At 68.2% G+C, this 226,790-nt stretch carries 203 protein-coding genes, 7 tRNA genes and 5 pseudogenes (1 of these 215 running past the window's edge); 150 read left to right on the top strand and 65 right to left on the bottom strand.

Annotation, left to right across the window (positions count from 1 at the left end):
- A protein-coding gene (locus C998_RS0106735; RefSeq protein WP_018870094.1) for a rhodanese-like domain-containing protein crosses the window boundary here: on the top strand, positions 1 to 427 show its 3' portion. Its footprint begins 8 nt before the window's first position; only the last 427 of its 435 coding nucleotides appear in the window; its start codon lies beyond the left edge, outside the window; it ends in the stop codon at positions 425 to 427.
- A gap of 152 nt (positions 428 to 579) precedes the next feature.
- On the opposite strand, the gene C998_RS0106730 is transcribed toward C998_RS0106735, so the two are convergent.
- Positions 580 to 981, bottom strand: a complete 402-nt coding sequence (locus C998_RS0106730; protein ID WP_018870093.1) for a winged helix-turn-helix domain-containing protein — start codon at positions 979 to 981, stop codon at positions 580 to 582.
- Between the two features lie 247 nt (positions 982 to 1,228).
- On the opposite strand from C998_RS0106730, the gene hrpB reads away from it, so the two are divergent.
- Both hrpB and C998_RS0106720 read left to right on the top strand, forming a co-directional pair.
- Positions 1,229 to 3,760 (top strand): ATP-dependent helicase HrpB, encoded by a 2,532-nt coding sequence (gene hrpB, locus C998_RS0106725; RefSeq protein ID WP_018870092.1) that lies wholly within the window; start codon positions 1,229 to 1,231, stop codon positions 3,758 to 3,760.
- A 107-nt stretch (positions 3,761 to 3,867) separates the two neighbouring features.
- Positions 3,868 to 4,089, top strand: a complete 222-nt coding sequence (locus C998_RS0106720; protein ID WP_018870091.1) for a hypothetical protein — start codon at positions 3,868 to 3,870, stop codon at positions 4,087 to 4,089.
- A 29-nt stretch (positions 4,090 to 4,118) separates the two neighbouring features.
- Here the strand turns inward: C998_RS0106720 and C998_RS0106715 are convergent, their stop codons facing one another.
- Positions 4,119 to 4,541 carry a DUF3617 family protein gene (locus C998_RS0106715; protein ID WP_018870090.1) on the bottom strand — a complete coding sequence of 141 codons (423 nt, stop codon included), beginning with the start codon at positions 4,539 to 4,541 and terminating at the stop codon, positions 4,119 to 4,121.
- Positions 4,542 to 4,639: 98 nt separating this feature from the next.
- Here C998_RS0106715 and C998_RS0106710 point away from each other — a divergent pair, with 98 nt between their 5' ends.
- Positions 4,640 to 5,644: a matrixin family metalloprotease gene (locus C998_RS0106710; protein ID WP_018870089.1), complete on the top strand. Its 1,005-nt coding sequence runs from the start codon at positions 4,640 to 4,642 to the stop codon at positions 5,642 to 5,644.
- Here C998_RS0106710 and C998_RS0106705 read toward each other — a convergent pair.
- Both C998_RS0106705 and C998_RS0106700 read right to left on the bottom strand, forming a co-directional pair.
- Positions 5,638 to 6,936, bottom strand: coding sequence for an OmpP1/FadL family transporter (locus C998_RS0106705; RefSeq protein WP_018870088.1), 1,299 nt, complete (start codon positions 6,934 to 6,936; stop codon positions 5,638 to 5,640). The genes C998_RS0106710 and C998_RS0106705 overlap by 7 nt on opposite strands.
- Positions 6,937 to 7,026: 90 nt before the next feature.
- Positions 7,027 to 7,230 (bottom strand): DUF3185 family protein, encoded by a 204-nt coding sequence (locus C998_RS0106700; protein WP_018870087.1) that lies wholly within the window; start codon positions 7,228 to 7,230, stop codon positions 7,027 to 7,029.
- A gap of 179 nt (positions 7,231 to 7,409) precedes the next feature.
- Here C998_RS0106700 and mltF point away from each other — a divergent pair, with 179 nt between their 5' ends.
- Positions 7,410 to 8,855 (top strand): membrane-bound lytic murein transglycosylase MltF, encoded by a 1,446-nt coding sequence (mltF, locus tag C998_RS0106695; RefSeq protein ID WP_018870086.1) that lies wholly within the window; start codon positions 7,410 to 7,412, stop codon positions 8,853 to 8,855.
- Here mltF and C998_RS0106690 read toward each other — a convergent pair.
- Genes C998_RS0106690 through C998_RS0106680 form a run of 3 tightly spaced genes read right to left on the bottom strand, consistent with a single transcriptional unit; the run spans position 8,827 to position 11,101 of the window.
- Positions 8,827 to 9,933 (bottom strand): DUF3524 domain-containing protein, encoded by a 1,107-nt coding sequence (locus tag C998_RS0106690; protein ID WP_038081760.1) that lies wholly within the window; start codon positions 9,931 to 9,933, stop codon positions 8,827 to 8,829. The two genes, mltF and C998_RS0106690, sit on opposite strands and share 29 nt — an antisense overlap.
- A 17-nt stretch (positions 9,934 to 9,950) precedes the next feature.
- Positions 9,951 to 10,517 (bottom strand): carboxymuconolactone decarboxylase family protein, encoded by a 567-nt coding sequence (locus tag C998_RS0106685; protein ID WP_018870084.1) that lies wholly within the window; start codon positions 10,515 to 10,517, stop codon positions 9,951 to 9,953.
- Positions 10,514 to 11,101 carry a TetR/AcrR family transcriptional regulator gene (locus C998_RS0106680; RefSeq protein ID WP_018870083.1) on the bottom strand — a complete coding sequence of 196 codons (588 nt, stop codon included), beginning with the start codon at positions 11,099 to 11,101 and terminating at the stop codon, positions 10,514 to 10,516. Before C998_RS0106680 ends, C998_RS0106685 begins: the two co-directional genes overlap by 4 nt.
- A gap of 82 nt (positions 11,102 to 11,183) precedes the next feature.
- Here C998_RS0106680 and C998_RS0106675 point away from each other — a divergent pair, with 82 nt between their 5' ends.
- A complete protein-coding gene (locus tag C998_RS0106675; RefSeq protein WP_018870082.1) occupies positions 11,184 to 11,966 on the top strand; it encodes a hypothetical protein in 783 nt (260 codons plus the stop codon).
- Positions 11,967 to 11,993: 27 nt separating this feature from the next.
- Here C998_RS0106675 and C998_RS0106670 read toward each other — a convergent pair whose 3' ends face one another.
- Positions 11,994 to 12,323 carry a high-potential iron-sulfur protein gene (locus C998_RS0106670; RefSeq protein WP_018870081.1) on the bottom strand — a complete coding sequence of 110 codons (330 nt, stop codon included), beginning with the start codon at positions 12,321 to 12,323 and terminating at the stop codon, positions 11,994 to 11,996.
- Positions 12,324 to 12,659: 336 nt separating this feature from the next.
- On the opposite strand from C998_RS0106670, the gene C998_RS0106665 reads away from it, so the two are divergent.
- Both C998_RS0106665 and C998_RS0106660 read left to right on the top strand, forming a co-directional pair.
- Entirely contained in the window at positions 12,660 to 13,196 is a 537-nt protein-coding gene (locus tag C998_RS0106665) for an outer membrane beta-barrel protein (protein ID WP_019589264.1), read from the top strand.
- A gap of 154 nt (positions 13,197 to 13,350) precedes the next feature.
- Positions 13,351 to 16,119, top strand: a complete 2,769-nt coding sequence (locus tag C998_RS0106660; protein WP_018870079.1) for a cation-transporting P-type ATPase — start codon at positions 13,351 to 13,353, stop codon at positions 16,117 to 16,119.
- A 37-nt stretch (positions 16,120 to 16,156) separates the two neighbouring features.
- On the opposite strand, the gene C998_RS0106655 is transcribed toward C998_RS0106660, so the two are convergent.
- Entirely contained in the window at positions 16,157 to 16,663 is a 507-nt protein-coding gene (locus C998_RS0106655) for a cytochrome c (RefSeq protein ID WP_018870078.1), read from the bottom strand.
- Positions 16,660 to 17,286, bottom strand: a complete 627-nt coding sequence (locus tag C998_RS0106650) for a hypothetical protein (RefSeq protein WP_018870077.1) — start codon at positions 17,284 to 17,286, stop codon at positions 16,660 to 16,662. Before C998_RS0106650 ends, C998_RS0106655 begins: the two co-directional genes overlap by 4 nt.
- Before the next feature lie 102 nt (positions 17,287 to 17,388).
- On the opposite strand from C998_RS0106650, the gene C998_RS0106645 reads away from it, so the two are divergent.
- Positions 17,389 to 18,141, top strand: coding sequence for a glycosyltransferase (locus tag C998_RS0106645; RefSeq protein ID WP_018870076.1), 753 nt, complete (start codon positions 17,389 to 17,391; stop codon positions 18,139 to 18,141).
- A 1-nt stretch (position 18,142) separates the two neighbouring features.
- Here the strand turns inward: C998_RS0106645 and C998_RS0106640 are convergent, their stop codons facing one another.
- From C998_RS0106640 to C998_RS15160, 3 genes and pseudogenes are all read right to left on the bottom strand, one after another.
- A complete protein-coding gene (locus C998_RS0106640; RefSeq protein WP_018870075.1) occupies positions 18,143 to 19,831 on the bottom strand; it encodes a GGDEF domain-containing protein in 1,689 nt (562 codons plus the stop codon).
- A gap of 336 nt (positions 19,832 to 20,167) precedes the next feature.
- Positions 20,168 to 20,839: an O-methyltransferase gene (locus C998_RS15165; protein WP_026279512.1), complete on the bottom strand. Its 672-nt coding sequence runs from the start codon at positions 20,837 to 20,839 to the stop codon at positions 20,168 to 20,170.
- Between the two features lie 111 nt (positions 20,840 to 20,950).
- Positions 20,951 to 21,328, bottom strand: a pseudogene (locus C998_RS15160) (permease); the annotation flags it as partial.
- A 125-nt stretch (positions 21,329 to 21,453) separates the two neighbouring features.
- Here C998_RS15160 and C998_RS0106625 point away from each other — a divergent pair.
- Positions 21,454 to 21,921, top strand: a complete 468-nt coding sequence (locus C998_RS0106625) for a CopD family protein (RefSeq protein ID WP_018870073.1) — start codon at positions 21,454 to 21,456, stop codon at positions 21,919 to 21,921.
- 7 nt (positions 21,922 to 21,928) lie between these two features.
- Here the strand turns inward: C998_RS0106625 and C998_RS0106620 are convergent, their stop codons facing one another.
- Positions 21,929 to 22,375 carry a DUF3293 domain-containing protein gene (locus C998_RS0106620; RefSeq protein ID WP_018870072.1) on the bottom strand — a complete coding sequence of 149 codons (447 nt, stop codon included), beginning with the start codon at positions 22,373 to 22,375 and terminating at the stop codon, positions 21,929 to 21,931.
- A gap of 143 nt (positions 22,376 to 22,518) precedes the next feature.
- Between C998_RS0106620 and C998_RS0106615 the strand changes: the two genes are divergently transcribed.
- On the top strand, positions 22,519 to 24,204 hold the full coding sequence (locus C998_RS0106615) for a diguanylate cyclase domain-containing protein (protein WP_018870071.1): 1,686 nt from the start codon (positions 22,519 to 22,521) through the stop codon (positions 24,202 to 24,204).
- Here C998_RS0106615 and cls read toward each other — a convergent pair.
- Positions 24,195 to 25,619 (bottom strand): cardiolipin synthase, encoded by a 1,425-nt coding sequence (gene cls, locus C998_RS0106610; RefSeq protein ID WP_018870070.1) that lies wholly within the window; start codon positions 25,617 to 25,619, stop codon positions 24,195 to 24,197. The genes C998_RS0106615 and cls overlap by 10 nt on opposite strands.
- Before the next feature lie 174 nt (positions 25,620 to 25,793).
- Here cls and parC point away from each other — a divergent pair, with 174 nt between their 5' ends.
- Positions 25,794 to 28,049, top strand: coding sequence for a DNA topoisomerase IV subunit A (gene parC / locus C998_RS0106605; RefSeq protein ID WP_018870069.1), 2,256 nt, complete (start codon positions 25,794 to 25,796; stop codon positions 28,047 to 28,049).
- Between the two features lie 15 nt (positions 28,050 to 28,064).
- Here parC and C998_RS0106600 read toward each other — a convergent pair whose 3' ends face one another.
- Both C998_RS0106600 and C998_RS0106595 read right to left on the bottom strand, forming a co-directional pair.
- Entirely contained in the window at positions 28,065 to 29,900 is a 1,836-nt protein-coding gene (locus C998_RS0106600; RefSeq protein WP_018870068.1) for a bifunctional diguanylate cyclase/phosphodiesterase, read from the bottom strand.
- Between the two features lie 20 nt (positions 29,901 to 29,920).
- On the bottom strand, positions 29,921 to 33,385 hold the full coding sequence (locus C998_RS0106595) for a PAS domain S-box protein (protein ID WP_018870067.1): 3,465 nt from the start codon (positions 33,383 to 33,385) through the stop codon (positions 29,921 to 29,923).
- Positions 33,386 to 33,538: 153 nt separating this feature from the next.
- On the opposite strand from C998_RS0106595, the gene htpX reads away from it, so the two are divergent.
- Positions 33,539 to 34,426, top strand: a complete 888-nt coding sequence (htpX, locus tag C998_RS0106590; protein ID WP_018870066.1) for a protease HtpX — start codon at positions 33,539 to 33,541, stop codon at positions 34,424 to 34,426.
- Between the two features lie 20 nt (positions 34,427 to 34,446).
- Here the strand turns inward: htpX and C998_RS0106585 are convergent, their stop codons facing one another.
- Positions 34,447 to 35,097: an MBL fold metallo-hydrolase gene (locus C998_RS0106585; protein ID WP_018870065.1), complete on the bottom strand. Its 651-nt coding sequence runs from the start codon at positions 35,095 to 35,097 to the stop codon at positions 34,447 to 34,449.
- A 334-nt stretch (positions 35,098 to 35,431) separates the two neighbouring features.
- Between C998_RS0106585 and C998_RS0106580 the strand changes: the two genes are divergently transcribed.
- The 10 genes from C998_RS0106580 to C998_RS0106535 all read left to right on the top strand — a co-directional run bounded on the left by C998_RS0106580 (position 35,432) and on the right by C998_RS0106535 (position 46,849).
- Positions 35,432 to 36,943 carry an ATP-binding protein gene (locus C998_RS0106580; RefSeq protein ID WP_018870064.1) on the top strand — a complete coding sequence of 504 codons (1,512 nt, stop codon included), beginning with the start codon at positions 35,432 to 35,434 and terminating at the stop codon, positions 36,941 to 36,943.
- Positions 36,940 to 38,328 (top strand): sigma-54 dependent transcriptional regulator, encoded by a 1,389-nt coding sequence (locus tag C998_RS0106575; protein WP_018870063.1) that lies wholly within the window; start codon positions 36,940 to 36,942, stop codon positions 38,326 to 38,328. The genes C998_RS0106580 and C998_RS0106575 overlap by 4 nt, the downstream gene beginning before the upstream one ends.
- Before the next feature lie 224 nt (positions 38,329 to 38,552).
- Positions 38,553 to 39,047 (top strand): hypothetical protein, encoded by a 495-nt coding sequence (locus C998_RS0106570; RefSeq protein ID WP_026279506.1) that lies wholly within the window; start codon positions 38,553 to 38,555, stop codon positions 39,045 to 39,047.
- Between the two features lie 111 nt (positions 39,048 to 39,158).
- Positions 39,159 to 39,650 (top strand): DUF4168 domain-containing protein, encoded by a 492-nt coding sequence (locus C998_RS0106565; protein WP_026279505.1) that lies wholly within the window; start codon positions 39,159 to 39,161, stop codon positions 39,648 to 39,650.
- 150 nt (positions 39,651 to 39,800) lie between these two features.
- The gene (gene rplM / locus C998_RS0106560; RefSeq protein ID WP_018870061.1) at positions 39,801 to 40,229 is read left to right on the top strand and encodes a 50S ribosomal protein L13; all 429 of its coding nucleotides are present in this window, start codon (positions 39,801 to 39,803) and stop codon (positions 40,227 to 40,229) included.
- A gap of 40 nt (positions 40,230 to 40,269) precedes the next feature.
- Positions 40,270 to 40,662 carry a 30S ribosomal protein S9 gene (gene rpsI / locus C998_RS0106555; protein ID WP_024328551.1) on the top strand — a complete coding sequence of 131 codons (393 nt, stop codon included), beginning with the start codon at positions 40,270 to 40,272 and terminating at the stop codon, positions 40,660 to 40,662.
- 47 nt (positions 40,663 to 40,709) lie between these two features.
- A tRNA-Gln gene (locus C998_RS0106550) sits at positions 40,710 to 40,783 on the top strand.
- Between the two features lie 184 nt (positions 40,784 to 40,967).
- The gene (locus C998_RS0106545; protein ID WP_018870059.1) at positions 40,968 to 41,885 is read left to right on the top strand and encodes an MBL fold metallo-hydrolase; all 918 of its coding nucleotides are present in this window, start codon (positions 40,968 to 40,970) and stop codon (positions 41,883 to 41,885) included.
- Positions 41,886 to 42,078: 193 nt separating this feature from the next.
- Complete coding sequence (locus C998_RS0106540) at positions 42,079 to 45,921, top strand: DUF3683 domain-containing protein (protein ID WP_018870058.1); 3,843 nt, start codon at positions 42,079 to 42,081, stop codon at positions 45,919 to 45,921.
- Positions 45,922 to 46,024: 103 nt separating this feature from the next.
- Positions 46,025 to 46,849 carry a rhodanese-like domain-containing protein gene (locus tag C998_RS0106535; protein ID WP_018870057.1) on the top strand — a complete coding sequence of 275 codons (825 nt, stop codon included), beginning with the start codon at positions 46,025 to 46,027 and terminating at the stop codon, positions 46,847 to 46,849.
- A 10-nt stretch (positions 46,850 to 46,859) separates the two neighbouring features.
- Here the strand turns inward: C998_RS0106535 and C998_RS0106530 are convergent, their stop codons facing one another.
- Together C998_RS0106530 and rpiA are read right to left on the bottom strand one after the other, a co-directional pair.
- Entirely contained in the window at positions 46,860 to 47,069 is a 210-nt protein-coding gene (locus C998_RS0106530) for a DUF2905 domain-containing protein (protein ID WP_018870056.1), read from the bottom strand.
- 6 nt (positions 47,070 to 47,075) lie between these two features.
- Positions 47,076 to 47,738, bottom strand: a complete 663-nt coding sequence (gene rpiA, locus C998_RS0106525; protein WP_018946441.1) for a ribose-5-phosphate isomerase RpiA — start codon at positions 47,736 to 47,738, stop codon at positions 47,076 to 47,078.
- Positions 47,739 to 47,862: 124 nt separating this feature from the next.
- On the opposite strand from rpiA, the gene ilvA reads away from it, so the two are divergent.
- The gene (gene ilvA / locus C998_RS0106520) at positions 47,863 to 49,380 is read left to right on the top strand and encodes a threonine ammonia-lyase, biosynthetic (RefSeq protein WP_018870054.1); all 1,518 of its coding nucleotides are present in this window, start codon (positions 47,863 to 47,865) and stop codon (positions 49,378 to 49,380) included.
- Between the two features lie 15 nt (positions 49,381 to 49,395).
- On the opposite strand, the gene motB is transcribed toward ilvA, so the two are convergent.
- Complete coding sequence (gene motB / locus C998_RS0106515) at positions 49,396 to 50,286, bottom strand: flagellar motor protein MotB (RefSeq protein ID WP_018870053.1); 891 nt, start codon at positions 50,284 to 50,286, stop codon at positions 49,396 to 49,398.
- 19 nt (positions 50,287 to 50,305) lie between these two features.
- Positions 50,306 to 51,157 (bottom strand): flagellar motor stator protein MotA, encoded by an 852-nt coding sequence (gene motA, locus C998_RS0106510; RefSeq protein WP_018870052.1) that lies wholly within the window; start codon positions 51,155 to 51,157, stop codon positions 50,306 to 50,308.
- A 69-nt stretch (positions 51,158 to 51,226) separates the two neighbouring features.
- On the opposite strand from motA, the gene C998_RS0106505 reads away from it, so the two are divergent.
- The 4 genes from C998_RS0106505 (at position 51,227) to C998_RS0106490 (ending at position 56,822) form a co-directional block, all read left to right on the top strand.
- Positions 51,227 to 52,594 carry an HDOD domain-containing protein gene (locus C998_RS0106505; protein ID WP_018870051.1) on the top strand — a complete coding sequence of 456 codons (1,368 nt, stop codon included), beginning with the start codon at positions 51,227 to 51,229 and terminating at the stop codon, positions 52,592 to 52,594.
- A 99-nt stretch (positions 52,595 to 52,693) separates the two neighbouring features.
- On the top strand, positions 52,694 to 54,262 hold the full coding sequence (locus C998_RS0106500; protein WP_018870050.1) for a PAS domain-containing methyl-accepting chemotaxis protein: 1,569 nt from the start codon (positions 52,694 to 52,696) through the stop codon (positions 54,260 to 54,262).
- A 150-nt stretch (positions 54,263 to 54,412) separates the two neighbouring features.
- Positions 54,413 to 55,861 (top strand): circularly permuted type 2 ATP-grasp protein, encoded by a 1,449-nt coding sequence (locus tag C998_RS0106495; RefSeq protein ID WP_018870049.1) that lies wholly within the window; start codon positions 54,413 to 54,415, stop codon positions 55,859 to 55,861.
- 1 nt (position 55,862) lies between these two features.
- The gene (locus C998_RS0106490; protein WP_018870048.1) at positions 55,863 to 56,822 is read left to right on the top strand and encodes an alpha-E domain-containing protein; all 960 of its coding nucleotides are present in this window, start codon (positions 55,863 to 55,865) and stop codon (positions 56,820 to 56,822) included.
- Between the two features lie 30 nt (positions 56,823 to 56,852).
- Here C998_RS0106490 and C998_RS0106485 read toward each other — a convergent pair whose 3' ends face one another.
- The 3 genes from C998_RS0106485 to C998_RS0106475 all read right to left on the bottom strand — a co-directional run bounded on the left by C998_RS0106485 (position 56,853) and on the right by C998_RS0106475 (position 58,727).
- A complete protein-coding gene (locus C998_RS0106485; protein WP_018870047.1) occupies positions 56,853 to 57,656 on the bottom strand; it encodes a proteasome-type protease in 804 nt (267 codons plus the stop codon).
- A gap of 109 nt (positions 57,657 to 57,765) precedes the next feature.
- Entirely contained in the window at positions 57,766 to 58,197 is a 432-nt protein-coding gene (locus C998_RS0106480) for a bacteriohemerythrin (protein WP_018870046.1), read from the bottom strand.
- 83 nt (positions 58,198 to 58,280) lie between these two features.
- Positions 58,281 to 58,727 (bottom strand): bacteriohemerythrin, encoded by a 447-nt coding sequence (locus C998_RS0106475; protein ID WP_018870045.1) that lies wholly within the window; start codon positions 58,725 to 58,727, stop codon positions 58,281 to 58,283.
- 171 nt (positions 58,728 to 58,898) lie between these two features.
- Between C998_RS0106475 and C998_RS0106470 the strand changes: the two genes are divergently transcribed.
- The gene (locus C998_RS0106470) at positions 58,899 to 60,434 is read left to right on the top strand and encodes an L-lactate permease (RefSeq protein WP_018870044.1); all 1,536 of its coding nucleotides are present in this window, start codon (positions 58,899 to 58,901) and stop codon (positions 60,432 to 60,434) included.
- Between the two features lie 40 nt (positions 60,435 to 60,474).
- Here C998_RS0106470 and C998_RS0106465 read toward each other — a convergent pair whose 3' ends face one another.
- Positions 60,475 to 60,924: a host attachment protein gene (locus C998_RS0106465; protein WP_018870043.1), complete on the bottom strand. Its 450-nt coding sequence runs from the start codon at positions 60,922 to 60,924 to the stop codon at positions 60,475 to 60,477.
- 139 nt (positions 60,925 to 61,063) lie between these two features.
- Positions 61,064 to 63,475 carry a bifunctional diguanylate cyclase/phosphodiesterase gene (locus tag C998_RS0106460; RefSeq protein ID WP_026279504.1) on the bottom strand — a complete coding sequence of 804 codons (2,412 nt, stop codon included), beginning with the start codon at positions 63,473 to 63,475 and terminating at the stop codon, positions 61,064 to 61,066.
- 199 nt (positions 63,476 to 63,674) lie between these two features.
- On the opposite strand from C998_RS0106460, the gene C998_RS0106455 reads away from it, so the two are divergent.
- Positions 63,675 to 64,694 carry a DUF21 domain-containing protein gene (locus tag C998_RS0106455; protein WP_018870042.1) on the top strand — a complete coding sequence of 340 codons (1,020 nt, stop codon included), beginning with the start codon at positions 63,675 to 63,677 and terminating at the stop codon, positions 64,692 to 64,694.
- A 28-nt stretch (positions 64,695 to 64,722) separates the two neighbouring features.
- On the opposite strand, the gene C998_RS0106450 is transcribed toward C998_RS0106455, so the two are convergent.
- On the bottom strand, positions 64,723 to 65,103 hold the full coding sequence (locus C998_RS0106450) for a YajD family HNH nuclease (RefSeq protein WP_018870041.1): 381 nt from the start codon (positions 65,101 to 65,103) through the stop codon (positions 64,723 to 64,725).
- A 23-nt stretch (positions 65,104 to 65,126) separates the two neighbouring features.
- Positions 65,127 to 67,121 carry a site-specific recombinase gene (locus C998_RS0106445; protein ID WP_018870040.1) on the bottom strand — a complete coding sequence of 665 codons (1,995 nt, stop codon included), beginning with the start codon at positions 67,119 to 67,121 and terminating at the stop codon, positions 65,127 to 65,129.
- A gap of 156 nt (positions 67,122 to 67,277) precedes the next feature.
- On the opposite strand from C998_RS0106445, the gene C998_RS0106440 reads away from it, so the two are divergent.
- Positions 67,278 to 67,892 carry a BMC domain-containing protein gene (locus tag C998_RS0106440; protein ID WP_018870039.1) on the top strand — a complete coding sequence of 205 codons (615 nt, stop codon included), beginning with the start codon at positions 67,278 to 67,280 and terminating at the stop codon, positions 67,890 to 67,892.
- A 5-nt stretch (positions 67,893 to 67,897) separates the two neighbouring features.
- The gene (locus C998_RS0106435) at positions 67,898 to 68,503 is read left to right on the top strand and encodes an NUDIX hydrolase (RefSeq protein ID WP_018870038.1); all 606 of its coding nucleotides are present in this window, start codon (positions 67,898 to 67,900) and stop codon (positions 68,501 to 68,503) included.
- Positions 68,504 to 68,584: 81 nt separating this feature from the next.
- On the opposite strand, the gene C998_RS0106430 is transcribed toward C998_RS0106435, so the two are convergent.
- From C998_RS0106430 to C998_RS0106420, 3 genes are all read right to left on the bottom strand, one after another.
- The gene (locus C998_RS0106430) at positions 68,585 to 69,214 is read right to left on the bottom strand and encodes a hypothetical protein (protein ID WP_018870037.1); all 630 of its coding nucleotides are present in this window, start codon (positions 69,212 to 69,214) and stop codon (positions 68,585 to 68,587) included.
- 321 nt (positions 69,215 to 69,535) lie between these two features.
- Positions 69,536 to 71,254, bottom strand: coding sequence for a proline--tRNA ligase (locus C998_RS0106425; protein ID WP_018870036.1), 1,719 nt, complete (start codon positions 71,252 to 71,254; stop codon positions 69,536 to 69,538).
- A 48-nt stretch (positions 71,255 to 71,302) separates the two neighbouring features.
- On the bottom strand, positions 71,303 to 71,644 hold the full coding sequence (locus C998_RS0106420) for a phenylpyruvate tautomerase MIF-related protein (protein ID WP_018870035.1): 342 nt from the start codon (positions 71,642 to 71,644) through the stop codon (positions 71,303 to 71,305).
- 288 nt (positions 71,645 to 71,932) lie between these two features.
- Between C998_RS0106420 and C998_RS0106415 the strand changes: the two genes are divergently transcribed.
- The 5 genes from C998_RS0106415 (at position 71,933) to C998_RS0106395 (ending at position 80,813) form a co-directional block, all read left to right on the top strand.
- Entirely contained in the window at positions 71,933 to 72,982 is a 1,050-nt protein-coding gene (locus C998_RS0106415; protein ID WP_018870034.1) for an efflux RND transporter periplasmic adaptor subunit, read from the top strand.
- On the top strand, positions 72,979 to 76,281 hold the full coding sequence (locus C998_RS0106410) for an efflux RND transporter permease subunit (protein ID WP_018870033.1): 3,303 nt from the start codon (positions 72,979 to 72,981) through the stop codon (positions 76,279 to 76,281). Before C998_RS0106415 ends, C998_RS0106410 begins: the two co-directional genes overlap by 4 nt.
- 243 nt (positions 76,282 to 76,524) lie before the next feature.
- Entirely contained in the window at positions 76,525 to 76,743 is a 219-nt protein-coding gene (locus C998_RS0106405) for a hypothetical protein (RefSeq protein ID WP_018870032.1), read from the top strand.
- 19 nt (positions 76,744 to 76,762) lie between these two features.
- Positions 76,763 to 76,969: a hypothetical protein gene (locus C998_RS0106400; protein WP_018870031.1), complete on the top strand. Its 207-nt coding sequence runs from the start codon at positions 76,763 to 76,765 to the stop codon at positions 76,967 to 76,969.
- Positions 76,953 to 80,813 carry a PAS domain-containing protein gene (locus C998_RS0106395; protein WP_018870030.1) on the top strand — a complete coding sequence of 1,287 codons (3,861 nt, stop codon included), beginning with the start codon at positions 76,953 to 76,955 and terminating at the stop codon, positions 80,811 to 80,813. Before C998_RS0106400 ends, C998_RS0106395 begins: the two co-directional genes overlap by 17 nt.
- On the opposite strand, the pseudogene C998_RS15360 reads toward C998_RS0106395, so the two are convergent.
- The 4 genes and pseudogenes from C998_RS15360 to C998_RS0106380 all read right to left on the bottom strand — a co-directional run.
- Positions 80,804 to 81,433 (bottom strand): annotated as a pseudogene (locus tag C998_RS15360) (spore maturation protein); the annotation flags it as partial. The gene C998_RS0106395 and the pseudogene C998_RS15360 overlap by 10 nt on opposite strands.
- Positions 81,434 to 81,523: 90 nt before the next feature.
- Positions 81,524 to 82,153 (bottom strand): annotated as a pseudogene (locus C998_RS15355) (nucleoside recognition domain-containing protein); the annotation flags it as partial.
- A 19-nt stretch (positions 82,154 to 82,172) separates the two neighbouring features.
- Positions 82,173 to 83,033 carry an SDR family oxidoreductase gene (locus C998_RS0106385; RefSeq protein ID WP_018870028.1) on the bottom strand — a complete coding sequence of 287 codons (861 nt, stop codon included), beginning with the start codon at positions 83,031 to 83,033 and terminating at the stop codon, positions 82,173 to 82,175.
- A 19-nt stretch (positions 83,034 to 83,052) separates the two neighbouring features.
- Positions 83,053 to 83,430: a DsrE family protein gene (locus C998_RS0106380; RefSeq protein ID WP_018870027.1), complete on the bottom strand. Its 378-nt coding sequence runs from the start codon at positions 83,428 to 83,430 to the stop codon at positions 83,053 to 83,055.
- Between the two features lie 168 nt (positions 83,431 to 83,598).
- Between C998_RS0106380 and C998_RS0106375 the strand changes: the two genes are divergently transcribed.
- From C998_RS0106375 to C998_RS0106240, 28 genes are all read left to right on the top strand, one after another.
- Positions 83,599 to 83,889 carry an FmdB family zinc ribbon protein gene (locus C998_RS0106375; RefSeq protein ID WP_018870026.1) on the top strand — a complete coding sequence of 97 codons (291 nt, stop codon included), beginning with the start codon at positions 83,599 to 83,601 and terminating at the stop codon, positions 83,887 to 83,889.
- A gap of 5 nt (positions 83,890 to 83,894) precedes the next feature.
- Positions 83,895 to 84,548: a DUF502 domain-containing protein gene (locus C998_RS0106370; RefSeq protein ID WP_018870025.1), complete on the top strand. Its 654-nt coding sequence runs from the start codon at positions 83,895 to 83,897 to the stop codon at positions 84,546 to 84,548.
- Positions 84,549 to 84,648: 100 nt separating this feature from the next.
- Positions 84,649 to 86,436, top strand: a complete 1,788-nt coding sequence (aspS, locus tag C998_RS0106365; RefSeq protein WP_018870024.1) for an aspartate--tRNA ligase — start codon at positions 84,649 to 84,651, stop codon at positions 86,434 to 86,436.
- A gap of 18 nt (positions 86,437 to 86,454) precedes the next feature.
- Positions 86,455 to 87,084, top strand: coding sequence for a triacylglycerol lipase (locus C998_RS0106360; protein WP_018870023.1), 630 nt, complete (start codon positions 86,455 to 86,457; stop codon positions 87,082 to 87,084).
- 57 nt (positions 87,085 to 87,141) lie between these two features.
- Positions 87,142 to 87,885 (top strand): YebC/PmpR family DNA-binding transcriptional regulator, encoded by a 744-nt coding sequence (locus C998_RS0106355; RefSeq protein WP_018870022.1) that lies wholly within the window; start codon positions 87,142 to 87,144, stop codon positions 87,883 to 87,885.
- A 29-nt stretch (positions 87,886 to 87,914) separates the two neighbouring features.
- Positions 87,915 to 88,427, top strand: a complete 513-nt coding sequence (gene ruvC / locus C998_RS0106350; RefSeq protein ID WP_018870021.1) for a crossover junction endodeoxyribonuclease RuvC — start codon at positions 87,915 to 87,917, stop codon at positions 88,425 to 88,427.
- Entirely contained in the window at positions 88,424 to 89,035 is a 612-nt protein-coding gene (gene ruvA / locus C998_RS0106345; RefSeq protein ID WP_018870020.1) for a Holliday junction branch migration protein RuvA, read from the top strand. Before ruvC ends, ruvA begins: the two co-directional genes overlap by 4 nt.
- Positions 89,036 to 89,132: 97 nt before the next feature.
- Positions 89,133 to 90,161, top strand: a complete 1,029-nt coding sequence (gene ruvB / locus C998_RS0106340) for a Holliday junction branch migration DNA helicase RuvB (RefSeq protein ID WP_018870019.1) — start codon at positions 89,133 to 89,135, stop codon at positions 90,159 to 90,161.
- Positions 90,158 to 90,595 carry a tol-pal system-associated acyl-CoA thioesterase gene (gene ybgC / locus C998_RS0106335; protein WP_018870018.1) on the top strand — a complete coding sequence of 146 codons (438 nt, stop codon included), beginning with the start codon at positions 90,158 to 90,160 and terminating at the stop codon, positions 90,593 to 90,595. Before ruvB ends, ybgC begins: the two co-directional genes overlap by 4 nt.
- A gap of 30 nt (positions 90,596 to 90,625) precedes the next feature.
- Positions 90,626 to 91,303: a protein TolQ gene (gene tolQ, locus C998_RS0106330; RefSeq protein WP_026279503.1), complete on the top strand. Its 678-nt coding sequence runs from the start codon at positions 90,626 to 90,628 to the stop codon at positions 91,301 to 91,303.
- A 3-nt stretch (positions 91,304 to 91,306) separates the two neighbouring features.
- A complete protein-coding gene (gene tolR / locus C998_RS0106325) occupies positions 91,307 to 91,756 on the top strand; it encodes a protein TolR (RefSeq protein ID WP_018870016.1) in 450 nt (149 codons plus the stop codon).
- A gap of 10 nt (positions 91,757 to 91,766) precedes the next feature.
- Positions 91,767 to 92,726, top strand: a complete 960-nt coding sequence (gene tolA / locus C998_RS0106320) for a cell envelope integrity protein TolA (protein ID WP_018870015.1) — start codon at positions 91,767 to 91,769, stop codon at positions 92,724 to 92,726.
- Positions 92,727 to 92,769: 43 nt separating this feature from the next.
- On the top strand, positions 92,770 to 94,059 hold the full coding sequence (gene tolB / locus C998_RS0106315) for a Tol-Pal system beta propeller repeat protein TolB (RefSeq protein WP_026279502.1): 1,290 nt from the start codon (positions 92,770 to 92,772) through the stop codon (positions 94,057 to 94,059).
- A 50-nt stretch (positions 94,060 to 94,109) separates the two neighbouring features.
- Positions 94,110 to 94,679 (top strand): peptidoglycan-associated lipoprotein Pal, encoded by a 570-nt coding sequence (gene pal / locus C998_RS0106310; RefSeq protein WP_018870013.1) that lies wholly within the window; start codon positions 94,110 to 94,112, stop codon positions 94,677 to 94,679.
- Complete coding sequence (gene ybgF, locus C998_RS0106305) at positions 94,679 to 95,506, top strand: tol-pal system protein YbgF (protein WP_018870012.1); 828 nt, start codon at positions 94,679 to 94,681, stop codon at positions 95,504 to 95,506. Before pal ends, ybgF begins: the two co-directional genes overlap by 1 nt.
- Positions 95,503 to 96,201 (top strand): 7-carboxy-7-deazaguanine synthase QueE, encoded by a 699-nt coding sequence (gene queE, locus C998_RS0106300; RefSeq protein WP_018870011.1) that lies wholly within the window; start codon positions 95,503 to 95,505, stop codon positions 96,199 to 96,201. The genes ybgF and queE overlap by 4 nt, the downstream gene beginning before the upstream one ends.
- Positions 96,201 to 96,887, top strand: a complete 687-nt coding sequence (gene queC, locus C998_RS0106295) for a 7-cyano-7-deazaguanine synthase QueC (protein WP_018870010.1) — start codon at positions 96,201 to 96,203, stop codon at positions 96,885 to 96,887. Before queE ends, queC begins: the two co-directional genes overlap by 1 nt.
- Positions 96,888 to 97,055: 168 nt before the next feature.
- Positions 97,056 to 98,327: a YeeE/YedE family protein gene (locus C998_RS0106290; protein WP_018870009.1), complete on the top strand. Its 1,272-nt coding sequence runs from the start codon at positions 97,056 to 97,058 to the stop codon at positions 98,325 to 98,327.
- Positions 98,328 to 98,431: 104 nt separating this feature from the next.
- A tRNA-Lys gene (locus C998_RS0106285) sits at positions 98,432 to 98,507 on the top strand.
- A gap of 95 nt (positions 98,508 to 98,602) precedes the next feature.
- Positions 98,603 to 98,689, top strand: a tRNA-Leu gene (locus tag C998_RS0106280).
- Positions 98,690 to 98,765: 76 nt separating this feature from the next.
- Positions 98,766 to 100,073 (top strand): trigger factor, encoded by a 1,308-nt coding sequence (gene tig / locus C998_RS0106275; protein ID WP_019021229.1) that lies wholly within the window; start codon positions 98,766 to 98,768, stop codon positions 100,071 to 100,073.
- Positions 100,070 to 100,723 carry an ATP-dependent Clp endopeptidase proteolytic subunit ClpP gene (gene clpP / locus C998_RS0106270; RefSeq protein WP_018870007.1) on the top strand — a complete coding sequence of 218 codons (654 nt, stop codon included), beginning with the start codon at positions 100,070 to 100,072 and terminating at the stop codon, positions 100,721 to 100,723. Before tig ends, clpP begins: the two co-directional genes overlap by 4 nt.
- A gap of 91 nt (positions 100,724 to 100,814) precedes the next feature.
- A complete protein-coding gene (gene clpX, locus C998_RS0106265) occupies positions 100,815 to 102,095 on the top strand; it encodes an ATP-dependent Clp protease ATP-binding subunit ClpX (RefSeq protein WP_018870006.1) in 1,281 nt (426 codons plus the stop codon).
- Between the two features lie 87 nt (positions 102,096 to 102,182).
- A complete protein-coding gene (gene lon, locus C998_RS0106260) occupies positions 102,183 to 104,663 on the top strand; it encodes an endopeptidase La (RefSeq protein ID WP_018870005.1) in 2,481 nt (826 codons plus the stop codon).
- A gap of 231 nt (positions 104,664 to 104,894) precedes the next feature.
- Complete coding sequence (locus C998_RS0106255; RefSeq protein ID WP_255349426.1) at positions 104,895 to 105,182, top strand: HU family DNA-binding protein; 288 nt, start codon at positions 104,895 to 104,897, stop codon at positions 105,180 to 105,182.
- An 11-nt stretch (positions 105,183 to 105,193) separates the two neighbouring features.
- Positions 105,194 to 105,269 (top strand) — tRNA-Val (locus C998_RS0106250).
- A gap of 40 nt (positions 105,270 to 105,309) precedes the next feature.
- Positions 105,310 to 105,386, top strand: a tRNA-Asp gene (locus C998_RS0106245).
- A gap of 118 nt (positions 105,387 to 105,504) precedes the next feature.
- Positions 105,505 to 107,394 (top strand): SurA N-terminal domain-containing protein, encoded by a 1,890-nt coding sequence (locus tag C998_RS0106240; protein ID WP_018870003.1) that lies wholly within the window; start codon positions 105,505 to 105,507, stop codon positions 107,392 to 107,394.
- A gap of 135 nt (positions 107,395 to 107,529) precedes the next feature.
- Here the strand turns inward: C998_RS0106240 and C998_RS0106235 are convergent, their stop codons facing one another.
- Both C998_RS0106235 and C998_RS0106230 read right to left on the bottom strand, forming a co-directional pair.
- Positions 107,530 to 108,330 (bottom strand): enoyl-ACP reductase, encoded by an 801-nt coding sequence (locus tag C998_RS0106235; RefSeq protein ID WP_018870002.1) that lies wholly within the window; start codon positions 108,328 to 108,330, stop codon positions 107,530 to 107,532.
- Between the two features lie 88 nt (positions 108,331 to 108,418).
- Complete coding sequence (locus C998_RS0106230) at positions 108,419 to 109,996, bottom strand: LysM peptidoglycan-binding domain-containing protein (RefSeq protein ID WP_051076725.1); 1,578 nt, start codon at positions 109,994 to 109,996, stop codon at positions 108,419 to 108,421.
- A gap of 91 nt (positions 109,997 to 110,087) precedes the next feature.
- On the opposite strand from C998_RS0106230, the gene C998_RS0106225 reads away from it, so the two are divergent.
- From C998_RS0106225 to dnaQ, 3 genes are read left to right on the top strand one after another with little or no spacing between them, the layout of a single operon-like run.
- Entirely contained in the window at positions 110,088 to 110,762 is a 675-nt protein-coding gene (locus C998_RS0106225; RefSeq protein ID WP_018870000.1) for a hypothetical protein, read from the top strand.
- Positions 110,755 to 111,216 carry a ribonuclease HI gene (gene rnhA / locus C998_RS0106220; protein WP_018869999.1) on the top strand — a complete coding sequence of 154 codons (462 nt, stop codon included), beginning with the start codon at positions 110,755 to 110,757 and terminating at the stop codon, positions 111,214 to 111,216. Before C998_RS0106225 ends, rnhA begins: the two co-directional genes overlap by 8 nt.
- A gap of 37 nt (positions 111,217 to 111,253) precedes the next feature.
- Positions 111,254 to 111,970, top strand: coding sequence for a DNA polymerase III subunit epsilon (dnaQ, locus tag C998_RS0106215; protein WP_018869998.1), 717 nt, complete (start codon positions 111,254 to 111,256; stop codon positions 111,968 to 111,970).
- A 7-nt stretch (positions 111,971 to 111,977) separates the two neighbouring features.
- Here dnaQ and smpB read toward each other — a convergent pair whose 3' ends face one another.
- Complete coding sequence (smpB, locus tag C998_RS0106210) at positions 111,978 to 112,457, bottom strand: SsrA-binding protein SmpB (protein WP_018869997.1); 480 nt, start codon at positions 112,455 to 112,457, stop codon at positions 111,978 to 111,980.
- A gap of 110 nt (positions 112,458 to 112,567) precedes the next feature.
- Between smpB and C998_RS0106205 the strand changes: the two genes are divergently transcribed.
- Genes C998_RS0106205 through C998_RS0106195 form a run of 3 tightly spaced genes read left to right on the top strand, consistent with a single transcriptional unit; the run spans position 112,568 to position 114,688 of the window.
- The gene (locus tag C998_RS0106205; protein WP_018869996.1) at positions 112,568 to 113,926 is read left to right on the top strand and encodes a sodium-dependent transporter; all 1,359 of its coding nucleotides are present in this window, start codon (positions 112,568 to 112,570) and stop codon (positions 113,924 to 113,926) included.
- Positions 113,926 to 114,366, top strand: a complete 441-nt coding sequence (locus C998_RS0106200; RefSeq protein WP_018869995.1) for a type II toxin-antitoxin system RatA family toxin — start codon at positions 113,926 to 113,928, stop codon at positions 114,364 to 114,366. The genes C998_RS0106205 and C998_RS0106200 overlap by 1 nt, the downstream gene beginning before the upstream one ends.
- Complete coding sequence (locus C998_RS0106195; protein WP_018869994.1) at positions 114,359 to 114,688, top strand: RnfH family protein; 330 nt, start codon at positions 114,359 to 114,361, stop codon at positions 114,686 to 114,688. The genes C998_RS0106200 and C998_RS0106195 overlap by 8 nt, the downstream gene beginning before the upstream one ends.
- 28 nt (positions 114,689 to 114,716) lie before the next feature.
- Here C998_RS0106195 and C998_RS0106190 read toward each other — a convergent pair whose 3' ends face one another.
- Positions 114,717 to 115,076 carry an outer membrane protein assembly factor BamE gene (locus C998_RS0106190; RefSeq protein ID WP_018869993.1) on the bottom strand — a complete coding sequence of 120 codons (360 nt, stop codon included), beginning with the start codon at positions 115,074 to 115,076 and terminating at the stop codon, positions 114,717 to 114,719.
- A 101-nt stretch (positions 115,077 to 115,177) separates the two neighbouring features.
- Between C998_RS0106190 and fur the strand changes: the two genes are divergently transcribed.
- Positions 115,178 to 115,603: a ferric iron uptake transcriptional regulator gene (fur, locus tag C998_RS0106185; protein WP_018869992.1), complete on the top strand. Its 426-nt coding sequence runs from the start codon at positions 115,178 to 115,180 to the stop codon at positions 115,601 to 115,603.
- Between the two features lie 36 nt (positions 115,604 to 115,639).
- Here fur and recN read toward each other — a convergent pair whose 3' ends face one another.
- Positions 115,640 to 117,304 (bottom strand): DNA repair protein RecN, encoded by a 1,665-nt coding sequence (recN, locus tag C998_RS0106180; protein ID WP_018869991.1) that lies wholly within the window; start codon positions 117,302 to 117,304, stop codon positions 115,640 to 115,642.
- Position 117,305: 1 nt separating this feature from the next.
- On the bottom strand, positions 117,306 to 118,184 hold the full coding sequence (locus C998_RS0106175) for an NAD(+) kinase (RefSeq protein ID WP_018869990.1): 879 nt from the start codon (positions 118,182 to 118,184) through the stop codon (positions 117,306 to 117,308).
- A gap of 115 nt (positions 118,185 to 118,299) precedes the next feature.
- Here C998_RS0106175 and hrcA point away from each other — a divergent pair, with 115 nt between their 5' ends.
- From hrcA to dnaJ, 4 genes are all read left to right on the top strand, one after another.
- Complete coding sequence (gene hrcA, locus C998_RS0106170) at positions 118,300 to 119,361, top strand: heat-inducible transcriptional repressor HrcA (RefSeq protein WP_018869989.1); 1,062 nt, start codon at positions 118,300 to 118,302, stop codon at positions 119,359 to 119,361.
- A 99-nt stretch (positions 119,362 to 119,460) separates the two neighbouring features.
- Positions 119,461 to 120,039, top strand: a complete 579-nt coding sequence (gene grpE / locus C998_RS0106165; protein WP_018869988.1) for a nucleotide exchange factor GrpE — start codon at positions 119,461 to 119,463, stop codon at positions 120,037 to 120,039.
- A gap of 124 nt (positions 120,040 to 120,163) precedes the next feature.
- The gene (dnaK, locus tag C998_RS0106160; RefSeq protein ID WP_018869987.1) at positions 120,164 to 122,098 is read left to right on the top strand and encodes a molecular chaperone DnaK; all 1,935 of its coding nucleotides are present in this window, start codon (positions 120,164 to 120,166) and stop codon (positions 122,096 to 122,098) included.
- A gap of 137 nt (positions 122,099 to 122,235) precedes the next feature.
- Positions 122,236 to 123,381 (top strand): molecular chaperone DnaJ, encoded by a 1,146-nt coding sequence (gene dnaJ / locus C998_RS0106155; RefSeq protein ID WP_018869986.1) that lies wholly within the window; start codon positions 122,236 to 122,238, stop codon positions 123,379 to 123,381.
- 24 nt (positions 123,382 to 123,405) lie between these two features.
- On the opposite strand, the gene C998_RS0106150 is transcribed toward dnaJ, so the two are convergent.
- Genes C998_RS0106150 through epmB form a run of 3 tightly spaced genes read right to left on the bottom strand, consistent with a single transcriptional unit; the run spans position 123,406 to position 128,457 of the window.
- Positions 123,406 to 125,472, bottom strand: a complete 2,067-nt coding sequence (locus C998_RS0106150; protein ID WP_018869985.1) for a GGDEF domain-containing phosphodiesterase — start codon at positions 125,470 to 125,472, stop codon at positions 123,406 to 123,408.
- Positions 125,473 to 125,490: 18 nt separating this feature from the next.
- Positions 125,491 to 127,356 carry a hypothetical protein gene (locus C998_RS0106145; protein ID WP_018869984.1) on the bottom strand — a complete coding sequence of 622 codons (1,866 nt, stop codon included), beginning with the start codon at positions 127,354 to 127,356 and terminating at the stop codon, positions 125,491 to 125,493.
- Positions 127,357 to 127,398: 42 nt separating this feature from the next.
- Positions 127,399 to 128,457 carry an EF-P beta-lysylation protein EpmB gene (gene epmB, locus C998_RS0106140; RefSeq protein WP_051076726.1) on the bottom strand — a complete coding sequence of 353 codons (1,059 nt, stop codon included), beginning with the start codon at positions 128,455 to 128,457 and terminating at the stop codon, positions 127,399 to 127,401.
- Between the two features lie 100 nt (positions 128,458 to 128,557).
- On the opposite strand from epmB, the gene efp reads away from it, so the two are divergent.
- Both efp and epmA read left to right on the top strand, forming a co-directional pair.
- A complete protein-coding gene (gene efp / locus C998_RS0106135) occupies positions 128,558 to 129,121 on the top strand; it encodes an elongation factor P (RefSeq protein ID WP_018869982.1) in 564 nt (187 codons plus the stop codon).
- Positions 129,122 to 129,131: 10 nt separating this feature from the next.
- Entirely contained in the window at positions 129,132 to 130,112 is a 981-nt protein-coding gene (gene epmA, locus C998_RS0106130) for an EF-P lysine aminoacylase EpmA (protein ID WP_018869981.1), read from the top strand.
- An 18-nt stretch (positions 130,113 to 130,130) separates the two neighbouring features.
- On the opposite strand, the gene asd is transcribed toward epmA, so the two are convergent.
- The gene (gene asd / locus C998_RS0106125) at positions 130,131 to 130,994 is read right to left on the bottom strand and encodes an archaetidylserine decarboxylase (protein ID WP_026279499.1); all 864 of its coding nucleotides are present in this window, start codon (positions 130,992 to 130,994) and stop codon (positions 130,131 to 130,133) included.
- 84 nt (positions 130,995 to 131,078) lie between these two features.
- Between asd and prmB the strand changes: the two genes are divergently transcribed.
- Entirely contained in the window at positions 131,079 to 131,972 is an 894-nt protein-coding gene (gene prmB / locus C998_RS0106120; protein WP_018869979.1) for a 50S ribosomal protein L3 N(5)-glutamine methyltransferase, read from the top strand.
- Between the two features lie 9 nt (positions 131,973 to 131,981).
- Here prmB and C998_RS0106115 read toward each other — a convergent pair whose 3' ends face one another.
- Positions 131,982 to 132,443, bottom strand: a complete 462-nt coding sequence (locus tag C998_RS0106115; protein ID WP_018869978.1) for a rhodanese-like domain-containing protein — start codon at positions 132,441 to 132,443, stop codon at positions 131,982 to 131,984.
- 22 nt (positions 132,444 to 132,465) lie between these two features.
- Entirely contained in the window at positions 132,466 to 132,981 is a 516-nt protein-coding gene (locus C998_RS0106110) for a heme-binding protein (RefSeq protein ID WP_018869977.1), read from the bottom strand.
- A gap of 162 nt (positions 132,982 to 133,143) precedes the next feature.
- Here C998_RS0106110 and aroC point away from each other — a divergent pair, with 162 nt between their 5' ends.
- The 6 genes from aroC to greA all read left to right on the top strand — a co-directional run bounded on the left by aroC (position 133,144) and on the right by greA (position 141,398).
- Positions 133,144 to 134,250 carry a chorismate synthase gene (gene aroC, locus C998_RS0106105; protein WP_026279498.1) on the top strand — a complete coding sequence of 369 codons (1,107 nt, stop codon included), beginning with the start codon at positions 133,144 to 133,146 and terminating at the stop codon, positions 134,248 to 134,250.
- A gap of 119 nt (positions 134,251 to 134,369) precedes the next feature.
- Positions 134,370 to 135,536, top strand: a complete 1,167-nt coding sequence (locus C998_RS0106100) for an MFS transporter (RefSeq protein ID WP_026279497.1) — start codon at positions 134,370 to 134,372, stop codon at positions 135,534 to 135,536.
- 55 nt (positions 135,537 to 135,591) lie between these two features.
- Positions 135,592 to 136,386, top strand: a complete 795-nt coding sequence (dapB, locus tag C998_RS0106095) for a 4-hydroxy-tetrahydrodipicolinate reductase (protein ID WP_026279496.1) — start codon at positions 135,592 to 135,594, stop codon at positions 136,384 to 136,386.
- Positions 136,387 to 136,478: 92 nt separating this feature from the next.
- Positions 136,479 to 137,612: a glutamine-hydrolyzing carbamoyl-phosphate synthase small subunit gene (gene carA / locus C998_RS0106090; RefSeq protein WP_018869973.1), complete on the top strand. Its 1,134-nt coding sequence runs from the start codon at positions 136,479 to 136,481 to the stop codon at positions 137,610 to 137,612.
- A 73-nt stretch (positions 137,613 to 137,685) separates the two neighbouring features.
- The gene (gene carB, locus C998_RS0106085) at positions 137,686 to 140,922 is read left to right on the top strand and encodes a carbamoyl-phosphate synthase large subunit (RefSeq protein ID WP_018869972.1); all 3,237 of its coding nucleotides are present in this window, start codon (positions 137,686 to 137,688) and stop codon (positions 140,920 to 140,922) included.
- Positions 140,919 to 141,398: a transcription elongation factor GreA gene (greA, locus tag C998_RS0106080; RefSeq protein ID WP_018869971.1), complete on the top strand. Its 480-nt coding sequence runs from the start codon at positions 140,919 to 140,921 to the stop codon at positions 141,396 to 141,398. Before carB ends, greA begins: the two co-directional genes overlap by 4 nt.
- Here greA and yhbY read toward each other — a convergent pair.
- A complete protein-coding gene (gene yhbY / locus C998_RS0106075) occupies positions 141,391 to 141,693 on the bottom strand; it encodes a ribosome assembly RNA-binding protein YhbY (protein ID WP_018869970.1) in 303 nt (100 codons plus the stop codon). The genes greA and yhbY overlap by 8 nt on opposite strands.
- 72 nt (positions 141,694 to 141,765) lie before the next feature.
- Here yhbY and rlmE point away from each other — a divergent pair, with 72 nt between their 5' ends.
- The 28 genes from rlmE to truB all read left to right on the top strand — a co-directional run bounded on the left by rlmE (position 141,766) and on the right by truB (position 170,123).
- Positions 141,766 to 142,392, top strand: coding sequence for a 23S rRNA (uridine(2552)-2'-O)-methyltransferase RlmE (gene rlmE, locus C998_RS0106070; protein ID WP_018869969.1), 627 nt, complete (start codon positions 141,766 to 141,768; stop codon positions 142,390 to 142,392).
- Positions 142,393 to 142,450: 58 nt separating this feature from the next.
- A complete protein-coding gene (gene ftsH, locus C998_RS0106065; RefSeq protein ID WP_018869968.1) occupies positions 142,451 to 144,409 on the top strand; it encodes an ATP-dependent zinc metalloprotease FtsH in 1,959 nt (652 codons plus the stop codon).
- 114 nt (positions 144,410 to 144,523) lie between these two features.
- Positions 144,524 to 145,411, top strand: coding sequence for a dihydropteroate synthase (gene folP / locus C998_RS0106060; protein WP_051076723.1), 888 nt, complete (start codon positions 144,524 to 144,526; stop codon positions 145,409 to 145,411).
- 11 nt (positions 145,412 to 145,422) lie between these two features.
- Positions 145,423 to 146,763 (top strand): phosphoglucosamine mutase, encoded by a 1,341-nt coding sequence (glmM, locus tag C998_RS0106055; RefSeq protein ID WP_018869966.1) that lies wholly within the window; start codon positions 145,423 to 145,425, stop codon positions 146,761 to 146,763.
- A gap of 120 nt (positions 146,764 to 146,883) precedes the next feature.
- On the top strand, positions 146,884 to 147,648 hold the full coding sequence (gene tpiA / locus C998_RS0106050) for a triose-phosphate isomerase (protein ID WP_018869965.1): 765 nt from the start codon (positions 146,884 to 146,886) through the stop codon (positions 147,646 to 147,648).
- Positions 147,645 to 148,031, top strand: coding sequence for a preprotein translocase subunit SecG (secG, locus tag C998_RS0106045; protein ID WP_018869964.1), 387 nt, complete (start codon positions 147,645 to 147,647; stop codon positions 148,029 to 148,031). Before tpiA ends, secG begins: the two co-directional genes overlap by 4 nt.
- An 18-nt stretch (positions 148,032 to 148,049) precedes the next feature.
- Positions 148,050 to 148,134, top strand: a tRNA-Leu gene (locus tag C998_RS0106040).
- Positions 148,135 to 148,400: 266 nt separating this feature from the next.
- The gene (locus C998_RS0106035) at positions 148,401 to 148,757 is read left to right on the top strand and encodes an NADH-quinone oxidoreductase subunit A (RefSeq protein ID WP_018869963.1); all 357 of its coding nucleotides are present in this window, start codon (positions 148,401 to 148,403) and stop codon (positions 148,755 to 148,757) included.
- Complete coding sequence (locus C998_RS0106030) at positions 148,748 to 149,224, top strand: NADH-quinone oxidoreductase subunit B family protein (RefSeq protein ID WP_018869962.1); 477 nt, start codon at positions 148,748 to 148,750, stop codon at positions 149,222 to 149,224. Before C998_RS0106035 ends, C998_RS0106030 begins: the two co-directional genes overlap by 10 nt.
- Before the next feature lie 17 nt (positions 149,225 to 149,241).
- A complete protein-coding gene (locus tag C998_RS0106025) occupies positions 149,242 to 149,967 on the top strand; it encodes an NADH-quinone oxidoreductase subunit C (protein WP_018869961.1) in 726 nt (241 codons plus the stop codon).
- On the top strand, positions 149,960 to 151,213 hold the full coding sequence (locus tag C998_RS0106020) for an NADH-quinone oxidoreductase subunit D (protein ID WP_018869960.1): 1,254 nt from the start codon (positions 149,960 to 149,962) through the stop codon (positions 151,211 to 151,213). The genes C998_RS0106025 and C998_RS0106020 overlap by 8 nt, the downstream gene beginning before the upstream one ends.
- Positions 151,213 to 151,743 carry an NAD(P)H-dependent oxidoreductase subunit E gene (nuoE, locus tag C998_RS0106015; protein WP_018869959.1) on the top strand — a complete coding sequence of 177 codons (531 nt, stop codon included), beginning with the start codon at positions 151,213 to 151,215 and terminating at the stop codon, positions 151,741 to 151,743. The genes C998_RS0106020 and nuoE overlap by 1 nt, the downstream gene beginning before the upstream one ends.
- A 4-nt stretch (positions 151,744 to 151,747) precedes the next feature.
- Positions 151,748 to 153,028: an NADH-quinone oxidoreductase subunit NuoF gene (gene nuoF, locus C998_RS0106010; protein ID WP_018869958.1), complete on the top strand. Its 1,281-nt coding sequence runs from the start codon at positions 151,748 to 151,750 to the stop codon at positions 153,026 to 153,028.
- A gap of 34 nt (positions 153,029 to 153,062) precedes the next feature.
- Positions 153,063 to 155,468, top strand: a complete 2,406-nt coding sequence (gene nuoG / locus C998_RS0106005; RefSeq protein ID WP_018869957.1) for an NADH-quinone oxidoreductase subunit NuoG — start codon at positions 153,063 to 153,065, stop codon at positions 155,466 to 155,468.
- 14 nt (positions 155,469 to 155,482) lie between these two features.
- The gene (gene nuoH / locus C998_RS0106000) at positions 155,483 to 156,547 is read left to right on the top strand and encodes an NADH-quinone oxidoreductase subunit NuoH (RefSeq protein WP_018869956.1); all 1,065 of its coding nucleotides are present in this window, start codon (positions 155,483 to 155,485) and stop codon (positions 156,545 to 156,547) included.
- 10 nt (positions 156,548 to 156,557) lie between these two features.
- Positions 156,558 to 157,046, top strand: a complete 489-nt coding sequence (gene nuoI / locus C998_RS0105995) for an NADH-quinone oxidoreductase subunit NuoI (protein ID WP_018869955.1) — start codon at positions 156,558 to 156,560, stop codon at positions 157,044 to 157,046.
- 14 nt (positions 157,047 to 157,060) lie between these two features.
- Complete coding sequence (locus C998_RS0105990; protein WP_018869954.1) at positions 157,061 to 157,699, top strand: NADH-quinone oxidoreductase subunit J; 639 nt, start codon at positions 157,061 to 157,063, stop codon at positions 157,697 to 157,699.
- 73 nt (positions 157,700 to 157,772) lie between these two features.
- Complete coding sequence (gene nuoK, locus C998_RS0105985; RefSeq protein ID WP_018869953.1) at positions 157,773 to 158,078, top strand: NADH-quinone oxidoreductase subunit NuoK; 306 nt, start codon at positions 157,773 to 157,775, stop codon at positions 158,076 to 158,078.
- A gap of 6 nt (positions 158,079 to 158,084) precedes the next feature.
- Positions 158,085 to 160,079 (top strand): NADH-quinone oxidoreductase subunit L, encoded by a 1,995-nt coding sequence (gene nuoL, locus C998_RS0105980; protein WP_018869952.1) that lies wholly within the window; start codon positions 158,085 to 158,087, stop codon positions 160,077 to 160,079.
- Positions 160,080 to 160,131: 52 nt separating this feature from the next.
- Positions 160,132 to 161,646, top strand: a complete 1,515-nt coding sequence (locus tag C998_RS0105975; protein ID WP_018869951.1) for an NADH-quinone oxidoreductase subunit M — start codon at positions 160,132 to 160,134, stop codon at positions 161,644 to 161,646.
- Positions 161,647 to 161,659: 13 nt separating this feature from the next.
- On the top strand, positions 161,660 to 163,108 hold the full coding sequence (gene nuoN / locus C998_RS0105970) for an NADH-quinone oxidoreductase subunit NuoN (protein ID WP_018869950.1): 1,449 nt from the start codon (positions 161,660 to 161,662) through the stop codon (positions 163,106 to 163,108).
- Positions 163,109 to 163,126: 18 nt separating this feature from the next.
- Complete coding sequence (locus tag C998_RS0105965; protein WP_018869949.1) at positions 163,127 to 163,471, top strand: DUF2818 family protein; 345 nt, start codon at positions 163,127 to 163,129, stop codon at positions 163,469 to 163,471.
- Between the two features lie 55 nt (positions 163,472 to 163,526).
- Positions 163,527 to 163,603: transfer RNA gene (locus C998_RS0105960), tRNA-Met, on the top strand.
- Positions 163,604 to 163,777: 174 nt separating this feature from the next.
- Positions 163,778 to 164,248 carry a ribosome maturation factor RimP gene (gene rimP / locus C998_RS0105955; protein WP_018869948.1) on the top strand — a complete coding sequence of 157 codons (471 nt, stop codon included), beginning with the start codon at positions 163,778 to 163,780 and terminating at the stop codon, positions 164,246 to 164,248.
- A gap of 48 nt (positions 164,249 to 164,296) precedes the next feature.
- A complete protein-coding gene (gene nusA / locus C998_RS0105950; RefSeq protein ID WP_018869947.1) occupies positions 164,297 to 165,790 on the top strand; it encodes a transcription termination factor NusA in 1,494 nt (497 codons plus the stop codon).
- Between the two features lie 66 nt (positions 165,791 to 165,856).
- Positions 165,857 to 168,700 carry a translation initiation factor IF-2 gene (gene infB / locus C998_RS0105945; RefSeq protein WP_018869946.1) on the top strand — a complete coding sequence of 948 codons (2,844 nt, stop codon included), beginning with the start codon at positions 165,857 to 165,859 and terminating at the stop codon, positions 168,698 to 168,700.
- Positions 168,700 to 169,152, top strand: coding sequence for a 30S ribosome-binding factor RbfA (gene rbfA / locus C998_RS0105940; RefSeq protein WP_018869945.1), 453 nt, complete (start codon positions 168,700 to 168,702; stop codon positions 169,150 to 169,152). Before infB ends, rbfA begins: the two co-directional genes overlap by 1 nt.
- A gap of 11 nt (positions 169,153 to 169,163) precedes the next feature.
- The gene (truB, locus tag C998_RS0105935) at positions 169,164 to 170,123 is read left to right on the top strand and encodes a tRNA pseudouridine(55) synthase TruB (RefSeq protein WP_018869944.1); all 960 of its coding nucleotides are present in this window, start codon (positions 169,164 to 169,166) and stop codon (positions 170,121 to 170,123) included.
- Positions 170,124 to 170,141: 18 nt separating this feature from the next.
- Here truB and C998_RS0105930 read toward each other — a convergent pair whose 3' ends face one another.
- The gene (locus C998_RS0105930) at positions 170,142 to 172,775 is read right to left on the bottom strand and encodes an EAL domain-containing protein (RefSeq protein WP_018869943.1); all 2,634 of its coding nucleotides are present in this window, start codon (positions 172,773 to 172,775) and stop codon (positions 170,142 to 170,144) included.
- Positions 172,776 to 172,947: 172 nt separating this feature from the next.
- Here C998_RS0105930 and rpsO point away from each other — a divergent pair, with 172 nt between their 5' ends.
- From rpsO to C998_RS0105905, 5 genes are all read left to right on the top strand, one after another.
- Entirely contained in the window at positions 172,948 to 173,217 is a 270-nt protein-coding gene (rpsO, locus tag C998_RS0105925; RefSeq protein WP_018869942.1) for a 30S ribosomal protein S15, read from the top strand.
- 160 nt (positions 173,218 to 173,377) lie between these two features.
- A complete protein-coding gene (gene pnp / locus C998_RS0105920) occupies positions 173,378 to 175,465 on the top strand; it encodes a polyribonucleotide nucleotidyltransferase (protein WP_018869941.1) in 2,088 nt (695 codons plus the stop codon).
- 59 nt (positions 175,466 to 175,524) lie between these two features.
- A complete protein-coding gene (locus C998_RS0105915) occupies positions 175,525 to 176,145 on the top strand; it encodes a class I SAM-dependent methyltransferase (RefSeq protein WP_018869940.1) in 621 nt (206 codons plus the stop codon).
- Between the two features lie 106 nt (positions 176,146 to 176,251).
- Complete coding sequence (locus C998_RS0105910) at positions 176,252 to 179,560, top strand: response regulator (RefSeq protein ID WP_018869939.1); 3,309 nt, start codon at positions 176,252 to 176,254, stop codon at positions 179,558 to 179,560.
- A complete protein-coding gene (locus C998_RS0105905) occupies positions 179,557 to 180,477 on the top strand; it encodes a diguanylate cyclase (RefSeq protein WP_018869938.1) in 921 nt (306 codons plus the stop codon). The genes C998_RS0105910 and C998_RS0105905 overlap by 4 nt, the downstream gene beginning before the upstream one ends.
- 7 nt (positions 180,478 to 180,484) lie before the next feature.
- On the opposite strand, the gene C998_RS0105900 is transcribed toward C998_RS0105905, so the two are convergent.
- The 4 genes from C998_RS0105900 to mgtE (C998_RS0105885) all read right to left on the bottom strand — a co-directional run bounded on the left by C998_RS0105900 (position 180,485) and on the right by mgtE (C998_RS0105885) (position 184,849).
- A complete protein-coding gene (locus C998_RS0105900; RefSeq protein WP_018869937.1) occupies positions 180,485 to 180,781 on the bottom strand; it encodes a hypothetical protein in 297 nt (98 codons plus the stop codon).
- Positions 180,778 to 182,004: a flavodoxin-dependent (E)-4-hydroxy-3-methylbut-2-enyl-diphosphate synthase gene (gene ispG, locus C998_RS0105895; RefSeq protein ID WP_026279494.1), complete on the bottom strand. Its 1,227-nt coding sequence runs from the start codon at positions 182,002 to 182,004 to the stop codon at positions 180,778 to 180,780. The genes C998_RS0105900 and ispG overlap by 4 nt, the downstream gene beginning before the upstream one ends.
- Positions 182,005 to 182,117: 113 nt before the next feature.
- Positions 182,118 to 183,476, bottom strand: coding sequence for a magnesium transporter (gene mgtE / locus C998_RS0105890; RefSeq protein WP_018869935.1), 1,359 nt, complete (start codon positions 183,474 to 183,476; stop codon positions 182,118 to 182,120).
- Between the two features lie 11 nt (positions 183,477 to 183,487).
- Positions 183,488 to 184,849, bottom strand: a complete 1,362-nt coding sequence (mgtE, locus tag C998_RS0105885) for a magnesium transporter (protein WP_018869934.1) — start codon at positions 184,847 to 184,849, stop codon at positions 183,488 to 183,490.
- A 417-nt stretch (positions 184,850 to 185,266) separates the two neighbouring features.
- Between mgtE (C998_RS0105885) and C998_RS0105880 the strand changes: the two genes are divergently transcribed.
- The 4 genes from C998_RS0105880 to C998_RS0105865 are packed head-to-tail and all read left to right on the top strand — an operon-like array spanning position 185,267 to position 190,363.
- Positions 185,267 to 185,950: an ABC transporter ATP-binding protein gene (locus C998_RS0105880; RefSeq protein WP_018869933.1), complete on the top strand. Its 684-nt coding sequence runs from the start codon at positions 185,267 to 185,269 to the stop codon at positions 185,948 to 185,950.
- Between the two features lie 5 nt (positions 185,951 to 185,955).
- A complete protein-coding gene (locus tag C998_RS0105875) occupies positions 185,956 to 188,502 on the top strand; it encodes an FtsX-like permease family protein (RefSeq protein ID WP_018869932.1) in 2,547 nt (848 codons plus the stop codon).
- Positions 188,502 to 189,683: a lipocalin-like domain-containing protein gene (locus C998_RS0105870; protein WP_018869931.1), complete on the top strand. Its 1,182-nt coding sequence runs from the start codon at positions 188,502 to 188,504 to the stop codon at positions 189,681 to 189,683. The genes C998_RS0105875 and C998_RS0105870 overlap by 1 nt, the downstream gene beginning before the upstream one ends.
- A gap of 5 nt (positions 189,684 to 189,688) precedes the next feature.
- Positions 189,689 to 190,363 carry a cytochrome b/b6 domain-containing protein gene (locus C998_RS0105865; protein ID WP_018869930.1) on the top strand — a complete coding sequence of 225 codons (675 nt, stop codon included), beginning with the start codon at positions 189,689 to 189,691 and terminating at the stop codon, positions 190,361 to 190,363.
- A 1,339-nt stretch (positions 190,364 to 191,702) separates the two neighbouring features.
- Here the strand turns inward: C998_RS0105865 and C998_RS0105860 are convergent.
- Positions 191,703 to 194,480, bottom strand: a complete 2,778-nt coding sequence (locus C998_RS0105860; RefSeq protein WP_018869929.1) for a valine--tRNA ligase — start codon at positions 194,478 to 194,480, stop codon at positions 191,703 to 191,705.
- A gap of 187 nt (positions 194,481 to 194,667) precedes the next feature.
- Between C998_RS0105860 and C998_RS0105855 the strand changes: the two genes are divergently transcribed.
- Positions 194,668 to 195,270 carry an outer membrane protein gene (locus tag C998_RS0105855; RefSeq protein ID WP_018869928.1) on the top strand — a complete coding sequence of 201 codons (603 nt, stop codon included), beginning with the start codon at positions 194,668 to 194,670 and terminating at the stop codon, positions 195,268 to 195,270.
- 105 nt (positions 195,271 to 195,375) lie between these two features.
- Here C998_RS0105855 and C998_RS0105850 read toward each other — a convergent pair whose 3' ends face one another.
- The 3 genes from C998_RS0105850 to C998_RS0105840 form a co-directional block, all read right to left on the bottom strand.
- Positions 195,376 to 195,678 (bottom strand): high-potential iron-sulfur protein, encoded by a 303-nt coding sequence (locus C998_RS0105850; protein ID WP_018869927.1) that lies wholly within the window; start codon positions 195,676 to 195,678, stop codon positions 195,376 to 195,378.
- A gap of 182 nt (positions 195,679 to 195,860) precedes the next feature.
- Complete coding sequence (locus tag C998_RS0105845) at positions 195,861 to 196,280, bottom strand: DNA polymerase III subunit chi (RefSeq protein ID WP_018869926.1); 420 nt, start codon at positions 196,278 to 196,280, stop codon at positions 195,861 to 195,863.
- A 13-nt stretch (positions 196,281 to 196,293) separates the two neighbouring features.
- A complete protein-coding gene (locus C998_RS0105840) occupies positions 196,294 to 197,772 on the bottom strand; it encodes a leucyl aminopeptidase (RefSeq protein ID WP_018869925.1) in 1,479 nt (492 codons plus the stop codon).
- A gap of 97 nt (positions 197,773 to 197,869) precedes the next feature.
- On the opposite strand from C998_RS0105840, the gene lptF reads away from it, so the two are divergent.
- From lptF to C998_RS0105825, 3 genes are read left to right on the top strand one after another with little or no spacing between them, the layout of a single operon-like run.
- The gene (lptF, locus tag C998_RS0105835; RefSeq protein ID WP_018869924.1) at positions 197,870 to 198,982 is read left to right on the top strand and encodes an LPS export ABC transporter permease LptF; all 1,113 of its coding nucleotides are present in this window, start codon (positions 197,870 to 197,872) and stop codon (positions 198,980 to 198,982) included.
- Positions 198,979 to 200,043: an LPS export ABC transporter permease LptG gene (gene lptG, locus C998_RS0105830; protein WP_018869923.1), complete on the top strand. Its 1,065-nt coding sequence runs from the start codon at positions 198,979 to 198,981 to the stop codon at positions 200,041 to 200,043. The genes lptF and lptG overlap by 4 nt, the downstream gene beginning before the upstream one ends.
- 36 nt (positions 200,044 to 200,079) lie before the next feature.
- Positions 200,080 to 200,760 (top strand): GDSL-type esterase/lipase family protein, encoded by a 681-nt coding sequence (locus C998_RS0105825; protein ID WP_026279493.1) that lies wholly within the window; start codon positions 200,080 to 200,082, stop codon positions 200,758 to 200,760.
- A gap of 32 nt (positions 200,761 to 200,792) precedes the next feature.
- Here the strand turns inward: C998_RS0105825 and C998_RS0105820 are convergent, their stop codons facing one another.
- Positions 200,793 to 201,350 carry an RDD family protein gene (locus C998_RS0105820; protein ID WP_018869922.1) on the bottom strand — a complete coding sequence of 186 codons (558 nt, stop codon included), beginning with the start codon at positions 201,348 to 201,350 and terminating at the stop codon, positions 200,793 to 200,795.
- A 45-nt stretch (positions 201,351 to 201,395) separates the two neighbouring features.
- Here C998_RS0105820 and C998_RS0105815 point away from each other — a divergent pair, with 45 nt between their 5' ends.
- Positions 201,396 to 201,773, top strand: a complete 378-nt coding sequence (locus tag C998_RS0105815; protein WP_018869921.1) for a PilZ domain-containing protein — start codon at positions 201,396 to 201,398, stop codon at positions 201,771 to 201,773.
- A gap of 37 nt (positions 201,774 to 201,810) precedes the next feature.
- Here C998_RS0105815 and glp read toward each other — a convergent pair whose 3' ends face one another.
- From glp to mobA, 3 genes are all read right to left on the bottom strand, one after another.
- Positions 201,811 to 203,052, bottom strand: a complete 1,242-nt coding sequence (gene glp, locus C998_RS0105810) for a gephyrin-like molybdotransferase Glp (RefSeq protein ID WP_018869920.1) — start codon at positions 203,050 to 203,052, stop codon at positions 201,811 to 201,813.
- Positions 203,053 to 203,074: 22 nt separating this feature from the next.
- Positions 203,075 to 203,623, bottom strand: a complete 549-nt coding sequence (gene mobB / locus C998_RS0105805; protein WP_018869919.1) for a molybdopterin-guanine dinucleotide biosynthesis protein B — start codon at positions 203,621 to 203,623, stop codon at positions 203,075 to 203,077.
- Positions 203,624 to 203,735: 112 nt separating this feature from the next.
- Positions 203,736 to 204,344: a molybdenum cofactor guanylyltransferase MobA gene (gene mobA / locus C998_RS0105800; RefSeq protein ID WP_018869918.1), complete on the bottom strand. Its 609-nt coding sequence runs from the start codon at positions 204,342 to 204,344 to the stop codon at positions 203,736 to 203,738.
- A gap of 78 nt (positions 204,345 to 204,422) precedes the next feature.
- On the opposite strand from mobA, the gene C998_RS0105795 reads away from it, so the two are divergent.
- From C998_RS0105795 to ribBA, 17 genes and pseudogenes are all read left to right on the top strand, one after another.
- Positions 204,423 to 205,958: a nodulation protein NfeD gene (locus C998_RS0105795; protein WP_018869917.1), complete on the top strand. Its 1,536-nt coding sequence runs from the start codon at positions 204,423 to 204,425 to the stop codon at positions 205,956 to 205,958.
- A 68-nt stretch (positions 205,959 to 206,026) separates the two neighbouring features.
- Positions 206,027 to 206,962 carry a slipin family protein gene (locus C998_RS0105790; RefSeq protein ID WP_231364966.1) on the top strand — a complete coding sequence of 312 codons (936 nt, stop codon included), beginning with the start codon at positions 206,027 to 206,029 and terminating at the stop codon, positions 206,960 to 206,962.
- 24 nt (positions 206,963 to 206,986) lie between these two features.
- A complete protein-coding gene (xerD, locus tag C998_RS0105785) occupies positions 206,987 to 207,907 on the top strand; it encodes a site-specific tyrosine recombinase XerD (RefSeq protein WP_018869915.1) in 921 nt (306 codons plus the stop codon).
- Between the two features lie 63 nt (positions 207,908 to 207,970).
- Positions 207,971 to 208,681: a DsbC family protein gene (locus C998_RS0105780; RefSeq protein ID WP_018869914.1), complete on the top strand. Its 711-nt coding sequence runs from the start codon at positions 207,971 to 207,973 to the stop codon at positions 208,679 to 208,681.
- Between the two features lie 4 nt (positions 208,682 to 208,685).
- Complete coding sequence (locus C998_RS0105775; protein ID WP_018869913.1) at positions 208,686 to 209,165, top strand: nucleoside deaminase; 480 nt, start codon at positions 208,686 to 208,688, stop codon at positions 209,163 to 209,165.
- 95 nt (positions 209,166 to 209,260) lie between these two features.
- Positions 209,261 to 210,241 carry a diguanylate cyclase gene (locus tag C998_RS0105770; protein WP_018869912.1) on the top strand — a complete coding sequence of 327 codons (981 nt, stop codon included), beginning with the start codon at positions 209,261 to 209,263 and terminating at the stop codon, positions 210,239 to 210,241.
- A complete protein-coding gene (locus C998_RS0105765) occupies positions 210,238 to 211,281 on the top strand; it encodes a SpoIIE family protein phosphatase (RefSeq protein WP_018869911.1) in 1,044 nt (347 codons plus the stop codon). Before C998_RS0105770 ends, C998_RS0105765 begins: the two co-directional genes overlap by 4 nt.
- A 37-nt stretch (positions 211,282 to 211,318) precedes the next feature.
- Entirely contained in the window at positions 211,319 to 212,218 is a 900-nt protein-coding gene (locus C998_RS0105760) for an STAS domain-containing protein (RefSeq protein ID WP_018869910.1), read from the top strand.
- An 11-nt stretch (positions 212,219 to 212,229) separates the two neighbouring features.
- A complete protein-coding gene (locus C998_RS0105755) occupies positions 212,230 to 212,568 on the top strand; it encodes a hypothetical protein (protein WP_018869909.1) in 339 nt (112 codons plus the stop codon).
- Positions 212,569 to 212,601: 33 nt separating this feature from the next.
- Entirely contained in the window at positions 212,602 to 213,231 is a 630-nt protein-coding gene (locus C998_RS0105750; protein WP_018869908.1) for a MarC family protein, read from the top strand.
- Positions 213,232 to 213,248: 17 nt separating this feature from the next.
- A pseudogene (locus C998_RS15155) lies at positions 213,249 to 213,323 on the top strand (zinc-ribbon domain-containing protein); the annotation flags it as partial.
- 159 nt (positions 213,324 to 213,482) lie between these two features.
- Complete coding sequence (locus C998_RS0105745; protein ID WP_231364965.1) at positions 213,483 to 213,968, top strand: RDD family protein; 486 nt, start codon at positions 213,483 to 213,485, stop codon at positions 213,966 to 213,968.
- A 184-nt stretch (positions 213,969 to 214,152) separates the two neighbouring features.
- The gene (gene glyA / locus C998_RS0105740) at positions 214,153 to 215,412 is read left to right on the top strand and encodes a serine hydroxymethyltransferase (RefSeq protein WP_018869906.1); all 1,260 of its coding nucleotides are present in this window, start codon (positions 214,153 to 214,155) and stop codon (positions 215,410 to 215,412) included.
- A gap of 9 nt (positions 215,413 to 215,421) precedes the next feature.
- Entirely contained in the window at positions 215,422 to 216,000 is a 579-nt protein-coding gene (nrdR, locus tag C998_RS0105735) for a transcriptional regulator NrdR (RefSeq protein ID WP_018869905.1), read from the top strand.
- Positions 215,997 to 217,166 carry a bifunctional diaminohydroxyphosphoribosylaminopyrimidine deaminase/5-amino-6-(5-phosphoribosylamino)uracil reductase RibD gene (ribD, locus tag C998_RS0105730; RefSeq protein WP_018869904.1) on the top strand — a complete coding sequence of 390 codons (1,170 nt, stop codon included), beginning with the start codon at positions 215,997 to 215,999 and terminating at the stop codon, positions 217,164 to 217,166. The genes nrdR and ribD overlap by 4 nt, the downstream gene beginning before the upstream one ends.
- Positions 217,167 to 217,200: 34 nt before the next feature.
- Positions 217,201 to 217,902, top strand: coding sequence for a riboflavin synthase (locus C998_RS0105725; protein WP_018869903.1), 702 nt, complete (start codon positions 217,201 to 217,203; stop codon positions 217,900 to 217,902).
- 25 nt (positions 217,903 to 217,927) lie between these two features.
- The gene (ribBA, locus tag C998_RS0105720; protein WP_018869902.1) at positions 217,928 to 219,043 is read left to right on the top strand and encodes a bifunctional 3,4-dihydroxy-2-butanone-4-phosphate synthase/GTP cyclohydrolase II; all 1,116 of its coding nucleotides are present in this window, start codon (positions 217,928 to 217,930) and stop codon (positions 219,041 to 219,043) included.
- 6 nt (positions 219,044 to 219,049) lie between these two features.
- Here ribBA and C998_RS0105715 read toward each other — a convergent pair whose 3' ends face one another.
- Entirely contained in the window at positions 219,050 to 219,511 is a 462-nt protein-coding gene (locus C998_RS0105715) for a DUF6231 family protein (protein WP_018869901.1), read from the bottom strand.
- 75 nt (positions 219,512 to 219,586) lie between these two features.
- Between C998_RS0105715 and C998_RS0105710 the strand changes: the two genes are divergently transcribed.
- The 5 genes from C998_RS0105710 (at position 219,587) to C998_RS0105690 (ending at position 225,185) form a co-directional block, all read left to right on the top strand.
- Positions 219,587 to 220,069: a Crp/Fnr family transcriptional regulator gene (locus C998_RS0105710; protein WP_018869900.1), complete on the top strand. Its 483-nt coding sequence runs from the start codon at positions 219,587 to 219,589 to the stop codon at positions 220,067 to 220,069.
- An 18-nt stretch (positions 220,070 to 220,087) separates the two neighbouring features.
- On the top strand, positions 220,088 to 220,873 hold the full coding sequence (locus tag C998_RS0105705) for a YdcF family protein (protein ID WP_018869899.1): 786 nt from the start codon (positions 220,088 to 220,090) through the stop codon (positions 220,871 to 220,873).
- Positions 220,873 to 222,969, top strand: a complete 2,097-nt coding sequence (locus tag C998_RS0105700; RefSeq protein WP_018869898.1) for a hypothetical protein — start codon at positions 220,873 to 220,875, stop codon at positions 222,967 to 222,969. The genes C998_RS0105705 and C998_RS0105700 overlap by 1 nt, the downstream gene beginning before the upstream one ends.
- 92 nt (positions 222,970 to 223,061) lie before the next feature.
- Positions 223,062 to 223,709 carry a YdbL family protein gene (locus tag C998_RS0105695; protein ID WP_018869897.1) on the top strand — a complete coding sequence of 216 codons (648 nt, stop codon included), beginning with the start codon at positions 223,062 to 223,064 and terminating at the stop codon, positions 223,707 to 223,709.
- A 30-nt stretch (positions 223,710 to 223,739) separates the two neighbouring features.
- Entirely contained in the window at positions 223,740 to 225,185 is a 1,446-nt protein-coding gene (locus tag C998_RS0105690) for a YihY/virulence factor BrkB family protein (RefSeq protein ID WP_018869896.1), read from the top strand.
- A 71-nt stretch (positions 225,186 to 225,256) separates the two neighbouring features.
- On the opposite strand, the gene C998_RS0105685 is transcribed toward C998_RS0105690, so the two are convergent.
- Positions 225,257 to 225,694 (bottom strand): SRPBCC family protein, encoded by a 438-nt coding sequence (locus C998_RS0105685; protein ID WP_018869895.1) that lies wholly within the window; start codon positions 225,692 to 225,694, stop codon positions 225,257 to 225,259.
- A gap of 167 nt (positions 225,695 to 225,861) precedes the next feature.
- Here C998_RS0105685 and C998_RS0105680 point away from each other — a divergent pair, with 167 nt between their 5' ends.
- Positions 225,862 to 226,323: a hypothetical protein gene (locus C998_RS0105680; protein ID WP_018869894.1), complete on the top strand. Its 462-nt coding sequence runs from the start codon at positions 225,862 to 225,864 to the stop codon at positions 226,321 to 226,323.
- 24 nt (positions 226,324 to 226,347) lie between these two features.
- Here the strand turns inward: C998_RS0105680 and C998_RS0105675 are convergent.
- Positions 226,348 to 226,790: pseudogene (locus C998_RS0105675) on the bottom strand (transposase); the annotation flags it as partial.

Genomic DNA, 226,790 nt, shown 5'->3' with positions numbered 1-226,790 from the left:
CGAAACGAACGAACCGATGGACGAACCGCAGCTGGAGATCAGCGTGGATGCGTCGCGCGAGCTGGTGGATATCGGGCTGGCGGTACTGCTGGACATCCGCCAGCCGTTCGAGCTGGAGCTGGAAGGCGCGGTGGATGGTGCGGTATCGGTGCCGCTGTTCCGGCTGAAGCAGCTGCTGGGCAAGCATCTGTCGGAAGAAGAACAGGAGCTGCTGGATGCGGACGAGCCGGACGAGCGGGACTTCCAGCACTTCCTGTCGCTGATCAACCAGCACCATGTGCGCCAGGATCAGATCCTGCTGTGCCTGTGCAACAGCGGGCGGCGCAGCCTGCGGGCGGCGCAGCTGCTGCGCGATCTGGGGTATGTACGCAGCCTGTCGGTGCGCGAGGGGTTTCGCGGGTGGCAGGGGGCCGGGGAGGCGGATTGAGGGTCGCGGGCCGCGGCGGTTTCGTCACGGCCGGGGCCCTTGAGGGCGTCGGGGTGTTCGCGTGCGAGCACGCTCCCACATACCCACATACCCACATACCCACATACCCGCATAGTCCCATAGCCCATAGCCAATATGGTCAGATATGCGGGCTATTCGTTGTCGTCGCGGAGCAGCGGGCGCATGGCGTCGAGCTCGTCGCGGATGGCCTCGGCGGCGCGCTCCTCCATGCGGCGGTAGCGGGCGAGGACGTCCTCGCCCAGCGGCGTGACCCGCGCGCCGCCGCCCCGGGTGCCGCCGCGGGCGGTGTCCACCAGGGGTTCGCGGAAGCTGCGGTTCATGGTCTCCACCAGGTTCCAGGCCCGGCGATAGGACATGCCCATGTCACGCGCCGCACCGGAGATCGAACCCGCGCTCCGGATGGCCTCCAGCAGGCGTGCCTTGCCCGGTCCGAGGGCCGTCACCTCGCCCAGCAGGATCCGCAGGCGGGGCGTCGGGTCATGCCGGTTTCCGCTGTTGGGGGCGCTGTCGGGGTTGTCGGGGTCGCTGCTCATGGTCGGCCATGGTCGAAATCTGCGGGGATGGTGCCGTGAAAGGCCGCGGATTGCGAGGCATGTGCCGGGTATGAGCCCGGTATGGACCCGGTGTGCGCCCGGTGTAAGCTCGGCAGGCGGCGCGGTGCGGCGGGATCTGCGAGACTGAGGACATGGTGAGCAATCTTTCCAGATCGGCCCCGTTCCGTCTCGGCCGCGTCGGCCGCGGTGTCCGGTGGCGGCTGACCCGTTCGCGATGAGCGCGACGATGGCGCGGGAAGAAGCGGCGGCGCTGGAGGATCTGCTGGGCCCGCTGGATGCGGCGCTGTCCTCGCACGGGGCGGCGGTGCTGGTGGCCGAGCCCGGGGCGGGCAAGACGACCCGAGTGCCGCTGCATCTGGCCTTCGGGGATTCGCCCGGGCGCGTGGTGGTGCTGCAGCCGCGGCGTCTGGCCGCGCGCATGGCGGCTACGTTCATGGCCGGGCAGTGCGGCGAGGCCGTGGGGCAGACGGTGGGCTATCGCGTGCGCGACGCGCAGCAGGTGTCGGCGCAGACCCGGGTGGAGCTGGTCACCGACGGGATCTTCCTGCGCCGCATCCAGGCCGACCCGCTGCTCGAGGGCGTCGATACCCTGGTCTTCGATGAATTCCACCTGCGTCGGCCGGAGGCGGAGCTGGCGCTGGCCTTCGCGCTGCAGGTGCGCCGGCTGCTGCGCCCGGAGCTGCGCATCGTGGTGATGTCGGCCACCCTGGATGACGATGCGGTCGCGCGCCTGCTGGCCGGGGGCGGATCAGAGGGCGGGGCCGAACCCGTGCCGGTCCTGCGGGCACGCGGCCGGCAGTTTCCGGTGGATGTGCGGCATGCGCCGCCGGCGCCGGACGCGTCGCTGGCGGACGCGGTGGCCGGGGCGGTGCGCGAGGCGCTGGCGGCCGAGACGGGGTCCCTGCTGGTCTTCCTGCCCGGGGAGCGCGAGATCCGCGAGGTGGCCGCGCGGCTGCAGGCGGGCGGGGACGCCGGCCTGGATACGCCGTCCGGTTATGCGCGGGTCGTGCCGCTGTTCGGTCGTCTGGCCGCGGAGGAGCAGGCGCGCGCGGTGCAGCCGGCGCCGGCGGGCGAACGCAAGGTGGTGCTGGCCACCGACATCGCCGAGACCAGCCTGACCATCGAAGGCGTGCGGGTGGTGGTGGATGCGGGGCTGGCCCGCGAGCCGCGTTTCGATGCGGCCACCGGGCTTTCGCGCCTGGTGACGGTGGCGGCCTCGAAGGCCGCGGCCGAACAGCGTGCCGGGCGTGCCGGACGCACCGAACCCGGCGTCGCGATCCGGCTGTGGGCGCAGGCGGACGAGGTCGCCCGGCCGGATTACGCAACCCCGGGACTGCGCCAGGTGGACCTTCTGCCGCTGGCGCTGGAGCTGGCGGGCTGGGGCGAGCCGGTGGCCGGGCTGGACTGGCTGGAACCGCCCCCGGCGCAGGGACTGGCCTCGGCGCAGGCGCTGCTCGCGGAACTGGGCGCGGTGGACGCAGCGGGGCGCATCACCGATCACGGGCGTGCGCTGCTGCGCCTTCCGACCCATCCGCGGCTGGCGCACATGCTGCTGCGTGCGCAGGAACGCGGGTGGTCGCGGCTGGCCTGTGAGCTGGCGGTGCTGGTGGAGGAGCCGGGTCTGGCCGGACCGGAGATGCCCCTGGATCTGGAGTTGCGGCTGGAGCGGGCCCGGCGCGCGGGCGGACGTGCCTGGCAGCGATCCCTGCGGCGTCTGGAGCAGGGGCTGGAACGGGTCCCGGGTGCGGCCGAAGCCGGCGAAGCGGCGGCGAACGAGGCAATGGACGAGCCCGCCGCCCTGGACGTGCTGGCCGCGCTGGCCTGGCCGGAGCGCATCGCCCGGCATCGTGGCGGCACGGCCGGGCGTTTCGTGATGGGCAACGGCCGCGGCGCGGTGCTGCCGGAGCGCGAACGCCTGGCGCATGCGGAATTCCTGGTGGCGGTGGACTGCAGCGATGCCGAACGCGAGGCCCGCATCCGCTGCGCGGTGGCGCTGGATCCGGCGGTGCTGGAACGCGAGGCGCCGGAGCTGTTCCACCGCGAGACGCGCTGCGACTGGGTGGAGGACGGAGCGCGCCTGGAGAATGCGCGTATCCGCCGGGTCGGCACGCTGGTGATCGAACGGCAGATGATCGCGCTGGCGGATCCCGCCGACACCGTCGCCCCGTGGTGCGCACGGCTGCGCCGCGAGGGGCTGGAGCGGCTGCCGTGGGACGCGGCGGCCAGTCAGCTCCGCGCCCGCATCCACCTGCTGCACGAGGCGATGCCGGAGGCGGGGTTTCCGGATATGAGCGATGCCGCGCTGCTGGCGGACTTCGAGCAGTGGCTGGGGCCGTATCTCGCCGGGATCACGCGGCGGCGCGATCTGGAACGCCTCGATCTGGCGGCGATCCTGCGCGCACGCCTGGACTGGGCCCAGCAGCAGCAACTGGAACGCGAGGCGCCGGCGCGCATCGAGGTGCCGTCCGGTTCCGCCCACCGGGTCGACTACACCTGCGAGCCGCCGGTGCTGGCGGTCAAGCTGCAGGAGCTGTTCGGCCTGACCGATACCCCGACGGTTGCCGGCGGCCGGGTGGCGGTGATGCTGCATCTGCTGTCACCGGCCGGGCGCCCGGTGCAGGTCACCCAGGACCTGAAGAGCTTCTGGGCGAACGGCTACCCGGAGGTGCGCCGCGAGCTGAAGGGGCGTTATCCGAAGCATCCGTGGCCCGAGGACCCCTGGGATGCGCCCGCGACCCGGCATGCAAAGCGGCGGTGATCGCGGGGACCGCCCCCCGGAGTCCGGCTCCGGATCGGGTCCACGATGCGGCGCGCGGCGTTCTCGGGTAGTGTCGCGTTCAGCACCACTGCGAGAAGATTCCCCCGATGCTGAAGTTCCTGACCGCGATCCTGATCCTGCTGTTCATCTGGTGGCGGGTGTCGCGCTGGCTGGAGGTGCGCCGCCGCCGGGCACGCGGCGAGGACATCTCCTACGAGGTGCGGATCAAGGGTTATCGGCCGATCACCATCCTCAGCGTGATCTTCCTGATCCTGTACGGGGGCTATGTCGTCTGGTACCTGCTGACGGAACATCTGGGACTGCTGTAGTCCGTTCGTCCCGCGGGTCGAGCCACGGGTCAGCAGTCCCCGATGCGCTCGCCCTCGATCTCCATGATGATCGTCATCGGGCCCATGGGGCTGTCGACGTCGGTGGTCATGGTGCCTTCGGAACGCGTTCCCATGAAGCGCATCTCGCCTTCCATGGTGGCGCGGCCGCCCTGCGGATCGGTGCAGGTCATGGCGAAGTCGGCGCCGTCGGAGCGGACGTCCACGTGATCCAGGGTGCATTCTTCCGGAACCTCGATGACGTCCTCGCCCTTTTCGATGTCCTCCTGCGTCACGCATTCGCGGGTGACTTCGACCTGGTCCTGCATCTGGGGCATGCCTTCGATGGTGGTCGTATGGGTGTACTCCCATTCACCGGGTTCGAGGTTGGGGGTCTCGGCCTGGGCGGCCACGGGCAGGGCCAGCAGGGCCAGCGGGATCAGGAATCGCAGCATGACGGTTCTCCGGATGCGGAAAAGGGCTTTCCCGGTCCATCTTGCATGGGGGCCGGAGGTGTGGCAACTCTGCATTTGGAGGGGACGAGGAGTACGCAATGACGGGACGCTGGTGGTTGCCGCTGATCGTTGTGCTGGTCGCGGCCGGAGCCTGGCGCGAGCTGGTGCAGGACGACGCGCGGGAGGCGGACGCGCCGGCCCCGGCCGCGTTCGCGGAGCACCCGGTTGCGCCGGGGTGCCGGCTCCCGGTGACCTTTCATCTCGATCGGGTGGACACGGCGTTCGGTCTGGAGGAACACGAAGTGCGCGCGGCCCTGCGCGATGCCCGCCGGATGTGGGAGGCGGTGACCGACGCCCGGCTGTTTCGTGAGCGGGCGGGCGAGGGCGTGGCCGTGCGGCTGGTGTTCGACGAGCGGCAGGCCGAGGCCCTGCGGCGCGAGCAGGTCCGCTCGGGGCTGGAAGAACGGTACGCGGAGATCGAGCGACGGCGCGATCGTCTGGATCACGCGCGCTCCGCGCTGGAGGCGGACCTCCGCCGCCATGGGGAAGACCGCGAAGACCTGGCAGAGCGCCAGGCGGCTCACCGGCGCGACGTTTCCGCCTGGAATGCCGGCGAGGGGAGCCGCAGCGAGGCGCGTCGCGCGCGGCTGGAGCGCGAAGCGGAGGCCATCGAGGGCCAGCGGCGCCAGCTGAACCGCCGGGCCGAGCGCCTGGACGAACGCCGCGAAGAACTGGAACAACGCCGGGCGGAGCTGGACGCGGCGATCGCGGACTACAATGCCCGTGCGGACGGTCACAACGAGCGCTCGCGCGGAGCGACCGGATTCAACGTGGGACTGTACGAACAGTCCGCCGACGGACGCGCCATCACGGTCTATCAGGCCGCCGACCGCGAACGGCTGACGCTGGTGCTGGCGCACGAGCTGGGCCATGCGCTGGGCATCGGCCATGTTGCGGATCCGGCGGCGGTGATGCACGCCAGTCTGGGTGCCGAGAATGCGGGGCGCGAGCGACTCGCGGAGGCCGACCGGCGTGCGCTGGAACAGGCCTGCGACGTGACCACCGAGTCCACCGGGCCCACCGGGCCCGCACGGGGTCAGTAGCGGTAGCGCAGCCCTGCCGACAGGATGTTCACCCGCCCGCGGGTGCTGCCGCTGTATTCCACCGTGCCGGTGTCGAATTCGCGGGTCAGTTCGATGTCCTCGCTCGACACGTGGACGTAGGAGTAGCCGAGGTCGACGCTCAGTCGTTCCGACGGATGCCAGGAGGCCCCCAGCGACAGCCAGGTGCGGTCGCCGTCCGGGGTTCGGGTCGAGCGGTGGCTGTCGCGGGTGGGGGTGCGGTCGTACTGGATGCCGCCGCGCAGGGTCCAGGCCGGGTTGAGCTCGTATTCGGCCCCGATCGCCAGGGCGTAGCTGTTGCGATAGTCCTGCTCCAGCTCCTGTTCGGCCAGTGGGTGGCTGGACTCCACCGCGATCTCGTCGAAGTTCGACCACTTGAACCAGGTGTACTGCAGCAGCCCGGTCCAGCGTTCGTTGAAGCGATGGCTGAGCGCGGCGCTGGCGATGTCCGGGAGCTTGAGGTCGGCCTCGCCGGTTGCGATCACCGGTCGGCTGATCGGGCCGTTTTCGGGCATGGACACCCGGGCAGTGCCCTTGAGCGTGTGGGTCACCCCGCTGCGATAGTGCAACCCGAGGCGAGTGGTGTCCGCGAGGTCGATCAGCACGCCGAGGTTGTACCCCACGTCCCAGCTGTCCCCTTCCAGGCGGTATTCGCCGTCGAGTGCCGGGTCCGGACCAATCGGGTCCGGGATGGCCGCACGCAGCGTGGCATCGGCGTACTGCAGGTCGATGCCACCGCCGACGGAGACCCGGTCGCTGACCTGCACGGCGATGCTGGGCTGCAGGTTGAGCACCCGCAGGTCGGTCTCCAGCGAGTCGTAGCGGGCGAAGAAATCGTCGTCGTACTCGCCCTTCAGTCCGAAATGGGTGCCCAGGCCGAAGCCCAGCCATACGCGATCCGACTGTGGCTCGGCCCAGTAGAAACTGGGCAGCGGGGTGGGGTCGTAGGGGTTGTCGCCCTCGCTGCCCTCCACGGGCGACGTCTGGCCGTTCGCATTCGTGAAGCGCGAGCCGTCGTTGCGGGTGCTGGAGCGCGGGAACAGCAGATGCGCACCGGCCTGCACCTCGGCGCTTTCCAGGCGGGTCATGCCGGCGGGGTTGAAATAGATGGTGCTGGCGTCGGAGGCGACGGCGGCCTCACCGGCATAGGCCCGGCCCAGGCCGGTCACCCCCTGTTCCTGCAGGTAGAAGCCGGCGGCCAGCACGGTGGCCGGGGCCAGACCGAGCGGCACGGCGATGGCCGCGGCCGCGAGATGGCGCGGTCGAACAGGCATGGTTCCCCCCTTCACACCCGTGACACGGATTCTCGTGATCCGACTGGCAGCCGAAGGTAGCGACCCCGCCGGCCGGATACAAGGGCCGGCTTAAATCAGCAGCAGGGCGAGCCCGATGGCGGCGGCCGCCGCGCCGCCACCGGCCAGCCCCAGGGTGCGGGCGGTGAAGCGGCCGATCACCGGGCGTGCCCGTTCGCGCCGGGTGAATGCATCCTGCACGGCGACCAGCGCGGTAATGGCGCCGGCGACCAGCAGGATGATGCCGAAGATGTCCAGCAGTGGGGCGTATTCCATGTCGGTGTCCCTGGCGGCGGTCGAGGCTGCTTTGGTGGATCATCCGGCGCGGCTGCGGGTTCCGCATCCCAACCCTGATCATGTCGGGGTTGGTTGTGAACGGGGTCTCAGTGCTCGAAGGTAGCAATGACCATTCAGGATAGTGGGTTGTCAGGAGACAGCCAATCGGGAGGGATCTCATGTCATCGATCTTGCTCAATCGTTCGCAGCATGCGCGTCACTGGTTTCGGTCGGGCCTGATGGTCGCCGGCGCGGCCATACTGATGGCCTGCGGCCCCGGCGAAGGGCAGTCCGAGGTGCCCGGGGTGGAGGCGTCCGCGCTGGCGCATCCGGAGGAAGCGGGCGAACTGGTGGTGGTCACCCGCAACGCACCCACCGCCTGGTTCTACGACCGCCATACCGAGACCGCGGGCCCCGAACACGATCTGGTGGAGGCGTTCGCCGACGCCCGCGGCTGGGACGTCGAGTGGCAGGTGGTGGATTCGGTCGATGCCGTGCTGCGGGCCCTCGCCTCGGGAGAGGTCCACATGGCCGCGGCCGGGCTCACGCACCTCGAGTCGCGCGATGCCGATTTCCTCCGCGGGCCGCAGCACACCGAGGTGACCGAGCAGGTCGTCTGTCATCGTGACCAGCGTCCGCAGCCGCAGACGGCCGCCGACCTGGACGGGCTGGAGCTGGCGGTGAGTGCCAGCAGTGCCTACGTGGAAACGCTGCAGGCGCTGGAGGAGCCCGTGCCCTACCGTGCCGAGCCCGAGGGTACCGAGCGGCTGCTGGCGGCCGTGGAAGAGGGCCGGCTGGACTGCACCGTGGCGGACTCGCATATCGCCGAACTCAATCGGCGCATGTTCCCGCATCTGGAAGTGGCCTTCGACCTGAGTGACGTCCGCGCGATCGGCTGGTACCTGCACCCCGATTTCGAGGGGCTGGCCGCACAGGCGCGCGCCTGGATGGACACCGACGAGGGCACGCAGGCCCGCGCCCGGGTGGACGAGCTGTACTACGCCTATGTACCCGAATTCGACTTCGTCGACCTGCGCGCGCTGACCCGGCGCATCGACCAGCGGCTGCCGGATTTCCGGCCGGTGTTCGAGGAGGCCGCGGACGAGTACGAAATGCCCGCCGATCTGCTGGCCGCGCTGGCCTACCAGGAGTCGCACTGGGATCCGGAAGCCCGCAGTCCCACCGGGGTGCGCGGCCTGATGATGCTGACGCAGCGCACCGCGCAGGAGCTGGGGATCGAGGATCGCCTGGATCCGGAGCAGAGCATTCGCGGCGGCGCGCGTTACCTGCGTCAGATGCACGAGCGCCTGGATGAGGACATTCCGGAACCGGACCGCACCTATCTCGCGCTGGCCAGCTACAACATCGGCCGCGGGCATCTGCTGGACGCGCGGCGCCTGGCGCGCGAGCTGGGCCGCGATCCCGACCGCTGGGCGGACATGCGCGAGGTGCTGCCACTGCTGACCGAGGAGCGTTACTACAGCGACCTGCGTTACGGCTATGCGCGTGGCTACCAGCCGGTGTACTACGTCCAGCGCATCCGCAACTACCGCGACGTGATCCGGCCGGTGTTCGTCGAGGACGAATCGGCGCCGCTCACCGGGTCGCGAGTGGCGCTGGACTGAGCACGCTCCCGGTCAGGTCCTCCAGGGCCCGCGCCCAGGCCGGCAGCAGCGCGTCGGTTTCCAGCGCCGAGACGTCCACCGGTGGCGGCAGGCCGTCGGTGAGCCAGCGTTCCAGTCGCGCGGCCAGGGCCTCGGGGTCGCCGGCCGGATAGCGGTATTCGGGCGGGTACTGCTCCGGGTAGCAAAGGGCGTCCGGGACCAGCGGACGCGCGCCGGCGCCGCTGGCCTCCAGCATCGACAGTCCCTGGAATTCGTGTGCGGTGCTGCTGACCACGATGCCCGCGCGCCGCAGCAGGGCGTCGTATTCCTCCCGTGGCACGCGCCCGTCGGCGACGATGCATGCACCGAAACGCTGCCGGATGCGCTGCAGGGCGTCGGGGGGCGGTTCCGGACGCGGACCCAGCAGGGCCAGGCGGAAGTCCCGCCCGCGCGCGGCCAGTCTTTCCAGGGCGTCGGCGAAGAGTTCCGGGCGCTTGTCGTATTCCCAGCGATGGTTCCACAGGATCAGTCCCGGGTCACGTTCGGGTGTTCCCCCGTCGGGGCGCCGCGGCGGCGCGACCGGGACCGGGAGTACGCGGGCCCGCTCGGCCAGGCGTTCGGGGACGCCGGGCGGGACTGCGTCGGGCATGCGCCGCAACAGGGCCCGCAGGCCGTCGAGGAAGGAATCGCGATTGAATGCGGAGTTGAATGCGATGCGCCCGGCGGACAGCGCGCCGTAGACCTGCACTATCTGCGGCTCGATGGAGCGCACCTGATGCTCGCCCACCGGGTAGGCGAACTGGTTTTCGTGGAAGTAGTACAGCGCGGGCAGGGCCGCCAGCGGCGGGTGCAGGCCCCGCAGCGTGGCCAGATCCACCATCGAGGTGGCGACGATCGCATCGGGGCGCACGCCTTCCAGCGCATCCAGCCACGAGATCGGGTTGCCGCGGATGCGCCAGCGGAAATGGCGCCCGGGCAGTTCGAAGCGCTGCCAGTCGATGCCGGGAAAGGCGGTCACCAGGGCGTCCGCCCACGCGGCATGGCTGTCGGCACGATAGGCCGACAGCAGCAGCACGCGTGGACGTATTTCCCGGTTCATTCGGGCTGCGCTCTGTCTCAGCCGCCGGTCGGGGCGGTCCAGCGTTCGCCCTGCATCGGCTCGTCCACCGGTGTGGCGGCGAGGTGGTTGGTGTAGTTGGACAGGGTCTTGAGGCCGATGACGAGGATAACCTCCAGCATCTTCTGCGGGGTGTGGCCGGCCTCCAGAAAGGCCTGCTTGTCCGTCTCGTCCACCCAGCCGCGGTGTTCCAGCATGGCCCGGGCAAACCCGCGCAGGGCCTCCAGCGCGGGGGCCTCCAGCGGCCGGTCCTCGCGCAGGGCATCTACCACCGAATCGGCGACGCCGGCCATGCGGCCGGTCATGCTGTGGGCGGCCATGCAGTAATCACAGGCGTGGAAACGGCTGACGGTGAGCAGGAGCACGGCCTGTTCCTCGCCGCTCAGCGAGGTCTGCTGCAGGAGTTCGTTGAGATCGAGATAGGCCGCGGCCAGGGCCGGGGCGGTGGCCATCTTGCGGATCAGGTTGGGGACCATGCCGAAGGTGGCCTCGGCGCGGTCGAAACTGCTGGCGGCCGCAGGGGCCGATGCGCGGTCGTGCAGGGGGAAATCGGATTCGGTCGTCATGGCGCGTCTCCGTCGGGATGGGTGGTGAGCAGCAGGTCCTGCAGCGCCGGGGCCAGGCGCAGGATGGTGTCCGCATCCTGTTCCGCCCGTGCCATCAGCAGGATGCCCTCCATCAGCGCGAGCCAGTGATCGGCGAGGCGGGCGGTGTCGGTGCGTGCGTCCAGTTCGCCGTGCGCGACGGCCGCGTCGAGGGCCGCGCGGAATCGCGCGCGGATCGCGTCCAGATGGCCCTGCATGGCTGCGCGCAGGCGCGGGCTCTGCGTGCCGGTTTCCACCGCCAGGCTGCCGAACGGGCAGCCGGGAAGGCGACCCTCCGCGGCCTGCATGCGGGCCTGGAATGCGTGGATCGCGCCGACGAAGGCGGTGATCCGCTCGCGCAGTCCGCCGGGTCCGCGCAGGGCGGGCTGCAGGACTTCCGCCTCGAACTCGCCGTACAGCGCCTCCAGCGTGGCGATGACCAGATCCTCCTTGCCCGGGAAGAAGTGATACAGGCTGCCGCGCCGCACGCCGGCGCGCTCGCAGATGCCGGCGATGCCCACCGAACCGTAGCTGCGGGTGAGCACGAGACCGCGGGTGGCATCCATCAGGGCCTGTCGGCTTTGGTCTCCGGTCGTCATGATCTACAGTCTAGTTGACCAGTCGGTTAACGCAAGGGGAGGAGATCCGATGGCAGATCCCATGAACGAAGCGAATGGCTCTGCACGGGGCGTTTCGGATGACGGGGCCCCGGGTACCTCCGGTGGATCGGCCACGTCGCCGGTGCATGTGCCGGTGCGGTATCGCAGGACATGGGAGGATGGCTTCGGCGCGCGCGGCTGGAAGCTGGCCCTTCCCGGACTGGGCGAGGACGTGATTGCCGCGACACCGTTCACCGGCGAACGCATCCCCACCTCGGTCTTCGTGCATGACATCGTGGATCACCACCTGTGCGGCTTTGCGCTCTCCGGCTACCTCGACGAGGCGGGGGCGCTGATGCAGCTGGCGCTGCGCACGGGCTCGGATCCGGTGGAGGACTATCGTCAGATGATCGACGAGGACCTGCTGCCCGGGCGTCCGGTCGCGGACGACTGGCCGGCCCTGTTGCCGCAAGCCCTGCGGCCCGGCACGGATACGCGCCCCGATCCGGAGCATCTGCGCGGGCTGGCTCAGTGGGCGGGGCAGGGGGCCCTGCGGGCACTGCTGGTTGCGGGCTTCGTGCAGGCCGGGTACGCGCGTCTGGCGAGCGCGCGCGCGAACTGGGAAGGATACGGTCTGGACGTGCGAGCCCGGGAGGGCATTGCGCTGGCGCTGCAGCGCCTGTTCGAACGTCTGGACGAACGCATGCTGGCGGGCGACGTGCGGCACGCCGAGGGGGTATTCGAGATCACCAACCGGCGGGTGGCTTATCGTGAGGCCGGCGGAGCGCTGGAGGACGCGGAGATCGTGAGGGAAGACCCCGCCGATGCGTGACCGGCGGGGTCGGGACGTGCCCGTGAATCAGCTCATCACGTGCGCGTCGCACCAGCCGCCTTCGTTCACCAGGACGTTCTGGAAATCCTGGTGGAAGCAGCCGCCCCAGCCTTCCGGGGCATCCACGTTGGCGTTCCAGAAGGCGCAGTTGTCGCAGCGCGCGCCTTCCTGGAACTGCGGGTGATCCGCGGCATCGGCCGCGTCGTTGACGTAGTCGTGGGCGTGACCGTCTTCGGCCTTCTCGTCCGCGGCGTGGACGGACTGCGTGCCCATCAGGCTCACCACCGGAATGGCGGCTACCGCGGCGGATGCACGGCGCAGGAAGGCACGGCGATCGGCGTTGTGCTTGTCGGACATGGGGAACCTCCGTACTTGCGTAGGCTTGTGAATGTTCTTCGCTGACAACGTCCGGTGTTTTTCACGGTGTATTCCGGACGCTGCTTTCGAGTGTTACAGATGACGAGGGTTCCCGGCCAGATCCGGGATCCGTGTCGCGGGCCACCGCTCTGCGCATCTGCCTCACCCTGAGTAGATGATACGGGCTCGCGGGAAATTCCTTCCGCTCCCGCCGGTGCGGTCGATCGGTAACGGCTGCGGCAGGCTTGCGGAGCACCGGCACCTGTCCCGGGAGTTTTACGGATCGGGTGTCAGCGTTAAACTACCGTGAAACACAAGCTTTTCCGGGAGTTCGACATGCAGGTACGCAGGATGATGTTCGCAATGGCCGCCGCTCCGCTCCTGGCGGTCGGCACCGCCAGTGCCGACGGGATGGGGCTCAACCCGAGCTTTGCGGTGATGGGGGGTGGCCTGTGGACCACCGACTCCGATCTGCGAGATGACCCGGCCTATGGTCTGGAAATCGGCGCCGACTGCCTGCTGTTCCAGCCGGACAACGGCGTGCTGCGCCATCGTCTGAGCGTGACCGAGTTCGACGACGGCCCGCTGCGGATGACCAGCACCGAACTGAACACCCACTGGGAGTTTGAAGTTGCCGACAGCGTGACCATGGGCTTCGGGCCCGGGCTGGGCTATGTAAACACCAAGCTGGACGGTGACCGCAACGGTCTGTGGGCCGGGCAGTTCGGCGGCTCGGTGCAGTACGACGTGGACGACACCCTGTTCGTCGGCATGGAAGCGCGCTACCAGATCACCGAGAGCGACCGCTTCGCCGGCTCGCGCGAGGACATGGACAACATGCGCGTGATGGCCAAGGTCGGTTTCAATTTCTGAACCGGCAGGGCCTTGACTGAGAAAAAGGGCCGTCCCGGGCGACCGGGGCGGCCTTTTTTGTGCGTTCTGTCACGGAATCGGCGGGCTTGTAGCCGGCGCCGAACTCCGACAGGATTGAACCGTGACGCACCAACCACCCGGATGAAGCCCGCCCATGGATGAATCCCGTCCCGATGCCCCCGACACCTCTGACACGCCCGGCGGCTCCGGGGACGATACCGGTGCCACCCCTCCGTGGCACGCACTGGAAGCCGACGAGGCCCTGCGGCGCCACGACGCCGCACGCGAGGGGCTGAGCAGCGACGAGGCCCGTGAACGGCTGGAGCGTTTCGGTCCCAACGCCCTCAAGCCGCCGGAGAAGGCCGGGGTACTGCGGCGCTTCCTGCGTCATTTCCACAACATCCTGATCTACATCCTGGTGCTGGCGGCCATCGGGACCGCCCTGCTGGGCCACTGGGTGGACACCGGGGTGATCCTGGCGGTGGTGCTGATCAACACGCTGATCGGCTTCGTCCAGGAGGGCAAGGCGGAAAAGGCGCTGGATGCGATCCGCAGGATGCTCTCGCCGCAGGCGGTCGTGCGGCGCGACGGCGAACGCCGCGAGGTTCCCGCGGATACCCTGGTGCCGGGGGATATCGTCTATCTCCAGGCCGGGGATCGCGTGCCGGCCGACGTGCGGCTGTTCGAAACCCGCAACCTGCAGGTCGAGGAGGCGGTGCTGACCGGGGAGTCGGTGGCGGTCGAGAAGGATACGGCCGCGGTCGATGAAGGCGCCGACCTGGGCGATCGGCGCGGCATGGCGTTCTCCGGCACGCTGGTGTCCTTCGGCCGGGGTACCGGGGTGGTGGTGGCCACCGGCGGCGATACCGAGATCGGGCGCATCTCTACCATGCTGGGCGAGGTGGAGAGCCTCGAGACGCCGCTGGTGCGCCAGGTGGCGCAGTTCGGCCGCTGGCTGGCCGGCGTCATCATCGTCATCTCGGCGGCGACCTTTGCCTTCGGCTTCTGGGTGCGCGATTACCCGCTGGACGAGATGTTCCTGGCGGCCGCCAGCCTGGCGGTGTCCACCATCCCCGAAGGCCTGCCGGCGATCCTGACCATCGCCCTGGCCATCGGGGTGCAGAAGATGGCGCGGCGCAATGCGATCATCCGCAAGCTGCCGGCGGTGGAGACGCTGGGTTCGGTGTCGGCGATCTGTTCCGACAAGACCGGGACCCTGACCCGCAACGAGATGACCGTGCAGACCCTGCTGACCGGCGCCGGCGAATACGGGGTCAGCGGGGTCGGTTATGCGCCGCACGGCGATTTCACGCGTGACGGGGTGGAGGTGGAGCCGGCCGATGCCCCGTGTCTGGAAGAGGTCCTGCGTGCGGGGCTGCTGTGCAACGACGCGGAGGTCTTCGAAAAGGACGGTCAGTGGGTGATGCAGGGCGACCCCACCGAGGGGGCGCTGGTGACGGCGGCGTTCAAGGCCGGCCTGAGCGCGCGCCACGAGCACGAGTGCCTGCCGCGCACCGACGTGATCCCGTTCGAATCGGATCACCGTTACATGGCGACCCTGCATCACGACCACGACGGCCACGGGCGCATCTACCTGAAAGGGGCCCCGGAACGGGTGCTGGAGCTGTGCGAGCATCAGGCCACCGCCGACGGTCGCGAGCCGCTGCGGGCGGATGAATGGCATGCGGCGATGGACGCGATCGCGGCACGCGGTCAGCGCCTGCTGGCCATCGCCCGGCGCGCCACCACCGCCGAGCAGCGCGAGCTGACCTATGGCGACGTGGAGCAGGGTGGCTTCACCCTGCTGGCGCTGGTCGGGATCATTGATCCGCCGCGCGAGGAGGCGATCGCCGCGGTCGCCGAGTGCCAGCGGGCCGGGATCCGGGTCAAGATGATCACCGGCGACCACGCGGCCACCGCGCGGGCGATCGGCGAGCAGCTGGGCCTGCGCGGCGAGGGCGGCACGCTGACCGGCCAGCAGCTGGAAGCCATGGATGACGCCGAACTGGCGCGCGCGGTGGAAGATACCGACGTGTTCGCGCGCACCACGCCTGAACACAAGCTGCGGCTGGTCAGGGCACTGCAGGGCAACGGCCGAATCGTCTCCATGACCGGGGACGGGGTGAACGACGCGCCGGCCCTCAAACGGGCCGACGTGGGAGTGGCCATGGGCCACAAGGGGACCGAGGCGGCCAAGGAGGCCTCGGAGATGGTGCTGGCGGACGACAACTTCGCTTCCATCGCGCATGCAGTGGAGGAAGGCCGCACGGTCTACGACAACATCCGCAAGGCCATCCTGCACATGCTGCCCACCAATGCCGGGCAGTCGCTGACCATCATGATGGCGATCCTGATGGGGCTGGCCCTGCCGCTGACCCCGGTGCAGGTGCTGTGGGTGAACATGGTGACCTCGGTGACCCTGGCGATGGCGCTGGCCTTCGAACGGACCGAGCCGGGGGTGATGGGGCGTCCGCCGCGTGCGCCCGACACCCCGCTGCTGTCGGGCTTTTTGCTGTGGCGGATCCCGTTCGTGGCCATCCTGCTGTGGCTGGGGACCTTCGGCCACTTCGTGTACATGGAGGAGGTGCTGGGGGTGGCCGATGACCTCGCCCGCACCGTGGCCATCAACACCCTGGTGGCCGGTCAGGCCTTCTACCTGCTGAACCTGCGCCTGATCCATCAGCCGGTGCTGGCGGGCGGCGAGCTGTTCCGCTCGCGAGCGATGTGGATCGCCATCGGGGTGCTGGTGGTGCTGCAGCTGGCGTTCACCTACGTGCCGGTGATGCACACCCTGTTCGGCACCACCGCCATCGATACCGGGGACTGGGCGCGTATCCTGCTGTTCGGGATGGCGGTGTTCCTGATCGTGGAAGGCGAGAAGCTGGTGTTCCGGCGCATGGGGTGGGCCGGGGCCGGGACCTGACCGGGCTGGTCAGGTCCGGTCCCCGCCCCGGCCGGTATCAGTCGGTGTGGGTGACCCACTCGCGGCCGGTGGCCTCTTCCCAGTCTGCGGGTGTGGGCGTACTGCGGTCGTAGTCCAGCCAGGCCTCGTAGACCTCGTCGGGCCAGTGCGACTGCAGCCAGTAGATGATGGCCTCGGCGTCTTCTTCGTCGATCTGTTCCTCGAACGAGGGCATGGTGCCGCCACGGGCCTGACCGCCGTACCGGATCATGTCCTTGAGCTGCCACCAGGGGTGGTGCCAGGTGTGGGCCGAGCCGTCGAGCGGCGGCGGGGGCCAGTTGCCGTCTTCGTCCGGCTGGTGCCAGTTCTCCGCCCCCTCGCGGTCCTCGCCATGGCAGGCCGCGCAGTACTGCTGATAGAGGTGCTCGCCGCGCGCGAGGATCTCCGGGTTGTCGGTGCGTTCGCGGTGTTCCGGCTCGCCGGACCAGAAGCCGCCGTCACAGCCGGTCACCAGCAGGGCCAGGGCCAGGGCGAGAAGCGGGGACGTTCGCAGGGTCGCGGTCACTCGGCTTCCCCTTCGTCCGGCGAGTCGTCCCCGCCGAAGGCATCACGGACCCCGTCCCAGGCGTCGCGCGAGCCGTCGCGGATGCGGCCCCAGGCGTCCCGCGACCCGTCGCGCACGCCATCCCAGGCCTCGCGGGAACCTTCGCGGACGCCGCCCCAGGCCTCGCGCGAGCCGTCCCGCACGCCTTCCCAGGCCTTGCGCGAGCCTTCGCGGATCGACCCGCCGGCGCGCCCGCTGCGCAGTTCCATGTCGTCGTACCAGGCGGCCAGGGCATCGCGTTCGTCGTCCAGGGCCTGCAAGGCCCGTTCGCGGTTTTCGCGCGTGGTGTCGGCGAGATCGTCCCAGGTCTCGCTGGCCTCCCGGTGCAGGCGCTGCAGGGTGTCATCCATCGCGTCCAGGGTATCCCGGGTGCGCTCGCGTGCGGTCTCGTCGCCTTCTTCGGCATCGCGCTGCAGCTGCTCGCGGCGCTGCTGCCAGTCCTCGCGCAGGCTCTTCATCGACTCGCTGGTGGTTTCGGCAGCGGTGGTCCCGTCGCCGGATTCCGCCCAGGTGGCCGGTGGCAGCGCCAGCAGGAGCCCGAGCACGGCCAGGAGTAACAGTCGGGTGGCTGGATTGCGGGTCATGAGGAGTCTCCGGATGCCTCGATTTGTCCACCATGGTAGACGAGTGCGGCCCGGTGTAGTTTCCCCAGTTCCGTGCGCGACGGCCGACGAGGAGGTGAATCCGTGAAATTCGACGCTTTTGTCCGCGGTGCTCCGGGCCTGTCCGTGATCATCCCCGCGTGGAACGAGGCGGAATGGCTGCCGCGGACCCTGGCCGCGGTCCAGGGGGCGCTGGCCGGTGTCGAACGGGCCAGCGAGATCATCGTGGTCGACAATGCCTCCACGGATGCCACCCCGGAGATCGCGCAGCGCGCGGGCTGCCGGGTGGTGTACGAGCCGGAGCGCAGGATCAGCCGGGCGCGCAATGCGGGTGCCGGGGCGGCTCGCGGGCAGTACCTGCTGTTCGTCGATGCCGACACCTGGCCCGATGCCGAACTGCTGCAGGCCACGCTGGACGCGCTCGACAGCGGAACGGTGTGCGGCGGTGGCGCCCGGGTCGCCTTTGATCATCTCGACCATCGCATATATCGCTGGGGCGCGGCCGTATGGAACGCCCTCTCCGCGCGCCTGGGGCTGGCCGCGGGTTGCTACGTATTCTGCACCCGCGAGGCGTTCGCGGCCGTGGGCGGTTTCAGCGAGGCGGTCTATGCCGGCGAGGAGGTGTTCCTGTCACGGGCGCTGAAGCGCCGGGGCAGGGCGCGCGGGCAGCGTTTCGAAATCCTGCAGACGCCGGTGCTGACCTCCGGGCGCAAGGAGGACTGGTTTCACCCCGCGCGCCACGTCCTGGTGGTGCTGCAGGTGCTGCTGTTGCCCTGGAGCTTGCGTTCGCGGCGTCTGAGCTGGTTCTGGTACACGCGTCCCCCGCGCAATCCCTGATTCACACAGCGTCGAAGCGGCTGCGCCCCGAGGCCTTGGCCGCATACAGGGCATGGTCGGCGCGTTCGAGGATCTCGTCCACCGGTTCGCCGGGCTGCGCGAGATGGCCCCCGGCGCTGAAGGTCACCGGCGTGTCCTCCGGCGTTTCGACCCGGGCGGCGGCATCCACGACGGTCTGCCCCGTCTCCGCCAGGCGGCCTTCGTCGCAGGGGTGCAGCAGGATCAGGAATTCGTCCCCGCCCCAGCGCGCGACCCGATCGTCGGGGCCGAGGATTTCGCGCAGCCGTTCGGCGACCCGGGTCAGGGTCACGTCACCCTCGGCATGGCCGTGGGTATCGTTCAGCGGCTTGAAGTGGTCCAGATCGAGGTAGATCACGCCGAACGGCTCCCCGGAACGCCGGGCGCTCCGGACGTGGTCGTCCAGCAGTTCGTCCATGCCCCGCCGGTTCACCAGGCCCGTCAGCGGGTCCTTGCGGGCCATCTCGTGCAGTGCCTCGGTGCGTTCGCGGACCTTGGTTTCGAGGTCGCGGGTGTGGCTGCGGATGGCCTCGGCCATGCCGTGGTAATGGCGGATCAGGCGGCCGATCTCGCCACGCCCCTCGGGCAGTTCGACCGGCCGCAGGTCGCCCGCCTGGATGCGCGCCATGGCCGTTTCCAGTGCGGCCACCGGGCGGAAGATCAGGCGCTGCAGCGCAAGGTGGACCAGCAGCAGCGTGAGCACCAGGGTGAAAGCGAAGACCACCAGGACCGGCGCGAAATGGCGCACCGGCATCACCTTGTCGAGGTCCAGCAGGGTGATTTCATACCAGTCGAGAGCCGGCAACCGGGCAATGCCCGCCAGCTGGCGCTGCCCGTCGACCTGGACGAAGTCGGTGCGCACCTCGCCTTCCGGATCGGACAGATTCCGCAGTTCGTCCATCATGGAGCGGATGCGCTGGTGGTCGCGGGGACGGTCGACCAGGCGTTCCACCGTGCTTTTCTGACCCTCCGGCTGCACCAGGCTGGCGAATTCGATGAACTCCGGATCGCGGTAGAGCTGGATGGCACCGCTGAAGTCGGCGAACACCGTGGTGATCCCCGGCTGCTCGATGTCGACGATGTCGCGCAGGATGCCGTCCAGTTCCAGGCCGGTCCCGGTCATGCCGAGGATCGAGCCGTCGCGGTCGCGGATCAGTACGTCGATCCACAGCTTGGTGACCCCCAGCTCGGTGTCCGGATTGACGTTGAGATGGAAGTCGCGTTCCTCCTCGATCAGGCGGAAGAACCAGGCATCATCGGGGTCGTCGGGGTCCAGGTGATAGCGCAGCGGGTCGTCGGCGAATTCGTCGTCGGCGTTGTTGTGGTAGTAGGCGCCGTTTTCGCGCAGGGCCACGAAGTAGTTTTCGTCGCGGAAATTGCCACGAAAGCTCTCCATCTCCTCGATGGCGGCCGCCTCCCTGTCGGGGTTGTCGGGTTCGCGGGCGAACCGGAGGATGGCGGTGGAGTCGGCCAGCTGGTGCGACAGGGCGATCTCGCGTTCCAGCGGCTGCTGCAGGCGGGCGCTGTCGTAGCGCACCTGAATTTCCGCGACGTGCTGCCCCCATTGCTCGATGATGCCTTCGGCAATGCGCTCGAAGGCGAACCAGACGCCGACCAGTCCGACCAGGAGCAGGGCGCCGGCGAGCACCAGGAAGCGGCTGCGCAGGCTCATGCCGGGGGCGGGAAGGGAGATGGAAGACCGTGCATGGTTCAAGTTTAAGGAAACGCTGTTCAATGTGCACGCTCGCGTTGGCACCCCGGGTTTTCCGAGACAAGGCGCGTCGTGCAGCGGGTAGTGGTTCTACCCGCAAGCGGCGCAACGCCGGATCGGGGAACCCGGGGTGCCAACCCCGAAGGGGCTCGGCCGCTTTTGCGCGCGCACGGCGTTGCGGCTTCCTTGTGCAGAATGACTGCACGGCGGTCACCGCGCCTTGTTCGCACGCAAAAGCGACTCGAGCGCGAGCGTGCACATTGATCAGCGTTTCCTTAACCCGCACGGAGCAGAGGGTCACGCGGCCCGTTTGCGCGCCAGTGTCAGGCCGTCGCCGATCGGCACCAGCGACAGGTCCACCCGCTCGTCCCGGTGCACGAACCGGTTGAATTCGCGGATCGCTACCGTGTCCTCGCGCTGATCGCTGCGGTCGGCCACCGTGCCGTGCCACAGGGTGTTGTCGATCATCACCAGGCCCCCGGGTGCCAGCAGGGCGAGGCAGTGTTCGTAGTATTCGCGGTAGCCGGTCTTGTCGGCGTCGATGAAGGCCAGGTCGAAGGGCTCGACTGCGGGGTCTTCTTCGCGCAGGGCCTGCAGGGTGTCCGCGGCCGGTCCGAGGCGCAGGTCGATGCGGTCCTCGACGCCGGCGCGGCGCCAGTAGCGGCCGGCGATGTCGGTCCATTCGCGGCTGAGATCACAGGTCACGATCCGGCCGTCGGCCGGCAGGGCCTCGGCGATGGCCAGGCTGCTGTAGCCGGTGAAGGTGCCGATCTCCAGGTAGCGCCGGGCACCCGTCAGCCGGGCGAGCAGGGCCATGAACTGCCCCTGTTCCGGGGCGATCTGCATGCGCGCCTCGGGCAGGGCCGCGGTCTCCGCACGCAGTTCCGCCAGCAGGGGCGATTCGCGCAGCGAGGCGTCGAGCAGATACGGGTGGAGTTCGTCGTCGAGACCGATGGACCGTGTGGACATGGCAACCTCCGGGTTAAGGAAACACTGCGCGCAGGCGTCGCCGCCGACATCGTCCGGGCCGGGGTCGGGCGGCGACTGGCGGGCGAGGCTTCCCGCCCCGACCAGCAGACCGGTGGCCAGCGCGGTGACCACCGCGCCGAGCCCCCGGACCACGGCCATCAGCGGTCCCAGCAGGATGTAGCTGATCGCCAGCGAATCGATCCCGATGCCGGGGCTGCCGATCAGGAAGGCCGTGGCGGGGCCGCGTCCGGCGCCACCCCGGTGCAGGGCCAGGGCGGCCGGGATGGCGCCGCAGGAACACAGGGGCAAGGGCGCCCCGGCAACCGCCCCGCGCGCCGTGGCCCCCACCGATGATCCCCCGAGCCAGGCCTGCAGGCGTTCCTGAGGCAGCAGGGCGCGCACCAGCCCGGCGACCGCCAGCCCAGCCAGCAGCCAGGGCGCGGCGGCGAGCGCGAGTTGCAGGGTGGCCTGAAGGATGTCGCTTGCCATGCCTCCATCCTTCGCCGTGTATCGCGGGGGCGCAAGAGCGACCAGCGCGGGTGACGGTTCGGCACCGTCCGGCGCGAGCGGCTACACTGCCGCCCATTCACGCAATGCAACGAAAGGAGATGATAATGACGGGATACGCACTGGCGAACGTGCTCCACGTCCTGGCCGTGGTGATCTGGGTGGGCGGCATGTTTTTCGCCTGGGCCATCCTGCGCCCGGCGGCCAACGCGGAACTGGATGACGCCACGCGCCTGCGCCTGTGGCCGGCGGTGCTGGGGCGGTTCTTCCCCTGGGTGTGGGCGGCCATCGCGGTGGTGCTGGTGACGGGCTTCTACCTGATCTTCGGCGTGCTCGGCGGCATGGGCGGGGTGCATCCCAGCGTGCATACCATGCTGCTGCTGGGCATCATCATGATGCTGATCTTCGCGCACATCTTCTTTGCGCCGTATCGCCGGTTGAAGCAGGCGGCCGAGGCCGGAGACATCGCCGAGGGTCTGCGCCGGGTCGGCCAGATCCGCCTGTTCGTGGCGATCAATACCGTGCTGGGTCTGGTCACCGTGGCCGTGGGCTCCGGCGGCCGGTTGCCGCTGTAAAGGCCGCTCAGGGGCCCGGCCCGGACCGCAGGCGCGGGTGCCAGACGAGTTCCGGCGCCCGCGGCGGTTCGCACTCCACCACTGCGTTCTGCTCGAATTTTTTCAGCCAGTGGTCACGGATCGCCGGCGGGAGGTCGGGGATGCCGAAGCCGGGTTCTTCCGGCCATTCTCCGTCCGGGTCGCCGCTGGTGGCCGGCCAGGCGGGCCGTCCCGCGCTGGTGATCGTGGCCCGCAGCTGTTCCTGGCGCCGGGCGTTCTCCGTGGCACCGGATGGCCGGCTGAAGGGGTTGTGTGCGGTGATCAGCGTGATCCGGGCATGGCCCCGCACGCTCAGCTGGCGCGCCAGTTCCGCGTGGGGTTCGCCAATGCGCAGCTCCAGGGTCGCGCCGCCACCCTGTGCGGCCCCGGCCGGCCCCGGCGGCAGCTGCAAGCGGTAGTGCGCCGCGGCGTACACCTGCTCCAGACGCCGGATTTCTGCGCGGCTTCCGGGGGCAGACGATCCCCCGCTGCTTGTCTGTTCGGTCATATCGCGGCACTCTCGAGGTTGCACCTGCACGGCAGGCGATTCGACAGGGGGAGCGGGATGTCGGTCAAGCCATGGATCCAGCGGGGAAGGATGTGAGCCGCGGGTCGGCCCCCGGTCGGCTCCCCGGGCGGACTTCGCATCTGACCGGGGCCTTTCTGCTGGTCCTGCTGCTGGTGGCGGCGGTGGCGGTGGTCAGCTGGTTGCGCGTGCAGCAGCTGCAGCAGGAGGTCCAGTCCCTCACCGCGGAATACGTGCAGCGGGTGGACAGTGTCCACCGCATGCGCGCGCTGGTGCGCGAGCGGACGCTGCGCGCGACGCTGGTCCTGAGCACCGATGACCCCGCCATGCAGGATCAGTACCGCCAGGAATTCCGTGATCTCGCCCGTCGCTTCATCGAGGCGCGCGACGAGGTGGAGCGGGCGATCGACGATCCCCGCCATGCGCGTCTGCTGACGGAACTGCGCGAGATGACCGCGGTGGGGGCGCCGCTGATGAGCGAGATGATCGACCTGGCCCTGGCCGGCGGCCGTCAGGAGGCGTTGCCGACCCTGTATTCCCGCATCATGCCGGCGCAGGAGCGCACCCTGGAGCAGATCGAGCGCCTTCTCGAGGCCCTGGAACAGCAGAACGCGGCGGACATTCGCGCGATGGTGCGCCAGCATGAGGATACCCAGCAGGTCATGGTGATGGCCTCGGGCGTGGCCATGCTGCTGATCGCCGGCATCGGTTTTCAGGTGCGCCGGCGCATCCGCCAGGATCATTCGGCGCTGCAGGAGGAACTGGTGCAGCGCCGCCGGGCCGAGGCGCGCCTGCGCGAGACCCAGGCCGGGCTGGAGGCCGCGGTGGCGCGGCGGACCGCCGAGCTGGAGGATGCCTCCGCGCGCCTCGAGGAGGCCCAGCGCATCGCCGGCGTGGGGTACTGGGACTGGGGCATCCGCGGCGAGCAGCTCAACTGGTCGACCAATGTCTATGAGCTGTTCGGTCTGGATCCCGAACAGGATACGGCCGGTTTCGAGGCCTACATGCACGCCATCCACCCGGACGACCGTGCCCGGGTGCGCCAGGGCATCAACGCCGCGCTGGCCGAGGGCAGCCATTATCACCTGGAGCACCGGGTCGTACTGCCCGACGGCGGGCTGCGGCACGTGCGGGTGGAGGGCGAGATATCGCGCGATGCCGACGGACGCCCGCAGCGGGTGCTGGGCATGGTGCGCGACATCACGCGCGACAAGCGTTCCGAGGAACGCCTGTGGCATCAGGCCCATCACGATTCGCTGACCGGGCTGCCGAACCGCAGCCTGTTGCAGGAACACCTGCGTCAGGCGCTGAGCCGGGCGCGGCGCAACGGCACGCGTCTGGCGCTGCTGGTCTGCGACCTGGACGGCTTCAAGCCGGTCAACGACCGTCTGGGTCACGATGCCGGTGACGTGGTGCTGGTGACCGTGGCCGCGCGCCTGCGCAGTGGCGTGCGCGAGAGTGACGTGGTCGCCCGCGTGGGGGGCGACGAGTTCGTCCTGCTGCTGGAGGCCGTGGGCGGACCCGAGGACGTGCGCGCCGTGGGACACAAGCTGCACCAGCGTTTCGCCGAGCCGGTGGAGATCAATCAGGAGGCGGTGCGCGTGGGCCTGAGTCTGGGGGCGGCGATCTATCCCGACGACGGCGAACGGGCCGAGGAGCTGCTGCAGCAGGCGGACCACGCCATGTACGTCGCCAAGAACGGTTCCGGCCAGGAACTGGTGCTGTCGGATCAGAGGTAGGGTGTGAGCAGCCGGGCGGCGCCGTCGCGCAGGCGGATCGGCAGCGGGCGGCGGTAGATCTCGGTGAGCGTGAGCTCGCGCGAACGTTCCAGCAGGCCGTCGGCCCACTGCGTCAGGCGTCCGCCCAGCCCCGGGTCGTAGCTTTCCAGGTTGAACTCGAAGTTCAGACGCAGGCTGCGCGGGTCCCAGTTGGCCGAGCCCGCCAGCACCCATTCGCCGTCGACCAGCATGATCTTGGAATGGTTGAACGGCGGCGGGGTCAGCCACAGCCGGCAGCCGCGTTCCAGCAGCTCCGCCTGGCCGGGCTGGCTGGCCCATTGCACCAGCCGCAGGTTATTGCGCTCCGGCAGCAGGATGTCCACCCGGATCCCGCGCAGTGCGGCGGCCTTGAGCGCCCCCACCAGGGCATGGTCGGGCAGGAAATAGGGCGTGGCGATCACGATGCGCTCGCGGGCCTCGGCGATCGCCGCCTGCAGGGTGAAGTTGAGGACCTCGAAGTCCTCGTCCGGGCCGTCGGGCAGCCCGCGGCACAGCAGGGCACCGCCGTCGGCGTCCAGTGGCGGGAACCAGGTTTCGCCCTTCAGCTGTTCGCCGGTGGTGAATTCCCAGTCCTCGGCAAACACCCGTTGCAGCTGGCGGCAGACCGGCCCGCGCACGGCGAAATGCAGATCCTGGATCGGGTGACGTCCGGGGTCGCTGGGGCTGTGTCCGCGGCGGATGTTCATGCCGCCGGTGAAGCCACGATACCCGTCGACCACCAGCAGCTTGCGATGGTTGCGCAGATTGAACGCGGCCAGGCTCCGCGGGATGTGGTGTACCGGCAGGAATTCGGCGGCGACGAGGTCGGCACGGCGCAGGTGCCGCACGGTGTTGCGCCGGCTGTAGCGTACGCCGATCCCGTCGACCAGTACGCGCACCGCGATCCCGCGCTCGCGCGCCGCCTTCAGGTGACGCACGAAGCGCTGCCCCTGGGCATCGTAGTCGAAGATGTAGGTGGCCAGGGTGATGGAGTGTTCCGCCTGGTCGATCGCTTCCAGCATCGCCCCGAAGGCCTGGTCGCCGTCGAACAGCGGTTCCATCGCGTTGCCGCCGGTCAGGCGGAACGGGCTCAGGCGGTCGCCGCTGTGCACCAGGCGCGCCCAGCGCGCCGGGGGCGCCGGACGTGTCCCCTCGCGCGGCTGCAGGTCGGACAGCAGGTGCCCCTCGCGCAGGGCATGCGCACGGCGCCGGATGCGGTTGACGCCGAACAGCCAGTAGAGGATGGACCCGGCCAGCGGCAGCAGGAAGATCAGCCCGACCCATGCGATCAGCATGCCGGTGTCGCGCCGCTGCAGCAGGGCATGCGCGGCGGTGGCGACGGCGATCGCGAGCGAGACGACGGCGAAAACACTGGCGGCCCAGCCGGTGTCGAGCACAGCAGGTCTCCCGGTGACGGTGTGGCGTGGCGGCGTTGTGGATGAACCGCCGCAGGCCCGCTACAGTACGCGGGCCGGGCGGCAGCTTAAAGATTTTCCCCGGTGCCCGCCACGGTGGCCCGCGGGAATCCAGCCCTGTCGCCCTCCGTTTCGCTCCCCGGCCGAGAATCGCGCATGAGCCATTCCCTGACTCCCGAATCGTTCGCCAATGGCGAGCAGCTGCCGCTGAAGGACTTCACCGAGAAGGCGTACCTGGATTACTCCATGTACGTGATCCTGGACCGCGCCCTGCCGCATATCGGCGACGGCCTCAAGCCGGTGCAGCGCCGCATCATCTACGCAATGAGCGAACTGGGGCTTTCGGCCACCGCCAAGTACAAGAAATCGGCGCGCACCGTGGGCGACGTGCTCGGCAAGTTCCATCCGCACGGCGACGCCGCCTGTTACGAGGCGATGGTGCTGATGGCGCAGCCGTTCTCCTACCGCTATCCGTTCGTGGACGGGCAGGGCAACTGGGGCTCGCCGGACGATCCGAAATCCTTCGCCGCGATGCGCTACACCGAGTCGCGCCTGTCGCGCTATGCGCAGCTGCTGCTGTCCGAGCTGGGCCAGGGTACGGTCGACTGGGTGCCGAACTTCGACGGCGCGCTGGAGGAGCCGAAGATGCTGCCGGCGCGGCTGCCGAACGTGCTGCTCAACGGCGGCTCCGGGATCGCCGTGGGCATGGCCACCGACATCCCCCCGCACAACCTGCGCGAGGTGGCCGCGGCCTGCGTGCACCTGCTGGAACACCCGAAGGCCACCGTGGACGAGCTGTGCGAGCACCTGCCGGGGCCGGACTTCCCCACCGAGGCGGAGATCGTCACCCCGCGCGCCGATCTGCAGAAGCTCTACGCCACCGGCCAGGGGTCGGTGCGCGCGCGGGCGCGCTACGAGCGCGAGGGCGACGACATCTTGGTCACCGCGCTGCCGCACCAGGTCTCCGGGGCGAAGCTGCTGGAACAGATCGCCGCCCAGATCCGCGCGAAGAAGCTGCCGATGATCGAGGACCTGCGCGACGAATCCGACCATGAGCACCCGACCCGCCTGGTGATCACCCCGCGCTCGAATCGCGTGGACATCGAGGCGCTGATGGCGCATCTGTTCGCCACCACCGACCTCGAGAAGAACTACCGCGTGAACATGAACGTGATCGGGCTGGACGGCCGCCCGCAGGTGCGCGATCTGCCCGGACTGCTGCGCGAATGGCTGGAGTTTCGCATCGAGACCGTGCGCCGGCGGCTGCAGTGGCGCCTGGAGAAGGTGCAGGCGCGGCTGCACGTGCTGGAAGGCCTGCTGATCGCCTATCTCAACATCGACGAGGTGATCGCGATCATCCGCGAATACGACGAGCCGAAGCCCGAACTGGTCAGCCGCTTCGGCCTCAGCGAGACCCAGGCCGAGGCGATCCTGGAACTCAAGCTGCGGCATCTGGCGAAGCTGGAGGAGATGAAGATCCGCGGCGAGCAGGACGAGCTCTCGCAGGAACGCGACCAGCTGGAGAAGACCCTGGGGTCCGAGCGCCGTCTGCGGACCCGGGTGCGCCAGGAGATCGAGAAGGACGCCGCCGACTATGGTGACGAGCGGCGATCCCCGCTGGTGGAACGCGAAGCCGCGCGGCCGCTGGACGAATCCGCGCTGGTGCCGGCGGAGCCGCTGACCATCGTGCTCTCGGAGAAGGGCTGGGTGCGCGCCGCCAAGGGCCACGACGTGGACGCCCGCGGCCTGAACTACAAGGCGGGTGATGCCTTCCGCGCGGCGGTCGCCGGGCGCAGCAACCAGCCGGTGGCGTTTGTCGACTCCACCGGGCGTGCCTATACCCTGCAGGCGCACAGCCTGCCGTCGGCACGCGGCCAGGGCGAGCCGCTGTCGGGCCGGGTGAACCCGGCGGAGGGGGCGCATTTCGTCGGCATGGCCACCGGCGCCGGCGAGGATCGCTGGCTGCTGGCCACCGATCACGGTTACGGCTTCATCACCCGTCTGGAGGAGCTGCTGGGACGGCAGAAGGCGGGCAAGAACGTGCTGACCGTGCCGGCCGGGGCGGCGGTGCTGCCGCCCGTCGCGGTGCCGGATCCGGAGAGCGACCATCTGGCGGTGGTGACCACGCGCGGCTATCTGCTGGTGTTCCCGGCGGCTGCGCTGCCGGAGCTCGCGCGGGGCAAGGGCAACAAGCTGGCCGGGATCCCGGCCGCGTCGCTCAAGGACGGCTCGGAGCGGGTGCAGGAGGTGGTGGCCCTGGCTCCGGGCGATACCCTGGTGGTGCATGCCGGCAAGCGCTTCAAGGCGCTGGCGCCGGCGGAGTGGGGCGAATACGTCAGCGAGCGCACGCGCCGCGGGCGGCAGCTGCCGCGCGGCTACCAGAACGTCGACCGGCTGGAAGTCCGGCGCTGACGCGCGACGTCCCGTTCACCCTCCGCGGTGACGGGTGCCCGTCGTGTTCGCCGCGGTCGCGTCGGGCGCAAGCAGGGCGCAGGCTTCGGCCTCCGGCAGAGGGCGGTGGTAGAGGAACCCCTGGCCCACCGGGCAGCCGAGTTCGTGCAGCAGGGCGGCGTCTTCCGCCGTCTCGATGCCTTCGGCGACGGTCTGCAGGCCGAAGCCGCGGCTCACCGCGAGAATCGCCTCGAACAGGCCGCGCATGCCGGGGTCGTCGGCGATGCCGTCGACCAGCGCGCGGTCCACCTTGACCGTGGACACCGGCAGCCGGCGCAGGTAGGCGAGCGAGGAATAGCCGGTGCCGAAGTCGTCGATGGCGATGGACACCCCCAGGTCGCGCAGGGCGTGCAGTTCGTCCAGCGCATCCTCCAGATTGTGCATGATCGCGGTCTCGGTGATCTCGACCTCGAGGCAGCCGGGCGGGGTGCCGGTGTGCTCCAGCGCCGTGCGTACGGTCTGGGTCAGGGTGTGGCCACGCGCGGTCAGGGCCTCGAACTGGCGGGCGGAGACGTTCACCGCGACCGGATAGCACTCGCCGGTGGCGGCGCGCCAGCGGGCCGTGGCCGCCAGGGCCTCGTGCAGGGCCCACTCGCCCAGGTTGACGATCGCGCCGGTGGTCTCGGCGACGGGGATGAACTCGCCGGGCGAGACCGGTCCGAGCTCGGGGTGTTCCCAGCGCATCAGGGCCTCGAAACTGACCACGGAATCCATGGCCAGATCGATCTTGGGCTGGTAAAGCAGGAAGAGGCCGTCCCCGTTGTGGGCGTCGGCCAGGTCGTGTTCCAGGCGGTGGCGCCGGCGCGCGGCCTGCTCCAGCTCCGGGGCGTAGCTGAGCCAGGGGAGCTGCCGCCGGTCGGCCCTGGACAGCGTGAGCATCAGTCGGCGGATCAGTTCGCCGGTGTCGTGGCCGGCTTCCGTGGTTCGGGCATGTCCGGCCACGATCTCCGGGCGGACCTCGTACTGGCCAATGCGCAGCGTCCGGGTGCTGCTCTCCAGCATGGCCTGCAGGGTGTCGTCGGGCAGACCGTGTTCGCTGGCGGCCAGCAGCAGAAAGGTGGACCCGCCCCACAGTCCGCACAGCGCGGTGTCTCCCGCCAGTGTCTCCAGGCACCCCTGCAGGCGCTGGCCCGTCTCGCGCAGCATCAGGTCGGCGGCCGCGTGCCCCTCCAGGCGTTCCAGCGGCTCGTGTCCTCCCAGACGCAGCATCACCAGATCGATCACCGGGATCGCCGGGTCCTGCAGCCATTGCTCCAGGGTTTCCAGCAGCGCCGCGCGGTTGGGCAGGTCGGTGGCCAGATCGTGGTGGGCCAGGTATTCCAGATCACGATCCTTGCGCTGCAGGGTCAGGGATTGCGTCTCGAGGCTTTGCGACAGGTCCTGCACCTCGTTTTGCGTGGCATTGTGCAGGGCCCGTACCCGCAGCAGGTTGCTGATGCGCTGGACCACCTCGGAGGCATCGAACGGCTTGGTGATGAAATCGAGGGCGCCGCCCGCCAGCGCCTGCTGGCGGGTGTCGGGGTCGATCTGTGCGGTCAGCACGATCACCGGCAGCCAGTCGCCTTCGCCCAGTTCCGCGTTCAGGGTCTCCATCACCTGATGGCCGTCCATGCCCGGCATGCGGATGTCCAGCAGCATCAGGTCGCGCGGGTCCTCGCGCCAGGACTCCACCGCCTGCTGCGGGCGGGTCTCGCCCCGGACATGCTGAAAGCCGGCGTCCTCCAGGATGGTGGTCAGAAGCTCCACGTTCATCGGATTGTCATCCACGATGAGGATGCGGGCTTCGGTCTGGGACTGGTCGGGTGTGAGCATGGCAGCGTGGCGATCGCGGTTCAGTCGTCGGTCGGGTTCAGCAGCCGGTCCAAGCTGCGCATGAAGGCCGGGATATCCAGCGGCTTGGTCAGATAGTCCGCCAGATCGGGGTTCTGGTTCCCTTCGCCGGCCTTTTCGCGGATGGCGTCCGCGCTCAGGGCGATCAGCGGTATGTGCCGGGTCTCGGGCCGCGACTTGAGCATGCGTGCCGCGGCGGTGCCGCTCATCCCGGGCAGATGGATGTCGAGCACGATGAGGTCGGGCAGCCATTCGCGCGCGGTGATCAGGCCCTGTTCGGCGCTGCCGGCGACGCGCAGTTCGGTCCGGCCCCGGTTGCGCAGCAGTTCGCGCATCAGTTCCACGTTGGCCGGGTTGTCTTCGATATACAGGATCCGCTGGGCGGCGGCCGGGACGGCATCGGTATCGGCATCGGCATCGCCGGCGTGGCCTTCGGCGGGGTCCGGCGGCGCGCGATCGGGCCCGTCGGCCGCCGACGATGGCTGGCCGAGGGGCAGGCGGATGCGGAAGCACGAGCCCTCGCCCTCGATGCTGGAGAAATCGAGCGCGCCACCCATGCGTGTGGCAAGCTCGCGCGAGATGACCAGGCCAATGCCGGTGCCCTCGACGCCGCTGCCTTCCTGTTCCAGGCGCTCGAACGGCTGGAACAGGCGTTCCCGGTGTTCCTCCGGGATGCCGTAACCGGTGTCATGGACCTCCACGTTCAGCATGCCGTGCTCCGGATCTTGCCCCGGATCTTGCCCCGGATCGGCAGTCGCGTCGTTGCGCTCGGTCTGCACGATCACGTCCACCCGGCCGTCGGGCCGGTTGTACTTGATGGCGTTCGACAGGAGGTTGATCAGGATTTGACGGGCGCGGGTCGGGTCGGCGTGCACCGCCGGCCAGGCGGTCGCGGGGTCGGGATGGTGGAGCGCCACCCCGTGTTCCTCCGCAAGCGGACGCACCATGTCCAGTGCCTCGCGCAGCACCGTGCCGACTTCGATCGCCTCCGGCGAAAGGGTCAGGCGGCCGGTCTCGATGCGCGAGAGATCGAGGACATCGCTGATCAGGTTGAGCAGGTGGGTCCCGCTCTCGCGGATGTGGGCGATCTGCCGGGCCTGCCGCTCGGTCAGGGGTTCCCGCGAGCTTTCGGCGAGGATCTGGGCGAAGCCCAGAATGGAGTTCAGCGGGGTGCGCAGTTCGTGCGACATGTTGGACAGGAACTGCGACTTGGCCCGGCTCGCGCGTTCGGCCTCGTGCATGGCCCGTTCGAGCTCCTTGCGGTCGCGGCGGCGCGCCTCGCGGTCGCGCAGGGCGCGGATCAGGATCGCGTAGGTCGCGGAGAACGGGGCGAGGAAGTCGGCCAGCTCCTGGTCATAGCCGCCCGGGCGGTCAGCGATCCCGAACATGCCCACCAGTTCGTCGCCATGGTAGAGCGGCATGCCGAGATACGGGCCGAGTTCCGGATGCCCTTCGGGCAGGCCGCCGGCGCGGGGGTCGGTCATTACGTCGTCGGAGATCAGCATGCGGCCCTCGTGCATGACCCGACCGATCAGGCTGTTCGCCCCGCACAGCCGCATGTCGCCGCTGAGCAGCTCCTGATAGAGCCGTTCGGAGGCATCGCTCCAGGCCAGGTTGGTGATCGCGTGGATCTTGAGGCACGGCTGGCCGTCGTGCCATTCGGTCTCGCCCATGAAACCGTAGTGACTGTCGGTCACCTGCAGCAGGGTGTCCAGCAGGAACGGCCAGACGTCCTCGGCGGAGTCGGTCTCCATGTATTGCGTGGTGGCCAGGCGCATGGCCTCCAGCAGATGCTGCTGGCGCTGCTGCTGCGCGGTCGCGTTGCGGTAGGCGTCGATGTCCTGGACGATGCCCAGCAGGTGTCGCGGGCGGCCACGGTCGTCGCGTTCCAGATCGCCCTGGGCGCGCAGCCAGCGCGGTGGCGAGGTGCGGATACGGAATTCCACGTCCAGCGGAGTCCCCGAGGCCAGGCTTTCGCTCAGCGCTCCCTGGACGCGGGGACGGTCCTCCGGCAGCACGATGTCGGTGAGGAAGCGCGGATCCTGCAGCGCGGGATGCTCGGCGCCTTCGGTCAGGGCGGCGGCCTCCGGGGTCCAGTCCAGCTCGCCGGTGACCGCGTCCACGCTCCAGTTGCCGATGCGCGCAAAGCGCTGCGACAGGCTGCGACGGCGTTCCGCCTCGCGCAGGGCATTCTGCGCACGGGTGATCTCGCTGAGGTCGTGGGCGACGGTGATGACGCCCTCGGAACGCCCGTCCTCGCCGACCAGCGGGGTCTTGATCAGTTCCAGTTCCCAGCTCCGGTCGTTGTGCTCGAAATGCAGCGGCTGGGTGCGGGTCTGGCCGGTGGTCATGACTTCGTGGTCGAGGGCGCGGGCATAGTCGGCCACGTCGGCACTGAACAGATCGTGGGCCGTGCTTCCGAGGGCCTTTTCCGGCGCGAAGCCCAGCAGGGGTTCGCAGGCCGGGTTGGCCACCACGTAGCGGCCGTCGGCGTCGCTGGCGTAGATCGGATTGGGGGCCCCGCGCAGCACCGCGTTGAACAGGCGGCTTTCGCGCAGTTCGCGTTCCTGAGCCTCGTGCAGTTCGGTCAGATCGTTGACGATGCCGATGTAGTGCTCTCCGCCGTCGATCCGGATGGAGGAGACCGCGAGCTGCATCGGAAAGGTGTGCCCGTCGCGATGCAGGCCGCGGACCTCGCGGCCGATCCCGATGATGCGCGCCTCCCCGGTAGTCTGGTAGTGGCGCAGGTAGTCGTCGTGCTGGCTCGCCCAGGGGTCCGGCATGAGCATGGACACGTTGCGGCCCAGGACTTCGTCGGCAGAGTAGCCGAACAGGCGCTCGGCCGAGGGGTTGAAGCTCTCGATGAGGCCGCCGGCGTCGATCTGGATGATGCCGGCGGCCGCGGTCTCGAGCACGGCGTGCAGCTTGCGGCTCTGGTGCTCGTGTGCAGAGCGGGTGGCGTCATAGTCTCCGCGCAGGAATTCGGTACGCAGGATGTGGCCGGCGAGCCCGGCGAAGTCCTCCAGCGCGCGGATCCGGTCCGCATCGAGCCGGCGCGATCGGGTATCCATCACGCTCAGGGTACCCACCGCAAGGCCGTCTTCCAGGGTCAGGGGGATCCCCGCGTAGAAACGTACGCCGGGCTCGCCGGTGACCAGCGGGTTGTCGGCAAAGCGCGGATCGTCGGTCGCGTCCTCGACGATGGTGGTGTGCTGCGGGGTGGCGATGGCATGGGCGCACAACGAGACCTCGCGCGGGATGCGACGGTGGCAGGCGCCGTGGGTGCCCAGCAGGCGCTGGTGGTCATGGTCGATCACCGAGACCACCGCGATCGGGACCTCCAGTCGCGCCGCTGTCTGGCGCAGCAGCGGCGCGAACAGGCGCTCGCCGTCGGTCTCCTCGAGCAGCAGGCGGCGCACGCCGGCCAGGCGCCGGTCTTCGTCTTCGGGGGTGGGGGGTGCCCGCATGCATGAACCTGGGCGGAAGTTGTTCACGAAGGGATGATACGTCATGCAGGCGATGGTGTGTGTGGCCGGGACTTGAACCCGCGTGTATCGCCCCTATCTAATACACCGTCCGAAATGCCTGATTCCACCCGCAACGGAGAACGAGTTCATCCGATGAAACGCATACTGCTGTTCCTGGCCACCAACTTCGCCATCCTGATCGTGCTCAGCATCACGCTGCGCATCCTCGGGGTGGAGAGCATCCTCGACGAGCAGGGGGTCAACCTCGACCTCACGGCCCTGCTGATCTTTGCCGCAGTGTTCGGCTTTGGCGGTTCCTTCATCTCCCTGGCCATCTCCAAGTGGATGGCGAAGAAGACCATGAAGGTGAAGGTGATCGAGAAGCCCTCGAACGCGACCGAGCAGTGGCTGCTGGAGACCGTCCAGCGCCAGGCGAAGCAGGCGGGCATCGGCATGCCGGAGGTCGGGATCTACGATTCGCCGGACCCCAACGCGTTCGCCACCGGCATGAGCCGGAACAACGCGCTGGTCGCGGTCAGCACCGGGCTGATGCAGAACATGGGGCAGGGCGAGGTCGAGGCCGTGCTGGGCCACGAGGTCGGCCACGTGGCCAATGGCGACATGGTGACCCTGGCCCTGATCCAGGGCGTGGTGAACACCTTCGTGATCTTCCTGTCGCGCGTGATCGGGCACTTTGTCGATCGCGTGGTGTTCAAGAACGAGTCCGGTCACGGCCCGGCGTTCTGGATCACCGCCATCGTGGCCGAGATCATCCTCGCGATCCTGGCCTCCATCATCGTGTTCTGGTTCTCGCGGCAGCGCGAGTTCCGTGCCGACCAGGCCGGGGCCGAACTGGCCGGGCGCGAGAAGATGATCGGGGCGCTGGAGTCGCTGGCGCGGGCCTCCGGCCGGCCGGTGGACATGCCGGATCAGATGGCCGCCTTCGGCATCCGTGGCGGCATGGCGCAGGGCCTGAAGAAGCTGTTCATGAGCCATCCGCCGATCGAACAGCGCATCGCCGCGCTGCGCGCCGGGGCCTGAGGCAGGCCCCGCGCCGGGGTTCACCCGGCGAGCACGTGATCGGCGACGAACGGATTGCGCCGGCGCTGCTCGCCGAAGGTGGATTCCGGTCCGTGACCGGGGATGAAACGGACGTCATCTCCGAGTGGCCACAGTTTCTGCGTGATCGACTCGATCAGAACGCGCCCGTTACCGCCGGGAAAATCGCTGCGTCCGATCGCGCCGTTGAACAGCACGTCCCCCACCAGCGCCATCCGCGCGGACGGGCTGAAGAACACCACGTGGCCCGGGGTGTGCCCGGGGCAGTGCAGTACCTGCAGCCGTTCATTCCCCAGCTCCAGGGTCTCTCCGTCGTCCAGCCAGCGATCCGGGGTCAGCGGCGCGATCTCCGGAAATCCGAACATCGCGGCCTGCTGCGGCAGCTGCTCGAGCCAGAACGCGTCTTCGCGCTGCGGGCCGACGACGGGCACGCCGGACAGCCGTGCCAGCTCGGCCGCGCCGCCGGCATGATCCAGGTGGCCGTGGGTCAGCAGGATGGAATCCAGTTCCAGGCCCTGATCGCGCACGCGGGCGAACAGGGTCGGGGCCTCGCCGCCGGGGTCGACCCAGGCCGCGCGGCCGGTTTCGTTGCACCAGATCAGGGTGGCGTTCTGCTCCAGCGGGGTTACCGGAAGGGTGCAGTGTTCAAGCATCGGGGTATCGCTCCGCGGCGAACGCGTCGGGAGGGAATAGTTGTGTGGCGTATGCGTCTTACGGTTGTGCAGATCGCAAGCTTAGGAGAAAAACCGGTCCGGCGCGACCGCTTTCTGTTCGTCGCTCGCGGGAAGTGCTTGACAGGAATATCCTAATATTAGAAGATCTGCATACGCTGAATGTTGTCCCCCCTGACAGCATCGGCGGACTCCTCCATCCTCCTTTGGTGGTTTTCTTGGCGCGGGCTCTGTCCCGCGCTTTTTTTTGCCCGTTCGCATCGTCCGGCCGCCGCGCCTACCATGGCGGCATGCCCGCCCCCGGTTCCCATCGATCATGACGCGACGCCTGAACAGCCTGCGCAATGTGGTGGTGATGTTCATCCTGCTGCCGCTGCTCCTGTTGGTGGGTGCGGTGGTCGCGCTGGGCCTGCAGGAATTCCAGACGCAGATGGAAGACCGCATGCAGGACGACATCGAGCTGGTTGCGCGGGCGATCCGTCTGCCGGTGTCCACGGCGATTGTTGAACAGGACGTGGCCGCCGTTCAGGAGTCGCTGGATTCGCTGTTCCAGATCGACGAGGTCTTCGGGGTGTATGTCTACGACGCGCGCGGCGAGCTGGTGGCGACCTCCGGGCCGCCCAGCCCGTCGCTGCGGCATCGGGGAGAGGCGCAGGCCATCAGCGAGACCGGAACCCTGGGTGCGTTCGACGAACATCGCGGGCGGGAGGTTTTTTCGTTCTTCCTGCCGCTGGCGGACCACGCGGGACGAATCGTGGGCCTGCTCCAGGTGACCCGTGACGTGTCTCCGTTTCGTGCCTACGTCTCCCAGCTGCGCTGGCAGGGCGCGGTGCTGACCGGGGCGGTGACGGTGCTGTTCCTGGCCCTGGTGCTGGTGGGGTACCACCGGGCCGTGGGGCGCCACGTCGAGCGCCTGACCGGGGTGATGCACGACATCGGCGAAGGGGTGCGCGGCGTGCGGGCACCCGAGGCCGGGCCGGCGGAGCTGCGCCATGTCGCGGCTACCATGAACGGGATGCTGGAACGGCGCGAGGCGTCCGAAGCCGCGCTGGAGGCGCAGCGGGCCGAGCAGCGAGCGCTGGAGGAAAAACTGCGGCATTCGGAAAAGCTGGCGGCGATCGGCCAGCTGGCGGCCGGGGTGGCGCACGAGCTGGGAACCCCGCTGGGGATCATCGCCGGACGCGCCCAGCGGGCCGCCCGCCGTCTGGCCGAGGACGACCCGGCGCGCAAGGAAATGCAGGAGCTGCGGGCAGAAACCGAGCGGGTGGAGACCATCGTGCGGCAGCTGCTGGATTTCGCCCGGCGCAATCCGCTGCAGCGCCGCAGCGTGAATCTGGACGAACTGGTCCGGGAACTGGTGGATCGCGTGCGCGGTCGGGGGCATTGTCCGGACGTGGAGTTCCGGCTGGAAGGCGCGCCCCTGCAGGTGGAAGCGGACCGGCTGCGGCTGGGCCAGGCGCTGGAAAACCTGATCGAGAACGGCGGGCAGGCAGCCCGGTCGCACGTGCGGATCACCTGGGGCGTGGAGGACGAGCAGGTCGAAGTCACCGTGGCCGACGACGGCCCCGCCGCCGGAGGCGGTATCGATCCGGAGACGGCGGAGCGCCTGTTCGAGCCTTTTTTCACCACCAAGCCGGCCGGAAAGGGGACCGGTCTTGGACTGGCGGTGGCCCAGGTCGCGATGGAGGATCATGGCGGTTCGATCGCGCTGGATCGTTCGGACCCGGGCGAGACCCGTTTCGTGATCCGGTTTCCGCGGGCTGCGGATGCCGCGGGAAGTGCCGCGCGGGATGGAGAGGATGGAACGTTGCCGGAGGAGGGTGCATGACCAATCCGGAGTCGGTGCTGGTGGTCGAGGACGATCGCGGTCACCGGGACCTGCTGGTGGAGGAGCTGCGCGAGGCGGGGCATGGCGTGGTGGCCGTGGGCAGCGCCGAAGAGGCGATGCAGGCCCTGGGCCAGCAACCCTTCGGCCTGGTGGTCAGCGATCTGAGACTGCCGGGCGAGGATGGCTTCCGCGTGCTGGAAGCCACGCGCGAGGCGGTGCCGGAGCCCGGTTTCATCATGCTCACCGGCTTCGGAACCATCGACCAGGCCGTGGCCGCGCTCAAGGCGGGGGCGGATGATTTTCTGACCAAGCCGGTGGACCTCGATCATCTGCGGCTGGCGGCCGACCGGGTGATCGAGGCCCGGCGGCTGAAGGCCGAGGTGCGCCAGTATCGCGAGCTGCTGGCGGCCGGCGAGGGATTTCACGGCATGCAGGGGAACAGTCCGGCGATGCTGCGGCTGTTCGACCTGATCCGGCGGATTGCGGCTTCCGACGGATCGGTGCTCATCACCGGCGAGTCCGGTACCGGCAAGGAGCTGGTGGCGCGTGCGCTGCACGCCGAGAGCGCTCGCCGCGACGGTCCCTTCGTCGCCCTGAACTGCGCCGGCATTCCCGAGAGCCTGCTGGAATCGGAACTGCTGGGGCATGTCGCCGGGGCTTTCTCCGGCGCCCGGGGCGCGCGCCGCGGCCTGTTCCGCGAGGCCGACGGAGGCACCCTGTTTCTCGACGAGATTGCCGAGATGCCGGTGGCGATGCAGAGCAAGCTCCTGCGGCTGCTGCAGGACGGGCGCGTGCGCCCGGTGGGCGGCAACGAGGAGGTGGACACCGACGTTCGCATCGTGGCGGCGACCCACCAGGACATCCCGGGGCGCATCGCGCAGGGCGAGTTCCGCGAGGACCTCTACTATCGGCTGGAGACCTTTCGTATCGAGATCCCGCCGTTGCGCGACCGGGGCGAGGATATCGAACGCCTGGCCCTGCAGTTCCTGCGCCAGCACGCCCTGGCTCACGGGCTGCCGGAGCGCCGTCCGAGTCCCGAGGCGATGCGGGCCCTCCTCCACTACGCCTTCCCCGGCAACGTGCGCGAACTCTCCAGTCTGATGGAGCGCGCCGCGACCCTGTCTTCCGGTGACCAGATCGAGTTGCGCGACCTGCCGGAGCGGGTGCACGCATCGGCATCCGGCGGGACACCAGCCGGCACGTCCCCGGGTGACGGCGTTCCCGGCGCCCGGGACGCCCACTGGCCTTCGCTGGCCGAACTCGAGACCGATTACATCCAGCGCGTCCTGGAACACTGCGAGGGCAACAAGCAACGAGCGGCGCGCATGCTGGGGATCGGCCGCAAGACGCTTTATCGGCGGCTCGGCGAGTCCGATACGAACTGAGCCGTTTCCTTGCGCGGTGTGTCATGCGGACGCGGTGACACGTTTCATTGCGACCCATGTGTCGAAAAGAAACAGTTCTGATCTTCTTTCTGTTCTCCTCCCGGCCGCACGGACGGCCTTCATGTCTCTGATTGCAAAGATATTTTTTTGTGTTCTGAATGTTGGCCCGTGGGTTGCATCATGTGAATTGTTCGTAGCGAAATCCGCAAACCACAGGAGGTCGCATGACGACTTTCCGCAAAACCGCAACGGCCATGGCGCTCGGTTCGGTGCTGACCCTCGGCTTTTCCGGGGTGGCCGCGGCCCAGGCGGGCCAGGGCGGTGCCCCCGCCGGCGACATGCCGCCCGGGGCCGGAACCCCGGGGCAGGGCCAGCCGCCCGAGCCGCGGCAGGACGCACCGGCACCGCGGGATGCCCCGCCACCCGGCGGGAGCGGCCAGGGCGGGGGGCTTCCGCCCGGCGGCACCGGACAGGAACGCGGGCTCCCGCCCGGCGGGCAGCCCCCCGAACCGCAAACCGGGCCGGGGCAGCCGGATCGGCCGCAGGGCGCGCCCCCCGAGCCGCGTGACGCGCCGCCGGGGAGCATGGAACCCGAGCGCACGGATCCGCGTGGCGGCGCCACCGGCCAGCAGATGCCGGCCCCGGGCGAGCGGCCCGAAGGCGAGGCGATGCCCGAGCCCGGCGAAGACCCGCGGCAGGGCACGGAGCGGGACTGGTAGTCCGGCCCGCCCGCGACTGCGGGCGGATGTTCCGCACAGACCGCAGATAAACCGCAGATCATGATTTTCGTGAATACAGACCGTCGTAAAGACCAAGGAGCAAACGCAATGATGAACTTTCGCAAGACCGCAATGGCTTTCGCCCTGACTTCCATGTTCGCCTTCGGTGGCGTGGCCTCCGCCCAGATGGGTGGCGGCGCCGAGGGCGGTGCTCCGCCGGAAGGTGGCGCCCAGGGCGGCGCCCCGCCGCAGGGCGGTGCTCAGGGTGGCGCGGGCGCCCAGGGCGGTGCTCCGCCGGAAGGTGGCGGCGCCCCGATGCAGCAGCAGGCCCCCGAGGTCGACCTGTCCGATGAAGACATCGACACCTTCGTCGAAGCCTTTGTCGGTGTGCAGGAGGTCCGCGAGGACTTCTCCCAGCGCCTGCAGGAAGCCGAGGACGAGACCCAGGCGCAGCAGATGCAGCAGGAGGCCCAGGACGAGATGGTCGCGGCCGTGGAGGATGCCGGCATGACCGTTGAAGAGTACAATGAGGTCGCCATGGCCCTGCAGAACGACCCCGAGCTGATGCAGGAGGTCCAGCAGCAGGCCGAAAGCGCCATGTAAGCCCGCAAGGGACAGGCATGCGCTGACGGGGCCGTCCTTCGGGGCGGCCCCGTCTTTTTGCGCGATCGCTCGTGGGACCCTTGAATGACGGGGTACAACACGGTATTCTTTCGCGCTTTCTGAATCGCCCCGACATCGGAGCATCGATACATGAGCACCATCAGCGCCAAGCCGGCAGAAGTCGAACGCGACTGGTTCCTTGTGGATGCCAGTGACAAGACCCTCGGTCGACTCGCCACGGAAATCGCGCGTCGGCTGCGCGGAAAGCACAAGCCCGTCTACACGCCGCACGTGGATACCGGCGACTACATCGTCGTGATCAATGCGGACAAGATCCGGGTCTCGGGCAACAAGGCCTCCGACAAGATGTATTATCGCCATACCGGTTTTCCGGGGGGCATCAAGGAGGCGAACTTCTCCCAGATGATCGAACGTCATCCGGAGAAGGTGCTCGAGCTGGCCGTCAAGGGCATGCTGCCGCGCAATCCGCTCGGCCGGTCGATGCTCAAGAAACTCAAGGTGTATGCCGGAACCGAGCACCGGCATGCGGCCCAGCAGCCGCAGCCGCTGGACATCTGATCCGCGGCGCCGCCAACCAGAAACAGGGAAATCGATTCCAATGGCTATGAATCAGTACTACGGTACGGGTCGCCGCAAGACGGCTTCCGCGCGTGTCTTCCTGCGTCCCGGCTCGGGCAATGTGACCGTCAACGGCCGTCCGCTGGACGAGTTCTTTGGTCGTCCGACCTCGCGCATGGTTGTCCGGCAGCCGCTGGAAGCGGCCGAAGCCCTCGACGGCTTCGACGTGGTGGCTACGGTCTCCGGCGGGGGCGGTAACGGTCAGGCGGGTGCCATTCGTCTGGGTATCGCCCGCGCCCTGGTTGAGTATAATGAGGACCTGCGCAGCACGCTGCGTCGTGGCGGTCACCTGACGCGGGATGCCCGCGAGGTGGAGCGCAAGAAGATCGGCCTGCGCAAGGCCCGTCGCGCGACGCAGTACTCCAAGCGCTGATCCGGTTTTCGCCGGTGCACCCGGAGGTTTCGGGCACCGGCCAGAATTGGGGGATCGTCTAGCGGTAGGACTACGGACTCTGACTCCGTCAACCCAGGTTCGAATCCTGGTCCCCCAGCCATCCATGGAAAAGGGCCCCCTCGCGGGGCCCTTTTTCATGGATATGACCGGCCAGGATGAGAACCTGGAAGGTTCGGCGGAGCGCAGCGGAGCAACGCACACGCGCAGCTCTTTTACGGAATGTCGGTCTTTCTCCACGCGTCTGTGGTCTATAGTCAGTCCCAGGTTTCGAGCAAGGAGAAGCCATGTCCGTATCCGAGAATCCGTATCCCGAGGTCACTGTCGATACCCGCGCCCGCCAGGTGGAAGGGACCAATGCCTGGTACATGATCGGTCTGTCGGGCATCCCGGGCCCCGACAACGAGGGCCACACTTCCAACGCCGGTTTCGTGGTGACCGACGAGGGCGTGGTGGTCTACGACGCTCTGGGTACCCCGGCCCTGGGGTTCGAGATGATCCGGCGGATCCGGGAGGTCACGGATCAACCGATCCGCTACGTGATTGCGGGTCATTACCATGCGGACCATATCTACGGTCTGCAGGCGTTCGCCGATCATACGGAAGCGCGCATCATCGGTCAGCGGCGGGCGGAAGATTATCTGCGCGGGCCGGGCGCCGAATCCCGTCTGCAGCAGCGTCGGGGCGTGCTTTATCCGTGGGTGGACGAAGACACTCAGGTGATCCCGCCGGACGAGCTGTTCGACGACGAGTACACCATCGAGCTGGGCGGCAAGACGTTCCGCCTGCTGCATGCCGGTCCGGCGCATTCACCGGATGACGTCATCATGGTGGTCGAGGAAGACGGCGTGGTGTTTGCCGGCGATATCGTGTTTGACGGCCGCATCCCGTTCCTCGGCGATGATGCCCTGGATTCCGGCAACTGGGTGAACCGCCTGGAGCAGGTGGAGGCGATGGAGCCGAACTTTCTGATCCCGGGGCATGGCGACGCGACCGCCAATGCCCGCCGGGCGGTGCGCTTCACCCGGGATTACCTGGTGAAGCTGCGGGAGCACATGGCGGAATCGGTCGAGGAAATGATGTCCTTCGAGGAGGCCTACGCTGCCATGGACTGGTCCGAATACGAAGACCTGCCGGCGTTCGACCAGACCAACCGTTCCAACGCCAATGCGGTGTTCCTGGAGATGGAATCCAAACTGTTCTGACGCCGCATTATCTCCGCAGCCGACCGGGCCCGGGCTGTTCCGGGCCCGGTCGGGCGTGCACGTCGATCAGGGTTTCCTTATTATTGCGCAATTACTTTGGTGCCAAAAGAATGGACCGCGAGTGCGAGATCGTGCTTTCGGTCCGGCTGGCCGTTAACCTTGCGCTTCACTCTGATCGGGAGGCTTCGCCTCAATGACCGCCGAACGCGTGCGCGAAATACCGTACAACTACACCTCCTTCTCCGACCGCGAAATCGTCATCCGCTTCCTCGGGTCCGATACCTGGGAGCTGCTCAACGAGCTGCGTGGCGAACGCCGTACCGGCGTGTCCGCGCGCATGCTGTTCGAGGTCCTGGGGGATATGTGGGTGGTCACGCGCAACCCGTACATCCAGGACGATCTGCTGGGGGACCGCAAGCGTCGCCGTTCGTTGATGGATGCGATGCAGCACCGCCTCGACCAGATCGAGGCGCGTGCCGAGGGCAACGAGAAGGCCCTGACCCTGGCCCGGCGTGCCCAGGCGGCGCTGACCGCGTTCGCGGAGGAGTTCGACAAGACGCTGGCGCTGCGCGACAAGGTTCGCAAGCGCATGAACGGGCTCACGCACAAGGACAATATCCAGTTCGGCGGGCTGGCGCGTGTCTCGCACGTGACCGATGCGACCGACTGGCGCGTGGAACTGCCGTTTGTGGTGCTCACCCCCGACTCCGAGGAAGAGATGGGGCCGCTGGTCGCGGCCTGCATCGAGCTGGGACTGACGGTGATCCCGCGCGGCGGTGGTACCGGCTACACCGGCAGTGCCGTGCCGCTGTCCAAGCGCTCGGCGGTGATCAACACCGAAAAACTGGAAGGCCTGGGTGACGTGCAGCGGCGCAGCCTGCCGGGTGTGGACCGCGAAGTCCCGGTGGTGCACGTCGAGGCGGGCGTGGTGACCAAGCGCGTCTCCGAGCTGGCCGATAACAACGGCCTGGTGTTCGCGGTGGACCCGACCTCGCAGGACGCCTCCACCATCGGCGGCAACGTGGCCATGAATGCCGGCGGCAAGAAGGCCGTGCTGTGGGGCACCGCGCTGGACAACCTGGCCGCCTGGACCATGGTGACCCCCGAGGCGGACTGGATGTATATCGAGCGCCTCGATCACAACCTGGGCAAGATCCACGACGCGGAGACCGTACGCTTCCGCGTGACCCGTTTTGAGGCGGACGGCCGGACGCAGAAGGGCGAGCCGGAGATCCTGGAGATGCCGGGGGCGCAGTTCCGCAAGACGGGGCTGGGCAAGGACGTCACCGACAAGACCCTGATGGGCGTACCGGGTATCCAGAAGGAGGGCTGTGACGGTCTGATCACCTCGGCCGAGTTCATCCTCCATCGCATGCCGGACAATGCCCGCACCGTGTGCCTGGAGTTCTACGGTACCGATCTGCACGAGGCGGTCCCGGCGATCGTTGAGATCAAGGATGCGGTGGATGCCGAGGAAAACGTGCTGCTGGCGGGGCTCGAGCACCTCGACGAACGCTACGTGCGGGCGGTGAAGTACACCCCCAAGGGTGCGCGCGGCGACCTGCCGAAGATGGTCCTGGTCGCGGACATCGTGTCCGATGACGAGGACGCGCTGGGTCGCCTGGCCGCGCAGATGGTGCGCGCGGCCAACGCGCGCAACGGCGAGGGCTTCATCGCGGTGAGCCCGGAGGCGCGCAAGCGGTTCTGGGCCGATCGCGCGCGCACCGCGGCCATCGCCCACCACACCAACGCGTTCAAGATCAACGAGGACGTGGTGATCCCGCTGGAGCGCCTGGCGGAGTACACCGAAGGGGTGGAGACCCTCAACGTCCGCGAGTCGCTGACGAACAAGCTGGCGATGGTCGACGAGATGCTGGAATGCATGCGCGGCGACCATCCCGAGCTGCGCGAGCTGCTGGAGGATGCCGAGGGCGAGGGCCAGCAGTGGTTCGAGACCAAGCGCCAGCGCGCGGTGGAGGTACTGGAATCGGTGCGCGATCGCTGGTCGCGCATCGCCGACAACTTCCACACCCTGGCCTCCGAGTGCGACGAGCTGCTGGATGACACTGCGCGCGCCGACATGCGCCCGCACGACAAACTGATCCACCTGCTGCTGCGTCGCAGCCTGCGCATCTCCTATCGCGCGGAGGTCGAGCGGCCGCTGTTCGACATATTCAATGGCCACCAGATGGAGTCGGTGCGCAAGCGCCTGACCGCGATCCACGACCGCGTGCTCACCAGCCGGCTGTTCATCGCCCTGCACATGCATGCGGGCGACGGCAACGTGCACACCAACATCCCGGTCAATTCCAACGACTACCCGATGATGCACCAGGCCGAGCGTCTGGTGGACGAGGTGATGCGCCTGGCGCGCGAACTGGACGGGGTGATCTCCGGCGAGCACGGGATCGGCCTGACCAAGATGCAGTACCTGGATCGCGACCGCATCGACTCGTTTGCGAAGTACAAGAAGCAGATCGACCCGAACGGAGTGTTCAATGCCGGCAAGCTGCTGGAGGGCTCCGGCCTGAACAACGCCTATACGCCGTCGCTGCGTCTGGTGAAGCAGGAGGCGCTGATCCTCGAGCAGAGCGAGCTGGGCGATCTCAACGACGAGATCAAGGACTGCCTGCGCTGCGGCAAGTGCAAGCCCGAGTGCAACACGCACGTGCCGCGCGCCAACCTGCTGTACTCGCCGCGCAACAAGATCCTGGCGACCGGGCTGATCGTCGAGGCCTTCCTGTACGAGGAACAGACCCGGCGCGGGCTGTCGCTGAATCACTTCGAGGAGATGAACGACGTGGCCGATCACTGCACGATCTGCCACAAGTGCCTGAACCCGTGTCCGGTCGACATCGACTTCGGCGACGTGACCATGCACATGCGCTCCATCCTCAACAAGAAGGGCAAGCGCAAGGCCTCGCCGGCCACCATGATGTCCATGGCGTTCCTCAACACCAAGGATCCGGCCGCGGTGAAGGGCATCCGCAAGGGCGCGATCCAGATGGGCTATGCGGCCCAGCGTCTGGGTCACTGGTCGTTCAAGAAGCTCGGCCTGACCGGCGAGGGCAAGCGGCCCCGCTCGACCACCGGCAAGGCGCCGGTGCACGAGCAGGTCGTGCATTTCGTGAAGAAACCCATGCCGGCGGGGCTGCCGAGCCAGACCACGCGGCAGATGCTGGGGCTGGAGGATTCGCGCTACGTGCCGATCCTGCGCGACCCGGTGAAGACCGACATGGATTCCGACGCGGTGTTCTACTTCCCGGGCTGCGGCTCCGAACGCCTGTTCAGCCAGGTCGGGCTGGCCACCCTGGCGATGCTCTACGACGCGGGCGCGCAGACCGTGCTGCCGCCGGGCTACCTGTGCTGCGGTTACCCGCAGAACGCCGGTGGCGACTTCGAAAAGGGGTCGCAGATCAGCACCGAGAACCGGGTGCTGTTCCATCGCATCGCGACGACGCTGAACTACCTCGACATCAAGACGGTGGTGGTCTCCTGCGGGACCTGCATGGATCAGTTGCTGAAATACGAGTTCGAGAAGATCTTCCCGGGCTGCCGGCTGCTGGACATCCATGAGTACCTGATGGAGAAGGGCATCAAGCTGGAAGGGCTGCAGGGCGTGCAGTACATGTACCACGATCCCTGCCATTCGCCGATGAAGTCGCACAAACCGACCGAGGTGGCCGGCAACCTGCTGGGCCAGGAGGTCCTGAAGTCCGATCGCTGCTGCGGCGAGGCGGGCACCTTCGCGGTGAGCCGCCCCGACATCGCGACCCAGGTGCGCTTCCGCAAGCAGGAGGAGCTGCACAAGGGCATCAAGCAGCTGACCGGCGAGGAGAAGGCGGAAAACGGCAACGTGAAGATGCTGACCTCCTGCCCGGCCTGCCAGCAGGGCCTCTCGCGCTATCGCGAGGACACCGGGCTGGACACCGACTACATCGTGGTGGAGATGGCCAACCGGCTGCTGGGCGAGAACTGGCAGAAGGGTTTCATCGACCGGGCGCGCGAAGGAGGCATCGAGAAGGTCCTGCTCTGAACGACGGTTTCCCGTACACTGCGCAGTGGAATAAACGGAGTTCACGGGGCGTCGCAGGGAAGGTCGTATCCCGCGGCCCCCTGCTGACGTCAACGGAGATCGCATGAGCTTTCGTCATTTCGCTGTTCGTTCGGGTGTGTTCGCCCTTGCCGCCGGCCTTCTGGCCACCCCTGTTACCCTCTCGGCCCAGCTGGCGGAGTTTCCGGGGCGTCATCTTTACGAACGCTTCGGGGTGGAGGCCATCGAGCTGTTCGACCTGCGCGGTCAGTTCAGCGGCTCGACCCTGGTGGACGTGCGCCCGCGCGCGGAATACGACGTGGTGCGGATGCGCGACGCCCATCACGTAAATCTGCACGCCCCCGATTTCGACGAGCGTGTCCGCGACCTGGAAGCCCGGGAAGGCAGCCCGCTGGTGTTCTACTGCAACGGGCGCGACAGCCATCGGGCGTACCGTGCCGCGGCGCGGGCCAGCGATGCCGGGCTCGATGCCGTACTGGCGTATGACGCCGGCATGCATGACTGGGCGCAGAGCTATCCGCGCTTTTCCCGCCTGTTCGGCGAAGCGGTCGGGGACGGCGATCTGATTCCCGACGCGTCGTTCGAGGCGCGGCTGCTGGATGGCGAGACGTTCGCACGCCGGGCCCAGGAGGACGACAGCCTGCTGCTCGACATCAGTGGTGCCGGGGACGAGGACGACATCGCCCTGTTCGGCGGACGCGAACGGGTCATGCCGGTGAACGAGCCGGCGGCCCTGGACGACGCCCTGCGTGCGGCCGCCGCGGACGGCGAGACCCTGCTGATCTTCGACCAGCACGGACAGCAGGTGCGCTGGTTACAGTACCGCCTGCGCGAGCTGGGCATCGAGGACGAGCGTTATTACTTCCTCGAGGGCGGGATGCAGGCGTTCTACGATGAGGTGATGGGCTGAGAGAGCGGGGTCAGCGGCGAAAGAAGCTCAGGATCAGTGACAGCACGATGCTGACGATGATCATGGTCGTCAGCGGGAAGTAGAAGCGGCTGTCACCGCGTTCGATCACGATGTCCCCGGGGAGTCTTCCCCAGGGGATCTTTCCCAGCCAGGGCCACAGCAGCCCGATCAGGACGATCGCGCCGCCGATGATGATCAGCCATTTGCCGGTCTCGTTCATCGTGCCTCAGTGATGGTGGAGTTCGCGCACGCCCTTCTCGCTGCCGATCAGCATCACGTCGGCCGGCCGCCGCGCGAACAGCCCGTTGGTCACCACCCCGGCGATGTGATCGATCTCCGATTCCAGCTCCACCGGGTTCATGATGCGCAGGTTGTGGACGTCGAGGATGACGTTCCCGTTGTCGGTGACAAAACCTTCGCGCAGTTCCGGATTGCCGCCCAGGTTCGACAGCGCGCGGGCCACGTGGCTGCGGGCCATCGGGATGACCTCCACCGGCAGCGGGAAGTTGCCCAGATAGTTCGCGATCTTGGTGTCGTCGACCACGCAGACAAAGGTCTCGGAGGCGGCGGCCACGATCTTCTCGCGGGTCAACGCGCCGCCCCCGCCCTTGGTCAGGTGCAGGTGGGTAGTGGCCTCGTCGGCGCCGTCGACGTAGATCGGCAGCGGGCCGGCCGAATTCAGGTCCAGGACCTCGATGCCATGTTTGCGCAGGCGCTCCGCGCTCGCCTCGCTGGAGGCGACGGCCCCGTCGATGCGGTTCTTCATGCCCGCGAGGGCATCGATGAAATAGTTGGCGGTCGACCCGGTGCCGACACCGACCACCCAGCCGTCCTCGATCTTCGACAGGGCCGCTTCGGCCACCGCCTTCTTCATTTCGTCCTGAGTCATCGCTTCGTCTCGCATGTTCTTGATATAACCTGCCGAGCATAACCATCCCGACGTTGACGGGACAAGCGCCGCGCAGCGCGAGGAGCTCACAAGGTATGCGGCGCGCGTGCTATCGTGCGAAGTCATGAAAGACTATCCCTATCTGGAGAAGATCCTCACCTCCAGCGTGTACGACGTGGCGCGCGAGACACCGCTGGATGCCATGCCCACGCTGTCGAACCGGCTGGGCTGTGATATCCGCCTCAAACGCGAGGACCTGCAGCCGGTGTTCTCGTTCAAGCTGCGCGGCGCCTACAACAAGATCGCGCAGCTTTCGGAGGAGCAGCGCTCGAAGGGCGTGATCGCGGCCTCGGCGGGCAACCACGCCCAGGGCGTGGCGCTGGGAGCGACCCATCGCGGTATCCGTGCGGTCATCGTGATGCCGGTCACCACGCCGCAGATCAAGGTGGACGCGGTACGCCGCTTCGGCGGCGAGGCGGTGCTGTTCGGCGATTCCTTCGACGAGGCCGCAGCGCATGCCCGCGAGCTGGAGGCCGAGCACGGCTATACCTTCATCCACCCGTTCGACGATCCGGACGTGATCGCCGGGCAGGGCACGGTGGCCATGGAGCTGCTGCGTCAGCACCCGGGACCGCTGGACGCGGTGTTCGTGTGTATCGGCGGTGGCGGACTGGTCTCGGGCATGGCGGCCTATATCAAGCGCCTGCGCCCGGAGATCCGGGTGATCGGGGTGGAGCCGGACGACGCCCCGTCGATGTACAGGGCGCTGCAGCAGAACCGGCGGGTCAGCCTGAAGCAGGTGGGGATCTTTGCCGACGGCGCCGCGGTGCGTCAGGTGGGCAAGGAGACCTTCCGCCTGACCCGCGAACTGGTGGACGAGGTGCTGCTGGTGGATACCGATTCCATCTGCGCGGCGATCAAGGACATCTTCGACGATACCCGCGTGGTGGCCGAGCCGGCCGGGGCCCTGGCGGTGGCGGGCATGAAGCAGTACGCCCAGCGCGAGGGGCTGCGCGGGGCGCATCTGGCGGCGGTGCTCAGTGGCGCCAACATCAATTTTGACCGCCTGCGCCACGTGGCCGAGCGCGCCGAGATCGGCGAACACCGCGAGGCGCTGTTCGCGGTGACCATTCCCGAACGCCCCGGCAGCTTCCGCGAGTTCTGCGAAGCGGTCGGCAAGCGGGGCATTACCGAATTCAACTACCGCTACGCCGACGACAGCACCGCGCATGTCTTCGCCGGGATCAAGCTGGAAGGCGGGGATGCCGAGCGCGCGGAGATCCTCGCGAACCTGCGCGGGCGCGGCTACGAGGTCCTCGACATGACCGAGAACGAGGTCGCCAAGCTGCATCTGCGGCACATGGTGGGCGGCCACGGTGGCGAGGTCCGCAACGAGCGGCTCTACCGCTTCGAATTCCCGGAGCGTCCGGGGGCGTTGCTGAACTTCCTCAACCACATGGGGGAGACCTGGAACATCTCCCTGTTCCATTACCGCAACCATGGCTCCGCGCATGGTCGGGTGCTGGTCGGCATGCAGATCCCGAAGGAGGATCGCAAGCGCTTCCGGGAATTCCTCGAGGAAGTCGGCTACCCGTGGCACGAGGAGACCGGCAACCCGGCCTATTCGCTGTTCCTGCGCTGAAGGTCGCGTGCGGGGTCAGTCCTCCGGGGCGTCCAGCGCATCCGCCGGCGGCGTGCCCTCGGTTTCGATCCCCTCGCGCATGGCTTCCTCCGCCTCCTGGTTGAGGACGATCAGGGTGATCCGCCGGTTCACCGCGGCCTCGGGGTTGTCCTCGTCGAACGGGACGGTGTCGGACAGGCCCACCACGCGGGCGATCTGTTCCGGCTCGGTGCCGCCGGCAATCAGCTCGCGCCGCGCGGCGTTGGCGCGGTCGGTGGACAGTTCCCAGTTGGTGTAGTCCTCGCGCTGCAGCGGGCGGGCATCGGTGTGGCCGGTGATCGAGATCCGGTTGGGGACCTCGTTGATCAGCCCCGCGAGCTCGCGCAGGATGCCGCGGGCATGCTCCAGCGGCCGCGCGCTGGCGGTGGCGAACATCGGCCGGTTCTCGGCGTCGATGATCTGGATGCGCAGGCCTTCCGGGGTGATGTCCATCAGCAGCTGATCCTTGAACGGCTCCAGGGCCTGACTGCGGTCGATGGCTTCTTCCAGCGCTTCCTGCAGGGATTCCAGGCGCTCGCGGTCGCGTTCCAGCAGGGTCTCGTCATGCTCGGCCGGCTCCGGCGGGGCGTCGTGACGGTCCGGGAGGCCCTCGAAATCGATGATCGACGGGTCGGCGCCGGTGCCGTCGCCGATGGCCTGCGACGGGGCCATGGCCTCGCCCTCGAAGGCCGAGGGGTTCTGGAAGTACTCCGACAGCGCGGCGCGTTCGTCCGCCTCCAGCGCGGCCAGCAGCCACAGCAGCAGGAAGAAGGCCATCATCGCCAGGGCGAAGTCGGCGAAGGCGACCTTCCACGAACCTCCGTGGTGGCCGCCCTGGACCACCTTCTTCTTGACGATGATCGGCTGGGTCTTGTCCTCGACGCCCATGAGCGGTGTCCGGCCGGCCTCAGGCCGCCTTCACGTGTTCCTCGAGTTCGGTGAAGCCCGGGCGCACGTCGCTTTCCATGGTCTTGCGGCCGAATTCTACCGAGACCTGCGGGCTGTACCCCTGCACGTTGGCGAGGATGCAGGCCTTGATGCACTGCATGTACTTGGTGTCCTCGTGCGAGCGGGCTTCCAGTGCGGCGGCCGTCGGGCCGACGAAACCGTAGGCCAGCAGGATCCCGAGGAAACTGCCGACCAGAGCGGCGGCGACGTTCATGCCGATGGTCTCGATGTCGCCGCCGATGGCACCCATGGTGTTGATGATGCCGAGGATCGCCGCGACGATGCCGAAGCCGGGCAGGGCGTCCGCGACGCGGTTGACCGCATGGCTGGGGCGCTCCACCTCTGCGTGGTGGGTCTCCAGATCCACGTCCATCAGGGCATCCAGCTCATGGGGGTTCATCGAGCCGGAGATGATCAGCCGGAGGTAGTCGGTGATGAATTCGACGGCATGGTGATTCTTCAGCACCCGCGGGTGGGCCTGGAAGATCTCGCTGTTTTCCGGATCATCGATGTCGACTTCGACCGCCATCAGGCCCTCCTTGCGGGCCTTGACGAACAGCTTGTACATCAGCGCCAGCAGGTCGAGGTAATCGGCCTGCGCATATTTGCGTCCCTGCATCAGTTTGGGGATCGACTTGAAGACCGTAACCACCACGTGTGGCGGGTTGGCGATCAGGAACGCGCCCAGCGCGGCGCCGCCGATGATGATGTATTCGTAGGGCTGCCAGATGATGAAGATGTCGCCGCCGTGGGCCACGTAGCCCCCGAAGACGGCGCCCAGTACGACGAGAAAACCGAGGATGAACTTCACGCGCGCAGGTCCTGCGTTGCTATAGTCGGCCCGCCAACCTTAATCGAGAACCGCAGGCGAGGTACAGCAATGGCCCTGGATGAAACGGCGCCCTATGCCGGGCGGGCACGCAGCCTGGCGGAGACGGACTGGCCGGTACTGGGCTCCAGCGAGGCGGTTTTCGCCGACACCGACGCCCTGGTCAACCGCTCGCTGCGCGAGGTGGGGCTGTATGCCGAGCGCGATCCGGGGCTGGCGCTGCGGCTGATCCTGCGCGCCAACGCCCCGCGTCCTGGGCTGAAGCAGGAGGTGCATTCGGTACCGGATGCGATCGCGATGCTGGGCCTGCGAGCGGTGCACGAGGAGATCGAACGCGCACCAAGGGTGGAGGACATCCTCCCGGACCCGCAGCCGTACCGGCGGCGGGCGGCCCAGGCGCGCCTGGCGGCGCTGATCGTGGAGGAACTGGGACGGGTGCGCCACGACAGTGAACCGGGCGAGCTGGGGCTGGCGGCCCTGTTGAACGACCTCGGCATGCTGGCGCTGGAAATGACCGACGCGCCGGAACTGGCGGGGCTGCGCTCGATGCTGCAGCTGCGGGCGCTGCCCGACGAGGCCAGTTACGTGGCCCTGGGCTATGCCACCGACGACCTGTCGCGCGGGATGGCCGAACACATGCACCTGCCGGAGCTGGTGCGCGGTACCCTGCGCGCGGAGAATGCCGCTCACCCGCGGGCCATGGAGGTGATGGTGGCTTCGGCGGTGGCCGGCCAGATCTTCCACGGCATGGACACCCTGCGCGAGGACCGGGATCTGCGCCTGCTGGCCGAGTTGCTGGGCGAGCCCGACAAGGCGGCGGCGGACCGGCTCGGCCGGCTGATGCAGGGCTTCAACCGGGACGCCTGGCTGTATGCCATGGACCCCCTGGATCCCGCGGCGATCGCGCGCGTCTGGCGGGAGGGCTGCTCGCCGGTGCCACTGGGCCTGGCGCCGCGCGGCGACATCGCGGTCAGCGGCGAGCTCGCGCTGCAGCGCGAGCCACACCGGGGCGTGCGCCTGCGGCGCCTGTTGCGCGCCTGCCAGTTCGGCCTGGGGCTGAACAGGGTCGTGTTCGCGGAGCTGGCGCATGATGGCGACTGGCTGCATGCGGCCGATCTCGTCGGTACGCTGCACGAGCCGGAGTTCAGCCATTTCGGCATCGGCCGCCATGACCTGGGCGCCATGGGCGCGGTACTGGAGCAGACCGATCCGGTCTGGTGGTCGCGCGATTATCCTGACACCCCGTTGCCCGGGCCAGTGGCCGGGCTGACCGGCGGGGTAGACTGCCTGCTGGCGCCGGTGCGGGAGCACGGGCGCTGCATCGGGATGATCTACGCCGACCGGCGCTCGCCGGCGCTGGCGCTGGATTCCCGGACCTTCGACGGCTTCGCCCGGCTGCTGGCGGCGGCACGGCGCTGAAGCTCAAGCCGCCCGGGCGGCGGCCGTTACCCCGTAAAACGACACTCACGCGACGAGCAAAGGGCGCGCCGGCCGGCGCGCCCGCGGAGACCGAGCAGTATGCGCGAAAACCTTCCCGTCACGGGGACCGAATACACCCTCAACGAGGGCGAGGACCTGATCTCGTCCACCGACCTGAAGGGCCGGATCCGCAACGCCAATGACGCCTTCGTACGCGTCAGTGGTTTCGACTGGGAAGAACTCCACGGCTCGGCGCACAATATCGTGCGCCACCCCGACATGCCCGAGGCGGCCTATGCCGACATGTGGGCCACGCTGCAGTCCGATCGCGCCTGGATGGGCATCGTGAAGAATCGCCGGAAGAACGGCGATCATTACTGGGTGGATGCCTTCGTGACCCCGGCCTACGAGAACGGGCAGAAAGTGGGCTACGAGTCGGTCCGCCGGGTCCCGTCGCGCGAGCACGTCGAGCGCGCGGAAAAGGTCTATGCCGCGATGAAGCGCGGGCGCCAGTTCCGCCGTCATCTCTGGGACAGCCTGCTGTTCCGGCTGCTGGGTGTCTGGGGTCTCGGCTTTGCGCTGGCGCTGGGAGTGCTGCTGGCGCCCTGGGGAGCACTGGCCCAGGGGCTGGGTCTGGCCCTGGTGTTCGCCCTGGGGGGCGCGTCCACGCTCGGGCTGATGCAGCCGTTGCAGCGTACCATGCGGGGGCTGCGGCGGATCTTCGACAACCCGGCGATGGAGACCATCTACTGCGGCCGGCGCGACGGTTCGGCGACGCTGGAGCTGTTCCAGCGCTTCCACGAGGCGCGGCTGTTCACCGTGCTCGACCGCATCGAGGAGCAGTCGGGGGCGGTAAGCGACGGCGCCCGGACCATGGCGGGTGCGGTGGAGCAGACCGCCAGCGGGGTCACCCGCCAGCAGGGCGAGATCGATCAGGTCGCCACGGCGATGAACGAGATGACCTCGACCATCCAGGAGATGGCGCAGAACTCGGCGCAGGCCGCGGACAGCGCCCATCACGCCGAGCAGGAGACCCGTTCCGGGGAGGAGGTGGTGAACGCCACCGTGGAAGCGATCAATCGCATGGCGGGCGAGGTAGAGACCACCGCGGAGAAGCTCAACCGGCTGGAGACCGATGCCGCGGAGATCGACAACATCCTCGGCGTGATCCGCGAGATCGCCGAGCAGACCAACCTGCTGGCCCTGAACGCGGCCATCGAGGCGGCGCGGGCCGGCGAACACGGGCGCGGCTTTGCGGTCGTGGCCGACGAGGTCCGCCGGCTGTCGCAGCGCACGGATGAGTCCACGGTGACCATTCGCCAGATGATCGAGACCCTGCAGAACGGTTCGCGGGAGGCGGTCAGTGCGATGCGCTCGAGCCAGGAACAGGCTGCCCACGGCGTGGAACAGGCGCAGTCGGCCGGTGAGTCCCTGGGGCGCATCCGCGAGGCGGTGGGGCGCATCACCGAGATGAACACCCAGATCGCCACGGCGGTGGAAGAGCAGAGCTCGGTCGCCGAGGAGATCAACCGCAACGTCACCTCCATCCACGACGTGGCCGGCGAGACCGGGACCGTGGCGGAGCACGCTCGCGAGGCCAGCGCCGACATGGAACGCCTGGCCGGCGAGCTGAAATCCCTGATCCACCGTTTCGACACCCGCGTGTAGGAGGCCGGCCCTCCGGCCGATCCGGCGCCGGGGACTGCCCGGACGTCAAATCGGCCAGGGGGCTGGCCTCCTGCACGCGGGGTTCCCGCCCGGTGGCGGGCGGACGTATGCTGTGGGCTGCGACGCCGCCGAGCAGAGGAGCCCCGCCGGATGCCCATTGACTGGAAACACTACGATCCCGCCCCGTTTTTCGACGAGCTGATGGAAGGGGCGGGACAGCCGCGTGCAGCGGCCCGCGCGGTGGCCGATTACCTCGCCACGCTGGACGACGCCGAACTGCAGGGGCGCAAGCAGGCGGCGGACAACGCGATCCTCGAGATGGGGATCAGCTTCACGGTCTACAGCGAGGGCGAAAACATCGATCGCGCCTGGCCGTTCGACATCATCCCGCGGGTGATTCCGCGGCGCGAATGGGAGCAGGTCGCGGCCGGGCTGGAGCAGCGGATGACCGCGCTCAACCTGCTGATTGACGACATCTACAACGAACAGCGCATCTTTCGCGACGGCGTGATCCCGCGTTACGTGCTGGAGCAGTCACGCAATTTCCGCGAGCAGTGCGTCGGGATCCACCCCCCGCACGGGGTGTGGGCGCATGTCTGCGGCAGCGATCTGGTGCGCGCCGGGGACGGCCAGTTCCACGTGCTGGAGGACAACCTGCGGGTGCCCTCGGGGGTCTCCTACATGCTGGAGAACCGGCAGGTCACCAAACGGGTGTTCCCGGAACTGTTCCAGGACAGCTCCATCCTGCCGGTGGACGAATACCCCGCGCAGCTGTTCGACATGCTGGCCTCGATCTCGCCGCGGCCGCAGGACTATCCCGAGATCGCGGTGCTGACACCCGGCATCTACAACTCGGCCTATTTCGAGCACTCCTTCCTCGCGCAGCGCATGGGTGCCGAACTGGTGGAGGGGGCCGACCTGATGGTGGGCGACGACGACTGCGTGTACATGCGCACCATCGACGGCCCCGAGCGGGTCGACGTGATCTACCGCCGCATCGACGATGCCTTCCTCGACCCCGAAGTATTCAATCCCGATTCCATGCTGGGGGTGCCGGGGCTGATGCGCGCATGGCGCAAGGGCAACGTGGGGCTGGCCAATGCCCCCGGGGCCGGCGTCGCCGACGACAAGGTGATGTATGCCTTCATCCCCGAGGTGATCCGCTATTACCTCGATCAGGATCCCATCATCCCGAACGTGCCGACCTGGCTGTGTTCCGACGACGAGCACCGCCAGTACGTGCTGGACCATCTGGACGAGCTGGTGGTGAAGCCGGCCAACGAATCGGGCGGCTACGGCATGCTGGTGGGGCCGCATGCGAGCAAGAAACAGCGCAGCGAGTTCGCGAAGCTGATCCGCCGGGATCCGCGCAACTACATCGCGCAGCCGACGCTGGATCTGTCGGTCGCACCCACGCTGTGCGGGGCGGAAATCGAGCCGCGCCACCTGGATCTGCGGCCGTTCATCCTGCAGGGCGTGCGCACCGACGTGACCGCCGGGGGGCTGACCCGCGTGGCGATGCGCAAGGGGTCGCTGGTGGTCAACTCCTCGCAGGGCGGGGGCAGCAAGGATACCTGGATTGTGGACGAGGAGGACTGAGATGCTCTCGCGGGTGGCAGAACGGGTGTACTGGATGGCGCGCTATGTGGAACGGGCCGAGAACACCGCGCGCATGGTCATGGCCTTCAACCTGCTGGCGCTGGACATGCCGAAGGCGGTGCAGCTGTCGTGGAAGGGCCTGGTATCGGTCACCGGTCACGATGCCGAGTTCGAGTCGCATTACCAGCGCGAGGACGAGCGCAATTGCGTGAAATTCCTGCTGGCGGATGCCGACAACCCCGGCTCGGTGCTCTCGTCGCTGCGCGCGGCGCGCGAGAACGTGCGGACCACGCGTGATCTGGTGCCCTCCGAGGCCTGGGAGGTGATGAACGAGCTGTACCTGTTCGCCCGCGATCACATCGATCAGGGGATCACCAAGCGCGGGCGCTTCGAATTCCTGTCGCAGGTGATCCAGCGTTGCCAGATGCTGACCGGGCTGCTGGCCGGCAGCATGAGCCACGATGCGGCCTACGATTTCATCCGCCTGGGGCGCAATCTGGAGCGCGCGGACATGACCACCCGCCAGGTGGACGTCGGGGCGCTGCGGCTGCTCAAGCGCCACGACGAGCCGGCCGAGCCGTACGAAGGGCTGCTGTGGACCTCGATCCTGCGTTCGGAGGGCGGCTTCCAGATGTATCGTCTGCACGTGAAGCGCCGTATCAACGGCCCGGACGTGGTGCGCTTTCTGCTGCAGGACACGGCCTTCCCGCGGGCGGTGGCGCACGCCCTGACCGAGGTGCAGTCGGCGCTGGAGCGCCTGCCGCGCAACGAGATGCCGCTGCGGCTGGTCAGTCAGGCCCGGCGGCATGCCCTGAACGCCGATATCGACGCGCTGATCGCCGAAGGCGAGCTGCATGGCTTCCTGGAGGTCCTGCAGCGCGACGTGGCCGAGCTGCACCGCGCCAACGAGCGGACCTGGTTCCTGTTCCCGGAACACGCGCCCGCGCCGGACGCGGCCTGAGCCGGCCCGGGCTGTGTCGCGGCCCGGGCGTCAGGACTTCTTCTTCGCCCGGCGACTCACGCGAGTGCCGCGGTCCTTGCGCCCGTGGCGGTGTTCCCAGTCGAAGCGGGGCAGATCGGTGAAGGCCTTCTTCACGTTTTCGTCCCAGGCATGCGTCAGCGAGCGCAGGTATTCGTCCTCCGCCTCCAGGCAGAGGTAGTGATCCATCTCCTGGGTGTCGCGCTCGTACACCAGCACCTCGATCGGCGGCCCCACGGTCAGATTGGAGCGCACCGTGGAGTCGATGGAGACCAGAGCGCAGCGCGCCGCGTCGCCCAGCGAGGTGTCCGCCTCGATGATGCGGTCGAGGATCGGCTTGCCGTACTTGCTTTCGCCGATCTGCAGGAAGCGGGTGTGCTGCGAGGTGGTGATGTAGTTGCCCTGCGGATAGACCAGAAAGATCGCCGGGGGCTCGCCGGCGATCTGGCCGCCGATGATCAGGGTGGCATCGGCCTTCATCCCCGACTTCGACAGCGCCTCGGAATGCTTCTCCTGTTCCTCGCGGTTGATGCGTCCGAGGTATTCCGCCGCCTCCGACATGTGGGCGACGGTCGCGAGGTTCGGTTCGGCGGCGCCTTCCTGGCCGGCTTCCTCCATTTCGCGCTGCAGGCGACTGACCACCGCCTGGGTGGTGGCGAGGTTGCCGGCGGCGAGGACCACGAACAGGCGCTGTCCCTGGACCTCGAAGGTATGCATCTTGGAGTAGGTGCTGACCTGATCGACGCCGGCATTGGTGCGCGAGTCGGAGGCGAACACCAGACCGTCGTCCAGATCGATGGCGACACAGTAGGTCATCGGGCGGGCAATCCGGGCAGGGCGGAGTCCCGGGATACTAGGCGCCGCCAGCGGGTGCGTCAACGCGGGCCGGTCCGGCACCCGGGTGCGCGGACCGGCGGCCGGCCTCTCAGTTCTGCAGGATGCCGTTGGGTGCGTGGGAGCGCATCCAGTCGCGGACCATGTGGCCGTATTCATGGTCGTCCTTGCGGATATGGTTCATCAGCCAGTCGCGCAGGGTTTCGCCCAGTTCGCTGGCCACGTCGTGGCCGTCGGCGAAGTCCTGCTGATACTGGCGGATCCGCTGGCTGAACGCCTCGTGCGAGCGACGGTGCCGGTCCAGGTCGGGGTATTCCACGATCTCCAGCATCTCTTCCTCGAAGGCAAAGTGGGTCAGGGTGTAATCCACCACCTGGTCGAGCACTTCGTGGACCTCCTCGCGCGAGGCGCGGCCCTCGACGGCTTCGCACAGGCGGTTGATGTATTCGACGATGCGCTTGTGCTGGTTGTCGATGACCGGGATCCCGGTATCCAGATCGTCCGACCAGTGAACGTACGGCATGGCTCCATCTCCTGGTGATGTTATCGGTATGCGGTGCCCGCCGCGTGGCGGCCCTCCTCCGCCACACGGGAGCGGCGGGGCGTTCAGCGGCCGAAGAGCTTGCTGAACAGTCCCCGGTTGTGGGCCGTGTCGGCCCCGGTGTGCTGGCGCACGAGCTCGGCGTAATCGGCGTCGTCGTGCTTGATGTGATTGACCAGCCAGGTCTTGAGTACGGTGTGCAGTTCGCGGGCGATGTCCTCGCCGTTCTCGAACTGTTCCTTGAAGGTTTCCACCCGCCGGATGAACAGGCCGTGCACCCGCTGATGGGCGCGCAGGAACGGGTAGCCGGCTTCCTCCATCATTTCTTCCTCGAAGGTGAAGTGCGACTGGGTGTAGTCGATCAACTGGTTGATGACATCGCCCACCTCGTCGCGATCGCTGTTCTCGATCGCGTGATGGAGCTCGTTGATGTAGTCAACGATGCGCTTGTGCTGGTTGTCGATGACCTCGATCCCGGTGTCGAGATCGCTGGTCCATTCCATGTGTGCCATTCGCTGCTCCGGGCCACGGATGTGGGACTGAGAATGTCGTCACGCGAGGATACGGTATGTCGACGCCTTTGACAGTGATTCGGCTCATAATCATCGGCGGTCGGGTTGTGCGCGGCCATGCCGGATCCGTGTACCCTCGGGCCTTTATGCAGGCCGCCCGCGGGAGAGGACATGACGCTGTTCTGGGTAACGCTGGTTCCGTTCGCACTGCTGTTCGTGCTCCTGGTGTTCCTGCGCCGGCCGGCGTACGAGGCGGCGCCGCTGGCGTGGCTGGCCACGCTGCTGATCGGGCTGTTCGTCTGGCAGCTGCCGGGCACGGTGGTGGCGACCAGTCTGGCCAATGCCGGGGTCGTGTTCCTGGAGGTGATGCTGATCATCACCGTGGCCCTGCTGATGCTGAACGTGCTGATCCGGACGGGGCACCTCGACACCATCCAGGGCGCGATCGCGCGGGTCTCGGACGACCGCCGGGTCCTGGCGATGCTGCTGGGCTGGGGCCTGGTCGGCTTTGTCGAGGGGATCGCCGGTTTCGGGACCCCGGCGGTGCTGGCCGCGCCGCTGCTGGTGTATTTCGGCCTGCCTCCGCTGAAGGCGGTGGCCATCGCGCTGATCGGCAATTCCACCGCGGTGCCGTTCGGGGCCGCGGGGACCCCGGTGGTGATCGGCTTTTCCGGGCTGGGGCTGAGCGAGGACACCATCGGCCAGGCGGTGTTCCAGACGGCGGCGATCCACGGGACCCTGGGGGTGTTCATCACGGTGTTCATCGCCTGGGTCGCGACCCTCGGCGAGGAGAAGGGCCGTTTTCGCGAGTTCATCCCGTTCGCGGTGTTCTCGGGTCTGGCCTTCGGGCTGCCGTATTTCCTGGTGGCCTGGCTGGTGGGGCCGGAACTGCCGGCGATCATCGGCGGGGTGAGTGCGATGGCCCTGATCGCCTGGGCGGCGCACCGCGGCTGGCTGCTGCCGGTGCGCGGGGGTCGCGAGGCGGCCGAGCCGGTGGATACGCGCGGGGTGCTGCGTGGCCTGGTTCCGTTTTTCGTGATGGCCGTGGCCCTGATCCTGTCGCGTACGGTGGGGCCCCTGCGCGAATGGCTGGCGGCAGTGGAGATCGGGTTTGCCGGGCTCCCGGGCGTCAGCCCGGATCAGACCCTGCAGCCACTGTTCACCCCGTATTTCTATTTCCTGCTGGCCCTGATCACCGCGATGTTCCTGTTCCGCGTGGATCGCGCGACCCTGGGCGGGGCGGCCGTGGCGACCTGGCAGCGGGTACGTATCGCCGCGATCGTTCTGGTGTTCATCATCAGCCTGACCCAGCTGCTGCTGATCTCCGCGGACAACGGTGCCGGGCTGCCGTCCATGCCGCAGGTTCTGGGACAGGGGCTGGCGGAACTGCTGGGCGGGGGTTTCGTGCTGTTCAGTGCCTTCGTCGGTGCCCTGGGCTCGTTCATGACCGGCAGTGCCACGGTCTCCAACCTGCTGTTCACCGGGCTGCAGGTGGATACCGCGGAGGCCCTGGCACTGGCGCTCCCGTCGATCCTTGCCCTGCAGCTGATCGGCGCCGGCGTGGGCAACATGATTTCGCTGCAGAACATCGCCATGGCCGCCGGCGCGGCGGGGCTGGAGGCGCGCGAGGGTCAGGTGATCCGCGAGACGATCATCCCCGTGCTGGTGGTGTGTACCAGCGCCGGGCTGCTGATGCTGGTGTGGTGAGCCGCCCCCGGTACGGGGGCGGCGGGGTGCGTGGATCGGTTCAGTACAGGAAGTCCGGGAGGTGCTTGCGCAGGTCGGCGGGCTTTTCCACCTTGGTGACGTTCTTGGCGACCTCCGCGGTCACGGTCTGCGCCACCTGGCGGTCCAGGAGTTCGCGCAGCGCGCCCAGGAAGGAGGGCGCGGCCACGATCACCAGATGCTGAAAACTGCCCGCGTGGTGAGCCTCGCGCAGGCGCTCGGCGAGCTGACGGGCGAAACGGTCGCGTTCCTGAACACCGGGGTCGGTGGGATCCTGCATCGCATGGCGGCCGTCCCCGCCCGTGCTGCCCCAGCTGCGTCCGGGCCGGTCGGAGACCAGGTCCTGATTGTGGGCCCGGGATTCGCTGTGACTGAGGGCCTCGACATCCTGCATGTTGCTGCAGGCCCGGCCTTCACAACTGAGGATGCGCGCGCGCGCGGCATCGGCAACCACGATCCAGACGTTGTTCATGCATTTCCTCCCGTAGATTGACGTGGCGGGTACCCGTGACGGCCGGGGACGTATCCCGGGCCGCGGGTCGGCCCAATTCGGGAGTGTAGATGCCGGGGCGGCCCTTCGGGTGACGAATCCGCCGCGTGCGTGATCCGGATCACTCGACCGGGGCCGGGGCGGAGGTCTGCGACGGCGTACAGGCGGCCAGCGGGGCGGGCATGGCCAGGCCGTAGCCCTGGCCGTAGGGGATGCCCAGGGCCCGCAGGTGGTTGCCGATATGTTCGTTCTCGACGTGTTCGGCGATGGTGGTCAGGCCGACGATGCCGCTGATGTCATGGATGGCGCGCACCATGGCGAGGTCGATGGGGTCGTGCTCGATGTCCTTGACGAAGCTGCCGTCCACCTTGAGAAAGTCCACCGGCAGGTTCTTCAGATAGGCGAAGGAGGACAGGCCGCTGCCGAAATCGTCCAGCGCGAACAGGCAGCCTTCGCCACGCAGCTCGCGCATGAAGCGCGCGGTGCGGGTCAGGTTGCCGACCGCGGCGGTTTCGGTGATCTCGAAGCACAGGCGGTGGCCGGGGATGCCGGCCGAGCGCACCCGTTCCAGCAGGAATTCGGGGAAGGCCTCGCTGTTGAGCGCGGTGCCGGAGATGTTGATCCCGATGACCGGCAGTTCGGCACCGCGGGCCTGGCAGTCCTGCATCCATTCCAGTGCGGTTTCCACCACCCAGCGATCCAGCTGGCACATCAGATCGTATCGCTCCGCCGCCGGGATGAAGGTCCCCGGGGGAACCGGGTTGCCGTGCTCGTCGCGCAGCCGGAGCAGGAGCTCCTGGTAGGCGGGTGGTCCGTCGTCCAGTGCGAGCACCGGCTGAGCCCAGAGTTCGAATTCTCCGCGTTCGATCGCCTGGGGGATGCGGCTGACCCAGTGCATCTCGCCCGCGCGATCGGCCAGATCGACATCCTGCGGGGTGTAGACGCGGACCTGATTGCGTCCCGAATCCTTGGCTGCGTAGCAGGCGGTGTCGGCGTGGCGCAGCAACTGCTGGGTGGACTCGGATTCGCTGTCCACCGGCACGACGCCCAGGCTGGCCGACAGGGCAAAGACGTTGTCTTCCCAGAAGAAGCGCATGCCGGCGATCTCGCTGGCGATGCCCACGGCCATCTGGCTGCCCTGCTCGATGTCGCAGTCCTGCATCAGGATGCCGAATTCGTCGCCGCCCAGACGCGCGAGGTGGTCCTGCGGCCGCATGATGCTGCGCAGCATGCCCGCGATCTGGCGCAGCATCTCGTCACCGGCCTGGTGGCCGCGGGTGTCGTTGATCAGCTTGAACTGGTCGAGATCGAGATAGCACAGCACATGCGGGCGTCCGTCGCTGCGGGCGCCGTGCAGGGCTTCCTCGACCAGCTGCTCGAAACGTCGCCGGTTGATCAGGCCGGTCAGGTCGTCGTGCGAACTGTAATAGGCCATGTGCTGCAGGGCCTCGCGGACTTCGGACACGTCGCGCAGGACGATGACGTGCCCGCGTGCGGTGCCGTCGGTGTCCTGCACCGGGGTGACGGTCAGCTGGACCGGCAGGCGGGACCCGTCGGAGCGCCGGAGGACCTGCTCGTCGGTGCCGGCCCCGTGCTCGCTGGCCGGGGGGCCGGCCCCGGGGGTCAGCGGGTCCGGGGGGCGGCCGGTACTTTGGTCTTCCAGCTGCAGCACCCGTTCGAGCGGCTGTTCGGTCAGTGCTTCGACCGGCTGGTGCAGCAGTCGGGCGGCCATCGGATTGGCGTAGTCGATCCGGCCGGTGGTGTCCACGGTCAGCACGCCGTCGCAAATCGAGGCCAGGGTGGTCTGCGCGCGGCGCTGTTCACGCGCGTGGCGGGCACGCTGCTCGTCGATGATCGCCTGCTGATGCCGGCGTTCCAGGCGCATACCCAGCCATTCGGCACACAGCCCGAGGAAGCCGCGGACCACAGGGTCGGGCGGGCGGCGGGTGCGGTGGCCGCGGCGACAGGCGGCCAGGACCACGGGCTCCGGCAGATCGATCGGCACCCGCACGAGATCCACCCGTCCGGCCGCCGGCAGCTCCAGTTCCTGTCCGGGGAGGCTCCGGGGAACCGGCTCTTCGGCGCCGCGCGTGCACAGCGCGGCGGCCCGCTCCTCTATCAGACAGGCCGGGCGCTGCGGATCGCGCGCCCAGTGGGCCAGACGCTCGATGCCCGTGTCGCCCTGCCGGAACAGCGCGATCTCGTCACTGTCCAGCTCGCCGGCTGCGGCCTCCAGCAGACGGTGGAAGGCCCGGGCGTCGTCCTCCGCTTCCGGCTCGCGGGTCCCGGCCGTGACCGCGGCGAAGGCGCGCAGCACGTGGGTGTGCGACGCGAGCACGCGGATGCGCGCGAGCATGATGCCGAACAGCAGCCCGACCGCCGACGGGATGACGAACAGCTGCGGCGGGAAGCCGTCGACGGCGTAGACGAAGCGCACCTGGACCACCGCCAGCACGGCGACGATCGCCACGGCCAGCGCCGTATAGCGCAGATAGATCGGCCAGGTGTCCCGCCAATCCGGATGCTTTTGCATGTTTCCCCCTTCAGGAAACGCACACATGAATCAGCGTTTCCTTAACGGACCGCGTGGCTTTTTTGTGCTCTGGCGGCCCCTCCTTTGGTCGCCGCATACGCTACACCGCGAGGCGCAGCGGGTACAGTCCGGCGGAACCGATCGCAGTGCCATCCGGGTGTGGGATACTGGCGGCATCAAGCGACCGCCGGGGGCGAGGATGACGACTGCGCTGACCTGGATCGGCGTGCTGCTGTGCCTGTCGCAGTCGGCGATCCTTTCGGGACTCAACCTGGGGCTGTTCGCCCGCAGCAAGCTGGAACTCAAGGTGGAGGCCAGCAAGGGGGACGCGCGGGCGCAGCGGGTCCTGCACCTGCGCGAGGATTCCAACTTTGCGCTGGTGACCATCCTGTGGGGCAACGTGGGCGTCAACGTCCTGCTGGCGCTGCTCTCCGGCTCGGTGCTCGGCGGGGTCGCGGCGTTTCTGTTCTCCACCGTGGTCATCACCATCTTTGCCGAGATCATCCCGCAGTCGTATTTTTCCCGCCACGCCCTGCGCGTGGCCTCCGTGCTTTATCCGGTGCTGCGTTTCTATCAGTTTCTGATGTATCCGGTCGCGCGGCCCACTGCGTGGGTGCTGGACCGCTGGCTGGGCGGGGAGGAGATCCGCTATTTCCCGGAACGCGACCTGCACCAGGTGCTGGATCTGCACATGCGTGCGGGCGAGAGCGAGATCGCGCGGGTGGAGGGGCGCGGGGCGCGCAATTTCCTCGAGCTGGACGACATCGCGGTGCGCCACGAGGGCGAGCCGGTGGATCCGGCCAGCATTCTGACCCTGGAGTTCGACGGGGACCGGCCGCGGTTTCCGCACATCGAGCCGCGGGTGGACGACCCGTTCCTGCGCAGCATCAACCGGGCGGCCTGCTCCTGGGTCATCCTCACCGACTCGACCGGCGAGCCCCGCCGGGTGCTGCGGGCTGCGGATTTCACCCGCGAGGCCCTGTTCGCGCCCGAGAGATTCGATCCGCTGCACCATTGCCTGCATCCGGTGGTGGTGCGCGACGGCAACCGGCGGCTGGGCGGATTGATCCCGCATTTCCGCGTGCGTCCGGCGCACGAGGGGGACACCGTGCTGGGCGAGGACGTGATCCTGCTGTGGGGAGAGCACCGGCGCATCCTCAGTGGCAGCGATATCCTCGGCCGGCTGCTGCGGGGCGTGGCGCGCGCTACGCCGGAGTGATCGCCCGGGAGGCGCGGGGCGGCCCGGTTCAGTCCTTGCCCGGGTCCTTCAGGCGCTCGGCGAGGTCGGCGAACGGGTTCCAGGTGGCGCCCCCGGAAGCCGCCGCAGCGCCGGACCCCGCGGCGGACGGCCCCGCCGCACGCGCCTCGCCATGGCGCTGGTGCTCGTTGTCGTGGCAGTACAGGCACAGCAGTTCCCAGTTGCTGCCATCCGGCGGGTTGTTGTCGTGGTTGTGGTCGCGGTGGTGGACCGTGAGTTCGTGCAGGTTGGCGCGGGTGAACTCGCGGCCGCAGCGCCCGCAGACCCACGGGTACATGCCCAGGGCCTGCTCGCGATAGCCGCGTTCGCGTTCGTCCCGCTCGCGCCGGGCGCGTGCGACCAGATCGTCCAGACGTTTCGAATCGCTCATGCCCGGAGCATAGCCGTGCGCGCTCAGTCGCGCGAGCGCGGGGGCGGCAGCAGGAATTCCGCCGGGTGGCGCCGCAGGTGGCGGCCGTAGGCGCGCAGCAGCCGCGCCGGGGAGCCGATGCGCACGCCGCGGGCGCGCAGCGCCACGTACAGTGCCAGGCCGAAGCTGACCCACAGGTTGATCGCACCGATCAGCAGCACGAACGCCAGGAACAGGCCGAAGGTGGCCAGGGCGAGTCCCTCGTTCACCGTGACGTAGCCCAGGTTGGCCGACGCGAACGCCACGTGCTGGATATCCAGCGGCAGCCCGGTGAGATAACCGACATAGCCGGTCGCCCCCAGCAGGGCGCCGAACACCATGTTGCCGAGCACGGCGCCATAGTGGTAGCCGACCCAGTTCGCCAGGCCGTGGCGCGCCCGCTGCGGCAGCAGGCGCCGCAGCAGCGGGTGTTCGCGCAGGCGCCCGGGCAGGTCGAGATAGGCGCAGCGGTTGTCCAGCCAGCCGGCCACCAGCCCGGATACGAACAGCCAGACCCCGGCGATGGCCGCGAACAGCAGGGCGAGCCCGGCGAGCGGGCGCAGGCCGTCCAGCAGATAGTCGGCCTTCGTGCTGTCCAGTACCGGCTGTTCGAAGACCGACAGCGCGAACAGGCCGATAAACAGGGCCATGGGCAGGGCCACACCTACGTTGCCGAGGATGGCGGCGAACTGCGAACGTCCGACCCGGACCAGCAGATCGGCGAGTTTCGACGGGTCGGCGGTGCCGCGTTCGGTCTGTTCGATGGCCGCGGCCATGCGTGCCGCGGTCATCGCGGGCTGCTTGGTGGCCACCGTCAGGTGCAGCATGTGGATCAGCACGAAGCCCAGGCCATAGTTGAGGCTGGACCAGAATGCGTACCAGCCCTCCGACAGTCCGAGGTGGCCGATCTGGATCTTGATCAGGGCCATCAGCGCGATGATCACCCCGGCCCCGGCGCCGGACCCGAGCATGCCGAAGTATTCCTGGCGTCCCCGGGTGATGTATTTCTCGCCGGTGTCGGAGACGTGCTGGGTCACGCTGCGCGAGACCTGGCGGATGTTGTCCTGCCACAGGGCGCGCACGCCGTGGCGCCGGGCGCTGGTGGTCACCAGCTCGCGGAACAGGCCGACGGCGGTGGCGCGGGTGGTCGCGGATTCTTCGGGCTCGAGCAGATCCAGCAGCTTGTGGATGCGCGCCAGCGTCTGGTTCAGCCGCTCCAGCAGGTGTGTCAGCGACAGGCTGTTGCCGCGGCTGTGCGACAGCGTGCGCAGCTTCTCGATCTGCTCGGCGCACTGCTCCAGCAGGACCCGCGCATGGCGGTCGTCACGGCGCTCGCGGGTCGGGTCCTGCAACCAGGCGCGGTACTCGCGCACGTAGGCCGCGATCTCGCGTTCCTGCGCCACGAAGGCCGAATTGCGCTCGGCGATCGACGGATCCAGACGCAGGAGTTCGGGTTCCAGCTCCTCCGCCGCGATCCAGATCGAGAGCATCTCCAGGGCGTAGAGGATCTCCTCGCGGGCCCGTTCCAGGACTCCGGGGTGTTCGCCGGAAAGACAGCCGAGCGCGCTCAGCAGGCGCAGCCAGGCATCGTCCGGCAGGCGTGCCACCCAGACCGCGTCGTCCGGATCGTGGAACACGTGATAGAGCACGTCGCGCAGGTCGGTGCGATCCATCGGCGACGGGTTGATGCGCTCGTACAGCAGTTCCGCGGCCTCGCGGAAGAAGCCGCGGCGCGAAAACAGTCCGATCCCGGTGTACAGCGTCAGGTGGCGGGCGTCTTCCAGCCCGGCTTCCAGGCGTTCACGCAGGCGTTCGCGCAGCGCAGGCTGGTCCTGCAGGGCCAGTACCAGGGATTCCAGGCGCGCGATCACCGGAGCGACATTGCGCGGGTCGTCCGGGCGCAGCCAGTCGACCAGGCGCCGGAGGATCTCCGCCAGGTCGATGTCGGGGTCGTCTTCGAGGGCGGTCAGCAGGTCCGCGGGGTCATCGGCTTGCGACATGGGATTCGGGCTGGATTCCGGATGATGGCGCGAAGCTTATCATTCGTTCCCGGTGACCGCGCGCCCGCGGATTTGCCCGCGGATTTGATCGGTGTCGCCCCGCAGTCCAGAATACGCCCCCTGCGGCCGGCCCCGGCGACCTTCCCGACGAGATCGATGATCAAGCTCCGTACCTACGTCTACATGGACTCCCTGCAGCCGCAGCTGGCGGCCTACATGGCGACCGTCTCGCAGGGATTCCCGCCGGTGCCGGGTGACTCCTGCCTGTGGGTGGAGGTCTCGCCGGGCATGGCCGTGCACCGCCTGACCGACATCGCGCTGAAGTCCACCCGCGTGCACCTGTCGCAGCAGGTGGTGGAACGCGAATACGGCTCGATGGTGGTGCACCAGCGCGACGACTCCGACGTGCAGGAGGCCGGGCGCGTGCTGCTGTCGCGCATGGGGGCCGAGGTCTCCGACCGCCAGCAGTGCAACATCCCGTGGCAGGAGATCATCCGCGGGATGTCGCCCGACCACACGGTGCTGATCAACCGCCAGAACCGTCGCGGCTCGATGATCCTGCCGGAACAGAGCATGTTCATCCTCGAAGCCGAGCCGGCGGGCTACATCATCTATGCCGCCAACCAGGCGCTGAAGGCCGCGCATGTGACCCTGATCGACGTCAGCGCGGTGGGGGCCTTCGGCCGGCTGATCCTGGCCGGCAGCGAGGCCGACATCGACGAAGCGGCGCGCGCCGCCAGCGCCGCCCTGGAACGCCCTGCGGGAACCTGAGCGCCATGCATCGCGAACAGCTGCTGCATCTGCTGCAACGTCACCAGACCCCGTTCATCGAGGAGGCGGGCTTTCGCCGCCGCGCGCTGGATTTCGTCCGCCGGCACCCCGACTGCTTCAACTGCGATCTGCTGCCGGCGCATGTCACCGGCTCCGCCTGGGTCCTCAGCCCCGACCGCGAGCGGGCGCTGATGCTGCTGCACGGCAAGCATAACCGCTGGTTCCAGCCCGGCGGCCATGCGGACGGTCAGGCCGACATCCTCCAGGTGGCCCTGCGCGAGGTGCACGAAGAGACCGGGCTGGCGCGCGAGCACATCCGGCTGGTCGCCGAAGACGTCTTCGACCTGGATATCCACACCATCCCCGCCAGCCCCGAGTTCCCGCAGCACGACCACATCGACGTGCGCTTCCTGGTGGAGATCGACGACCGCCTGGAGATCCCCGGCAGCCACGAGTCGCACGCGGTGCTGTGGGTGCCGCTGCAGCACGTCTCGCGCTACAACAACAACCGCTCCTGCTGGCGCATGGTGGAAAAGAGCCGCCGACTGCGCACTGCCGAGCATGTCGACGACCCGGTGCCGGCCCACCGGGTGCCGGGTCCGGGGTACTGATTCGCTGATTCGCGGCCAGGGCTGCCCCGATGCCTGTGGGAGCCTGCTTGCAGGCGAACAGGGCGGGGCCGGCCCGCTTGTTCAGAACCGGCGGGAACCATGCCCGGGCAGGGGCACCGCCTCCACGTGGACGCGCACGTCGCGCAGCTCCAGTGGCCCGTCGGAATCCACCCGGCGGGTCTCGCCGCGGCGCCAGCCGGAGCGCCACGGCAGGCGGGCCGCGCCGTACTCGTTGCGGCCACGGGACGGCAGATCCAGCAGCAGCAAACCTTCGCGGTAGGCGACCTTCATCTCCCCCGAACGTCGTTCGCTGTGGACCTCCACCGTGCGTGTCTCGCCATCCGCCAGGGTGAAGGCCAGCGGGGCATAGCGCCGTTCGCGGCCGCCGATGCGCATCCGCCCGCGTTCCAGGCTCACGCGGATCAGGTCACCGAAGTGCCCCTCCTCGCCGCGGTGGATGCGATCGATGCGCGCCTGACGTTCCGCGCGCTCGCGCGCCTCGATCTTCTGCTGCTCGCGCCGGGTCTGTTCGCGCTCCTTCTGCACCGACTCCCAGGCGCGCATCGCCTCCTGGCGCTCGGATTCGCTCATCTGCTCCCAGTGCTCCTCCGGCACGCCGTAGATACGCGGGGCACAGGCGGCCAGCATCAGCGCCAGGCTCAGCACGGCGGACATCAGGATGAGACGGGCAATGGATCGGGGCATGGTCATGGCGGCAATCCCTGTCGGATGGAACACGATGGCCGCCGGGGCGGCTCGGTCAGTCTATCCTGCCGGGGCCGCCTGAGTGGCGGCTGAACGGCCATGCCCCTGGCGGCTGTGCCACCCGCTGCCGCGCGGTTTCAGGCTGGCGCCCGGCGGTTGTGGGAGCTTGCTTGCAAGCGAACACGGCCTGCTGCCCCGGGTTGACCGCTGCCGACTCCGCAGCGTCAGCTCAAGGCCTGGCGGCAGCGGTCAAGCACGGGCACCAGCAGCCCGTTCGCTTGCAAGCAAGTTCCTGCAGCCGCATCCGGGCGCCGGTGCGGGTGGCGCCTACGCGCCGTGCCCCGTGCGTTCGCGCAGGGCCGCCACCAGTCCGTCCATCGGCAGGTGTTCGGCCTCGGCGGCGGTGCGGGCCTGGTATTCGAGTTCGCCGGCGTCCAGGCCGCGTTCGCCGATCACGATGCGGTGGGGGATGCCGATCAGCTCCATGTCGGCGAACATCACGCCGGGGCGCTGTTCGCGGTCGTCCAGCAGGACCTGGAAGCCGGCGGCCTCGAGCTCGTCGTGCAGCTGTTCGGCGGCATCGCGCACGCGCTGCGACTTCTTCGCGCCGATCGGGCACAGGGCGATGTCGAACGGGGCGATGGCGGTGGGCCAGCAGATGCCGCGCTCGTCGGAGTTCTGTTCGATCGCGGCGGCGACCACGCGCGAGACGCCGATGCCGTAGCAGCCCATGGTGACGATCTGCTCGCGGCCGTCCTCGTCCAGTACCCGGGCGCCCAGGGTCTCGGAATACTTGTCGCCCAGCTGGAAGATGTGGCCGACCTCGATGCCGCGGCGGATCTCGATGGGGCCGGAGCCGTCGGGCGCGGGTTCGCCCTCGGTGATGTTGCGCAGGTCGGCACCCTCCGGGCGCGGCAGGTCGCGTTCCCAGTTGACGCCGGTCAGGTGGTGGTCGTCCTCGTTGGCGCCGACCACCATGTCGGCCATGCCGAGCACGGCGTGGTCGGCCAGCACCGGGATCGGGCTGTCCATCGGGCCCAGGGAGCCGGGGTCGGTGCCGAACACGGTACGGATCTCGGCCGCCTCTGCCATGCGCAGCGGCTCGGCGATCCAGGGGTGCTTCTCGGCCTTCACGTCGTTGAGTTCGTGGTCGCCGCGCAGCACCAGGGCGACCAGATCGGCGTCGACCGCGTCGCTGGCGGCCACCACCAGGGTCTTGACCGTGCGTTCGGTCGGCACGTCGAGGAAGGCCGCGAGATCGGCGATGGTGTGGACGTCCGGGGTGGCGACCTTCTGCAGCGTCTCGGCGGGGGCGGCCGGCGCGGCCGGGCCGGGGCAGGGCGCGAGTTCGACGTTGGCGGCAAAGCCGCCCGGGGAGAAGGCGATCGCGTCCTCGCCGGAGGCGGCCAGCACGTGGAACTCGTGCGAGGCGTTGCCCCCGATCGCGCCGGTATCGGCTTCCACCGCACGGAAGTCGAGGCCGCAGCGCTGGAAGATGCGGCAGTAGGCGTCGTGCATCTGCTGGTAGGTCTGCCCCAGCGAGTCGGCATCCAGGTGGAAGGAGTAGGCGTCCTTCATCAGGAATTCGCGCGCGCGCATCACGCCGAAGCGCGGGCGGCGCTCGTCGCGGAACTTGGTCTGGATCTGGTAATAGTTCACCGGCAGCTGACGGTAGCTGCGGATCTCGCGGCGCACCAGATCGGTGATGACCTCTTCGTGGGTCGGGCCATAGCAGAAATCGCGTTCGTGGCGGTCCTTGATGCGCAGCAGCTCGGCCCCGTAGAAGTCCCAGCGCCCGGATTCCTGCCACAGCTCGGCCGGCTGGATGGCCGGCATCAGCACCTCCAGGGCCCCGGCGCGGTCCATCTCCTCGCGCACGATGTTCTCCACCCGGCGCAGCACACGCAGCCCCAGCGGCAGCCAGGTGTACAGCCCGGAGGCGAGCCGGCGGATGTAGCCGGCGCGCAGCATCAGCTGGTGGGAGACGATCTCGGCGTCGGCCGGGGTTTCCTTCAGGGTGTTCAGCGGGAATTGCGAGACGCGCATGGGGCTCGGGCCTTGTGGTCGGTGGTCGTGGAGCGGACGGAGTCGGGATCAGAACGTGGTGCCGTTGGTGCCCCAGAAATGGCGCGGGGCATCGGCGAACTCGATGTAGATGCGTGCCGGCTCCACGCCCAGTTCGGCCTGCAGGGTGTCGCACAGCTTGCGTGACAGCTCGCGGGTCAGGCCCTCGGGCAGGCCGATGCTCTTGAGTTCGCAGTAGGCGAGTGCCTCGGTGCTGCCGCCGAAACGCATGTGGGCGTTGTGGCCAAGGGCGACCATCACGTAGCCCTCGGGCTTGTTCAGCCATTCGGCAACCGCGGTCGACAGGCGGGCGGTGACGGCATCCGGATCGGCGGGCAGGGCAACGTTGGTCTCGATACGCAGCAGTGGCATGGCGGTCTCCCGGGAATGAAACGGCGGTCGGGGAACGTCCCCGTGCGGGTGCCGACATGATACGGACAGACGCGGCGCGGTGCAGGGGGTTGCAGGGCTTTGCTGCAAAACCGACGGGGAAAGCTATACTCCGGGCAGTTACCGGGGTTGCGGTCGGGGATTTGCCCGCCCGTGGCCGGCTCCGTTAAATTAGGGAAAACTAATATATTAAAGAACGGCCCCGTGACGGCTGATCGCCCCGCAAGAAGGGTGGCAGGAGAGGGCCGAATATCCGGAAGGGACCACACCATGACACGACTCCCGATCATCGGGGCCGCGCTGCTTGCGCTGGCTCTGCCGCTGGCGACTCAGGCCGATGACCTGCCCTTCGAGACGGTCGAGGCCGAGCGTCTGACCCTGCCGCAGGAGCGTCTGCTGGATGGCCGCGTCGAAGCGGTCCAGCGCTCCACCATCTCGGCCCAGACCTCGGGCCGCATCCGCGAGATCTACGTGGACGTGGATGACTTTGTCGAAGAGGACGAACTCCTGCTGCGCATCAGCGACGTCCAGCAACAGGCGCGCCTGAGTCAGGCCGAGGGTGACCTCGCCGATGCGCGGGCACGTTTCCGCGAGGCGCGCTCCGAGTTCGAACGCATCCGCGAGGTGTTCGAACAGGACGTGGTGTCGCGCTCCGAGTTCGAGCGCGCCGAGGCGCAGCTGGAATCCGCCCGTGCGCGCCTGCGCTCGGCCGAGGGGCGGGTGGACGAGGCCCGCGAACAGCTCGGCTACACCGAGGTCTACGCGCCGTATTCCGGGATCGTGACCGAGCGCATGGTCGAGGTCGGGGAATCGGTCTCGCCGGGTTCGCCGCTGCTGGCCGGGCTGAGCCTGGATCGCCTGCGGGTCGAGGTCGACGTGCCCCAGCGTCTGATGCCCGGGGTGCGGGATCGGCGCGAGGCCGAGGTCCTGCTGGATTCCGGCGAACGGATCGCTGCCGAGAGCCTGACCCTGTTCCCCTATGCACATCCGCAGAGCGCCACCTTCCGCGTGCGCGTGAACCTGCCCGAGGACGAGAACAACCGCGGTCTGTTTCCCGGCATGTTCGTGAAAACGAGCTTCGTGCTGGACGAGGTCGAGCGCCTGATGGTGCCGCAGGAGGCCGTGGCCTATCGCTCCGAGGTGATCGCGGTGTACGTGATCGACGACGAGGGCCGGGTGCGCTTCCGTCAGGTCCGCACCGGGCGCGAGCACGACGGCATGATCGAGATCCTTGGTGGCCTGCGCGAGGGTGAACGCGTGGCGCTGGATCCGGTGCATGCCGCGATCTATCTCAAGGAACACCAGCAGGTGACGCGATGAGCGGCGGCGGCACGGACGCGGCCCCGGAGCGCATGGGGATCTCCGGGCGCATTGCGAAGGCCTTCCTGACCACCCAGATCACCCCTTTGCTGGCCCTGGTGGGGCTGCTGCTGGGGCTGTTCGCCATCCTGGTGACTCCGCGCGAGGAAGAGCCGCAGATCAACGTCACCATGGCGGACGTGTTCATCCCGTTCCCCGGGGCCAGCGCCGAGGAGGTCGCCCATCTGGTGTCGACCCCCGCGGAGCAGGTGCTGTCCGAGATCGAGGGGGTGGACGACATCTATTCCACCTCGCGCCCGGACATGGCGCATATAACCATCCAGTTCGAGGTAGGCGAGGACCGCACCGCGGCGCTGGTGCGGCTGTACAACCAGGTCTTCTCCAACGATGACTGGATGCCGCGGAATCTGGGGGTCGGCGAGCCGATGGTGCGGCCGATGGGCATCGATGACGTGCCCATCGTCAACGTGACCCTGTGGACCGAGGACGAAGAACGTGGCGGACACGACCTGCTGCGCGTGGCCCACGGGCTGGAATCGGAACTCAAGCGGGTGCCCGGCACGCGCGACATCTACACCGTCGGCGGGCCCGACCACGTGGTCCACGTGCGCTTCCAGCCGGAGATGCTGGCGGCGCACAACCTCGCGGTGGACGACCTGCGCGAGGCCCTGGCGGTGTCGAATTTCTCGCGCGATGCCGGGCATCTGTATCAGGACGACGAGGAGATCCTGATCCAGGCCGGCGATTTCATCACCGAGCCCGAGGCGTTCGCGCGGCTGGTGGTGGGGATGCATGACGGACGTCCGGTGCATCTGGAAGACGTGGCCGAGGTCGAACAGGGCCCCGGCTATCCGAGCGAGCACGTACGCTTCGCCCATGGTGCCGCGGCCGAGGGCGGCGGGCACATCGGTCAGAGTCACCCGGCGGTGACCGTGGCGGTGGCCAAGCAGCCGGGCACCAATGCCCCCGATATCGCCGACCAGGTGATCGAGCGCCTGGACCAGTTGCAGGGCACCTACATCCCCGAGGGGGTCGAGGTCTCGATCACCCGCAACTACGGCGAGACGGCCGAGGACAAGGCCTCCACGCTGATCCAGAAGCTGATGCTGGCAACCGCGTCGGTGATCATCCTGGTGTGGATCGCGCTGGGCTGGCGCGAGGCGTTCATCGTCGGCGTGGCGGTCATCATTACCCTCGCGCTGACGCTGTTCGCGTCCTGGGCCTGGGGTTTCACCCTCAACCGGGTGTCGCTGTTCGCGCTGATCTTCGCCATCGGCATCCTGGTGGACGACGCGATCGTGGTGGTGGAGAACATCCACCGACACATGGTCCAGGGCGGGCGCAAGTTCCTCGAATCCATCCCGCTGGCGGTGGACGAGGTGGGCGGCCCGACCATCCTCGCGACCTTTACCGTGATCGCGGCGCTGCTGCCCATGGCCTTCGTCACCGGGCTGATGGGGCCCTACATGAGTCCCATCCCGATCAACGCCTCCATGGGGATGGTCCTGTCGCTGGCGGTGGCCTACGTGGTGACTCCGTGGCTGACCTACAAGGTGCTGCGGCGTCAGGCCGAACAGCACGAGGCCGGGGGCGGACACGGCGGACACGAGGCCGGCGAGGCGGCCTCCGATGGCCTGATGCGCCTGTTCAACTTCGTGCTGCGTCCCTTCCTCGGGACCGGCGGGCGCAAGAAGATCAACCGCATGGCGCTGTGGATCGGCACGCTGGTGCTGATCGTCGGCTCGGTGTCGCTGGCCTATTACCAGCTGGTGGTGCTGAAGATGCTGCCGTTCGATGACAAGTCGGAGTTCCAGGTGGTGCTGGACATGCCCGAGGGCACCAGTCTGGAACGCACCGGCCAGGTGCTGGGCGAGATGGCCGACTACCTCAAGACGGTGCCCGAGGTGCACGACGTGCAGACCTACGCGGGCACGGCCACGCCCATCAACTTCAACGGCCTGGTGCGGCAGTACTATCTGCGCGAGGGGAGCCATGTCGGCGACATCCAGGTGAACCTGACGCATGCCTCCGAGCGCGACCGACGCAGCCACGACATCGCGCTGTCGGTGCGCGACGAGATCAATGCCATCGCCGGGCGCCATGACGGCGCGGCGGTGAAGGTGGTCGAGGTGCCGCCGGGACCGCCGGTGATGTCGCCGATCGTCGCCGAGATCTACGGGCCGGACTACGACGGCCAGATCGAGGTTGCGAAACAGGTGCGCGAGGTGTTCGAGAACACCGAGGGCCTCACCGACATCGATGACTCGGTGGAACACCCGGGGCCGAAGAAGATCCTGCAGGTGGACCGCGAGCGCGCCGCGCATCTGGGCGTGCCCCAGCGGGCGGTGGTCGAGGCGATCGAGACCGCCCTGTCCGGCGAGGACGTAACCTATCTGTACGGCTCCAACATCAAGTATGCGGTGCCGGTGCGTCTGGAGTTCGATCGTGCGGAGAAGGGCAGCCTGGATCCGGTGCTCGGGCTGCGGGTCCGCTCGCAGAGCGGCGAACTGGTCCCGCTGGCCGAGGTCGTGAACGTGGTGGATTCGAGCCGCGAACACTCCATCCATCACAAGAACCTGCTCCCGGTGGTCTACGTGCAGGGCGATCTGGCGGGCGGAGTGGACAGCCCGCTGTACGGCATGTTCGACATGTTCTTCGGCCTGCGCGACCAGCCCATGGTCCATGGCGAGCCGCTGGAGCAGCGGTTCATCAGCCAGCCGGACAACCCGTACAACTTCAGCCTGAAGTGGGACGGCGAATGGCAGGTGACCTACGAGACCTTCCGCGACATGGGCATCGCCTACTCGGTGGGGCTGATCCTGATCTACCTGCTGGTGGTCGCGCAGTTCCGCTCGTACATGGTGCCGCTGATCATCATGGCGCCGATCCCGTTGACGGTGATCGGGGTGATGCCGGGGCACGCGTTCGTGGATGCGTTCTTCATGGACGCCAAGTTCACGGCGACCTCCATGATCGGGATGATCGCGCTGGCGGGGATCATCGTGCGCAACTCGATCCTGCTGGTGGATTTCATCAACGAGGAGCTGCGCCGCGGGGTGGATACCATCGAGGCGGTGGTGCATGCCGGTGCGGTGCGGGCCAAGCCGATCGTGCTGACCGGGCTGGCGGCGATGGTCGGCGCCGGGTTCATCCTCGATGACCCGATCTTCTCCGGGCTGGCGATCTCGCTGATCTTCGGGGTGTTCGTGTCCACGGTGCTGACCCTGGTGATCATCCCGGTGCTGTACTACCTGTACGTACGCAACCGGGTGGACCAGATCCGCGAGCAGGCGGCGTAAGCCGGCCCCGTCATTGCGAGGAGCGTAGTGACGAAGCAATCGCCATGGCGGCCCCCGGCCCCGGTGCACTGCGGGCAGCAACCGATTGCCACGTCGCCTTCGGCTCCTCGCAATGACACAGGCGGGGGCGAGTAGCGGCCCCGGCACGTTGTCGCATGGCAATGGCACGACCGGAGTCCGGCGTTTTCGCCGGGCGACGGTACCGGCATACAATCGGGGGACCGAACGAACCGGAGTGGCTCGATGAATGTGGACATGGGAGACGAGGGCCTGGATGTCACCGGGATCAGTCGTGAACAGTGCGCGACCCTGGTGGAGGCCCTGAAGGCCAGCAGCGATCAGAGTTTCATGGAGGATCCGGAGCTGCGCAAGCTGTTCAAGCTGCTCGCCGTGCTGCAAAGCGATCTGTGGGACGAGATGACCGCGGGTCAGTTCGATTTCAGTCAGTACAAGAAGCAGTAAGCCACTGCAGGAGACTGTCATGTCCGATCCGTCCGGCGGCCGCCCCTCGAATTTCGTCATCGGCAATATCCTGCTGGGGCTGGCGGCCCTGATGCTGTTCTTCTTCGTTCCGCTGTGGGAGCGGATCGGCGTGGTGGCCCTGTTCCTGTGGATGGTCCTCGCTGCGGCGGGGGTCTACTTCATCGTGAAGGACAAGGACATAACGCCCGGTGGACCGCCGAACTGATGCCCCCCGGACGGGGGAGCAGGCTGCCGGTATCGGGGGTTCGGACACCGTATCCGACGGGACTTCGCGGTCCGCTTTTCCGGCCTTTCTGAGCGCGCGCCTCGCACGCCTGCGCGACGCCGCGGGCGAGCTCGATCAGGGTGAATGCTCCGGGGACTGCGTGGATCGGCTGTATCGCGAGGTCAGCTCCCTGGCCCGCGTGGCCCGGACTCACGGGGTGCAGGAGATCCTGCGCCTGGCCGAGTCACTACAGGCCACCCTGGCCGGGCTGCGGGCCCGTCCGAATACCGCCGATCGCGAACTGCTGCGTCTGGGCCTTGCGCGCCTGGAGGCCGCCGCGGAGGCCTGGGCGCGTCAGGAACAGGGGGTGCCGGAGACCCGGCTCCAGCCGCAGGTGTCGGCGGATGCGGGTGGCGGCCGGGTGCAGGTGGTCGCGGAGGACCCGGAAGTCGGCGAGGCGGTGGCGGGCATGCTGCGTGATCACGGCTTCGCGGTCGTGCTGAGCGGCGCCGAACCGGACGCGGCGGGCGCCGGCGGGGTCACCGCGCGGGTGGTCTGCGTCGGCGAGGTGGCCCCGGAGTCCGCGGTGCTCGCGCGACTGCAGGAGCCGGGGCGCGGGTTTCTGCCGACCCTGGTGGTGGCGCGCTCCTGGAGCCCCGGGGCGCGCCTGCAGGCCGTGCGCGAGGGCGCGGCCCGCTGCCTCGATTACCCGCTGGCGGACGATACCCTGCTGGAACAGCTGGTGCAGATCGGCGGGGTCGTCGCGGAGACGGGGTATCGGGTGCTCCTGGCAAGTGCCCGCCCCGAGGCCGCCGACGACACCCTGGCGGCGGGCCTGCGGGAGGCCGGACTGACGGTGGAGGTCCAGCCGGACCCCGATGCCGCGCTGGTCCGCCTCCACGGCGGCGAGGTCGAGGTCCTGGTGCTGGATCTGGACGAAGGGGGGTGCAGTGCCGAGGAGTTCGCGGCCCTGCTGCGCACCCGCGACAACGGTTCCTCCATCCCCATGCTGGTCCTGACCGCCGACCCCGGGCGGGTGAACGAGCTGATGGCCCTGCACCCCGGGGCGAGCGGGGTGTTCCTCAAACCGGTGGAACCGCGCCGCCTGGCGGATACGGTGGTGGCGCGTGCCCGCCAGCAGCGGCAGATGGACGGGGTGACGCGTGCTTATCGCCAGGCGCTGTACGAGCGCGAGCGGGAACACCTGGCGGTCGACGAGCACGCGCTGGTGAGCATCACCGACGTGGCTGGCGACATCATCTATGCCAACGAGCGGTTCGCGCGGGTCAGCGGCTATAACGTATCCGATCTGCTGGGGCGCAACCATCGCCTGCTGAAATCCGGAATGCACGCCCCGGCTTTCTACGAGGAGCTCTGGGAGACCATTGCCGCGGGTCGCGTCTGGCAGGGCGAACTCTGCAACCGCGCGCGGGACGGCTCGCTGTACTGGGTCGAGACCACCATCGTTCCCTATCTGGACGGCGACGGCCTGCCGTATCAGTACGTGTCGATCCGCACCGACATCACCACGGTGAAGCGCCAGGAGCATCGCCTGCGCAGCAGCCAGCGCTTCGCCAACATGGGGACCTGGGAATGGACGCCGGGACGCGAGGAGCTGCAGTGGTCCGAGCGTATCGCGCCCCTGCTGGGCCACTCTCACGGAGAGCTCGAGCCCACGGTGGAAAACTTTCTCGGTGCGGTGCACCCGGAGGATCGCGAGCGGGTGGAAAACGCCATCCGCAGTTCCCTGCGTCGCGGGTCCTATCTCGAACTGGAGCACCGGGTGGTCTGGCCGGATGGCACGGTCCGCTGGCTGCTGCAGCGCGGTGACGTCGAGCGCGACGCCAGTGGCGGCGTGCTGCACATGCTGGGTGTGTCGCAGGACATCACCAAGCGCAAGCAGTCCGAGCTGGCCCTGACCCGACAGACCACGCGACTGCGTGAAGCCCAGCGCCTGGCGCGCGTGGGGCACTGGGAACACGATCCGGTGACCGGAGCGCTGTGGTGGTCCGACGTGGTCTACGAGATCTTCGCCCTGTCCCCGGGCGACGCCCCGGTAAGCATGGAGGGCTTTCGTGCGTTCGTGCACCCCGAAGATCGCGAGCGGCTCGACCGCGAATATGCCGGGGTGCTCACCGAGGGGCGGGGCGAGGTGTTTCTGCGCATCCGGCGCGATGACGGCGAACTGCGGCACCTGCATCTGATCGCCCATGGCGAAAGCACCGGGGGCCGGGAACAGAACGGCCGGCTGACCGGGACCGTTCAGGATGTCACCGAGCTGCAGCAGGCCCAGGAAGAACTGTCGCTGTTCCGGCGCATCTTCGAGGCCTCCGAACAGGCGATCTCGGTCGCCGATCGGGAGGGCCGCATGGTGTACAACAACCCTGCGGTGCTGGAGATGACCGGCTTCGAGGAGACCGAGCTGGCGGGCCGGTTCTATCACGAACTGATCCCGGAGGAGGCGGAACAGTCGGCGCGCGAGATCGACGAAATCCGCGAGGCCGGCGGGGCCTGGACCGGTCAGCTGCCGATCCGCTGCCGTAACGGCGCGGTATTCATGTCCAGCAGTACGATCGGTGTGGTGCGTGACCGCCGCGGCGAACCGCAGTACATCTTCAACATCTTTGGCGATTTTACCGCGGAGCTGCAGCGGCGCGCCGAGCTGCAGCGGGCCCGCGAGGAGGCCGAGCAGGCGAGCCGGGCGAAGTCCGACTTCCTGTCCAACATGAGCCACGAGCTGCGCACGCCGATGAACGCCATCCTGGGCTTTGCCCAGCTGTTGCAGCGCGACACGTCGCTGGGCGAGCGCCAGCAGAGTCAGCTGGACGAGATCGCCCGCGCCGGTCGCCACCTGCTGGAGCTGATCAACGAGATCCTGGACCTCGCGCGCATCGAATCGGGGCGGCTGCAGGTGATGCCGGAACCGGTGGACGTGGCGGACGTGGTGGACGAGTGCCTGTCGCTGCTGCGGCCGCTGGCACAGGAGCGCGAGGTTCGCCTGGAAGGCGCGCGGGCGGCCACCGCGGATGCCCCCCGCGTGCAGGCCGACCGTACCCGGCTGAAACAGGTCCTGCTGAATCTTTTGTCCAACGCCATCAAGTACAACCGCGAAGGCGGGCGGGTGACGCTGCTGGGCGCCCCGGGGCAACAGGGGCTGCAGCTGGAGGTGCACGACACCGGCCCCGGACTGACTGCCGAGCAGCAGGAACGGCTGTTCCAGCCCTTCGACCGACTGGAGGCGGACGCCAGCGGGGTGGAGGGCAGCGGGGTGGGACTCACCATCACCCGGCACCTGGTGGAGATGATGGACGGCCGGCTGGGCGTGACGAGTACGCCGGGCGAGGGTTCCTGCTTCTGGTTCGAACTGCCGCTGGCCGCGGACAGCGATCCCGGGGCAGCACCCGCGGGCGGGCCCGGTCACCCGGCCGCGACCGGCGCATCGGAACTGCCGGCGTCCGGCACGCCGCGCACGGTGCTGTGCATCGATGATCAGCCGGCCAACCTGCGCCTGATGGAAGAGGTCCTGGGGTCGGAGCCGGACCTGGAAACGGTGGTGGCCGAGACCCCCCTGAAGGGCCTGGAGGAGGCGGCACGGCTGGCGCCGGACCTGATTCTGCTGGATCTGGCGATGCCCGGCATGGACGGTTATCAGGTGCTGCGCGCGTTGCGGGCCGACGATCTGCTGGCCGCCGTCCCGGTGCTGGCGGTGACCGCCGATGCCACCGACCCGACGCGCGAGCGGGCGCTGGCGGCCGGTTTCGCCGAGGTCATCACCAAGCCGGTGGATCCGGCAGGGCTGCGGGAGCGGGTGCGCGCGTTCGCCCGCGACGCGGGTCAGAGGTAGAGCCAGGCGACGATCGCGACCGCGGCGACCACCGCCACCGCGTCGGCGCTCAGCGCGGCCGCCAGGGTGTGGCGGACCCGTTTGACCCCGATCGCGCCGAAATAGACCGCGAGCACGTAGAAGGTGGTCTCGGTGGAACCCTGCAGGGTGGACACCAGCATGCCGACGTGGGTATCCGGCCCGGTGGCGGGGTCCTGCATGATCCCGGCCATGATCCCGTAGGCCCCGGATCCGGACAGTGGCCGCAGCAGCGCCATCGGCAGGGCCTCGGCGGGCAGCCCGAAGGGCGTGGTCCACGGCCCGACCAGCCCGACGAACATCCCCAGCGCGCCGCTCTCGCGCAGCATGCCCACCGCGACCAGGATCGCCACCAGATAGGGGATGATCCGCAGGGCCACGTTGAAGCCCTCCTTTGCCCCCTCGACGAAGACCTCGTATACCGGCACCCCGCGCAGCACGCCATAGGTGAGAAAGCCGACCACCAGTCCCGGGATGATCCACGGGGCGATGGCCTGGCCGTAGATGATGGTCAGCGGGATGATCGCCAGCACCCCCAGCAGGACCAGGAGCGAGACCCAGGCGGGGTAGCCCTCGGCCGGGACCTCGATGTTCATCGGCTGGGGCTGCTCGCCCGGCTCCGTGTCCCGGTCGGCATCGGAGCGCCGGTCCCCGGTGGGGTTGGTTTCCGCATCGGGGTCGTCAAGGCCGCCGGGCGGGATCTCGCGGGTGGCCGCCGGGGGGCGGAACCAGCGTTGCAGGACCAGCGCGCTGGTGATTCCGGCGACCGTGGCGAACAGCGTCGCGAACAGCGTGGTCGGCAGGATGGCGGCCGGATCCTCCGAGCCCAGCGAGGCACGCAGCGCGATCACCCCGGTGGGCAGCAGGGTGATGCTGGAGGTGTTGATCGCCAGGAACAGCGCCATCGCGTTGGTGGCGGTGCCCGGGTGGGGGTTGAGCTTCTCCAGTTCCTGCATCGCGCGGATGCCGAAGGGCGTGGCGGCATTGCCCAGGCCCAGGATGTTGGCGGAGAAGTTCAGGATCATCGCGCCCATCGCCGGGTGTTCCGGCGGGACGTCCGGGAACAGGCGCACCATCAGCGGCCGCAGCAGACGGGCGAGGACGGTCAGCAGGCCGCCGGCCTCGGCGATCTTCATCAGGCCGAGGAACAGGGCCATCACCCCGACCAGCCCCAGCGCCAGCTCGACCGCGGCCCCGGCCGCCTCCACCGCGCCCTCGGAGAGTTCGGCCATCGGACGTTCGTCGGGATCGGTGGAGCGCAGCTCGCGCAGCGCCGCGGTGGCGAAGGCGATGACGACCAGCGCAAGAAAGATCGCGTTCATGCGCCGGGGGCCGCGACCGTCAGCGGTTCTCGCCGCGCGAGACCAGGCGCAGGAAGGCGTCCATCCAGCGCGCCGGCAGGATCGCCTTGAGGAAGGCGAACAGATGCGTGGGGAAGGTCACGCGGTAGCGCAGCTTCGGCCGCCGCGCCTCCAGGGCATGGATCACGCAGCGCGTGACCGCCTCGGGCCCGAGGGTGAACGGGGCGTCGGCCCCCGCGTTGGCCATGCGCGCCTCGGCCGCCTCGTAGGTGCGGGCCCAGGGGCTGTGGGCGCGGTGGATGTGGTGGCGGAAGGCCTTCAGCGCGTTGGCGCGGAATTCCGAGCGGATCGGCCCGGGCTGGATCAGGACCACGCGGATCCCGCTGCCGTGGAGTTCCTGGCGCAGGGTGTCGGACATCCCTTCCAGCGCGAACTTGGAGGTGACGTAGGCCCCGCGCAGGCGCAGCGGGGCGAAGCCCAGCACCGACGAGTTCTGGATGATGCGCCCCTCGCCGGCGCGGCGCATCGCCGGGATGACCAGATTGGTGAGCTCCAGCCAGCCCAGCACGTTGGTCTCCAGCTGGGCGCGCAGGGCGGCGCGCGAGAGGTCTTCCACCGCCCCCGGCTGGCCGTAGGCGCCATTGTTGAACAGGCCGTAGAGCTTCCCGCCGGTGCGGTGCAGCACCTCGTGCGCCGCACTGCGGATGCTGGCGGAGTCGTTGAGGTCCAGCTGCAGGGCCTCGAAGCCCTCCTTCTTCAGGCGCGAGACGTCTTCGGCGGCGCGCGCCGTGGCGAATACCCGGTAGCCGCGGTCGCGCAGGGCGCGGGCGGCGTGGGCCCCGATCCCGGAGGAGCAGCCGGTGATCAGGACGGCGCGGGCATCGTCTTCGGCGGAACTCACGCGGACCTCCGGGGGCCGGTCAGTAGGTCAGGGTGGCGACGCCGTCCTCGACGACCTCGCCGATGAAGGCCCCGCCGCCGCGCATGCCGTCGAGTTCGGGCACCGCGTTGTCCAGCGTCAGGCCGTTTTCGTCCATCGCGCCGGCGCAGGCGTAGAAACGCGCACCGGCCTCATGGGCATCCTGCATGAAACTGTAGACCGATTTTTCCTGCGCTTCGCCCGGGTACATCTGTTCGGCTACGCCCCGGCGCAGCAGGCGTGTGGTGCTCGCGGCGAAGTAGATCTCCACTTCCAGATCCATGGCGGCGGCCACCGTGGCCTGGAAGAACGGCGCGCCCAGGGTGCCGGGGCGTTCCAGGTCCAGGTTCAGCAGCATGATCACGATCTTGTCGGCCATCTCGTCTCTCGCTTTTGGGCGTGGGCTCGGCATTTTTTCGGGATCGCCGCATGATCGGATCTCCGGGCGCGCGAAGCAATCGGCGCGAGTCCTTTTATTCCGGGCCGGTGCCCGCATAATACGGGCAATCCATACTGATCGATCCACGGACTCCGGGAGAATATCCTCATGCCGATCTACGAATACGCCTGCCAGCAATGCCACCAGGTCTCCGAGATTCTGCAGAAGATTTCGGATCCGCCCGCCACCACCTGCCCGCAGTGCGGTGCCGAGGCGCTGACCAAGCAGGTCTCGGCCGCCGGGTTCCGCCTGGCCGGGGGTGGCTGGTACGAGACCGATTTCAAACAGGGCGGCCAGCGCAACCTGAAGGAGGGCGGCGGTTCCGCCGGTGACAGTGGCGGCTCCGGGGGTTCCGGCGGCGGTGATGGCGGGGGCAGCGCCGCCACGACCGGAGGCTGAGTCCGATGCTGGCCGCGCTCCGGCGTTACGTGATCGCGGGGCTGCTGGTCTGGCTGCCACTGGTGGTGACCGGCTACATCATCAAGCTGCTGGTGGACCTCCTGGACTACAGCCTTCTGATCCTTCCGGAGGAGTGGCGCCCGGAGGCCTGGCTGGGCTTCGACCTGCCGGGGGCCGGGGTGGTGATCGCGGTGGCGATCGTGCTGGTGACCGGGATGATCGTGGCCAACATCGTTGGCCGCCGTCTGGTGCACCTGGGCGAGGCGGTGGTGCGGCGCATCCCGCTGGTGAGCACCATCTATGGCGCGGTGAAACAGGTTACCGAGACGGTCTTCACCAACGGCGGGGAGTCGTTTCGCAAGGTGGTGATGATCGAGTATCCCCGTCGGGGGACCTGGTCCATCGCGTTTCTGACCGGTACCGCCACTCCGGAGACCCGCGAACGCACCGGCGAGGACATGGTGACGGTGTTCGTGCCCACCGCCCCCAACCCGACCTCCGGCTTCGTCCTGCTGACCCCGCGCACCGAGGTCACCGAGCTGGACATGTCGGTGGAGGACGGGCTCAAGTTCGTGATGTCGCTGGGGGTGGTCACGCCCGCCGCGGACAGCCCCGGCAACGCGCCGCTTCCGGTTGCGCGGGACGGGGGCAGGCCGTAACATTTCCGGCCCTTTGACGGGCGTGACGCGCCCGTTTTCCCCGATCAACCCGCGCGGCCGCCATCACCGGCATGCCGCGCCCGGCAGCTGGAACGGCGCAATGCGAACGCATCTCTGTGGGCAGGTCACCGAACGCGACCTCGATTCCGAAGTGACCCTGTGTGGCTGGGTCAACCGCCGCCGCGACCATGGCGGCGTGATCTTCGTCGATCTGCGTGATCACGCTGGACTGGTGCAGGTGGTGTTCGATCCCGACCGGGCCGAGGTCTTTGCGCGCGCCGAGCAGCTGCGCAGTGAATACGTGATCCGCATGACCGGACGCGTGCGCCGGCGCCCGGAAGGCACCGAAAACCCCGAGCTGACCACCGGCGCGGTGGAGATCCTCGGGCTGGAGCTGGAGGTGCTGAACGCGGCGAAGACGCCGCCGTTCCCGCTGGACGACGAGGACGTGGGCGAGGATACCCGCCTGCGCTATCGCTACATGGATCTGCGCCGGCCGGTGATGCAGGAGCGCCTGCGCCTGCGCGGGCAGGTCACCGCGGCGATGCGCCGGTTCCTCGAGGAGCGCGAGTTTCTCGACATCGAGACCCCGATGCTGACCCGCGCGACCCCCGAGGGCGCGCGCGACTATCTGGTGCCGTCGCGCACCCACGCGGGCAGCTTCTTCGCCCTGCCGCAGTCGCCGCAGCTGTTCAAGCAGCTGCTGATGATGTCCGGCATGGACCGCTACTACCAGATCACCCGCTGCTTCCGCGACGAGGACCTGCGTGCCGACCGCCAGCCGGAGTTCACCCAGCTGGACATGGAGATGGCGTTCGTCGACGAGGCCGACGTGATGGGCGTGACCGAGGAGCTGATGCGCCATCTGTTCCGCGAGGTCATGGGCATCGAGCTGGACGACCCGTTCCCGCGCATGAGCCACGCCGAGGCGATGACCCGCTTCGGCTCCGACAAGCCGGATCTGCGCATCCCGCTGGAGTTCACCGAGCTGACCGAGGTGATGCAGGCGGTGGAATTCAAGGTCTTCAACGCGCCGGCGAACGACCCCGAAGGGCGGGTGGCCGCCCTGCGCGTGCCGGGCGGCGCGGAGCTGACCCGCAAGGAGATCGACGGCTACACCGAGTTCGTCGGGCGCTACGGGGCGAAGGGTCTTGCGTACATCAAGGTCAACGACCCCGCCGATCCTGCGAACGGGCTGCAGTCGCCGATCCTCAAGTTCCTGCCCGAGGACGTGATCCGCGAGATCCTCGCGCGCACTGACGCGGCCGCCGGTGACCTGATCTTCTTCGGCGCGGACCGCGCCGACGTGGTGAACGAGGCGCTGGGTGCGCTGCGCGTGCAGGTCGGCCATGATCGCGGCCTGGTCGAGCCCGGCTGGCGCCCGCTGTGGGTGGTGGATTTCCCGATGTTCGAGTGGGACCCGGACGACAAGCGCCTGTATGCCCTGCATCACCCGTTTACCGCCCCGGCCACCGACAGCCCCGACGCCCTGCGCGAGAACCCGCGCGAGGCCATGTCGCGGGCCTACGACATGGTGCTCAACGGCACCGAGGTCGGCGGTGGCTCCATCCGTATCCACAACCCGCAGATGCAGCAGGCCGCGTTCGAGGCGCTGGGCATCGGCGAGGAAGAGGCACGCGAGAAGTTCGGCTTCCTGCTGGATGCGCTGAACTTCGGCGCCCCGCCGCATGGCGGCCTCGCCTTCGGTCTGGATCGCCTGGTGATGCTGATGAGCGGCGCCCACTCGATCCGCGACGTGATGGCGTTCCCCAAGACCCAGACCGCGGCCTGTCTGCTGACCGACGCCCCGGCGCCGGTGGGCGAGAAGCCGCTGCGCGAACTGGGGATCCGCCTGCGGGCCGGGGTTGCCGGCGACGGCGCGCAATAGAGCCGGGGCAGCGCGGCGATGACGGCCATGCGGACCACGGTGGTGACCCTGCATGGCTGGCACATGACCGGGGCGGAGATGGTGCTGCTGCGGCGGCGTCTGCATGCGGCGGGTTACCGGGTGCGGGCGTTTCGCTATCCGTCGCGCCGGGCCAGCCCCGAGGAAGTCGCGCGCGCCCTGGCGGCCTGGCTGGAGACCCTGCCGGACGACATGGTGCACCTGGTCGGCCACAGTCTTGGCGGGGTGATCCTGCGGCACCTGTTCGCGGTGGCGCCGGTGCAGCGGCCGGGGCGCGTGGTGATGCTGGGTTCCCCGCTCGCCGGCAGTCGGGTGGCCGCGCGCCTGGCCGCCAACCGGGCCGGGCGCTGGTGGCTGGGGCGCGCGCTGGATCGCGGTCTGCTGGGCGGCAGCCCGGTGCTGCGCGGGCGCCAGGTGGGGATGATCGCCGGGACCCGCGGGCGTTTTCCGGGACCGCTGCTGACCGAACTGCCCGAACCGCATGATGGCCTGGTCGCGGTGGAGGAGACTCGGGGCCCGGAAGTGTCCCGGCATCTCCAGGCACCGGTCACCCACATGGGCCTGATCTTCAGCGATCCGGTCGCGCGGGCCGTCGCGCATTTCCTGGAGCACGGGGAATTCGACCTCTGAACCCCGTTACACTGAGCAGCGTTTCCCTGAGCACAGGCAACGAGGAGGCGGAACACCATGGCCGGTCACAGCAAGTGGGCGAACATCAAGCACCGCAAGAGCGCGCAGGACGCGAAGCGCGGCAAGCTGTTCACCAAGCTGATCCGCGAGATCACCGTGGCCGCGCGTCACGGGGGGCCGGACCCGGAGACCAATCCGCGTCTGCGTCTGGCGTTCGACAATGCCCTGAAGAACAACATGACCCGCGACACCATCGAGCGCGCGGCAAAGCGGGGCGCCGGGGAGACCGAGGGCGAGGCCTACGAGGAGCTGCGCTACGAGGGCTACGGCCCGGGCGGTGCGGCGATCATGGTCGACTGCATGACCGACAACCGCAATCGGACGGTGTCGGAGGTGCGCCACGCCTTCAACAAGATGGGCGGCAATCTCGGCACCGACGGTTCGGTGGCCTATCTGTTCGAGAAGAAGGGCGTGATCAGCTTTGCTCCGGGTCTGGACGAGGAGACGGTGATGGAGCCGGCACTGGAGGGCGGTGCCGAGGACGTGCTGGTGGACGATGACGGTTCCATCGAGGTCCTCACCGACCCGGATGCCTATCAGGACGTGCGTCAGGCCCTGCTGGATCACGGTCTGGAGCCGGAGAATTCGGAGGTCACGATGCGTCCGGAGACCCTTTCCCCGCTGGACGAGGAAACCGCCGAGACGGTGCTGAAGCTCCTGAACATGCTGGACGATCTGGACGATGTGCAGAACGTCTACACCAACGCCAACTTCCCCGAAGGGGTGGGCGGCGATGGTTGAGCTCCGGATTCGGCGGCGGGGCTGAAGCGGTGCGCATCCTCGGCATTGATCCCGGTTCGCGCCTGACCGGTTTCGCGGTGATCGAAACCGGGTCGCGGCAGTCGCGCTCGCTGGGGCACGGCGTGGTGCGCCCGCGGGCGAAGGCGTTCCCCGAGCGCCTCGGCGAGATCTTTGCGGGGATCGAGGAGGTGATCGCCGAGCTGGCCCCCGAGGTGCTCGCGATCGAGAGCGTATTCGTCGCACGCAATGCGCAGTCCGCGATCAAGCTCGGGCAGGCGCGCGGGGCGGCCATCTGTGCCGCTACCCGGGCGGGGTTGCCCGTCCACGAATACACCCCGCGCGCGATCAAGCTGGCCGTGGTCGGGGTCGGTGGTGCCGGCAAGGAGCAGGTCCAGCACATGACGCAGCAGATCCTTTCTCTCGGCGAACCGGCGTCCAGCGATGCCGCCGACGCCCTGGCCGTGGCGCTGTGCCACGCGCATACCGACGCCAGCCAGGCGCGGCTGCAGCCGGCCGCCGCCATCGGCGGAGGCCGCACATGATCGCGCGTCTGGAGGGGACCCTGATCAGTCGCGAGCCCGGCGGCGTGCTGCTGGACGTCGGCGGCGTCGGCTACGAGGTGGACGTGCCGGTGTCCACGCTGGCCCTGTTGCCGGACCCGGGCGAGACCGTGGTGCTGGCCACCCATCTGGTGGTGCGCGAGGACGCGCATCAGCTGTACGGCTTTCATCATCGCCGCGACCGTGACCTGTTCCGCCGGCTGATCCGGGTCAACGGCATCGGTGCGCGTCTGGCGCTGGCGATGCTGTCGACCTACGCCGGCGACGAACTGGCGGGGCTGATCCGTTCGGGCGACACCACTGGACTGGCGAAGGTCCCGGGCATCGGCAAGCGCACCGCCGAACGCGTGGCCCTGGAGCTGGGCGAGCGGCTGGGCGAGCTGGGCTTCGGCGGGCCGGTGCCGGAAGGGGGCGGCGGTACGGCCGCGGCCAGTGCCGGTCCGTCGATGGAGGACGAGGCCCTGGCCGCACTGGAGGCCCTGGGCTATGCGCGGGCCAGCGCCGAGAAGATGGTGGCCGCGGTGCGCGAGCAGGCCGACTCGGTGGAGACCCTGGTGCGCCTCGCGCTGCGTGCCACCGTGCGTTCCTGAGGGATGAAAGCCCGGTGGCGTGACGGCGCCCCGGTTCCGGGAAAACCACAGCGCAGGGCCCTGTAAATGGTCCGCGGCAGGATGCATACTGCGACGCATGGAATCCCGCCTGGTTGACATGCAGCATCAGTCCGAGGACGCCGGCGCCGAGGTGAGTCTGCGGCCGAAACGGCTGACGGACTACAGCGGCCAGCCGCAGGTCGTGGAACAGCTGGGTCTGTTCATCGATGCCGCCCGCGGCCGGGGCGAGGCACTCGATCATACCCTGGTGGCCGGGCCGCCGGGACTGGGCAAGACCACCCTGGCGCATATCGTCGCCCACGAACTGGGGGTGGGCTTGCGCCAGACCTCCGGCCCGGTACTGGAACGCGCCGGGGATCTGGCCGCCATCCTGACTGCGCTGGAACCGCGCGATGTGCTGTTCGTCGACGAGATCCACCGCCTGCCTACAGTCGTGGAAGAGGTGCTGTACCCCGCGCTGGAGGACTCGCAGCTGGATATCGTGATCGGCGAAGGGCCGGCCGCGCGCTCCATCAAGGTTGATCTGCCGCCATTCACCCTGGTCGGGGCCACCACCCGCGCGGGGCTGCTGTCGGCGCCGCTGCGCGACCGTTTCGGCATCGTGCAACGCCTCAATCATTATTCCGTCACCGACCTGGCGCATATTGTCGAGCGGGCCGCCGGGCTGCTGGGCGTGGGCATCGATGCCGCCGGGGCCGAGGCCATCGCGCGGCGCGGGCGTGGCACCCCGCGGCTGGCCAATCGCCTGCTGCGGCGGGTGCGCGATTATGCCGAGGTGCGCGCCAGCGGGGTGATCACCGCCGAGGTTGCGGAGCACGGTCTGGATCTGCTGGCGATCGACGCCGGCGGCCTGGACGCCCAGGACCGGCGCCTGCTGGAGGTGCTGGTGGACAAGTTCGACGGCGGGCCGGTGGGCGTGGAGAGCCTGGCCACCGCGCTCAACGAGGATCGCGGGACCCTGGAGGACGTGGTCGAGCCGTTCCTGATCCAGCAGGGTTACCTGCAGCGCACCCCGCGCGGCCGCCAGGCGACCCGGCGCACGCTGGCGATGTTCGACCTGCCCGGCGGGGACGGGGACCTGCTGGCCGGCGGAGGGCGTGCATGACCGCAGCCACGGATTTTCACTGGCCGGTGCGCGTCTATTACGAGGATACCGATGCCGGTGGCGTGGTCTATCACGCCAATTATCTGAAATTCATGGAACGTGCGCGCACCGAGTGGCTGCGGGAACTCGGCTTCGAACAGGACCGTCTGAGGGCCGACTGCGGCGTGGTGTTCGCGGTTCGCCGCGCCAGTCTGGACATGCGCCGGCCGGCGCGTTTCAACGAGGCACTGGAAGTGACCTGCGAACCGCGTCGCCTGCGCCGCGCCAGTGTCGAGTTCGACCAGGTAGTGCGCCGCGACGGCGAGCCGCTGGTTACCGGCGAGATCATGATTGCCTGCGTCGATCCCGAGCGGGCCGTGCCGGCCGCCGTGCCGGAATCCGTTTACCGCGCGATGCACGCGGCGATCGCAACCGATACCGAAGCAACAGGCTGAGGGAGAAGATCCGTGGAAGTCGATTTTTCGATGTACCAGCTCATCATGGACGCCAGTCTGGTGGTCCAGCTGGTGATGATCATCCTCGTGCTGGCCTCGGTGTTTTCGTGGCTGGCCATCATCGTGAAGGCGCGCACGCTGCGCGGCGTGGACCGTGCGGCCGACGATTTCGAGGAACGTTTCTGGTCGGGCGCGGATCTGTCCCATCTCTACGAGGGGTTGCGGCGCAAGACCGTCCTGAACCCCATGGAGCATGTGTTCTCCTCCGGGTTCAAGGAGTTCCTGCGTGCGCGCCAGCACGGCATGCCGCCCGCCGAGCCGGCCCAGGGCGCGATGCGGGTGGCGATCTCGCGCGAGCTGGACGGCATGGAGCGCTATCTGCAGTTCCTGGCCACGGTCGGGTCGACCAGCCCGTACATCGGCCTGTTCGGTACCGTCTGGGGCATCATGCATGCGTTTCTCGGGCTCTCCGGGGTGCAGCAGGCGACCCTGGCGATGGTTGCTCCGGGCATTGCCGAGGCCCTGATCGCCACCGCGCTGGGGCTGTTCGCGGCGATCCCGGCGGTGATCGCCTATAACCGCTTCTCCGGGGACGTGGATCGTATTGCCGGGCGGCTGGAGAACTTCAGCGAGGAGTTCGCGGGCCTGCTCAACCGCCAGTCCCATCCGCGCGCAAGCGAGGCGTCGGTCGCCACGACCGGCGAATAAACCATGGCGAAGACCTCGCTCCGCAGTCAGCGTCGCAGCCGGCGGCCGATGTCGCAGATCAACGTCGTGCCGTTCATCGACGTGATGCTGGTGCTGCTGATCATCTTCATGATCACCGCGCCCATGCTGCAGCAGGGGGTGGAAGTGGATCTGCCCGAGGCTCAGGCCGAGGCGCTGGATGACGGGACCGAGGCGGCCGAACCGCTGGTCGTCACGGTGGACGCCGCGGGCGCGCTGAGCCTCAACCAGGGGCCGCGGGTGAATGAACCGCTGGCGCCCGAGGAGATGACCGAGATCGTCATCGCATTCCTCGAGGAGAACCCGGGCACGCAGACCTACGTGCGCGGCGACCGCAACGTGGACTACGGACGGGTGATCGACGCGATGATCGCGCTGCAGCAGGCGGGGGGCGGCCGCGTGGGTCTGATCACCGAACCGCCGCGCGACGACTGAACCGGCCGCCGTGTTCGAACTGCTGCGACAACATCCGTTTGCCCTGCTGCTGGTGCTGGCGCTGCATGGCGTGCTGTTCGCGGCGCTGTTGCTGAACGTCAACCTTGCGCCGGACAGCCGTTCCGGGGAGCCCCTGGAGATCACGACCGGCGACGAGGTGGAAGTGGTTCAGGCCGAGGCGGTGGATGCCGAGACCTTCGACCGCATCCAGCATGAACGCGAAGTCGCGGAGCAGGAGGCGATCGCCGAGGCCCTGCGCGAGGAAGAGGAACGCCGCCGCGCCGAGGAACAGCAGCGGCTGGAAGAACAACGCCGGCGCGAGGCCGAGGAGCAGGCCCGACGCGAGGCACTGGAAGAGGCGGAACGGGCGCGGCGGCAGGCACAGGAAGAAGCCGAACGTCTGGAGCGTGAGCGCGAGGCCGCCGAGCAGGCGCGGCGCGAGGCGGAAGCGGAACGCGAGCGCGCGGAACAGGAACGGCGCGAACGCGAGGAAGCGGAGCGTCGGGCACGGGAAGAGCAGGAGCGCCGCGAGCAGGAGGAGGCCGAACGCAGGGCACGCGAGGAAGCCGAGCGGCGCGCCGAAGCCGAGCGGGAACTCGAGGAGCAGCGTCGGCGCGAACGCATGGAAGAGGAGATGCAGCGCATGGCCGAGGCCGCGGAACGGCGCGAGGCGGCGCGGGCGGCGGCCGAACGCCGCGAGGCGATCGAGGAGTGGCAGGCACAGGCCAGCGCGGTGGTCCAGCGCCGCTGGCGTGAACCCGCGGACGTCAGCACGTCGGACCGGGCGACGGTGCACGTGCGGGTCAACGAGACCGGGCGTATCATCAGTTTCGAGGTGGAGCGCTGCGCCGGGGGGCCGGCCTTCTGCGCGTCCGTGGAGGAGGCGATCGAGCGCCTGCGTGCCCTGCCGGAGCCGCCGGATGCCGACGCCGCGGCGCGCGGGGTCCGGATCCAGTTCGAACCGCAGTGACGGTGAGGTTTCAATGGCATTGCAGGCACCAATGATGAAAAAGATGTTGCGGCCCCTGACGGGCCTGCTCGGGATTGCCCTGATGCTGGGGGCCTCCCAGGCGCACGCGGTGCTGGAGGTCACGGTGACCGAGGGCGTGTCGGGGGCGATTCCGGTAGCCGTGGCACCGTTCGAGTGGCGCGGAGAGGGTGAACCGGAGACCCGCATGAGCGGGATCCTGGGGGACAACCTGCACCGCAGCGGGCTGTTCGAGGTGCTGCGCGAGGACCTGCCTTCGGGGGCCACCGGGCCTGCGGATTTCATTCCGGAGCCCTGGGCTGCGGCCGGGGCCGAGTACGTGGTGGTCGGCAGCAAGCGCCCGGACGGCGATCGCGTGGTGGTGGATTTCCATGTGTTCGACGTGCTTGCCGAGGAACGCCTCGGCGGCTGGCGCATCCCGGTGCCGGCCGACATGCTGCGGCGCGGCGGGCACCGGGTGTCGGATCTCGTGTTCGAGGCCATCACCGGCGATCCGGGGGCGTTCAGTGCGCGCATCGCCTTCGTGCAGGTGCAGCGCGACGGCGACGGCCGCGAGTTCCGGCTGCAGGTCGCCGACTCCGACGGCGCGAATCCGCGCACCCTGTACCGCTCGTCGGATCCGGTGATGTCGCCGGCCTGGTCGCCGGATGGCAACGAACTGGTGTATGTGTCGTTCGAGAACCGCCAGTCCGAGGTCTTCCGCCACGACGTGCGCAGCGGCGAGCGGGTGAGCCTGGCCCGGTTCCGGGGAATCAACAGCGCGCCGGCGTGGTCGCCGGACGGACGCTACCTGGCGCTGAGCCTGTCGCGCGACGGCAGTCCCAATATCTATCGGCTGGATCTGGAGAGCGGGGACCTGGAGCAGCTGACGCGGTCCTCCGCGATCGAGACCGAGCCGGCGTGGTCGCCGGACGGCGGGACCATCTATTTCACCTCCGACCGTGCCGGGGCACCGCAGATCTACCGCATGGACGCCGACGGCGGGGATGTACGGCGGCTGACCTTCGAGAGCGGATATGCGGCGGGTGTCACGGTGTCCCCGGACGGTGATTCGGTAGTGTATGTGGAGGGGGGCGATGGCGGCTTCCGTCTGGCCCGCCTGGATCTCGGCGACCGTCGTGTCACGCGACTGACCGATTCCGGTAACGCCGAATCCCCAAGCTTTGCTCCCAACGGCAGCATGATCCTGTACGCCATCAGCGAAGGCACTCGTGGCGTCCTGGGCTCGGTGAGCCGGGATGGCCGGGTACACCAGCGGCTGGAGGGCCGGGACGGCGAGGTGCGTGAACCGGCCTGGTCGCCACTCGGCGAATGAGGGGCTGCCCGGATTCTTTGATGATTGACAACACCCTGAGGAAACGAACGATGAACCACCTGATTCGCTGGGGCGTTCTGGCCCTTGTCGTGGGCTCGCTGGCGGCCTGCGCCCAGCCGGTGCGCGATGCCGAGGATCCGGCCGAGCGCGAGGCACGTGAGGCGGCACAAGCCGAAGCCGAGGCCGAGCGGGAGGCCCGCGAGCGGCGCGAGCGCGAGGCACGCGGGCTGGGCGAGGACCGGCGCCTGGACGCCGCGGCGCTGGATGACCCGGACAGCCTGCTGGCCGAGCGCCTGGTGTATTTCGAATTCGACCGTGACGAGGTGAAGCGCGAGTACGAGGAGATGCTGGAGGCGCATGCCGAGTATCTCGCGGCCAACCCCGGTGCCCGGCTGCGTCTGGAAGGGCATACCGACGAACGGGGTACCCGTGAGTACAACCTGGGGCTGGGCGAGCGTCGTGCGCAGTCCGTGCGTCGGGTGCTGAACCTCAACGGGGCCGAGGACGAGCAGATCGAGGTCGTCAGCTACGGCGAGGAGATGCCGGTGGCCTTCGAGCAGACCGAAGAGGCCTGGGCGCAGAACCGGCGCGTGGAACTGGTATACGACCGTCGGCAGTGATGATGGTGATGGATACGCGTCCCATGCAGGCGATTCGGCGGCGGGCCGGGCAGCGTTTCCCGCAGGGTGCTCTTCGGGGCGCCCTGCTGGCCGGGATGCTGCCGGCGCTGCTGCTGGCCGGGCCCCCGGTGCTGGCGCAGGAAGACGGCATCGTGGCGACGCAGTCGCAGGTGCGCGAGCTGGACCGCCGGCTGGATCGCATCGAGCGCAGGCTGGATTCCAGTGCGCTGGCGGACATGCTGCGCGGCGTCGAGGAGATGCAGCGGGATCTGCGCAATCTGCGCGGAGAAGTGGATACCCTGAATCACCGCCTTGATCGCCTGGAAGAGCGCCAGCGCGACCAGTTTGCTCATCTGGACGAGCGGCTGGCGACGCTGGAGGCCGGCGGTGTCGCCCGCGAAGGCGAGGCGCCGCAAGAGGAAGTGGTGGATTTCGATCTGCCGGATGCGGGCGAGCAGGAGGCCTACCAGGAGGCCTTCTCGGTCCTGATGGACGGGGATTATGCCGGGGCGATCCGGCAGCTGGAGGCGTTCATCGAGCGGTTCCCGGACGGGGATTTTGCCGCCAACGCCTGGTACTGGCTGGCCGAAGCCAAATATGCCAGTGGCGATTTCGAGGCCGCGCTGGAAGACTTCGAGCGGTTGCGTGAGCAGTTTCCGGAGAGTGACAAGCAGGGCGATGCCCTGCTGAAGATCGGTTACTCGCATTACGAGCTCGAGGATTTCGAGGCCGCGCGCGAGGCGCTGGAACAGGTGCGCGAGGAATACGGCGGCACCACGCTGGATCGCCTTGCCCGCGAACGCCTGCAGCGGATGGACGGCTCGTGAGCGTGGAAGCACCGCTGCGCCGCACCACGGCACCGGCCTCCGCGTCCGGGGGCGCACCCCGGCTGCGTCTGAGCGAGATGTTCGTTTCGCTGCAGGGCGAGGCGGCGCAGGTGGGCTGGCCCACGGTGTTCGTGCGCCTGACCGGCTGCCCGCTGCGCTGTCGCTGGTGTGACACCGAATACGCCTTCGAGGGCGGCGAGACCACCGACGTGGACACGGTGCTGCAGCGGGTGGCGGGCGAGGGGGTGCGCCACGTGTGCGTCACCGGGGGCGAGCCGCTGGCCCAGCCGGGCAGCCGTGCCCTGATCACGGGCCTGTGCGATGCCGGCCTGGCGGTCACCATCGAGACCTCCGGTGCCATGGACGTGAGCGACGTGGATCCGCGCGCCGGGCTGGTCATGGACTGGAAGGCACCCGCGTCCTGCGAGTCCGGGCGTAACCGGACGGAAAACCTCGCGTATCTGGGGGAGGGCGACCAGCTGAAGTTCGTGCTCGCCAACCGGGCGGATTTCGAATGGGCCCGTGAAGCCCTCCCCGGGATGGGCCTCGATCCGGCGGTGGAAGTCCTGTTTTCCCCGGTACATGGCGAGCTGGAGCCACGGCTGCTGGCCGACTGGATCGTGGCCGAACGCCTGCCGGTACGTTTTCAGGTGCAGCTGCACAAGTGGCTGTGGGGCGACGAGCCGGGGCGTTGATGGCCACGGGGGTGAATGAACGCGCCGTGGTCCTGCTGTCGGGCGGACTGGACTCGGCCACCTGCCTGGCGCTGGCGCAGGAGCAGGGGCTGGAATGCCACGCCCTGTCGGTGGACTACGGGCAGCGCCACGCCACCGAGCTGCAGGCGGCGCGGCGTGTGGCCGCGGCCGCCGGGGTGGCCGACCATCGCGTGGTGCATGTCGACCTGACTGCCATTGGTGGCTCCGCGCTGACCGACTCGGCCATCGAGGTGCCCGAGGCCGGCGGCGAGGGTATCCCGGTGACTTACGTGCCGGCGCGCAACACCATGTTTCTGTCGCTGGCACTGGGGTTTGCCGAGACCCTGGGCGCCCACCGTCTGGTGGTGGGCGCCAACGCGGTCGACTACTCCGGCTATCCCGACTGCCGCCCCGCGTTCATCGAGGCCTTTCAGTCGCTGGCGTGCGTCGCGACGGCCACCGGTGTGGAGGGCGCGCCATGGTCGGTGGAGGCCCCGCTGATGCATCTGAGCAAGGCGCAGATCATCCGCGAAGGGGCGCGTCTGGGCGTGGACTATTCGCTGACGGTGTCGTGTTACCGGGCCGATGCGGACGGGCGCGCCTGTGGCACCTGCGATTCCTGCCGGCTGCGTGCCGACGGTTTCGCCGCGGCCGGGATCCCCGATCCCACCCGTTACGCGGGATGAGCCCCGGCTCCGGGCCCGGAAGGCTCGCCCGGGGAAGCACGGAATGAAACCTCTCTCGATCTCGTCTGGTGGTCGATGTATGCTGCGCGGCCCTGAACGGCGAAACCGGATGCCCTGCTCCGGTCGGTCGTGCAGCCCGAGTGACAACTGATCAAGAGGGTTTGACGCATGGAATTCTCCAGCTTTTCCGCAGCCGCCACGGCGGTGCTGGTCGGGACGTTCATCCTCGCCTTCATCATGGGGGCGGTCGCCAACAAGACCAACTTCTGCACCATGGGGGCGGTGTCCGACTGGGTGAACATGGGTGACACCGGGCGCATGCGCTCCTGGCTGCTGGCCATCGCCGTGGCCATGCTGGGCGTGAGCACCCTGGAATTCTTTGGCGTGCTGAGCGCCGAAGGTTCGTTTCCTCCCTACCGCATGGATAACCTGAACTGGCTCGGGCACGTGCTGGGCGGTTTCCTGTTCGGGATCGGCATGACCTACGGCTCGGGCTGCGGTAACAAGACCCTGGTGCGCGTGGGCGGCGGCAACATCAAGTCGGTGATGGTGATGATCCTGATCGGCATCGTCGCCTACTTCCTGCTGAGCACGCAGTCCGTGTTCGGCACCGGCGAGACCCTCAACCAGCTGCTCTTCGGCTGGATGGACGCCACCGCGATCACGCTGTCCGGCGGCCAGGATCTCGGCTCGATCGTTGCGGGCGATGCCGACGGCACCGCGCGTCTGGTGCTGGGCCTGGTCATCGGCGTGCTGCTGCTGGCGCTGATCTTCAAGGCGGCGGACTTCCGCAAGAGCTTCGACAACATCCTGGGCGGGCTGGTGATCGGCCTGGTGGTGGTCGGTGCCTGGTGGCTGACCAGCAACGTGCAGATCGCCGACGAGATGGGCGACACCTACACCCCGACGGCCTATCTGGCCGACTGGGACTTCCTGGGCGAGCCCGGTGAAGAGCGCCCGGCCGACCAGCTGCGTTTCTGGAACAACCAGTCCTTCACCTTCATCGCGCCGATGGGCCAGAGCGCGGCCTACGTGAAGGAAGGCTTCGACAGCCGCTTCCTGTATTTCGGCGTGATGGCGCTGGCGGGCGTGATTCTGGGCTCGTTCTTCTGGTCGCTGGTGTCGCGCAGCTTCCGCATTGAGTGGTTCTCGTCCCTGCGCGATTTCTGGAACCACTTCGCCGGGGGCATCCTGATGGGCGTGGGCGGCATCCTCGCGATGGGCTGTACCGTGGGGCAGGCCATCACCGGGGTCTCCACGCTGGCGATCGGCGGGTTCCTGACCTTTGTCTTCATCGTGTTCGGCGCGGCCCTGACCATGAAGATCCAGTACTACAAGATGGTCTACGAAGACGAAGCCAGCTTCGGCAAGGCGCTGGTCACCTCGCTGGTGGACATGAAGCTCCTGCCGTCGAAGCTGCGCAGCCTCGAAGCGATCTGATCGCCGACGGGGCGGGAACCTTCCTGCCCGGGCGGGCCGCGATCGCGGCCCGCCTTGCGTTTTGGCGACGGGGCCGTACACTACGCCCCCGTTGCAGATCACACGGGTCGTTAGCTCAGTTGGTAGAGCAGTGGACTTTTAATCCATTGGTCGTAGGTTCGAATCCTACACGACCCACCATCTCCCCGGTCCCGGACCGGCACAAGGCCCGTTCAGCGGGCCTTTTGTGTTTCCGGCATGCATACACGCTACAATGTCGGGTTACGAAACCAACGGCGAAAGTGGCGGAACTGGTAGACGCGCTGGGTTTAGGTCCCAGTGGGGTAACACCCGTGAGAGTTCGAGTCTCTCCTTTCGCACCAGGAACCCCGTTCGGCCGCGAGACGACGGCCCCGCGCCCGGACACGACGATTTCCGAACCATTTGACGAGGCCCTCCATGCAAGTTTCCGTTGAAGCCACTGGCAACCTGGACCGCAAGATGACCGTCCAGGTCCCCTCCGAACGCGTCGACACCGAGGTCGACAACCGCCTGAAGAACCTCGCCAAGCGGGTCCGGCTCGACGGCTTCCGCCCGGGCAAGGTGCCGCTCAAGGTGGTGCGTCAGCGCTACGGGGCCGGGGTATACCAGGAGGTCCTCAGCGAAGTCCTGCAGGAGAGTTACCGCGAGGCGGTGCAGCAGGAGGGGCTGGAACCGGCCGGCAGCCCGAGCATCGAGCCGAAATCGGTGGAAAACGGTCAGCCGATCGAGTTCGAGGCGTCCTTTCAGGTCTTCCCGGAGATCGAGGTCGCCGACCTGTCCGGGGTCGAGATCGAACGCCCGGTGGCCGAAATCGGTGACGAGGACATCGATCGCGTGATCGATACCCTGCGCGAACAGCACAAGGAATGGCAGGCGGTCGAGCGTGCAGCGGCCTCGGGCGACCGCATCACCCTGGACTTCGTCGGCAAGCTCGACGGCGAGGCCTTCGAGGGCGGACAGGCCGAGGACTTTCAGGTGGAGATCGGCAGCGGGCGGCTGCTGGCGGAGTTCGAGAACCAGCTCGAAGGCGTGAAAACGGGCGAGGAAAAGACCATCGAGGTCACCTTCCCCGAGGATTACCCGGCGGAGGTCCTCAAGGGCCGGACCGCGACCTTCGATATCACGGTCAAGGCAGTGGAAGAGGCCCGGCTGCCCGCGGTCGACGCGGCCTTCGCGGAGAAATTCGGCATCGAGGACGGCTCGGTGGAGAAACTTCGCGAGGATGTGCGGTCCAACATGGAGCGGGAGCTGAATCAGGCGCTGAAGAGCAAGATCAAGCAGCAGGTCATGGATGCGCTGGTGGAACGCCACGACTTCGACCTGCCGGATGCCCTGGTGAAGTCCGAAATCAATCGCCTGCGCGAAGACGCCGAGAAGCGCTTCGGCGGGGCGGAGCAGACGCAGCCGCTGCCGGACAGCCTGTTCGAGGAAGAGGCGAAACGGCGGGTGCGCCTGGGCCTGGTGCTGCGGCATCTGATCGACGACAAGGGTTTCGAAGTGGATCGCGAGCGGGTCGAGCAGGAGCTCGACAACATGGCCGCGACCTACGAAGACCCCGAAGAGGTCAAGCAGTACTACCGCACGCAGCCGCAGGCCATGCAGAACCTGGAGTCCATCGTCCTGGAAGACCAGGTGGTGGACTGGGTGGTGGAACAGGGCAATGTTACCGACAAGCCCACCACCTTCCAGGACGTAATGAATCCGAACAAGGAGTCGAGCGAATGACGCACGACATGGGCGATCAGGGTGCGCAGCATACCCAGGGCCTGAACCTGGTGCCGATGGTGGTCGAGCAGACCGCCCGCGGCGAGCGCGCCTATGACATCTACTCCCGGCTGCTGAAGGACCGGGTGATCTTCTGCGTGGGGCCGGTCGAGGACTACATGGCCAACGTGATCGTCGCGCAGATGCTGTTCCTGGAATCCGAGAATCCGGACAAGGAAATCAGCCTCTACATCAATTCGCCGGGTGGTGCGGTCACCGCCGGCATGGCGATCTACGACACCATGCAGTTCATCAAGCCGCAGGTGTCCACGCTTTGCGTGGGCCAGGCGGCGAGCATGGGGGCCGTGCTGCTGGCCGGCGGCGCCGAGGGCAAGCGCTACGCCCTGCCGCATTCGCGCGTGATGATCCACCAGCCGCTTGGCGGCTTCCAGGGTCAGGCGACGGACATCGACATCCATGCCCGCGAGATCCTCAAGATCAAGGAAGAACTCAACCGCGTGCTGGCGAAGCACACCGGTCAGACGGTGGAACAGATCGAGCAGGACACCGACCGTGACCGGTTCATGACGGCCTCCGAGGCGCAGGAATACGGCCTGGTCGACAACGTGCTGGCCGACCGCGCGGAAGCCGGCGAGAAATCCGGATCCTGATGCCTAGACCGCACGAACACTTGGCTCGTTTGCACCGGCCGGTGAAACGGGGCATGTTCGAAAGGAATTGCAATCCAATCGAGGGCAACGGATGAGCGACGACAAGAACCCTCCCGCGGACGGCAAGTTGCTGTACTGCTCCTTCTGCGGGAAAAGCCAGCACGAGGTGCGCAAGCTGATCGCGGGGCCTTCCGTGTTCATCTGCGACGAGTGCGTTGAGCTGTGCAACGACATCATCCGCGAGGAGATGCAGGAGGCCGGCCAGACCGAGCATGCCTCGCTGCCGCGGCCCCGTGAAATCCGGGACACCCTGGATGATTACGTGATCGGCCAGAACGACGCGAAGAAGATCCTCTCCGTCGCCGTCTACAACCATTACAAGCGCATGGAGGCGCGGGCCGGCAAGGATGAAGTGGAGCTGTCAAAGTCCAACATCCTGCTGATCGGTCCGACCGGATCCGGCAAGACCCTGCTGGCGGAGACCCTGGCCCGGGTGCTCAACGTCCCGTTCACCATCGCCGACGCCACCACCCTGACCGAGGCGGGCTACGTTGGCGAGGACGTCGAAAACATCATCCAGAAGCTGCTGCAGAAGTGTGATTACGACGTCGAGAAGGCGGAGAGCGGGATCGTCTACATCGACGAGATCGACAAGGTATCGCGCAAGGCCGATAACCCCTCGATCACCCGTGACGTCTCGGGCGAGGGCGTGCAGCAGGCCCTGCTCAAGCTGATCGAGGGCACGACCGCCTCGATCCCGCCGCAGGGCGGACGCAAGCATCCGCAGCAGGAATTCCTGAACGTCGACACCAGCAACATCCTGTTCATCTGCGGTGGTGCCTTCTCCGGGCTGGACAAGGTGATCCAGCAGCGGGCGGAGAAAGGGACCGGCATCGGCTTTTCCGCGGCGCTGGCGAGCAAGGACGAGGACGCCTCCTCGGATCACTGGCTGAAGCAGCTGGAGGCCGACGATCTGGTGCGTTACGGCCTGATCCCGGAATTCGTCGGGCGTCTGCCGGTGCAGGCGACCCTGGACGAACTCGACGAGGATGCGCTGATCACGATCCTCACGCAGCCGAAGAACGCGCTGATCAAGCAGTATGCACGGCTGTTCGAGATGGAGGGTGTCGAGCTGGAGTTCCGCGACGATGCACTGCACGCGATCGCCGCGAAGGCGCTGGAGCGCAAGACCGGTGCCCGCGGCCTGCGGACCATCCTGGAGAACATCCTGCTGGACACGATGTACGAACTGCCGTCCATGGAGGGGGTCACCAAGGTCGTGATCGACGAGGCGGTGATCCGCGGGGACGCCGAGCCCTACCTGATCTACGACAACACCTCGTACACCCGGCAGGCCGCCGCGGACTCCTGAGCGGGAAACATCGGCCGGGCGACCCTTGAAACGCGCGCGGGTCGCCCCCATTTCCCCCCTACATTCGCCCAGCCCTGAGGGGGCCACATGACCGACGACCGTCCTTCCCAGAACGAGGTGGAATCGCCCGTCAAGCGCGTTGCGGTGCTGCCGCTGCGCGACGTCGTGGTGTATCCGCACATGGTCATTCCGCTGTTCGTCGGGCGCGAGAAATCGATTCGCGCGCTGGATTCGGCGATGGCAGAGAACAAGCAGGTCCTCCTGGTCGCGCAGAAGAGCGCCGAGGTGGACGAGCCCGACGCCGGGGATCTCCACGAGATCGGGACCCTCGGCAACATCCTCCAGCTCCTGCGCCTGCCCGACGGCACCATCAAGGTGCTGGTGGAAGGCGCGCAGCGTGCCCGCGTGATGGATGTCTCTACCACCGGGGATCCGGAGCAGGAAGAAGACTACTTCGTCTCCGACATCAAGCTGATCGACGAGGAGTTCGATACCGAGGACAAGGAACTCGAGGTCCTCGGTCGCTCCGCGCTGAATCAGTTCGAGCAGTACATCAAGCTGAACAAGAAGGTCCCGCCGGAGATCCTGACCTCGCTGGCCGGGATCGACGACACCTCGCGCCTGGCCGACACCATCGCCGCGCACATGTCGCTGAAACTCGAGGAGAAGCAGCAGGTCCTCGAGATCGCCAACGTGCGCGAGCGCCTGGAGCATCTGGTCGCCAAGATCGAGGGCGAGATGGACGTGCTGCAGATCGAGAAGAAGATCCGCGGCCGCGTGAAGCAGCAGATGGAGAAGTCCCAGCGCGAGTACTACCTGAATGAGCAGATGAAGGCCATTCAGAAGGAGCTGGGCGACCTCGAAGACGCACCCAACGAGCAGGAGGACCTGGCGGAGAAGATCGAAAACGCCGGGATGTCCGAAGAGGCGAAGAAGAAGGCGACCGCCGAGCTCAACAAGCTCAAGATGATGTCGCCGATGTCCGCCGAGGCCACGGTCGTGCGCAGCTACATCGACTGGCTGGTGTCGCTGCCGTGGAAGAAGAAGACCCGCGTCTCCAAGGATCTCAAGCGTGCCGAGAAGATCCTCAACGAGGATCACTACGGGCTGGAAGAGGTCAAGCAGCGCATCCTGGAATACCTCGCGGTGCAGTCGCGCGTGCGCAAGCTGAAGGGCCCGATCCTGTGTCTGGTGGGGCCGCCCGGCGTCGGCAAGACCTCGCTGGGGCAGTCCATCGCGCGGGCCACCAACCGCAAGTTCATGCGCATGGCGCTGGGCGGGGTGCGTGACGAGGCCGAGATTCGCGGTCACCGGCGCACCTATATCGGGTCGCTCCCGGGCAAGATCATCCAGAACCTGTCCAAGGTCGGCGTGCGCAACCCGCTGTTCCTGCTCGACGAGATCGACAAGATGGCCATGGATTTCCGTGGGGATCCGGCCTCCGCGATGCTCGAGGTGCTGGATCCGGAACAGAACCACACCTTCAGCGACCACTACCTGGAGGTCGATTTCGATCTCTCGGACGTGATGTTCGTGGCCACGGCCAACAGCATGCACATCCCCGGGCCGCTGCTGGATCGCATGGAAGTGATCCGCCTGTCCGGCTACACCGAGGACGAGAAGGTCAACATCGCGCACACCTACCTGATCCCCAAGCAGATCAAGACCAACGGTCTGAAGAAGGGCGAGATCAACATCTCCGATGCGGCGGTGCGCGACGTGGTCCGCTACTACACTCGCGAGGCCGGGGTGCGTGCGCTGGAGCGCGAGATCGCCAAGATCTGCCGCAAGGTGGTCAAGCAGCGCACCCTGTCGAAGGGCAAGGACGCCGACCGCATGACTTCGGTTACGCCCAAGACCCTGGACAAATACCTGGGCGTGCGGCGCTACCGCTTCGGCCAGGCCGACGAGGCCGACCGGGTCGGCCAGGTCACCGGCCTGGCGTGGACCGAGGTCGGCGGGGAACTGCTGACCATCGAGTCCTCGGTGGTGCCCGGCAAGGGCAAGACCCAGCAGACCGGCAAGCTCGGTGACGTGATGCAGGAGTCGGTCCACGCCGCGCTCACGGTGGTCCGGTCGCGCGCCGCTGCCCTTGGCCTGGAAGAGAACTTCCACGAGAACAAGGACCTCCACATCCACGTCCCCGAGGGCGCCACACCCAAGGACGGTCCTTCGGCCGGGATCGGCATGTGCACGGCCATTGTTTCGGCGCTGACGAACATCCCGGTCCGTGCCGATGTGGCCATGACCGGGGAAATCACGCTCCGCGGGCAGGTCCTGCCGATTGGCGGGCTCAAGGAGAAACTGCTGGCGGCGCATCGCGGGGGTATCCGTACGGTCCTGATCCCGGAGGAAAACGAGAAGGATCTGGTGGATATCCCGAAGAACATCAAGCAGAAGCTGGATATTCGCCCGGTGCGCTGGATCGACGAGGTTCTGGAAGTCGCCCTGGCCGAGATGCCGGAAGCCCGTACCGGCGAGTCGGCGGAGGGCGAGGCGCCCGCCGAGGAAGTCGTTTCCGACAAGAAGAAACCCTCGCGGGGTCGTGGCCGGGTCCGGCATCACTGATCCGTCCACACACCCGGGGGAGAGGGCCCGGGGCGAGGACTTTTGTCGAGCCGGTCGCAGGGAGCGGCGACCGGCGTTTGACACCTTTTTCGCAGCCTTGCTATAAACCTGATCGCATTGTCCGGATCCGGTTGTCGACCCCATTCCCGTTCCCTGCACAGGCCGTGGCGGCATCGGCCCGGATTGTTGTAAGCTTGGCCCTGCCGGCTGCACGCCCGAGTCACCAAAACGATAAGGAACCGTTTCATGAATAAATCCGAATTGATCGACGCGATCGCCGCGGAAGCCGATGTTCCCAAGGCTCAGGCCGGCAAGGTGGTCGATGCCATGGTCAGCGTAATCGGGGATTCCCTTGCCAAGGGTGATCAGGTATCATTGGTTGGCTTCGGGACGTTCCTCGTCCGCGAACGTGAGGCGCGCACCGGGCGCAACCCGCGCACCGGCGAGACGATCCAGATCGCCGCGTCGAAAACGCCCGGTTTCAAGGCTGGCAAAGCGTTGAAGGATCGGGTAAACTAAAGAGCTTTACCGGGTGCTTAGCTCAGTTGGTAGAGCGTCGCCCTTACAAGGCGAATGTCGGCGGTTCGAATCCGTCAGCACCCACCAGGCGCAGACCTGCTCGATGCGGCTGCGCTGAAAAGAATACGGAGCGGTAGTTCAGTTGGTTAGAATACCGGCCTGTCACGCCGGGGGTCGCGGGTTCGAGTCCCGTCCGCTCCGCCATATTTCGAAAGGCGCCCTCCGGGGCGCCTTTTTTGTTGGTGTGTCCGACAGACGGCGGAGGGCGCGCCTGCTACCATTGATCTGTTTTCCCTGCTGAACCCGAACGGACAAAACCAGCATGCTGCAAGCAATTCGAGATCGGGCGACCGGCTGGCTCGCCTACGTAATCATCGGCCTGATCGCGGTCCCCTTCGCCCTGTGGGGCGTGGGCGAATACTTCGGCGGAGCCGGCGACATCGTGGCTGCCGAGGTCAACGGCGTGGACATCGATACCCGGTCCGTGCATCAGGAGGCGCGTGCCCAGCGGGATGAACTCCGCCGCATGTTCGGCGGCGAGATCCCGGACGAATTCGACGACGAGGGGATTCGGCTGCAGGCGCTGGAGAGCCTGATTCGCGAGACCCTGTTGCGTCAGGCGGCCGATGATCTCGGGTTTACCGCCGCCAGCGAATCCGTGCGGCGCGAGATCCGCGCGATGCCGGTGTTTCAGGAGGGCGGACAGTTCAGTCCCGAGCGCTATTCCCAGCTGTTGTCGGCCCAGCGCATCAGTCCCGCGGATTTCGAGGATGACATCGGTCGCTCGCTGGTGATGTCGCAGATCCAGACGGGCATCCGCGAGTCGGGTCGCTTCGACGAAGGCCTGGTGGACGAGTACGCCGCGCTGCGCAATCAGGTGCGGACGGTGAGCTGGCGGGTGTTCGCGGCGGAGGATTTCGATCGCCCCGGCGTGGTGGACGAGGACGCCGTTCAGGCCTACTACGAAGCGAATCCGGAGGAGTTCACGACCGCAGAGCGTCTGCGGGTGGAGTACCTTCAGCTCGACCCGGCATCGCTGGAAGAGGCCGTCGAGCTGAGCGAGGAAGACATCGTGGAGCACTACCGCGCCAACCGGTCGCGTTACGAGGAACCGGAACTGCGCGATGTCCGGGTCATCCGCCTGGCGGACGAGGACGACGCCGAGGCACGGATTGGCGAGCTGCATCAGCGGATCGAGGACGGCGAAGATTTTGCGGAGCTGGCCGAGGAATACTCCGAGGATTCCCTGAGCGCGCCGCGGGGCGGGCGCATGGGTGAGCTGGCCCGCGGGGATCTGGGATCGTCGACCCTGGAGACGGTGATCTTCAGTCTGCCCGAGGGGATGGTGAGCCAGCCGGTGCGGACCGATCAGGGCTGGTACATCATCCAGGTGACTGCGATCGAGGATGCCCGCGCACAGCCGCTGGAGCAGGTGCGTGACGACGTGGAATCCGACCTGCGTGACCGGCGTGCCGAGCAGATGCAGATCGATGCGCTGGACGACCTGATGTCGCTGAGCGTCGAGTTCCCGGAAAGTCTGGAGCCCGCGGCCGAGGCGACCGGGCTGGAGATCCGCACGACCGACTGGTTCACCCGCGACTCGGGCAGCGGCATCGCGGACTCGCGTTCCGTGCGCGATGCGGCCTTTGGCGAGCGGGTGCGCGAGCGCGGAGAGAACAGCGATGCCCTGGATCTTGATGATGGCTCGACGATCGTGCTGCGCGTGGCCGAACGGGAAGAGGCGGAGCTGCGTCCGCTGGCCGAGGTCGAGGACGAGATTCGGGCCCGGCTGCAGGCCGAAGCGGCCGCCGAGGCGGCGCGCGAAGCCGGCGAGGCCCTGCTGGAAGACCTGCGCGAGGCCGAGGACTGGGCGGCTGCCATCGAAGACGAGGGCAGCTGGACGCGCTCGCGCGAGCTGCGCCGGGATACCCGCGACGGTGACGTGCCGGACGGCCTGGTGGCACCGGTGTTCCGTCTGGCCGCACCCGGAGAGGACGGGCCGCGGCTGTCGGGCCTGACGCTGTCCGGCGGTGACTTTGCCGTGGTGGCCCTGGAGGCGGTGCAGGCCGGGGGCACGCAGGAGGACCCGGCTCTGCGCCAGCAGGCCCGCGACCAGCTGCGCAACGCCTACGGCGGTGCCGAGATGCGTGCCTATCTGGCGTGGCTGGAGTCCGAGGCCGATATTCAGCGTTTTCCGGAGAACCTGGAGTAGAGGGAAAAGGGAGTAGAGAAAGAGCCGGGCGGTATCAGGCCGCCCGGCCGCGCACAAAAAAAGGCCCGGCCAGATGACTGGCCGGGCCTTTCTCGGTTCAGAGACCCGGCGGCCGGCAGGCCGCCCGTTCGTGGCCTAGCTGTCGAGGCCGATCTCGTGCTGGCCGAGGCCGACGGTGTTGTAACCGGAGTCGACGTACATCACCTCACCGGTGATGCCGGAAGCCAGGTCGGAGCACAGGAACGCCCCGGCATTGCCAACCTGATCAATGGTGACGTTACGCCGCAGCGGGGCGTTGCTCTCGACATGGTCGAGGATGCGCTTGAAATCCCCGATCCCGGATGCCGCGAGGGTGCGGATGGGGCCGGCGGAGACGGCGTTCACGCGGGTGCCCTCCGGCCCGAGGGTGTAGGCCAGATAGCGGACATTCGCTTCGAGGCTCGCCTTCGCCAGACCCATCACGTTGTAGTTGGGCATGGATCGCTGGGCGCCCAGGTAGCTGAGCGTCAGGATGGAGGCATCGCGATCCTTCATCATCGCGCGTCCGGCCTTGGCGAAGGCCGCCAGCGAGTAGGAGCTGACATCATGCGCGGTGCGAAAGCCGTCGCGGGTCATGTTGTCGAGGAAATCGCCGTCCAGTTCCTCCTTGGGCGCATAGGCCACGGAGTGAACCAGAATGTCGACGCCGTCCCAGTAGTCGTCCAGGTGTTCGAAGACCTGTTCGATCTCTTCATCGCTCTCGACGTTGCAGGGGATCAGGATGTCCGAGTCGAAATCGGCGACCAGTTTTTCCACGCGGTCGCGCATCCGTTCGTTCTGATAGGTGAAGGCCAGCTCCGCGCCCTCCCGGTGCAGCGCCGCGGCGATGCCATAGGCGATGGAACGGTTGCTGGCGACCCCGACGACCAGGGCGCGCTTGCCGGTGAGAAAGCCCATGAAACTCTCCTTGCTGGTTTGATGCGATTGGCGTCGCGGACGCGTGTTCCCGGGATCATACCGATGTGCCCCGGGTCGGGCCAGCGCGTCAGGTGTCCGCGCGGGCGACGGTCGCGTCGTCGTGATCGATGTGCAGGACCAGGGTCTCGCCGGCGCGGATGCGGTCGCCGTTAAGGCCGTTCCAGCGCCGCACGTCTTCCACCGAGACCTCGAAGCGCCGGGCGATGCCGGACAGCGAATCCCCCGGGCGGACCTCGTAGTGCACCGTGCCTTCATCGCCGTGTGCCGCCGCGACCTGGAGTACATCCCCGGGCTGCAGGGTGGTGTCGCGCCCGAGGTCGTTGACCCGCCGCAGTTCGCTCAGGCTCATGCCGGTGGACTGGCTGATGGTCCAGAGGCTGTCGCCGCGGCGGACTTCGTATTCCGTCAGTGAATCCGCATCGCCGGCCTCGGCGACGGCCGTGGCGGCCCCGGCGTCGTCCCCGCCCACCGGCAGGCGCAGGGTCTGGCCCGCGCGAATCAGGTCGCCATTGAGATCGTTCATCTGCCGTACGACCGCGACCTCGGTACCGGCGTCGCGTGCGATACGGCCGAGGTTGTCGCCCGCGCGCACGGTGTATTCGCGGAAACGCAGCAGCGGATCGTCGCCGTGTTCCGCCAGCGCGGTTTCCAGACGGTCCGCGGCTTCGGCCGGCACGAACAGGTGCCGCGCATGTTCGGGATGCGTGGCGTGCCGGTGGTAGCCGGGGTTCAGGCGTTCCAGCTCGGCGGTATCCAGCTCGGCCATGTCCGCGACCAGGGCCAGATCCGCCTGGCGTTCCGGGCGGACGATCTCTAGCGCCGGTTCGTTGGCCACGGGGGTCAGGGTCACGCCGTGTTCATCCGGCGCGCGGAACAGCTCGCGCAGGGCCAGCAGGCGGGGAACGTAGGCATGCGGTTCGGCCGGCAGGTCAAGGCTCCAGTAGTCGGTGTCGCGGCCCTGCGCGGCATTGGCCTCCATCGCCCGGCGGACGTTCCCCTGGCCCCAGTTGTAGGCGGCCAGGGCGAGGTACCAGTCGTCGAAGCGGGAATGCAGGTATTCGAGATAGTCGAGTGCCGCCAGGGTCGACTGGTAGACATCGCGCCGGCCGTCGTACCAGTCGTCGCGGTGCAGGTCGAAATGATCCCCGGTGGACGGTATGAACTGCCAGATCCCGGCGGCACGTCCGCTGGAGGTGGCTTCCGGGGCATAGCCGCTCTCCACGATGGGGAGCAGCAGGAGTTCCGCCGGCATGTCGCGAGCCTCGAGCTCCGACAGGATAAAATAGGCGAAGGGTTCGGCCCGCCGCGTGGAGAGTTCGATGATCCGCGGCTGATCGCGATAATGGTCGAGATAACGCTGGACGCGATCGTGGTCGAGTTCGTCGCTGAAACCGTAGTTCAGCCGGGCACGTTCCCACAGGTCGTCGGTTTCGGCGGCACGCTTTTCCGCCTTCTCGGCCTGGCGCTGCATGGCGGCTTCGACGTCTTCGGTGTCGTAGGTGCGCGCCTCGGCCGGACTCCCGGTACCGGTGTCGGCGGTATCCAGTGACCGCTCGCGGTCGTGTAGGCTACAACCGGAGAACAGGGCCACGGTAACGGCGAGAGCCAGCGGGCGAACGGGAACAGCGGGGCATCGAAGTTTCATGGGGACGAAGGATAAACCAGCCAACCCGGAGCACCAAGCACGGGCACGCGATTGCCTCGCCCGGTGGTATGCCCAGCCTCAGGGCCAGCGGGTGCGCGAGCGCCTGCTGGATCGCATGCGCCGCCACGCGACCGGGAGCCCGTTGAACGTTGCGGTGGAACTGGCGCCGGCGCCGTTGATGGATCCCGACGCCCCGGATCAGGCACGGGTGCTGCGCGTGGCGGATCCGGGGGCGCAGGTCCGGATCGATCCGGAGGCCTGGGCGCTGGAATCCGCCGGGGCGCGGATCATCGTGCTGGGCCATCCCTGCAGCTGGAGTCCGGAGCCGCAGGTGGTGGTCAACGAGGCGGCCCGAGTGCTGGAGCCCGAGGGGCATCTGTTCATGCTGGAGGCCAACCGGCTGCACGGCGATCCGGAAGCCGGCCTGCGCCCGTCCCCGCTGCCCGAGGGACTGCGCAGCGTACGCTATCGGGGGATGCTGGCGGCCGCCGGCCTGGAGGTGCTGGAGCAGTGGAATCTCAGCGTGCTGCCGCCCGGCCTGTCGGTGGCCTGGCAGCGCCGGCTGGCACGACTGGACCGCTGGGCTCTGCGTGGACTTCCCCCGCTGGCCGGGGTCATCCTGACCATCGCGCACAAGCGGGTGGAGGAGCCCCTGCGGCCGGCACGAGCGCTGCGCTTCGCGCCGCCGACGGGTGCTCCCGGCGCGGCCGTTTCGCGCGTATCATGCGCCGGCGAACGCGGCCGAACGAGGGACGGCAATGAGTGACGACGACGAGCGGGTGTACATCTATACCGACGGCGCCTGCCGCGGCAACCCCGGTCCCGGCGGCTGGGGGGCGGTGCTGCGCTACCGCGGGCACGAGCGCGAGCTGTACGGCAGCGAGGCCGAGACCACCAACAACCGCATGGAGCTGACCGCGGCCATCCGGGCGCTGGAGACCCTGCAGCGACCCTGTCGGGTGGAGCTGGTCACCGATTCCAGGTACGTGAAGCAGGGCGTGACCGAATGGCTGCCCGGCTGGAAACGGCGCAACTGGCGCTCGGCCAGCGGCCAGCCGGTGAAAAACCGGGATCTGTGGGAAGCGCTGGATGCCCAGGCGGCGCGCCATTCCATCGAGTGGTACTGGGTCCGCGGCCACAGCGGGCACCCGGAGAACGAGCGCGCCGACGAGCTGGCGAATGCCGGCATCGACGAACTCCTGAGCGGGGCGGCCAGCTGAGCCATCCGCGGGAAGACCGAATCGAAGGGGACGCAACATGCGCCAGATCGTGCTGGACACCGAGACCACCGGCCTGGAACCGGCGGACGGGCACCGCATCATCGAGATCGGCTGTCTGGAGGTGGACAATCGCCGGCCGACCGGCCGGGTGTGGCATCACTACATCCAGCCGGACCGGGAGATCGATGCCGGTGCGGTGGCGGTGCACGGGATCGACAACGAGTTTCTCGCGGACAAGCCGCGTTTCGCCGACCTGGCAGGGGAATTCGTGGAATTCGTGCGCGGGGCGGAACTGGTGATTCACAACGCCCCGTTCGACATCGGCTTTCTCGATCACGAGCTGGCGCTGCTGGGCGACCAGGCGCCGGCGGGCTCCATCGGCGAGATCTGCGGGGTGCTGGATTCGCTGGTGCTGGCGCGGCGCATGCATCCGGGCAGCCGCAATTCGCTGGACGCGCTGTGCAAGCGCTACGGGGTGGATGCCTCGGACCGGACGCTGCACGGCGCGCTGCTGGACGCGGAGCTGCTGGCCGATGTCTATCTGGCGATGACCGGCGGGCAGGTGAGCCTGACCCTGGACAGCGACAGCGAGCAGGATACGGGGGATCAGGCGCCGGCGCGGGCACGGCGTTCGGGGCAGCCCCTGCCGGTCGTGGAGCCGTCGGCGGAAGAGGCGGCCGCCCATGCCGAGCTGCTGGCGGTGCTGGACGAGGCGGCCGGGGGTGCCTGTCGCTGGCGCGCGGCCCGCGAGTGAGCCCGCATCAGCCGTTCTTCATGATGCGCGCGCGTTCGCGCTGCCAGTCCTTTTCCTTCTTGTCGGCGCGCTTGTCGTAGGCCTTCTTGCCCTTGGCCAGGCCGATCTCCACTTTGGCCCGGCCGCGTTTCCAGTACAGGGCCAGCGGGACCAGGGTGAAGCCGCGGCGTTCCACCGCACCAATCAGTCGGTTGATCTCGGAGCGGTGCAGCAGGAGCTTGCGCGTGCGGCTCGGATCCGGATTGATGTGCGTGGAGGCGGTGGGCAACGGAGTGAAATGGGCGCCGAACAGGTATGCCTCGCCGTTGCGCAGCAGGACATAGGCTTCGCTGATCTGTGCGCGGCCGGCCCGCAGCGACTTGACCTCCCAGCCCTCGAGGGCCAGCCCGGCTTCCAGCCGGTCCTCGATGTGGTAGTCGTGACGCGCGCGGCGGTTGAGCGCGATGGTACTGGAGCCGTCCCCGGCGGTTTTCTTCTTCTTGCCCATGGGGGCGGAGTGTACTCCAGGCGTCAACGTCGGGCATCCATGGACCGGCACTCAGTTGAGTGCCGGCCGGCCTTGGCTCACAATCCACGGGCAAAAACACGGAGATCCGCATGCCACCCACCGCATCGATCCATGGTCAATGGACCACCCGTCTGGCCTTCATCCTCGCGGCGACGGGCTCGGCCGTCGGGCTCGGGAACATCTGGCGTTTCCCCTACATCGCCGGCGAGAACGGCGGTGGCGCCTTCGTGCTGGTGTATCTGGGCTGCATATTGCTCATCGGCCTGCCGGTGATGATCGCCGAGATCATGCTGGGCCGGCGCGGGCGCCAGTCGCCGATCAACACCATGACCAGCCTGTCGCGCGAGGAGGGGGTGTCGACCGGCTGGGCCTCCATCGGCTGGATCGGCGTGGTGACCGGTTTCCTGATCCTGTCGTTCTACTCGGTGGTCGCGGGCTGGGCCCTGTCGTACATCTTCAAGAGCGGGGCGGGCGGCTTTGTCGGCCTGGACGCCAGTGGCTCCGAGGCGATGTTCGACGGCATGCTGGCCTCCCCCGAGGCGCTGCTGGCCTGGCACACCATCTTCATGGTGATGGTCGGCATCGTGGTCGCGCGCGGGGTGCAGTCGGGGCTGGAGAAGGCGGTGACCATCCTGATGCCGTTGCTGTTCGTGATGCTGCTGGTGATGGTCGGCTACGCGGTGGTGCAGGGCAACTTCGCCGAGGGTCTGGCGTTCATGCTGGCGCCGGACTTCTCCGAGTTGTCCGCTAACGCGGTGCTGCTGGCCATGGGGCAGGCCTTCTTTACCCTGAGCCTGGGCATGGGCGCAATCATGATCTACGGCAGCTATCTGCAGAGCGACGCCTCCATCCCGCGCACCGCCGGGGTGGTCGTGGGGGCGGATACCCTGGTCGCGATCGTGGCCGGGCTGGCGATCTTCCCGATCGTGCTGGGCGCCGGGCTGTCGCCGGGCGAGGGGCCGGGGCTGATCTTCGTGACCCTGCCGCTGGCCTTCGGCGAGATGCCCGGCGGGCTGATCTTCGGCACGGTGTTCTTCATCCTGTTGAGCTTCGCGGCCTGGACCTCGGCGATCTCGATCGCCGAGCCGGCGGTGGCCTGGCTGGTGGAAACCGTGGGCATGACGCGGGTGGCTGCGACCACGGTGCTGGCGATCGCGGCCTGGACCCTGGGGATCGCGGCGCTGCTGTCGCTCAACGTCTGGTCGGACTACACCCTGTTCGACATGGGCGTGCTCGATTTCCTCGACTACCTGACCGCGAACATCCTGCTGCCGCTGGGCGGATTCCTGATCGCCGTGTTCGCCGGCTGGCGCATGACTCGCGGGTCGGTGAGTGCGGAGCTGGCGATGCGCTCCCCGGCGCTGTTCGGGCTGTGGTACTTCCTGGTGCGTTTCGTCGCGCCGGTCGCGATCCTGCTGGTGTTCCTGCGTGCGGTGGAGCTGATCTGATGGGTTCGAAGATCCAGCGTTCGGCCGACGTTCCGTATTCGCGCGAGCAGATGTTCGACCTGGTGGACGACATCGACTCTTACCCGGAATTCCTGCCGGGCTGTCGCAGCGCGTCCGCACGCAACCGCAGCGAGAACCAGGTGGAGGGCACGATCGAGCTCGCCAAGGGGGCGCTGCACAAGTCGTTCACCACCCGCAACACCCTGCGGCGGCCGGAGTCCATCGACATCCGTCTGGTGAAGGGGCCGTTCCAGCGCCTGCACGGCACCTGGCGCTTCACCGAGCTGGAGGGCGGCGGCACGCGCATCTCGCTGGAGCTGGAATTCGAGTTCGCCAGCCGGCTGATGTCGTTTGCGATCGGTCCGGTGTTCCACCAGATCGCCAATTCCCTGGTGGACGCCTTCGTCCGCCGCGCGCAGGAGGTGCACGGGAATGGCTGAGGCAGACGATGGTGGCGAGGGGCCGATGACGGTCGAGGTCGCCTATGCGCGGCCCGACCGCCAGGTGATCCTGTCGCTGGAGGTCCCGCCCGGCACGACCGTGGAGCAGGCGCTGCGCCAGTCCGAGATCGACCGGCAGTTTCCGGAGATCGATCTGGACAACGCGAAGGTCGGTATCTTCGGCAAGATTACCCGCCGCGATACCGTGCTGCGGCCGCGCGACCGGGTGGAGATTTACCGCCCGCTGATCGCCGACCCGAAAGAGGTGCGGCGCCAGCGTGCCGGCAAGGGCAAGACGAAAGAAAAGGGCGGGGAGGCGTGACCCCGGTGACGCGGCCCGCCCGTCTCCCTCAGTCGTCCATGTCCACCGGGTGGTCCTCCAGGGCGACCGGCTGCGGCACGTCGGAGTCGATGTAGGCGACCACGCCGTCCTGGAAATACACGCTCACGCGCTGGCGTTCGGTGGGGCCGATCCCCGGACGCCGGTAATAGACATAGTCCCAGCGGTCCTCGCTCTTGAAGGCCGCGTCCAGTTGCGGCGTCCCCAGCAGGAAACGCACCTGGCCGGGCGTCATGCCGGGCTGGACTCGCGCCACGTCGGTGGCGTCGATCACGTTGCCCTGCTGCACGTCGAGACGGAACTGGTTAAAGCCACTGCACGCGGTAAGCGTGCTTGCGGCGACCGCGATAGTAATGAGAATCTTGTACATCGAGCGCGCGGGACCTTGAACGAGTCTGGAAACGCGCATGGTACACCAAAGCATCCGGTGGCTCTCAATGCCCGGAGCCCGACGCGATGCAGGGATCGTGCATGGAAACGAGCAATCTCAAGAAGGCCGGTCTGAAAGTCACGCTGCCGCGGATGAAGATCCTGGAGATCCTGGATCAGTCGGAGACGCGGCATCTCACGGCCGAGGCGATCTACCGCGAGCTGCTGGATTCCGGCGAGGAGATCGGCCTGGCCACGGTGTATCGCGTGCTCACCCAGTTCGAGGCCGCCGGCCTGGTCTGCCGGCTCCACCTGGAGGGCAACCAGGCGGTGTTCGAGCTGGAGCGCGGCGGCCACCACGACCACATCGTCTGCAACCAGTGCGGGCGGGTCGAGGAGTTCTACGACGAGACCATCGAACAGCGTCAGCAGCAGATCGCCTCGGACTACGGGTTTTCGATCCGGGATCATGCCCTGGTGCTGTACGGCGACTGCAACGACGAGGCCTGCCCCCGCCGCCCCGCCTGAACCCTCTCCCCCCGGGGCTTCGCCGGGGGAGTCGTCTCACCCGCCGGGCGTTTCCAGCAGCTCCCGTGCGTGGGCGCGGCTGCTCTCGGTGAGGGCACTGCCGCCGATCAGGCGGGCCAGGGCGTCTACCCGGTCTTCGTGATCGAGACGCCGGATGCCGGTGCGGGTGTGATCCTCGGCCGTGGTCTTGGCCACTTCCAGCTGATGATGGGCCTGTGCGGCGACCTGCGCGAGATGGGTGACGCACAGCACCTGGTGGCGTTCCCCCAGCCGCCGCAGCTTGCGCCCGACGACCTCGGCCACCGCGCCGCTGATGCCCGAATCGACCTCGTCGAAGATCAGGGTGGGCACGGTCTGTTGCTGGCTCGCGAGCACCTGCAGGGCCAGGCCGATACGCGACAGTTCGCCGCCCGATGCCACTCGGGCCAGCGGCTGCGGGGTCTGGCCGGGGTTGGCGGCGACGCGGAATTCCACCCGGTCGGCGCCATGGGCGCGCGGTTCGTCGTCGGGTTCCACGGCGATCTCGAAACGTCCGCCGGCCATGCCCAGTTCCTGCATGGTCTCGGTGACAGCGGTCTCGATGCGCCGCGCGGCCTGCTCGCGTGCGCGGGTGAGTTCCGCCGCGGCGTCTTCCAGCGCGCTGCGCGCCTGCGTGGCCCGGGCCTCCAGTTCTTCGACCGTCCGGTCGCCGGATTCCAGGTGCTCGAGTTCGTCCATCAGGCGCCGGTGCAGGCCGGGCAGTTCCTCCGGTTCGACCCGGTGCTTGCGCGCCAGACGCAGGTACTCCCCCAGTCGCGCATCCAGCTCCGCCAGGCGCTGCGGGTCGGGGTCGATGTCCTCGGCCAGCCGGCGCAGGGTGTCCCCGGCCTCGTCGATCTGGATGCGGGCCGACTCCAGCAGCTCGATCCCGGGCTGCAGGCGGTCGTCATGGCGGGCCGCCTCCTGCAGCCGGTGCAGCATCTGGCCGAGCAGGGCATCCAGCCCGTTGTCCTCGCCGATGGTGGCGTCGGCGGCCTGGAGGGCCTGCAGCACCTCGGTGCCGTGCGCCAGCCGGCTCTGTTCGGTGGAGAGCTCGGGGTATTCGTCGGGTTCCGGCGCCAGTTCGGCCAGTTCGCCGGTCTGAAAGCGCAGCAGGTCCAGCCGGTCACCGGCTTCGGCCAGCTCCGCACGGGCCTTTTCCAGGGCGCTGCGGGCCTCGCGCCATTGCTGGAAGGCGGTAGACACCGCATGGCACAGGGGCGCCTCGACAAAGCCGTCCAGCCAGGCCCGCTGGGTATCGCGCCCGAGCAGCTGCTGATGGGCATGCTGCCCGTGGATGTCGACCAGCCACTGGCCCAGTTCCCGCAGCTGGGTAACGGTTGCGGGGCGCCCGTTGATCCAGGCGCGGCTCTTGCCCTGGCGCGTCAGCACGCGGCGCAGCAGGAGCGGGTCGCCGTCCTCGCCGGCCAGACCGGCCTCGGCTAGCCAGGCATGCGCCGGGCTGTTGTCCGGCAGTTCGCATTCGGCGCCCAGCTCGGCCTGTTCGGCGCCCTCGCGCACCATGGAGGCGTCGGCGCGGTCGCCCAGCAGCAGGCCGACCACGTCAACCAGGATGGACTTGCCGGCGCCGGTCTCGCCGGTCAGGGCGTTGAGGCCGTCGTCGAGCTCGAGTTCGAGTTCGTCGACGATGGCGAAATCGCGGATGTGGATCAGGCGCAGCATGTCAGGGCTGTTCTCCCCAGCGCAGCTTGGAACGCAGCATGCGCAGGAACTGGTGATTGTGCGGGTGGATCAGGGTCATGCCGTAGTCGCGGCGGCGGATGCGCAGGCGGTCGCCGGGCCCGAAGTCGACGTTCTCCTGACCGTCCAGCGCGACCTGTGCCGGCGAGCGGCTGTCGGGGGACAGCTGGATCTCGATGACCGAATCACCGCCCACCACCAGCGGGCGGTGGTTCAGGCTGTGCGGCGCGACCGGGACGATCACCATGCCGTCCATCTGCGGGGTGAGGATGGGGCCGCCGGCCGACAGGGCGTAGGCGGTGGAGCCGGTGGGCGTGGCAACCACCAGTCCGTCGGCACGCAGGCGCCCGACGTCCACGCCATCGATGGTGGTGTCGAACTCGATGATGCGCACCACGCTGAGTACGTGCAGCACGGCGTCGTTGACCGCGACCCCGGTGTGCACGGTCACGCCGTCGCGCACCACTTCGGCCTCCAGCATGGAGCGCGGTTCCAGCACGTAGGCGCCGTCCAGGACCTCCCCCAGTTCCTCCGGCGCGGTATCGGGGGATACGTCGACCAGGAAGCCCAGGCGGCCGAGATTGATCCCCAGCAGCGGCGTGCCGATCCCGGCGGTGACCCGGGCGGTCGCCAGCAGGGTGCCGTCGCCGCCGATCACGATCAGCAGGTCGGCTTCGCGCGCCAGCTCGCCGACCGGCCGGATCGGTACGTCGGCCGGGCGCTGGAAGCCCTCGATGTCGGCCTCCATCAGTATGTGTCGCTCGCGCTCGCACAGCAGCTGTACCAGCCGCTCCACCAGCGGAGCGGTGCGCGGGTCGTTGGCCTTGCCGATCAGGCCGACGGTCTTGAACTCTGGCATCATGCCGGCATTATCCGGAAAACGGGGCGGTCCTGCACGCGGCCGCTTGACGGCGGGGCGCGGTCCCCGAACACTTGGACGGTTGTGGCACTCGTCCGGAAGGAGCGCTGACAGAAACATGAACGACTCGTCGATTCAGCTGGATGCCCGCGAGCGGACCCTGCTGCGGACGCTGATCGAGAGCTATATCAGCGATGGTCAGCCGGTGGGGTCCCGCAACCTCGCGCGCGCCTCGGGCCTCAAGGTGAGCGCCGCGACGGTGCGCAACGTGATGGCCGATCTCGAGGATCGTGGCCTGATCCAGGCGCCGCACACCTCGGCCGGGCGGGTTCCGACCACCGCCGGCTACCGGCTGTTCGTCGACAGCCTGCTGGAGGTGCGCAAGCCCAGTCGCGAGCAGATCGATGCGATCGAATCGCGCTTCGATCCCGGCGCCTCCACCCAGGACCTGCTGGACAGCGCCAGCAGCGTGCTGTCCCAGGTGACGCGCATGGCCGGGATGGTGCGGCTGCCGCGGCATCGCAACGTCGCGTTGTCGCAGATCGAGTTCCTGCGGCTGGGCGAGGGCCGGGTGCTGGCGATCCTGGTGATCGACGGCCGCGAGGTGCAGAATCGCGTCCTCGAACTGGAGCGGGACTTCAGTCAGGACGACCTGCAGCGCATGGCCAATTATCTCAACGCGCATCTCGCGGGGAAGAGCCTGCATACGGTGCGCGCCGAACTCCTGCGGGAAATGCGCGAGGTGCGCGACGACCTGGACGCGCAGATGCTGGCCGCCATCGACCTGGGCGAACAGGCGCTGGGCGACGAGGACCCCGACGATGTCGTCGTGGCCGGCCAGACCCAGCTGCTGGGCTACGAGGAGCTTTCCGACATGGAGCGCCTGCGGCAGCTGCTGGAAGCGTTCAACGAGAAGCGCGAGATCCTCGGCATCCTCGACCAGTGCATCCGCGGCGACCGGGTGCAGATCTTCATCGGCCGCGAGTCGGGTCTCGACTGGTTCGAGAACTGCTCGGTGGTGACCGCGCCCTACAGCGTGGAAGGCGAGGTGGTGGGTGTGCTGGGTGTGATCGGCCCGACGCGCATGTCCTACGACCGGGTCGTGCCCATCGTGGACGTCACCGCACGATTGCTGGGCTCGGCCTTGAATGTGCGCGGGGAATCCCCAGACTCCCAGTAAACACCGCGAAGGCGGGGCCGCGAGCCCCGCCTTCCTGCTTGTGCGCCGGCGACAGGCGGCGCCCGTCCGAACAACACTCGATACGAACGCGAGGGAAGCATGTCCGAACAGCCGGAATCCCGGGAAACCCCCGAAAACGAAGCGCAGGAGTCGCCCTCCCCCGAGGAACAGGAAGCGGCCGCGGCGGCCGGCGAGGCCGATCGCATCCAGGAGCTGGAGGCGCTGGCCGAGGAGCGGCGCGACCAGGCCCTGCGCGCGCAGGCCGAGCTGGAGAACCAGCGCCGGCGCTTCGAACGCGAGCTGGAGAACGCGCACAAGTATGCGATGGAGAAATTCGCCTCCGAGATGCTGGAGGTCTGTGATTCCCTGGAGATGGGGCTGCAGGCCGCGCGCGAGTCGCAGGACGTGGACCGCGTCATCGAGGGCGTGGACCTGACCCTCAAGAACCTGCACAAGGTCTTCGACAAGTTCGGCATCCAGGCCGAGGAGCCCACCGGCGAGCGTTTCGATCCGGAGCGCCATCAGGCGATGTCGATGCAGGAGGATCCCGAGCAGCCGCCGAACACCGTGGTCGCGACCATGCAGAAGGGTTACATGCTGCAGGACCGGGTCCTGCGTCCGGCGATGGTCATGGTCTCGAAGGCGCCCAGTTCCCCGGGCATCGACGAGAACGCCTGACCATTCGCCGGTCACGAATTCCGGCCGGGGCGGTTGAAAAGGCCGCCACGGCCCCCAGATCACCGTACAAACGGGCAGGGGCGTCCCCTGTGCCGCGAACTTTCAATTTCAGGAGAATTCAGCCATGGGCAAGATGATCGGAATCGACCTCGGGACCACCAACTCCTGCGTCGCCGTGATGGAAGGCGACCAGGCCAAGGTCATCGAGAACGCCGAGGGCGCGCGCACCACGCCGTCCATCGTCGCGTTCAGTGAAGATGGCGAGGTGCTGGTCGGCCAGGCCGCCAAACGCCAGGCGGTGACCAACCCGCACAACACCATCTTTGCGGCCAAGCGCCTGATCGGCCGCAAGTTTGACGAGGGCGAAGTGCAGAAGGACATCGACCTCGTCTCCTACAGCATCGTCAAGGCCGACAACGGCGACGCCTGGGTCGAGGTGCAGGGCAAGAAGATGGCCCCGCCGGAGATCTCCGCGCGCGTGCTGCAGAAGATGAAGAAGACCGCCGAGGATTACCTCGGGGAAGAGGTGACCGAAGCGGTCATCACCGTGCCGGCCTACTTCAACGACTCGCAGCGCCAGGCGACCAAGGACGCCGGCAAGATCGCCGGGCTGGAGGTCAAGCGCATCATCAACGAGCCGACGGCCGCCTCGCTGGCCTACGGCATGGACAAGCAGCGCGGTGACCGCAAGATCGCGGTGTACGACCTGGGCGGTGGTACCTTCGACATCTCGATCATCGAGATCGCCGAGGTGGACGGCGAGCACCAGTTCGAGGTGCTGGCGACCAACGGCGATACCTTCCTCGGTGGCGAGGACTTCGACAATCGCCTGATCGACTACCTGGCCGACGAGTTCAAGAAGGACCAGGGCATCGACATCAAGGGCGATCCGCTGGCCATGCAGCGCGTGAAGGAGGCCGCCGAAAAGGCGAAGATCGAGCTGTCCTCCGCGCAGCAGACCGAGGTCAACCTGCCGTACATCACGGCCGACAATACCGGGCCCAAGCACCTGGCGATCAAGGTCACCCGGGCCAAACTGGAGAGCCTGGTCGAGGACCTGATCCAGCGCTCCATCGAGCCCTGCAAGGTCGCGCTGAAGGACGCCGGCCTGTCCGCCTCCGAGGTGGACGACGTGATCCTGGTCGGCGGTCAGACCCGCATGCCCAAGGTGCAGGAAGCGGTCTCCGGCTTCTTCGGCAAGGATGCGCGCAAGGACGTGAACCCGGACGAGGCGGTTGCGGTCGGCGCCGCGGTGCAGGCCGGCGTGCTGGGCGGCGACGTCAAGGACGTGCTGCTGCTGGACGTGACCCCGCTGTCGCTGGGCATCGAGACCATGGGCGGCGTGATGACCAAGCTGATCGAGAAGAACACCACCATCCCGACCCGGGCGCAGCAGGTGTTCTCCACCGCCGAAGACAACCAGACCGCGGTGACCGTGCACGTGCTGCAGGGCGAGCGCGACATGGCCAGCGCCAACAAGTCGCTGGGCCGCTTCGACCTGCAGGACATCCCGGCGGCGCCGCGCGGCGTGCCGCAGATCGAGGTCACCTTCGACATCGACTCCAACGGCATCCTGAACGTCTCGGCCAAGGACAAGGCGACCGGCAAGGAGAACAAGATCGTCATCAAGGCCTCCTCCGGCCTGTCCGAGGACGAAGTCGAGCAGATGGTCAAGGACGCCGAGGCCCATGCCGAAGAGGACAAGAAGTTCCAGCAGCTGGTGCAGGCGCGCAACCAGGCCGATGCCATGGTGCACTCCGCCGAGAAGTCGCTCAGTGATCTGGGCGATCAGGTCTCCGACGAGGAACGCTCCGAGATCGAGTCGGCGGTGAGCGAGGTCAAGACCGCGATGGAAGGCGACGACGCCGAGGCCATCGAGCAGGCCACGCAGAAGCTGACCGAAGCCTCCGGCAAGATCGCCGAGAAGGCCTACGCGCAGCAGGGCGGTGACGCCGGGGCGGCCGATGCCTCCGGGGAAGCCGGTGGCCAGCAGCAGGGCGACGACGTGGTCGACGCCGAGTTCGAGGAAGTCGACGACAACGACAAGAAGAACGGCTGATCGGCCGTGGCCGGCCGGCCACGCGCCGGCCGGTTTCCCTTGCCAGCCACCACGCCCGGGCCCGCGCATGCGCGAACCCGGGCGCTTTCGTTCCCGGCAACGGCTGAACGCCCCGGACCATCCGCAGGAAAACGATCATGGCAAAACGCGATTACTACGAGGTGCTGGGGGTGTCGAAGGACGCCTCCGCCGCCGACATCAAGAAGGCCTTTCGCCGTCTGGCGATGAAGTATCACCCCGACCGCAACCCCGGGGATGAAGATGCCGAGGCCCGTTTCAAGGAGGCCCGCGAGGCCCACGACGTCCTCAGCGACGACCAGAAACGGGCGGCCTACGACCGCTACGGCCACGCCGGCGTGGACGGTTCGGCCGCCGGCGGCTTCGGCGGCGGTGCCGGAGGGTCCAACTTCAGCGACATCTTCGAGGACATCTTCGGCGACATCTTTGGTGGCGGCGGCGGTCGCGGCGGGCAGCGTGCCTACCGCGGCTCCGATCTGCAGTACAACCTCGAGCTGACGCTGGAGGAAGCGGTGTTCGGCACGGAGGTGCAGATCCGCATTCCCACGACCAGCAGCTGCGAGGCCTGTGACGGCTCGGGCGCGGAACCGGGCACCTCCACCGAAACCTGCCCGACCTGTAATGGCATGGGGCAGGTGCGCATCCAGCAGGGATTCTTCTCGGTGCAGCAGACCTGCCCGCGCTGCCACGGCAGCGGACGTATCATCCCCACGCCCTGCAAGGCCTGCGGCGGTCAGGGCCGGGTGCAGGAGCAGAGCACCCTGGACGTCAAGGTCCCTGCCGGAGTGGACACCGGCGACCGCATCCGCCTGTCCGGACAGGGCGAGGCGGGCCTCAACGGCGGCCCGCCGGGGGACCTCTACGTGCAGGTGCGGGTCAAGCCGCACCAGCTGTTCCGCCGCGATGGCAACGACCTGCACTGCGAGGTCCCGATTTCCTTCGCCACCGCCGCGCTGGGCGGCGAGCTGGAGGTGCCGGCGCTGGACGGCCGGGTGAACCTCAAGATCCCGCCGGAGACCCAGAGCGGCAAGCAGTTCCGGGTCAGCGGCAAGGGCGTGAAATCGGTGCACGGCGGCGGCGTGGGTGACCTGATCTGTCGCGTGGTGGTGGAGACGCCGGTCAACCTGACCAAACGGCAGAAGGATCTGCTGCAGGAGTTCGAGGAAGAGACCCGGGCCGGCGGCACCAAGCACAGCCCCAAGGAACACTCCTTCTTCGACGGGGTGCGCTCGTTCTTCGACGACCTGAAGTTCTGGTCGAAATAGGGCCGGGAGCCGGCCCCGAGCGCGTCAGACGGACTCGAAGTCGAAGTCCGGCTCGGGCATCGGGGCCTGCAGGAAGAAGCCCTGCACCAGGTTGACGTTCAGGCCGTACAGCACGGCCAGCGCCGAGGCGTCCTCGATGTGGGGGACGATGACCTGCTTGCCCTTGGCGTGGGCGGCCTCGGTGTATTCGCGGATCGTCTCCTGGTTCTCCTCGCTTTCGGCGAGGTTCTTGACGAACGAGGCGTCCAGCTTGATGTGGTCGGCATCCAGGTGCTGCAGCAGCTGGAACGGCTTGAGGCCGTTGCCGAAATCGTCCACGCACAGGTGACCGTGCATTTCCTTCAGCCCGCGGCCCACGTTCATCGCCGGCTTGAGATGGGTGACAATGGTCGGTTCCTTGAGCTCCACCACCACGTTGTCCGCGGGGATGCGCAGGGCGTGCAGGTCGTCGTTCAGCCAGGTCAGGACGGACGGGTCGCCCAGCGAACCGTTGGTCAGCTTGAGGAAGAACTGCGTGCGCGAGTCCTTCTTCAACTGCCGGGCCAGCACCGCCAGGGCATGGCGCAGGATCCAGCGGTCGATCCGGGTCGCCACTTCGGTGCGTTCGGCGCTGGGCAGGAATTCCACCGGCTCGTGTACCGTGCCGTCGGGATCCAGCAGGCGCACGAACACGCTGTAACGCGGACGGTCGGCGCCGTGCAGGTTGACCACCGGCTGATAGCGCAGCTCCAGACGGTTCTCCTCCAGCGCCTCGAGTATGCGGTTCTTCCATTGCTGATCCAGCTGCGCCTGGGTCAGCTCGCCCTCGGCGGGGCGGTAGAAGCGATGGGTGCCGCCACCGGCCTTCACCGCGTCCTCCAGTGCACGGTCGGTCTGCGCCAGCAGTTCCTCGGTATCCGGCGCGGTCTCGTCGGCGATGACCCCGCCGGCCGAAACGCTGCCATGGGTGGACAGCGTGCCCACCTCGAACACCCGCGAGTTGATGGCCTCCTGCAGTGCATCCAGGCGTTCTTCTGCGGCGGCCTGCTGGGCTTCGGGCAGCAGCACACCGAAGCGTTCGGCCTCCAGTCGTGCGACCACCGCGGTTTCCGGGAAATGGCTCTCGATGATCTGGCCGACGTCGGCCAGCATCAGGTCGGCCCCGGACATCCCGGCGTTGGCGCGGATTTCGGGGAAATGGTCCACCGCCACGGTCAGCAGGGCGAAGGGCTTTTCGGTTTCCGCGGCCCGGGTGCGCGTGGTTTCGATGGCGTCCTGGAAGTACTGTCGGTTGTACAGGCCGGTGACCAGGTCGCGCTGTGACAGATAGTCGATCTTCTGCGCCAGCTCCTTGTCTTCGCCGGAGCTGAGCTGGACCTGGGTCGCGGCCTCGCCTTCCACGGTCGTGGAGGACAGGTGCAGCTCCGCCTCGAAGGCCTCGCCGTCCATCGTGCGCAACTGGAAACGTTGCGCCATGGCCTCCTCGCTGCCCTCCTGGTAGCTGCGCAGGAAGCGCTTGAGGTCGTCGCGGCTGTCCGGCGCGACCAGATCCATCAGCGGCAGGCCCTCGATGTCGTCGGGGTCGTCAACGCCGAAGCGTTCGCGCCAGGAGGCGTTGGCGTACACATGCATGCCGTCATGGATGTAGGCGATGGCGTCGCGCGAGTTGTCCAGCAGCAGCTGGCTGCGCCGCTCGGACTCCTGCAGCGAGTTCTCCATGCGCTTGATCTGCTGTCGCAAATGCAGCGAGTCGGCCGCACGCAGGGTCAGGATCGCGGTGAGCTCCACCAGCTGATGGTCCACCACGGCGAATACACCGGCCTCGTAGTCGGGCAGGCGTTCCTCCTCCGGGCGTTCCGTCATCAGGACCAGGGGGGTGCGGCGGCCACTGGCCTGCAGGGCCGCATCCACGTCGCTGCGCGCCAGATTCAGCCCGGGTTCGGTGAAGACGACGACGTCGAAGCGGGTTTCCCGCAGCGCCGCGGTCAGGCCCTCGCCGTCATCGACCTGCTCCGGGCGAACCGCGCAGCCACGCGACCGGATACTGCTGATGACCTGCTCCGCCAGGTTGGGGTTGGCGGTCACGAAGAGGACGCGAATGGATTCGATCATGGAAGTGGGGGTACTCGGTTAATGCGGGTCCAGGGAGAGCGCATCTCCCGCATCCGGGGTTCCCGGCTCGTCGGTCGGGGCTTCATCCAGCTCGATATCGGTCATGCGGCAGCCGACTTCGGTGAACAGTGTAGTGCCCGTGCGCTCTGCGTCCAGCGCCAGTACGCGTGCGCGGCCGTTGAGCCAGACGACCAGACGATTTTCGTGATCGAATTCCTGTGCCGGCAGGAACAGCGCCGCTCCGTCCTGGCCCACGCGCACCGGCGTGAACAGGCCCGGCCGGGCCTCGCGAATCGCACGACCGGCGCGGAAGAGCTGGATCAGTACCGGCATGCAGCGCTGTGCCAGGTACTCCACGCCAATGCTGATCTCGTCGTCGGTTTCGAAACGGATCCAGCGCAGCACGCCGACCGTCCAGCCGATCTGTTCCGGGTCCTGTTCCCGCAGTCCGACCAGATCGCCGATCAACAGGGTCTGTTGCGGGTTCTGCAGGCGCAGACGAATCCCGCCCGCGCCGATGTCCTCGACCTGCCAGTGCTCGGGCTGCTGACGCTTGACGATGGGGGCCTGCGGCTCTTCGTGGTCGGCGATCTCGAGACCACGACCGACATCTTCCCATGCGTGTCCGGCGCGGTCGGTGCCACGGTCGGCCAGCGGACGGGGGTCATCGTCGGGCTCCGTCGCATGCGGTTCGTCGGACAGGCTGAGGCCGCTGTCGGCACGCGCGGCCTCCGACATCCGGATGACGTTCACGGTGGCCGGCCGCCCGTCCGGGTGAACGTCGTCGTCACCGGTGTCGGGGACCGCGGCGTCGGTCGGGGCAGGGCGTGCGGGGCCCTTGCGGCTGTCCAGCGCGGCCTGCATGTAGGCCTGGATGCGGGTCAGGCCGAACAGGCAGTAACGCTGTTCGTCGGCCGTCTCGCGCGAGTGGCGACGGGTCGGCAGCCGCGACCACAGGCGCAGCATGCGTTCGGCCAGCGTGCGACCGTCAGCCCGGCGTGCGGGGTCCAGCGATTCGGGCTGGTTGCGCAGGGCCTCCAGCAGGGTCCCGAGTTCGACATGCGTGCTGCTTTCGCCGGCCGGCAGGTTGCGCAGGACCAGGCCGGGCGGGTGGTCGGTGTCCAGATCCGCGCGCAGGACCGGGAGGTCAGGGTGTTCTTCGGGGCTCGGGGCCTCGCTGCAGGCGACCGGGAGGTCGGCGATCCAGCGGGCCAGGAGGTCGATGTCGCCGATTTCCAGGGCATTGACGCCGGTGCTGCCGAGCACGAACAGGCGTGCCGTGGTGGCATCGATCGAATCCGGGCCGAGCGGGCTGATTGCGGTCTGGCGCAGGGCCTTTTGCCGATCCACCCCCAGCTCGCGGGCGAACCACAGCAGACCGTAGATCTGTCGCCACAGGCCCCGAGGAAGTGGCTGATACAGCCGCCAGTGATGGATGGCCAGCGCGGCCAGGGCATCCACGGCGGCTTGCAGGTGCGGGGTGGCCTTCTCGCGCGAGGCCTTGTTGCCGGGCACGCTGACCGGGGTCAGCAGCAGATGCATGTTCGCCAGTTCGCGCAGCGCGTCACCGAAGATCCGGGCGCGGTGCAGGCTGCGTTCGGCCAGCGGCAGTGGCCGCCGGCGCAGCCCGCGTTCCACCTCCGGGATCAGGGGCAGCAGGTGTTCTTCGATGATGTCCGCGAGTTCGTCGCGCACACCGGGCTTGAGGGCGACCCGGTTGAGCGAGCCGAGCAGGGCACAGAGTTTTTCGAACGCCGTCTCGCGGTCGGCGCGGGGCAGCTCCTCGCACCAGGCCCGCAGGGCCCTGGCCGTGTGCGGCGGGAACCCCTCGGGGCTGGGTTCCGCCTCGGGAAGCGGAGGGAAAACGGCATCCGAATCGATCATGGTCTGTTCCGGAAAGTGGGAAGATCCCCTGAAGGTACCCGATCAAAAGTCAGGGTAAAAGTCGGGGAATGACGTTTCGCCGTCAGCCGGTATTCCGGGGCTCGGGGTTTTGCCCGGTTCGCCGGCGATTTCGCGCACCCGGCGCGGCAGCAGGTAGCCCGGGAGTCGGCGGTGCATTTCCCGGTAAATGGCGGCGGCGCGGTCCGGAGGTACCTCGAAGTGCGCGGTGCCGCGGGTGCGGTCCAGGCAGTGCAGGTAATACGGCAGCACGCCGTGGCGAAAACCGCTCTCCTGCAGTTCGACCAGGGTGTCGGCGTCGTCGTTGACCCCGGCCAGCAGCACGGCCTGATTGAGCAGGGTGATGCCGATCGCCCGCAGGCGTTCCAGCGCGCGATCGGCCGGGGCCGCGAATTCGCGCGGGTGGTTGGCATGCAGCACCACCACGTGCTGCAGGCGCCCCTGCCCCAGCCAGCCCAGCAGGGCGTCGTCCACCCGCTCCGGCAGCACCACCGGCAGGCGGGTGTGGATGCGCAGGCGTTCGAGGTGGGGAATGGCTTCCAGACGCGCCACCAGCCGCGCCAGCCGGGTGTCGGACTGGCTCAGGGGGTCGCCGCCGCTGAGGATGACCTCGTGGATGTCGGGGTGCGCCGCGAGATAGTCCAGTGCCGGGCCCCAGTCGTCGCGTGCGGGGTTGTGGTCGGCGTAGTCGAACTCGCGGCGGAAGCAGTAACGGCAGTGGATGGCGCAGGCCCCGGTGGTCAGCAGCAGGGCGCGTCCGGCGTATTTGTGCACCACGCCCGGCGCGGCCAGCGCGTCATGGTCGCCGACCGGGTCGGCGACGAAGCCGGGCACCTCGTCGGTCTCTTCCGCCAGCGGAAGCACCTGGCGCAGCAGTGGATCCTTCGGTTCGCCGGGCACGATGCGGACGAGCCAGCTCTCCGGTACCCGGATCGGGAAGCTGGCGTGTCCGGCCTGCATCCCGGGCAGGTGCTCCGGGGCGAGGGACAGGCGCCGGGCAAGGGTTGCCGGGTCGCGGATCGCGGTAGCCAGCGACTGTTGCCAGCGGGGCGTATGGGTTGCCGGCGGCGTACGCGTTATCATGATCGGATTTTTGGGCATGGTCGGTTCCCGGCGGGACGGCCGGCCCGCGTCGTTTGAACGGCTGGAAGAACTGGCTGGAAACCTTCGAGGACTACGCGCAATGGCAACCTACAGTACCAACGAATTCAAGGGCGGTCTCAAACTCCTGCTGGACGGCGACCCGATGTCCATCGTCGAGAACGAGTTCGTCAAGCCGGGCAAGGGGCAGGCCTTCAACCGCGTGAAGCTGCGCAACCTGCGCACCGGGCGCGTGGTGGAGAAGACCTTCAAGTCGGGCGAGTCGGTGGAAGCCGCCGACGTGCTCGAGACCGAGATGCAGTATCTCTACAACGACGGCGAGTTCTGGCACTTCATGACCCCGGAGAGCTTCGAGCAGTATGCGGTGAGCAAGGCCGCGCTCAATGGCTCCGACCAGTGGCTGAAGGAACAGGACATGTGCACCGTGACCCTGTGGAACGGCGAGCCGCTGTCGGTGGAGGCCCCGGCCTTCGTCGAGCTGCAGATCACCCAGTGCGACCCGGGCATCCGCGGCGACACCGCCCAGGGCGGCACCAAGCCGGCCACGCTGGAGACCGGCGCGGTGGTCAAGGTGCCGCTGTTCGTCGAGGAGGGCGAAACCATCAAGGTGGACACCCGCAAGGGTGAATACGTCTCGCGCGTCTGATCCGGCGTCCGTGTCGGACTGGCGGCCGCGGGCCGCCGGGGCCCGCGTGGCCCGGGCCCGCCTGCTGGCCGAACTGCGGGGCTTTTTCGCGCGCCGCGGCGTGCTGGAGGTGGAGACGCCGGTCCTCGGCCGGGGCACGGTCCTCGACCCCGCCATGGAGAGCTGGCACGCACAGGCCGGCGATGGCGCCGGCGGGTGCATGGAGGGCTGGTTGCAGACTTCGCCGGAATACCCGATGAAGCGCCTGCTGGCGGACGGGGCGGGCGACATCTACCAGATCGCCCGGGTGTTTCGCGGCGGCGAAAGCGGCGTTCGCCACAACCCCGAGTTCAGCCTGCTGGAATGGTATCGCCTCGGGCTCGACGACCGGACGCTGGCCGACGAGGTGGTGACCCTGCTGCAGGAGGTCTCGGCGGCGGACCCGGCCTGGCACGCGCCCGACCCGGAGCCGCGGGTGGTGGCCTATCCGGATCTGCTGCACGAGGCGCTGGGCGTCGACGCGCTGAACGACGACGCGGCGCGCCTGCAGGCCGTCGCCGCGCAGCGCGGCCTGACCGTCCACGGCGAACTGGACCGCGACGCCTGGCTGGATGCTTTGGTGTCTCTGTGCGTGGTGCCCGGGTTTCCGCCGGGACGCATCACCATCCTGCACGACTACCCCGAGAGCCAGGCGATCCTCGCCCGGCGCAGCCGCGAGCGTCCCGGCTGCGCCGCGCGCTTCGAGGTCTACTGGGGCGACCTGGAACTGGCCAACGGCTATTTCGAGCTGACCGATCCGGCGGAATTCCGCCGGCGCCGCGAGCAGGACCGGGCGCGACGGCGTGCGCGCGGGCAGCCGGAACCCGCGGCCGATCCGTTCCTGGACGCTGCGCTGGAAGCGGGACTGCCCGACTGCGCCGGGGTGGCGCTGGGAGTGGACCGCCTGCTGATGCGCCTGCTGGGCGAGGACGATATCCGGCGGGTGATCGATTTCCCCTGGGGATGCGCCTGAAGCGCCCGCGGCGGCGGCTCAGTCCCGGTCGGTGTAACGCCCCAGGGCGCTGCGCACCTGCACCTCGGTTTCGGGCGTCAGCGCCGGGTCCAGTTCCAGCGGCCCCGGGGGCAGCAGCAGGACCACCGACGATCCCAGGTTGAAGCGGCCCATCTCCGCGCCGCGCTCCAGTGCGATGTCGCGCTCCGGCCAGGTCACGCAGCTGGCCTCGCGCGCCGAGGGCGGCGTGATCTCCCCGGCCCACACGGTCTCGATCGAGCCCACGTTCTGGGCGCCGATCAGTGCCATCGCCATGGGGCCGAAGCGGGTGTCGAACAGCGCCACCACGCGTTCGTTGCGGGCGTAGATGCGCGGCACGTGGCGCACGATGCGCGGCGCCACCGAGAACAGCCGCCCGGGGACATGGATCGCGTGGGTCAGGGTGCCGTCCAGCGGCATGTGCAGGCGGTGGTAGTGGCGCGGGGACAGATACAGCGTGACGAAATGCCCGTCGCGAAACGGCACCGCGAGGTCGTTCTCGCCGCCCAGCAGTTCTTCCACCGAATAGTCGTGCCCCTTGGCCTGGAAGATGCGCCCGGCCTCGATGCGCCCGCTGGCGCTGACCCGGGCATCCGCCGGGCTGACCACGGTCGCGGCGTCGCCCTCCAGCGGGCGTACCCCGTCGCGCAGGGCGCGGGTGAACAAGGCGTTGAAGCTGGGGTAGGCGGCGATGTCCGGCTCCGCGGCCTCGTCCATGTCGAGCTCGAAGCGGCGCACGAAGGCACGCAGCAGCGGCTGGACGCGCGGGGATTCGATGCGGGCCAGCCGGTGCACCAGCCGCGACAGGGCGTGATGGGGCAGGGCGCGGGACAGGCGGGCAAGCCAGGGATCGACGGCGCTCATGGGGTTCTCGTGGCGTGGGATCGGGTGCATGATGCCGCTCCCGGTTTATCATGACGACCCTTCAACCCTTCCCGGAGTGTGAAAATGGAACCCGGTACCGGTCTGCTCACCCTGCGCGACTTCATTCGCTACGGCGCGTCGCAGTTCCGCGCGGCGGGACTGGCCTTCGGGCACGGCACCGACAATGCCTTTGACGAGGCGGCCTGGCTGACCCTGCACGCGCTGCATCTGCCGCTGGACCTGGAGGCCCACTGGTGGGACAGCCGGCTGACCGAGGCGGAGCGCGAACGGGTCGAGGGCCTGCTGCGCGAGCGCATCCAGTCGCGCAAGCCGGCGGCCTATCTCACGCGCGAGGCGTGGTTCGCCGGGCTGCCCTTCCATGTCGACGAGCGGGTGCTGGTGCCGCGCTCGCCGTTCGCCGAGCTGATCGAGTCGGGGTTCGAGCCGTGGGTGGACCCGGACGGGGTGGAGCGCGTTCTGGATCTGGGCACCGGGGCGGGCTGCATCGGCATCGCCACCGCGCTGGTCTTCCCGCAGGCGCAGGTGGATCTGGCCGACATCTCGCCGGATGCCCTGGCGGTAGCGCGCGACAACGTGGCGCGCTTCGAGCTGGAGGGCCGCGTCCGGCTGGTGCAGAGCGACGTGTTCGAGGGGCTGGGTCCGGAGGATCGCTATGATCTGATCGTGACCAACCCGCCCTACGTGGACGCCCGCGACATGGCCGATCTGCCGGACGAATACCGCCACGAGCCGGAACTGGGCCTGGCGGCCGGGGACGACGGCCTCGACATCGTGCGCCGCATCCTCGCCGGGGCGCGTCGCCACCTGACCGACGACGGCGTGCTGATGGTGGAGGTGGGCAACAGTCAGGAGGCCGTGGAGGATGCCTTCCATGACATCCCGATGGTCTGGCTGGATTTCGAGGCCGGTGGCCACGGGGTGTTCGTGGTGCGGGCGCAGGACCTGCCCCCCGCCTGAGGTCCACCTTCAGCACTGCTCCCAGGGCAGGCCGTGATAGCGCCAGCCGCCTACGGTGGAGCGGTGGTGCTGCTCGTCCAGCGGGCCTTCGAAGCCCTCCTCGACCGAATACACGTTGTGCATCCCGGCCTGCAGCAGGGCCTCGGCGGCCGCCAGGGTACGCTTGCCGCTGCGGCAGATCAGGTACACCGACGGGGCGTCCTCGGCGGTATCCATGGCCCCGCCCAGCAGCAGCTTGCGCACCTGCGGCACGAAGTCCGGGTTCACCGTCCAGTCCGGTTCGTCGATCCACGGGATGTGCACGGCCCCCACCGGGTGGCCGACGAACAGGAATTCCATGGTCGAGCGAACATCGACCAGCAGATCCCGGGGCCGTTCGCGCAGGCGCTCCCGGACCTCCACCGGGTGGATGCGGGGGACGCCGGCGCCGGTCTCGGGCGCGTGTCCGTGCGGGTCGGAATGTTCGCTCATGCGATGGTCTCCGGTTGCAGGGTTACATGGCGAAGTCGAGTTCTTCCCGGATCGCCTCCATGCCTTCTTCCGCGCAGGCCCGGTCCAGATCGCCACCCGGGGCGCCGGAGACCCCCACCGCACCGAGGACGCGGCCCGCGGCCTCGATGAGGATGGCCCCGTCCAGCATCAGGATCCCGTCCACGTTGTTCATTTCGTGGCGGATGTCTTCCCGGTTGGCGACGAAATCGCCGGAGTCCAGACCCGACATCACCGAGGCGCGGGCCTTGTCACCGGCGATCGAGATGGTCTGCGGCGCGGCGCGGTCATCGCGCATGACCACGCGGTCGTTGCCGCTGCGGTCGACCACCACGGCGCTGACCTGGTGCCCGTCGTCGCGGCAGGACTGCACCGTGGCCATCGCCAGCTCCTGAGCCAGATCGAGGTTCAGGCTGGGCAGCTCGGTGTAGACGTCGGCCGCGGCCGAGCCGCCGAAGCCCAGCATCCCGCTGAACAGCGTGGCCAGGGCGGTGCGGCGAAGCGATTGCAGACGGGTCATGGGACTCTCCTCGGATTGAATGACACGAGCATAGACGACACGGCGGCGGCGCGGATTCCTCGGCCGGCTTTCGGGTCGACACATGAGTCGAGCCAGGGGCCGGTTCCCGGGCCGTGGGCGGGGACGGGCGACATCCCCGGCCGCGGGCGGTAGACTGGCGCCATGTCAGGAAACAGCTTCGGACGACTGTTCGTCGTCACTACATTCGGTGAAAGTCATGGACCGGCCCTGGGCGGGGTGGTCGACGGCTGCCCGCCCGGGATCCCGCTGACCGAGGCCGATCTGCAGAAGGATCTGGACCGGCGCCGGCCCGGCCAGTCGCGGCATACCACCCAGCGGCGCGAGCCGGACCGGGTGCGCATCCTGTCCGGGGTGTTCGAGGGCGTGACCACCGGTGCCCCGATCGGGTTGTTGATCGAGAACACCGACCAGCGCTCCAAGGATTACAGCGAGATCAAGGACCAGTTCCGGCCGGGACACGCGGACTACACCTATCACCGCAAGTACGGCATCCGCGACTATCGCGGGGGCGGGCGCAGTTCCGCGCGCGAGACCGCGCTGCGGGTGGCGGCCGGCTCGGTGGCGCGGCGCTTCCTCGAGGAGCGCTGGGGCATCGCGATTCAGGGCTGGTTGTCGCAGCTGGGGCCGCTGGAGCTGGCGGAGAAGGACCTTGCCCGCACCGAGGAGAACCCGTTCTTCTGCCCGGATCCCGACCGGGTCCCGGAGCTGGAAGAGTTCATGGACCAGCTGCGCAAGTCGGGGGATTCCATCGGGGCGCAGGTGACGGTCGAGGCCCGCGGGGTCCCGGCCGGCTGGGGCGAACCGGTGTTCGACCGCCTGGATGCCGAGCTGGCGCACGCCCTGATGAGCATCAATGCGGTGAAGGGCGTGGAGATCGGCGACGGCTTTGCGAGCGTCGCCCAGCGCGGCACCGAGCACCGCGACGAGATCACCCCGGAGGACGGTTTCCTGTCCAATCATGCCGGGGGCGTGCTGGGCGGGATCTCCACCGGCCAGGCGCTGCGCGCCAACCTGGCGCTCAAGCCGACCTCGTCGATCCGCCTGCCGGGGCGCAGCATCGACACCGCCGGCGAGCCGGTGGAGGTGGTGACCAAGGGGCGTCACGACCCCTGCGTGGGTATCCGTGCCGCCCCCATCGCCGAGGCGATGACGGCGCTGGTGCTGGCCGATCATGCCCTGCGTCACCGCGGGCAGAACGCCGACGTGCCCGATCGCGGGCCGTATCCCGGGGGCTCCTCCGGCACCTGAGCTCGCTGGCCCCGTCGGGGCGCCCGGGGTCGCTGGATGGCCCCTTTCGTCCGTTTTCCCGGCCGCCCCGGGTCCGTCAAGCGCGGGTCCGGGGCGGCCCGTAACCCGTGGTTCCGGTCGTGACGCCCAACCTGCGCCTGTCCAGCTTCTATTTCTTCTACTTCGCCACCATCGGGGCGTTCATGCCCTACTGGGGGCCGTATCTGTCCGAGCTGGGGTTCTCCGGTTCGCAGATCGGCGAGCTGATGGCGATCGTGCTGGCGACCAAGATCATCGCGCCCAACGTCTGGGGCTGGCTGGCCGATCGCACCGGGACCCACATGCCGCTGGTGCGCTCGGGGGCGCTGGCGGGGCTGATTGCCTTCACCGGGGTGCTGCTGTATTCCGGCTACTGGTGGCTGGCGGCGGTGATGGCGGTGTTCAGTTTCTTCTGGAACGCGATCCTGCCGCAGTTCGAGGCCACCACCCTGCGCACCCTGGGACGCGACAGCCACCGCTATGCGCTGGTGCGGCTGTGGGGGTCGGTGGGCTTCATCGTGGCGGTGGCCTCGCTGGGCTGGCTGTTCGACTTCATCGAAATCGCCTGGTTGCCGTGGCTGGTGCTGCTGCTGTTCGTCGGGCTGTATGTCAGCACGCTGCAGGTCCCGGAGCCGCCGCGTGACGAGGTGGCCGAGAACAACGTGCCGTCGATCGGGAGCGTGCTGCGGCGGCCCGAGGTCATCGGGCTGTTCCTGGCCTGTTTCTTCATGCAGGCGAGTCACGGGCCGTACTATGCGTTCTTCACCCTGTACGTGGAGGAGGCCGGTTTCTCCCGTTCCATGGCCGGGCAGCTGTGGGCCCTGGGCGTGCTGGCCGAGGTGTTCCTGTTCCTGATCACGCCGCGGCTGATCCTGCGCTTCGGCGCGTGGTTCCTGGTGACGCTCGCGCTGGTGCTGACCACCCTGCGCTGGTCGCTGCTGGCGGCGGTGCCGGAGTCGCTGCCGATGCTGCTGTTCATCCAGACCCTGCATGCCTTCAGCTACGGGGTGTATCACGCGGCGGCGATCTCGCTGATCCATTATTTCTTCCCCGGCCGGCTGCAGGGGCGCGGGCAGGCGCTTTATTCATCGCTGGCCTTCGGCATCGGGGGTGCGCTGGGCAGTCTGGCCGCCGGCTATCTGTGGGACGGCGTGGGCTCGGCCTCGGTCTACGTGCTGGCCGCGGGGCTGGCGGCAGCCGGGGTAGTGGCCTCGCTGTTCGGTCACTGGCGTCACCGGCGGGTGGCCGCCGGGACCCGGGCGGGCTGACGCATCGCCGGGGCTCGCGTAGGCTTTGCGCAACTGACAGGAGGACGCAACGATCATGATCCGAGTAGCAGTCGCGGGCGCCGCCGGGCGCATGGGGCAGAACCTGGTGCGCGCGGTGGAGGAACACCCGCAGGCGGAGCTGGGTGCGGCCAGCGAACGTCCCGGCAGCGAGGCCATCGGCCAGCCGGTGGGTACCGCCGGCGCGGTACGCCTGGTCGAGGACTTGGCCGCGGTGACCGGGGATTTCGATGTGCTGATCGATTTCACCCGCCCCGAGGCGACCATGGAGCACCTCGAGATCTGCCGTCGGGCGGGGCGCACCCTGGTGGTCGGCACCACCGGCCTGGATGCCGATCAGGAGGCGGCGCTGCGCGCGGCGGCCGCGGAGCATACGGTCGTGTATGCCCCCAACATGAGCGTCGGGGTCAACCTGACCTTCAAGCTGGTGGAATTGGCGGCGCGCGCGCTGGGTGACAGCACCGACGTGGAGATCCTCGAGGCGCATCACCGGCACAAGGTGGATGCCCCGTCCGGCACGGCACTGCGTCTGGGGCGCATCGTGGCCGACACCCTGGGGCGCGACCTGGAGCAGGACGCGGTGTACGGCCGCGAGGGACACACCGGTGCGCGCGAGCGCAGCACCATCGGCTTTGCCACGGTGCGCGGCGGCGACATCGTCGGCGAGCACACCGCGCTGTTCGCCGGCGAGGGCGAGCGGGTGGAGATCACCCACAAGGCCTCGGATCGCGGGATCTTCGCCGCCGGCGCGGTGCGTGCGGCGGTGTGGGCCAGCGAACGCGGGCCCGGGCTGTTCGACATGCAGGACGTGCTTGGGCTGCGTGAGCTGTAGCCCCGTCCGCGCGGTCCGTGTTGGACGGGGGTTCGGGCGCTCGCGTACACTGATTCCATCCCTTTCGTAGATGCCCTGCCGGAGGTTCGCCCGTGCCCGCGCCCGCCCTGCTCGTCCTTGAAGATGGCACCGTGTTCCATGGCCAGGCGATCGGCGCCCTTGGCCAGACCGTCGGCGAGGTGGTGTTCAACACGGCCATGACCGGCTATCAGGAGATCCTGACGGACCCCTCCTATGCCCGGCAGATGGTGACCCTGACCTATCCGCATATCGGCAACACCGGCACCACCCCGGAAGACGACGAGTCGTCCCGCGCGCAGGCCGCCGGGCTGATCGTGCGCGACGTGCCGCCGCTGGTGTCGAACTTCCGCTCGCGCGAGTCGCTGCCGGATTACCTGCTGCGCCACGGGATCGTCGCCATTGCCGGCATCGACACCCGGCGGCTGACCCGTCTGCTGCGCGAGAAGGGCGCGCAGAACGGCTGCATCCAGGCCGGCGAGGTGGACGAGTCGGCGGCCCTGGCCGCCGCCCGCGAGTTTCCCGGCATCAAGGGCATGGATCTGGCCCGCGAGGTCACCACGCGCAAGCGCTACGAGTGGCTGGAGGGCACCTGGCAGCTGGGCGGGGAGCCGCGGCAGCTGAGCCCGGAGGCGGCCGAGTATCACGTGGTGGCCTACGATTTCGGCATGAAGCAGAACATCCTGCGGATGATGGTGGATCGCGGCTGCCGGGTGACCGTGGTGCCGGCGGAGACCCCGGCCGCCGAGGTGCTGGAGCTGGCGCCCGACGGGGTATTCCTGTCCAACGGGCCGGGCGATCCGGAACCCTGTGGCTACGCGATCGAGGCGATCCGTGAATTCTGCGAGCGGCGCCTGCCGCTGTTCGGCATCTGCCTCGGCCATCAGCTGCTGGGCCTGGCCAGCGGCGCGCAGAGCGTGAAGATGAAATTCGGCCACCACGGCGCCAACCACCCGATTCGTCACGAAGCCAGCGGGCGCGTGATGATCTCGTCGCAGAACCACGGGTTCGCGATCGACGAGGACCGGCTCCCGGAGACCCTGACGCCGACCCACCGCTCGCTGTTCGACGGCACCCTGCAGGGTGTCGCGCGGACGGACTGCCCGGCGTTCAGCCTGCAGGGACACCCGGAGGCGAGCCCGGGGCCGCATGACGTGTCCGCGGCGTTCGATGATTTCGTCGAGATGATGCGCGCCGCCCGCGCCTGAGAACCCCGGCGGCGCGCCCGCGTGCCGTCCGCCGAACCCGAATCCTGACCCGACAGCCAGCGAGAGCGGCCTCATGCCCAAGCGTACCGATATCCAGAGCGTCCTGATCCTCGGGGCCGGCCCGATCGTGATCGGCCAGGCCTGCGAGTTCGACTACTCCGGCGCCCAGGCCTGCAAGGCCCTGCGCGAGGAGGGCTACCGGGTGATCCTGGTGAACTCCAACCCGGCGACCATCATGACCGATCCGGAGATGGCCGATGCGGTCTACATCGAGCCGGTGGAATGGAAGACCGTGGAAAAGATCATCGCCGCCGAGCAGCCGGATGCGCTGCTGCCCACGATGGGCGGGCAGACCGCGCTGAACTGCGCGCTGGATCTCTCGCGCGAAGGGGTGCTGGACAAGCACGGGGTGGAGATGATCGGCGCCAACGAGGCGGCGATCGACATGGCCGAGGACCGCGACCATTTCAAGGCGGCGATGGCCGATATCGGCCTGGACACCCCCACCGCCGAGCTGGCGCATTCCTGGGAAGAGGCGCAGCAGATCCAGCCGCGCATCGGCTTTCCGGTGATCGTCCGGCCCTCGTTCACCCTCGGCGGCTCGGGCGGCGGCATCGCCTACAACCGCGAGGAGTTCGAGTACATCGTCAAGAACGGGCTCGACCTCTCGCCGGTCAACCAGGTGCTGCTGGAGGAGTCCGCGCTGGGCTGGAAGGAGTTCGAGATGGAGGTGGTCCGCGACCAGGCGGACAATGCCATCATCATCTGCTCCATCGAGAACGTCGATCCGATGGGGATCCACACCGGGGACTCGATCACCGTGGCCCCGGCGCAGACCCTGACCGACAAGGAATACCAGATCATGCGCGACGCCTCGCTGGCGGTTCTGCGCAAGATCGGGGTGGAGACCGGCGGCTCCAACGTGCAGTTCGCGATCAACCCTGACAACGGGCGCATGATCGTGATCGAGATGAACCCGCGGGTGTCGCGTTCCTCCGCGCTGGCCTCCAAGGCGACCGGCTTCCCGATCGCCAAGGTCGCGGCCAAGCTGGCGGTGGGCTATACCCTGGACGAGCTGAAGAACGAGATTACCGGCGGCCTGACCCCGGCCTCCTTCGAGCCGTCCATCGACTACGTGGTGACCAAGATCCCGCGTTTCACCTTCGAGAAGTTCCCGCAGGCCGAGGCCAGCCTGACCACGCAGATGAAGGCGGTTGGCGAGGCCATGGCCATCGGTCGGACCTTCCAGGAATCCCTGCAGAAGGCGCTGCGCTCGATGGAGACCGGCATGGACGGGCTGGACGAGCGCATCGATCTCGACACCCCGGACGTGGTGGAGCGCCTGCGCACCGCGCTGGCCAACCCGACGCCCGACCAGCTGCTGTACGTGGCGGATGCCTTCCGTCACGGCTTCAGTGTGCAGGACATCTTCGAGCTGACCGCCATCGACCCCTGGTTCCTGGCGCAGATCCAGGAGCTGGTGGATCTGGAAAAGGCGGTGCGCGACCGCATCCTCGGCGAGATCGATGCCGAGGAGATGTACCGGCTGAAGCAGCGTGGTTTTTCCGACCTGCGGCTGGCCCGGCTGCTGAACGAGACCGAGAAGGCCGTGCGCAAGCACCGTCATCGTCTTGGCGTGCGCCCGGTGTACAAGCGGGTGGATACCTGTGCGGCCGAGTTCGCCACCACCACCGCCTACATGTATTCCTCCTACGAGGAGGAGAACGAGGCGGAGCCGAGCGACCGGCAGAAGATCATGGTCCTGGGCGGCGGGCCCAACCGCATCGGCCAGGGGATCGAGTTCGACTACTGCTGCGTGCATGCCGCCCTCGCGATGCGCGAGGACCAGTACGAGACCATCATGGTCAACTGCAACCCGGAGACGGTCTCCACCGACTATGACACCTCCGACCGGCTGTACTTCGAGCCGCTCACGCTGGAGGATGTGCTGGAGGTCGTGGAGACCGAGCGGCCCGCCGGCGTGATCGTGCAGTACGGCGGTCAGACCCCGTTGAAGCTGGCGCGGGACCTGGAGGATGCCGGGGTGCCGATCATCGGCACCAGCCCCGACTCGATCGACCTGGCCGAGGACCGCGAGCGCTTCCAGGCCCTGCTGAACAAGCTGGGGCTCAAGCAGCCGCCGAACCGCACCGCGCGCAGCGAGGAAGAGGCCGAGAAGCTGGCCGACGAGATCGGTTACCCGCTGGTGGTGCGCCCGTCCTACGTGCTCGGAGGCCGTGCGATGGAGATCGTGCGCGACCGCGAGGATCTGCGTGGCTACATGCACAGCGCGGTCTCGGTCTCCAACGAGGCGCCGGTGCTGCTGGACCGTTTCCTTGACGATGCGATCGAGGTCGACATCGACGCCGTCTGCGACGGCCAGGAGGTGTTCATCGGCGGGGTGATGGAACACATCGAGCAGGCCGGTGTCCATTCCGGGGACTCCGCCTGCTCGCTGCCGCCGTTCTCGCTGTCGCTGGAGCTGCAGGAGCGCATGGTGGACCAGGTGCGCAAGATGGCCGTGGGCCTGCGCGTGGTCGGCCTGATGAACACCCAGTTCGCGATCAAGGGCGACGACATCTACGTGCTGGAGGTCAATCCACGTGCCTCGCGCACCGTGCCCTACGTGTCCAAGAGCGTCGGCCTGCCGCTGGCCAAGATCGCGGCGCGCTGCATGGCCGGGACCTCGCTGGCCGACCAGGGCGTGGGTGGTGCGGTGTTCCCCGACTACTACTCGGTCAAGGAAGCGGTTTTCCCGTTCGCCAAGTTCCCCGGCGTGGATCCGATCCTTGGACCGGAGATGAAGTCCACGGGCGAGGTGATGGGGGTGGGCCGCAGCTTCGCCGAGGCCTTCGCCAAGAGTCAGCTGGGCGCGGGCGTGCGGCTCCCCTCCACCGGCAAGGCCTTCGTGTCGGTGCGCGACATCGACAAGCCGGAGGTCATCGGGATCGCCCGCCGGCTGGTGGAGCTGGGTTTCGAGGTGCTGGCGACCCGCGGCACGGCCGGATTGCTGGAAGAGCAGGGCATCGCCGTGACCCGCGTGAACAAGGTTACCGAGGGGCGCCCGCACATCGTCGACATGATCAAGAACGACGAGGTCAGCTTTATCATCAATACCGTGGAGGGCAAGCAGTCGACCGCCGACTCCTACACGATCCGGCGCGAGGCCCTGATGCACAAGGTGGGTTACACCACCACCATCGCCGGGGCCCGGGCGACGGTCCAGGCCCTGGACCATCTGGAGGGCAGCGACGTGTTCCGGCTGCAGTCGCTCCACGAGGAGAACCGAGCAGGAGGGTTGGGTTCATGAAGAAGACACCGCTTACCCTGAATGGCGCCGAGAAGATGAAGGAAGAGCTGCGGCGCCTGAAGGCCGAAGACCGGCCGAAGGTGGTCAACGCGATCGCCGAGGCGCGCGAGCACGGCGACCTCAAGGAAAACGCCGAGTATCATGCGGCGCGCGAGCAGCAGAGCTTCATCGAGGGGCGCATCCGCGAGCTGGAGGCGACCCTGTCGAATGCGGAGATCATCGACGTGACCGCGCTGCCGCAGACCGGCAAGGTGGTGTTCGGCACCACGGTGGTGCTGGAGGCGACCGAGGACGGGCGCGAGGTCACCTACAAGATCGTCGGCGACGACGAGGCCGACATCAAGCAGAACATGATCTCGGTATCCTCGCCGATCGCCCGGGCGCTGATCGGCAAGGAAGAGGGCGACATCGTGACCGTTCAGGCGCCCGGAGGAGAGACGGAATACGAGATCCTCGAGGTGCGCTACGTCAACTGACGGGGTCGAGACTGACCTTCGGCGCTTCGGGGTTGCGCCGGAACAGGGTGGCCACGTGGCCGATGCGCTGAACCAGCTCCGCGCCGGTGCGCTCGCACATGTCGTGGATGACCTCGGCGCGGGTGTCGCGGTCGCCGATCCCGACCTTCACCTTGACCAGTTCGTGGTGGGCCAGCGCCTGTTCCAGCTCGGCCAGTACGGCCTCGGACAGGCCGTGGCGGCCAAGGGTCACGACGGGCTTGCGCGGGTGGGCCAGGCTGCGCAGATGGCGGCGTTGCGCGTCAGTCAGATTCACGGGAGGCTTGCTTCATTTTGAAACGTTACGAGTGTAGCACGCCGCCGCCGGCACGAAACCGGGGGACGGGTGATGCCTAAGCGCAGTCGCTCCAGTCAGCGCTGGCTGAAGGAGCATTTCGATGACCCGTACGTGCAGCGCGCGCAGCAGGAAGGGTATCGCGGTCGCGCGGTCTTCAAGCTGGAAGAGCTGGACCAGCGCGACCGTCTCCTGCGGCCCGGGATGCGCGTGGTGGATCTGGGGGCGGCTCCCGGGGGCTGGACCCAGTACGCGGCCGGTCGCATCGGGCGCAAGGGCGTGCTGGTCGCCTCCGACATCCTGCCGATGGACCCGGTCCCCGGCGCGGAGGTCGTGACCGGGGATTTCCGCGAGGACGAAGTGCTGGACCGCATCCTCGAGACCCTGGGCGGCGAGGGTGCGGATCTTGTGCTTTCCGACATGGCCCCCAATCTTACCGGTACGGATGCCGTTGACCAGCCGCGTTCGATCCATCTGTGCGAGCTGGCGCTGGATCTGGCGCTGCGCGTGCTGAAACCGAATGGCGCGTTTCTGGTCAAGCTGTTCCAGGGGGAAGGCTCGGATGCCTACCTTGCGGAGCTGCGCCGGTGTTTCGCACAGGTGAAGGTGCGCAAGCCGAAGGCGTCGCGGCCCCGCTCACGCGAAGTGTATGTATTGGCGCGGAACCCACGGGATGTGTAACGATCCATTAGTATTCACGGATACGCGTTCGGCCCAGCACAGCTTTTGAGGTGTCGTTTTGAATGGCCTGGTAAAGAATCTGATCATCTGGGCGGTGATTGCCGTCGTCCTGATGTCCATCTTCAACAATTTCGCGCCCGATCCCGAGCAGCAGGCGACGCGCAGCATCACCTACTCGGAGTTCATCCAGCAGGTGCAGAGCGGTCGCGTGGACAGCGTCACCATCGAAGGTGACAAGATCACCGGGCAGATGGCCGACGGGGAGCGCTTCTCCACCGTCAACCCGAACGATTCGGGGCTGATCGGCGATCTCCTCAACCATAACGTGGAGATCAACGCCGAGGAGGAGGCCGAGCGCGGCCTGTTGATGAGCATCCTCATCAGCTGGTTCCCGATCCTGCTGCTGATCGCCGTGTGGATCTACTTCATGCGGCAGATGCAGGGCGGCGGTGCCGGCGGCAAGGGCGCGATGTCGTTCGGCAAGTCCAAGGCCAAGCTGATGTCCGAGGACCAGGTGAAGGTGACCTTCTCCGACGTGGCCGGCTGTGACGAGGCCAAGGACGAGGTCGTGGAGCTGGTCGATTTCCTCAAGGATCCGGGCAAGTTCCAGAAGCTCGGCGGGCAGATCCCGCGCGGCGTGCTGATGGTGGGCTCTCCGGGTACCGGGAAGACCCTGCTGGCCAAGGCCATCGCGGGCGAGGCCAAGGTGCCGTTCTACAGCATCTCCGGCTCCGACTTCGTCGAGATGTTCGTGGGGGTCGGCGCCTCGCGCGTGCGCGACATGTTCGCCGAGGCCAAGAAAAACGCCCCGTGCATCATCTTTATCGACGAGCTGGACGCCGTCGGGCGTCAGCGCGGCGGCGGCATGGGCGGTGGCGGTCACGACGAGCGCGAGCAGACCCTCAACCAGCTGCTGGTCGAGATGGATGGCTTCGAGGGCACCGAGGGCGTGATCGTGATCGCCGCGACCAACCGTCCCGACGTGCTGGACCAGGCGCTGCTGCGTCCGGGCCGCTTCGACCGTCAGGTGGTGGTGCCGCCGCCGGACGTGCGCGGTCGCGAGCAGATCCTCAACGTGCACATGAAGAAGACGCCGATCGCGGAAGACGTGAACCCGCACAAGATCGCGCGCGGCACGCCGGGCTTCTCCGGTGCGGACCTGGCCAACCTGGTCAACGAGGCGGCGCTGTTCGCTGCCCGCGCCGGCAAGCGCCTGGTGGACATGAGCGACTTCGAGCGCGCCAAGGACAAGATCATGATGGGCGCCGAACGCCGCTCCATGGTGATGTCCGAGGACGAGAAGAAGCTGACCGCCTATCACGAGGCCGGGCACGCGATCGTGGGCCTGACCGTCCCCGAGCACGACCCGGTGTACAAGGTCAGCATCATCCCGCGCGGCCGCGCGCTGGGCGTGACCATGTTCCTGCCGGAGGAGGACCGCTACAGCCATTCGCGGACCAAGCTGGAGAGCCAGATCGCCAGCCTGTTCGGCGGACGCCTGGCCGAGGTGATCATCTTCGGCGAGAAATCGGTCACCACGGGGGCATCCAACGACATCGAGAAGGCCTCGCAGATCGCCCGCAACATGGTGACCAAGTGGGGGCTGTCGGAGAAGCTGGGGCCGCTGGACTACGGCGAGGACGAGCAGCAGTCGTTCCTCGGCCCGCAGATGGGCAAGCCCAAGCAGATGTCCGACGAAACCGCCAATGCGATCGACGAGGAGGTGCGCAAGATCATCGATACCCATTACGATCATGCGCGCCAGATCCTGCTCGACAATCTCGACAAGCTGCATGCGATGGCCGGCGCACTGATGAAGTACGAGACCATCGACGACAAGCAGATCGAGGACATCATGGCCGGTCGCGAGCCGCGTGAACCCGCCGACTGGAACGACGGCTCCTCCGGCGGGGGCGATGCCGGCAGCCCGGCGGGTGACGGCGAGGGTGAGGAAGGCGCCGACGACTCGCGGGACAGCGACCGCGGCGTGGTCGGAGGGCCGGCACCTCAGTCCTGACCCGCCCGAGGGCCCGTCGCGTGGCGGCGGGCACGACCGTTGAGCACCCCGGCCGCCGTGACCCCGTCGCGGCGGCCTTTCTGTTGGCGTCTTCCGCCATTCCAGGGACGACTGATGACCGCTACAAGTGCAAGCCCCGTGTTGCTGCAGGGACCGGCCGGTCCGCTGCCTCTGGATCGCCCGCGGGTGATGGGCATCCTCAACGTGACGCCGGATTCCTTCTCGGACGGTGGCGCCCATGATCGAGTGGATCGGGCGGTGGCCCGTGCGCGGCAGATGCAGGACGAGGGCGCGGATCTGATCGACGTGGGCGGGGAATCTACCCGCCCGGGGGCCGAACCGGTTTCGCTGGCGGAAGAGCGGCGCCGCGTGCTGCCAGTGCTGGAGGCGCTGGGGGCGGAGGTTTCCCTGCCGGTTTCGGTCGATACCATGAAGCCGGAGATCATGCGCGACGCGGTGGCCGCGGGCGCGGCCATGCTCAACGACGTGAATGCCTTCCGCCGTCCGGGCGCCGAACAGGAGGCGGTGGTGGCCGCCCGGGAGCGCGGCGTGGCCCTGTGCGTGATGCACATGCAGGGTGAGCCGCAGTCGATGCAGCATGCGCCGCACTACGAAGATGTCACCGCCGAGGTGCGGGCGTTCCTCGGCGCACGCTGCAGTGCACTGCAGGAAGCGGGGGTGCCGCCGGACCGTCTGGTGGTGGATCCGGGCTTCGGTTTCGGCAAGACCCTGGAACACAATCTCGAGCTGTTCCGCCATCTCCCGGACCTGGTCGGTGATGGTCGGCCGGTGCTGGTCGGGGTCTCGCGCAAGTCGATGATCGGGGCCCTGCTGGGACAGCGGCCGGTGACGGAGCGTGGCAGCGGGAGCGTGGTTGCGGCGCTGCTCGCCGCGCAGCAGGGGGCGCGCATCCTGCGTGTGCACGACGTCGCGGCCACGGCGGACGCCCTCGCGATATACTCCGCGCTGGATCCCCGCGGTACTGGTGGGGTCATGTCTTAGGGAGGAACCGCATGGGACGTTATTTCGGGACCGACGGCATCCGCGGGCGAACCGGCGAATGGCCGATGACGCCGGAGTTTGCCCTGCGCCTGGGCTACGCCGTGGGGGAGATCCTGGGCGAGAACGGACATGCCCAGGGGCCGGTGCTGGTCGGCAAGGATACCCGGGTCTCCGGCTACATGTTCGAATCGGCGCTGGAGGCGGGTCTGTCGGCGGCCGGGCTCGACGTGGCCCTGCTGGGCCCGATGCCCACGCCGGCCATCGCCTATCTGACCCGGACCTTCCGTGCGACTGCGGGGGTGGTGATCAGCGCCTCGCACAACCCGTTCAATGACAACGGGTTCAAGTTTTTCACCCCGGAGGGCGACAAGCTGCCCGACGCGGTGGAGGCTGCGATCGAGGCGCGCCTCGACGAACCCGCGCAGGCCATCGACGGGCGGCGTCTGGGCAAGGCCGTACGCATCTCCGACGCGGCCGGGCGCTACGTCGAATTCTGCAAGAGCGCGATCCCCGCGCGGTCCGAACTGCGCGGCATGCGCATCGTGCTCGACTGCGCCCACGGGGCGACCTACAACGTCGCGCCGCATGTGTTCGAGGAGCTCGGGGCGGAGGTCGAACTGACCGGTGCCGCGCCCGATGGCTACAACATCAATGAGGGCGTAGGGGCGCTGCACCCCGAGCGCCTGGCCGAACGCGTGCGGGCCGCGGGCGCCGATCTGGGCATCGCCCTGGATGGTGACGGCGATCGCGTGATCCTGGTCGACGCTGCGGGGCAGATCGTGGACGGGGACCGCATCCTCGGGATCCTCGCCCTGGAACGCCTGCGCCAGGGCACGCTGGGCGGGGGTGTCGTCGGTACCCAGATGACCAACCTCGGCCTGGAGAACGCGCTGGCCGAAGCCGGCATCCCCTTCGTACGCGCGCGGGTCGGGGACCGTTATGTCCTCGAAGAGCTGCGTCGCCACCGATGGCTGCTGGGCGGGGAGGGATCCGGGCACATCGTCTGTCTGGACCATACGACCACCGGCGATGGCACCGTTGCCGGGTTGCAGATCGCCCATTTGATGCATCGGACCGGGCGTTCCCTGGCGGACCTGGCCGCAGCCATCCCGCAGTTCCCGCAGGCACTGGTCAACGTGCGTCTGGATGCGGGGGCTGGCGAGCGTCTGGAGGCGCCGCCGGTACGCGCTGCCGTGGCCGAGGTGGAATCGGAGCTGGGGCGCCGCGGGCGTGTGCTGCTGCGACCGTCGGGCACGGAACCCCTGATCCGCGTGATGGTCGAGGCGGAAGACGCGGGCGCCACGCAGGCCGCCGCGGAACGGATTGCGGACGCCATCCGCGCGGTCGCCTGACGCCCGCCACCCGGTGCGCGTCACGCGGCGCCCGGGTGGTCGGTTGATTTGCCGGGAACGCGCCGGTAACATCCCGCCGCTCAATCATGGAACCCGGGTCACCGCAGGAGGAACCACCGCATGCGCAAGCCGCTGGTCGCCGGAAACTGGAAAATGAACGGCTCCCGCGACGCCAATCGCGAGCTGCTGTCCGCGCTCCGTTCGGAGCTGGACGGACTGACCGGCGTCGAGCTGGCCGTGTGCCCGCCTGCGGTCTACCTGCCCGAAGTCGTCGAGGCCCTGGCCGACAGCCCGATTGAGGTCGGGGGGCAGGACTGCTCCGATCAGGCTTCCGGCGCATACACCGGCGAGGTCGCCGCGTCCATGCTCAAGGATGTGGGCTGCCGTTACGTGATCGTGGGGCACTCCGAACGTCGCGAACGCCAGGCCGAGGACAGCGCCTGGGTCGCGGCCAAGTATCAGGCGGCCCTGGCCGCCGGCGTGACCCCGATCCTGTGCGTGGGCGAGCAGAAGGCCGAGCGCGAAGCCGGTCGTACCGAAGCGGTGGTGGGCGAGCAGCTCGATGCCGTGCTGGACGCCGCCGGGGTCGAATCGCTGGACCGCGCCGTGATCGCCTACGAGCCGGTCTGGGCGATCGGCACCGGCCTGACGGCCACCCCGGAGCAGGCGGCCGAGGTGCATGCGTTCATCCGTAACCGGGTGGCCGGCCGCGATCCGCGCGTGGCTGCCGACCTGCGCATACTGTATGGCGGGTCGATGAAGGCCGATAACGCCGCCGGGCTGCTGGCCCACGATGACATCGATGGCGGCCTGGTGGGCGGAGCCTCGCTGGATGCCGCGAATTTCGCCGGGATTGCGCGGGCCGCGACCGGGGCGGGCGAATGATCTACGGGATTCTCCTGGTCGTTCAGGTGGTGGTGTCGATCTCCATCATCGCGCTGGTGCTGATGCAGCACGGCAAGGGCGCGGATGCCGGGGCCGCATTTGGCAGCGGCGCTTCGGCCACCGTGTTCGGTGCCCAGGGGTCGGCCAACTTCCTGAGCCGCGCCACGGCCTTTCTGGCCGCGGTGTTTTTCATCAACGGGCTGGCCCTGGCCTATATCGCTGCTTCGGAACCCGAGGCGCGCAGCCTTATGGATGAACCGACGCCCGAAGAGGCGGTCGAGGACGATATCCCGATCGGGGATGTCCCGGGCATGGCGCCGGGCGATTCCCCTGCCGACGAGCCGGAGGATCCGCCCTCGCGGCCGCAGGACGTGCCACAATAGGGCTTCAGTCAGGAATACGCAGATGTGGTGGAATTGGTAGACACGCTATCTTGAGGGGGTAGTGGCGCAAGCCGTGTGGGTTCGAGTCCCACCATCTGCACCATTTTTCAATGAAGGTTCCGTCCGGAGGTCCGGGCGGAACCTTTTTATTGTAAAGCCTTTATAAACAATAACTTGGCGTTTTATGTGAGCTTGACACCGTTTTCCGGCTTCACCTAGACTGCCTCACCGGTGAGCGCACCGGCCCGATCGCCCGAGGGCCGCGGCCCCGGCGCATTCACCCAGCAACGCTGAACCGCCCATGGTCCGGCCCTCCTGTTCGGCCGACCCGTGGACCTGCCCGCCCGAGGCGGCGTACGGGAGAGAGACATGCTGGAAGGATATCTGCCCATCCTGCTGTTCATTGCAGTAGGCATCGTGATCGGCATCGTGCCGCTGGTGATCGGCATGGCCGTGGGGCCCCGCAAGGCGGATGCCGCCAAGGATTCGCCGTATGAATGCGGCTTCGAGGCGTTCGAGGATTCGCGCCTCAAGTTCGACGTTCGGTTCTATCTGGTCGCCATCCTTTTCATCATCTTCGATCTCGAGATCGCCTTTCTGTTTCCCTGGGCCGTCTCCCTCGATGCCGTAGGCCTGTTCGGGCTTCTTGCGATGGCGCTGTTTCTGCTGATTCTGGTAGTCGGCTTTGTCTACGAATGGAAGAAGGGGGCGCTGGAATGGGAATAGAAGGCGTTCTGGAAAAGGGCTACGTCACCACCTCGGCTGACAAGCTCATCAACTGGGCCCGCACCGGCTCCCTGTGGCCGATGACCTTCGGTCTGGCCTGCTGTGCGGTGGAGATGATGCACACGGGTGCCGCGCGCTACGACATGGACCGGTTCGGGGTGGTGTTCCGTCCGAGTCCGCGTCAGTCCGACGTGATGATCGTGGCGGGTACGCTGGTCAACAAGATGGCACCGGCGCTGCGCAAGGTGTACGACCAGATGTCCGAACCGCGCTGGGTAATCTCCATGGGCTCCTGTGCCAACGGCGGCGGCTACTACCACTATTCGTATGCCGTGGTTCGGGGTTGCGACCGCATCGTGCCGGTGGATATCTACGTGCCCGGCTGTCCGCCGACGGCCGAGGCACTGCTTTACGGCATCATCCAGCTTCAGAACAAGATCCGGCGCACGAACACGATCGCGCGCTGAGCGACCCGGGGTGGCAGATGGCTGAACAACAGACCTGGATTGACGTACTGCGCGCGAAGCTGGGCGAACGCCTGGACGGAGTGCGGGTGGTCAACGGCGAGGCAACCATTGAAGTACCGGTGGACGCCTGGCGTGAGATCGCCGAGACCCTGCGCGACGACGAGGATTTCGGATTCGACATCCTGATCGACCTGTGCGGGGTGGACTATCTCGAGTACGGACAGACCGAATGGGCCACCGATGATGCCTCCAGTGAGGGCTTCAGTCGGGGCGTCCAGCCCGCCACCTCCGGCCGGTTCACCTTCGATGATGCGCCCGGTGAGTCGCGCTGGGAAGGGCCGCGTTTTGCCGTGGTGGTGCACCTGCTGTCGGTGCAGAACAATCGTCGCCTGCGCATGCGTGCCTGGCTGCCGGATGACGAATTCCCGGAGCTGGAGTCGCTGGTGGACGTCTGGGCGTCGGCCAACTGGTTCGAGCGCGAGGCCTTCGATCTGTTCGGGATCCTGTTCTCGGGACATCCGGACCTGCGTCGTATCCTGACCGACTACGGTTTTGTCGGCCATCCGTTCCGCAAGGACTTCCCTCTGATCGGGCACGTAGAGATGCGCTACGACACCGAGCAGGCTCGCGTGGTGTACCAGCCGGTGACTATCGAGCCGCGCGTGCTGGTGCCGAAGGTGATCCGCGACGACCATCGCTACACCGATGGCGACGCGCCGGCGGAAGGAGCCGATCATGCCTGAGATTCGCAATTTCACCCTGAACTTCGGCCCCCAGCATCCGTCCGCGCACGGCGTGCTGCGGCTGGTCCTGGAGATGGACGGCGAGGTGGTACAGCGCGCCGATCCGCATATCGGCCTGCTGCACCGCGGCACCGAGAAGCTGGCCGAAAGCAAGCCGTACAACCAGTCGATCGGCTACATGGATCGTCTCGACTACGTATCCATGATGTGCAACGAGCACGGTTACGTGCTCGCCATGGAGCGTCTGCTCGGGATCGAGGCGCCGCTGCGGGCGCAGTACATCCGGGTGATGTTCGACGAGATCACCCGCATCCTGAATCACCTGATGTGGCTGGGTGCGCACGCCCTGGATATCGGCGCGATGACGGTGTTCCTGTACGCGTTCCGCGAGCGCGAGGACCTGATGGACTGCTACGAGGCGGTCTCCGGCGCGCGCATGCACGCCACTTACTATCGGCCCGGCGGGGTCGCCCGCGACCTGCCCGGCACCATGCCGAAATACCAGCCGTCGGCCTGGAAGTCGCAGGAAACGGTCGACGAACTGAATGCCAATCGTCAGGGTTCGCTGCTGGACTTCATCGAGTCGTTCACCGAGCGCTTCCCGGGCTGCGTGGACGAATACGAGACCCTGCTGACCGACAACCGGATCTGGAAACAGCGTACGGTTGGTATCGGCGTGGTGGATGCCGAGCGGGCGAAGCAGCTCGGATTCACCGGACCGATGCTGCGCGGATCCGGGGTGGAATGGGATCTGCGCAAGAAGCAGCCCTACGAGGTCTATGACCAGCTGGATTTCGACATCCCGGTCGGCGTCAACGGTGACTGCTACGACCGTTACCTGGTGCGCATGGAAGAAATGCGACAGTCCAACCGCATCATCCGTCAGTGCGTCGACTGGCTGCGCAACAATCCCGGTCCGGTGCTGCTGGAGGATCACAAGATCACGCCGCCCAAGCGCGAAGAGATGAAGGCGGACATGGAGTCGCTGATTCATCACTTCAAGCTGTTTACCGAAGGGATGTGCCTGCCGGAAGGCGAGGCCTACGCCGGCATCGAGCATCCCAAGGGGGAGTTCGGTTGCTATCTGGTGTCGGATGGTGCCAACAAACCGTATCGTCTCAAGGTGCGCCCGCCGGGCTTTGTTCACCTTTCCGCCCTGGACGAAATGGCGCGCGGCCACATGCTGGCCGACGTCGTGGCCATTATCGGAACCCAGGATATTGTCTTCGGGGAGATTGATCGCTGATGGCTGCCGAACCCAAACCCGTTGCCTTTCACAAGCCGGCCGAGCACAAGGTCGATCTGAGCGACCACGAGCGCGAAGAGATCGATCACTGGCTGGCCCGGTATCCCGAGGACCAGAAACGCTCGGCGGTACTCGCCGCACTGCGGGTGGTCCAGCATGAGGACGGCTATGTCTCCACCGCCAAGATGGACGCGGTTGCCGACTACCTCGGGCTGCCGGCCATCGCCGTTTACGAGGTGGGTTCGTTCTATTCGATGTTCGAACTCGAGCCGGTGGGCAAGCACACCATTGCGGTGTGCAACAACATCTCCTGCAGTCTGCGCGGCTCGGCCGGGATCATCGAACACCTGGAGAACCGGCTCGGCATCACCCTGGGCGAAACCACGTCCGACGGGAAGTTCTACCTGAAGAAGGAAGAAGAATGCCTCGCCGCCTGTTGCGGGGCTCCGATGATGCAGGTGAACCACGTCTATTACGAGAATCTGACGCCGGAGCGCGTGGACGAGATTCTCGACGGCCTGGAGTCCTGAAGCGATGGCCAACCAGATCTGTTTTGCGACCCGCTACCTGGACAACCCGTCGTCGCTCGAGACCTATCGCAGCGTCGGCGGCTACCAGGCGCTGGAAAAGGTGTTCGGCGGCAAGATGGCCGCGGAAGACGTGATCGAGGAGGTCAAGACCTCCAACCTCCGCGGCCGCGGTGGCGCGGGGTTCCCGACCGGGATGAAATGGTCGTTCATGCCGCGCAATTCCCCGGGCCAGAAATACATTGTCTGCAACTCGGATGAATCGGAGCCCGGTACCTGCAAGGATCGCGAGATCCTGATGTACAACCCGCATGCGCTGATCGAGGGGATGGCGATCGCCGGTTACGCGATCGGCGCAACCGTGGGATACAACTACATGCGCGGCGAGTTCATGGACGAGGTCAATACGCGCTTCGAGGCTGCTCTGAAGGAGGCCTACGAGGCCGGCTACCTCGGGCGTGACATCCTTGGCTCGGGCGTGGACTTCGATCTGTATCCGACGCTGGGCGCGGGCGCCTATATCTGCGGCGAGGAAACCGCGCTGCTGGAGTCGCTCGAGGGCAAGAAGGGGCAGCCGCGCTTCAAACCGCCATTCCCGGCGAACTTCGGCGTCTACGGGAAGCCGACGACAGTCAACAACACCGAGTCGCTGGCTTCCATCCCGTCGATCATCCGCAACGGCGGCCAGTGGTTCGCCGACCTGGGCGTGCCCAAGTCGGGGGGCGAGAAACTGTTCTCAGTTTCCGGACACGTCAACAAACCCGGCAACTTCGAAGTGCCCCTGGGTACGCCGTTTCGCGAGTTGCTGCAGATGGCCGGTGGCGTGCTCAACGGCCGCGAGCTCAAGGCGGTGATCCCGGGCGGATCGTCCGTGCCGGTGGTGCCTGGCGACACGATGCTGCAGACCAACATGGACTACGATTCCATCACGCAGGCCGGATCCATGCTCGGCTCCGGCGCGGTGATCGTGATGGACGAGACCACCGACATGGTGAAGGCGCTGCAGACGATCTCGCGCTTCTATTATTCCGAATCCTGCGGTCAATGCACGCCGTGCCGTGAGGGTACCGGCTGGCTGTACCGCATGCTGACCCGCATCGTGGAAGGGAAGGGTCGTCCCGAGGACCTCGAACGCCTGGACGACGTTGCGAGCAAGATCGAAGGGCACACCATCTGCGCCCTTGGGGATGCCGCCGCGATGCCGGTGCGCAGTTTCGTGAAGCATTTCCGTCACGAATTCGAACACTACATCCAGCACGGCCGGAGCCCGGTGGCCAGCGCCGCCTGATCGCCCCGTCGCGCACACGCAGCAGGAATCGAACATGAGTCAGGATCAGCCACAGGATCTGGTCACCGTCGAGATCGACGGGCAGACCTTGCAGGCGCCCAAGGGCACCATGCTCATCGAGGTTGCGGACGAGGCCGATATCCGGATTCCGCGCTTCTGCTATCACAAGAAACTGTCCGTGGCCGCCAATTGCCGGATGTGCCTGGTGGAGGTCGAGCGTGCGCCCAAGCCGCTGCCGGCCTGTGCGACGCCGGTGATGGACGGCATGAAGGTGTACACGCAGTCGCCCCTCGCCATTTCCGCACAGAAGGGCACGATGGAATTCCTGCTGATCAATCACCCGCTGGATTGTCCGATCTGTGATCAGGGCGGCGAGTGTGAACTGCAGGACGTGGCCATGGGGTATGGCGAGTCCGTTTCGCAATACACCGAAGCCAAGCGGGTCGTGCACGACAAGGATATCGGTCCGCTGATCGAAACCGAGATGACCCGCTGCATCCACTGCACCCGCTGCGTGCGCTTTGGCGAGGAGATCGCGGGCGTGCGCGAACTGGGTGCGACCGGGCGTGGCGAAGACATGCGGATCGGGACCTATGTCGAGAAGACCGTCGCACACGAGCTCTCCGGGAACGTGATCGATCTGTGTCCGGTGGGCGCGCTGACCGCCAAGCCGTCGCGCTACGGCGCACGTGCCTGGGAATACGCACAGGCCCCGAGTATCGCTCCGCACGACGCGGTGGGTTCCAACATTGCCGCCCATACCTATGACGGGCGCGTGATGCGGGTGGTCCCGCGCGACAACGAAGCGGTCAACGAGACCTGGATCTCGGACCGGGATCGTTTCTCCTACGCGGGGTTGTATGCCGAGGACCGCGTGACCACGCCGCGCATCAGGCGCGACGGGCAGTGGCAGGACGTGGACTGGGAGACCGCCCTGCAGCATGCGGTCGAAGGCCTGCGCAAGGTGGCCCCGGAGCGGATCGGCGGGCTGTTTTCCCCATCGCTGTCGCTGGAGGAACACTACCTCGGCCAGAAACTGCTGCGCGGGCTGGGCGCGCGTGACATCGACCATCGACTGAGCCAGCAGGATTTCCGCGACGACGACGCCGCGCCTCTGTTCCCCTGGCTTGGCAGCCCGATCGCCGAGCTGGACCGCGCCGATGCGATCCTGCTGGTCGGTACCAATCCGCGGCGCGAGCAGCCGCTGCTGGCGCATCGCCTGCGCAAGGCGGTTCTCAACAACGATGCCCGGGTCACCCTGGTGCACAACCAGTTGCTGGACCTGACGTACCCGGTGGCGGCCCAGCTGGTCGGCAACGAGCACGACCAGGTCATGGCCCTGGCCGGGATCGCCGGCCGGATCGCGGCGGCCGGCGAGGGCCTGCCCCCGCGCCTCGAGAAGATTGTGAAGTCGGCCGAGACCGATGATCCGGACACCCGCGAAGCGTTCGAGCGGGCCGCGCGCTCGCTGCTGGACGGGGAACAGGGCCATGTGCTCCTGGGTGCGGACGCGATGGCCAGCCCCGCGTTTGCAACCCTGCGGGCCCTGGCCGGCTGGATCGCCCGCCACACCGGCGCCCGTCTCGGGTACATGCCCGAGGGCGCGAATGCCGCCGGTGCCTGGCTGGCCGGGGTGCTGCCGCACCGCGGCGTGGCCGGTCAGGAGCCGGAAACCGCAGGGTGCCCGGCGCCGCAGATGCTGGCCGAAGGCCGGGACGCGTTCATCGTTGCCGGACTCGAGCCGGGGCGTGACGGGCACGATCCGGTCGCTTTTCAGCAGGCACTGCGCGACGCGGGTTTCGTGGTCGCACTGACCTCGTTTGCCGACGCCGAATTGCAGGCATCGGCCGACGTTCTGCTGCCGGTCGCCACCAGCTTCGAATCTTCCGGGACCTTCGTGAACGCGGAAGGACGCTGGCAGAGCTTCCGCGCGGCGAGTCGCGCCCCGGGCGAGGCCCGTCCCGGCTGGAAGGTCTGGCGCGTGCTGGGCAACCTGTTCGGGCAGAAGGGCTTCGATTACCTCGATTCGCCCGCGGTGCGCGATGAGCTGAAGGGCCTGCTCGCGGATGTCAGCTTCGACAACACGGTGAACCTGAACCGGGTGCACGTCGAGGAGCCGGAAATCGCCGACCCGGGCAAACGCGGCTTGCGGCGCATGGCCTCGCGTTCGCTGTACGCCGGCGATGCGCTCGTGCGTCGCGCCGAACCGCTGCAGCGCAGCCCCGAGGGTCAGCTGGCGAATGCGGTGCAGGTGCACCCCGACTCGGCCGGCGGGATCCCCGACGGCAGTCGCGTCCGCGTGCAGCAGGGCCGGGCCGAGGCCGAATTGACGCTTGTGCTTGACGATTCCGTACCGCCGGGTCTGGCCATCACCCTCACGGGTGGCGCCGCCGCCCCGCTTGGTGCCCCGGGCGAGCCGGTGACGCTCGCCCGCGCCTGACAAGGGACTGAACCATGTTCGACTGGATTCTCAACCTGTTCCACTCGCTGCCGACGGTGATGCAGATCCTGATCGGCATCCAGCTGATCGTCATCCCGCTGATGCTGGGCGTGGCCTATCTGACGTTCGCTGAACGCAAGGTTATCGGTTCCATCCAGGTGCGGATTGGCCCCAACCGCGTCGGGCCGCGCGGCTGGCTGCAACCGATCGCGGACGGGCTCAAGCTCCTGTTGAAGGAGGTGATCGTTCCGGCGAATGCGAACCGGTTCCTGTTCTTCAGTGCCCCGGTGCTGACGATTGCCCCGGCGCTGGCGGCCTGGGCGGTGGTGCCGTTCTTCGAGGGCGGCGCGCTGGCGGACGTCAACGCGGGGCTGCTATACCTTCTTGCCCTGACCTCGCTAGGCGCCTACGGGATCATCATCGCCGGCTGGGCCTCGAACTCGAAATATGCCCTGATGGGATCCCTGCGATCGGCTGCGCAGCTGGTGTCCTACGAGATCGCGATGGGCTTTGCTCTGGTGGGCGTTTTGATGGCTGCCGGTTCCATGAACGTGGGCGAGATCGTGAAGGCGCAGGAAGGCAGCATCTATCACTGGTTCCTGCTGCCCCTGTTGCCCCTGTTCTTCGTCTATTTCATATCCGGTGTGGCCGAGACCAACCGTGCTCCCTTCGACGTGGCCGAGGGCGAATCCGAGATCGTTGCCGGATTCCACGTGGAATATTCCGGGATGGCGTTCGCGCTGTTCTTCCTGGCCGAGTACGCGAACATGATCCTGATCTCGGCACTGACCGCCGTGCTGTTCCTGGGCGGCTGGCTGTCGCCGTTCCAGGGCATCGTGCCGGAGGCGGTGTTCGACTGGCCGCTGATCGGCACGCTGCTGGGCGACGGTCTGCACTGGTTCCTGATCAAGACCGCGCTGTTCCTGTTCATCTTCCTGTGGCTACGTGCCACCTTTCCGCGCTATCGCTATGACCAGATCATGCGCCTGGGCTGGAAGGTGCTGATTCCGGTCACCATCGTATGGCTGTTCGTGCTGGGCGCGTTCGTCGCGTTCGACGTCGGCCCGTGGTTCGCGTAAGGAGTTCGCCATGAAATCCGTGCGTCATTTCTTCAAGAGCTTCCTGTTCTTCGAGCTGCTGCTCGGCATGCGGCTGACCGGCCGGTACCTGTTCCGGCGCAAGTTCACGGTGCAGTACCCGGACGAGAAGACCCCGATGTCACCGCGTTTCCGCGGACTGCATGCGCTGCGCCGTTACCCCAACGGGGAGGAGCGCTGCATTGCCTGCAAGCTGTGCGAGGCGGTGTGCCCGGCGCTGGCGATCACCATCCATTCGGAGGAGCGCGAGGACGGTACACGGCGCACCTCGCGCTACGACATCGATCTGTTCAAGTGCATCTTCTGCGGATTCTGCGAAGAGGCCTGCCCGGTCGATTCCATCGTCGAGACGCACATCTTCGAATACCACTTCGAGAATCGGGGCGAGCAGATCATGACCAAGGACAAGCTCCTGGCGATCGGCGATCGCTTCGAGAAGGAGATCGCCGAAGCGCGCGCGATCGACGCCCCGTACCGGTAATCAGGGACGCAACGATGACCTTCGAGCTCTTATTGTTCTATGTTTTTGGCGCGATCCTGCTGGGCGCGGCGCTGGCGATGATCAGCGTGCGCAACCCGGTGCATGCCGCGCTGTTTCTGGTGGTCTGTTTCGTGTCGGCAGCGGCACTCTGGCTGATGGCGGAGGCCGAGTTCCTCGGTCTGGTGCTGGTGCTGGTGTACGTGGGAGCGGTGATGGTGCTGTTCCTGTTCGTGGTGATGATGCTCGACATCAACATGGCGAAACTGCGCGAGGGTTTCAGTGAATACCTGCCGGTGGGGCTGGTGGTCGCCGCGGCCATGGCCACCGTGCTGGTCCTGGTGATCACGCGTTACATCACCATGGAAGCCCCCGAGCGGGCCGGGCCCGAATATGCCAATACCGAGGCATTGGGCGCGATCCTGTACACCGAATACGTGTACTCGTTCGAGATTGCCGCCGTGATCCTGCTGGTGGCGATCATCGCGGCGATCTCCCTGACCATGCGGCGGCGGCCGGACAACAAGCGGATCGATCCGGCGCGCCAGATCGAGGTCTCGCGCGAGGGACGCGTGCGCATGGTGTCAATGAAGTCCGAAGACAAGGCGCGTGACAGCCGCGGGGCGGAACGCGACGACGACCCGAACCAGGAATGACGCCGGCGCGCGCCGGTGCCTAACCACCGCGGGGCGGGCTTGTCCGTCCCCCAAAGGAATTCAGGGCCAGACAATGATTACGCTAGAGCACTACCTGGTGCTGGCCGCGCTGCTGTTTTCGATCAGCGTGGCCGGGATCTTCCTGAACCGAAAGAACGTGATCGTGCTGCTGATGTGCATCGAGCTGATGCTGCTGGCGGTGAACATCAACTTCATTGCCTTCTCGTTCTTCCTGCAGGATCTGGCCGGGCAGGTCTTCGTGTTCTTCATCCTCACCGTCGCCGCGGCCGAGGCCGCGATCGGGCTGGCCATCCTGGTGTTGCTGTTCCGTAACCGCGGAACGATCAACGTCCAGGATCTGGACGAAATGAAAGGATAACGGGCCATGGATACGATCTATCTCCTTATTGTCCTGGCGCCACTGGCGGGCGCGATCGTCGCCGGCCTGTTCGGGCGTCAGATCGGCCGGGTGGGCGCGCACAGCGTGACCATCGCCGGGGTGGCCATCTCGTTCCTCCTGTCCGTGGTGGTGTTCTATCAGCACGTATTTGGCGGAGCGGGGGTGTACAACGAGTCGGTGTACACCTGGCTGGTTTCGGACGGCATCCGTTTCGAGGTCGGATTCCTGGTCGATAACCTGACCGCGATGATGATGCTGGTCGTGACCTTCGTGTCGCTGATGGTGCACATCTACACCATTGGCTACATGCAGGACGACCCGGGCTACCAGCGGTTCTTCGCGTATATCTCGCTGTTCACCTTTTCCATGCTGATGCTGGTGATGGCGAACAACTTCATGCAGCTGTTTTTCGGCTGGGAGGCCGTGGGGCTGGTCTCCTACCTCCTGATCGGCTTCTGGTACAAGCGCCCGACCGCGATCTACGCGAACATGAAGGCGTTCATCGTGAACCGCGTGGGCGACTTCGGTTTCCTGATCGGGATTGCGGCGCTGGTGTTCTACACCGGCAGCCTGAACTACAGCGAGGTCTTCGCCGAAGGCCAGGCGATGAGCGAGGCGACCATCACCATCTGGCCGGGCTGGACCTTCGGCCTGCTGGATCTGGCGCTGATCTTCCTGTTCATCGGTGCGATGGGTAAATCCGCCCAGGTGCCGCTGCACGTGTGGCTGCCGGATTCGATGGAAGGCCCGACGCCGATCTCGGCGCTGATCCACGCGGCGACCATGGTGACCGCAGGCATCTTCATGGTGGCGCGCATGTCGCCGCTGTACGAGTTCTCGGTGCCGGCCCTGTCGTTCATCCTGATCATCGGCGCGATCACCGCGTTCTTCATGGGTCTGATCGGCCTGGTGCAGAACGACATCAAGCGCGTGGTCGCGTATTCCACGCTGTCGCAGCTCGGATACATGACCGTGGCCCTGGGGGCCTCGGCCTACGCCGCCGGCGTGTTCCATCTGATGACCCACGCGTTCTTCAAGGCGCTGCTGTTCCTGGCCGCCGGCTCGGTGATCATCGCGATGCACCACCTGCAGGACATGCGCGCGATGGGCGGGTTGCGCCGGCATATGCCGATCACCTACGTGACCGCGCTCATCGGTTCCCTGGCGCTGATCGGGTTCCCGTTCTTCTCCGGGTTCTTCTCCAAGGACGCGATCATCGAGGCGGTCGGGTATTCGGAGATCCCGGGGGCGACCTTTGCCTACTGGATGGTGCTGCTGGGCGTGTTCGTGACCGCGCTGTACACCTTCCGCATGTTCTTCATGGTGTTCCACGGGGAGGAACGCTACGACCAGGCGCATCACTACATGCCCGACCACGGGGATGGCGAGGACCACCATCACCATGGCACGCCGCATCCGCACGAGACCCCGTGGGTGGTCACCCTGCCGCTGATCCTGCTGGCGATCCCGTCGGTGGTGGCCGGCTACTTCATCGGCCCGATGCTGTTTGGCGATTTCTTCGCCAATTCGATCTTCGTCAGCGAGGCGAAGGACGTGCTGGCGCAGAAGGGCGAGAGCTATACCGGAGTGTTCGGGTTCGTGCTGCACGGGCTCGTGGCGCCGGCGTTCTGGTTCGCGATGGCGGGACTGGCGACCGCCTGGTACCTCTACATCAAACGGCCGGATCTGCCGGCCGTGATCGCCGACCGTCTGCGGCCGGGCGTGCGCATCCTCGAGGACAAGTACGGGTTTGACCGCTTCAACGACTGGTTCTTCGCCGGTGGCACGCGGCGCCTCGGGCGCTGGCTGTGGCGCTATGGCGACGCGATGATCATTGACGGCTGGCTGGTCAACGGCGCCGCGCGTTCGGTGGGCTGGGTGTCGGCCCGGGTGCGCCATGTGCAGACCGGCTTCCTCTATCACTATGCATTCGTGATGATCATCGGGCTGCTGGTCCTGATGTTCGCCTACGTGATCTGAGGGGTTTCGACGATGACCGCTGCGAAGCCCACCGCTGTTTCAAGGAACGACCATGTTTGCTGACTGGCCCATTCTGAGTCTGTTGATCTGGCTGCCGATCCTCGGTGGCTTCCTGACGCTTGCCGCCGGGCGTGACGCGCCGGTGGTGGCCCGGCGCCTGGGCCTCAGCGTGGCCGTGGCCACTTTCGTGGCAAGCCTGCCGCTGTGGTTCATGTTCGAGCGCGGCACCGCGGAGATGCAGTTCCAGGAGGTGGCCTCCTGGATCCCGGCGTTCAACGTGAACTATCACCTCGGGGTCGACGGCATCTCCATGCCCCTGATCCTCCTGACCACGCTGATCACGGTGGTCGTGGTCATCGCCGCATGGGAGTCGGTGAAGGATCGTATCGCCTACTACCTCGCCGCGATGCTGGTCATGGAAGGACTGATGATCGGCATGTTCGCGGCGATGGACGCGGTGCTGTTCTACGTGTTCTTCGAGGCGATGCTGATCCCCATGTTCCTTGTCATCGGGATCTGGGGCGGGCCGCGCCGCGTGTACGCGACGATCAAGTTCTTCCTCTACACCTTCCTCGGGTCGGTGTTCATGCTGGTCGCACTGATCTGGATGTACATCCAGTCCGGCAGCTTCCTGATCCAGGACTTCCATGCGCTGCAGATCGGGATGACCGCGCAGATACTGATCTTCCTCGCGTTCTTCCTGGCGTTTGCGGTCAAGATCCCGATGTTCCCGGTGCATACCTGGCTGCCGGATGCGCACGTCGAGGCGCCGACGGGGGGTTCGGTGATCCTGGCGGCCATCATGCTGAAGATCGGCGGCTACGGCTTCCTGCGCTTCTCGCTGCCGATCACTCCGGATGCGTCGGCGGTGCTGGACACGCTGATGATCGTGCTGTCGCTGATCGCCGTGGTGTACATCGGGGTGGTGGCACTGATCCAGAGCGACATGAAGAAGCTGATCGCGTACTCGTCGATCGCCCACATGGGCTTCGTGACCCTGGGCTTCTTCCTGGCGTTCTACATCTACTCCAACACCGGCGACTGGCAGGGCGCGTCGCTGGGTATCGCCGGTGGCATGGTGCAGATGATCTCGCACGGCTTCATCTCCGCGGCGATGTTCCTTGCGGTGGGTGTTCTGTACGACCGCCTGCACAGTCGGCAGATCGCGGATTACGGTGGCGTGGTGAACACCATGCCGTGGTTCGCTGCGTTCTTCGTGCTGTTCGCAATGGCGAATACGGGCCTGCCGGGCACATCGGGCTTCGTGGGCGAGTTCATGGTGATCCTGGCCGCCTTCAAGGCCGATTTCTGGATCGCCTTCCTGGCCGCGACGACGCTCATCCTGGCCGCCGGCTACACCCTGTGGCTGGTCAAGCGCGTGATCTTCGGCACCGTGGCCAACGAGAACGTGGCCGGCCTGTCCGACATGAACCGGCGCGAATTCTTCCTGATGGGGCTGCTGGCGTTCTTCACGCTGTTGCTGGGCGTGTGGCCGGCGCCGCTGCTGGAAGTGATGAACGCGACCATCGACAACCTCGTGGCGCATATCGCGCACTCGAAGCTCTGAACGGACGCCTGACATGAATTTCGAGATTCCTGCCTTTCTGCCCGCCGTTCCCGAGATGTTCGTCCTCGGGATGGCGTGCTTCATCCTGATACTGGATGCGTTCCTGCCGGATTCGCGCCGCGACATCACCTACGGCCTGGTGCAGGCCACGCTCGCGGGTGCCGCGGTTCTGACGCTGTGGCTGGCGGGCCCGGAAGTGGTGCTGACCTTCAGCGACAGCTTCATCAAGGACCCGATGAGCGACGTGCTGAAGCTGGCGGTGTACGTCACGAGCTTCTTCGTCTTCCTCTACTCGCGGCCGTATCTGATGGCGCGCGACATCCACAAGGGGGAGTTCTACATCCTCGGGCTGTTCGCGGTCCTGGGGATGATGATCATGATCTCGGGCCACAATCTGCTGACCCTGTACCTGGGCCTGGAACTGCTGTCGCTGTCCTCGTATGCGCTGGTGGCGTTCTGGCGCGACAACACCCGGGCCAGCGAAGCCGCGATGAAGTACTTCGTGCTGGGGGCGCTGGCGTCCGGGCTGCTGTTGTACGGCATGTCCATGATCTACGGCATGACCGGCTCGCTGGATATCGCCGTGATCGCCTCCGAACTGACGACGGCCGACGAGGCCCTGAACGTCCCGCTGGTGTTCGGTCTGGTGTTCCTGGTGGTGGCGATCGCGTTCAAGCTGGGGGCGGTGCCGTTCCACATGTGGGTGCCCGACGTCTATGACGGGGCGCCGACGGCGGTGACGCTGTTCATCGCGACCGCGCCGAAGATCGCGGCCTTCGCGTTCCTGATGCGGCTGCTGGTCGAGGGCATGGGACCGATGCACGCGGACTGGCAGGGCATGCTCATCATCCTGACCGTGCTGTCGCTGGCGGTGGGCAACGTGATTGCGATCGCGCAGACCAGCATCAAGCGCATGTTCGCGTATTCGACCATCGCGCATGTCGGCTTCCTGTTCATGGGGATCCTCGCGGGAACCGACTCGGGCTACGCCTCGGCGATGTTCTACGTGATCGTGTATGCGCTTACCGCGGCCGGCGGGTTCGGCATGATCGTGTTCCTGTCGCGCCGGGGTTACGAGGCCGATCGCCTGGACGACTTCGCCGGGCTGGCGAAACGCAACCCGTGGTTCGCGTTCATCATGCTCCTGCTGCTGTTCTCCATGGCCGGGGTTCCCCCGACCGTCGGTTTCTATGCCAAGCTGGCCGTGATTCAGGCAGCCGTGGGTGCGGGCCTGGTCTGGCTGGGTGTGCTGGCGGTGATCTTCAGCATCATCGGGGCGTTCTATTACCTGCGGGTGGTGAAGATCATGTTCTTCGACGAACCGAAGGAGGAAGCCAGCGAACCGGTGCAGCCGTCGGGCGCGCTGGCCACGGCGCTGAGCGTCAACGGACTGGCGGTGCTGCTGCTGGGAATTTTTCCGGGCCTTCTGCTGTCCGTTACCCACTACGCCATCGCTGGCTGATCCGACCCGGAGGATGTCTTGAATCAACTGGTCCCGTTTGAAGTCCTGGTCTGGGGGTTTGTGGCGTTTGCGTTCGTCGCCGCCAACCTGCCGTGGCTGACCGATCGCATCGCACTGATGTTCCTCCCGGCGAGCGGGAGCAAGGGAGGCTGGACCCGGGTGTTCGAATGGCTGGTGCTGTTCCTGCTGGTGGGGCTGATCGGCAAGGGTCTCGAGCATCAGGCGACGGGCAGTGTTCATGCCCAGGGCTGGGAGTTCTACGTGATCGGGCTGTCGATGTTTGCGGTGTTCGCGATCCCCGGGTTCATCTGGCGGCATGATCTTCGCCCGCATCTGCGTCAGCGGGCGCGCCGTTCGCGCTGATTGCGATCGGGGCTTGCAAGCCGGCCCGCGGCTTGGTAGAGTACGTTTTCTCGGATGCGGGGTGGAGCAGTCTGGCAGCTCGTCGGGCTCATAACCCGAAGGTCGCAGGTTCAAATCCTGCCCCCGCTACCAGTTTTCGAAAGGGCCCCTTCGCGGGGCCTTTTTCTTGGGGCCGCGCTCCCGCGCGCCGACAGGCTTCGAGCTGCAGCCTGTTTCCATGACGGAAGGTGTAAAGGGGCGTTCAACGCCCTTTTTTTGTTTCCGGGCTCCGTGCACCGGTGCAGTGGAATCGAGGTCGACAGACATTTGTCCGAGCAGGTTGAACAACTGAAGGCGCTACTGGGACCCGTGGTCGAAGGCCAGGGTTGTGAACTCTGGGGTATCGAACACCATGCGGGTTCGAAGCCGCAGATGCTGCGCATCTATATTGATCGTTCGACCGGCGTGTCCGTGGATGACTGTGCGCGCGTCAGCGAGCAGGTCAGCGCGGTCCTCGATGTGGAAGAGCCGATCCGCGCGGACTACACGCTCGAGGTGTCCAGTCCGGGCATCGAACGTCCCCTGTTTACTCCCGATCAGTTCCGCGATTACGTCGGTCGTGCGGTCAAGGTACGTCTGACCTGGCCGGAACACGGGCGGCGGAACTACCGCGGGCAGCTGCTGTCCGCGGACGACACCATGATCGAGGTGGCGGTCGATGGCACGGCCTACGAGCTGCCGCTGGCCGCGATTCACAATGCGCGCGTGCTGGAAGAAGACCCGGGGACGCAATCATGAACAACCTGATGTCGACAGGCGACTGTCGAGGCTGCGAAGAGGCATGACATGAACAAGGAGATCCTGCTGGTCGTCGACGCCGTTTCCAACGAGAAGGGCGTCGAGAAGGGCGTTATCTTCGAGGCCCTGGAATCGGCCCTGGCGATGGCCACGCGCAAGTATCACGGTGGGCGCATGGATGTGCGCGTGAGCATCGACCGCGAAAGCGGCGATTACGAGGCCTATCGCCGCTGGACGGTGGTGGACGACGAGGATCCCGAGTTCGAGTCTCCCGACTATCAGATGCTGCTGTCCTACGCGCAGCAGAAATACCCGGAGATTCAGATCGGCGAGGTGATCGAGGAACCGGTCGAGGCCGTGGATTTCGGTCGCATCGCCGCGCAGACCGCCAAGCAGGTGATCGTGCAGAAGGTGCGCGATGCCGAGCGGCAGAAGGTCGTCGAGGAGTACGAGGACCGGGTCGGTTCGCTGGTGATGGGGATCGTCAAGCGTACCGACCGCAACGGGACCTACGTGGATCTGGGTAACAACGCCGAGGCCCTGGTCCCGCGCGAGCACATGATCCCGCGCGAGACGGTACGCACCAATGACCGCCTGCGCGGTTATCTCAAGGAGATCCGTCCGGATGCCCGCGGACCGCAACTGATCCTCAGCCGGACCGCGCCGGAGTTCCTCATCGAGCTGTTCAAGCTCGAGGTCCCGGAGGTGGGGCAGGAGATCATCGACATCCTCGGGGCGGCCCGTGATCCGGGCATGCGGGCGAAGATCGCGGTGCGCTCGAATGACCCGCGGCTGGATCCGGTGGGGGCCTGCGTGGGCATGCGCGGTTCGCGCGTGCAGTCGGTCTCCAACGAGCTCGCGGGCGAACGCATCGACATCATCGTGTGGGACGAGAATCCGGCGCAGTTCGTGATCAACGCGATGTCACCGGCGGAGGTCCTCTCGATCGTGGTCGACGAAGAGAAACAGTCGATGGACATCGCGGTGGCCGAGGACAAGCTTTCCCTGGCGATCGGGCGCGGGGGGCAGAACATTCGCCTGGCCTCGCAGCTGACCGGCTGGGAGCTCAACGTGATGACCGAGGAGCAGGCCGAGGAGAAGAGCGAGGCCGAGGCCCGGCAGCTGGTGACCTACTTCATGGAGGCGCTGGACGTCGACGAGGAAGTGGCCGGGATCCTGGTGCAGGAAGGCTTCAGTACCCTGGACGAGGTCGCCTACGTCGAAGAAGCGGAGCTTCTGTCGATCGAGGAATTCGACGAAGACGTGGTCGCGGAACTGCGCAACCGGGCGAGCGATGCACTGCTGACGCGGGCGATCGCGGCGCAGGACGGCGGCGGTGGCGAGCCGGCCGAGGATCTGCTGAACATGGACGGCATGACCGTGGCTCTGGCCAATCGGCTGGCGGCGAGCGGCGTGTGCACCATGGAGGATCTCGCCGAGCAGGCGGCCGATGATGTGGTGGAAATGCTGGGCATCTCCGAGCAGGAGGCGTCCGAGTTGATCATGACCGCGCGCGCTCCCTGGTTCGAAACCGGGGAATGACCGCGACGCAGCGGCGGTGGTCGGGCAGCGGCACGCCGGAACAGAATCTGGAATGGAGGTAGCGCCATGGCGCAAATGACAGTGCAGCAATTCGCGGAATCGGTGGGCAAGCCCGTCGATCGTCTCCTGGAGCAGCTCAAGGAGGCGGGCGTCGAGGTGGCCGGGCCCGAGGCGCCCATCACCGATGCCGAGAAGCGCCAGCTGCTGGACCATCTGCGCCAGAGTTCCGCGGGCGGGTCGAGCGACCGTGTGACGCTGCGGCGGCGTTCCCAGGCGCAGACGCTGAAGGTCAGCTCGGGCCAGGGCAAGACCAAGACGGTTAACGTGGAGGTGCGCAAGAAGCGCACCCTCAAGCGCAAGCCGGCGGATGCAACACCGGCGCCGGAGGATCGCCCCGAGGCGGCCGAGGGTGTGGAATCCGAAGCCGCTGCGGCACCGGAAGAGACCCGTCCCGATGCAGAATCGCCGGTGACTCCGGAAGCCGAGGAGGCCGCGGCCGGCGATGCGCCGGGCGCGGAGCCGGAGGCGGAAGCGCCGGCGGATGAACCGGTGGCGGCCGAGGCGCCGGAGCCGGAACCTGAACCGGCGGTCGACGAGGCCGCGGCGGAGGAACCGGCGGACGTCGAAGAAGAGCCCGAAGCGGCGGAGTCGGCCGCAGCCGAGGCACCGGAGTCATCCGAGGCGGAAGAGGCGGACGAGGAACCGGCCGCCGCCGCGGAAGAATCGCCGGCCGCTCCGAAGAAGCCGCTGAGCCGTACGCAGCAACTGGCCATGCAGCTGGAAGCCGAGCGGGAAGCTCAGCGCAAGGCCGTCGAGGCGCGCAAGCAGGAAGAGGTCGAACGCGAGGAGCGCCAGAAGCGCAAGCAGGAAGAGCAGGAGAAGCAGGAGGCGAAGCGCGAGAAGGAAGAACAGGCGCGCCTGGAACGCGAGGCCGCGCAGCAGCGCCAGGCACCGGCGCCCGCCGCGGCGCCGGCGGAACCCGCCAAGTCCGGCAAGGGCCGCAAGGGTGGCCGCAAGGACGACCGCAAGGAACTGCATGTCGCCGGCGACCGTCGCGGTCGGCGCAAGAAGGGTGACAAGGGCAAGGGTGCCGGTCAGTCGCAGGCGGCCCAGGCCGTGGCCGGCAAGCACGGCTTCGCCAAGCCGACCGCACCGGTGGTGCGCGAGGTGGAAGTGCCGGAGACCATCACCGTGGCCGATCTGGCGCAGGCGATGGCGATCAAGGCACCGCAACTGATCAAGACCCTGATGGGCATGGGCGTGATGGCCACCATCAACCAGTCCATCGATCAGGAAACGGCGATGCTGGTGGTCGAGGAGATGGGCCATACCGCGGTGCCGGCCAAGGAAGAGACGATCGAGGACCAGATCGAGGTGGCCCAGGAGCAGACCGGCGAACCCAAGGCGCGTCCGCCGGTGGTGACCGTGATGGGCCACGTCGACCACGGCAAGACCTCGCTGCTGGACCATATTCGCAAGACGCGCGTGGCCTCCGGCGAAGCCGGCGGGATCACCCAGCACATCGGTGCCTACCACGTCGAGAACGGGCATGACGGGGTGACCTTCCTGGATACCCCGGGGCATGCGGCGTTTACGGCGATGCGGGCGCGCGGTGCGCAGTCCACGGACATCGTGATCCTGGTGGTGGCGGCGGATGACGGCGTGATGCCGCAGACCCTTGAAGCCATCAACCACGCCAAGGCGGCCGGTGTGCCGATGGTCGTGGCGGTCAACAAGATCGACAAGCCCGAGGCGGATGCCGACCGGGTGATCAACGATCTCGCGCAGCACGAGGTGATCCCCGAGGAATGGGGTGGCGACACCCAGTTCATCCGGGTCTCGGCGCATTCCGGGGAGGGCATCGACGAGCTGCTGGAAGGCCTGGGTCTGCAGGCGGAGCTGATGGAGCTGATGGCCCCGGACGAGGGGCCGGCGCGCGGTGTGGTAATCGAATCGCGGCTGGACAAGGGCCGCGGCCCGGTGGCCACGGTGCTGGTGCAGTCCGGCAGCCTGAACCACGGCGACATCGTGCTGACCGGCAAGGAATACGGCCGCGTGCGGGCGATGTTCGACGATACCGGCACGGCGGTGAAGGAAGTCGGGCCGTCGATGCCGGTCGAGATCCTCGGTCTGTCAGGCGTGCCCGAGGCCGGCGACGAGATGCTGGTGGTCGCGGACGAGAAGACCGCCCGCGAAGCGGCCGAATATCGGGATGCGAAGCAGCGCGAGCGCAAGCTGGCGGCGCAGCAGGCGGCCAAGCTGGAAAACATCTTCAACCAGATGCAGGAAGGCGACGTCGGCACGGTCAACATCCTGATCAAGGCCGACGTGCAGGGATCCGCCGAGGCGTTGCGCGAATCGCTGGTCAAGCTGTCCAACGAAGAGGTCCGGGTCAAGGTGATCTCCACCGGGGTCGGCGGGATTTCCGAGTCGGACATCAACCTGGCGACGGCCTCGGACGCCATCGTGATCGCGTTCAACGTGCGCGCCGATGCCGGCGCCAAGCGGGTGGCGCAGGAAAACGGGATCGACGTCCGCTACTACTCGGTCATCTACGAGGCCATCGAGGACGTGAAGCAGGCCCTGTCCGGGCTGCTGGCGCCCGAGACCCGCGAGGAAATCGTGGGCCTGGCCGAGGTGCGCGAGGTGTTCAAGGCCTCGAGCTTCGGCCAGGTGGCCGGCTGCCTGGTGGTCGAGGGTTCGGTCAAGCGGGGCAACCCGATCCGCGTGCTGCGTGACAACGTGGTGGTGTACGAGGGCGAGCTGGAAAGCCTGCGCCGCTTCAAGGACGACGTGAACGAGGTCCGGGCCGGTACCGAATGCGGTATCGCGGTGAAGAACTACAACGACGTGAAGGCCGGGGACCAGATCGAGGTCTTCCAGCGCGTCGAGGTCCAGCGGTCGCTGTAATGCCCGGACCCCGCGACTTCCTGCGCAGTGACCGGGTCGGCGAGCAGATCCAGCGCGAGCTCGCCGAACTGGTGCGCGTCGAGGTGAAGGACCCGCGGGTCGGCATGGTGACCATCTCGGGGGTGGAGGTCTCGAAGGATCTGGCCCACGCCCGGGTGTATTTCACCCGGCTGGGCGGCGAGGAGGGCGGTCGCGAGGCGCAGCAGGGCCTCAACAGCGCGGCCGGCTTCCTGCGTCGGGCGCTGGGCAGCCGGATTCGCATGCGCAGCATCCCGCAACTGCGGTTCATCTACGATGACACGCCCGAACGCGGCGCGCGCATGTCTTCGCTGATCAGTCAGGCGCTTGCGGAGGATCGCGAGCGGCACGGCGACGGTGATGCGGAGGCCGGAGCGGAAGGCGGCGGGGACCCGGATGCCTCCGGTGATCCCGACGTCCTGCAGGACCGGTAAACCGACTCGCCGTGGCGCGCAGGAAGGGGCGCAACGTCGACGGCATCCTGCTGCTCGACAAGCCGCAGGGGCTCAGTTCGAACCAGGCGCTGGGTCGGGTGAAATACCTCCTCGGGGCGCGCAAGGCGGGCCATACCGGCGCCCTGGATCCACGGGCGACCGGGCTTCTTCCACTGTGTTTCGGGCAGGCGACCAAGGTGTCCGGCTGGCTGCTGGACGCGGACAAGCGTTATGTGGCTGTCGCGCGGCTGGGTGTGGAGACCGACTCGGCGGACATGGACGGAGAAATCCTTGCCGAGTCCCCGGTCCCCGCGATCACCGACGAGGATCTGGCGCGACTGGAACGCGGTTTCACCGGCGATCTGGAGCAGGTTCCCCCGATGGTCTCGGCCCTGAAGAAGGACGGCCGGCGGCTGTACGAGCTGGCGCGCGAAGGGGTGGAAGTGGACCGTCCGCCGCGGCCGGTGCGGATCCATTCGCTGAATATCGAACGGCTGGCGGATGATCGCCTGCGGCTGGAGGTGCATTGCAGCAAGGGCACCTATATCCGGTCGCTGGTGACCGATATCGGGGAAGCCCTCGGCTGCGGTGCGGCGGTTGAAGAGCTGCGGCGCACCGGCCACGGGGCCTTCGCGGCCGACGCCATGTGGACCCTGGAAGCCCTGGAGCAGCGTTTCGAGGAGGGCGGTGCAGCGGCGATCGAGGCCGGTCTTCTGCCGTCGGAGGCCGCCCTGTCCGGCTGGCCGCAGCTCCACCTGGGGGCCGCCGGAGCGGCGGCACTGCGCCACGGGAATCCGGCGGGAGCGGAAGCGGTGAGCGAGCGCATCGCGGGTGTCTCGCCGGCTGCGGACGAACCGGAAGCGGGCGGGGTCCTGGTACGCCTGCACGGGCCCGCAGGCGAATTTCTCGGCGTGGGGCTGGAGGCCGGGGACGGCACGATTCGCCCGCGGCGTCTGTTCGTCACCGGCTGAGGCCCGCTGCAACCGACCTCATTCGCGGCGATACGCGGGCACCGGGTCCGCGATCAGCGCGGCCAGCTGCTCCGCCGACATCGGCCGCGCGAGGAGATACCCCTGGGCCTCGTTGCAGCCCTCCCGAATGATCAGGTCGCGCTGGGTGGCGGTCTCGACGCCCTCGGCGATGACCGTCAGCCCCAGCTTGTGACCCATGGCGATGATGGACGCGGTGAGGGCGGCATCGGCGGGGTCGCAGTCCGCCCCCTGCACGAACGAGGCATCCACCTTCAGCCGTTGCACCGGCAGGCGCTTGAGATAGCTGAGCGACGAATAGCCGGTACCGAAGTCGTCGATCGCCAGCTGTACGCCCATTGACCGCAGTTCCTCCAGGGTGGCGATGCCGCGCTCGGCGTGGTCCATGACGAAGCCCTCGGTGATCTCTAGCTCGAGCCTGTGGGGGTCCAGCCCGGTCTCGGCGAGCACCGACCGCACGTCCGTGACGATGTCGCCGAACAGCACCTGGTGGCCGGAGACATTGACCCCGATCCGGCCCAGACGCTCCGGTCCCCATTCGCAGGCCCGGCGTACTGCCTCGCGCAGCACCCAGCGGCCAAGCAGACCGATGGTGCCGTTTTCTTCCGCCACCGGGATGAATTCCGCCGGGCTGATCATGCCGAACTCCGGATGGCGCCAGCGGACCAGGGCTTCGGCACCGGCCAGGCTCTCGCCGGGCAGGTCCCACTGGGGCTGGAACACGACCTCCAGCTCGTCGCCCTCGATGGCTCGTCGCAGGCCGGCCTCGATCGCCAGCCGGCGCTGGCTGGCGTCGGTGAGGTCGGCGGTGTAGAGCTGCACGTTGTTGCGTCCGCGTGCCTTGGCCCGGTACATCGCCGAGTCCGCGTTGCGGATCAGCATGTCCGGGGTTGCGGCGTCGTCGGGGAACAGGCTGATGCCGATGCTGGCGCCGATGAACAGCTCCTGACCGGCGACGTGGAACGGCGACTCCAGTGCACGCAGCAGCTCGTGTGCGACGCTGGCGGCGTCCTCCGCGGTGGCGATGTGTTCGGTCAGCACCACGAATTCGTCGCCGCCATGGCGCGCAATGGTGGAGTGCCGGTCGATGGCGCCCAGCAGGCGCCGGGCGACCGCTTCCAGGAGCTCGTCTCCGCGATGATGGCCCAGACTGTCGTTCACGTACTTGAAGCCGTCCAGGTCGACGAACAGTACCGCCAGGCGCTCGTCGTGGAGTCGGCAGCGTTCAATCGCGCGCGCCAGGCGCTCGTCGAGCTGGGTGCGGTTGGGCAGGTCGGTGAGCGGATCGTAGTTGGCCAGATGACTGACCCGGCGCCGGGCTTCTTCGCGGCTGGTCACGTCGCGGGCGACGCCGAAGATGTCCACCACCCGGTCGCCGTCATAGCGGACCCGCGCGTTGAGCTCCAGGACCACCCGTTCGCCGGATACGTCGGTGACCTCGGCGCGTGCCGGAGGCAGGTCGGCGTCGCTGCCGCCGTCGATCGGCACCGCGGTGCCCTCGAGATAGGGCAGGAAGGGTTCGACCAGGGCGCGCAGGGTGGCCTCCGGCAGGCGGTCCATGCTGCGGCCGAGGACCCGCTCCACGCCCGGCGAGATGTACTGCGCGCGACCCGAGCGGTCGAAGCGATAGACGAAGCCGCTGGCGTACTCCAGCAGGTCCTCCTGCTCCTCGGAAGCGCGCTCCAGGGCCTCGGACTGCGCCACCACCTGGCGTGACAGCGGCCGGATCACGCCGATCAGCCCCAGTCCCGACAGCAATGCCATGCCCAGTACCAGTCCGACCGGCAGCGCCAGGTGGGCCATCATGCCGGCGTAGAGTTGCTCCTCCGGTACGGCCATCGCCAGACCCCAGCCCGGGCGTACCGGCACCGCAAAGACCACCTCGCCGTCCGTGCGCTGCAGGGCCTGGGATCCTCCGCGGGCCTGCTGCAGTGCCGGGGCCACCGGGTCCCCGGCGCCGGTCGGCATCAGGCTCCAGGTGATGTCGTCCACCCGCAGCACCACTCCCTGCGGGCCCTCCAGCCAGGCGGCCTTGCCGCCCTCGGCGGCGGACTCCAGCACGCCGACCATGGCTTCGGCGGGGAACACCAGGATGTCGGCGCCCAGCCACTCGTCCTCGCGGGAGAGGATCGGCACCGCGATCATGATCCAGGCCCGGCCCTCCCAGGCCAGGTGGTCCCGCATGCGGGTTTCGCGCATTGCCGGATCGATGTCCGGCCAGTAGATCGGGTCCGGGTTGGCGTCGCCCACCGCCAGTACCTGGCGGCCTTCCGCATCCAGGCGGATGATGCCGGCCGCGCCGGAGGGTCGCAGGGCATCTTCCAGCTTGTCGTGACTGAAGTCCTGCAGGTCTTCGAGATCGGTCGCGCCGCGATTGTAGGCGGCCAGTTCGTCGCGGATGCGGCTGCGGCTGGCGACCTGCCACGCGATGTCCTCCAGACGGTCGAAATACTGCGCCACCGCCTGCCCGTGATGCTGAAGCGCGGCCTGCTGCGCCAGATCCGCGCGGTCGCGCGCCTGCTGATAATAGGCATGGGCGGTGAGGCTGGCCGCGATCAGGCCCAGCAGCACCAGCACCGCCAGTGCCAGCAGCAGGATGCGGGCCTGGAGTCGGCGGGTTTCCTGCGTGGTCATGACCGCCCCTGTCGGGGAGTGATTAAGTTCACAATATACCAGAATCCCCCGCGCGGCGGCCGTCGGCCCGTTCGCTGTTCACGCTGCTTGAGCGCGTGCTAACATACGCGCCTGTTCGCCAGCGCCACTGGCCACTCAGACAGACGGTTCAGGAATCAGGAGTCAGCCTTACATGTCGCTCACTACCGAAGAGAAGTCGGCCATCGTCGAGAAGCACAAGCGCGATGCCAACGATACCGGATCGCCCGAGGTGCAGATTGCACTCCTGACGGCGCGCATCCAGCATCTGATGGGCCATTTCGACAAGCACAAGCAGGATCACCACTCCCGGCGTGGCCTGCTGAAGATGGTCAGCCAGCGTCGCAAGCTGCTGTCCTATCTCAAGCGCAAGGACGTCGAACGCTATCAGTCGATCGTGAAGGAACTGGGCCTGCGCCGCTAGGCCCCGCCCCTCGGGCCCGCGCCTCCGGTGCGGGCCCGTTTGTTTGGGCCCCTGTTCGGGGCATCGATTGCGGCAAGAACTTTACGGGGCCCGCCGTCCGCTGCAGCAAGGCGGCCGGTCGGCGGGCCGCATCGGGATTCAAAGGGAAACGGGAAAAAACGTGTCATACAAGAAGTCGTTCCAGTACGGAAATCACACCGTAACGCTCGAAACCGGAGATATTGCCCGCCAGGCCAGCGGCGCGGTGCTGGTCAACATGGCCGAGACCGTGGTCCTGGTCACCGTGGTCGCCCGCAAGGAGGCCGACCCGGGGCGCGACTTCTTCCCCCTGACCGTCAACTACCAGGAACGGACCTATGCTGCGGGCAAGATCCCGGGCGGGTTCTTCAAGCGTGAAGGGCGCCCGAGCGAGAAGGAAACCCTGACCTCGCGCCTGATCGACCGTCCGATTCGTCCGCTGTTTCCCGAAGGCTTCAAGAACGAAACCCAGGTCATCGCGACGGTGGTCTCGATCAATCCCGAAGTGGATCCCGACATCCCCGCGATGCTCGGTGCTTCCGCGGCGCTGGCACTCTCGGGTGTGCCGTTCGGCGGCCCCATCGGCGCCGCCCGCGTCGGCTACCGCGCCGGCGAATATCAGTTGAATCCGAGCTTCAGCGCGCTGGAGGAATCCGAGCTGAATCTGGTCGTGGCGGGGACCGAGAACGCGGTCCTGATGGTGGAGTCGGAGGCCAGCGAGCTGTCCGAGGAAACCATGCTGGGCGCGGTGATGTACGGCCACGAACAGATGCAGGCCGCGATCCGCGCGATCAACGAACTGGCGGCCGAGGCGGGCGAGCCGGCCTGGGACTGGCAGGCGCCGGAGAGCGAGGCCTCGGTGGAAGAACGCGTGGCCGCGGCCGCGCGCGACGAGCTGACCGAGATCTACCAGATCGCCGACAAGCAGACCCGCAGCCAGCGCCTGAGCGAACTGCGCAGCCGCCTGGTCGAATCCCTGGCCAGTGACGACGAATCCGGCCCCGATGCCGATGCGGTCAAGACGGCCCTGCACGATCTGGAATATCGCCTCGTGCGTGACCGTATCCTGGACGGCCACCCGCGCATCGACGGCCGCGACACGAAGACCGTGCGCCCGATCGATGTGCAGACCGGCATCCTGCCGCGGGCCCATGGCTCCGCGCTGTTCACCCGGGGCGAGACCCAGGCGATGGTGGTGGCCACCCTGGGCACGGACCGCGACGCCCAGGTGATCGACGCGATCGAGGGCGAGCGTCGCGACCGTTTCATGCTGCATTACAACTTCCCGCCGTACTGCACCGGGGAGACCGGTTTCGTTGGCTCGCCCAAGCGTCGCGAGATCGGCCACGGCCGGCTGGCCAAGCGCGGCGTGGCCGCAGTGATGCCGAGCGACGAGGACTTCCCCTACGTGGTGCGCGTGGTCTCCGAGATCACCGAGTCGAACGGCTCCAGTTCCATGGCCTCGGTGTGCGGCACCTCGCTGGCGCTGATGGACGCCGGGGTGCCGCTGAAGGCCCCGGTCGCGGGCATCGCGATGGGCCTGATCAAGGAGGACGACCGCTTCGCCGTGCTCTCCGACATCCTCGGCGATGAGGACCACCTGGGCGACATGGACTTCAAGGTCGCCGGGACTTCGGACGGCGTGACCGCGCTGCAGATGGACATCAAGATCGACGGGATCACCCGCGAGATCATGGAACAGGCGCTGGAGCAGGCGCGCGAAGGCCGGCTGCACATCCTCGGCTGCATGAACGCCGAGCTGGACACCCATCGTCAGGAGATGTCCGAACACGCACCGCGCTTCATCACCCTGAAGATCAACCCGGACAAGATCCGCGACGTGATCGGCAAGGGCGGCGCGACCATCCGTACCCTGACCGAGGAGACCGGCACCACCATCGACATCGGTGACGACGGCACGGTCAAGATCGCTTCCACCGATGCCGCCGCCGGCAACGAGGCGAAGCGCCGCATCGAGGAGTTGACCGCCGACATCGAGGTGGGGCGTCAGTACACCGGCAAGGTCGCCAAGATCATGGACTTCGGCGCTTTTGTCTCGATTCTGCCCGGCCGCGACGGTCTGGTGCATATCTCGCAGATCTCCGACGAGCGCGTGGAGAACGTGAGCGACTTCCTGTCCGAGGGCGACTCGGTCACCGTGCGGGTGCTGGAGGTCGACAAGCAGGGCCGCATCCGTCTGAGCATGAAGGCGGTCGAAGAAGACGCCTGAGGACGGGGCGGCGGGTTCGGCCCCCGGCCGGGCCCCGGTTTCCTTCGGGGACGACAGGCATGGATCTGGTCAGCATACGCAAGAGCTACCGGCGTTACGCACGGCACTACGACGCGACCTTCGGGCGGGTGTTCGCCACCGGGCGGCACAGCGCGCAGAAGACCCTGGCGCCGCTGGAAGGCAAACGGGTCCTCGAGGTCGGGGTCGGAACCGGTATTTCGTTTCCGGAGTACCCCGACGGCGTGGATCTGGTCGGCATCGACGTGTCGCGCGAGATGCTGCAGGTCGCGCAGGAACGCATCAACGGTGGTCTGCCGGGGGTGCGCGGGGTGGCCGAGATGGACGCCGAAGCTCTCGGTTTCCGCGATGACAGCTTCGACGCGGTGGTCGGGATGTACGTGGCGTCCGTGGTCCCCAATCCCGACCGCATGTTCGCCGAGATGTGGCGGGTGTGCCGCCCGGGCGGACAGATCCTGCTGGTCAACCATTTCGCGTCGCGGCAATGGCTGCTGCGCGGGGTGGAACGCAGCCTGCGGCCTCTTTCGCGGGCGGTGGGCTTTCGTCCGGACATGGAGCTGGACCACTTCGTGCAGCTGACCGGCTGCGAGCCCGAGGCGGTGGAACCCGCCAGCCTGTTCGGTTACTGGAAGCAGGTGGCGTTCCGCAAACCGGCCGGATAACCCGACCCCTCCGGCGCGCTTGCGCCCACAGGCCTGAACCCCTTAGGGTCTTGCGGGAATCATCCCGTGCCCGCATGCGTGGCATGCCTACTCCGGGAAACCGCCGATGACTCAGCGTGACCAGGCCTCCTTCCAGTCCTTCCACTACCGGCTTTTGCTGCTCGTGCTGGCCGCCATCGTGCTGCTGGGCGCAGTGCTGGCGACCGTGGCGTATCAGATGCTGGAGGGCGAGACGCGCGAAGCGGTGCGCTCGGAAGTGACCTCTACTTCCGAGTCCACCGCACTCTACGTATCCCAGTGGTTTTCCTCCAATGCGCGCCTGATCGAGGGGCTGGCCGAAGAGGTGCCGGTCGGGCGCGATCCGCGTCCGGTGCTGCAGCAGTTCGAGCGCATGGGCGAGGTCGATCTGACCTATGTCGGTGACGCGCAGGGCGGCATGATCATGTCGGATCCCGAGGCTTCACTGCCGGGTGATTTCGACCCGCGTACGCGACCCTGGTACGAGGGCGCGCTGCTGAACGATGGTCTGTATATCACCGCGCCGTTCGAAGATGCCGCGCAGGACCGGCTGATCATCTCCATGGGCTCGCCGGTCTACCGCGACACCGGCGAGCTGCACGGGGTGGCGGCCGGGGACATCGGCCTGCAGGAGGTGGCTGCCAGCGTGGCCGGTCTGGATCTGCGCTGGGACGGCCATATGGTGCTGGTCGACGAGGACGGCATGGTGGTTGCCCACCCGGATTCCTCGCGGGTGCTGCAGCCGCTGGTGGATGCCATCGAGGAAGGCGGCGGTTTCGACCCGCTGGACCCGTCGTACGAGGGTGAGCTGCGCGAGGTGGTGATGGATGGCGAAGAACGCCTGCTGCACGCCACTCCCATTCCCGGTACGGACTGGTACCAGGTCCTGAGCCTGGATCGCTCGGCCGTGACCGAACCGCTGCGCGATCTGCTCTGGCAGTTCGCCCTGTGGACCGTGGTGGCCGTGGTCCTGGTGGGAAGCGGCACGGCGCTGATCCTCAACCGGCTGGTGCGGGTGCGCCGGGAACTGGAGAGCGAGATGAAGCTCGCACGCGAGCAGGCGGAGAGCGCCACCCGCGCGAAGAGCGAGTTCCTGGCCAACATGAGCCACGAGATCCGCACGCCGATGAACGCGATCATCGGCATGAGTCACCTCGCCCGGCGGACCGAACTGACCCCCCGTCAGCGGGGGTACATGGACAAGATCGACAATGCGGCCCAGCGCCTGCTCGGCCTGATCAACGACATCCTCGATTTCTCCAAGATCGAGGCCGGCAAGCTCGAACTGGAAGATGCCCCGTTCCACCTCGATTCCGTGCTCAACGGGGTGACCGACGTGGTCGGTCACCGGGCCGAGGAGAAGGGCCTGGAACTGGTGCATCACGTCGCCCCGGGGACCCCGCGGGACCTGCGCGGGGATGCCCTGCGTCTGGGGCAGGTGCTGACCAACCTGGTGGGCAACGCGGTCAAGTTCACCGAGCAGGGCGAGGTGGTGGTGAAGGTCTCCGCGGAGGCGGTGGACGACGGCTATGCCACGCTGCGGTTCTCCGTGCGCGATACCGGTCCGGGCATGAACGAAGAAGAGGCGCGCCGGCTGTTCCGTTCCTTTACCCAGCTGGATGCCTCGATCACCCGGCGCCAGGAGGGGACCGGACTGGGGCTGGCGATCAGCCGCCAGCTGGTCGAGATGATGGGCGGCGAGATCGGCGTGGAAAGCACGCCCGGTCAGGGATCGACCTTCAGCTTCACCGTGCGTCTGGCGGTCGAGACCGAGCCGGCTCAACCGGCATGTGCTTCCTTCTCACGCTCGCTGCGCGGCCACCGCGTACTGGTGGTGGACGATTCCGCCGCGGCGCGCGAAACCCTGGCCGCCATGCTGCGCGACCTCGGTATCGACGCGGATACCGCCGCCTCCGGCCCCGAGGCGCTGCAGGTACTGGAGCGGGCGCCGGCGCAGGGCCTGGCATACGACATGGTCCTGACCGACTGGCGCATGCCGGGCATGGACGGCCTTGAGGTCGCCCGCCATATCAATTCCGGCCGCAAGCGGCAGGTGCCATCGGTGCTGATGGTGACCGGCTTCAGTCGCGACGAGGTTCTGCAGCAGGCGGAGGAGACCGTGGACGGGATCCTGCTGAAACCGGTGACCGAGTCCACGCTGCACGACACCATGGTCGAGCTTCTGCGGGTGGATGACGCCGAGCAGGCCCCGCGCGAGGCGGCACCCGAGCCGGACGACGAAGTGCCACGGCTGGACGGGGTCCGCGTCCTGCTGGCGGAAGACAACGCCATCAACCGGGATCTCGCCGTGGAACTCCTGGAGGACATGGGCTGCGAGGTCACCACGGTGGAGAACGGCCGCGAGGCAGTGGATGTCGCGCGGGCCGACGCGTTCGACGCGGTCCTGATGGACATCCAGATGCCGGAGATGGATGGCCTGACCGCGACCCGCCGGCTGCGGGAGGACCCCGCGCTCGCCCGGCTCCCGGTGATTGCGATGACCGCGCACGCGATGGCGGGGGATCGCGAGAAGAGCCTGGATGCGGGGATGAACGACCACGTGACCAAGCCGATCGACCCGGAGGCACTGGCTCGGACCCTGGCGACCTGGGTGGCGCGTCATGCGGCCTCCGGCGGGACGGCCCCCGGGATGGACCGCGCACCCACGGAGGGCCGCGAGCCGGCGGCATCCGAGGCGGCGCCGGTCACGGATGGCGCCGCCGGGGAAACCGCGGCCCCCGCGCCGAGTGCCGGTGGCGGAGTGGACGGATTGCCCGACGAGCTGCCGCCGTTCGACCTGCCGGCGGCCCTGGCGCGCTGCAACGGCAAGGCGTCGCTGCTGCGGCGCATGATCCTCGGCCTCGAGGAGCGCTACCGTGATGTGGTGACGGAACTGCGCGGCCTGCTGGATCGGGGTGAGCTCGAGGACGCCAATCGCCTGGCGCACTCCCTGAAGGGGGTGGCCGGGTCGCTGGAGCTGCGTGCCGTGCGGGATGCGGCCGAGGCGATCGAAATCGAGCTGGCCGGCGGCGACACGCAGTCCGCCCGCGCTCGCCTGCCCGATCTAGAGTCGCATCTGGCCCCCGCCATCGAGGCCGCCCGCAGCCTGGACGCTGCCGACGGGGCCACGGGTGGTGCGCCGGAGGACGCTTCCGCCGGGCCGGTGGCCCCGACGGGCGGAGCCCTGCCCGTCCCGGCCCTGCAGGAGTTGCGGGCCCTGATCGAGAGCAACAATCTCCGCGCCCGGTCCGAGTTCCGTGCCCTGCAGGAGGGGCTGCTCGGTCGGGGGCATGACGCCACGGTGCGGGAACTGGAGGCCCGGATCGAGGAACTCGATTTCGAGCAGGCCCTGGCCGCCCTGGATCGGCTGCTGGAGCAGGCCGGGGAGGAATCATGAACAGCGCGCATCGGGCACGCATCCTGGTAGTGGATGACGAACCGGCGAACATCGAACTGCTGGCCGGCATCTTCGAGGACGAGCACGAGGTGCTGTTCGCCACCAACGGACACAAGGCCCTGGACCTGGCGGCCTCGGCTCGGCCTGACGTGATCCTGCTGGACGTGATGATGCCCGGCACCGACGGGTTTCAGGTCTGCGAGTGGCTGAAATCGGAGCGTGCTACGGCGAGCATTCCCGTTATCTTCATCACCGGCGTGGGGGACACCGAGGGCGAGGCGCGCGGGCTGGAACTGGGCGCGGTTGACTATGTGAACAAGCCGATCAATCCCCCCGTGGTGAAGCTGCGGGTGCAGCATCAGATCGAACTGAAACGGGCCCGCGACCAGCTGACCCGCATGGCGGTCACCGATGGCCTGACGGGACTCGCCAACCGGCGCCAGTTCGAGGAGACCCTGGAGCGGGAGAACGCCCGGCTGGCTCGTTCCGGGGGGGAGCTCTCGATCATCCTGCTGGACATCGACTATTTCAAGCCGTTCAACGACACCCTCGGTCATGTGCGCGGCGATGACTGTCTGCGCGAGGTGGCGCGGGTACTGGACGCGACCGTCTCGCGCTCGGCCGATCTGGCGGCGCGGTACGGCGGCGAGGAATTCGCCTGCATCCTGCCGGATACGGCGCTGGCGGAGGCAGTCACCGTGGCGGAACGGGTGCGCGTCGCCATCACCGAGCTTGCCATTCCGCACCCGGCGTCCGAAGTGGCGGATCACGTGACCGCCAGCCTCGGGGTGGCGAGTCTGCAGTGCCAGCCGCGCCGCTCCGCGCTGCGGGTGGTGGCGCGCGCCGACGAGCAGCTCTACCGGGCCAAGGCCGAGGGCCGCAACCGGGTCTGCGCCGCGGACGGACCGGAGGAGTAAGCGGGGCTCAGGCGCGGGTGAACAGCGGCAGTTCGTGGCGCCGGGCGTTGGCGGCCAGGAAGCGGCCGCGCCCGGGCCAATCGGCCTCGAGGGCGTCGAGACACTGCGAGGCCTCGCCCGCCACCGTCGCCAGGAACACCTCCAGTTCGCGCGGGTCCACCCGCGGCGCACCGAAGGCACCACCGCTTTCCGTCGGGTGCCAGAACAGCCGCGGCTGCCAGTTGCAGCCCCGGATGCGCGGATCCTCGAACAGGGCCTGCACGCGTTGCAGCAGTTGCGGGTCGTGGTCGGCGCTCGCGTTCATCCGGCCTGTCCGTAGCGGCGTTCGATGTAGGCCTCGACGCGGGCCTGGAACTCCTCGGCGATATGCTCGCCCTTGAGGGTCACGGTCTTCTCGCCGTCCTCGTAGACCGGCGCGACCGGCTGCTCGCCGGTGCCGGGCAGGGAGATCCCGATGTCGGCGTGCTTGCTCTCGCCCGGGCCGTTGACCACGCAACCCATCACCGCGACGGTCATCTCCTCGACCCCGGGGTAGTGCTGGCGCCAGTTCGGCATCTGCTGGCGGATGTAGCTCTGGATGTCCTGCGCCAGGTGCTGGAAATATTCGCTGGAGGTGCGGCCGCAGCCGGGGCAGGCCACCACCGAGGGCAGGAAGCTGCGCAGGCCCATGCTCTGCAGGATCTCCTGCGCGACGCTGACCTCCTGCGTGCGGTCGCCGCCGGGCTCCGGGGTCAGCGAGATACGGATGGTGTCGCCGATGCCCTGCTGCAGCAGGACGGACAGCGCGGCGGTGGAGGCGACGATCCCCTTGGCCCCCATGCCGGCCTCGGTCAGGCCCAGATGCAGGGGGTAGTCGCAGCGCGCGGCCAGATCCTGGTAAACCCGGATCAGTGGCTGCACGCCACTGACCTTGGCCGACAGGATGATGCGGTCATGCGGCAGGCCGATGCGTTCGGCCTCGGCGGCGCTCTCCAGCGCCGAGGTGATCAGCGCCTGTTCCATCACCGCCTGGGGTTCCAGCGGCTCCGGGCGCTGCGCGTTCTCGTCCATCATGCGCGCCAGCAGTTCCTGATCAAGGCTGCCCCAGTTCACGCCGATGCGCACCGGCCGGTCGAAGCGGATGGCGGTCTCGATCATCGCCTGGTACTGCGCGTCGCGCTTCGAGCCGCGGCCGACGTTGCCCGGGTTGATGCGCAGCTTGGCCAGGGCCTCGGCGCATTCGGGGTATTCGGTCAGCAGCTTGTGGCCGTTGAAGTGGAAGTCCCCCACCAGCGGCACGTCCAGGCCCATCGCGTCGAGCCGCTCGCGGATCTCCGGCACCGCCTTTGCGGCATCGGCCGAGTTGACCGTGATGCGCACGATCTCGGAGCCGGCGCGCGCCAGTTCGGCCACCTGGACCGCGGTGCGCAGGGCGTCGGCGGTGTCGGTGTTGGTCATCGACTGGACCACCACGGGATGCTCGCCGCCCACGGTCACGGGACCAACGCGGACGGGGACGGTGCGGTGCCGGACGGGAGGCGTGCTCATGGTCGTGTACTCGCGTGCTGAGTCGGGCCGGAACGGGGCCGAGTCTAACGCAGTCGCGCGGGCCTGCCGAGCCGCCGCAGGCCGCGCGGGTGATTGCGCGGCGGCGACGCCCGTTACAGGCCCAGCACCGCCACGGCCACGCCGAAATAGATCAGGATACCGCCGATGTCGACCACCGAGGTGATCAGCGGCGCGCTGGCCACCGCCGGGTCCAGCCGCAGGGCGGTCAGGGCAAACGGCAGGAGCATGCCGAACATCGCGCCGAACACCACCACCAGGAACATGCCCAGGGCGATGGCGTTGGCGACCTCCAGCGAGCCCAGCCAGTTGCCGGAGAGCCAGATGGCGGCCGCCAGGGTCACGCCCAGTGCGGTCGATACCACCAGTTCCTTGCCGCCCAGGCGCCAGGCGTCGCGCAATCGGACATCGTTGACCGCCAGCGAGCGTACCACCAGAGTCGCCGCCTGCGAGCCGGTATTGCCGCCGGTGGCGATCACCATCGGCAGGAAGAAGACCAGCGCGACTACCGCCTCGATGGCCGCCTCGTAGCGGGCGATCGCCAGCCCGGCGAAGATGTTGACCACCACCAGGATCAGCAGCCAGCCGATGCGCTTGCGGTACAGCAGGCCCATGCTGGCGTCGCGCAGCGACAGCACCACGTCGCCCACCGCGGCCATGCGGTGGAAGTCCTCGGTGGTTTCCGCTCGCAGCACGTCCATGACGTCGTCGACGGTGATGATGCCCAGCATGTGGCCCTGGTCGTCGACCACCGGCAGCACGTTGAGGTCGTAGTGGCTGATGCGGTGGGCCGCCTCCTCGCGGTCCTCCTCGGCGGTGATGCTGGCCACGTCGGTGTGCATCAGGTCGGCAACCCGCGCGGAGGCGCGCGCCAGCAGCAGCTCCTTCAGCCGCACCCAGGCCAGCAGCTCGCCGGCCGCGGTGGTCACGAACACCGTGTTCACGGTCTCCGCCACCTCGTGGTGGGCACGCAGATGCTCCATGGCCTCACTCACCGTCCATTCGGGCTGCACGGTGACGTACTCCGGGGTCATTACGCGCCCGGCGCTTTCTTCCGGATAGGCCAGCAGCGAGCCCACGGCCTCCTGGCTCTCCGCCGGGAGGGTCTCCATCAGGGAGTCGGCATGCTCGTCGCCCAGGCCGTCGATCACCGCCACCGCATCGTCCAGCGAAAGGGCGGCGACCAGGTCCGCGGCCTGCTGCTCGTCCAGCGCGGCCAGCACCCGGGACTGATGATCGGGCTCCAGGTGCGCGTACACCGGCGCGGCGCAGGCTGGCTCCAGACGCTGGAAGAAGGCGACCGCCTGATCCTCGGGCAGGGTCTCCAGCGCGTCCGACAGGTCGGGCGCCGCATGCGCGTTGCAGATCGCGTTCAGCGGGCCGTCGGAGCCCTGCTCCAGGGCGGTGCGCAGGGTGTCGGGGAGGTTGTCGATGTCGTGATCGGTCGGACTCATGCGGGTTCCCCTCAGGCCGGCGTGGCAAGGCCGAGCATGGCCACGGCCAGCGAGAAATAGATGGCGATGCCGCCGAGGTCGGCGATGGCGGTGACCAGTGGCACGCTGGCGGTCGCGGGGTCGAGCTTGAGGCTGCGCAGGATGACCGGCAGCAGCATGCCGACCATGCTGGCGAAGGCCACGATCAGGGTCATCGCGACCGCCACCAGCACCGCGATCTCCATGCCGCCGCGCCACAGACCCAGCAGCGATACCGCGATCCCCATGCTGACGCCGATCCCGGTGGCCACGCCCAGTTCCTTGGCCCACAGGCGCAGCCAGTCGCGCGTGGTGACCTCGCCGGTGGCCATCGCGCGCACCATCAGGGTCGAGCTCTGCGCCCCGGCGTTGCCGCCGGAGTCGATGATCAGCGGCAGGAAGAACACCAGCACCGCCACCGCCTCGATGGCCTCCTCGTACTGCGAGATCATCAGGGCGCCCAGGGTGTTGAACGCCACCAGCCCCAGCAGCCAGCCGACCCGCTTGCGATACAGCAGGAACGGGCTCGCCTGGCGCGGACTCAGCGGGAGGTTGCCCACCGAACCCAGCTTGTGGAAATCCTCGGTGGACTCGGCCTCGATCACGTCCATGACGTCGTCCACCGTGACCACGCCCAGCAGCTCGCCGTTGTCGCCCACCACCGGCAGGCTCTCGATGTCGTAGTGCTGGATGCGCCGCGCGGCCTCGACGCGGTCGGCGTCCACCTGCACGGTGTAGGGCGATTCGTCGTCGATCAGGCTGCGTACCGGGCTGTCGGGCTCGGCGCGCAGGAAGCGCCGGATGGGGATGGCGGCCAGCAGGGTGCGGTCATCGTCGACCACGAAGATCACGTTGTTGGAGTGTTCGTCACCGGTGCGCCGCACATGGGCCAGTGCGCGCTTGAGCGTCCAGTCCGGGGCCACCGCGACCACCGACGGCGACATCACCCGGCCGACCGAATCCTCGGGGTAGTTGAGCTGCTTCAGGGCACGGCGGATGGCGCGGAACGGCAGCAGGCGCAGGTATTCGCGCAGGCGTTCGGCGTCCAGGGTCTGCAGCAGCGCGGTGAGGTCGTCGGTCTCCATCTCGGAGAGCAGAAAGCGCGCATCCTCGCGTGACGACGCACCCAGCAGTCGCAGCTGGAAGGGGATGTCGAGATAGGCGAAGACGTCGGCCTTGCGCCCGGGATGCAGCCGGTTGAAGATCGGGGTAACGGCGTCCGCGGGCAGCTCCATCAGCGCATGTGCAATGTCCTGGATGCGCATGTAATCCAGCAGCTCATCCAGGCCGGCGCGGTCGTCCAGCCGGACCAGTTCGCGCAGTTCGATGATGGACTGTTCGAGGTTGTGTTCCATGCCCTGCTCCCGGCGGTCGCTGGCGGATCACCGGCACGCGCGGCGCGGTGACGACGAGGGACCGTCGTAATCGGATTTCCAGGACGGGGCAGATCGCAGGATCCGGCCGCCTCCCGGCGCTCTTGTGTCATGAGGCCCGGCGGCAGCGGCGGAGAAGGGTGCGCAGTGCTTACGGCCGGGCGACGATAGATCGACAGCGTGTTCGGCGTTTCATCATGCGTTCCCTTGTGGCAGGTCCCGTTATTCTAACGGATCCTCTGTTCCACTCAAGTGCTTGCGTGCGATGCTTGCACCGGTTTGAGCACTCGCGCGAACCTTCGGGGCTGCGCCCGGTCGCTTGTTTGACCCCGTCTGGAGCCGAGCATGTCTTCGTCGCCGTCCCCATCCGCTGCCCCGTCGCAGGATCCTGTTCTGAACGTGGCCGCGCTGACGTTCGTCTATCCCGGCGCGCCGGAGACGCCGGTGCTGCGCGGGGTGGATCTGACGCTGGCGCCGGGGGAACGGGTGGCGATCGTCGGCGAGAGCGGTTCCGGCAAGTCCACCCTGCTGCACCTGGCCGCGGGGCTGGAGCACCCGGGCGAGGGCGAGGTGCGGCTGGCGGGCACTTCCCTCGGCGCCCTGGACGAGGCCGGCCGCACGCGACTGCGCCGGCGTGTCGCCGGCATCGTGTTCCAGTCGTTCCACCTGATCCCGACTCTGGATGCGCGCGAGAACGTGATGCTGGCACTGGAGCTGGCCGGGCTCCCCGACGACGTTTCCGGCCGCCGGGCGCGGGTCGCGGAGCGTCGCCGGCGTGCGGACGCCGCGCTGGCGGCGGTCGGCCTGGAAGGGCTGGGCGGACGCCTGCCCGAAGCCCTCAGCGGCGGGGAACAGCAACGCGTGGCCATCGCCCGCGCGCTGGTGCACCAGCCGGCCCTGATCCTGGCCGACGAACCGACCGGCAACCTCGATTCGGTGACTGGCGAGTCGGTCTTCTCGCTGCTGCTGGAGCAGGTAGCCACGCATGACAGCGCCCTGTTGCTGGTGACCCACAGCGCGGAACTGGCCGGCCGCCTCGACCGCATCCACACCATGCACGACGGCCGTCTGCGGGAGGGCTGACGGCCATGGGGCTGATCTGGCGGGCGTGGATGCGCGACTGGCGCCGCCGGCCCCTGCAGCGGGTGCTGACCCTGCTGGGGGTGGTGATCGCGGTGGCCGTGGTGCTGGCGGTGGATCTGGCCAATCAGTCCGCGCAGCGCGCCTTCGACCGTTCCATGGAGGCCGTGGCCGGCGCCGCCACCCACCAGGTGCTGGGGCCGCCACAGGGTTTCGCCGAGGCCGTGTATGCGGAACTGCGCAGCGCCGGCCAGCGGGAGACGGCGCCGGTGGTGGAGGGGGCCGCGCGGCTGGAAGATGGCCGCAGTATCTACCTGCTGGGCGTGGATCCGTTCGCCGAGGGGCCGTTCCGCGGCGCCGCCTCGGACATCGGCGCGGCACCCGTGCAGCGGCTGCTGAGCGAGCCCGGGACGGTATTGCCGCCACGCCAGTGGTTCGCGGAGCAGGATGCGGCGGATGGCGACCGGGTCGAACTGCAGGCGGCCGACGGGCGCCACGCGGTGCGGGTGCTCGCGGCCGACGGCGCCGGCGAGGACGACGGGCGGGTGTGGGTGACCGACATCGCCACCGCCCAGATCCTGCTGGGGCGCGACGGGCGCCTCGACCGCATCGACCTGCGGCTGGAGGATGCCGAGGCGCAGCGGGCGATGGAACGCGCGCTGGAGCAGGCCGCCGGGGCCGCGGGGGTGAACCCCGAGGAGCTGGAGATCGTCGCGTCCGGGGCACGCGATCAGGCCTCGCGCGAGCTGGCTCGGGCGTTTCGCATCAACCTGACGGCGATGAGTCTGCTGGCGCTGCTGATCGCGGCGTTTCTGGTCTACAACACCCAGACATTTTCGGTGCTGCGCCGGCGCGAGGTCCTGTCCAGCCTGCGCCTGCTGGGGGCGGGGCGCGGTCGGGTCGTCGCCGTGGTCCTGCTGGAGGCCGCGCTGGTCGGACTGATCGGGACGCTGCTGGGGGCGCTGGCCGGGGTCGCGCTGGCGCAGGCGCTGGTTGCACAAGTGGCGCAGACCGTCACCGATCATTTCTTTGTCGCGGCCGTTACCCGGGTCACGCCCCGCCCACTGGCGCTGCTGGCCGTGCTGGTGCTGGGCGTGGGCGTGGCGCTGCTGGCCGCGCTGGCCCCGGCACTGGAAGCGGCCCGCCACGCGGGGCCGTCGGGGCAGGGTGCCGGGGCCGGCGAGGCGCGGGCGCGGCGCCGTGCCAACCGTCTGGCCCTGACCTCCCTCGGCCTGCTGGTCGCCGGCGCCGGAGTGCTCATCACTGGCGTGGCCGGGCTGCCGGGGGCCTTCTTCGGCCTGTTCCTGCTGATCGCCGGTTTCGTGTTGCTGCTGCCCCGGGTCCTGGGGTGGACGCTACGCGGGCTGGCCGTCGTCAGTGCCGGCCGCAGCCTGCCACGGATCGGGCTGCGCAGCCTCGAACGCAGCCTGTCGCGCAGCGGCCCGGCCGCCTCGGCCCTGACCCTGGCTCTGGCCGCGACCATCGCGGTGTCGGTGATGGTGGGCAGTTTTCGCGGCAGCGTGGAGCAGTGGCTGGGGCAGGCCCTCACCTCCGATCTCTATGTCACTCCGGTCGCGCCGGCCGCGGCACGGGATTCGGCGCGGCTGCCGCAGGACTGGGCCGGGCCGCTGTTGAGCGAGTCCGGGGCCGAATCGCTGAGTACCGGTACCACGGTGGAGACCGGCAGCGACGCGGGTCGGGTCGAGCTGTTCGTGGTGCGGCCGCACCCCGACTGGCTGGAGCACCTGCCGCTGCTGGAGGTGGATGGTCCCCGGGACGGGCTGGTGGACCGCATAGGCGCTGGCGACGCCGTGCTGGTGACCGAACCCTTCGCCGCCCACCACGACCTGCAGGCCGGTGACGATCTCGAGCTGGCGGTGCCGGGCGGGCGTCGTACGTTTACGGTCGCCGGGGTCTACCGCGACTACGCGACCCCGCAGGGCCGCGTGATGATCCCCCACGGCGCCTACGCCCGGGACGGGCCCGCGCCGGAGGGCGTGGGTTCGTTCGGGCTGGTGCTGCCGCCGGATGTCGATCCGGAGGCCGCGGTCGAGCGCCTGGAGGCGTGGCTGGCGCAGCGCGAGCCGGCGGCGATCGTGACCCGGCCGGAAGCGCTGGAACAGGAATCCATGGCGATCTTCGACCGCACCTTCGCGGTGACCCATCTGCTGCGGGTCATCACCCTGGTGGTCGCCTTCATCGCCATCCTCGGCGCCCTGATGGCCCTGCAGATGGAGCGCGCCCGCGAATTCGCGACGCTGCGCAGCCTGGGGCTGGAGCCGCGGGGCGTGCGCGGGCTGGTGCTGCTGCAGGGCGGGGTGCTCGGGCTGTTCGCGGTGCTGGCGGCGATCCCCGCGGGACTGGGCATGGGCTGGATCCTGATCGAGGTGATCAACCGTCAGGCCTTCGGCTGGGGCATGGACCTGCGCTGGCCCGGGCGCGAGGTCGCGGGCACCGTGGCCATCGGGCTGCTGGCCGCCCTGCTGGCGTCGTTGTGGCCGGCCTGGCGCATGGCCCGGATGCGTCTGCTGCCGGCGTTGCGGGAGGTGGCGTGATGAGGGGCATGCTGCGAGCGGGGCTGCTTGTGCTGTTGCTGCCGGGTGCGTGGCTGGCGGGCTGTGGCGGGGAGCCGCCGGAACCCGCGTCCGACGAAGAGGGGACCGCGCTGCGCGTCGCCGATGCCCTGGGCGAGGAGGACGTCGAGGGCTTTCGCCGGGCCGAGGAGCCGCGCGCGTTCGAGTTCCCGCGGGATCATGGGCCACATCCGGGGTTTCGCAACGAGTGGTGGTATCTGACCGGCAATCTGGAGGGCCCCGACGGCGGCCGCCACGGGTTCCACATCACCTTCTTCCGGGTGGCGCTGGCGCCGGAGCTGGAGGGCGACCCGGCGTTTCACGGGTCGAGCTGGGCCACGCCGCGTCTGTGGATGGCGCATGCCGCGATCCTCGACGTGGAGGGCGACTGGCATGCCTCGGAGGAGCGCTTCGCCCGGGATGCCGCCGGGCTGGCGGGTGCCAGCGAGCCGGTGGGCCGGGTGTGGCTGGAGGACTGGGCGCTGACCGGCCTGGCGGGCGACACCTGGGATCTGCAGTTCACGGTGGACGGGCGCGAACTGGAACTGGAGCTGAAACCGGAGCGCGCCCCGGTGCTGCAGGGCGAGGCAGGTGTGAGCCAGAAGGGGCCGGAGCCGGGCAATGCGTCCTACTACTATTCTGTCCCTCGGATCGCCGCGCGCGGCACCCTGCGCGATGCGGACGGGGCGGAACGGGCGCTTTCGGGGCAGGCCTGGCTGGACCGCGAATGGAGCAGCGGCGCCCTGGCCGAGGGCCAGATCGGCTGGAACTGGTTTGCCCTGCAGTTCGACGACGGGACCGACCTGATGTACTACCAGCTGCGGCGCGATGACGGCACGCCCCATGAGCTTTCGAAGGGCCGCTGGATGCCGGCCGATGCCCGGGATCACGAGCTGCGCCCGGAACACGTGGAGCTCGAACCGCTGCGGCATGCGCGCATGCCTTCGGGAAACCGCTATCCGGTGGTGTGGGCGATGACGGTCACGCCGCCGGATGGCAGCGCGCCCCGTCGTTTCCGTGTGGAAGCGGTGCGGGAATTTCAGGAAATGGATACGGTCATTCCCTACTGGGAAGGCGCGGTGGACATCCGTGACCGGGAGGGCGAGCTCCTGGGCCGTGGCTTCGTGGAACTGACCGGCTATGAACGCGAGGACGAGGAATGAACGGAATGACCGGTGGCAACGCGGATGCCCTGCGGGTGAAGGTCTGGGACTGGCCGACGCGGGTGTTTCACTGGGGACTGCTGCTGTGTCTGGTGGGCCTGTGGTACACCAGCACCGAATTCATGCTGTTCCGGTGGCACAAGTGGCTGGGTTACACCGTGCTGGGGCTGCTGCTGTTCCGCATCGTGTGGGGCTTTGTCGGCAGCGAGACGGCGCGTTTTCGCCACTGGCTGGCGGGGCCGGTGACGGTCGCGCGTTACGCGTGGGGCCGGCTGCGCGGCACGGCTCCCGAATACCTCGGCCACAACCCGCTGGGTGGCTGGGCGATCCTGCTGATGCTGGTGCTGCTGCTGGTGCAGGCGGTGACCGGACTGTTCGCCAATGACGACATCTTCAACCAGGGGCCGCTGGCCGATTCCGTCAGCCGCGACGTCGAACGTACGATGACGCGGCTGCACAACTGGAACTTCGATCTGTTGCTGATCGTGATCGGCATCCACGTGCTGGCCGTGTTCACCTATCAGTTCATCCTGCGGATCCGCCTGATCGGCGCGATGATTACCGGCTACAAGCGCGGGGCCTGGTCGGACCACCCGCACATCGCGAACCCCTGGTTCGGGCTGGTGCTGGCGCTGATGGTGGCCGCACTGGTGTTCGGGGTCGGGTCCGTCTGGGGGTAACCGGTTGCGGGAGCTTGCTTGCAAGCGAACGGGCTGCTGGTGCCCGTGCTTGATCGCTGCCGCGGGCCTTGAGCTGGCGCTGCGGAGTCGGCGGTTTTCGGCTGCCGCCGGGGGTGTTGCGCTCTCTCGCGAGCGCGCCGCGAGGTCCTTTCTTGCTTGCCCAAGAAAGGACCCAAAGAAGGGCACCCGGAGCTCGCCCGGGAACCTTGCTCCGGGCGCCTCGCGCCGGCGGCGCCGAACTCGCGAAGCTGCGCTTCGCTCGGACATCCGGCGCCTTGTTTCCGGCGCGAGGCACCCTCCGCAAGGGGCTCGCAACGGGAGGGGGTAAACCGGAGGCGTTCCGGCCATTGGTGCCCCGGTCCCGGCCCGCTTGATCGCGGGGCGCTCGAATCGTGCGTTTCCTGGTTCCTGATGCAAAGGCGGCCCGGTGCACCAACGGGTTCAAGCTTTCGTACGGGCCCTTCGCAGAGCTCATTCCCAACCATCCGGACAAAGGAATCTCGTGTGGTCAGGGCCCGGCCCCACCCCGAAGCCCTGATGGAGGAGGGTCTGTGGCTCGGCAGGGCGTGTCCATGGCCCTACCCGGGCACCCTCACCCGGTGCCGGACATGCCACAGTGGCTGTGGGACCTTGCTTGCAAGCGAACCGAAGGCTCGTGGTGTCCTTTGGGGGCGACATCTTCCCATGCGACACGGCATCCGGGGCCCGATCGGCCGGAGGACCGGCCTCCTGCGGGAGCAGGTTTCAACACGGTGGGAGGCGAGCCCTCTCGCCGATCCGACACAATCGGTTGCCAACGGTCCTGGTCTCGGCCGGGGGCGTTCATAACCCCCGGCCTGCCCGCCTGGCGGAAAAAGAACGGGCGGTGACCCTGTGGCCCCGTTTGCCGCACCGAGCGCAGAGGTCGGGCGCGGGAGAAAAGGCGCTGCTTGTCTGAGCGAAGCGCAGCTTCGCGAGTTCAGCGCCGCCCGCGCCCGGCCTCGGAGCGAGGGGATCCCGGGCCGCGTCAGCGGACCGGGATGCGGCAGTCGGGGTGACTTCTTTGGGTCCTTTCTTGTTCACACAAGAAAGCCCGTTTTTGATCAACAACGGGCGCGGCGCGCTCGCGAGAGAGCGCAACACCCCCGGCGGCAGCCAAAACCGCCGACTCTGCAGCGCCAGCTCAAGGCCCGCGGCAGCGATCAAGCACAGGCAGTAGCCCGAAGCGCCGCGGCAGCGGTCGGGTAGCAGCTCCTATTCGCTTGCAAGCAAGCTCCTGCAGCCTTTGCCGGGTGCCGGGTGCCGGGTGCCGGGTGCCGGGGCCGGGGGCCGGCACCGGGCGGCGAGTGCCGCGCCGGCGTTACATCGCCCGGATACGTTCGCGTTGCGCGGCGAGCTGCTCGCGGGTGGCCTGCATCTCGGCGACGCGGTCGCGCTCCTTCTGCACCACCTCGGCCGGGGCGCGGTCGACGAAGCTCTCGTTGGCAAGACGCTTCTCGCTCTGCTCGAGGTTCTTGTCGAGCTTGGCGATCTCCTTGTCCAGCCGCGCCAGTTCGGCGTCCTTGTCGATCAGGCCGGCCAGCGGGATCAGCAGCTGCATCTCGTCGACCAGGGCCATGGCGGATTCCGGGGCCTCGTCGGCGGCGTCCAGCCAGGTGACGTCCTCGGGCTTGCCGAGGAATTCCAGCAGGGCGCGGTGGCGCTGATAGCGCTCCCGGTCGGCGTCGCTCCAGTTCTTCACCAGCACCGGCAGCGGCTTGCCCGGGGCGATGTCCATCTCCGCACGGATCCGGCGCAGGCCGGTGATGAAGTCCTTGACCCAGTCGAGCTCGGCGGTGGCGGTGGCATCGCGCGGGAAGCCGTCCTGCGCGGGCCAGGGGCGCTGCACCAGGAACTCGACGTCGTCGCCGATGCCGGCGTGCGGCTTCGCACTGGTCCAGATCGCCTCGGTGATGAACGGGATCACCGGGTGCAGCAGGCGCAGCAGGGCCTCGAGCACGCTGACGAGCGTATGGCGCGTGGCACGCTTGACCGCCTCCGGCGTGGCCTCGTCGTTCAGCACCGGCTTGGTCAGCTCCAGGTACCAGTCGCAGTAGTCGTGCCAGGTGAACTCGTAGAGCGTCTGTGCGGCGAGGTCGAAGCGGTAGGCATCGAGCTGCTGCGTGGCGGTCTCGGCGGTGGCCGCCAGGCGGTCGAGGATCCAGCGATCGGCGAGGGTGCGCTGCTCCGCGGTGTCGTCCGCGGCCGAGCAGTCGTGGCTCTCGACGTTCATCAGCACGAAGCGCGAGGCGTTCCACAGCTTGTTGCAGAAGTTGCGGTAGCCCTCGATGCGGCCGAGGTCGAACTTGATGTCGCGCCCGGTGGTGGCCAGGGCGGCCAGGGTGAAGCGCAGGGCGTCGGTGCCGAACGCGGGGAAGCCGTCGGGGAAGGCCTTGCGCGTGGTCTTCTCGATCTTCTTCGCCATCTGCGGCTGCATCAGGCCCTGGGTGCGCTTGGCCACCAGGTCGTCGGCGCTGATGCCGTCAATGAGATCAATCGGGTCGATCACGTTGCCCTTGGACTTGGACATCTTCTGGCCTTCCGAGTCGCGGATCAGGCCAGTGACGTAGACCTCGCGGAACGGCACATCGCCCATGAAGTGCTCGCCCATCATGATCATGCGGGCGACCCAGAAGAAGATGATGTCGAAGCCGGTGACCAGCACGCTGGTCGGGTAGAAGTCGCGCAGTTCCGGCGTCTGCTGCGGCCAGCCGAGGGTGGAGAACGGCCACAGGGCCGAGCTGAACCAGGTGTCCAGAACGTCCTCGTCCTGTTCCAGCGCCACCTCGGCGCCCAGGCCATGCTTCTCGCGTACCTCGTCCTCGGAGCGCCCGACGTACACGTTGCCGTCCGGGTCGTACCAGGCGGGGATGCGGTGACCCCACCAGATCTGGCGCGAGATGCACCAGTCCTCGATGTTGCGCATCCACTCGAAGTAGGTCTTCGACCAGTTCTCCGGCACGAAGCGGATGCGGCCGTCCTCCACCGCCCGGATCGCCGGTTCGGCCAGCGGGCCGGCCTTCACGTACCACTGGTCTGTCAGGTAGGGCTCGACCACGGTGCCGGAGCGGTCGCCGCGCGGGACCATCAGGCGGTGGTCCTCGGTCTTTTCCAGCAGGCCGAGGTGATCCAGATCGGCCACCACGCGCTTGCGGGCCTCATAGCGGTCCAGTCCGCGGTAGGCCTCGGGCACGTTGTCGTTCAGGCAGGCATCGATGGTCAGGATGTTGATCACCGGCAGGTCGTGACGCTGGCCCATCGCGTAGTCGTTGAAGTCGTGCGCCGGGGTGATCTTCACGCAGCCGGAGCCGAACTCGGACTCGACGTGGTCGTCGGCGATGATCGGGATCTCGCGCCCGACCAGCGGCAGGCGGATGGTCCTGCCGATCAGGTCGCGGTAGCGCTCGTCCTCCGGGTGCACCGCGACGGCGGTGTCGCCCAGCATGGTCTCCGGGCGCGTGGTGGCCACGGTCAGGTGTCCGGAGCCGTCGGCCAGTGGATAGCGGAAGTGCCACAGGTGGCCGTTTTCCTCTTCCGACAGCACCTCCAGGTCGGACAGCGCGGTGTGCAGCACCGGGTCCCAGTTGACCAGGCGCTTGCCGCGGTAGATCAGGCCCTCGTCAAACAGGCGCACGAAGACCTCGAGCACTGCCTCGGAGAGCCCGTCGTCCATGGTGAAGCGCTCGCGCGACCAGTCCACCGAATCGCCCAGCCGGCGCATCTGCCGGGTGATGGTCCCGCCGGATTCGTTCTTCCAGTCCCAGACCGCGCGGACGAACTCCTCGCGCCCGAGGTCGTGGCGGGTCTTTTCCTGCGCCGCCAGCTGGCGCTCGACCACCATCTGCGTGGCGATCCCGGCGTGGTCGGTCCCGCCCTGCCACAGGGTGCGGTCGCCGTGCATGCGCCGGTAGCGGATCAGGGTGTCCATCAGCGTGTGCTGGAACGCATGCCCCATGTGCAGCGTGCCGGTCACGTTCGGTGGCGGCAGCAGGATGCAGTAGTTGGCCTCGCCCGTCTCCGGCGGCGCGAAGATGTTCGCGGCCTCCCAGCGTTCGTACTGGGCCTGTTCGATGCTCTTGGGGTCGAAGCTCTTGTCCATGGTCGGGCCGGGCTCGGGGTGTGGATGGCAAAGCCGCGCATTATAACGAGGGATGCAGTTCGTGACCCGTTTTCCTGCGCGGCCTGTCGAAACCCTCGGCCCGTGTGCGAGAATAAGTCGAACGTGATGACCGCTGAGTGTGGCGGGCCTGTGCGCCGCAACCGGATAACAACGAGGAGAAAGACCGATGTTCGCGAAAGGAAAGATTGCTGCCGCCGTCGGCGGTGCCCTGATGCTGGTCGGTGGCCTGTCCGTGGCCCAGGCCGACACCTTCCACGGCGGATACGTCGGTGGCCAGCTGGTGATCGTGGACTACGATTTTGATGTGGATCCCGGCCCCTCCCTGTCCGACACCGACGTGGGCATCGGTGGCGTGATCGGTACCGGCACCACCGAGAACAATTACTACCTGGGCGTGGAGCTCGACTTCTGGCTGGATCAGGCCGACGACTCGACCACCTGGAACGGTGTGGATTACGACGTGGATGTGAAGCACAGCTATGGCGTGAACCTGCGTCTCGGCCGGGTCTTCAACGACGACCTGCTGGTCTACGGTCTGCTCGGGTACCAGGGCACCAAGGCCAAGGTGTCCGCCGACGGGCTCGGGTCGGATTCCGAGACGTACGAGGGCGGCCGCGGTGGCGTGGGTGTCGAGTACCAGCTCGAGAACCGCATGTTCTTCCGCGGCGAGTATTCGCAGACCTTCCACGGGGACGAAACCGTGCTTGGCGGGGTCGATGTGGATCCGGATTCCTGGCAGGTGAAGGGCGCGATCGGTTACCGCTTCTGAAGCTCTCCGGGGCAGGATCGGAATGAAGGGGCCCCGCGCGCCAGGGTGGCGTGCGGGGCCCTGTTGTATCGGGGCATTGCGGTGCCCCGTGAGCGGGTTGCGGGATCAGCCGCTGACCCAGGCGTCGCACCAGCCGCCGGCGGCGACGTTGACGCCCTGGAAATCGGCGTGATGGCATCCGCCGTTGCCGTCCCAGAAGGCGCAGTTGTCGCAGCGCTCGCCCTCGGAGTAGTCCGGGTGATCGGCGTTGGCGGCATCCGCCACGTAGTTGTGGGCGTGTCCGTCCTCGGCCATGGGATTGGCCGTGGCCACGGACATGCCGGCCATGCTCACGACCGGGATGGCGGCGACGGCCGCGGAGGCGCGGCGGAGAAAGGTACGGCGGCTGATATCGGTCTTGTCGGACATGGTTCCGACCTCCTTGCTGGTAGTTTTCTTGTGACGGGCATCTCTGCGGATGCCGTCGCTACCTTGCATCCATTGTCCGCGTGAGTTCTACGTGAATGGATCACATTTCCACTCGAATCGAAGGGATTCATGATCCAGCTCAAAGGTCGGGTCAGGGGAGGGGCATCGCCTGCCAACGGATCTCACATGGAGTGGTGTTCCAGCGGATAGCCGCGGTCGCGGAAGTAGCGCCAGCGGGCGCGGCCGGCGGCCCGGCCGGCTTCGTCGCCGCCGACGATGTCGGCCACGCGTTCGAAACGCCCGCAGTATTCGGGGACCTCGGCGGCCAGGTTCACCAGCACGTCGCAGTGGGTGGTCGGGGCACGGGAGTCGTGCAGGGTCACCGGCACGTCGGCGGCGTCCACCTCGGTGGCGTGAGGCAGGAAGGCGGTGTCACGGAAGGTCCAGAGCCATTCGTCCAGGCTCTGTGTCAGGGCCGGGTCCCCGGTGTGGACGTGGACCCGGTGGCCCTGGCGCGAGGCCTTTTCGGCCAGCTTGCAGGCCAGCCGCAGGCGCGCGTCAGGCTGCGGATCCTGCAGCAGGTAGAAGGTGACCCGGGTCATGTGCCGGCGAGCCTCAGGCCTGGTCCAGCAGATACTGCATCAGCATCGGGACCGGGCGGCCGGTCGCGCCCTTTTCCTTGCCGCTCTTCCAGGCCACCCCGGCGATGTCGACGTGCGCCCAGGTGTAGTCCTCGGTGTAGCGCGAGAGGAAGCAGCCGGCGGTGATGGTGCCCGCCGGGCGGCCGCCGATGTTGGCCATGTCGGCGAAGTTGCTCTTGAGCTGTTCCTGGTACTCCGGCCACAGCGGGAGTTGCCAGCCGCGGTCGCCGGTTTCCTCGCCGGCCTGCTGCAGCTGCCGGACCAGACGGTCGTCGTTGCCCAGCAGCGCGGCTCCCTGGTGGCCCAGGGCGATGATGCAGGCGCCGGTGAGGGTGGCGATGTCGATCACCGCCTTTGGCTTGTAGCGCTCCACCCAGGTCAGGGCGTCGGCCAGCACCAGACGGCCCTCGGCGTCGGTATTCAGGATCTCGACGGTCTGCCCGGACAGGGTGTGGATGATGTCGCCGGGGCGGGTGGCGCGGCCGTCCGGCATGTTCTCCGCGCTGGTGACCACGCCGACCACGTTGATCGGCAGGCCCAGTTCGCATACCGCCTCGATCACCCCGAACACGCTGGCGGCGCCGCACATGTCGTATTTCATCTCGTCCATCTCGGCGCCCGGCTTCAGCGAGATGCCGCCGGTGTCAAAGGTGATGCCCTTGCCGACGAACACCACCGGGGCATCGTCCTTGTTGCCGCCGCGGTATTCCATCGCAATCAGGCGCGGCGGGCGCTCGGACCCTTGACCGACGGCGAGGATGGCGCCGGCACCCAGGGCCTCCAGTTCGTGTTCGTCGAGCACGGTGGTCTCGAGACGGTCATACTGTTCGGCGAGCCGGCAGGCGGTGTCGGCGAGGGATTCGGGATAGCAGACGTTGGGCGGGGTGTTGCCGAGGTCCTTCGCCCGGTTCATGCCGGTGACGATGGCCGCGGCCTCGCTGCAGGCCTTCTTCGCCGCATCGGCGCGGCTGCGGTCCACGGCAAACTGGACCTTCTCGAGCTTGACGGGGCGGGTCTCTTCCTTGCCCTTGAACTCGAAGAAGCGATAGGCGGCGTCGCCGATGGCGGTGATCAGGGTGCGCACGGTCCAGGCGATGTCCTTGCCGCGCGGGACGAAGTCCTCCACCGCGATCACCGCGCTGTCGGCCGGGCGCTCCACCAGCGCGGCAGCGAGGGTCTGGCAGGCCTTGCGCGCAGCGCGGGCGTCGTAGTCCTTCTTCGCGCCCAGGCCGATCAGCAGCGCGGAACCCTTGCGTCCGGCGCCGGGCACCAGCAGGCGCGAGCCGGCGTCGCCGTCCATCTCGCCGGCCTTGAACAGGGCCGCGAGGTCGCCGTCGCGGGCCTCATCCAGGACCCGCGCGCCCGGGGCCGGCTTGCGCCGGTGGCTGACGGCGGCGGCGCGGATCCCGGCGCGGGGTTTGTCGACGGCGGAGGTGGTGACGGAGAATTGCATGGGCGCCTCGCGGGATGAAATGAATGTTTTCCAGTGATACTACCAGCGCGCCGCCGGGGCGCACTACGCACACCGGCGACGTGGATACGGGCCGCGCATGATCCTGCGCCGGGCCGAGCGCTTCGTTGCGCGCGAACTCCTGGTGACCCAGGCGGCGGTCACCGTGGTGCTGCTGCTGGTGATCGTCGGCGGGGTGCTCGCGCGGGTGCTGCAGGACGTGGCCGAGGGCAGCGTGCCGGCGGATTTCCTGCCGGCGCTGGTGGGTTTCGGCGCGTTCAAGGGCATCGTGTATCTGTGGCCGGTGGCGCTGTTTCTGGGGTTCATGCTGGTGCTGGGCCGCATGCAGCGCGACAGCGAACTGATCGCGCTGCAGTCGGGCGGGATGTCGTTCGCCGCGCTTTATCGTGCCCTGTTCCTGGTCGCCGGACCGGCGGCGATCCTGCTGGCGGCGCTGATGAACACCGTGGTGCCCTGGACCGAGGGCGAGGTGGACCGCATGCGCGATCTCGCCGACCAGCGCTCGGATCTGGTGGGGATCGCGCCGGGGCAGTTCCTGGAGTCGCGCGTGGGGGATCAGGTGTTCTTCGCCGAACGCCTGAGCGATGACCGCGAGGCGCTGGAGGAGGTCTTCATCTACCGCGAGGTGGACGGCGAGGCGCAGGTCACGGTGGCCGCGCGTGCGATCCCCGATCCCGGTGCCGAGGGCAGCGGCTTCCTGGTGCTGGAGGACGGCTACCGCTACGTCGGCACCCCGGGCAGCGGGGCCTTCCGCATGCTGGAATTCGAACGCCTGCGCACGCAGATCACCGAGCCCGACCCGGGCGCCGAGCGGCGCAGCCTGGAGGCGCACTCCACGCCGGAGCTGTGGGCCGAGCGGGACGACCACGAGGTGCGTGCGGAGCTGGAGTGGCGCTTCGCCATGCCGCTGTCGATCGTGGTCCTGACGCTGATCGCCCTGCCGCTGTCGCTGGTGCCGCCGCGCAGCGGGCGCTACGCGCGCATCCCCGCGGCGATCGGGGTGTACGTGCTGTATGCCAACTTCCTGATCCTGGGGCAGGGGCAGCTGGCGGACGGCCAGGTGCCCGTGGCCGTGGGGCTGTGGTGGGCGCACGGCGCGATGCTCGTGCTGTGGCTGCTGCTGGCCTGGCGCAAGGGCCTGCTGCGTCGGCCGCGCCGGGGTGCGGGCCCGCCGGCGGGGGAGCCGGCATGACCACGATCCTGGGGCGCTACATCATCCGCCAGGTGCTGCTGGGGACCGCGCTGGCGGCGCTGCTGCTGGTTGCGCTGGATGCGGTGTTCGCGCTGATCGACGAGCTGCGGGACATCGGCCGCGGCGATTACGGCGTGGCGCAGGCGCTGATGTACGTGGCCCTGACGCTGCCGCGGCGGATGTACGAGATGATGCCGCCGGCAGCGCTGCTCGGTGGTCTCCTGCTGCTGGGCAACCTCGCGGCGGGCAGCGAGCTGACGGCCATGCGCGCCGCCGGGATGACCGTCGGGCGGTTCGTCGGCTGGGTCATGCAGGGCGGGCTGATCGTGGTGCTGGCGATGGTCGCGATCGGCGAGTTCGTCGCGCCGGTGGCGGAGAACCGCGCGCAGAACCTCAAGGCGACCGCCTTCGACCGCGAACTGAGCGTTGGCTCGATGGGGCTGTGGGCGCGCGACGGGCGGCGCATCGTGCATGCCGAGGCCGTGCTGCCGGATGACCGGCTGGCGGGCGTGCGCGTGATCGAACTGGGCGAGGACCGGCGCCCGCGGGTGATCACCCGGGCCGCGGGTGCGCGTTACACGGACGGCGAGTGGTGGCTGGAGGACGTGGAACGCTCGCGCCCGGATTTCGACGGGGTAGTGACGGAACATGTCGAGGAGGAACGCGTGGAGCGTCTGATCGCCCCGGAGTACTTCTCGGTGCTGGTGGTGGAACCCGCGCAGATGGGAGCGCGCGACCTGCATCGTTACATCCAGTACCTGCAGGAAAACCGTCTGGATTCGGCGCCCTACGAGGTGGCCTTCTGGCAGCGCCTGACCCTGCCGGCCTCGACCTGGGTGATGCTGCTGCTGGCGATCCCGTTCCTGTTCGGGTCGCAGCGCGAAGGCGGGGCCGGGCGTCGGCTGTTCGTGGGGATCGCGATCGGGGTGTCGTTCGCGATCGTGATGCGGGCGATGACCCATGTCGGACTGGTGTTCGCGCTGCCGCCGGTGCTGGCGGCCAGTGTGCCGGTGCTGCTGTTCCTGGTGGCGGGGCTGCTGGGGCTGCGGCGCGTGGCATGATGTGACGCGGATTATCGACGACGGGAGAACGACGCAATGAGAGCAGGCGGAAGACCGTCCCGGACCGGGCGCGCGGGGCAACTCCTGTGGCTGCTGCTGGTAGCCGGAATGCTGGCCGCCTGCGGCAGCCCGGGGCCCACCGACCTCGACCCGCTGCCGCGCTCGGCCACGGTGCTGGTGTTCGGGGACAGCGTGACCCACGGAACCGGCGCCGGTGATGGCGAGGACTTTCCGACGCGTCTGGAGGCGATCACCGGCTGGACCGTCATCAACGACGGGGTGCCCGGCGATCGGGCGGATACCGCACGCGGGCGCATCGAGGACAGCCTGGTCGAACATGAACCGGATCTGGTCATCCTCGAGCTCGGCGGCAACGACTTCCTGCGCGGGCGCCAGCCGGCGGACGTGAAGGAGGATCTGCGGGCACTGATCGGATACGTGCGCGACCACGGGGCGCAGCCGCTGCTGATCGGCGTGCCCGAAGCCTCGGCCCTGGGGGCCGCTACCGGGCGGCTCAGTGACGACGCGATCTATCGCGAGCTGGCGCGCGAGGAGGACGTGCCGCTGATCGAGGGGGTACTGGCCGGGGTGCTGAACGACGCGGATCTGCGTGCGGACCGCATCCACCCGAACGCGGATGGCTATGCACGCATGGCCGAGGAGATCGCCGACGGGCTGATGGAGGTCGGGCTGTGGCTGGGACGCCGAGCCCCGTGAGCGCATGACGGGGCGCGGGTGGCCGCGCGCGATCAGCCGCCCCCGGAGTCCTGTTCTTCCTGGTTTTCCTTCCAGCGCGGACGCTTGAGCGGCCGCGTGCGCATCAGCACGGTGGAGGACAGCCAGTCGTGCAGCATCCAGCGCTGCGGGTGCAGGGCGCTGGCGCCCAGGGCGAGAACGCCCAGGGCGGTCATCAGCGCGGTCATCCAGTCGCCGTGCTCGCGCGCCAGATGGATCGCCATCAGGATGATCATCCACTGCGAGATCCCCACCATAAAACGCAGCGTGGCCTGCCAGGAGGTGATCCGGCTGCCATCCTCGCTGCGCACCACCAGGTTCCAGGTCTGCATCCCGAGGGTCTGTCCGGTCCGGCGCCAGAAGCCGTAGAAAAAGGCCCAGGCGGCGAAGATGTTGAGGGTGAGCTGGACCTGCCAGAAGAACACGTCCAGCAGGTTCCACAACGGCAGGGTCACCAGCCCCAGCACCAGCCAGATGGCCAGCACCAGCAGGCTGTCGTAGAGCAGTGCGCCGAAGCGCAGCAGCAGGCCGACGGGGCGGGAGTCGCGTTCGGGAGCGGGGATGTCGTTCATGGGGTCTCGCTGGTCACTGCGCGGAAGATTGCGTAGTCTTGCGGTATGTCGCGACGGTTTCAACGTATCCCGCTCGAATTTCCGGCCCGGCTCGAGCTGGATGGCCGGACATGCCCGGTGCGCGTGCTCGACATCTCGCTGCGTGGAGTGCTGGTGGAATGCGAGGGGCTCGAACCGCTCGCCCCGGGCACGCCCGGTCAGGTGGACATCCCGCTCAGTGACGAGGCCCGCATCGCGTTCGAGGGCAAGGTGCGCTGGCAGCAGGGCGAGCGGCTGGGGCTGGAGATCGCCGCCATGCCGCTGGAATCCGCCGGGCACCTGCGGCGCCTGGTGGAGCTGAACCTGGGCGACGAGGCACTGCTGGAGCGTGAGTTCGCCGCCATGGTCGCCGAGCCGCCGGGCGAGGATGACCCGGGCAGTTGATCCCGGGCCCTGATCCCGGGCCCTGAACCCGGGGGGCTCAGTAGAGCTCGCTGAACGGCAGTACCTCCACCCACTCCCCGGCGCGTGCGCCGTCCGCCTCCCGCGGCAGTACCACGAAGGCATTCGCCCGGCTCATCGCGCTCAGCTGATGCGATCCCTGTCCCCCGGCGCTGCGCACCACGTCCACGCCGTCCTCGGTCTCCACGATCGCCCGCTGATAATCCGTGCGCCCCGGCCGCTTGCGCAGATCCTCGCACAGCCGTGCGCGCAGGGTGCGCGGTTCGGCCACCGGCAGGCCGGCCAGACTGCGCAGCGCCGGGCCGACGAACAGGCCGAAGGTGGCCATCGCCGAGACCGGATTGCCCGGCAGCCCGATGAACCGCGCCTGGCCGAAGCGGCCGAAGGCCAGCGGACGCCCGGGCTTCATCGCGATCTTCCAGAAGCCGACTTCGCCGCGCTCCTGCAGGATGCGGGTGATGTAGTCGGCATCACCCACCGAGACCCCGCCCGTGGTCAGGATCAGGTCGGCCTCGCGGCCCGCGGACTCCAGGGCCTCGCGCACGGCGTCCTCGTCGTCGGGAATGATGCCGTAGTCGCGGGCCTTGACCGCGTAGCGCGACAGCAGGGAACGCATCATGTGCCGGTTGCTGTCGTGGATCTGCCCGGGTTCCAGCGGTTCGTCCACCGGCACCAGCTCGTCGCCCGTGGAGAAGAACACCACGCGCGGCTTGCGCAGGACCTCGACCTCACTGATGCCCTGGCTGGCGAGCACCCCGATCTCGGCCGGACCGAGCACCTGCCCGGCGCCATAAAGCCGTTCGCCGCTGCGGGTATCCTCGCCGGGGCCGCGGATGTTCGCGTTGTCCGCGGCCGGGCGGTCGCAGCGTATGTGGTCACCTTCCACCGTCACGTGCTCCTGCATGACCACGGTATCCGCGTCGTCCGGGACCACCGCGCCGGTGAGGATCCGCACGCAGGAGCCCGGCGGCAGCGCGCCGTCCCACGGGTGCCCGGCGGCCGAATGGCCGGCCAGATGCAGCCGGGCGCCGGCTTCGCGGGCATCGGCGGCGCGCAGGGCGTAGCCGTCCATCGCCGAGACCCGGGCCGGAGGGACGTCCAGCCGGGCATGCACGTCCGCGGCGAGAACCCGTCCGGTGGCCGTCTCCAGACTGCGCGTGCGCGTCTCGGCAACCGCCCGGCAGGCCTCCAGCACGGCGGCGCGCGCCTGTTCCACGGTGAGGGCGGTGGGGTCGAATTCGTCACAGGCGGCCGCGTTCATCCGGTTCCTCCGTTGTCATCTGTCAGCCGTTCAATAACGGGTAAAGGGAAAGGTGTTCGATGATGAAGTCCGCCACCGGCGAGGGGTCGTCCAGCGGCAGCACCGGGCCATGGAAGGGCAGCCCGCCGGCGTCGGTGGCCACTGCGACCACCCCCGGTGTGTCGGGGTACAGCGGTGGCTTGTCGTTGGCCTTGCGGTAGACCTCGATGCGCGGCAGGTCGGCGTTCTTGAAGCCCTCCACCAGGATCAGGTCCGAGCGCGCCGGATCCAGTTTCGCGCACAGGGCGTCGAGGTCGGGGGTCGCCCCTTCCTCGATCTCGGGCGTCTCCACCATCAGGGCGAAGCGCCGGGACGAGGCCACCAGGGTCTGGTCGGCCCCCGAGTGACGCAGCTCGTAGCTGTCCTTGCCCGGCTTGTCCACGTCGAACTCGTGGTGGGCATGCTTGATCACGGCGGGGCGCAGGCCGCGATTGCGCAGCTCCGGAATCAGCTGCTTCAGCAGTGTGGTCTTGCCCGAGCCGCTCCAGGCGGCAAAGCCGATGCGCGGCAGCGTGTTGTCCGGGTGGCTCATGACGGTTCCTCTCCCTGGTGGCGACGGCCCGGTGCGGTACCGGTCGTCGGGGAGTGTAAGGAATCGGCCGCCAATCTACACGCCGGTTGCGGGGCGCAGTAAGTTCCCGGGGTCACCGCGGGGCGAGATCTTCGGGGGTGTTGAGGTTGGCGAAGGCCTCGGGGCAATCGGAGAAGTCGGCGGTCACGGCGCCGTGTTCGCGCAGCCAGGCGCCGGCGGGCAGGGGGCCCGCCGCGATCGCGGCGCGCAGGGCGGGCACCAGTCCGGCACCCAGCAGCAGGAACAGCGGCTGCAGGCGCCGGCCGTCGTGGGCCATCGCCGCGGGGGCGGCGTGTTCGGCCCGCGCCGCCTGCAGGCGGGGGCCGAGGTCGTGCGGGGCGCTCGGGGCATCCACGGGGACGCACAGCAGGTCGCGGCCGGGTCGGGCGGCACCGGCCGCGGCAATGCCGGCCAGCGGGCCGCGGTAATCGGGATGTTCGTCGGCGACACAGGGAAACCCCAGCCGCGCGCAACGGTCCATTTCGGTATTAGTGCTGACGACGATGCCATCGACCTGTCCCTGCAGACGCTCGACGGCATGTTCGATCAGCGGCCGGCCCCGGTATTCGAGCCACGCCTTGTTGCAGCCGCCCATGCGCCGGCCCTGACCGCCGGCGAGGATGACCCCCAGCGGCGGGCGCTCCGGGGCGGCGGGTGGAGTCTGGCGGGAGTCCTGCGGCATGGGCGTTCGTTTGCGCAATGGCCTATGTTGTAGGGTGCAGGATGCGTGGCCGACACGATACGAGGACGACAGCGATCCATGATCCGATTCCGTAACCAACGCGGTGCCGCGGCCCGCTGGCTCCTGTGGCTGGCGCTGCTGGTGGTCGGCACGGCCGGCGCGCTGCTGGCCAGCGCCGATAACGGTGGCGACCGCGAAGCCGTGCTCCTGACCGTGGACGGGGCCATCGGTCCGGCGACCGTAGATTACATCACGCGCGGGATCGATGCCGCCGAGGAGCGCGGTGCCGAGATGGTCGTGCTGCAGCTGGACACGCCCGGTGGCCTCGACTCCAGCATGCGCAGCATCATCAAGCACATGCTGCAGTCCGAAGTGCCGGTGGTGACCTATGTGCACCCCGCCGGCGCGCGGGCCGCCAGTGCCGGAACCTACATGCTCTACGGCTCGCATGTCGCGGCGATGACGCCGGCGACCAATCTGGGCTCGGCAACCCCCGTGCAGATGGGCGGGGGCGGCCTGCCCGGCATGGACGAGGAAGACCTGGACGAGCTGCGCGAGGAAGCGGAAGACGAGGCCGAAGCCGAGAACGGGAGCGGGAACGGGAACGGGAACGGCGGCGAGCAGCGGGACAACGGCGAGGACGCCGTCGAGCCGGCCACCGAGGAAGAGCTGCTGGACGACGACCCCGAGCCCCGCCGCGGGGACGATGCGATGGAGCGCAAGGTGCTGGAGGACGCGGTGTCCTACATCCGTGGCCTGGCCGAGCGCTACGATCGCAATGCCGACTGGGCCGAGGAGACGGTACGCGAGGGCTCCAACCTGACCGCCACCGATGCGCTGGAAAAGAACGTCATCGATTTCGTCGCCGACAACCTCGATGACCTGCTGGCGCAGCTCGACGGGCATACCGTGAAGCTGATGTCGGGCGAACGCGAACTGGTGACCGAGGGCATCGAGATCGTGCGCATGGATCCCGACTGGCGCACCGAACTCCTGTCGCTGATCACCAATCCCAACATCGCCTACATCCTGATGCTGATCGGGATCTACGGCATCATCTTCGAACTGGCGAATCCGGGCGCGGTCTACCCCGGTGTGATCGGCTCCATCGCGCTGATCCTGGCGTTCTTCGCCCTGCAGGTGATGCCGATCAACTACGCCGGACTGGCGCTGATGCTGCTGGGGATGATCTTCATGATCGCCGAGGCCTTCGTGCCCAGCTTCGGCGCGCTGGGCATAGGAGGGCTCGTGGCATTCATAACCGGTTCCGTGATCCTGTGGGATGACCCCAATCTGAACGTGGCCCTGCCGCTGGTGGTCGGCACGGCCATTGCCATCGGGCTGGTGTCGGTCTGGGTGCTGGGGCGGCTGTTCAAGCTGCGCGGCAAGAAACCGGCCACCGGCCATGAAGAAATGATCGGCATGATCGGCCATGCGCGGGAAGATTTCGAGCGGCGCGGTCCGGTGTGGGTGCACAGCGAGCTGTGGACCGCCGAAACCACCGCGCCGGTGCGCGAGGGGCAGGCCGTGCGGGTGACCGCGATCGACGGCCTGCGCCTGACCGTGGAGCCGATGGAACAGGACGAGCGGGCCGAGGGCAGCGGTCCGGCTTAGCGCGGGCCGCCTCCGCGCGGCCGGCACATGCAGCAAGCCGCCGATTCGGCGGGAAGGAGCACAACATGTTGAATGATTTCGGTTTTATCGTCGTACCGCTGGTGATCATCATCGCCCTGATCGCGATGTCGATCCGGGTCCTGCGGGAGTACGAACGTGGCGTCGTGTTCTTTCTCGGCCGCTTCCAGTCGGTCAAGGGGCCCGGCCTGATCATCGTGATCCCCGGGATTCAGCAGATGGTGCGCATCGACTTGCGCGTGATCACGCTGGACGTGCCGAGCCAGGACGTGATCTCGCAGGACAACGTGACCGTGCGGGTCAATGCGGTGCTGTATTTCCGCGTGGTGGACTCGGCCAAGTCGGTGATCCAGGTCGAGGATTACTACGCCGCCACCAGCCAGCTGGCCCAGACCACTCTGCGTTCGGTGCTCGGCAAGCACGAGCTGGACGAGATGCTGTCCGAGCGCGACAAGCTGAATTCCGATATCCAGTCGATCCTCGACGCGCAGACCGACGCCTGGGGCATCAAGGTCACCAACGTCGAGATCAAGCATGTGGATCTGGATGACTCGATGATCCGCGCGATCGCCCGCCAGGCCGAGGCCGAGCGCGAACGCCGCGCCAAGGTGATCCACGCCGAGGGCGAGCTGCAGGCGGCCGAGAAGCTGGTGCAGGCCTCGCAGATCATGGAGGCCAGCCCGGCTGCGCTGCAGCTGCGCTACATGCAGACCATGTCGGACATGTCCACCAACGGGCATGCGAACACCATCTTCTTCCCGCTGCCGCTGGAGCTGACCAAGGTGTTCGAGAACCTGGCGGGCAAGTTCCGCGCGGAGAATCCCGAGAACCCGCTGAGCGCCGCCGCGGCTGCAGCGGGGATGGGGACGAAGGATTCCTCCTCCGGTTCCGGCGTGACCGGCGACACCTCCGGCGCGGAGGAGGATGCGGGCGGGGCATCCGATACCGGCCGCGGTCCGACGTCCGGGGGCCCGGCCAGCTCCTGATCGGTCCGCGGGCGTTCGTCCGGCATGGCGACGGAGACGCCGGAGACGGCCGCGGAGCTCCCCGCGGTCCTCGACCGGTTCCTGGACGAGCTGTGGGCGGTGGAAGGCCTGGCCGACCGCACCCTGGCGGCCTACCGGCGCGATCTGAGCGCGCTGGCGGGTTTCCTGGCGGCGCGGGACGGGGCACTGGAGGCCGCGACCCATGCCGACCTGCTGGCCTTTGTCGCCGCCCGCATGCAGGGCGGGGCGCGGCCGCGCTCGGTGGCCCGGGCGCTGTCCTCGATCCGCCGCTTCTATCGTTTTCTGGTACAGGCGGGCGAGCGCGAGGACGACCCCTCGGCCGGCATCGATCCACCGCGGCCCGGACGGCCCCTGCCGGCCGGGCTGTCGGAGGCGCAGGTGGAGGCGCTGCTGGCGGCGCCGGACACCGCCACGGCCGTGGGACTGCGTGACCGGGCGATGCTGGAGATGATGTACGCGGCCGGTTTGCGGGTCTCCGAACTCGTCGGGCTGGAAGGCACGGCGGTGAATACCCGGCAGGGCGTGGTGCGCATCACCGGCAAGGGCGGACGCGAGCGCCTGGTGCCGCTGGGCGAGGTGGCGACCGACTGGCTGGCGGCGTATCTCGACCGCGCGCGTCCCGAGCTGATGGCGGGGCACCCGCCGGTGGAGGCGCTGTTCGTGACCCGGCGCGGCCGCGGGCTCACGCGCCAGGCCTTCTGGTACCGCATCAAGGCGCATGCGGCGCAGGCCGGTATCGACACGGCGCTGTCGCCGCACACCCTGCGGCATGCGTTCGCCACCCACCTGCTGGACCACGGGGCCGACCTGCGGGTGGTGCAGATGCTGCTGGGCCACAGCAGCCTGTCCACGACCCAGATCTATACCCATGTGGCGAGGGCGCGGCTGCAGGCGCTGCATGCGGAACACCACCCCCGGGGTTAGCCGTCTGTCCCCCGGAAGGCAACCGGCCTACAATCCACGTTTTGATTCATCAGCGAGACACCCATGTTCCTCAAGCGCGTTCTTCCTTTCGCGGTCGTCCTGGCGGCCGTCGGCACCACGGCCCAGGCCAGCGAGGCGATCGAGCAGGCCATGTCGCAGGCCATCCCCGATGCCGAGATCGACTCCATTCATTCCACCCCGCTCGACGGGATCAAGGAGGTCCGCTACGGCACCGAGATCTTCTACGTCAGCGAGGACGGCCGTTACGTGATGCAGGGCAGCCTGATCGACCTGCAGACCCGCGAGAACCTCACGGAGCAGGCGAAGGGCGGTGCGCGCGCCGAGCTGTTCGCAGCCATCGACGACAGCGAACTGGTGGTCTACGAACCGAACGGTGAGACCCGCGCGGTGCTGAACATCTTCACCGATCCCAACTGCCCGTACTGCCGCGACATTCACGCGGATCTGCCGGAATACCTGGAAGCCGGCGTCAAGGTGCGCTACCTGATGTTCCCGGTGCTGGGGCAGGACTCGCCGGAGATCATGAACCGCACCTGGTGCGCCGATGACCGCCAGGCGGCCATGGACCGTTCCAAGGAGGGGGACAAGCTGAGGGACCTGGACGGCGGCTGCGCCACCCCGCAGGACGAGCACATGCAGCTGGGGCAGAGCCTGGGCGTGCGCGGCACCCCGGCCCTGTTCACCGAAAACGGCGAGATGCTCGCCGGCTACGTCGAGCCGGAAGAGGTGCTGTCCCGGGTGCTGGGCGACTGACCCCATGAGCGTGGCCGCCGACGACGCCTTCTTTCTGCGCGAGGCCATCCGTCTGGCGCGGGAGTCCGTGGATGTCGGCGGCGGTCCGTTCGGCGCCCTCGTGGTGCGCGACGGCGAGATCGTCGGCCGCGGGGCGAACCGCGTGATCCCGTGGCAGGATCCCACCGCGCATGCCGAGGTGGCGGCGATCCGTGATGCCTGCCGTCATCTCGGGGATCATCGTCTCTACGGGGCGACCCTGTACGTGTCCTGTGAACCCTGTCCGATGTGTCGTGCGGCGGCCTGCTGGGCCCGGCTGGACCGGGTGGTGCATGCCGCCTCGGCCGCGGATGCGGCCGCGGCCGGGTTTGACGACGAGCGGATCCGCGACGAACTGGTGGCGCCCCCCGAGGCGCGCCGTCTGCCGCTGATCCGAACCCTGGCCGAGGAGGGGCGGGCGGTCTTCGACTACTGGGAACGCCACGCCAACCGCCGCTTGTACTGAATGTGCGGCGGGTCCCGGCCGGGCCCGGCCGTCGGTGCATGACGTGACGCCCGGACTGGGGCACAATCCGGGCACGGAACAGGGAGTGGGGCGGCATGGAGAAGCGTCTGCTGGAACTGTCGGTTTGTGTGGAGCCCGATCGGCGCCGGCTTGCGCGTTTCGCCCTGGACGCCGTGGTGGCCCTGGGCGGCAGCCCGTTCCGCGCCACCGCCCGTCTCGATGTCCTTCTGCACGCGCTGCGCGAGGCTGCCGCCAATGTGGAGGGCGGGCTGCAGGTGGCGCTGGTGGCCCACGGACGCGAACTCGCCCTGTATTGGGAAGAGGCTGGGGGGCATGCGTGCCGCGAACGCCTCGATCTTGTCCCTGAAGAACCCTCCGAAGCCTCGCTCGAGGCCCTGTCACAGCGCCTGCGCCGGGGTTCCGAATCCACCGATCCCGAGCTCCTGCGCCGACGCAATGCCCGCTTCGCCGCCGAACTGGAACGCGCCCGCGAGCGGGCGGCGGCCGAGATGGCCGAACTCGAGGCCGATCTGGAACGCAAGAAGGCCGAGCTCCAGCGCTCGATCCGCGAAGCCGAGACGGACAGCCTGACCGGGCTGTTCAACCGTGGCGCCTTCGATGCCCGTCTGGAAGAGTCCCTGCTGCACTGCGCCCGCCAGGATGAACCGCTGAGCCTGGTGCTGCTTGATCTCGACTTCTTCAAGCAGATGAACGATACCCACGGCCATCAGTTCGGGGATGATTACCTGCGTGGCATGGCCGATGCCATGCGTGCGGCCATTCGCGAACACGTGGACCTCCCCTGCCGCACCGGGGGCGACGAGTTCGCCATTATCGTATTCGGTGACCGCGACGCGGCAGCCGGCGTGGCGCAGCGCGTGCTCGCGGCGATGGAGGGCCGGGTCAGCATCGGCGTGGGGCAGCGGGCGGACGGTGACGCGCCGGAGGATCTGGTGGCGCGCACCGATGCGGCACTGTATCTGGCCAAGCATCGGGGGCGCGGGCAGGTCGCGACCGAACTCGAGCTCGAGGCCCCCGACGCACCGGCGGCCGCGGGCCTCGGAGCCCGCGCGTGAGCGCCGCACCGCCCGCGCGTCAGCCGTATGCCCTGCTCAGCGAGCAGGCGGCGGCGCGCGCCGGCGGGCAGGTCCTGCTGCAGTCGCGGCTGAAGACCGTGGCGCGGCGCCTGGGCTTCGGCGAGATCAAGCGCGAGCGCATGCTGCTGGTCTGCCAGGAGCTCGTGACCAACCAGGTGAAATACGCGCGCGGGACCGGACTGGTGCAGATCTGGGAGCAGCGCTCGCCGGAACCCGCGCTCGACCTGTTCGCGATGGATTTCGGTCCGGGGATCGCGGACCTGAACCAGGCCCTCGCCGACGGCCACACCACCTCGGGGACCCTGGGCAAGGGCCTGGGCACCGTGCGGCGTCTGGCCGACGCGTCCGATTTCTACAGCATCCCTGCCGCGCAGGCCGCCGGCACTCCGTGGCAGGGGGCCGCCGCATGGGCGCGTTTCCGTCCCGGAGAAACCGGCGAACACGAGGCCGGCCCGAGTTTCGGGCGCTATCTGCGCGCGTTGCACGATGCCCCGCACAACGGGGATTGTGCCGGTCTGGATGTCGATCGGAGCGGGCTGCGCTGGGTCCACATGGACGGCCTGGGGCACGGGATCGAGGCCGAAACCGCGGTGGCCGGACGTTGCCGGCCCGGCGCCGCGGGGGAATCGCCCGCCGACGTGCTGCGCGAGCTGAGCCGCAACCTGCGCGGCTCGCGCGGGGCGGTGGGGGTTGTCGGCGAGGTCGCGGCCGCACAGCGCAGCGTTCGGGTGTGCGGCGTGGGCGACATGAACGCGTGGGTCGTGAGCGAAGGCGAGCGGCGCGGCCTGGAGATGGCGCCGGGCATTCTCGGCCATGATCATCGCAGCTGCGAGGAGCTCCGGCTGGACCTCCCCCCGCATGCGCTGGTGATCACGGCCTCGGACGGTATCCGGCGCAACTGGAGCCTGGCCAGCTTTCCCGGCCTGTGGCGCCGGCACCCGCAGCTGCTGGCGCTGGTGCTGGGCCAGGTGCTGGGGCGCAGCAATGATGACAAGTCGCTGCTGGTCATCCGCCTTTGACGGCAGGCCGGGGAAACACAAAAAAAGAGGAGGAGTCATGACGGGGGACAACATGAATCGGGAGGACGGCGAGACCCGCAGTGCCAACGAGATCCTGGTCGAGCAGCTGATGGTCAACGTCGGCCGGATTTCCGGGGTGATCGAGGAGCGCGGGCACAACATCTTCGTGCAGGGGAACATCCTGTCGCGCGAGGAGATCAGCGACTACTCGGTGGAGTTCATGGAGCTGTTCGTGATGCTGCTGCAGCACGAGGGACGGCCGGATCGCTCCAGCGAAGAGTTCCGTGCCCTGCAGCAGTTCTTCACCACCATGTCGCAGCAGATCCTGATGCGGGGCGGCGACATGGAGGAGTTCGTGCGTTATCTGCAGTTCATGCAGAACGTGATGATCGAGGACCTGGGGCGCGACGCGGAGATCACGCCCGAACAGACCCGCGAGACCCTGCTCCTGCTGGCCGGGGTGTTCAACGACATCATCCTGGACGTCTATCGGGTGTATCTGGAGCAGAAGGAAAGCACCATCGAGGCGCAGCAGGCCGAACTGCGCGAGATCTCCACGCCCATCACCGAGATCTGGGACGGCGTCCTGACGCTGCCGATCATCGGGACCCTGGATTCCTCGCGCACCATGGTGGTGATGGAAAAGCTGCTCGGGCGCATCGAGCAGGATCGGGCCCGCGTGGTGTTGATGGACGTCACCGGGGTCATGGCGATCGATTCCCAGGTATCGCACCACCTGGTGCAGATGATCCGTGCGATCGGCCTGATGGGTGCGCGTCCGGTGCTGACCGGGATCCGGCCGGAGATTGCCCGGGCGCTCACCAGCCTCAACATCGATCTGGGCGACGTGACGACCCGCGCGACCCTGGCCGAAGGCCTGAAGGAGGCCTTCCACTGGCTGGGCGTGCGGATGGCCGACGCCCGGACCCCGGCCTGACGGGCGCGCCGATGGTCCAGGGCATGCATCTCACCCGGATCGGTGCGGACGCGGTGCTGCTGGAGCCGGGTGAGGGCCTGGATCCCGGCGAGCCGGACCGTTATCTGGTCGCGCTGGGCGAGTACCTGCAGACGGCCCGGGCGCGGAGGCTGATCTACGACCTCGACAGCGTGCCGGTGGTCGATGCCCTCTACTACGACTGGCTGAAGGCGGTGCACGGGCTTTGTCGGGTCATCGGGGTGGAGATGGTGGTCGCGAACATGGCACCTTCGGTGGCTTATGCGCTGGCGGCGCGCCTGGATGAGGTGCCGCCCTTTGCCTGTGCGCGCGATGTGGAGCGCGCGCGCTGACGTCCACCACCCCCGCGACCGGGAGAACGCCGCATGCTGGAACTGGGCATTGTTGCCCTGACCACCTTCTTCGTGACCGTCGGCCCGGTGGACGTGGCGGTGGTGTTCGCGGTGCTGACCCGTGGCATGGACCCGGCCCAGCGCCGCGCGATGGCGTGGCGCGGCGCGTTGCTGGCGACCACCATCCTGCTGCCGTTCGCGCTGTTCGGCGAGGCCGCGCTGGGGGTGCTGGGGATCTCGCTGCCGGCGCTGTACACCGCCGGTGGTATCCTCCTGCTGCTGATCGGCATCGACATGGTGTTCGCGCGCAGCTCCGGCGGGGTCTCGGCCACCCCGGACGAGACCCGCGAGGCCCGCTCGCGCACCGATCTCTCGGTGTTCCCGCTGGCCACGCCGTTGCTGGCCGGGCCCGGGGCGATGGGCGCGGCCATCCTGATGATGAGCCGGGCCAGCGGCGATCTGGCCGCGCAGGCGGTGGTGATCGCCGCGCTGATCGCGATCATGGTCCTCGCGCTGGTCTGCCTGCTGATCGCGGTGCGTATCCAGCACTGGCTGGGCGTCACCGGTGCGCACGTGCTCACGCGCATCATGGGGGTGCTGTTGTCCGCGCTGGCGGTCCAGTTCATCTTTGACGGACTGGCCGACAGCGGCATTCTGACCTGACATCGAAGGAGCGATGCATGACCCGGATCTGTCCGCACTGCGCAACCGAGAACCCCGACGACGCGGCCTTCTGCAAGGCCTGTGGCCGTTCGCTGGACTTCGGCGCCCGCCCCTCGGAAGGCCCCTCGGAGGGCGCGGGGCCCGGCGCCGGCGGCCCCGCCGCGCAACCCGGCCCCGGGCCGGACTCCGGGCGAGACGGGGATCCGCCCGGGTCCCGTCAGGATGCCCCGGACGATGCCGCTCCGCCGGGGATGAGCAGCGGGGGTGCGGATCCTGTCCATGCCCATGCCGAGGGGCCGCCGCAGGACCGCGCAGCCTTCGGCGGCTTCTGGCGGCGCGTGCTGGCGGTGCTGATCGACGGGGTGATCCTGGGCATCCCGCTGACCGTGGTGCAGGCGATGGTCAGCCCGGAAACCATGCACACCGAGGAATGGACCGACGCGGACACCGCCTGGACCTTCGTGAACATCCTGGTCGGCTGGTTCTATTTCGCCGGCATGCACAGCTCGCAGTACCGCGCGACCATCGGGAAGATGGCGGTAGGCCTGCGGGTGGTCGACTGGCATGGCGAGCGCATCAGCTTCGCCCGCGCGACCGGGCGCCATTTCGCCGAATTCCTGTCCGGTCTGCTGTTCATGATCGGCTACCTGATGGTGGCCTTTACCCGGCAGCGCCGCGCCCTGCACGACTTCATCGCCGAGACCTGGGTGGTGCGTCGCGAGTGGCTGGATGAATAGCCCGTTCGGCCGGGCGTTCGGCGGGCGGCCCTGAAAATCCCGGCCGAATCCAGTATGGTATTGGACCTTTCCGGCGCCGTACCCCGCCCGGTCCCGACCTTCCGGCCGCCGTCCGCGGCCGGTCGAGTGCCTCTGGCGGGCCGCTGCGCGCCCGAATTGCCTAGAACCCAACGGGAGTCACCGAATGTTTTCGATCGACATGAGCATCAACGGCTACGATGACGAACTCTGGAGCGCGATCCGCAAGGAGGCGCAGCGCCAGGAAGAGCACATCGAGCTGATCGCCTCGGAGAACTACACCAGCCCGCGCGTGATGGAAGCGCAGGGCTCGGTGCTGACCAACAAGTACGCCGAGGGCTATCCGGGCAAGCGCTACTATGGCGGCTGCGAGCACGTCGATGTGGTCGAGCAGCTGGCCATCGACCGCCTCAAGGAGCTCTACGGCGCCGATTACGCCAACGTGCAGCCGCATTCCGGCTCGCAGGCCAACGCGGCGGTGTACATGGCCCTGCTGCAGCCGCATGACACCGTGCTTGGCATGAGCCTGGACGCCGGCGGCCACCTGACCCACGGCGCCAAGCCGAACTTCTCCGGCAAGATCTACAACGCGGTGCAGTACGGCATCACCGACGAGGGCCTGATCGACTACGACGAGGTCCAGCGTCTGGCTACCGAGCACCAGCCGAAGATGATCGTCGCCGGCTTCTCCGCCTACTCGCGTGTGGTCGACTGGAAGCGCTTCCGCGAGATCGCCGATTCCGTGGGTGCGTACCTGATGGTGGACATGGCCCACGTCTCCGGCCTGATCGCCGCCGGCGAATACCCGAACCCGATCGACCACGCCCACGTGGTCACCTCCACCACGCACAAGTCCCTGCGCGGGCCGCGTGGCGGCTTCATCATCTCCAAGGGGCAGCCGGAACTGAACAAGAAGTTCCAGTCGCTGATCTTCCCCGGCACCCAGGGCGGCCCGCTGATGCACGTGATCGCCGGCAAGGCGGTGGCGTTCAAGGAGGCCCTGGAGCCGGACTTCAAGACCTACCAGAAGCAGGTGATCGCCAACGCCCGTGCGATGGCCGAGGTCCTGGTCGAGCGCGGTTTCGACATCGTCTCCGGCGGCACGGACAACCACCTGTTCCTGCTGAGCCTGGTGTCCAGGGGCATGACCGGCAAGGATGCGGACGCCGCCCTGGGCCGCGCCAACATCACGGTCAACAAGAACGCGGTGCCGAACGACCCGCAGTCGCCGTTCGTGACTTCCGGCATCCGCATCGGCACCGCCGCCCTGACCACCCGCGGCTTCACCGAGTCCGAATCCCGCGAGCTGGCCGGCTGGATCGCCGACGTGCTGGAGAACATGGACAACGAGCAGGTGATCGACGACGTCCGCGGCAAGGTGCTGGACATCTGCCGCCGGTTCCCGGTTTACGGCGCCGGCGAATAAACCGGGGCGATGCGCTGTCCGGCCTGCGGTGCCAGTGACACCCGCGTGGTCGACTCCCGGGTCGCCGGACCCGAGCAGGAACAGATCCGGCGACGGCGGGAGTGCCGCGTGTGTCACGAGCGTTTCACCACCTTCGAGCGGGCGGAGTTCAGCCTGCCGCGGGTGGTCAAGCGCAGCGGCGAGCGGGTGGCCTTCGATGACGAGAAGCTGCGCAGCGGTCTGCGCCGGGCGCTGCACAAGCGCCCGGTGCGCACCGAGGACGTGGAGAACGTCATCGACGACATCAAGCGCCGTCTGGCCGGGACCAGTGCCCCCGAAATCAAGTCCGACCGTATAGGCGAGATGGTCCTGGAGGCCCTGCACGGGCTGGACCATGTCGCCTATATCCGATTTGCCTCCATCTATCTCAGCTTTGCCAGCGTGCAGTCCTTCCGCGAGGCCATCGAGCGTCTGGAGGACGACCTGAGCCCCGAGATGCGGCGCCACCAGCTGCGCCTGATCGACGAGGAGGCCGCGCGCGCCGCGGCTGACGAGATCCCGGAAGAATCCCCGCCTGACGACCCCGACCCCGCCGGCGAATCCCGATGAACGCAGCCGACCGTGAATGGATGCACCGTGCGCTGATGCTGGCGGACTGCGGCCGTTTCACCGCCGATCCCAACCCGCGCGTGGGTTGCGTGGTCGTGCGCGACGGCCGCGAAGTGGGCGCCGGCGTGCACTGGCGGGCCGGCGAGGCGCATGCCGAGGTCAACGCCCTGCAGGCGGCCGGGGACGCTGCGCGCGGTGCCACTGCGTACGTGAGCCTGGAGCCGTGCAACCATCACGGGCGCACGCCGCCCTGCACCGAGGCGCTGATCGCCGCCGGGGTGGGGCGCGTGGTGATCGCCATGGAGGATCCCGATCCGCGCGTCTGCGGGGGCGGGGCGCAGCGCCTGCGCGCCGCCGGCATCGCGGTGGAGACCGGGCTGCTGGAGGCCGAGGCGCGGGCGCTCAATCCCGGATTCGTGCAGCGCATGGAACGCGGGCGCCCGTGGGTGCGCATCAAGTCCGCGATCTCGCTCGACGGGCGCACGGCGATGGCCTCGGGCGAGTCGCAGTGGATCACCGGCGAGGCCGCGCGCAACGACGTGCAGCTGTGGCGTGCGCGGGCCGGGGCCATCCTCACCGGCAGCGGCACCGTGCTGGCCGATGACCCGCAGCTCAACGTGCGCCGCAGCCCGGCGGAGCTGGCCGCGGCAGCCGGCCTCCCGGCGTCGGGCCGTGTGGCCGACCTGCCGGTGCGTCAGCCATTGCGGCTGATCGTGGATTCCGGTCTGCGGACGCCACCGACCGCACGCATCCTCGAGGGGTCGCCCACCTGGGTCCTCACCACCGAGTCGGCGGCGGCCGGTCCGGCGGCGGATGCCCTGCGCGGGCGCGGCGCCGACCTGATCGCCCTGCCGGGGGCCGCGGAGGATGCCGCCGGGCACCTCGATCTGCATGCCCTGCTGGCGGAGCTGCATGCCCGCGAGATCAACGAACTGCACGTGGAGGCCGGCCCGGGGCTGGCCGGTGCGCTGGCCCGTGCGGGTCTGGTGGACGAGTGGCTGGTGTACCAGGCGCCGCTGCTGCTGGGTTCCGGCGGCCGGCCGATGGTGGACTGGGACATCGGACGCATGGCCGAGCGCGCGGAGCTGGAGGTCGTCGAGTCCCGCTGGCTGGGCGAGACCCTGCGGCTGCGGGCATTCCCCCGAGGGGCCCCGAATTCGCTATGATCCCCGCATTGTCACCGCAAGGACAGGCTGCGCCATGTTCACCGGCATCATCGAAAGCCTCGGCACCCTCGACACCCTGACGCCCAGCGGCGGCGATCGCCGGCTGCATGTCAGTGCACCGGGGCTGGACTTCTCCGGCACCCACCTCGGGGACTCGATCGCGGTCAACGGCGTCTGCCTGACGGTGACCGACCTCTCCGTGGACGGCTTCACCGCCGATGTCAGTCGCGAGACCCTGGAGGTGACCACGCTGGGCGATCTCGGCCGCGGCGACCGGGTCAATCTGGAGCGCGCGCTGGCACTGGGCGACCGGCTCGGCGGCCATCTGGTCTCCGGCCACGTGGACGGCGTGGGCGAGCTGGTCTCGATGGAGCCCGACGCCCGTTCGACCCGGGTGCGGTTCCGTGCCCCGGCGGCGCTGGCACGCTACATCGCGGCCAAGGGGTCGATCACCATCGACGGAACCAGCCTTACGGTGAACCGCGTCGAGGGGGCCGAGTTCGAGGTCAACATCATCCCGCATACCCGGGACCTGACGCGCTTCTCGGTCTACGCCCCGGGGACGCGCGTGAACCTGGAGGTCGACCTGATCGCCCGCTATCTGGAGCGCCTGATGCTGGGCGATCGCGCCGCGGATCCGGGCGCCGGAGCCGGAGCCGGGGACGGCGGCGGCACGCTGTCCGAGGACTGGCTGGCCGAGCAGGGCTTTCCCAATCATTCCGGCCCGCGCGACTGAGCGCGGGCCCCGACGGCAGGTGTTCATGGAATTTTCCGATACCGAAACCATCCTCGCGGAACTCGAGGCCGGGCGCATGGTGGTCATCGTCGACGACGAGGACCGCGAGAACGAGGGCGACATCCTGATGCTCGCCTCGCACGTGCGCCCCGAGGACATCAACTTCATGGCCAAGTACGGCCGCGGGCTGATCTGCCTGACGCTCACCCGCGAGCGCTGCCGGCAGCTGGCCCTGCCGCTGATGGTGACCGACACCAACGACGTGCACGGCACCAACTTCACGCTGTCGATCGAGGCCGCCGAGGGCGTGACCACCGGGATCTCGGCGTATGACCGGGCGCATACCATCCGTACCGCGGTGGCGCCCAACGCCCAGCCGGAAGACATCGTCCAGCCGGGGCACGTGTTCCCGCTGATGTCGCAGCCGGGCGGGGTGGTGGTGCGCGCGGGCCACACCGAGGCGGGCTGCGATCTGGCGCGTCTGGCCGGGGCGGAGCCGGCCGCGGTGATCGTGGAGATCCTCAACGAGGACGGGACCATGGCGCGGCGGCCGGACCTCGAGCGCTTCTGCGCCGAGCACGGTCTGAAGATGGGCACCATCGAGGACCTGATCCGCTACCGCATCGAGAACGAGAAGACCGTGCGCCGGGTCTCCGAGCGCGAGTTCCCCACCGAGCACGGGACGTTCCGCCTGCTGGCGTTTCAGGACGAGGTGGATCACGAGATGCACTTCGCGCTGGTGCGCGGCGAACCGCGGCCGGACCGTGACACCCTGGTGCGCGTGCATCTGGAAAACACCCTGCACGACACCCTCGGTTACGCCGGCCCGGATCGCGGCTGGCCGCTGGACGACGCGCTGCGGCGCATCGACGAGGCGGGCGAGGGCGTGGTGGTGATCCTGCGCAAGCACGAGGGCCCCGAGGCGCTGACCCAGCGGCTGGAGCTGCTGGGTCAGCCGGCGCCCGAGGAGCGCGGCGGCGGTCGCGAAAACTCCGCCGAGTGGCGCATGTACGGCATCGGCGCACAGATCCTGGCCGACTGTGGCGTGGGACGGATGCGCCTGATGTCGGCGCCCAAGCGCTTCCATGGGCTGGGCGGCTTCGGCCTCGAGGTGGTGGACTACGTCCACGACGAGCCCTGACCCGCGTCACCAGCGCGCGCGGTCCCACATCTCCGGGTTGGCCCAGAAGCGGGCGTTCAGCCAGTCGGGCGTGAGCTTGTAGTCGTACAGGCTGGTGCGGTAGAGCGCATGTTCCGGTGTGGCGGCCTCCGCCGCCGGCTCGCGGCGGAAACCCAGGGCGAGGAAGGCGTTCAGGCCCCAGCGGTCGTCGCGATGCCGGTGCAGGATCAGGGTCTCCTCCGCCCAGCGGTCGCGCAGCCCGCCCAGCAGCTGCTGTCCTGCCGCAAGCTCCATCTCCGCGAGCACGTCCAGCACCAGCACCAGTGATTCGCGCCCGGCCGGCGGGTCGGCCAGCAGGGCCTGCGGGGTGGTCACGCGCCGTTCCCCCTCCGTCTCGGGGACGGCATCCGGGTCGAGGGTCAGGATCAGCGGGCTTTCGCGGCGCAGCCGCTCGGGCAGCTGGCGGCGCAGGGTGTCGATGTCGATCATGCGGGGTCTCGCAGAAGGGACGTTCGTTATACTCTATGTATTCAACCCAGAGAAAGCCGTAAAGGAAGCCGTGCCATGACCCGGGATCTGCTGACCGAGTTTCTGTCCAAGCATCCGATGTCCGCCTCCCTGACTCCCGCGGAGGTCGACACCCTGATGCAGTATCTGGAGGTTGTCGAGACCCATCACAAGGAGATCATCGCCGACATCGGCGAGGTGGGCGAGGCGCTGTTCTTCGTGGTCAGCGGCACCGCCGCGCTGTACGACGACGACGGCAGCCAGGAGATCGAGGTCGGGCGCATGGAGACCGGGGAACTGGCCGGCGAGATGTCGTTCTTCGACCGCGTGCCGCGCGGGGTGCGCATGCGCGCGCTGACCGACAACACCCGCCTGCTGCGCCTGACGCGCTCGAAGTACGACCGCCTGCGGGTGGAACACCCGTACATCGCGGTGAACGTACTGGAGTTCGCCATCATCAGTCTCGATCACCTCATCCGCCGGGTGTCGGAGGACGTGGCGACCTACGCCCGCTACCTCTACGCCCCGGGCAAGAAATAACCGGCGGCGCGGTCGCCGATGGCCGCCGGTCTCGCCACCGTGGCCGAGCACCTGCTGCTGCCGCCGGGTCTGGCGGTGCTGCTGCTGGTGCCGGGGCTGCTGCTGTTACGGGGGCAGCGCCGCGGGGGTGGCTGGCTGGTGACCCTCGGGCTGGCCGCACTGATCCTGCCCGCGCTGAACGTCGTCGCCGCCCCGCTGGCGCAGACCCTGGAGCGGGATCTGCGCGAACGGCCACTGGCCACCGGTCGGGCGGACGCGATCGTGGTGCTGGGGGGCGGCCGGGCCAGCGGCCGTCACCACGTCACCGGCGGTGACGATGTCTCGGCGCTGACCTTCGAACGCCTGCGTTTCGCCGCCCATCTGCACCGCCGGACCGGTCTCCCGTTGCTGCTGTCCGGCGGCAGTCCCGGCGCCGAGGGTCGGCCGGCCGAGGCGGAACTGATGGCGGATGCGCTGCGCCGCGAGTTCCGCGTGGATCCGCGCTGGCTGGAAGGTGCCAGCCGCAATACCCACGAAAACGCCTTCTTCACCGCGCAGCATCTGCAGGGCAGCGGGGTGGAGCGGGTGCTGGTGGTCACTCATGCGATGCACATGCCGCGGGCCCTCGAGCGCTTCGAGGCGGCCGGGCTGGCGGCGGACCCGGCACCCACCGGCTTTCGAGGCCCTGACGGCGAATGGCGCCTGCGCGACTTCGTGCCCACGGTGGATGCGCTGGAGACCTCGCGGTTTGCGCTGCGCGAGTGGCTGGCACGGGCGGCGCGGCCGTTGCGGGATCGTCTGCCGGGCGACCGGCCCGGGGCATGATGGGCGCCATCCGGGCGGTGACTGCCTGGATGGCGCGCGCGGTGGTGGCGCTCGTGCTGGTGATACCGGCGGCGGCCGGTGCCGACCCGGAGGATGCCGGGGGGCTGGCGGTCGACCTGCGGATCGAACGGGCGCTGCACGCGGCGCTGGACGCCGAAGGCCTGTCGGCGCGCGCACGCCTGCGCGAGGGGCGGCTGGCGATGACCGTCGGGGCCGAACGCCTGCATCTGCCCGAGCCGGTGGGCACGCTCGCCGGAGTACGCCTGGATTGCCCCTCCCTGGTGCCGACCACCGTCGGCTGGCGCTGCCGTGAGGCGCGGCTGTCCGCCGATGGCGGGGACCTGGCCCTGCAGGAACACCCGCTGCGCCTGGACTGGCACACCGGCCGTAACCGCCTGCGCGTCGCCGGAGACTGGCCCGGCTGGTTCGGGGCGAGTGGCGAATTCGTGCTGCGGGTGGCCGGTGCCGATGACTGGCGGGCCGAACTGGCCCTGTCCGGGGTGGATCTGGTCGCGCTGGCGGAGTCGCCGCGACTGGCGCCCTGGCTGCCCGAAGATCCGCCGGTGACCCTGCAGTCGGGGCGTGCGGACCTGGCGCTGCAGGGGGCGGCGGAAGGCGGGCATCGGGTCGATCTGCAGCTGCGGGACGTGGGCTTCTCCGATGCGGTGGGACTGCGCGCGGGCGAGGGCATCGGCGGCCGGCTCGAGGCGCGCGAGGTGGCGGGGGACTGGACCCTGGACGCGACCCTGGAGGAGGGCGCGGTGTTCGTGGATCCATGGTTCGTGGACGCGGACGAGACCGGGAGCCTGAACCTGCGCGTGGATGGCCTGCGTCCGGCGGATGGCGGGTTCGCGGCCGGGGTGGAGGTGGCGGAACTGTCCGGCTCGCTCGGCGAGATACTGGCCTTCAGCGGTCAGGAGATCCGCAGCGGGCCGCCGGAGGCGATCGCTCCTTCGGGGGATTTCCATCTCGAGGCGCGGGACCCCGGTGCGGCGCATGCGGTGCTGCTGGATCCCGCGCTGGCCGGGACCCTGGGGCGTGATCTGACGGTCAGCGGGGATTCGGTGGTGGTGCGGCTGGAGCTGGAGCGCGGCGAGCCGCGTTCGGCGACCCTGCGCTGGAAGGCCCTGAGCGCCGAGGACGGGAGCGGGCGATTCGGCGTGACGGACAGCGACGGCACGCTGAACTGGCTGGCGGATGCGCCCGGAGTCCCGGGGCAGCTGGGCTGGCAGCGGGCGCATCTGTTCCGCCTGCCGCTGGGCGAGTTCGACGCGCGCGTGCGCGCGCAGCCGGACGGGATCGACCTGCTGGAAGTGACCCGCATCCCGATCCTCGACGGCGCCCTGCGTGCGGATGACTTCGGTCTGCGCCTGACCGCCGACGGACCGGATGTGCGTTTCACCGGCGGGGTGCAGGCGATCTCGCTGGAGCCGTTGACCGAGATCCTCGGCTGGCCACGCTTCTCCGGTCGCCTCGCCGGCATGATCCCGGAGGTGCGCCTGGATCGCGGCGATCTGGCGGTCGACGGGCGGCTGCTGGTGCAGGTGTTCGACGGCGACGTGGTGCTGCGCGACGTGCGCATCCGCGACCTGTTCGGGCGAACCCCGGAGCTGGGCCTGTCGGCGCGCATGGACCGCCTGGACCTGGCCCTGGCCACGCGCGCCTTCGACGTGGGCCGGGTGGAGGGCCGGCTGTCGGGCCACCTGGAGGACCTGCACATGATCGACTGGCGTCCGGTGCGCATGGATCTGGCCCTGCAGACGCCCGAAGACGATCCGGGGCGGCGGCGCATTTCACAGCGCGCGGTGCAGAACATCACCGAGCTGGGCGGGCCGGTGCAGGCGGCGGCTTCGTCGGTGTTTCTGCGTTTCTTCGAAAACTTCTCCTACCGCCGACTGGGCTTTCGCTGCCAGCTGCGCGGCGGGGTCTGTGAACTCGACGGGGTGGGAGACCGCCCGGACGGCGGGTTCGCCCTGGTCCAGGGGGGCGGGCTCCCGCGGATCGATGTCATCGGCTACAACCGTCGGGTCGACTGGGACGAGCTGCTGCGCGGGCTGTCGCGGGTGACCGCCGGGGAGTCCCCGGAGGTTCGCTGAGCACGCGCACGGGGCGTTCATGTCCTCGTCAGCCACCGGGTGATGTAATGTAGGATGATGACTGTCCAGCCGTGCCTGCCAAGGAGCTGCCCATGAAAGCCTGGTTCGGGGTTCCCGCACTTGCCCTGCTGTCCGCGCTGGTCGCGGGCTGCGTGACCATCAACATCTACTTCCCCGCGGCCGCGGCGGAGGATGCCGCGCGCGCGATCGTGCGCGATGCCCTGCAGCTGCACGACATCGAGGAGCTGCGCGAGCCCGAGTCCGCGCCGGAAATGGACGGCGGTTCTTCGGATGCCGGTTCGCCGGATGCCCGCGATGCGGCCGGCGAGCGCTCGACCCCGCTGCTCGCGCGCCTGCTGGAAACGCTGGTGGCGCCGGCTGCGGCCAGCAACCCGGATCTGCAGATCGAGACGCCGGCGATCAATCGCATCCGCGCGTCCATGCGTGACCGCGCGCCGCAGCTGGCGCCGCATTTCCGCAGCGGGGCCATCGGCTTCGGCGCTGATGGCGACGTGGCCATCCGGGATCTCTCCGAGGTGCCGCTGCGCGAGCGCAGCGAGGTGCAGCGCCTGGTCAGCGAGGAGAATGCCGACCGGGCCTCGCTGTATCGCGAGATCGCCCGCGCCAACGATCGACCCGACTGGGAGGACCGCATCCGCGAGACCTTCGCCCGGGTGTGGGTGGACGAGGCGCCGGCGGGGTACTGGTACCGCTCCGACGGTCAGTGGCGGCAGAAATGACCGGTCCGGACCGCACGCGGAGGGTCGGGCTTGGGGAGTGACGCCAGTCTGGGCGCGCGCCTGGAGGCCGGACGGCACCGGGTCGAACGCCTGGTGCTGGAGAGCGACCTGTCCGCCATGCCGCGCTGGAAAGCGCTCGGGCTGGGCGTCCTGCGCGGGCTGCACGGACTGGTTCGCGAGGCGGCCGAGGGCCAGCTGACCCTGCGCGCGATGAGTCTGGTGTATACCACCCTGCTGTCGATCGTGCCGCTGCTGGCGCTGTCGTTTTCCGTGCTCAAGGGCTTCGGCGCGCACAACGCGGTGGAGCCGGTACTGCTGGAATTCCTCGAACCGCTGGGCGCGCAGGGCGAGGAGATCGCCGACAACGTGGTCACCTTCGTGGACAACATCCGCGTGGGTGCGCTGGGAGCGGTGGGCCTGATCTTCCTCGTGTATACCGTAGTGGCGCTGGTGCAGAAGATCGAGGCCGCGTTCAACACCATCTGGCGGGTGGAGACCCAGCGCAGCCTGGCCCAGCGCTTCACCAGCTATCTGTCGGTGATCATGATCGGGCCGCTGCTGGTGTTCGCCGCGCTGGGGATCACCGCCACCGTGATGTCCTCCGAGGCGATGCAGACGGTGGCGGGCGTCGAGCCGTTCGGGCGCCTGATCACCGAGTTCTCGCGCCTGGTGCCCTACCTGCTGATTATCGCGGCGTTCGCCTTCATCTACATGTTCGTGCCGAATACGCGAGTGCGTCTGGGGCCGGCGCTGGCGGGGGCGGTGGTCGCGGGCGTGCTGTGGCAGAGCATGGGCTGGGTGTTCGCCAACATGGTGGCGGAGTCCACCCGTTATGACGCGATCTATTCCGGCTTCGCGATCATGATCCTGCTGCTGATCTGGGTCTATCTGGCCTGGCTGATCCTGCTGATCGGCTCCAACGTGGCGTTCTACGTGCAGCATCCGGAATACATGAACGTGCGGGGCCGCCGTCCGCGGCTGTCGGCGGCGGCGCACGAGCGTCTGGGGCTCAACCTGATGCAGGTGGTGGCGCGCCATTTCATGGAAGGGCGCACGCCGCCGACGGTGGACCAGGTGGCCGCGGAGCTCTACGTGCCCGGCAATGCGCTGGGCGGTGCAGCCCGGGCGCTGGAGGCCGCGGGACTGCTGAGACGCACCGAAGACCTCGGTCTGGTGCCCGGGCGCGATCTCGGCCATCTGCCGGTCGCGGAGGTCCTGCAGGCTCTGCGCGAAGACCAGGAAGATCCGGCGCTGCGGACCCTGCACGGCGATGCGGCGGTGGAGTCGGCGCTGGAAGAGCTGGACGTGGCGCGTCGCGATCATCTGGGGGCGCGCACCATGCGCGATCTGCTGGAGCGGGCGGGCGTGCAGCCGGCGAGGCCGGCGCAGGAAGACGCTGATGCCGGCCCGGGCCCGAGTTCGCGTGCCGGGGAGTGGCGTCCCGGCTCGGGCGCGTCCCCGTCACCGGGGCCCTGATGCGGTGTCCTCCGGGGGGATCCTCGGGGGCGCGACGGGGTGCGGGCGGCGAGTCCGGAGAGCCGGCGGGGTCAGGCGTTCGAGCCGGCTTCCGCGTCCAGGCGCTGCTGGGCCCGGTGCATCAGCTGGCCGGAAACGCGCTCCACCAGCGAACTCGCCGCCCTGCGTACCGCCGCTTCAACCAGCGGATTACCGAGACGGTATTCCAGCTCGAACTCGACCCGGGTCCGCCCTTCGCCGGCCGGCTGCAGGCGGTAACTGCCGCGATTGTGGATGCCGCGGATCGAGCGCCAGGCGAAATGCTCCGGCTCCACGGCGCTGCAGACCTCGACATCGAAATCCATGGTCATCCCTGCCGCCACGATGGTCCAGCGGTACTGCTCGCCACCCAGGGGCTCGATGGTGCGCACGTGGTCGCACAGGTCGACGAAGTTGGGGACATGGCTGAGCAGGGCAAAGACCCGCTCGGGTTCGGCCTGCAGGGAGGTTTCGTGCGTGATACGGCGCATGCTCGCGACTCGCTGGCTGGAGCGGAAGAACTGATGGTAAGAGCCCCCGGAACGCTTCCGGGTTCCCCGCAACCCGTTCACGGCCCGGTTCCGGGCTGCTTGTGGGCCCGAAAGGCTCGTTCTAACATGACGCGCGATTGCGCTGAAACCACCGTTGCGAGCCCCGAATGAGCTTTGCCCGAGATCACCGTCCGGCCCCCGATGCCGGTTTCATGGAGCGCTACGAGGCCGGGGCGCTGGGTATCCTGCACTGGGAACAGCTGGACGCCCTGTGGGCCACATTGCGCGCCGGCGCCCGCGACGGCGAGTGGTACGTCTACGCGGTGGGGGAGGCGGTGCCGCAGGCGCCGGTCCGTGCGGAGGAACTGGATCGTTTCCTCACCGAGGTGGACGCCCTGCTGCGCGCCGACCACGACGAAAGCTACTGCGGCATCGTCTACGTGGACGACCGCGAGAATCCTCGCTTCGTGAAGATCTTCGACCCCAACAACCTCGGATCCTCCTGCGGATCGTCGGGCCTGCGGGTACTGCCGGGCTGGATCCTCTCGACCGTGCCGCCGGAAGACCTTCAGGCAGCGATGCCCCCGCCGAACAGCCGCCGCCGCTGGTGGCAGCGGCTGTTTCCCTGAGGTTCTTTCCTCAAGACGCTGCTCTCAGGAGGAAGCGCTGAACACGTCGTCGATGTGGCGGGCGGTCAGAAGGCGTTCCGACCAGATCAGCAGGGTATCGGCATCGGCGGATTCGATCCGCTCCCGGTGTTTTTCCGCGGCGTCTGCACCGAACTTGCGGGCGATCAGGCGCAGGAGGACCGCGGCTTCACCCTGCGTGACGCCTTCCTGAAGTCCCTGCTGTCGCCCCTGTTCCAGCCCCTGTTCCAGCCCCTGTTCCAGCCCCTGTTCCAGCCCCTGTTCCAGCCCCTGTTCCAGCCCCTGTTCCAGCCCCTGTTCCAGGCCCTGCTCAAGGCCCTTCTGCAGTCCTTTCTGCAGCCCCTGCTGCTCGTAGCGGCGCTGCCATTCCTTTACGCGTTCGGCCAGCATGGTTTCCATCTCCCGCAGGTCGTTGTTCGGAGGCGCCAATGTTTCGCCGAAGTGGCCGG

Source organism: Thioalkalivibrio sp. ALgr3 (genome assembly GCF_000377325.1).
Taxonomy (GTDB): Bacteria; Pseudomonadota; Gammaproteobacteria; order Ectothiorhodospirales; family Ectothiorhodospiraceae; genus Thioalkalivibrio.
The sequence above is the reverse complement of the archived record's forward strand: the minus strand, read 5'-3'. Positions and strand labels throughout refer to the sequence as shown.

Bases quoted from the DNA above. Each gene is read 5' to 3' on its own strand.
- C998_RS0105795 (WP_018869917.1), top strand. From the start codon at position 204,423: ATGATCCGATTCCGTAACCAACGCGGTGCCGCGGCCCGCTGGCTCCTG.
- C998_RS0106730 (WP_018870093.1), bottom strand. From the start codon at position 981: ATGAGCAGCGACCCCGACAACCCCGACAGCGCCCCCAACAGCGGAAAC.
- C998_RS0106475 (WP_018870045.1), bottom strand. From the start codon at position 58,727: ATGGCACACATGGAATGGACCAGCGATCTCGACACCGGGATCGAGGTC.
- C998_RS0105845 (WP_018869926.1), bottom strand. From the start codon at position 196,280: ATGACCCGGGTCACCTTCTACCTGCTGCAGGATCCGCAGCCTGACGCG.
- C998_RS0105905 (WP_018869938.1), top strand. From the start codon at position 179,557: ATGAACAGCGCGCATCGGGCACGCATCCTGGTAGTGGATGACGAACCG.
- lptF (WP_018869924.1), top strand. From the start codon at position 197,870: ATGATCCTGCGCCGGGCCGAGCGCTTCGTTGCGCGCGAACTCCTGGTG.
- mltF (WP_018870086.1), top strand. From the start codon at position 7,410: ATGTCATCGATCTTGCTCAATCGTTCGCAGCATGCGCGTCACTGGTTT.
- tolB (WP_026279502.1), top strand. From the start codon at position 92,770: ATGTTGCGGCCCCTGACGGGCCTGCTCGGGATTGCCCTGATGCTGGGG.
- C998_RS0106570 (WP_026279506.1), top strand. From the start codon at position 38,553: ATGACGACTTTCCGCAAAACCGCAACGGCCATGGCGCTCGGTTCGGTG.
- rnhA (WP_018869999.1), top strand. From the start codon at position 110,755: ATGAGTGACGACGACGAGCGGGTGTACATCTATACCGACGGCGCCTGC.
- C998_RS0105975 (WP_018869951.1), top strand. From the start codon at position 160,132: ATGTTTGCTGACTGGCCCATTCTGAGTCTGTTGATCTGGCTGCCGATC.
- C998_RS0106495 (WP_018870049.1), top strand. From the start codon at position 54,413: ATGCCCATTGACTGGAAACACTACGATCCCGCCCCGTTTTTCGACGAG.
- C998_RS0105840 (WP_018869925.1), bottom strand. From the start codon at position 197,772: ATGCAATTCTCCGTCACCACCTCCGCCGTCGACAAACCCCGCGCCGGG.
- C998_RS0106465 (WP_018870043.1), bottom strand. From the start codon at position 60,924: ATGAACAACGTCTGGATCGTGGTTGCCGATGCCGCGCGCGCGCGCATC.
- parC (WP_018870069.1), top strand. From the start codon at position 25,794: ATGAGCCATTCCCTGACTCCCGAATCGTTCGCCAATGGCGAGCAGCTG.
- C998_RS0105760 (WP_018869910.1), top strand. From the start codon at position 211,319: ATGACGGGGGACAACATGAATCGGGAGGACGGCGAGACCCGCAGTGCC.
- C998_RS0106420 (WP_018870035.1), bottom strand. From the start codon at position 71,644: ATGCCACTGCTGCGTATCGAGACCAACGTTGCCCTGCCCGCCGATCCG.
- ybgC (WP_018870018.1), top strand. From the start codon at position 90,158: ATGACCGCAGCCACGGATTTTCACTGGCCGGTGCGCGTCTATTACGAG.
- C998_RS0105855 (WP_018869928.1), top strand. From the start codon at position 194,668: ATGTTCGCGAAAGGAAAGATTGCTGCCGCCGTCGGCGGTGCCCTGATG.
- C998_RS0106205 (WP_018869996.1), top strand. From the start codon at position 112,568: ATGCCACCCACCGCATCGATCCATGGTCAATGGACCACCCGTCTGGCC.
- infB (WP_018869946.1), top strand. From the start codon at position 165,857: ATGGCGCAAATGACAGTGCAGCAATTCGCGGAATCGGTGGGCAAGCCC.
- greA (WP_018869971.1), top strand. From the start codon at position 140,919: ATGAAGAAGACACCGCTTACCCTGAATGGCGCCGAGAAGATGAAGGAA.
- efp (WP_018869982.1), top strand. From the start codon at position 128,558: ATGGCAACCTACAGTACCAACGAATTCAAGGGCGGTCTCAAACTCCTG.
- C998_RS0106425 (WP_018870036.1), bottom strand. From the start codon at position 71,254: ATGCGCGTCTCGCAATTCCCGCTGAACACCCTGAAGGAAACCCCGGCC.
- C998_RS0106600 (WP_018870068.1), bottom strand. From the start codon at position 29,900: ATGCTCACACCCGACCAGTCCCAGACCGAAGCCCGCATCCTCATCGTG.
- nuoI (WP_018869955.1), top strand. From the start codon at position 156,558: ATGAAATCCGTGCGTCATTTCTTCAAGAGCTTCCTGTTCTTCGAGCTG.
- C998_RS0106690 (WP_038081760.1), bottom strand. From the start codon at position 9,933: ATGAACCGGGAAATACGTCCACGCGTGCTGCTGCTGTCGGCCTATCGT.
- C998_RS0106440 (WP_018870039.1), top strand. From the start codon at position 67,278: ATGATCAAGCTCCGTACCTACGTCTACATGGACTCCCTGCAGCCGCAG.
- C998_RS0105700 (WP_018869898.1), top strand. From the start codon at position 220,873: ATGGGCGCCATCCGGGCGGTGACTGCCTGGATGGCGCGCGCGGTGGTG.
- C998_RS0105715 (WP_018869901.1), bottom strand. From the start codon at position 219,511: ATGATCGACATCGACACCCTGCGCCGCCAGCTGCCCGAGCGGCTGCGC.
- C998_RS0106415 (WP_018870034.1), top strand. From the start codon at position 71,933: ATGACACGACTCCCGATCATCGGGGCCGCGCTGCTTGCGCTGGCTCTG.
- C998_RS0105990 (WP_018869954.1), top strand. From the start codon at position 157,061: ATGACCTTCGAGCTCTTATTGTTCTATGTTTTTGGCGCGATCCTGCTG.
- C998_RS0106650 (WP_018870077.1), bottom strand. From the start codon at position 17,286: ATGACCCGCAATCCAGCCACCCGACTGTTACTCCTGGCCGTGCTCGGG.
- mobA (WP_018869918.1), bottom strand. From the start codon at position 204,344: ATGCCGCAGGACTCCCGCCAGACTCCACCCGCCGCCCCGGAGCGCCCG.
- tpiA (WP_018869965.1), top strand. From the start codon at position 146,884: ATGCGCAAGCCGCTGGTCGCCGGAAACTGGAAAATGAACGGCTCCCGC.
- C998_RS15165 (WP_026279512.1), bottom strand. From the start codon at position 20,839: ATGTCCACACGGTCCATCGGTCTCGACGACGAACTCCACCCGTATCTG.
- nrdR (WP_018869905.1), top strand. From the start codon at position 215,422: ATGCGCTGTCCGGCCTGCGGTGCCAGTGACACCCGCGTGGTCGACTCC.
- tolR (WP_018870016.1), top strand. From the start codon at position 91,307: ATGGCGAAGACCTCGCTCCGCAGTCAGCGTCGCAGCCGGCGGCCGATG.
- C998_RS0106405 (WP_018870032.1), top strand. From the start codon at position 76,525: ATGAATGTGGACATGGGAGACGAGGGCCTGGATGTCACCGGGATCAGT.
- C998_RS0106470 (WP_018870044.1), top strand. From the start codon at position 58,899: ATGACGCTGTTCTGGGTAACGCTGGTTCCGTTCGCACTGCTGTTCGTG.
- C998_RS0106370 (WP_018870025.1), top strand. From the start codon at position 83,895: ATGCTGGCCGCGCTCCGGCGTTACGTGATCGCGGGGCTGCTGGTCTGG.
- C998_RS0105820 (WP_018869922.1), bottom strand. From the start codon at position 201,350: ATGAACGACATCCCCGCTCCCGAACGCGACTCCCGCCCCGTCGGCCTG.
- tig (WP_019021229.1), top strand. From the start codon at position 98,766: ATGCAAGTTTCCGTTGAAGCCACTGGCAACCTGGACCGCAAGATGACC.
- fur (WP_018869992.1), top strand. From the start codon at position 115,178: ATGGAAACGAGCAATCTCAAGAAGGCCGGTCTGAAAGTCACGCTGCCG.
- lptG (WP_018869923.1), top strand. From the start codon at position 198,979: ATGACCACGATCCTGGGGCGCTACATCATCCGCCAGGTGCTGCTGGGG.
- xerD (WP_018869915.1), top strand. From the start codon at position 206,987: ATGGCGACGGAGACGCCGGAGACGGCCGCGGAGCTCCCCGCGGTCCTC.
- C998_RS0106410 (WP_018870033.1), top strand. From the start codon at position 72,979: ATGAGCGGCGGCGGCACGGACGCGGCCCCGGAGCGCATGGGGATCTCC.
- C998_RS0105695 (WP_018869897.1), top strand. From the start codon at position 223,062: ATGAAAGCCTGGTTCGGGGTTCCCGCACTTGCCCTGCTGTCCGCGCTG.
- C998_RS0106025 (WP_018869961.1), top strand. From the start codon at position 149,242: ATGGCTGAACAACAGACCTGGATTGACGTACTGCGCGCGAAGCTGGGC.
- C998_RS0106490 (WP_018870048.1), top strand. From the start codon at position 55,863: ATGCTCTCGCGGGTGGCAGAACGGGTGTACTGGATGGCGCGCTATGTG.
- ruvB (WP_018870019.1), top strand. From the start codon at position 89,133: ATGGAATCCCGCCTGGTTGACATGCAGCATCAGTCCGAGGACGCCGGC.
- dnaK (WP_018869987.1), top strand. From the start codon at position 120,164: ATGGGCAAGATGATCGGAATCGACCTCGGGACCACCAACTCCTGCGTC.
- C998_RS0106360 (WP_018870023.1), top strand. From the start codon at position 86,455: ATGACGGCCATGCGGACCACGGTGGTGACCCTGCATGGCTGGCACATG.
- ribBA (WP_018869902.1), top strand. From the start codon at position 217,928: ATGGAATTTTCCGATACCGAAACCATCCTCGCGGAACTCGAGGCCGGG.
- C998_RS0106480 (WP_018870046.1), bottom strand. From the start codon at position 58,197: ATGCCGTACGTTCACTGGTCGGACGATCTGGATACCGGGATCCCGGTC.
- C998_RS0106435 (WP_018870038.1), top strand. From the start codon at position 67,898: ATGCATCGCGAACAGCTGCTGCATCTGCTGCAACGTCACCAGACCCCG.
- C998_RS0106195 (WP_018869994.1), top strand. From the start codon at position 114,359: ATGGCTGAGGCAGACGATGGTGGCGAGGGGCCGATGACGGTCGAGGTC.
- lon (WP_018870005.1), top strand. From the start codon at position 102,183: ATGACCGACGACCGTCCTTCCCAGAACGAGGTGGAATCGCCCGTCAAG.
- prmB (WP_018869979.1), top strand. From the start codon at position 131,079: ATGGAACCCGGTACCGGTCTGCTCACCCTGCGCGACTTCATTCGCTAC.
- C998_RS0106290 (WP_018870009.1), top strand. From the start codon at position 97,056: ATGGAATTCTCCAGCTTTTCCGCAGCCGCCACGGCGGTGCTGGTCGGG.
- nuoL (WP_018869952.1), top strand. From the start codon at position 158,085: ATGGATACGATCTATCTCCTTATTGTCCTGGCGCCACTGGCGGGCGCG.
- C998_RS0106615 (WP_018870071.1), top strand. From the start codon at position 22,519: ATGGATCCAGCGGGGAAGGATGTGAGCCGCGGGTCGGCCCCCGGTCGG.
- C998_RS0106575 (WP_018870063.1), top strand. From the start codon at position 36,940: ATGACCAATCCGGAGTCGGTGCTGGTGGTCGAGGACGATCGCGGTCAC.
- C998_RS0105685 (WP_018869895.1), bottom strand. From the start codon at position 225,694: ATGCGCCGTATCACGCACGAAACCTCCCTGCAGGCCGAACCCGAGCGG.
- C998_RS0106565 (WP_026279505.1), top strand. From the start codon at position 39,159: ATGAACTTTCGCAAGACCGCAATGGCTTTCGCCCTGACTTCCATGTTC.
- ruvA (WP_018870020.1), top strand. From the start codon at position 88,424: ATGATCGCGCGTCTGGAGGGGACCCTGATCAGTCGCGAGCCCGGCGGC.
- aroC (WP_026279498.1), top strand. From the start codon at position 133,144: ATGTCAGGAAACAGCTTCGGACGACTGTTCGTCGTCACTACATTCGGT.
- rpsO (WP_018869942.1), top strand. From the start codon at position 172,948: ATGTCGCTCACTACCGAAGAGAAGTCGGCCATCGTCGAGAAGCACAAG.
- C998_RS0106375 (WP_018870026.1), top strand. From the start codon at position 83,599: ATGCCGATCTACGAATACGCCTGCCAGCAATGCCACCAGGTCTCCGAG.
- dnaJ (WP_018869986.1), top strand. From the start codon at position 122,236: ATGGCAAAACGCGATTACTACGAGGTGCTGGGGGTGTCGAAGGACGCC.
- C998_RS0105705 (WP_018869899.1), top strand. From the start codon at position 220,088: ATGGCCGCCGGTCTCGCCACCGTGGCCGAGCACCTGCTGCTGCCGCCG.
- C998_RS0105900 (WP_018869937.1), bottom strand. From the start codon at position 180,781: ATGAACGCGAGCGCCGACCACGACCCGCAACTGCTGCAACGCGTGCAG.
- C998_RS0106710 (WP_018870089.1), top strand. From the start codon at position 4,640: ATGACGGGACGCTGGTGGTTGCCGCTGATCGTTGTGCTGGTCGCGGCC.
- nuoG (WP_018869957.1), top strand. From the start codon at position 153,063: ATGAGTCAGGATCAGCCACAGGATCTGGTCACCGTCGAGATCGACGGG.
- C998_RS0106680 (WP_018870083.1), bottom strand. From the start codon at position 11,101: ATGGATGCCACCCGCGGTCTCGTGCTCACCCGCAGCTACGGTTCGGTG.
- dapB (WP_026279496.1), top strand. From the start codon at position 135,592: ATGATCCGAGTAGCAGTCGCGGGCGCCGCCGGGCGCATGGGGCAGAAC.
- C998_RS0106675 (WP_018870082.1), top strand. From the start codon at position 11,184: ATGGCAGATCCCATGAACGAAGCGAATGGCTCTGCACGGGGCGTTTCG.
- mgtE (WP_018869934.1), bottom strand. From the start codon at position 184,849: ATGGAACACAACCTCGAACAGTCCATCATCGAACTGCGCGAACTGGTC.
- nuoH (WP_018869956.1), top strand. From the start codon at position 155,483: ATGTTCGACTGGATTCTCAACCTGTTCCACTCGCTGCCGACGGTGATG.
- mgtE (WP_018869935.1), bottom strand. From the start codon at position 183,476: ATGAGTCCGACCGATCACGACATCGACAACCTCCCCGACACCCTGCGC.
- C998_RS0105875 (WP_018869932.1), top strand. From the start codon at position 185,956: ATGGGGCTGATCTGGCGGGCGTGGATGCGCGACTGGCGCCGCCGGCCC.
- C998_RS0105865 (WP_018869930.1), top strand. From the start codon at position 189,689: ATGACCGGTGGCAACGCGGATGCCCTGCGGGTGAAGGTCTGGGACTGG.
- C998_RS0106380 (WP_018870027.1), bottom strand. From the start codon at position 83,430: ATGGCCGACAAGATCGTGATCATGCTGCTGAACCTGGACCTGGAACGC.
- rplM (WP_018870061.1), top strand. From the start codon at position 39,801: ATGAGCACCATCAGCGCCAAGCCGGCAGAAGTCGAACGCGACTGGTTC.
- nusA (WP_018869947.1), top strand. From the start codon at position 164,297: ATGAACAAGGAGATCCTGCTGGTCGTCGACGCCGTTTCCAACGAGAAG.
- C998_RS0106460 (WP_026279504.1), bottom strand. From the start codon at position 63,475: ATGCAAAAGCATCCGGATTGGCGGGACACCTGGCCGATCTATCTGCGC.
- queC (WP_018870010.1), top strand. From the start codon at position 96,201: ATGGCCACGGGGGTGAATGAACGCGCCGTGGTCCTGCTGTCGGGCGGA.
- C998_RS0105710 (WP_018869900.1), top strand. From the start codon at position 219,587: ATGACCCGGGATCTGCTGACCGAGTTTCTGTCCAAGCATCCGATGTCC.
- grpE (WP_018869988.1), top strand. From the start codon at position 119,461: ATGTCCGAACAGCCGGAATCCCGGGAAACCCCCGAAAACGAAGCGCAG.
- glmM (WP_018869966.1), top strand. From the start codon at position 145,423: ATGGGACGTTATTTCGGGACCGACGGCATCCGCGGGCGAACCGGCGAA.
- dnaQ (WP_018869998.1), top strand. From the start codon at position 111,254: ATGCGCCAGATCGTGCTGGACACCGAGACCACCGGCCTGGAACCGGCG.
- C998_RS0106640 (WP_018870075.1), bottom strand. From the start codon at position 19,831: ATGAGCCTGCGCAGCCGCTTCCTGGTGCTCGCCGGCGCCCTGCTCCTG.
- C998_RS0105915 (WP_018869940.1), top strand. From the start codon at position 175,525: ATGGATCTGGTCAGCATACGCAAGAGCTACCGGCGTTACGCACGGCAC.
- C998_RS0106720 (WP_018870091.1), top strand. From the start codon at position 3,868: ATGCTGAAGTTCCTGACCGCGATCCTGATCCTGCTGTTCATCTGGTGG.
- C998_RS0106030 (WP_018869962.1), top strand. From the start codon at position 148,748: ATGGGAATAGAAGGCGTTCTGGAAAAGGGCTACGTCACCACCTCGGCT.
- ispG (WP_026279494.1), bottom strand. From the start codon at position 182,004: ATGAGCACGCCTCCCGTCCGGCACCGCACCGTCCCCGTCCGCGTTGGT.
- C998_RS0106020 (WP_018869960.1), top strand. From the start codon at position 149,960: ATGCCTGAGATTCGCAATTTCACCCTGAACTTCGGCCCCCAGCATCCG.
- C998_RS0106235 (WP_018870002.1), bottom strand. From the start codon at position 108,330: ATGGGCTTTCTCACCGGCAAGCGCGCCCTGGTCGTCGGGGTCGCCAGC.
- C998_RS0106145 (WP_018869984.1), bottom strand. From the start codon at position 127,356: ATGATCGATTCGGATGCCGTTTTCCCTCCGCTTCCCGAGGCGGAACCC.
- C998_RS0106625 (WP_018870073.1), top strand. From the start codon at position 21,454: ATGACGGGATACGCACTGGCGAACGTGCTCCACGTCCTGGCCGTGGTG.
- C998_RS0106595 (WP_018870067.1), bottom strand. From the start codon at position 33,385: ATGCGGGCACCCCCCACCCCCGAAGACGAAGACCGGCGCCTGGCCGGC.
- folP (WP_051076723.1), top strand. From the start codon at position 144,524: ATGACCGCTACAAGTGCAAGCCCCGTGTTGCTGCAGGGACCGGCCGGT.
- nuoF (WP_018869958.1), top strand. From the start codon at position 151,748: ATGGCCAACCAGATCTGTTTTGCGACCCGCTACCTGGACAACCCGTCG.
- C998_RS0106445 (WP_018870040.1), bottom strand. From the start codon at position 67,121: ATGTCGCAAGCCGATGACCCCGCGGACCTGCTGACCGCCCTCGAAGAC.
- C998_RS0105750 (WP_018869908.1), top strand. From the start codon at position 212,602: ATGCTGGAACTGGGCATTGTTGCCCTGACCACCTTCTTCGTGACCGTC.
- ribD (WP_018869904.1), top strand. From the start codon at position 215,997: ATGAACGCAGCCGACCGTGAATGGATGCACCGTGCGCTGATGCTGGCG.
- glyA (WP_018869906.1), top strand. From the start codon at position 214,153: ATGTTTTCGATCGACATGAGCATCAACGGCTACGATGACGAACTCTGG.
- C998_RS0106450 (WP_018870041.1), bottom strand. From the start codon at position 65,103: ATGAGCGATTCGAAACGTCTGGACGATCTGGTCGCACGCGCCCGGCGC.
- rpiA (WP_018946441.1), bottom strand. From the start codon at position 47,738: ATGACTCAGGACGAAATGAAGAAGGCGGTGGCCGAAGCGGCCCTGTCG.
- nuoN (WP_018869950.1), top strand. From the start codon at position 161,660: ATGAATTTCGAGATTCCTGCCTTTCTGCCCGCCGTTCCCGAGATGTTC.
- mobB (WP_018869919.1), bottom strand. From the start codon at position 203,623: ATGAGCCACCCGGACAACACGCTGCCGCGCATCGGCTTTGCCGCCTGG.
- C998_RS0106110 (WP_018869977.1), bottom strand. From the start codon at position 132,981: ATGACCCGTCTGCAATCGCTTCGCCGCACCGCCCTGGCCACGCTGTTC.
- C998_RS0106505 (WP_018870051.1), top strand. From the start codon at position 51,227: ATGGCCCTGGATGAAACGGCGCCCTATGCCGGGCGGGCACGCAGCCTG.
- rlmE (WP_018869969.1), top strand. From the start codon at position 141,766: ATGCCTAAGCGCAGTCGCTCCAGTCAGCGCTGGCTGAAGGAGCATTTC.
- C998_RS0106455 (WP_018870042.1), top strand. From the start codon at position 63,675: ATGACGACTGCGCTGACCTGGATCGGCGTGCTGCTGTGCCTGTCGCAG.
- C998_RS0106660 (WP_018870079.1), top strand. From the start codon at position 13,351: ATGGATGAATCCCGTCCCGATGCCCCCGACACCTCTGACACGCCCGGC.
- aspS (WP_018870024.1), top strand. From the start codon at position 84,649: ATGCGAACGCATCTCTGTGGGCAGGTCACCGAACGCGACCTCGATTCC.
- C998_RS0105870 (WP_018869931.1), top strand. From the start codon at position 188,502: ATGAGGGGCATGCTGCGAGCGGGGCTGCTTGTGCTGTTGCTGCCGGGT.
- C998_RS0106715 (WP_018870090.1), bottom strand. From the start codon at position 4,541: ATGCTGCGATTCCTGATCCCGCTGGCCCTGCTGGCCCTGCCCGTGGCC.
- clpP (WP_018870007.1), top strand. From the start codon at position 100,070: ATGACGCACGACATGGGCGATCAGGGTGCGCAGCATACCCAGGGCCTG.
- C998_RS0106175 (WP_018869990.1), bottom strand. From the start codon at position 118,184: ATGATGCCAGAGTTCAAGACCGTCGGCCTGATCGGCAAGGCCAACGAC.
- C998_RS0105930 (WP_018869943.1), bottom strand. From the start codon at position 172,775: ATGACCACGCAGGAAACCCGCCGACTCCAGGCCCGCATCCTGCTGCTG.
- C998_RS0106150 (WP_018869985.1), bottom strand. From the start codon at position 125,472: ATGATCGAATCCATTCGCGTCCTCTTCGTGACCGCCAACCCCAACCTG.
- C998_RS0105860 (WP_018869929.1), bottom strand. From the start codon at position 194,480: ATGGACAAGAGCTTCGACCCCAAGAGCATCGAACAGGCCCAGTACGAA.
- tolQ (WP_026279503.1), top strand. From the start codon at position 90,626: ATGTACCAGCTCATCATGGACGCCAGTCTGGTGGTCCAGCTGGTGATG.
- C998_RS0106200 (WP_018869995.1), top strand. From the start codon at position 113,926: ATGGGTTCGAAGATCCAGCGTTCGGCCGACGTTCCGTATTCGCGCGAG.
- C998_RS0105780 (WP_018869914.1), top strand. From the start codon at position 207,971: ATGTTCCTCAAGCGCGTTCTTCCTTTCGCGGTCGTCCTGGCGGCCGTC.
- secG (WP_018869964.1), top strand. From the start codon at position 147,645: ATGATCTACGGGATTCTCCTGGTCGTTCAGGTGGTGGTGTCGATCTCC.
- C998_RS0106230 (WP_051076725.1), bottom strand. From the start codon at position 109,996: ATGAAACTTCGATGCCCCGCTGTTCCCGTTCGCCCGCTGGCTCTCGCC.
- carB (WP_018869972.1), top strand. From the start codon at position 137,686: ATGCCCAAGCGTACCGATATCCAGAGCGTCCTGATCCTCGGGGCCGGC.
- C998_RS0105770 (WP_018869912.1), top strand. From the start codon at position 209,261: ATGGAGAAGCGTCTGCTGGAACTGTCGGTTTGTGTGGAGCCCGATCGG.
- hrpB (WP_018870092.1), top strand. From the start codon at position 1,229: ATGGCGCGGGAAGAAGCGGCGGCGCTGGAGGATCTGCTGGGCCCGCTG.
- C998_RS0106705 (WP_018870088.1), bottom strand. From the start codon at position 6,936: ATGCCTGTTCGACCGCGCCATCTCGCGGCCGCGGCCATCGCCGTGCCG.
- C998_RS0105775 (WP_018869913.1), top strand. From the start codon at position 208,686: ATGAGCGTGGCCGCCGACGACGCCTTCTTTCTGCGCGAGGCCATCCGT.
- rbfA (WP_018869945.1), top strand. From the start codon at position 168,700: ATGCCCGGACCCCGCGACTTCCTGCGCAGTGACCGGGTCGGCGAGCAG.
- C998_RS0105755 (WP_018869909.1), top strand. From the start codon at position 212,230: ATGGTCCAGGGCATGCATCTCACCCGGATCGGTGCGGACGCGGTGCTG.
- nuoE (WP_018869959.1), top strand. From the start codon at position 151,213: ATGGCTGCCGAACCCAAACCCGTTGCCTTTCACAAGCCGGCCGAGCAC.
- C998_RS0106035 (WP_018869963.1), top strand. From the start codon at position 148,401: ATGCTGGAAGGATATCTGCCCATCCTGCTGTTCATTGCAGTAGGCATC.
- C998_RS0106535 (WP_018870057.1), top strand. From the start codon at position 46,025: ATGAGCTTTCGTCATTTCGCTGTTCGTTCGGGTGTGTTCGCCCTTGCC.
- C998_RS0106240 (WP_018870003.1), top strand. From the start codon at position 105,505: ATGCTGCAAGCAATTCGAGATCGGGCGACCGGCTGGCTCGCCTACGTA.
- pal (WP_018870013.1), top strand. From the start codon at position 94,110: ATGAACCACCTGATTCGCTGGGGCGTTCTGGCCCTTGTCGTGGGCTCG.
- C998_RS0106540 (WP_018870058.1), top strand. From the start codon at position 42,079: ATGACCGCCGAACGCGTGCGCGAAATACCGTACAACTACACCTCCTTC.
- C998_RS0106580 (WP_018870064.1), top strand. From the start codon at position 35,432: ATGACGCGACGCCTGAACAGCCTGCGCAATGTGGTGGTGATGTTCATC.
- C998_RS0106355 (WP_018870022.1), top strand. From the start codon at position 87,142: ATGGCCGGTCACAGCAAGTGGGCGAACATCAAGCACCGCAAGAGCGCG.
- C998_RS0105815 (WP_018869921.1), top strand. From the start codon at position 201,396: ATGTCGCGACGGTTTCAACGTATCCCGCTCGAATTTCCGGCCCGGCTC.
- C998_RS0106545 (WP_018870059.1), top strand. From the start codon at position 40,968: ATGTCCGTATCCGAGAATCCGTATCCCGAGGTCACTGTCGATACCCGC.
- C998_RS0105680 (WP_018869894.1), top strand. From the start codon at position 225,862: ATGAGCTTTGCCCGAGATCACCGTCCGGCCCCCGATGCCGGTTTCATG.
- recN (WP_018869991.1), bottom strand. From the start codon at position 117,304: ATGCTGCGCCTGATCCACATCCGCGATTTCGCCATCGTCGACGAACTC.
- C998_RS0106530 (WP_018870056.1), bottom strand. From the start codon at position 47,069: ATGAACGAGACCGGCAAATGGCTGATCATCATCGGCGGCGCGATCGTC.
- htpX (WP_018870066.1), top strand. From the start codon at position 33,539: ATGAAACGCATACTGCTGTTCCTGGCCACCAACTTCGCCATCCTGATC.
- C998_RS0106685 (WP_018870084.1), bottom strand. From the start codon at position 10,517: ATGACGACCGAATCCGATTTCCCCCTGCACGACCGCGCATCGGCCCCT.
- motB (WP_018870053.1), bottom strand. From the start codon at position 50,286: ATGGGCGTCGAGGACAAGACCCAGCCGATCATCGTCAAGAAGAAGGTG.
- C998_RS0106430 (WP_018870037.1), bottom strand. From the start codon at position 69,214: ATGACCATGCCCCGATCCATTGCCCGTCTCATCCTGATGTCCGCCGTG.
- epmB (WP_051076726.1), bottom strand. From the start codon at position 128,457: ATGATAACGCGTACGCCGCCGGCAACCCATACGCCCCGCTGGCAACAG.
- C998_RS0106400 (WP_018870031.1), top strand. From the start codon at position 76,763: ATGTCCGATCCGTCCGGCGGCCGCCCCTCGAATTTCGTCATCGGCAAT.
- C998_RS0106485 (WP_018870047.1), bottom strand. From the start codon at position 57,656: ATGACCTACTGTGTCGCCATCGATCTGGACGACGGTCTGGTGTTCGCC.
- clpX (WP_018870006.1), top strand. From the start codon at position 100,815: ATGAGCGACGACAAGAACCCTCCCGCGGACGGCAAGTTGCTGTACTGC.
- C998_RS0106585 (WP_018870065.1), bottom strand. From the start codon at position 35,097: ATGCTTGAACACTGCACCCTTCCGGTAACCCCGCTGGAGCAGAACGCC.
- C998_RS0105825 (WP_026279493.1), top strand. From the start codon at position 200,080: ATGAGAGCAGGCGGAAGACCGTCCCGGACCGGGCGCGCGGGGCAACTC.
- C998_RS0106665 (WP_019589264.1), top strand. From the start codon at position 12,660: ATGCAGGTACGCAGGATGATGTTCGCAATGGCCGCCGCTCCGCTCCTG.
- C998_RS0105725 (WP_018869903.1), top strand. From the start codon at position 217,201: ATGTTCACCGGCATCATCGAAAGCCTCGGCACCCTCGACACCCTGACG.
- ilvA (WP_018870054.1), top strand. From the start codon at position 47,863: ATGAAAGACTATCCCTATCTGGAGAAGATCCTCACCTCCAGCGTGTAC.
- rpsI (WP_024328551.1), top strand. From the start codon at position 40,270: ATGGCTATGAATCAGTACTACGGTACGGGTCGCCGCAAGACGGCTTCC.
- C998_RS0105745 (WP_231364965.1), top strand. From the start codon at position 213,483: ATGAGCAGCGGGGGTGCGGATCCTGTCCATGCCCATGCCGAGGGGCCG.
- glp (WP_018869920.1), bottom strand. From the start codon at position 203,052: ATGAACGCGGCCGCCTGTGACGAATTCGACCCCACCGCCCTCACCGTG.
- hrcA (WP_018869989.1), top strand. From the start codon at position 118,300: ATGAACGACTCGTCGATTCAGCTGGATGCCCGCGAGCGGACCCTGCTG.
- C998_RS0105910 (WP_018869939.1), top strand. From the start codon at position 176,252: ATGACTCAGCGTGACCAGGCCTCCTTCCAGTCCTTCCACTACCGGCTT.
- C998_RS0105850 (WP_018869927.1), bottom strand. From the start codon at position 195,678: ATGTCCGACAAGACCGATATCAGCCGCCGTACCTTTCTCCGCCGCGCC.
- nuoK (WP_018869953.1), top strand. From the start codon at position 157,773: ATGATTACGCTAGAGCACTACCTGGTGCTGGCCGCGCTGCTGTTTTCG.
- C998_RS0106700 (WP_018870087.1), bottom strand. From the start codon at position 7,230: ATGGAATACGCCCCACTGCTGGACATCTTCGGCATCATCCTGCTGGTC.
- C998_RS0106670 (WP_018870081.1), bottom strand. From the start codon at position 12,323: ATGTCCGACAAGCACAACGCCGATCGCCGTGCCTTCCTGCGCCGTGCA.
- ybgF (WP_018870012.1), top strand. From the start codon at position 94,679: ATGATGGTGATGGATACGCGTCCCATGCAGGCGATTCGGCGGCGGGCC.
- C998_RS0106115 (WP_018869978.1), bottom strand. From the start codon at position 132,443: ATGAGCGAACATTCCGACCCGCACGGACACGCGCCCGAGACCGGCGCC.
- C998_RS0106190 (WP_018869993.1), bottom strand. From the start codon at position 115,076: ATGTACAAGATTCTCATTACTATCGCGGTCGCCGCAAGCACGCTTACC.
- asd (WP_026279499.1), bottom strand. From the start codon at position 130,994: ATGAGCGCCGTCGATCCCTGGCTTGCCCGCCTGTCCCGCGCCCTGCCC.
- smpB (WP_018869997.1), bottom strand. From the start codon at position 112,457: ATGGGCAAGAAGAAGAAAACCGCCGGGGACGGCTCCAGTACCATCGCG.
- C998_RS0106500 (WP_018870050.1), top strand. From the start codon at position 52,694: ATGCGCGAAAACCTTCCCGTCACGGGGACCGAATACACCCTCAACGAG.